This is a genomic window from Nocardioides korecus (assembly GCF_054778395.1).
In genome coordinates, this window is record NZ_BAAGZO010000005.1 from 112294 (window position 1) to 338910 (window position 226617).

The 226617-nt window shown below is 72.3% G+C and carries 215 protein-coding genes, 2 tRNA genes and 1 riboswitch (2 of these 218 cut by a window edge); of the genes, 135 read left to right on the forward strand and 82 right to left on the reverse strand.

The annotated features are described in order from the left end of the window. A protein-coding gene (locus tag ACYVDA_RS11275; RefSeq protein WP_460818453.1) for a sugar transferase crosses the window boundary here: on the reverse strand, nt 1–239 show its start. 1270 nt of this gene lie to the left of the window's left edge; only the first 239 of its 1509 coding nucleotides appear in the window; it begins with the start codon at nt 237–239; the stop codon falls past the left edge of the window. A 250-nt stretch (nt 240–489) separates the two neighbouring features. Then, entirely contained in the window at nt 490–1959 is a 1470-nt protein-coding gene (locus ACYVDA_RS11280) for a tyrosine-protein kinase domain-containing protein (protein WP_460818454.1), read from the reverse strand. 211 nt (nt 1960–2170) lie between these two features. On the opposite strand from ACYVDA_RS11280, the gene ACYVDA_RS11285 reads away from it, so the two are divergent. Together ACYVDA_RS11285 and ACYVDA_RS11290 are read left to right on the forward strand one after the other, a co-directional pair. After that, the gene (locus tag ACYVDA_RS11285; RefSeq protein WP_460818455.1) at nt 2171–3877 is read left to right on the forward strand and encodes a DUF4012 domain-containing protein; all 1707 of its coding nucleotides are present in this window, start codon (nt 2171–2173) and stop codon (nt 3875–3877) included. Nucleotides 3878–3911: 34 nt separating this feature from the next. Next, nucleotides 3912–4451, forward strand: coding sequence for an LPXTG cell wall anchor domain-containing protein (locus ACYVDA_RS11290; protein ID WP_460818456.1), 540 nt, complete (start codon nt 3912–3914; stop codon nt 4449–4451). A gap of 152 nt (nt 4452–4603) precedes the next feature. On the opposite strand, the gene ACYVDA_RS11295 is transcribed toward ACYVDA_RS11290, so the two are convergent. After that, on the reverse strand, nt 4604–5758 hold the full coding sequence (locus tag ACYVDA_RS11295; RefSeq protein ID WP_460818457.1) for a GNAT family N-acetyltransferase: 1155 nt from the start codon (nt 5756–5758) through the stop codon (nt 4604–4606). Nucleotides 5759–5796: 38 nt separating this feature from the next. Here ACYVDA_RS11295 and ACYVDA_RS11300 point away from each other — a divergent pair, with 38 nt between their 5' ends. Further along, complete coding sequence (locus tag ACYVDA_RS11300) at nt 5797–6522, forward strand: polysaccharide deacetylase family protein (RefSeq protein ID WP_460818458.1); 726 nt, start codon at nt 5797–5799, stop codon at nt 6520–6522. Between the two features lie 102 nt (nt 6523–6624). Then, nucleotides 6625–7812: a glycosyltransferase family 4 protein gene (locus ACYVDA_RS11305; RefSeq protein WP_460818459.1), complete on the forward strand. Its 1188-nt coding sequence runs from the start codon at nt 6625–6627 to the stop codon at nt 7810–7812. A gap of 6 nt (nt 7813–7818) precedes the next feature. Here ACYVDA_RS11305 and galE read toward each other — a convergent pair whose 3' ends face one another. Then, nucleotides 7819–8823, reverse strand: coding sequence for a UDP-glucose 4-epimerase GalE (galE, locus tag ACYVDA_RS11310; RefSeq protein WP_460818460.1), 1005 nt, complete (start codon nt 8821–8823; stop codon nt 7819–7821). A gap of 174 nt (nt 8824–8997) precedes the next feature. Between galE and ACYVDA_RS11315 the strand changes: the two genes are divergently transcribed. From ACYVDA_RS11315 to ACYVDA_RS11350, 8 genes are all read left to right on the forward strand, one after another. Next, nucleotides 8998–10701, forward strand: coding sequence for a hypothetical protein (locus tag ACYVDA_RS11315; RefSeq protein ID WP_460818461.1), 1704 nt, complete (start codon nt 8998–9000; stop codon nt 10699–10701). Between the two features lie 109 nt (nt 10702–10810). Beyond that, a complete protein-coding gene (locus ACYVDA_RS11320; protein WP_460818462.1) occupies nt 10811–12103 on the forward strand; it encodes a glycosyltransferase in 1293 nt (430 codons plus the stop codon). A 298-nt stretch (nt 12104–12401) separates the two neighbouring features. After that, nucleotides 12402–13253, forward strand: coding sequence for a hypothetical protein (locus ACYVDA_RS11325; RefSeq protein WP_460818463.1), 852 nt, complete (start codon nt 12402–12404; stop codon nt 13251–13253). Nucleotides 13254–13459: 206 nt separating this feature from the next. Continuing rightward, nucleotides 13460–14041, forward strand: coding sequence for a hypothetical protein (locus ACYVDA_RS11330; RefSeq protein ID WP_460818464.1), 582 nt, complete (start codon nt 13460–13462; stop codon nt 14039–14041). Next, on the forward strand, nt 14038–15834 hold the full coding sequence (locus tag ACYVDA_RS11335) for an O-antigen ligase family protein (protein WP_460818465.1): 1797 nt from the start codon (nt 14038–14040) through the stop codon (nt 15832–15834). The genes ACYVDA_RS11330 and ACYVDA_RS11335 overlap by 4 nt, the downstream gene beginning before the upstream one ends. Further along, nucleotides 15831–16982: a glycosyltransferase gene (locus ACYVDA_RS11340; protein ID WP_460818466.1), complete on the forward strand. Its 1152-nt coding sequence runs from the start codon at nt 15831–15833 to the stop codon at nt 16980–16982. Before ACYVDA_RS11335 ends, ACYVDA_RS11340 begins: the two co-directional genes overlap by 4 nt. Beyond that, complete coding sequence (locus tag ACYVDA_RS11345; RefSeq protein WP_460818467.1) at nt 16975–18447, forward strand: lipopolysaccharide biosynthesis protein; 1473 nt, start codon at nt 16975–16977, stop codon at nt 18445–18447. Before ACYVDA_RS11340 ends, ACYVDA_RS11345 begins: the two co-directional genes overlap by 8 nt. Before the next feature lie 116 nt (nt 18448–18563). Continuing rightward, a complete protein-coding gene (locus tag ACYVDA_RS11350; protein WP_460818468.1) occupies nt 18564–19688 on the forward strand; it encodes a glycosyltransferase in 1125 nt (374 codons plus the stop codon). Here ACYVDA_RS11350 and ACYVDA_RS11355 read toward each other — a convergent pair. The 6 genes from ACYVDA_RS11355 to cysC form a co-directional block, all read right to left on the reverse strand. Continuing rightward, nucleotides 19685–20563 (reverse strand): proline dehydrogenase family protein, encoded by an 879-nt coding sequence (locus ACYVDA_RS11355; RefSeq protein ID WP_460818469.1) that lies wholly within the window; start codon nt 20561–20563, stop codon nt 19685–19687. The genes ACYVDA_RS11350 and ACYVDA_RS11355 overlap by 4 nt on opposite strands. Further along, nucleotides 20560–21636, reverse strand: coding sequence for a GNAT family N-acetyltransferase (locus ACYVDA_RS11360; RefSeq protein ID WP_460818470.1), 1077 nt, complete (start codon nt 21634–21636; stop codon nt 20560–20562). Before ACYVDA_RS11360 ends, ACYVDA_RS11355 begins: the two co-directional genes overlap by 4 nt. A gap of 65 nt (nt 21637–21701) precedes the next feature. Further along, nucleotides 21702–23207, reverse strand: coding sequence for a sugar transferase (locus ACYVDA_RS11365; protein ID WP_460818471.1), 1506 nt, complete (start codon nt 23205–23207; stop codon nt 21702–21704). 46 nt (nt 23208–23253) lie between these two features. Next, nucleotides 23254–24684, reverse strand: a complete 1431-nt coding sequence (locus tag ACYVDA_RS11370) for an exopolysaccharide biosynthesis polyprenyl glycosylphosphotransferase (RefSeq protein WP_460818472.1) — start codon at nt 24682–24684, stop codon at nt 23254–23256. Nucleotides 24685–24796: 112 nt separating this feature from the next. Continuing rightward, the gene (locus ACYVDA_RS11375) at nt 24797–25723 is read right to left on the reverse strand and encodes a sulfite exporter TauE/SafE family protein (RefSeq protein ID WP_460818473.1); all 927 of its coding nucleotides are present in this window, start codon (nt 25721–25723) and stop codon (nt 24797–24799) included. Next, complete coding sequence (gene cysC / locus ACYVDA_RS11380) at nt 25720–26982, reverse strand: adenylyl-sulfate kinase (RefSeq protein ID WP_460818474.1); 1263 nt, start codon at nt 26980–26982, stop codon at nt 25720–25722. Before cysC ends, ACYVDA_RS11375 begins: the two co-directional genes overlap by 4 nt. A 43-nt stretch (nt 26983–27025) precedes the next feature. Here cysC and ACYVDA_RS11385 point away from each other — a divergent pair, with 43 nt between their 5' ends. From ACYVDA_RS11385 to ACYVDA_RS11420, 8 genes are all read left to right on the forward strand, one after another. Next, nucleotides 27026–27991 (forward strand): asparaginase, encoded by a 966-nt coding sequence (locus ACYVDA_RS11385; protein ID WP_460818475.1) that lies wholly within the window; start codon nt 27026–27028, stop codon nt 27989–27991. Between the two features lie 159 nt (nt 27992–28150). Beyond that, complete coding sequence (locus ACYVDA_RS11390; protein ID WP_460818476.1) at nt 28151–28606, forward strand: helix-turn-helix domain-containing protein; 456 nt, start codon at nt 28151–28153, stop codon at nt 28604–28606. After that, nucleotides 28599–29384, forward strand: a complete 786-nt coding sequence (locus ACYVDA_RS11395) for a hypothetical protein (protein WP_460818477.1) — start codon at nt 28599–28601, stop codon at nt 29382–29384. The genes ACYVDA_RS11390 and ACYVDA_RS11395 overlap by 8 nt, the downstream gene beginning before the upstream one ends. Nucleotides 29385–29533: 149 nt before the next feature. Continuing rightward, complete coding sequence (locus ACYVDA_RS11400; RefSeq protein WP_460818478.1) at nt 29534–29824, forward strand: DUF2516 family protein; 291 nt, start codon at nt 29534–29536, stop codon at nt 29822–29824. Between the two features lie 67 nt (nt 29825–29891). Beyond that, nucleotides 29892–30812, forward strand: coding sequence for an alpha/beta hydrolase (locus ACYVDA_RS11405; RefSeq protein ID WP_460818479.1), 921 nt, complete (start codon nt 29892–29894; stop codon nt 30810–30812). A gap of 45 nt (nt 30813–30857) precedes the next feature. Further along, complete coding sequence (locus ACYVDA_RS11410) at nt 30858–31997, forward strand: M4 family metallopeptidase (protein ID WP_460818480.1); 1140 nt, start codon at nt 30858–30860, stop codon at nt 31995–31997. Beyond that, the gene (locus ACYVDA_RS11415; RefSeq protein WP_460818481.1) at nt 31994–32257 is read left to right on the forward strand and encodes a protealysin inhibitor emfourin; all 264 of its coding nucleotides are present in this window, start codon (nt 31994–31996) and stop codon (nt 32255–32257) included. Before ACYVDA_RS11410 ends, ACYVDA_RS11415 begins: the two co-directional genes overlap by 4 nt. 242 nt (nt 32258–32499) lie before the next feature. Continuing rightward, the gene (locus ACYVDA_RS11420; protein ID WP_460818482.1) at nt 32500–33381 is read left to right on the forward strand and encodes a DUF559 domain-containing protein; all 882 of its coding nucleotides are present in this window, start codon (nt 32500–32502) and stop codon (nt 33379–33381) included. Between the two features lie 99 nt (nt 33382–33480). Here ACYVDA_RS11420 and typA read toward each other — a convergent pair whose 3' ends face one another. Then, nucleotides 33481–35394: a translational GTPase TypA gene (typA, locus tag ACYVDA_RS11425; RefSeq protein WP_460818483.1), complete on the reverse strand. Its 1914-nt coding sequence runs from the start codon at nt 35392–35394 to the stop codon at nt 33481–33483. 151 nt (nt 35395–35545) lie between these two features. Here typA and ACYVDA_RS11430 point away from each other — a divergent pair, with 151 nt between their 5' ends. After that, nucleotides 35546–36157, forward strand: coding sequence for an arsenate reductase/protein-tyrosine-phosphatase family protein (locus ACYVDA_RS11430; RefSeq protein ID WP_460818484.1), 612 nt, complete (start codon nt 35546–35548; stop codon nt 36155–36157). Between the two features lie 33 nt (nt 36158–36190). Here the strand turns inward: ACYVDA_RS11430 and ACYVDA_RS11435 are convergent, their stop codons facing one another. Beyond that, on the reverse strand, nt 36191–36940 hold the full coding sequence (locus ACYVDA_RS11435; protein ID WP_460818485.1) for an SDR family oxidoreductase: 750 nt from the start codon (nt 36938–36940) through the stop codon (nt 36191–36193). A 113-nt stretch (nt 36941–37053) separates the two neighbouring features. Between ACYVDA_RS11435 and mshA the strand changes: the two genes are divergently transcribed. Both mshA and ACYVDA_RS11445 read left to right on the forward strand, forming a co-directional pair. After that, on the forward strand, nt 37054–38361 hold the full coding sequence (gene mshA, locus ACYVDA_RS11440; protein ID WP_460818486.1) for a D-inositol-3-phosphate glycosyltransferase: 1308 nt from the start codon (nt 37054–37056) through the stop codon (nt 38359–38361). A gap of 36 nt (nt 38362–38397) precedes the next feature. Continuing rightward, entirely contained in the window at nt 38398–39000 is a 603-nt protein-coding gene (locus tag ACYVDA_RS11445; RefSeq protein ID WP_460818487.1) for a type III secretion system chaperone family protein, read from the forward strand. A gap of 23 nt (nt 39001–39023) precedes the next feature. Here ACYVDA_RS11445 and ACYVDA_RS11450 read toward each other — a convergent pair whose 3' ends face one another. The 3 genes from ACYVDA_RS11450 to ACYVDA_RS11460 are packed head-to-tail and all read right to left on the reverse strand — an operon-like array spanning nt 39024 to nt 41956. Then, the gene (locus ACYVDA_RS11450; RefSeq protein WP_460818488.1) at nt 39024–39956 is read right to left on the reverse strand and encodes a DMT family transporter; all 933 of its coding nucleotides are present in this window, start codon (nt 39954–39956) and stop codon (nt 39024–39026) included. Between the two features lie 34 nt (nt 39957–39990). Continuing rightward, on the reverse strand, nt 39991–40668 hold the full coding sequence (locus ACYVDA_RS11455) for a response regulator (protein ID WP_460818489.1): 678 nt from the start codon (nt 40666–40668) through the stop codon (nt 39991–39993). Between the two features lie 49 nt (nt 40669–40717). Beyond that, nucleotides 40718–41956: a sensor histidine kinase gene (locus tag ACYVDA_RS11460; RefSeq protein WP_460818490.1), complete on the reverse strand. Its 1239-nt coding sequence runs from the start codon at nt 41954–41956 to the stop codon at nt 40718–40720. 123 nt (nt 41957–42079) lie between these two features. Here ACYVDA_RS11460 and phoU point away from each other — a divergent pair, with 123 nt between their 5' ends. Both phoU and ACYVDA_RS11470 read left to right on the forward strand, forming a co-directional pair. Then, on the forward strand, nt 42080–42730 hold the full coding sequence (gene phoU / locus ACYVDA_RS11465) for a phosphate signaling complex protein PhoU (RefSeq protein WP_460818491.1): 651 nt from the start codon (nt 42080–42082) through the stop codon (nt 42728–42730). A gap of 248 nt (nt 42731–42978) precedes the next feature. After that, entirely contained in the window at nt 42979–43893 is a 915-nt protein-coding gene (locus ACYVDA_RS11470) for an endonuclease domain-containing protein (RefSeq protein WP_460818492.1), read from the forward strand. A gap of 154 nt (nt 43894–44047) precedes the next feature. Here ACYVDA_RS11470 and ACYVDA_RS11475 read toward each other — a convergent pair whose 3' ends face one another. The 4 genes from ACYVDA_RS11475 to ACYVDA_RS11490 all read right to left on the reverse strand — a co-directional run bounded on the left by ACYVDA_RS11475 (nt 44048) and on the right by ACYVDA_RS11490 (nt 47262). Further along, nucleotides 44048–44800 (reverse strand): phosphoglyceromutase, encoded by a 753-nt coding sequence (locus ACYVDA_RS11475; protein WP_460818493.1) that lies wholly within the window; start codon nt 44798–44800, stop codon nt 44048–44050. A gap of 98 nt (nt 44801–44898) precedes the next feature. Next, nucleotides 44899–45555: a hypothetical protein gene (locus ACYVDA_RS11480; protein WP_460818494.1), complete on the reverse strand. Its 657-nt coding sequence runs from the start codon at nt 45553–45555 to the stop codon at nt 44899–44901. Nucleotides 45556–45781: 226 nt separating this feature from the next. Continuing rightward, the gene (locus ACYVDA_RS11485; protein ID WP_460818495.1) at nt 45782–46369 is read right to left on the reverse strand and encodes a hypothetical protein; all 588 of its coding nucleotides are present in this window, start codon (nt 46367–46369) and stop codon (nt 45782–45784) included. Nucleotides 46370–46419: 50 nt separating this feature from the next. Next, nucleotides 46420–47262 carry a UbiA family prenyltransferase gene (locus ACYVDA_RS11490; protein ID WP_460818496.1) on the reverse strand — a complete coding sequence of 281 codons (843 nt, stop codon included), beginning with the start codon at nt 47260–47262 and terminating at the stop codon, nt 46420–46422. A 192-nt stretch (nt 47263–47454) separates the two neighbouring features. Here ACYVDA_RS11490 and ACYVDA_RS11495 point away from each other — a divergent pair, with 192 nt between their 5' ends. Both ACYVDA_RS11495 and ACYVDA_RS11500 read left to right on the forward strand, forming a co-directional pair. Continuing rightward, complete coding sequence (locus ACYVDA_RS11495; RefSeq protein WP_460818497.1) at nt 47455–47940, forward strand: CarD family transcriptional regulator; 486 nt, start codon at nt 47455–47457, stop codon at nt 47938–47940. A 244-nt stretch (nt 47941–48184) separates the two neighbouring features. After that, nucleotides 48185–48781: a 2-C-methyl-D-erythritol 4-phosphate cytidylyltransferase gene (locus ACYVDA_RS11500; RefSeq protein ID WP_460818498.1), complete on the forward strand. Its 597-nt coding sequence runs from the start codon at nt 48185–48187 to the stop codon at nt 48779–48781. Here ACYVDA_RS11500 and ACYVDA_RS11505 read toward each other — a convergent pair. Both ACYVDA_RS11505 and ACYVDA_RS11510 read right to left on the reverse strand, forming a co-directional pair. Further along, complete coding sequence (locus tag ACYVDA_RS11505) at nt 48738–49454, reverse strand: IspD/TarI family cytidylyltransferase (RefSeq protein ID WP_460818499.1); 717 nt, start codon at nt 49452–49454, stop codon at nt 48738–48740. The two genes, ACYVDA_RS11500 and ACYVDA_RS11505, sit on opposite strands and share 44 nt — an antisense overlap. Further along, nucleotides 49451–50320 (reverse strand): alpha/beta fold hydrolase, encoded by an 870-nt coding sequence (locus ACYVDA_RS11510; protein ID WP_460818500.1) that lies wholly within the window; start codon nt 50318–50320, stop codon nt 49451–49453. Before ACYVDA_RS11510 ends, ACYVDA_RS11505 begins: the two co-directional genes overlap by 4 nt. Before the next feature lie 148 nt (nt 50321–50468). Here ACYVDA_RS11510 and xylB point away from each other — a divergent pair, with 148 nt between their 5' ends. After that, on the forward strand, nt 50469–51869 hold the full coding sequence (gene xylB, locus ACYVDA_RS11515) for a xylulokinase (RefSeq protein WP_460818501.1): 1401 nt from the start codon (nt 50469–50471) through the stop codon (nt 51867–51869). 139 nt (nt 51870–52008) lie between these two features. Here the strand turns inward: xylB and ACYVDA_RS11520 are convergent, their stop codons facing one another. Then, on the reverse strand, nt 52009–52593 hold the full coding sequence (locus ACYVDA_RS11520; protein WP_460818502.1) for a YqgE/AlgH family protein: 585 nt from the start codon (nt 52591–52593) through the stop codon (nt 52009–52011). Nucleotides 52594–52874: 281 nt separating this feature from the next. Continuing rightward, a complete protein-coding gene (gene ispF / locus ACYVDA_RS11525) occupies nt 52875–53366 on the reverse strand; it encodes a 2-C-methyl-D-erythritol 2,4-cyclodiphosphate synthase (protein ID WP_460818503.1) in 492 nt (163 codons plus the stop codon). A 117-nt stretch (nt 53367–53483) separates the two neighbouring features. Here ispF and ACYVDA_RS11530 point away from each other — a divergent pair, with 117 nt between their 5' ends. Then, nucleotides 53484–55118 (forward strand): molybdopterin-dependent oxidoreductase, encoded by a 1635-nt coding sequence (locus tag ACYVDA_RS11530; RefSeq protein WP_460818504.1) that lies wholly within the window; start codon nt 53484–53486, stop codon nt 55116–55118. Nucleotides 55119–55264: 146 nt separating this feature from the next. Here the strand turns inward: ACYVDA_RS11530 and ACYVDA_RS11535 are convergent, their stop codons facing one another. Further along, entirely contained in the window at nt 55265–56590 is a 1326-nt protein-coding gene (locus ACYVDA_RS11535) for a C39 family peptidase (RefSeq protein WP_460818505.1), read from the reverse strand. 121 nt (nt 56591–56711) lie between these two features. Here ACYVDA_RS11535 and cysS point away from each other — a divergent pair, with 121 nt between their 5' ends. The 3 genes from cysS to ACYVDA_RS11550 all read left to right on the forward strand — a co-directional run bounded on the left by cysS (nt 56712) and on the right by ACYVDA_RS11550 (nt 59244). Then, the gene (cysS, locus tag ACYVDA_RS11540) at nt 56712–58127 is read left to right on the forward strand and encodes a cysteine--tRNA ligase (RefSeq protein ID WP_460818506.1); all 1416 of its coding nucleotides are present in this window, start codon (nt 56712–56714) and stop codon (nt 58125–58127) included. Beyond that, on the forward strand, nt 58117–59088 hold the full coding sequence (gene rlmB, locus ACYVDA_RS11545; protein WP_460818507.1) for a 23S rRNA (guanosine(2251)-2'-O)-methyltransferase RlmB: 972 nt from the start codon (nt 58117–58119) through the stop codon (nt 59086–59088). Before cysS ends, rlmB begins: the two co-directional genes overlap by 11 nt. 83 nt (nt 59089–59171) lie before the next feature. Next, nucleotides 59172–59244, forward strand: a tRNA-Thr gene (locus tag ACYVDA_RS11550). Between the two features lie 17 nt (nt 59245–59261). On the opposite strand, the gene pdxY is transcribed toward ACYVDA_RS11550, so the two are convergent. From pdxY to ACYVDA_RS11580, 6 genes are all read right to left on the reverse strand, one after another. After that, nucleotides 59262–60113 (reverse strand): pyridoxal kinase PdxY, encoded by an 852-nt coding sequence (gene pdxY / locus ACYVDA_RS11555; RefSeq protein ID WP_460818508.1) that lies wholly within the window; start codon nt 60111–60113, stop codon nt 59262–59264. Nucleotides 60114–60159: 46 nt separating this feature from the next. Further along, nucleotides 60160–60951 carry a dioxygenase family protein gene (locus tag ACYVDA_RS11560; RefSeq protein ID WP_460818509.1) on the reverse strand — a complete coding sequence of 264 codons (792 nt, stop codon included), beginning with the start codon at nt 60949–60951 and terminating at the stop codon, nt 60160–60162. 52 nt (nt 60952–61003) lie between these two features. Further along, a complete protein-coding gene (locus tag ACYVDA_RS11565) occupies nt 61004–61696 on the reverse strand; it encodes a uracil-DNA glycosylase (RefSeq protein WP_460818510.1) in 693 nt (230 codons plus the stop codon). Nucleotides 61697–61823: 127 nt separating this feature from the next. Continuing rightward, a complete protein-coding gene (locus ACYVDA_RS11570; protein WP_460818511.1) occupies nt 61824–62642 on the reverse strand; it encodes an alpha/beta fold hydrolase in 819 nt (272 codons plus the stop codon). A 58-nt stretch (nt 62643–62700) separates the two neighbouring features. Further along, the gene (locus tag ACYVDA_RS11575) at nt 62701–64164 is read right to left on the reverse strand and encodes a pyridoxal phosphate-dependent decarboxylase family protein (protein ID WP_460818512.1); all 1464 of its coding nucleotides are present in this window, start codon (nt 64162–64164) and stop codon (nt 62701–62703) included. After that, on the reverse strand, nt 64161–65522 hold the full coding sequence (locus ACYVDA_RS11580) for an MFS transporter (protein WP_460818513.1): 1362 nt from the start codon (nt 65520–65522) through the stop codon (nt 64161–64163). Before ACYVDA_RS11580 ends, ACYVDA_RS11575 begins: the two co-directional genes overlap by 4 nt. 28 nt (nt 65523–65550) lie before the next feature. Here ACYVDA_RS11580 and ACYVDA_RS11585 point away from each other — a divergent pair, with 28 nt between their 5' ends. Beyond that, a complete protein-coding gene (locus tag ACYVDA_RS11585) occupies nt 65551–66288 on the forward strand; it encodes a potassium channel family protein (RefSeq protein ID WP_460818514.1) in 738 nt (245 codons plus the stop codon). Nucleotide 66289: 1 nt separating this feature from the next. Here ACYVDA_RS11585 and ACYVDA_RS11590 read toward each other — a convergent pair whose 3' ends face one another. Next, nucleotides 66290–67144 (reverse strand): SGNH/GDSL hydrolase family protein, encoded by an 855-nt coding sequence (locus ACYVDA_RS11590; RefSeq protein WP_460818515.1) that lies wholly within the window; start codon nt 67142–67144, stop codon nt 66290–66292. 105 nt (nt 67145–67249) lie between these two features. Next, nucleotides 67250–68614, reverse strand: coding sequence for an alpha/beta fold hydrolase (locus ACYVDA_RS11595; protein ID WP_460818516.1), 1365 nt, complete (start codon nt 68612–68614; stop codon nt 67250–67252). 94 nt (nt 68615–68708) lie between these two features. Between ACYVDA_RS11595 and ACYVDA_RS11600 the strand changes: the two genes are divergently transcribed. Then, nucleotides 68709–70223 (forward strand): glutamate synthase-related protein, encoded by a 1515-nt coding sequence (locus tag ACYVDA_RS11600; RefSeq protein ID WP_460818517.1) that lies wholly within the window; start codon nt 68709–68711, stop codon nt 70221–70223. Between the two features lie 179 nt (nt 70224–70402). Here the strand turns inward: ACYVDA_RS11600 and ACYVDA_RS11605 are convergent, their stop codons facing one another. From ACYVDA_RS11605 to ACYVDA_RS11615, 3 genes are all read right to left on the reverse strand, one after another. Then, nucleotides 70403–71353, reverse strand: coding sequence for a type IV toxin-antitoxin system AbiEi family antitoxin domain-containing protein (locus ACYVDA_RS11605; RefSeq protein WP_460818518.1), 951 nt, complete (start codon nt 71351–71353; stop codon nt 70403–70405). A 256-nt stretch (nt 71354–71609) separates the two neighbouring features. After that, nucleotides 71610–73070 carry an alpha,alpha-trehalose-phosphate synthase (UDP-forming) gene (locus tag ACYVDA_RS11610; protein WP_460818519.1) on the reverse strand — a complete coding sequence of 487 codons (1461 nt, stop codon included), beginning with the start codon at nt 73068–73070 and terminating at the stop codon, nt 71610–71612. Nucleotides 73071–73080: 10 nt separating this feature from the next. After that, entirely contained in the window at nt 73081–74094 is a 1014-nt protein-coding gene (locus ACYVDA_RS11615) for a Gfo/Idh/MocA family protein (RefSeq protein WP_460818520.1), read from the reverse strand. Nucleotides 74095–74246: 152 nt separating this feature from the next. On the opposite strand from ACYVDA_RS11615, the gene ACYVDA_RS11620 reads away from it, so the two are divergent. The 6 genes from ACYVDA_RS11620 (at nt 74247) to ACYVDA_RS11645 (ending at nt 78429) form a co-directional block, all read left to right on the forward strand. Further along, nucleotides 74247–74558 carry a DUF3263 domain-containing protein gene (locus ACYVDA_RS11620; RefSeq protein ID WP_460818521.1) on the forward strand — a complete coding sequence of 104 codons (312 nt, stop codon included), beginning with the start codon at nt 74247–74249 and terminating at the stop codon, nt 74556–74558. 11 nt (nt 74559–74569) lie between these two features. Further along, nucleotides 74570–75103 carry a LytR C-terminal domain-containing protein gene (locus tag ACYVDA_RS11625; protein WP_460818522.1) on the forward strand — a complete coding sequence of 178 codons (534 nt, stop codon included), beginning with the start codon at nt 74570–74572 and terminating at the stop codon, nt 75101–75103. A gap of 65 nt (nt 75104–75168) precedes the next feature. Then, nucleotides 75169–76014: a trehalose-phosphatase gene (gene otsB / locus ACYVDA_RS11630; protein ID WP_460818523.1), complete on the forward strand. Its 846-nt coding sequence runs from the start codon at nt 75169–75171 to the stop codon at nt 76012–76014. Nucleotides 76015–76111: 97 nt separating this feature from the next. Then, nucleotides 76112–76255: riboswitch (SAM riboswitch) on the forward strand. Nucleotides 76256–76299: 44 nt separating this feature from the next. Further along, nucleotides 76300–77577, forward strand: a complete 1278-nt coding sequence (thrC, locus tag ACYVDA_RS11635) for a threonine synthase (RefSeq protein ID WP_460818722.1) — start codon at nt 76300–76302, stop codon at nt 77575–77577. Between the two features lie 45 nt (nt 77578–77622). After that, on the forward strand, nt 77623–77898 hold the full coding sequence (locus tag ACYVDA_RS11640; RefSeq protein WP_460818524.1) for a MoaD/ThiS family protein: 276 nt from the start codon (nt 77623–77625) through the stop codon (nt 77896–77898). Between the two features lie 63 nt (nt 77899–77961). Then, nucleotides 77962–78429 (forward strand): PPOX class F420-dependent oxidoreductase, encoded by a 468-nt coding sequence (locus ACYVDA_RS11645; RefSeq protein ID WP_460818525.1) that lies wholly within the window; start codon nt 77962–77964, stop codon nt 78427–78429. 15 nt (nt 78430–78444) lie between these two features. On the opposite strand, the gene ACYVDA_RS11650 is transcribed toward ACYVDA_RS11645, so the two are convergent. Then, complete coding sequence (locus tag ACYVDA_RS11650) at nt 78445–79884, reverse strand: tannase/feruloyl esterase family alpha/beta hydrolase (protein ID WP_460818526.1); 1440 nt, start codon at nt 79882–79884, stop codon at nt 78445–78447. Between the two features lie 124 nt (nt 79885–80008). Here ACYVDA_RS11650 and ACYVDA_RS11655 point away from each other — a divergent pair, with 124 nt between their 5' ends. The 6 genes from ACYVDA_RS11655 to ACYVDA_RS11680 all read left to right on the forward strand — a co-directional run bounded on the left by ACYVDA_RS11655 (nt 80009) and on the right by ACYVDA_RS11680 (nt 87954). Further along, on the forward strand, nt 80009–80878 hold the full coding sequence (locus tag ACYVDA_RS11655) for an ATP-grasp domain-containing protein (protein WP_460818527.1): 870 nt from the start codon (nt 80009–80011) through the stop codon (nt 80876–80878). A 109-nt stretch (nt 80879–80987) separates the two neighbouring features. Beyond that, nucleotides 80988–81827: an SGNH/GDSL hydrolase family protein gene (locus tag ACYVDA_RS11660; protein ID WP_460818528.1), complete on the forward strand. Its 840-nt coding sequence runs from the start codon at nt 80988–80990 to the stop codon at nt 81825–81827. Between the two features lie 15 nt (nt 81828–81842). Continuing rightward, nucleotides 81843–83369, forward strand: coding sequence for an APC family permease (locus tag ACYVDA_RS11665; protein ID WP_460818529.1), 1527 nt, complete (start codon nt 81843–81845; stop codon nt 83367–83369). 232 nt (nt 83370–83601) lie between these two features. Continuing rightward, nucleotides 83602–85233 carry a chaperonin GroEL gene (gene groL, locus ACYVDA_RS11670; protein WP_460818530.1) on the forward strand — a complete coding sequence of 544 codons (1632 nt, stop codon included), beginning with the start codon at nt 83602–83604 and terminating at the stop codon, nt 85231–85233. 232 nt (nt 85234–85465) lie between these two features. Then, nucleotides 85466–86290 carry an antibiotic biosynthesis monooxygenase family protein gene (locus ACYVDA_RS11675; protein WP_460818531.1) on the forward strand — a complete coding sequence of 275 codons (825 nt, stop codon included), beginning with the start codon at nt 85466–85468 and terminating at the stop codon, nt 86288–86290. Continuing rightward, nucleotides 86287–87954 (forward strand): sensor histidine kinase, encoded by a 1668-nt coding sequence (locus tag ACYVDA_RS11680; RefSeq protein ID WP_460818532.1) that lies wholly within the window; start codon nt 86287–86289, stop codon nt 87952–87954. The genes ACYVDA_RS11675 and ACYVDA_RS11680 overlap by 4 nt, the downstream gene beginning before the upstream one ends. Here the strand turns inward: ACYVDA_RS11680 and ACYVDA_RS11685 are convergent. The 8 genes from ACYVDA_RS11685 to ACYVDA_RS11720 all read right to left on the reverse strand — a co-directional run bounded on the left by ACYVDA_RS11685 (nt 87930) and on the right by ACYVDA_RS11720 (nt 98829). Beyond that, nucleotides 87930–88634 carry a sirohydrochlorin chelatase gene (locus ACYVDA_RS11685; protein ID WP_460818533.1) on the reverse strand — a complete coding sequence of 235 codons (705 nt, stop codon included), beginning with the start codon at nt 88632–88634 and terminating at the stop codon, nt 87930–87932. The two genes, ACYVDA_RS11680 and ACYVDA_RS11685, sit on opposite strands and share 25 nt — an antisense overlap. After that, nucleotides 88631–89824 carry a uroporphyrinogen-III synthase gene (locus ACYVDA_RS11690; RefSeq protein ID WP_460818534.1) on the reverse strand — a complete coding sequence of 398 codons (1194 nt, stop codon included), beginning with the start codon at nt 89822–89824 and terminating at the stop codon, nt 88631–88633. The genes ACYVDA_RS11685 and ACYVDA_RS11690 overlap by 4 nt, the downstream gene beginning before the upstream one ends. Then, entirely contained in the window at nt 89821–90192 is a 372-nt protein-coding gene (gene nirD / locus ACYVDA_RS11695) for a nitrite reductase small subunit NirD (RefSeq protein WP_460818535.1), read from the reverse strand. Before nirD ends, ACYVDA_RS11690 begins: the two co-directional genes overlap by 4 nt. Continuing rightward, entirely contained in the window at nt 90189–92765 is a 2577-nt protein-coding gene (gene nirB / locus ACYVDA_RS11700) for a nitrite reductase large subunit NirB (RefSeq protein ID WP_460818723.1), read from the reverse strand. Before nirB ends, nirD begins: the two co-directional genes overlap by 4 nt. Nucleotides 92766–92835: 70 nt before the next feature. Continuing rightward, nucleotides 92836–94245, reverse strand: a complete 1410-nt coding sequence (locus ACYVDA_RS11705) for an FAD-dependent oxidoreductase (protein WP_460818536.1) — start codon at nt 94243–94245, stop codon at nt 92836–92838. A 32-nt stretch (nt 94246–94277) separates the two neighbouring features. Beyond that, complete coding sequence (locus ACYVDA_RS11710; RefSeq protein WP_460818537.1) at nt 94278–96341, reverse strand: molybdopterin oxidoreductase family protein; 2064 nt, start codon at nt 96339–96341, stop codon at nt 94278–94280. A gap of 3 nt (nt 96342–96344) precedes the next feature. Next, nucleotides 96345–97877 (reverse strand): MFS transporter, encoded by a 1533-nt coding sequence (locus ACYVDA_RS11715; RefSeq protein WP_460818538.1) that lies wholly within the window; start codon nt 97875–97877, stop codon nt 96345–96347. A gap of 301 nt (nt 97878–98178) precedes the next feature. Further along, nucleotides 98179–98829, reverse strand: a complete 651-nt coding sequence (locus ACYVDA_RS11720; protein ID WP_460818539.1) for an FMN-dependent NADH-azoreductase — start codon at nt 98827–98829, stop codon at nt 98179–98181. Nucleotides 98830–98928: 99 nt separating this feature from the next. Between ACYVDA_RS11720 and ACYVDA_RS11725 the strand changes: the two genes are divergently transcribed. Further along, a complete protein-coding gene (locus ACYVDA_RS11725; protein WP_460818540.1) occupies nt 98929–99273 on the forward strand; it encodes a winged helix-turn-helix transcriptional regulator in 345 nt (114 codons plus the stop codon). Here ACYVDA_RS11725 and ACYVDA_RS11730 read toward each other — a convergent pair. Continuing rightward, nucleotides 99270–99896, reverse strand: a complete 627-nt coding sequence (locus ACYVDA_RS11730; protein ID WP_460818541.1) for an alpha-ketoglutarate-dependent dioxygenase AlkB — start codon at nt 99894–99896, stop codon at nt 99270–99272. The two genes, ACYVDA_RS11725 and ACYVDA_RS11730, sit on opposite strands and share 4 nt — an antisense overlap. A 103-nt stretch (nt 99897–99999) precedes the next feature. Here ACYVDA_RS11730 and ACYVDA_RS11735 point away from each other — a divergent pair, with 103 nt between their 5' ends. Further along, on the forward strand, nt 100000–100596 hold the full coding sequence (locus ACYVDA_RS11735) for a nucleotidyltransferase family protein (protein ID WP_460818542.1): 597 nt from the start codon (nt 100000–100002) through the stop codon (nt 100594–100596). Here ACYVDA_RS11735 and ACYVDA_RS11740 read toward each other — a convergent pair. Beyond that, a complete protein-coding gene (locus tag ACYVDA_RS11740) occupies nt 100574–100993 on the reverse strand; it encodes a DUF3253 domain-containing protein (RefSeq protein WP_460818543.1) in 420 nt (139 codons plus the stop codon). The genes ACYVDA_RS11735 and ACYVDA_RS11740 overlap by 23 nt on opposite strands. Nucleotides 100994–101224: 231 nt before the next feature. On the opposite strand from ACYVDA_RS11740, the gene ACYVDA_RS11745 reads away from it, so the two are divergent. The 5 genes from ACYVDA_RS11745 to ACYVDA_RS11765 all read left to right on the forward strand — a co-directional run bounded on the left by ACYVDA_RS11745 (nt 101225) and on the right by ACYVDA_RS11765 (nt 106962). Further along, nucleotides 101225–102163, forward strand: coding sequence for an aminoglycoside phosphotransferase family protein (locus ACYVDA_RS11745; RefSeq protein ID WP_460818544.1), 939 nt, complete (start codon nt 101225–101227; stop codon nt 102161–102163). Between the two features lie 204 nt (nt 102164–102367). Further along, nucleotides 102368–103246 (forward strand): AAA family ATPase, encoded by an 879-nt coding sequence (locus tag ACYVDA_RS11750; RefSeq protein WP_460818545.1) that lies wholly within the window; start codon nt 102368–102370, stop codon nt 103244–103246. A gap of 2 nt (nt 103247–103248) precedes the next feature. Further along, nucleotides 103249–104382 (forward strand): vWA domain-containing protein, encoded by a 1134-nt coding sequence (locus ACYVDA_RS11755; protein WP_460818546.1) that lies wholly within the window; start codon nt 103249–103251, stop codon nt 104380–104382. Further along, the gene (locus tag ACYVDA_RS11760) at nt 104375–105508 is read left to right on the forward strand and encodes an XdhC family protein (protein WP_460818547.1); all 1134 of its coding nucleotides are present in this window, start codon (nt 104375–104377) and stop codon (nt 105506–105508) included. Before ACYVDA_RS11755 ends, ACYVDA_RS11760 begins: the two co-directional genes overlap by 8 nt. Before the next feature lie 212 nt (nt 105509–105720). After that, nucleotides 105721–106962, forward strand: coding sequence for a sigma-54-dependent transcriptional regulator family protein (locus ACYVDA_RS11765; RefSeq protein WP_460818548.1), 1242 nt, complete (start codon nt 105721–105723; stop codon nt 106960–106962). Here ACYVDA_RS11765 and ACYVDA_RS11770 read toward each other — a convergent pair. Then, on the reverse strand, nt 106931–107872 hold the full coding sequence (locus ACYVDA_RS11770; RefSeq protein ID WP_460818549.1) for a LysR family transcriptional regulator: 942 nt from the start codon (nt 107870–107872) through the stop codon (nt 106931–106933). The genes ACYVDA_RS11765 and ACYVDA_RS11770 overlap by 32 nt on opposite strands. A 73-nt stretch (nt 107873–107945) precedes the next feature. Between ACYVDA_RS11770 and ACYVDA_RS11775 the strand changes: the two genes are divergently transcribed. The 5 genes from ACYVDA_RS11775 to ACYVDA_RS11795 are packed head-to-tail and all read left to right on the forward strand — an operon-like array spanning nt 107946 to nt 111702. Further along, the gene (locus tag ACYVDA_RS11775) at nt 107946–108878 is read left to right on the forward strand and encodes an EamA family transporter (protein ID WP_460818550.1); all 933 of its coding nucleotides are present in this window, start codon (nt 107946–107948) and stop codon (nt 108876–108878) included. 5 nt (nt 108879–108883) lie between these two features. After that, nucleotides 108884–109522, forward strand: a complete 639-nt coding sequence (locus ACYVDA_RS11780) for a LysE family translocator (RefSeq protein WP_460818551.1) — start codon at nt 108884–108886, stop codon at nt 109520–109522. A 37-nt stretch (nt 109523–109559) separates the two neighbouring features. Then, nucleotides 109560–110636, forward strand: coding sequence for a succinyl-diaminopimelate desuccinylase (gene dapE / locus ACYVDA_RS11785; protein WP_460818552.1), 1077 nt, complete (start codon nt 109560–109562; stop codon nt 110634–110636). Next, on the forward strand, nt 110633–111388 hold the full coding sequence (locus ACYVDA_RS11790) for an LOG family protein (protein ID WP_460818553.1): 756 nt from the start codon (nt 110633–110635) through the stop codon (nt 111386–111388). The genes dapE and ACYVDA_RS11790 overlap by 4 nt, the downstream gene beginning before the upstream one ends. Beyond that, nucleotides 111385–111702, forward strand: coding sequence for a DivIVA domain-containing protein (locus tag ACYVDA_RS11795; RefSeq protein WP_460818554.1), 318 nt, complete (start codon nt 111385–111387; stop codon nt 111700–111702). The genes ACYVDA_RS11790 and ACYVDA_RS11795 overlap by 4 nt, the downstream gene beginning before the upstream one ends. Here ACYVDA_RS11795 and ACYVDA_RS11800 read toward each other — a convergent pair. Next, entirely contained in the window at nt 111689–112504 is an 816-nt protein-coding gene (locus ACYVDA_RS11800) for an enoyl-CoA hydratase/isomerase family protein (RefSeq protein ID WP_460818555.1), read from the reverse strand. The two genes, ACYVDA_RS11795 and ACYVDA_RS11800, sit on opposite strands and share 14 nt — an antisense overlap. Nucleotides 112505–112679: 175 nt before the next feature. Here ACYVDA_RS11800 and ACYVDA_RS11805 point away from each other — a divergent pair, with 175 nt between their 5' ends. After that, nucleotides 112680–112847 (forward strand): DUF3117 domain-containing protein, encoded by a 168-nt coding sequence (locus ACYVDA_RS11805; RefSeq protein ID WP_460818556.1) that lies wholly within the window; start codon nt 112680–112682, stop codon nt 112845–112847. A 78-nt stretch (nt 112848–112925) separates the two neighbouring features. Beyond that, nucleotides 112926–114449 carry a leucyl aminopeptidase family protein gene (locus ACYVDA_RS11810; protein ID WP_460818557.1) on the forward strand — a complete coding sequence of 508 codons (1524 nt, stop codon included), beginning with the start codon at nt 112926–112928 and terminating at the stop codon, nt 114447–114449. Between the two features lie 42 nt (nt 114450–114491). Here the strand turns inward: ACYVDA_RS11810 and ACYVDA_RS11815 are convergent, their stop codons facing one another. Next, nucleotides 114492–115217, reverse strand: a complete 726-nt coding sequence (locus tag ACYVDA_RS11815) for an O-methyltransferase (RefSeq protein ID WP_460818724.1) — start codon at nt 115215–115217, stop codon at nt 114492–114494. Between the two features lie 126 nt (nt 115218–115343). Here ACYVDA_RS11815 and sigE point away from each other — a divergent pair, with 126 nt between their 5' ends. Genes sigE through ACYVDA_RS11835 form a run of 4 tightly spaced genes read left to right on the forward strand, consistent with a single transcriptional unit; the run spans nt 115344 to nt 118284 of the window. Beyond that, on the forward strand, nt 115344–115961 hold the full coding sequence (sigE, locus tag ACYVDA_RS11820) for an RNA polymerase sigma factor SigE (RefSeq protein WP_460818558.1): 618 nt from the start codon (nt 115344–115346) through the stop codon (nt 115959–115961). After that, the gene (locus ACYVDA_RS11825) at nt 115961–116491 is read left to right on the forward strand and encodes a hypothetical protein (protein WP_460818559.1); all 531 of its coding nucleotides are present in this window, start codon (nt 115961–115963) and stop codon (nt 116489–116491) included. The genes sigE and ACYVDA_RS11825 overlap by 1 nt, the downstream gene beginning before the upstream one ends. 5 nt (nt 116492–116496) lie before the next feature. Further along, nucleotides 116497–117843, forward strand: a complete 1347-nt coding sequence (locus tag ACYVDA_RS11830) for a S1C family serine protease (protein WP_460818560.1) — start codon at nt 116497–116499, stop codon at nt 117841–117843. 45 nt (nt 117844–117888) lie between these two features. Next, complete coding sequence (locus tag ACYVDA_RS11835; protein ID WP_460818561.1) at nt 117889–118284, forward strand: hypothetical protein; 396 nt, start codon at nt 117889–117891, stop codon at nt 118282–118284. 19 nt (nt 118285–118303) lie between these two features. Here the strand turns inward: ACYVDA_RS11835 and ACYVDA_RS11840 are convergent, their stop codons facing one another. The 4 genes from ACYVDA_RS11840 to ACYVDA_RS11855 are packed head-to-tail and all read right to left on the reverse strand — an operon-like array spanning nt 118304 to nt 121728. Next, the gene (locus ACYVDA_RS11840; RefSeq protein WP_460818562.1) at nt 118304–118642 is read right to left on the reverse strand and encodes a sec-independent translocase; all 339 of its coding nucleotides are present in this window, start codon (nt 118640–118642) and stop codon (nt 118304–118306) included. 7 nt (nt 118643–118649) lie between these two features. Further along, the gene (locus ACYVDA_RS11845) at nt 118650–119813 is read right to left on the reverse strand and encodes an Mrp/NBP35 family ATP-binding protein (RefSeq protein WP_460818563.1); all 1164 of its coding nucleotides are present in this window, start codon (nt 119811–119813) and stop codon (nt 118650–118652) included. Between the two features lie 20 nt (nt 119814–119833). Continuing rightward, nucleotides 119834–120469, reverse strand: coding sequence for a DUF1003 domain-containing protein (locus ACYVDA_RS11850; RefSeq protein ID WP_460818564.1), 636 nt, complete (start codon nt 120467–120469; stop codon nt 119834–119836). Then, complete coding sequence (locus ACYVDA_RS11855) at nt 120466–121728, reverse strand: magnesium transporter MgtE N-terminal domain-containing protein (RefSeq protein ID WP_460818565.1); 1263 nt, start codon at nt 121726–121728, stop codon at nt 120466–120468. The genes ACYVDA_RS11850 and ACYVDA_RS11855 overlap by 4 nt, the downstream gene beginning before the upstream one ends. A gap of 136 nt (nt 121729–121864) precedes the next feature. Between ACYVDA_RS11855 and ACYVDA_RS11860 the strand changes: the two genes are divergently transcribed. After that, a complete protein-coding gene (locus ACYVDA_RS11860) occupies nt 121865–122560 on the forward strand; it encodes a phosphocholine cytidylyltransferase family protein (protein ID WP_460818566.1) in 696 nt (231 codons plus the stop codon). A gap of 194 nt (nt 122561–122754) precedes the next feature. Here the strand turns inward: ACYVDA_RS11860 and ACYVDA_RS11865 are convergent, their stop codons facing one another. Together ACYVDA_RS11865 and ACYVDA_RS11870 are read right to left on the reverse strand one after the other, a co-directional pair. After that, the gene (locus tag ACYVDA_RS11865; protein WP_460818567.1) at nt 122755–124218 is read right to left on the reverse strand and encodes an HNH endonuclease signature motif containing protein; all 1464 of its coding nucleotides are present in this window, start codon (nt 124216–124218) and stop codon (nt 122755–122757) included. 197 nt (nt 124219–124415) lie between these two features. Further along, nucleotides 124416–126503, reverse strand: a complete 2088-nt coding sequence (locus ACYVDA_RS11870; protein ID WP_460818568.1) for a DUF6077 domain-containing protein — start codon at nt 126501–126503, stop codon at nt 124416–124418. Between the two features lie 271 nt (nt 126504–126774). On the opposite strand from ACYVDA_RS11870, the gene ACYVDA_RS11875 reads away from it, so the two are divergent. From ACYVDA_RS11875 to ACYVDA_RS11905, 7 genes are all read left to right on the forward strand, one after another. Beyond that, entirely contained in the window at nt 126775–128298 is a 1524-nt protein-coding gene (locus tag ACYVDA_RS11875; RefSeq protein ID WP_460818569.1) for a phospholipase D-like domain-containing protein, read from the forward strand. Nucleotides 128299–128446: 148 nt separating this feature from the next. Beyond that, nucleotides 128447–129214: a glycosyltransferase family 2 protein gene (locus ACYVDA_RS11880; RefSeq protein ID WP_460818570.1), complete on the forward strand. Its 768-nt coding sequence runs from the start codon at nt 128447–128449 to the stop codon at nt 129212–129214. Continuing rightward, nucleotides 129211–129594 (forward strand): DUF2304 domain-containing protein, encoded by a 384-nt coding sequence (locus ACYVDA_RS11885; RefSeq protein WP_460818571.1) that lies wholly within the window; start codon nt 129211–129213, stop codon nt 129592–129594. The genes ACYVDA_RS11880 and ACYVDA_RS11885 overlap by 4 nt, the downstream gene beginning before the upstream one ends. Nucleotides 129595–129713: 119 nt before the next feature. Continuing rightward, nucleotides 129714–131336, forward strand: coding sequence for an SAM-dependent methyltransferase (locus tag ACYVDA_RS11890; protein WP_460818572.1), 1623 nt, complete (start codon nt 129714–129716; stop codon nt 131334–131336). Next, nucleotides 131324–131563 carry a DUF6752 domain-containing protein gene (locus tag ACYVDA_RS11895; protein WP_460818573.1) on the forward strand — a complete coding sequence of 80 codons (240 nt, stop codon included), beginning with the start codon at nt 131324–131326 and terminating at the stop codon, nt 131561–131563. Before ACYVDA_RS11890 ends, ACYVDA_RS11895 begins: the two co-directional genes overlap by 13 nt. Nucleotides 131564–131572: 9 nt before the next feature. Continuing rightward, nucleotides 131573–132766, forward strand: coding sequence for a hypothetical protein (locus ACYVDA_RS11900; protein WP_460818574.1), 1194 nt, complete (start codon nt 131573–131575; stop codon nt 132764–132766). Between the two features lie 157 nt (nt 132767–132923). Beyond that, nucleotides 132924–134123 (forward strand): acyl-CoA dehydrogenase family protein, encoded by a 1200-nt coding sequence (locus ACYVDA_RS11905; RefSeq protein ID WP_460818575.1) that lies wholly within the window; start codon nt 132924–132926, stop codon nt 134121–134123. Nucleotides 134124–134153: 30 nt separating this feature from the next. On the opposite strand, the gene ACYVDA_RS11910 is transcribed toward ACYVDA_RS11905, so the two are convergent. Then, nucleotides 134154–135314 carry a S8 family serine peptidase gene (locus tag ACYVDA_RS11910; RefSeq protein ID WP_460818576.1) on the reverse strand — a complete coding sequence of 387 codons (1161 nt, stop codon included), beginning with the start codon at nt 135312–135314 and terminating at the stop codon, nt 134154–134156. Nucleotides 135315–135411: 97 nt separating this feature from the next. Here ACYVDA_RS11910 and ACYVDA_RS11915 point away from each other — a divergent pair, with 97 nt between their 5' ends. The 6 genes from ACYVDA_RS11915 (at nt 135412) to ACYVDA_RS11940 (ending at nt 139604) form a co-directional block, all read left to right on the forward strand. Next, nucleotides 135412–136485: a DUF2332 domain-containing protein gene (locus ACYVDA_RS11915; protein WP_460818577.1), complete on the forward strand. Its 1074-nt coding sequence runs from the start codon at nt 135412–135414 to the stop codon at nt 136483–136485. 129 nt (nt 136486–136614) lie between these two features. Beyond that, nucleotides 136615–136800, forward strand: a complete 186-nt coding sequence (locus ACYVDA_RS11920; RefSeq protein ID WP_460818578.1) for a DUF5302 domain-containing protein — start codon at nt 136615–136617, stop codon at nt 136798–136800. 104 nt (nt 136801–136904) lie between these two features. After that, nucleotides 136905–137483 (forward strand): MaoC family dehydratase, encoded by a 579-nt coding sequence (locus tag ACYVDA_RS11925; protein WP_460818579.1) that lies wholly within the window; start codon nt 136905–136907, stop codon nt 137481–137483. Between the two features lie 19 nt (nt 137484–137502). Next, entirely contained in the window at nt 137503–138072 is a 570-nt protein-coding gene (locus ACYVDA_RS11930) for a histidine phosphatase family protein (RefSeq protein ID WP_460818580.1), read from the forward strand. A 17-nt stretch (nt 138073–138089) separates the two neighbouring features. Then, nucleotides 138090–138755 (forward strand): DUF6758 family protein, encoded by a 666-nt coding sequence (locus ACYVDA_RS11935; protein WP_460818581.1) that lies wholly within the window; start codon nt 138090–138092, stop codon nt 138753–138755. A gap of 78 nt (nt 138756–138833) precedes the next feature. Continuing rightward, on the forward strand, nt 138834–139604 hold the full coding sequence (locus ACYVDA_RS11940; RefSeq protein WP_460818582.1) for a ParA family protein: 771 nt from the start codon (nt 138834–138836) through the stop codon (nt 139602–139604). A 448-nt stretch (nt 139605–140052) separates the two neighbouring features. On the opposite strand, the gene ACYVDA_RS11945 is transcribed toward ACYVDA_RS11940, so the two are convergent. Next, nucleotides 140053–141540, reverse strand: a complete 1488-nt coding sequence (locus ACYVDA_RS11945) for a DEAD/DEAH box helicase (protein ID WP_460818583.1) — start codon at nt 141538–141540, stop codon at nt 140053–140055. Between the two features lie 215 nt (nt 141541–141755). On the opposite strand from ACYVDA_RS11945, the gene ACYVDA_RS11950 reads away from it, so the two are divergent. The 3 genes from ACYVDA_RS11950 to ACYVDA_RS11960 all read left to right on the forward strand — a co-directional run bounded on the left by ACYVDA_RS11950 (nt 141756) and on the right by ACYVDA_RS11960 (nt 144847). After that, nucleotides 141756–142493: a ferritin-like fold-containing protein gene (locus tag ACYVDA_RS11950; RefSeq protein WP_460818584.1), complete on the forward strand. Its 738-nt coding sequence runs from the start codon at nt 141756–141758 to the stop codon at nt 142491–142493. An 82-nt stretch (nt 142494–142575) separates the two neighbouring features. Next, the gene (locus ACYVDA_RS11955) at nt 142576–143106 is read left to right on the forward strand and encodes a MarR family winged helix-turn-helix transcriptional regulator (RefSeq protein WP_460818585.1); all 531 of its coding nucleotides are present in this window, start codon (nt 142576–142578) and stop codon (nt 143104–143106) included. After that, complete coding sequence (locus ACYVDA_RS11960; RefSeq protein WP_460818586.1) at nt 143099–144847, forward strand: MDR family MFS transporter; 1749 nt, start codon at nt 143099–143101, stop codon at nt 144845–144847. Before ACYVDA_RS11955 ends, ACYVDA_RS11960 begins: the two co-directional genes overlap by 8 nt. Nucleotides 144848–144941: 94 nt before the next feature. On the opposite strand, the gene ACYVDA_RS11965 is transcribed toward ACYVDA_RS11960, so the two are convergent. Then, on the reverse strand, nt 144942–145163 hold the full coding sequence (locus ACYVDA_RS11965; RefSeq protein ID WP_460818587.1) for a DUF3107 domain-containing protein: 222 nt from the start codon (nt 145161–145163) through the stop codon (nt 144942–144944). Nucleotides 145164–145283: 120 nt separating this feature from the next. After that, nucleotides 145284–145937, reverse strand: coding sequence for a TetR/AcrR family transcriptional regulator (locus ACYVDA_RS11970; protein ID WP_460818588.1), 654 nt, complete (start codon nt 145935–145937; stop codon nt 145284–145286). Nucleotides 145938–146100: 163 nt separating this feature from the next. Here ACYVDA_RS11970 and moeZ point away from each other — a divergent pair, with 163 nt between their 5' ends. Continuing rightward, on the forward strand, nt 146101–147330 hold the full coding sequence (gene moeZ / locus ACYVDA_RS11975; protein ID WP_460818589.1) for an adenylyltransferase/sulfurtransferase MoeZ: 1230 nt from the start codon (nt 146101–146103) through the stop codon (nt 147328–147330). Between the two features lie 75 nt (nt 147331–147405). Here the strand turns inward: moeZ and ACYVDA_RS11980 are convergent, their stop codons facing one another. Continuing rightward, complete coding sequence (locus tag ACYVDA_RS11980) at nt 147406–148362, reverse strand: TauD/TfdA dioxygenase family protein (protein ID WP_460818590.1); 957 nt, start codon at nt 148360–148362, stop codon at nt 147406–147408. 101 nt (nt 148363–148463) lie between these two features. Here ACYVDA_RS11980 and ACYVDA_RS11985 point away from each other — a divergent pair, with 101 nt between their 5' ends. From ACYVDA_RS11985 to nudC, 6 genes are all read left to right on the forward strand, one after another. Next, the gene (locus tag ACYVDA_RS11985) at nt 148464–148760 is read left to right on the forward strand and encodes an MGMT family protein (RefSeq protein WP_460818591.1); all 297 of its coding nucleotides are present in this window, start codon (nt 148464–148466) and stop codon (nt 148758–148760) included. 34 nt (nt 148761–148794) lie between these two features. Continuing rightward, nucleotides 148795–152088 (forward strand): ATP-dependent helicase, encoded by a 3294-nt coding sequence (locus ACYVDA_RS11990; RefSeq protein WP_460818592.1) that lies wholly within the window; start codon nt 148795–148797, stop codon nt 152086–152088. Beyond that, nucleotides 152085–155438, forward strand: coding sequence for an ATP-dependent helicase (locus ACYVDA_RS11995; protein WP_460818593.1), 3354 nt, complete (start codon nt 152085–152087; stop codon nt 155436–155438). The genes ACYVDA_RS11990 and ACYVDA_RS11995 overlap by 4 nt, the downstream gene beginning before the upstream one ends. A gap of 105 nt (nt 155439–155543) precedes the next feature. Beyond that, on the forward strand, nt 155544–155822 hold the full coding sequence (locus ACYVDA_RS12000; protein WP_460818594.1) for a hypothetical protein: 279 nt from the start codon (nt 155544–155546) through the stop codon (nt 155820–155822). Nucleotides 155823–155845: 23 nt separating this feature from the next. Further along, entirely contained in the window at nt 155846–157795 is a 1950-nt protein-coding gene (locus tag ACYVDA_RS12005) for a M3 family metallopeptidase (RefSeq protein WP_460818595.1), read from the forward strand. Continuing rightward, complete coding sequence (gene nudC, locus ACYVDA_RS12010) at nt 157792–158718, forward strand: NAD(+) diphosphatase (RefSeq protein WP_460818596.1); 927 nt, start codon at nt 157792–157794, stop codon at nt 158716–158718. The genes ACYVDA_RS12005 and nudC overlap by 4 nt, the downstream gene beginning before the upstream one ends. 33 nt (nt 158719–158751) lie before the next feature. Here the strand turns inward: nudC and ACYVDA_RS12015 are convergent, their stop codons facing one another. Further along, on the reverse strand, nt 158752–158982 hold the full coding sequence (locus ACYVDA_RS12015; protein WP_460818725.1) for a mycoredoxin: 231 nt from the start codon (nt 158980–158982) through the stop codon (nt 158752–158754). A gap of 91 nt (nt 158983–159073) precedes the next feature. Between ACYVDA_RS12015 and ACYVDA_RS12020 the strand changes: the two genes are divergently transcribed. From ACYVDA_RS12020 to ACYVDA_RS12040, 5 genes are all read left to right on the forward strand, one after another. After that, nucleotides 159074–161158 carry an ATP-dependent DNA helicase UvrD2 gene (locus ACYVDA_RS12020; RefSeq protein ID WP_460818597.1) on the forward strand — a complete coding sequence of 695 codons (2085 nt, stop codon included), beginning with the start codon at nt 159074–159076 and terminating at the stop codon, nt 161156–161158. A gap of 146 nt (nt 161159–161304) precedes the next feature. Further along, a complete protein-coding gene (locus tag ACYVDA_RS12025; RefSeq protein ID WP_460818598.1) occupies nt 161305–161508 on the forward strand; it encodes a hypothetical protein in 204 nt (67 codons plus the stop codon). Between the two features lie 128 nt (nt 161509–161636). Continuing rightward, nucleotides 161637–161903 carry a WhiB family transcriptional regulator gene (locus ACYVDA_RS12030; protein ID WP_460818599.1) on the forward strand — a complete coding sequence of 89 codons (267 nt, stop codon included), beginning with the start codon at nt 161637–161639 and terminating at the stop codon, nt 161901–161903. 79 nt (nt 161904–161982) lie between these two features. Then, nucleotides 161983–162189: a hypothetical protein gene (locus ACYVDA_RS12035; RefSeq protein ID WP_460818600.1), complete on the forward strand. Its 207-nt coding sequence runs from the start codon at nt 161983–161985 to the stop codon at nt 162187–162189. A gap of 107 nt (nt 162190–162296) precedes the next feature. Then, nucleotides 162297–162461 (forward strand): hypothetical protein, encoded by a 165-nt coding sequence (locus tag ACYVDA_RS12040; protein ID WP_460818601.1) that lies wholly within the window; start codon nt 162297–162299, stop codon nt 162459–162461. 57 nt (nt 162462–162518) lie between these two features. Here the strand turns inward: ACYVDA_RS12040 and ACYVDA_RS12045 are convergent, their stop codons facing one another. From ACYVDA_RS12045 to ACYVDA_RS12055, 3 genes are all read right to left on the reverse strand, one after another. Continuing rightward, nucleotides 162519–163850, reverse strand: a complete 1332-nt coding sequence (locus ACYVDA_RS12045; RefSeq protein ID WP_460818602.1) for an ABC1 kinase family protein — start codon at nt 163848–163850, stop codon at nt 162519–162521. A 13-nt stretch (nt 163851–163863) separates the two neighbouring features. Next, the gene (locus ACYVDA_RS12050) at nt 163864–164703 is read right to left on the reverse strand and encodes a hypothetical protein (RefSeq protein ID WP_460818603.1); all 840 of its coding nucleotides are present in this window, start codon (nt 164701–164703) and stop codon (nt 163864–163866) included. Between the two features lie 155 nt (nt 164704–164858). Then, the gene (locus tag ACYVDA_RS12055) at nt 164859–165017 is read right to left on the reverse strand and encodes a DUF5679 domain-containing protein (RefSeq protein WP_297607690.1); all 159 of its coding nucleotides are present in this window, start codon (nt 165015–165017) and stop codon (nt 164859–164861) included. Between the two features lie 223 nt (nt 165018–165240). Between ACYVDA_RS12055 and ACYVDA_RS12060 the strand changes: the two genes are divergently transcribed. Next, a complete protein-coding gene (locus ACYVDA_RS12060) occupies nt 165241–166074 on the forward strand; it encodes an enoyl-CoA hydratase/isomerase family protein (protein ID WP_460818604.1) in 834 nt (277 codons plus the stop codon). Nucleotides 166075–166116: 42 nt separating this feature from the next. On the opposite strand, the gene ACYVDA_RS12065 is transcribed toward ACYVDA_RS12060, so the two are convergent. The 5 genes from ACYVDA_RS12065 to kaiC are packed head-to-tail and all read right to left on the reverse strand — an operon-like array spanning nt 166117 to nt 169754. Beyond that, entirely contained in the window at nt 166117–166518 is a 402-nt protein-coding gene (locus ACYVDA_RS12065; RefSeq protein WP_460818605.1) for a response regulator transcription factor, read from the reverse strand. Beyond that, a complete protein-coding gene (locus tag ACYVDA_RS12070; RefSeq protein WP_460818606.1) occupies nt 166515–167315 on the reverse strand; it encodes a PAS domain-containing protein in 801 nt (266 codons plus the stop codon). Before ACYVDA_RS12070 ends, ACYVDA_RS12065 begins: the two co-directional genes overlap by 4 nt. Then, on the reverse strand, nt 167312–167689 hold the full coding sequence (locus ACYVDA_RS12075; protein ID WP_460818607.1) for a circadian clock KaiB family protein: 378 nt from the start codon (nt 167687–167689) through the stop codon (nt 167312–167314). The genes ACYVDA_RS12070 and ACYVDA_RS12075 overlap by 4 nt, the downstream gene beginning before the upstream one ends. Next, the gene (locus tag ACYVDA_RS12080; RefSeq protein WP_460818608.1) at nt 167686–168027 is read right to left on the reverse strand and encodes a circadian clock KaiB family protein; all 342 of its coding nucleotides are present in this window, start codon (nt 168025–168027) and stop codon (nt 167686–167688) included. The genes ACYVDA_RS12075 and ACYVDA_RS12080 overlap by 4 nt, the downstream gene beginning before the upstream one ends. After that, nucleotides 168024–169754, reverse strand: a complete 1731-nt coding sequence (gene kaiC / locus ACYVDA_RS12085; RefSeq protein WP_460818609.1) for a circadian clock protein KaiC — start codon at nt 169752–169754, stop codon at nt 168024–168026. The genes ACYVDA_RS12080 and kaiC overlap by 4 nt, the downstream gene beginning before the upstream one ends. A 420-nt stretch (nt 169755–170174) precedes the next feature. Here kaiC and ACYVDA_RS12090 point away from each other — a divergent pair, with 420 nt between their 5' ends. Both ACYVDA_RS12090 and ACYVDA_RS12095 read left to right on the forward strand, forming a co-directional pair. Continuing rightward, a complete protein-coding gene (locus ACYVDA_RS12090; protein WP_460818610.1) occupies nt 170175–171254 on the forward strand; it encodes a PHP domain-containing protein in 1080 nt (359 codons plus the stop codon). Nucleotides 171255–171264: 10 nt separating this feature from the next. Then, nucleotides 171265–171825 (forward strand): M48 metallopeptidase family protein, encoded by a 561-nt coding sequence (locus tag ACYVDA_RS12095; protein ID WP_460818611.1) that lies wholly within the window; start codon nt 171265–171267, stop codon nt 171823–171825. On the opposite strand, the gene ACYVDA_RS12100 is transcribed toward ACYVDA_RS12095, so the two are convergent. Together ACYVDA_RS12100 and ACYVDA_RS12105 are read right to left on the reverse strand one after the other, a co-directional pair. After that, a complete protein-coding gene (locus ACYVDA_RS12100; protein ID WP_460818612.1) occupies nt 171822–172418 on the reverse strand; it encodes an NUDIX hydrolase in 597 nt (198 codons plus the stop codon). The two genes, ACYVDA_RS12095 and ACYVDA_RS12100, sit on opposite strands and share 4 nt — an antisense overlap. Further along, complete coding sequence (locus ACYVDA_RS12105) at nt 172415–173827, reverse strand: zinc-dependent metalloprotease (protein WP_460818613.1); 1413 nt, start codon at nt 173825–173827, stop codon at nt 172415–172417. The genes ACYVDA_RS12100 and ACYVDA_RS12105 overlap by 4 nt, the downstream gene beginning before the upstream one ends. Before the next feature lie 56 nt (nt 173828–173883). Here ACYVDA_RS12105 and ACYVDA_RS12110 point away from each other — a divergent pair, with 56 nt between their 5' ends. The 5 genes from ACYVDA_RS12110 to ACYVDA_RS12130 all read left to right on the forward strand — a co-directional run bounded on the left by ACYVDA_RS12110 (nt 173884) and on the right by ACYVDA_RS12130 (nt 179699). Continuing rightward, nucleotides 173884–174381 (forward strand): molybdenum cofactor biosynthesis protein MoaE, encoded by a 498-nt coding sequence (locus ACYVDA_RS12110; RefSeq protein ID WP_460818614.1) that lies wholly within the window; start codon nt 173884–173886, stop codon nt 174379–174381. A gap of 51 nt (nt 174382–174432) precedes the next feature. Beyond that, entirely contained in the window at nt 174433–174798 is a 366-nt protein-coding gene (locus ACYVDA_RS12115) for a hypothetical protein (RefSeq protein WP_460818615.1), read from the forward strand. A gap of 223 nt (nt 174799–175021) precedes the next feature. Continuing rightward, nucleotides 175022–176080: a YlbL family protein gene (locus tag ACYVDA_RS12120; protein WP_460818616.1), complete on the forward strand. Its 1059-nt coding sequence runs from the start codon at nt 175022–175024 to the stop codon at nt 176078–176080. After that, entirely contained in the window at nt 176077–176721 is a 645-nt protein-coding gene (locus tag ACYVDA_RS12125; RefSeq protein WP_460818617.1) for a PPA1309 family protein, read from the forward strand. Before ACYVDA_RS12120 ends, ACYVDA_RS12125 begins: the two co-directional genes overlap by 4 nt. Then, entirely contained in the window at nt 176718–179699 is a 2982-nt protein-coding gene (locus tag ACYVDA_RS12130; RefSeq protein WP_460818618.1) for a UPF0182 family membrane protein, read from the forward strand. Before ACYVDA_RS12125 ends, ACYVDA_RS12130 begins: the two co-directional genes overlap by 4 nt. An 84-nt stretch (nt 179700–179783) precedes the next feature. On the opposite strand, the gene ACYVDA_RS12135 is transcribed toward ACYVDA_RS12130, so the two are convergent. Both ACYVDA_RS12135 and ACYVDA_RS12140 read right to left on the reverse strand, forming a co-directional pair. Further along, entirely contained in the window at nt 179784–181346 is a 1563-nt protein-coding gene (locus tag ACYVDA_RS12135; RefSeq protein ID WP_460818619.1) for an adenylate/guanylate cyclase domain-containing protein, read from the reverse strand. Then, nucleotides 181343–181843, reverse strand: coding sequence for a thioesterase family protein (locus ACYVDA_RS12140; protein ID WP_460818620.1), 501 nt, complete (start codon nt 181841–181843; stop codon nt 181343–181345). Before ACYVDA_RS12140 ends, ACYVDA_RS12135 begins: the two co-directional genes overlap by 4 nt. A 90-nt stretch (nt 181844–181933) precedes the next feature. Between ACYVDA_RS12140 and ACYVDA_RS12145 the strand changes: the two genes are divergently transcribed. The 20 genes from ACYVDA_RS12145 to ACYVDA_RS12240 all read left to right on the forward strand — a co-directional run bounded on the left by ACYVDA_RS12145 (nt 181934) and on the right by ACYVDA_RS12240 (nt 200106). Further along, a tRNA-Met gene (locus ACYVDA_RS12145) sits at nt 181934–182007 on the forward strand. Between the two features lie 530 nt (nt 182008–182537). Next, nucleotides 182538–183218, forward strand: coding sequence for a sigma-70 family RNA polymerase sigma factor (locus tag ACYVDA_RS12150; RefSeq protein WP_460818621.1), 681 nt, complete (start codon nt 182538–182540; stop codon nt 183216–183218). Between the two features lie 55 nt (nt 183219–183273). Then, nucleotides 183274–184167: a zeta toxin family protein gene (locus ACYVDA_RS12155; protein ID WP_460818622.1), complete on the forward strand. Its 894-nt coding sequence runs from the start codon at nt 183274–183276 to the stop codon at nt 184165–184167. Between the two features lie 130 nt (nt 184168–184297). Then, entirely contained in the window at nt 184298–184747 is a 450-nt protein-coding gene (locus ACYVDA_RS12160; protein WP_460818623.1) for a hypothetical protein, read from the forward strand. A gap of 244 nt (nt 184748–184991) precedes the next feature. Continuing rightward, nucleotides 184992–185255: a DUF2604 domain-containing protein gene (locus ACYVDA_RS12165; protein WP_460818624.1), complete on the forward strand. Its 264-nt coding sequence runs from the start codon at nt 184992–184994 to the stop codon at nt 185253–185255. Continuing rightward, nucleotides 185248–186189, forward strand: a complete 942-nt coding sequence (locus ACYVDA_RS12170; RefSeq protein ID WP_460818625.1) for a putative metal-binding protein — start codon at nt 185248–185250, stop codon at nt 186187–186189. Before ACYVDA_RS12165 ends, ACYVDA_RS12170 begins: the two co-directional genes overlap by 8 nt. Continuing rightward, entirely contained in the window at nt 186189–186683 is a 495-nt protein-coding gene (locus tag ACYVDA_RS12175) for a hypothetical protein (RefSeq protein WP_460818626.1), read from the forward strand. Before ACYVDA_RS12170 ends, ACYVDA_RS12175 begins: the two co-directional genes overlap by 1 nt. 2 nt (nt 186684–186685) lie before the next feature. Next, nucleotides 186686–188458, forward strand: a complete 1773-nt coding sequence (locus ACYVDA_RS12180; protein ID WP_460818627.1) for a ThiF family adenylyltransferase — start codon at nt 186686–186688, stop codon at nt 188456–188458. Nucleotides 188459–188964: 506 nt separating this feature from the next. After that, nucleotides 188965–189189: a helix-turn-helix domain-containing protein gene (locus ACYVDA_RS12185; protein ID WP_460818628.1), complete on the forward strand. Its 225-nt coding sequence runs from the start codon at nt 188965–188967 to the stop codon at nt 189187–189189. 417 nt (nt 189190–189606) lie between these two features. Continuing rightward, nucleotides 189607–190002, forward strand: a complete 396-nt coding sequence (locus tag ACYVDA_RS12190) for a hypothetical protein (protein ID WP_460818629.1) — start codon at nt 189607–189609, stop codon at nt 190000–190002. 1060 nt (nt 190003–191062) lie between these two features. Next, a complete protein-coding gene (locus ACYVDA_RS12195) occupies nt 191063–191629 on the forward strand; it encodes an SAF domain-containing protein (RefSeq protein ID WP_460818630.1) in 567 nt (188 codons plus the stop codon). After that, entirely contained in the window at nt 191629–192435 is an 807-nt protein-coding gene (locus ACYVDA_RS12200) for a hypothetical protein (RefSeq protein WP_460818631.1), read from the forward strand. The genes ACYVDA_RS12195 and ACYVDA_RS12200 overlap by 1 nt, the downstream gene beginning before the upstream one ends. Then, nucleotides 192432–193745 (forward strand): CpaF family protein, encoded by a 1314-nt coding sequence (locus ACYVDA_RS12205; protein WP_460818632.1) that lies wholly within the window; start codon nt 192432–192434, stop codon nt 193743–193745. Before ACYVDA_RS12200 ends, ACYVDA_RS12205 begins: the two co-directional genes overlap by 4 nt. Further along, nucleotides 193742–194635, forward strand: coding sequence for a type II secretion system F family protein (locus tag ACYVDA_RS12210; RefSeq protein ID WP_460818633.1), 894 nt, complete (start codon nt 193742–193744; stop codon nt 194633–194635). Before ACYVDA_RS12205 ends, ACYVDA_RS12210 begins: the two co-directional genes overlap by 4 nt. Next, a complete protein-coding gene (locus ACYVDA_RS12215) occupies nt 194632–195534 on the forward strand; it encodes a type II secretion system F family protein (RefSeq protein WP_460818634.1) in 903 nt (300 codons plus the stop codon). Before ACYVDA_RS12210 ends, ACYVDA_RS12215 begins: the two co-directional genes overlap by 4 nt. Before the next feature lie 27 nt (nt 195535–195561). After that, a complete protein-coding gene (locus ACYVDA_RS12220; protein WP_460818635.1) occupies nt 195562–195750 on the forward strand; it encodes a hypothetical protein in 189 nt (62 codons plus the stop codon). 57 nt (nt 195751–195807) lie between these two features. Next, nucleotides 195808–196149 carry a hypothetical protein gene (locus ACYVDA_RS12225; protein ID WP_460818636.1) on the forward strand — a complete coding sequence of 114 codons (342 nt, stop codon included), beginning with the start codon at nt 195808–195810 and terminating at the stop codon, nt 196147–196149. Further along, entirely contained in the window at nt 196146–196556 is a 411-nt protein-coding gene (locus tag ACYVDA_RS12230) for a TadE/TadG family type IV pilus assembly protein (protein ID WP_460818637.1), read from the forward strand. The genes ACYVDA_RS12225 and ACYVDA_RS12230 overlap by 4 nt, the downstream gene beginning before the upstream one ends. Continuing rightward, nucleotides 196553–196963, forward strand: coding sequence for a pilus assembly protein TadG-related protein (locus tag ACYVDA_RS12235; protein ID WP_460818638.1), 411 nt, complete (start codon nt 196553–196555; stop codon nt 196961–196963). Before ACYVDA_RS12230 ends, ACYVDA_RS12235 begins: the two co-directional genes overlap by 4 nt. 203 nt (nt 196964–197166) lie before the next feature. Continuing rightward, nucleotides 197167–200106: a LysM peptidoglycan-binding domain-containing protein gene (locus ACYVDA_RS12240; protein WP_460818639.1), complete on the forward strand. Its 2940-nt coding sequence runs from the start codon at nt 197167–197169 to the stop codon at nt 200104–200106. Between the two features lie 32 nt (nt 200107–200138). Here the strand turns inward: ACYVDA_RS12240 and ACYVDA_RS12245 are convergent, their stop codons facing one another. Next, a complete protein-coding gene (locus ACYVDA_RS12245) occupies nt 200139–200978 on the reverse strand; it encodes a TetR/AcrR family transcriptional regulator (protein WP_460818640.1) in 840 nt (279 codons plus the stop codon). Nucleotides 200979–201065: 87 nt separating this feature from the next. Between ACYVDA_RS12245 and ACYVDA_RS12250 the strand changes: the two genes are divergently transcribed. The 9 genes from ACYVDA_RS12250 (at nt 201066) to ACYVDA_RS12290 (ending at nt 209099) form a co-directional block, all read left to right on the forward strand. Next, a complete protein-coding gene (locus tag ACYVDA_RS12250; protein WP_460818641.1) occupies nt 201066–201548 on the forward strand; it encodes a hypothetical protein in 483 nt (160 codons plus the stop codon). A 313-nt stretch (nt 201549–201861) separates the two neighbouring features. Next, nucleotides 201862–202665 carry a hypothetical protein gene (locus ACYVDA_RS12255; protein WP_460818642.1) on the forward strand — a complete coding sequence of 268 codons (804 nt, stop codon included), beginning with the start codon at nt 201862–201864 and terminating at the stop codon, nt 202663–202665. Then, nucleotides 202665–202943, forward strand: a complete 279-nt coding sequence (locus ACYVDA_RS12260; protein ID WP_460818643.1) for a hypothetical protein — start codon at nt 202665–202667, stop codon at nt 202941–202943. Before ACYVDA_RS12255 ends, ACYVDA_RS12260 begins: the two co-directional genes overlap by 1 nt. A gap of 308 nt (nt 202944–203251) precedes the next feature. Further along, nucleotides 203252–203659 (forward strand): hypothetical protein, encoded by a 408-nt coding sequence (locus ACYVDA_RS12265; RefSeq protein ID WP_460818644.1) that lies wholly within the window; start codon nt 203252–203254, stop codon nt 203657–203659. Beyond that, complete coding sequence (locus tag ACYVDA_RS12270) at nt 203656–203928, forward strand: hypothetical protein (protein WP_460818645.1); 273 nt, start codon at nt 203656–203658, stop codon at nt 203926–203928. The genes ACYVDA_RS12265 and ACYVDA_RS12270 overlap by 4 nt, the downstream gene beginning before the upstream one ends. Nucleotides 203929–203954: 26 nt before the next feature. Further along, nucleotides 203955–204725: a hypothetical protein gene (locus ACYVDA_RS12275; protein WP_460818646.1), complete on the forward strand. Its 771-nt coding sequence runs from the start codon at nt 203955–203957 to the stop codon at nt 204723–204725. Then, on the forward strand, nt 204722–206098 hold the full coding sequence (locus ACYVDA_RS12280; RefSeq protein WP_460818647.1) for a hypothetical protein: 1377 nt from the start codon (nt 204722–204724) through the stop codon (nt 206096–206098). The genes ACYVDA_RS12275 and ACYVDA_RS12280 overlap by 4 nt, the downstream gene beginning before the upstream one ends. Beyond that, on the forward strand, nt 206095–207603 hold the full coding sequence (locus tag ACYVDA_RS12285; protein ID WP_460818648.1) for an SCO6880 family protein: 1509 nt from the start codon (nt 206095–206097) through the stop codon (nt 207601–207603). Before ACYVDA_RS12280 ends, ACYVDA_RS12285 begins: the two co-directional genes overlap by 4 nt. 182 nt (nt 207604–207785) lie before the next feature. Continuing rightward, nucleotides 207786–209099: an ATP-binding protein gene (locus tag ACYVDA_RS12290; RefSeq protein ID WP_460818649.1), complete on the forward strand. Its 1314-nt coding sequence runs from the start codon at nt 207786–207788 to the stop codon at nt 209097–209099. Between the two features lie 98 nt (nt 209100–209197). Here the strand turns inward: ACYVDA_RS12290 and ACYVDA_RS12295 are convergent, their stop codons facing one another. From ACYVDA_RS12295 to ACYVDA_RS12310, 4 genes are read right to left on the reverse strand one after another with little or no spacing between them, the layout of a single operon-like run. Then, nucleotides 209198–210979 carry a hypothetical protein gene (locus ACYVDA_RS12295; protein ID WP_460818650.1) on the reverse strand — a complete coding sequence of 594 codons (1782 nt, stop codon included), beginning with the start codon at nt 210977–210979 and terminating at the stop codon, nt 209198–209200. A gap of 31 nt (nt 210980–211010) precedes the next feature. Further along, nucleotides 211011–211838: a sulfite exporter TauE/SafE family protein gene (locus tag ACYVDA_RS12300; protein WP_460818651.1), complete on the reverse strand. Its 828-nt coding sequence runs from the start codon at nt 211836–211838 to the stop codon at nt 211011–211013. A 51-nt stretch (nt 211839–211889) separates the two neighbouring features. After that, entirely contained in the window at nt 211890–212249 is a 360-nt protein-coding gene (locus ACYVDA_RS12305) for a helix-turn-helix domain-containing protein (protein WP_460818652.1), read from the reverse strand. Between the two features lie 34 nt (nt 212250–212283). Further along, complete coding sequence (locus ACYVDA_RS12310) at nt 212284–213384, reverse strand: tyrosine-type recombinase/integrase (protein ID WP_460818653.1); 1101 nt, start codon at nt 213382–213384, stop codon at nt 212284–212286. A 169-nt stretch (nt 213385–213553) separates the two neighbouring features. On the opposite strand from ACYVDA_RS12310, the gene ACYVDA_RS12315 reads away from it, so the two are divergent. The 4 genes from ACYVDA_RS12315 to ACYVDA_RS12330 all read left to right on the forward strand — a co-directional run bounded on the left by ACYVDA_RS12315 (nt 213554) and on the right by ACYVDA_RS12330 (nt 217223). Then, on the forward strand, nt 213554–214582 hold the full coding sequence (locus ACYVDA_RS12315) for a M23 family metallopeptidase (RefSeq protein ID WP_460818654.1): 1029 nt from the start codon (nt 213554–213556) through the stop codon (nt 214580–214582). Between the two features lie 315 nt (nt 214583–214897). Then, complete coding sequence (locus ACYVDA_RS12320; protein ID WP_460818655.1) at nt 214898–215299, forward strand: hypothetical protein; 402 nt, start codon at nt 214898–214900, stop codon at nt 215297–215299. Next, nucleotides 215296–216663, forward strand: coding sequence for a type IV secretory system conjugative DNA transfer family protein (locus tag ACYVDA_RS12325; RefSeq protein WP_460818656.1), 1368 nt, complete (start codon nt 215296–215298; stop codon nt 216661–216663). Before ACYVDA_RS12320 ends, ACYVDA_RS12325 begins: the two co-directional genes overlap by 4 nt. Nucleotides 216664–216677: 14 nt before the next feature. Beyond that, the gene (locus ACYVDA_RS12330; RefSeq protein ID WP_460818657.1) at nt 216678–217223 is read left to right on the forward strand and encodes a hypothetical protein; all 546 of its coding nucleotides are present in this window, start codon (nt 216678–216680) and stop codon (nt 217221–217223) included. Between the two features lie 38 nt (nt 217224–217261). On the opposite strand, the gene ACYVDA_RS12335 is transcribed toward ACYVDA_RS12330, so the two are convergent. The 4 genes from ACYVDA_RS12335 to ACYVDA_RS12350 all read right to left on the reverse strand — a co-directional run bounded on the left by ACYVDA_RS12335 (nt 217262) and on the right by ACYVDA_RS12350 (nt 226259). Continuing rightward, complete coding sequence (locus ACYVDA_RS12335) at nt 217262–218236, reverse strand: hypothetical protein (protein ID WP_460818658.1); 975 nt, start codon at nt 218234–218236, stop codon at nt 217262–217264. A gap of 15 nt (nt 218237–218251) precedes the next feature. Then, the gene (gene mobF, locus ACYVDA_RS12340; RefSeq protein ID WP_460818659.1) at nt 218252–223579 is read right to left on the reverse strand and encodes a MobF family relaxase; all 5328 of its coding nucleotides are present in this window, start codon (nt 223577–223579) and stop codon (nt 218252–218254) included. A 120-nt stretch (nt 223580–223699) separates the two neighbouring features. Next, complete coding sequence (locus ACYVDA_RS12345; RefSeq protein ID WP_460818660.1) at nt 223700–224704, reverse strand: DUF932 domain-containing protein; 1005 nt, start codon at nt 224702–224704, stop codon at nt 223700–223702. A 19-nt stretch (nt 224705–224723) separates the two neighbouring features. Beyond that, complete coding sequence (locus ACYVDA_RS12350) at nt 224724–226259, reverse strand: ParB/RepB/Spo0J family partition protein (protein WP_460818661.1); 1536 nt, start codon at nt 226257–226259, stop codon at nt 224724–224726. Between the two features lie 250 nt (nt 226260–226509). On the opposite strand from ACYVDA_RS12350, the gene ACYVDA_RS12355 reads away from it, so the two are divergent. Further along, nucleotides 226510–226617, forward strand: partial view of a hypothetical protein gene (locus tag ACYVDA_RS12355; protein ID WP_460818662.1) — the start only. 339 nt of this gene lie beyond the right edge of the window; 108 of the gene's 447 nt are visible here — the first part of the coding sequence; it begins with the start codon at nt 226510–226512; the stop codon falls past the right edge of the window.

Sequence of the window (226617 nt, forward strand, 5' to 3'; positions counted from 1 at the left end):
ACCAGGAAGGTGGGGTTGAACACCTGGTTGCTGTCCTGGAACACCCCCATGCCTCCGCGGCCGACGCGAGCCAGCACCACGGCGGCGATCAGGAGCACGGTGTCGACGAGAAGGGCGATCACCGGGACGAGTCGGAGACCGGTGCTAGCCCGGTCAAGCGCGTTGAGCCGCGTCTGAGCGCGGACGGCGCCGACGACCCGTCGACGTTCCTCCGACTGGTCGGGGATGAACGTGGTCATGCGGTAGGCCCCCAAGTGCTTTCCCGGTGTCGACGCACTGCCCACGCGCCGCAACGGGACCCTAGGTGGTCCGCATGTCCGTCACATCACGGAGCCGTGACTGGTTCCGGAGGGTGAACAGACGTACCACAAGTGGACTAGAGCGGTAGGTGGATCATCTACGTGTACGCCGCGAAGCGTACGCCCGGGTCGCCAAATTCATATACGTAACTGACGAGTTCCGATGAGGTCACGCCAGATCGGGGTCGAATTAGGCGTCGACCGAGTCGTGCGAGTCGCGGTCCTTGCGGGGAGAGCGCCTCTGCTCGCGCCTGCGGTCCCGGCGCTGCCGCCAGGTCAGGGTGCTCCGGGACGGGCTCGCGTCGTCAGTGGGGCCGTAGCCGTAGCCGTAGCCGTAGCCGTAGCCGCTCCCGCGCAGGGGGATCATGTTGAAGACGACACCGAGGAGGGGGGCGTCCACCGACTGGAGACGTTCGGCGGCGCCCCGTAGCTGGTCCCTCGTCGTGCGGCCGTGGCGCACGACCACCACGGCGCCGTCGGACTCCGAGGCGATCAGAGCCGCATCGGTCACCGGGAGCAGCGGTGGGGCGTCGATGATGACGACGTCGTAGCGCGACCGGAGCTCGTTGAGCAGCACCTGCATCGCTCGTGACTGCAGAAGCTCGGCGGGGTTGGGTGGGATGGCCCCGGCCGTGAGGACGGCCAGGCCCGTCTCGCTGTGGCGCTGCACCGCGTCGGCCAGGTCTGCCTGGCCGGTCAGCACGGTGGTGAGGCCCACGTCAGGGACGAGCCCGAGCAGGTGCGCGACCTGGGGGCGTCGCATGTCGCCGTCGACCAGCAGGACCTCCCGTCCGGCGGAGGCGAACGCGAGGGCGGCGTTGGTCGCGGTCGTCGACTTTCCCTCGCCAGGCACAGAGCTCGAGACCACGAAGACCTTGCTCGTGGAGTCGACATCGAGGAACTCCATGTTCGTGCGCAGCACGCGGAAGGCCTCCACGCGCGGGGAGTGCGAGGGCAGGTTGCTGATCAGCGGCTCACCGAACACCTGCGGGTCGTAGGAGAGGCCCGAGAGCACCGGGGTCTCGGCCAGCGCCGGAAGATCGTCCAGGTCCTTGACCGTCGCGTCGAACAGCTCCCGGGCCACGGCGAGCCCGAAACCCAGCAGCAGGCCCAGGACCAGGGCCAGGCCGAGGTTGCGCGCCGGCTGCGGAGAGACCGGGGAGGTCGGCAGCTGCGGGGCGTCGACAACGGTCGCCTTCAGAGTGGCGACCCGGCGGCCCGGGGGGGTCTCGAGGTCCGAGACCAGGCTGCGGATCTCCAACATCAGTGCGTTGTTGATGCGTTGGGCCTCGAAGCGATTGGGGTCTTGGACCGCCACCTCGAGCAGGACGGTGTTTGGCACGACAGTGGCGGTGATCCGCGAGGCCAGGGTCGAGGGACTCTCGCTCAGCTTCAGGTCCTGGACGACGCGACGGGCCACGTCCTCGCCGTTGATCACGTCGACGTACGACGCCACCCGCTGTTGGGAGAACAGTCCGCCCTGGTAAGCGTCCGAGCTCGACGACGAGCTACCCGTCGACACGAACACCCGCGCCGAGGACTGGTACATCGGGGTCGCTGCCGACGTCACCAGAGCTGCGACGCCGACCGCCGCGACGGTGGTGAGCAGGATGAGCAGCCAGCGGCGCCGGGCGATGCGGAGGTAGTCGCGCAGCTCCACGGAGGTCCCTTCGAGATGGTCCGAGCGGTGGCCCGGTCAGTGAGGCAGCGTCACCCTACGGCACCACCTGCACCACCAGCCCCGCGCCGTGCGTCGCGCGGATGTTCGTGGTTCCAGGCACGCCCCCCTCTACTCTGCCCTCATGGCTGACTCCCGACCCCGGTCCCGCCGCTCACACCGCGGGCGGTCGCGGACACGGGTGGTGCGGCGGGTGCTGATCGGTGTCCTCACTCTCGTGGTGCTCCTACTGGTCCTGGTGGCCTGGCAGGGGTGGTCCGCCTACCGCAGCGCTGAGGACGCGGACGTCGCGGTCCGAGAGTTTCGGACCAGGCTCCTGGATCGCGACGTCACCGGCGCTCGCGAATCGCTCGATCGCGCCCAGACAGCCACGCAGGACGCCCGGTCGTCGCTCTCGGGTCCACAGTGGACGCTGGTGGGTGCAGTGCCGGGGGTGGGGGACGATGTCAGCGCGGCGCAGAGTCTCGTGTCCACGGTGGACGACGTGACCCACGGGGCCATGCCGGCCGTGCTGACGGCACTGTCGGACGTCGACCCGCGCAAGGTGGGTCTGCGCGACGGTCGGGTGCAGCTCGCGCCGCTCCAGCGAGCGAGCGCGCAGCTGACTCGTGCCGCGAGCCTGCTCGGGGCCGCGGACAGACAGGCCGCCGCCATCACCACCAGGTCCCTCATCCCGAAGCTGGCAACCAAGGTCGAAGCGACCCAGAAGCTGCTCGACCAGACCTCCCGTCTGTCCCGCACGGCAGCCGTGGCCGGTCGACTCCTGCCCGGCATGCTGGGGCAGGGCGGACGGCGCGACTACCTCTTGCTCGCCCAGAACACGGCCGAGCAGAGGTCTCTGGGGGGCATTCCCGGAGCGATCGCCCTGATCCGGGCCGAGAACGGCCGGCTCACCCTGGTGAAGCAGGCGACAGCAACTGACATCGGCTCGTTCGACCGGCCCGTGCTCCCGCTCGCACCGGCAGAACAGGCGCTCTACGGCACGGTGTTGGCGACCTACCCCCAGAACGTCACGGACACCCCGGACTTCCCGAGGGCCGCACAGTTGATCACAGCCATGTGGCAGCGCCGCGAGGGTGGACGGGTCGACGGGGTCGCCGCCATCGACCCCTGGGCTCTCCAGTTGCTGCTCCGCGCCGTCGGCCCGGTCCCCACGTCGGCCGGGCGGCTCACGGGCAAGAACGCCACTCAGAAGCTCCTGGTCGACGTCTACCGGGACGTGCCCGATCCCCAGCAGCAGAACCAGGTCTTCGCCCAGGCCGCCAAGGCCGTGTTCGACCGGGTGCGCCAGTTCCGCGGTGACCCCCGTGCCCTGACGACGGCCCTGAGCGACGGAGTGGAGCAGGGCCGCGTCATGGTGTGGTCAGCGCGGGCGGACGAGGAGAGGATCTTGGCCACCACCGCGCTGGGTCGGTCGCTGCGTAGCCGGGCGGCGCAATCGGACGTCGGTGTCTACTTCCACGACCGCACCCAGTCCAAGATGAGTACCTACCAACGTGCTGCAATCACCAGTTCGCCCTCGCGGTGCACCACACCGACCAGCGCCACCGTCACGGTCAAGGTCCGCTCCGCGGCGCCGAAGGACCGCAATCTCCCCCCGTACGTCACGGGTGGTGGCGCCCGCGTGCGACCCGGCGACGTCCTCACCCAGGTGGTCGTCTACGCCCCGCGGGGGTGGACCATCCAGGGGGTCCGTGCCAGCGACGGAAGGCGTGACCTGACCACCTACCGGCACGACGGACTGTGGGCCGGAACGCGTGACTTCGAGCTCGCTCCTGGGGAGTCGAAGACCCTGACCGTGAGGATGGGTGGCGTGGCGCTGAGACAAATCCCCGATATCAGGTACACGCCCGGCACCAAGCCTGCTAACGTCCTCCTTGTTAGATCTGGCTGCTCCTAGGACTCATCTCGGGACGGTCGCCCCCCAGACATGAATGGAGACGACCGTGAAGGTCTTCCGCATCCTCGCCATCGTGGCGTTCGCGTTCTTCGCGTTCCTCGCCCCCACTGCAGCCCAGGCCGCTCCCTACGGTGGCCAGCCCGGCGGCGTCGTGGTGACGCCCCCCACCCAGTCCGGCAACTGCGTGGTCACCAAGATCAAGGTGACTGGTCCGGCGAACACCACGTTCACCCTGACCGTGCGCGACTCCTCCGGCAAGATCGTCTTCCAGAAGAGCAAGAGCTCCGGCTCCAAGGGCCAGGCCACCTTCACGGTTCGCGTCTGTGGCTCCGGCACCTTCACCGCTACCGGCACCGGTCCCGGCGGAGCGGTGCTCGGCACCAGCCAGTTCCAGGGTGTGAGCGGCAGCCAGGGCGGTGGCTCGAGTTCTGGCGGGACGTCGCCGTCCTCGAGCAACGCGGGCGGTCTTCCGTCCACCGGTGCACCCAACGACACCCTGCTGATCGGTGGCGCCGCGGCGCTCCTGCTGGTCGGCGGCATCACGGTCGCGGCGGCTCGACGCAAGTCGCTCTGACGCACTAGTTCGTCGCAAGACCCCCGTGGCCCTGGGCCACGGGGGGTCTTGTCGTGTCGTTGGGGGATGGACGACGGGCCTGGCGGCCTGCTCGACCACCGTGGCTCGACCCGCGTGGTGGCCCTGCCCGACCACGAGGAGGCGGGCAGGCGCTAGGTGGGGGTGCGGGTCTGGGCCGACCGCACGAGCGCGGCGGCCCGGGAGGCGACCGGGCCTGATGACGTCTCCAGCCGGCGCACCAGGTCGCGCGCAACCACCATCGCCCGGTCCAGCGCCCACAGGCCGCGGCCGGAGGCGGCGCGCAGGTCGACGGTGCGGGTCTCGCTGTCGGCGTAGCTGCGCTTGTAGCCCTCCTCGCCGCGCATGAAGTCGAACTCCTCGACTCTGTCGGCCAGCGCCACGGCCACGGCCGCGTCGATGGCGAGCCGGCCCGGGCTGTGTCGGGCGTGCGCCGGGTCGAACCGGCAGTTCCACATGCGTCGGGACGCGCCGTCGACGAAGCAGAGGGCGTACGCCGCCAACTCCCCGTCGAGCCGCAGGACGGTCAAGCACAACTCGTCCAGCTCGGCGTGCCGGAGCACCAGCTCGCGGAAGAAGGCGCGCTCGCGGGGGTCGTCCATCGGGGAGGACCTGCCCAGCTCGCGGTCGCGACGGCGGTGCACCTCCTCGACCTCGGGGAGGACTCGGCGGACGTGGTCGACTCGACGAAGGTGCTCGACGTCGACCACGACGCCCTCGCGGGCCAGGCGGTTGCGCAGCCACTTCGAACCCTTCCGGTGGCTCTTGGAGACGTGGGCCTCCAGGGTCGGCTGCGCCCCGGCGCGCATCACCGGGGAGACGTCCCCGGGCTCGGTCGTGGCATGACGCAGGCGCCGAGCGAGGCGGGGGACCACCTCGTCGGACGCGTCGTGGTGCCGCGCGGTCAGGCGCCAGGGGCGCCGGCGACCCAGGTCGTCGGCCAGCGCACTCGCCAAGCGCTGCGCGTCGGCGTGCGAGCGTGCCGGCATCACCACGACGTCGCTGGCTCCATCACCCAGGGGCACCACCTGGGTCACCCCCGCACGTCGCCGGGTAGCCAGCAGGGCAGCGGCGGCGAGCGACCCGTCCGGGCCAGGGACCGTCACGACCAGGGGCTCGTGGTCGGGGTGGTGCTCGAGCCAGACCTGCAGCCAGGGTCGCCGGGCCGTGACCGGTGCCGCACACGCCGTCATGAGGTCGTCGAGCTCGCTAGCGACGCCGTCGAGAGCCTGCGGACCGGTGCGCGTCCACGGGGTTGAGGCGCCCGAGTCGGGCGAGTCCGGGCGCACGACTTCGACGCTACCGGATCTCTGCCATGATCCGAGGCATGAGCGTCCTCTGTTACCACGCGCTCGACGCCGCGTGGGACTCGCCCCTGTCGGTGAGCCCGGAGGACTTCGACGACCAGTGCCAGGTGCTGGCCCGGAGCGGTCGCGTGGTCCGCACGGCGTCGGCCCCGGCGGCACGGGACCACGCGATCACCTTCGACGACGGGTTCGCGAGCGTCTTCGAGCACGGGCTGCCCGTGTTGAGGCGCCTTCAGCTCCCCGCCACCGTGTTCGTGGTCGCCGGGACGCTCGAACGGCCGGCCAGTCCCGTGGACTGGGTGTTCCCGCCGGTCGATCCTGCCCCTGGCGTGCTCACCGCCGACCAGGTGCTGGAGCTCGCGGAGTCCGGGGTGGAGATCGGCTCGCACACCTGGTCCCACCGGGACCTCCCAGACTTCTCCGAGGCCGAGTGCCTGGACGACCTCCGCAGCAGCCGGACCCTCCTGGAGGACCTGCTGGGACGCCGGGTCGCCCAGCTCGCCTACCCCTTCGGTCACCACGCCGCCCATGTGCGGCGCGCCGCGCAGCGGGCGGGCTACGACCTGGCCTACTCCCTGCCCGACCGTCGCGAGCCCGTCGGGCCCTATGCCGTCCCCCGGGTCGGGGTCTACCGCGGCAACGACCTGCGCACGTTCCGGCTCAAGCTCGCCCGCCCCTACCTGCGGTTGCGGATGAGCCGGGCCTACGCCCGGTGGTGGCCGGAGCCGCCCCCGGTCACCGAGTGAGTGACTGCACGTCCGGAACACACCCGATGCACCGAATCGTCACAGAACCGTCCAGTACTGTGCCCTCCGTACCGGACCCCGACGTTAGGCAGAACGAAGTCGATGGCCTCCTTCATGTTCGTCGAGCTGAGCCCGTCCGGGGGGCTCTTCCACTTCGGTTTCCAGCTGGGTTCGCACCTGGCCGGCCGGGGGCACGACGTCACCCTCGTCACGGGACCCGATCCCGAGCTCTCCTCCCAGGAGCCCCGCCTGCGGATCGCCTCCGTGCTCCCCACCTGGCACTCGGGTGACCAACGCGCGGTCCCGGGCTGGGTGCGTCGACTGCGACGGCCCTTCCGCGGGCTGCGGCACGTCCACGCACTGCTGATCGTCCTCGTGACCCTCTTCCGCACGCGACCGGACGCCGTGTTCTTCCAGCCGCTGCGCTTCCCCTTCGACGCCTGGCTCGTCCGCGCGTGCCGCGTCGTCAGCCCCTCCACGCGCCGCTGCATCGTGCTCCACGAGACCCGCCCGCTCAGCGAGCAGCGGCGCGAGGGCTCGCTCTACCGAGAGGAGCGGAGCCTTCCCGACCGGGTGCTGGCCTCGGCCATCCGTCAGGCCGTCCTGCACATGGACGCCATCTTCGTCCTCGGCGAAGGTGCGCGGGAGGACGTCCTGGCCCGGTGGCGTCCGTCGGTCCCCGTCACGGTCGTGCCCCACGGTGACGAGGACGTGTTCCTGGGGGAGGGGAAGATCCCCGTGGTGCGTTCCACCCTCCAGCAGGTGCTCTTCTTCGGGATCTGGACCCGTCACAAGGGCATCCCCTTGCTGATCGAGGCCTTCCGCCAGGTCGTGGACACGCGGCCCGAGGCCCGGCTGGTGATCGCGGGGGCGGTCCAGGCCGACGTCGACCTGGAGGAGGTGCGGTCTCTGGCCCGCACGGTCCCGGGCGTCGAGCTGCGTCCGGGGTACGTCGACATGGCCGACGTCCCGGGCCTGTTCGGCGAGGCGCGCGTGGTGGTGGCGCCGTACCTGCGGGCCAACCAGAGCGGGGTCGTCCACCTCGCCCAGAGCTTCGGGCGGCCGGTCGTGGCCTCGGCGGTCGGGGACATCCCAGCCGCGGTGCCCGACGGGGTGGCGGGCACCATCGTCCCGCCCGGCGACGTCGAGGCGCTGCGGGACGCCATCGCCGCGCTGCTGGACGACCCGGAGCTGGCCCAGCGCCTCGGCGACGGGGGGCGGGAGCGGCTCAGCTCGGTCGGGTCGTGGGACGCCATCGCTGACGACGTCGCGCGCGCCGCGCTGGGCTGACCGGTCTCAGGGGTAGCCGAGCACCTCGGGGCGCCGCCGGGCCCAGGCGAGGGCCGACCGCAGTGCGTCCTCGGTGGTCGACCGGGCCCGCCACCCGAGCAGCTCGGCGATGCGGTCGACGTTGGCGTAGGCCCCGATGGCGTCGCCGTCGCGAGCCGGTGCCTCGCGCACCGGGACCGTCGTCCCCGAGGCCGCCTCGAAGGCCTGGACGAGCTCGCGCACGGTCACGCCACGCCCGGTGCCGACGTTGAGCACCACGCTGCTCGACCCCACCCGCGTCAGCATCCGGTCGAACTGCTCGACGGCCGCGACGTGGGCGAGCGCCAGGTCCCAGACGTGGATGTAGTCGCGGAGACCGGTCCCGTCGCGGGTGGGGTGCTCGGTGCCGGTGATGAGGAACGCTTCCTGCTGCCCGGTCGCGGCCCTCACGAGCTGCCCGAGCACGTGGGAGGGCTCCCGGACGTGGATCCCGGTCGTCAGTTCGGGGTCGGACCCGATGGGGTTGAAGTAGCGCAGCATCACCGCGTCGATGGCCCCGGCGGCAGCCATGTCCTGCATGACCATCTCCATCATCAGCTTCGTCCGGGCGTACGGCGACTGCGGGTCGACCGCAGAGCGCTCGTCCACCTCGAAGGAGGGGGAGTAGGCGTAGACCGACGCCGACGACGACAGCAGCACCCTGCGCTTGCCCAGACCGGAGAGGCAGTCGAGGAGCTCGAGGGACTTGGCGACGTTCTCGCGGTAGTACAGGTGCGGGTCGGCCACCGACTCGGGCACCACGACCAGCGCCGCCATGTGGATGGTCGCCTCGATGTCGGGGTGCTCGTGCACGACCCGGGTGAGGAGGGCGCGGTCCGCCACGTCGCCCTCGTAGAAGATCCGGTCCCCCACGAACACGCGCGGGCCCGAGACGAGCGAGTCGAGCACGACCGGCGTGTGGCCGGCCTGTTCGAGAGCCCGACACGTGGTCGATCCGATGTAGCCCGCCCCGCCCGTCACCAGCACCTTCACGGGTGACGACGCTAGCACCGCGAGAACTTTTGATCCGAGGAGTCCGTCTTTACCTAAATGTCCGTTTTACTCCGTATAGTGGTGAACAGAAGGATCCCCCACTGTTCAGGAGCCCGGGACATGCGCTCACGACTTCAGGCAGCCTCGGTTGCCACGCTCATCTCGCTCGGAGGCTTGGCGCCCATCGCGGCGGACGCCACCACCAGCGCAACCTACGCCGCGACCGCCGTCGACTACGTGGGAGCCACCGCGGTCCACGGCTCAGGTTCACAGCTGACCGTGGGCGTTCCCCGCGCCAGTGCGAGCGGCGACCTCCAGATCGCCGTTGTCGGTCTGGTGGGCCGGTCCTCCCGTGTCGCAACCCCTGCGGGCTGGACCCGGGTCCTCGAGCGTCACGCCGGGCGCATGCGGGGCGTCATGTTCGTCTCGCACTCCGCCCGGCCCGCTGTGTTCCACAAGTCCGGACGGGCGACGTGGAACGTGTCGCGCGCGGCGTACAGCGGCGTGACGGACTTCAGCGGGGCCCGCGGCAGCGTGAGCCGCGCCCGTGTCCACGTGCTCCCCCTGGGCGGGACCGTCGGAGCCGACAGCCAGCAGGTGGGCGGGGTGCTCGGCGTCGGTCGCGACTGGGCCAGCACGCCCTCCGCGCCGGTGCAGAGCCTCGCGCGCACGGTGACGACCTCGCGGGTCACCCGGGCCTTCGGCTGGAGCCTGGTCCTGACCGGACGCAAGAAGACCAGCCCCGTGGTGACCCCGACGCACCCGACGCCGACGCCCACCCCGACGGAGGCACCTACGACGTCCACCTCCGCGCCGGCGCCCGTCGTCACCCCCACGCCGGTCGACTCCCCGACCCCCGTCGTGACGCCGACCCCGACCCCGACGCCCACCCCGACCCCCACCCCGACTGTGGACCCGACCCCGGCCACCCCGGTCCTGAACCTGCTGTCCACCATGAGCGAGCTGACCGGCACCCCGTGGCGCTCGGCGGACGCGCCGGACCCCGGCTACGCCAACGCCCCGATCCCCAGCGGGCCGGGCGTGGACCCCGCCTCGACCTCGACGCTGCGTGGCGTGGGCGGCCAGGTCACCCTCAACACCGTCGACTACACCGAGCCGATCTTCTACCGGTCCTCGGCCGTGGTGGCCAAGCGCACGGTGAACTGCACCGCCTGGGGCTGCATCGGCGGCACCAGCGCCCCGATCGTCGGCAACGAGGTCGTGGCGCCGGGCAGTGACGCCCAGCTCAACATCGTCGACCTGGCCGCACGGGTGTCCTACGAGTTCTGGGACGTGGCCTCGGACGCCGACGGCACGATCAAGATCAACGCCGACGGCTCCGTCTCGGCCGGCTCGATGAGCGTCGTGCCGCTGGACGGCCGGGGCAACAAGTCGGTCGACGGCAAGAACCTCAACATCACCGGGTCAGGCGTCTCTCGCCTCCTGGGCGTCATCCGGGCCAACGAGGTGCGGGCGGCGGCGATCGACCCGCGCACCGCCATCCCTCACGCCCTCTCGGTCTCGATCCCGCCGACGTCCAACTGCTCGGGCACCTTCCTGGAGCCCGCCACCAAGACCGACGGAAGGGCCACCTCGACGTCCTGCGTCAAGGAGGGCTCCCGGCTCCAGCTCGACCCGAGCTACTCCTGCGGATCCTTGAGCGGCAACATGGCCCAGGCGGTCTGCTACGCCTTCCAGAAGTACGGCGCCTACGACATGGACAACGGATGCAAGTCGATCTGCGTCTACTCCCAGCAGGTGAGCTCCTGGTCCACGGCGACCAAGGACTACCAGAACGTCGACGTCTGGGGTGACTACACCGGCCTGACGATCCCGCTGTCCCGGATGCAGGTGCTGCGCAGCTGGAACGGCAGCTAGTTTCGCGAGCCGGACCCGGGGGTGGAGGAGCACTGGTGCTCCTCCACCCCCGGGTCCGCTCTCGGGTGTGTGACCATGTCGACCCGCGATCCCCGACGTTAGGACCCTCGTGCCCGATCCCGCTGCTCCTCGGTCGGTGGTCCTGGTCTCGGGGGTCTTCCCGCACCCCCGCGACTCGGGCAAGAAGGTCATGGTCGCGGGGTTGCTCGACTACTGGCGGCGCCGGGTGGGCGCCGACCAGGTCCACCTCGTGCTCGTCGGCGGTGGGGAGGTCGATCTCGACCAGGTCGACGCGGTGGTGCACCGGGTCGACCGACCGGGTGCTCGGACCCAGCTGCGCAGCGTGCTCGTGCGCAGCGTGCTCACCCGGGGTCACACCCTGCAGGAGTCGGCGCTGTACTCCGCGTCGGTGCGGCGACGACTCGCCGACCTGCTGGGGGAGATCAGCGCGGACCTGGAGGTCTTCGACACCGTCCGGATGGGCCAGTACGCCGAGGAGATCCCCGTCCGGCCCGGCGCCAGGAGGGTGATCTTCCTCGACGACCTGTTCTCGGTCCGCTACGAGCGGATGCTGGCTCTGATGCGCGAGCACCCGGAGGTCGACTTCGACCCGCTCGGGGACTTCCGGGCCAACCTGCCGGCGGCGGTGGGGCCGGTCGCCGACCGTCGCGTCGTCCGGCGCGCCCTTCTCGCCTGGGAGCGTGCGGTGGTCGCGCGTCGGGAGCAGGCCATGGCGGAGCTCTTCGAGACGGTGATGCTCGTCAGTCCCGAGGAGACCCGGCGACTGGCCGGACGAGTGCCGTCGGCGCGGGTGCGTGAGCTGCGGCCGGTGCTCGACCTTGCAGCCCCCGAACGGCCACCGCTCTCGGGCCCTCCCGTCTTCGTGCTGCTGGGCCTCCTGACCCTGGCCCACAACGCCGACGGCGTCGAGTCCTTCCTCGAGCGCGGCATGTCCGGCCTGCTGACCGCTGTGCCGGACGCGATCGTGCACGTGGTGGGACGGGGGGCGACGCCCCGCATCGAGGCCGCGGCGGCGCCGTGGGGTGACGCGGTCCGCCTCGAGGGGTTCGTCGACGACCTGGACGGGCTGCTCAACCGCGCGACCGCGCTGCTGATGCCACTCCGCTTCGGCTCCGGCATCAAGATCAAGGTGATCGAGGCCCTGGCGCGCGGGCTGCCGGTCGTCAGCACCCCCATCGGGGCCGAGGGGGTGGAGACGGGGGCCGACCGCGGCATCCTGCTGGTCCCGGACGCCAGTGCCGTCGGAGAGGTCGTGCGCGATCTCCGCGACCCGGCCCGTCACCTCCAGCTGTCCGGGGCGGCGCGGCGCCACTACGAGGAGCGCTACAGCCTGCGCGCGGCCTTCGCCACCTACGACGAGGCCTTCGCCGCCCGGGCCTGACGCGGGCGTCGGGGTCCGGCGCAGCCGCCGGCACCCTGGTGCGACGCATACTGGGCCTCGAGGGGCGGCCGACCAGGTCTCCCACGTCGCTCCGGGACGGTGGCGGGAGATGGTCCGACGACGTGCCGCCGGCACCGGGCCCCAAAGGCCCCCGTGGCCCCGGTGGCGCCGCGGTCGCCGCGTGACCCGGTTCGGGGCGGTGGTCGCGGTGGTTCTCGCCTGCCTGGCGGTCGGAACTGTCTCGGTATGGTCGCGGCTCGGGAGCGACTCGGGTGGGGCCGACTACGTGGGGTCCCGGGTGTCTGCGGACGCCCGTGTCGACGAGGGCTCCACCGAGGTCGTGCACGACCTCGGTGGAGAGGTGGTGATGAACACGGTCGACTACACCGAGCCCATCTACTACCGGTCGTCCGCGCGGGTGCCGACGCGGCCGGTGAGGTGCACGACGTACGGCTGCGTCGGCGGTGAACGCGCTCCGCTCGTCGGGGACGAGCGGCCCGCACCCGGCACGGATGCCCAGCTGATCGTGGTCGACCCCGCGGCCCGGGTGTCCTACGAGTTCTGGCGCGTGGCGAAGGACGCCGACGGCACGGTGCGGCTGGGGCCGGGCGGCACGGTCTCCGCGGGCTCCATGAGCGTGGTGCCCCTGGGGGGCGTGAACAGGTCGGTGGACGGCAAGCGCCTGACCACGACCGGCGCCGGCGTCTCCCGGCTTCTGGGGGTGGTCCGGGCTCGCGAGGTGCGGGCGGCGCTGATCGACCCGCGCACGGCCATCCCGCACGCCCTCTCGGTGTCGATCCCCACGATGGCCAACTGCTCCGACAGCTTCGTGCCACCGGCCACCAAGACCGACGGCCGCGCCGCGGACGGGCGGTGCGTCAAGGAGGGCTCGCGACTGGTGGTGGACCAGGACTTCGCCTGCGGCTCCCTCGTGGGGCCGTTGGCCCAGGCGGTCTGCTTCGCGATGCAGCGCCACGGCGCCTACGACATGGACAACGGGTGCAGCACGGTGTGCGTCTACGCCCAGCAGGTGGCCTCGTGGTCCTCGGGCCGCGCCGACTACGCGGCCGCCGGGGTGTACAGCGACTACGCGGGCACCGGGATCCCGCTCGACCGCATCCGGGTGCTGCGTTCCTGGGACGGCACCTGACCCGATCCGTGGGCGGCGCCGCGCACCCCGGCGTCGTACGACTTCGAGGACGCTGCCACCCCCCCTGGGGCATACTGGGCCGGGCGGCTCACGCTCCTGGATCGACATCGACGGCGACACGAAGAGGCGGACTCGTTCCCATGCAGAGACCTTCCCCCGCCGCCAGACCGGCGCGCGTCCGACGGCGTGCAGGGGGTGTGGCGAGCGTGCTGCTCGGACTGGTGGCGGCGGCCTCGGTCCTGGGTGGCGGCTACGTCTACGAGTCCGGCCAGCCGGTCCAGTACTCCGCCAGCAACCAGCTGCTGATCGCGCCGGGGACGACCCTGGACTCCGCGGCGACGTCGTCCTACTGGGAGACGCTCTCGAACGGCCAGATCCCCGCCACCGCGGCGGCAATCGTGTCCGACAAGCGGTTGGAGCGCCAGGCGGTGGACCGGCTGCCGACCGCGGTCCAGCGGCAGGTCGCGGCCACCGTGAGCGTGGTGCCCTCGACGGCCGTGGTCAACGTGCAGGTCGTCGCGCCCAGCTCCCAGATCGCGGAGCAGGTGGCCAACCAGATCGCCACACTCAGCGTCTCGGAGGTCTCGCGGGCCCTGTCCCCCTACGAGCTGCGGGTGATCAGCGACGCCAGCGGGACGGCTACCTTGAGCAGTCTCAGCTCCTCCCAGTGGTTGACCATGATCGTCCTGGCCGCCCTCTTCGTCGGCATCGTCGTGCAGCAGCTCGCGTCGTGGGCGGGGCGCGCCACCCGACGCCGACGGGGCGCGGAGCGTCCGACGGTTCGATGACGCGTCCGCTGCCGCGGCTCGCGCTGGTCGTCATCGTCGGAGCAGCCTGCCTCAACCTGCCGGCGTTGTCGCCGTTCGCGTCGCTGCCGGTCAACACCGCGCTCCTGGTCCTCGGTCTGGGCGTCGTGGTGTGGGAGCTGCTCCACGGCCGGCTGGACCTGTCGCTGCCCCTGGTCGTGCTCCTCGCGGCCGCAGCGGTCTTCCTGATGCTTCCCGGGACCCTGGGGGGCCTGGACCCGCTGAACTCGTGGTTGGTGCTGGAGGTCTACCTCAAGGACGTCCTCTTCCTGGTCACGGTGGTCCTGCTCGCGAGCGCCGTGGGCGACTCCGCGGTCCGGGTCGTCGCGATGGTGGTCACGCTGTGCCTCGCGCTCCTGGGTGGCCTCGCGGTCCTGGACCAGCTGGTCTTCGGCAACTCGCTGGACCTGGGGGGCCTCGTGTCCATCAGCACGTCCGGTGGCGTCGGTGTCGACGCCCTGCGGCAACAGGGCCCGTTCAGCGACCCCAACTTCTTCGGGCGTCTCGTGGTGCTCGCCCTTCCGCTGGACGCGGCCCTCCTGTCGCGGGCCTGGTCGAGGGGAGCCAAGGCCGAGGTCGTCGTGTGGGCGGGCGCTGGCGTGGGGGTCCTCGGTGGGGTCTACCTCTCGGGCAGCCGGGGCGCCATGCTGGCCTCCCTGGTCGCCGTGGTGGTGTGGATGTGGTGGGCGGGGCCGACCTTCCGCCGCAGGCTCGTCGTGATCCCTTTCCTGGTGCTGCCGCTCCTGGCCGTCCCTGGGGTGGGGTCTCGATTGCTGACACTGGACAACATCACGTCCTCCTCGTCGTCCTTCGCCGAGGAGGACGGATCGGTGCTCGAACGCGCCGCCGCGGCCCGGGTCACGACCAAGATCTTCGAGGCGCACCCCGTCGTGGGAGTGGGTCCGGGCAACCTGGACACCACCGCTGAGCCCTACGCCGCTGCGGGCCGCGGCGTGATCTACCGCAACGTCGCCGCGCACAACACCTACCTCCAGCTGGCGGCCGAGGACGGCGTGATCGGGCTCCTGGGGTGGCTGGTGTTCCTGGGCGGGCTCGTCGTCGTCGCCGGTCGCACGGCGCGGGCCTACGCCGCGGCCCCCGAACCGCCCCCCGGCGACGCCGGCTCGCTCGCGGCGGCGGCCGCGGGGGCAGCGGCCGCCTGGGCGGTGGCCAGCATCTTCCTCCACCTGGCCTACCTGCGTCCGTTCTACGCGGTCGTCGCACTCGTGGCCGTCCTCGCGCGGTCGGCACCTGCCCTGGTCCGCGCCGAACCAGCGCTGCGGGGGCCGCTGGTGGCGCGGCGGAGTCGGCTGGTGCTGGCGGCCGTGGTGCTGGTCGTGGTCGTGGGCGGGGGAGTCTGGGGCTACCCCCACCTGCGGGCGGAGCGGTGGCGGGCCGACGTCGAGGTCGCCCTGGAGCCAGCGGGCGGCAGCACCGACGCCTACCGGCTCTCCCTGATCAGCCGGCGCCGGGTCGTCGCGACCTACGCCACGGTGGTGCTCCGGCAGGGCCAGGCCTTCGTCGGGGACCGTGGAGTGGTCACCGTCGCCTCGACCGGTCAGTCCACGGGCACGTCGCTGCAGCCCACCATCCGGGTCCAGGTCCTGGCGCGCACGCGGTCCGAGGCGACCCGGCTCGCCCTGGGGGCGGCCGAGGCCAGTCGCGACCTGGTGGCGCGCACCACCCTGCTCAACCGGTTCGCGGTGGCCACCGTGGGGAGCGTCGTGACGACCCCGACGCAGGTGTGGTCGCTCACGAAGGGAGCTGCGGGGTGAAGGTCCTGGTCGTCATCGACTCGATGAGCTTCGGAGGGGCTGAGCACCTCCTGGCCGGCCTCGCCGAGGGACGGCGCGAGGGTCTGGACATGTCCGTGCTGGCCCTGCCGGACCGGAGCGACCCGCGCACCCAGATGCTGCCGGTCCTCGAGGCCGCTGGACTCACGGTGGAGTTCGCGGGCGTCTCGCGGCTGCTCCAACCCTCGGCCCTGGCACGACTGGTGCGGGCCATCCGTCGTTCCGGCTGTGACGTCGTGCACGCGCACCTCGGCTACTCCAGCATCCTGGCTCCCGTGGCCGCGCGCCTGGCCGGCGTCCCGTGCGTCGCCACCCTGCACCACGTGCCGGGGAGGACCGCCCGGGGCGAGGCGGTCAAGGAGCGGCTGATGGTGGCCGTTCCCTCCCGGCTCGGCCGACTGGTGTTCGTCTCGGCGGCGTCGCGGGACGCGTTCGCCACCCGCTACCGCCCGCGGCCCACGTGGCGCGTGGTCCACAACGGCATCGACGTGGAACGCTTCGGCGGCGAGGTCGCTCCTGCCGACCTCGGGGTCCCCGCTGGTGCGCCCGTGGTGTCGATCGTCGCCGCCGTGCGCGAGCCCAAGGGTCACGAGGTCGCGATCCGGTCCTGGCCACGCGTCCGGGCCTCGGTCCCCGACGCGCGGCTGGTGGTCGTCGGGGACGGACCCCACCGCGGCGCCCTCCAGGAGCTGACTCGTGAGCTGGGTCAGGACGACCGGGTCGTGTTCGTCGGCTCGAGGTCCGACGTGCCGGAGGTGTGGTCCGCCTCAACGCTGGCCGCCCTGCCGTCGTACACCGAGGCCCTGCCCACCGCGCTGATCGAGGCGGGCGCCGCCGGCCTGGCCTGCGTGGCCACCCGGGTCGGAGGCGTGCCCGAGGTGGTCGAGGACGGTGTCACCGGGGTGCTGGTGCCGCCCCACGACGTCGACGCGTTCGCCGACGCGGTCGTCGCCCTGCTGCTGGACCACCCCCGTCGAGCGGCGTACGGACGGGCGGCGCGTGAGCTGACGCGGTCCCGCTTCGACCGTGAGGTGTGGACCGACCGCCTGCTGGACCTCTACGCCGACGCGCTGGGCCGTGCCTCGGGCACCTCCCGGCCGGCGCTGCGAGGAGGTGGGACGGGTGACTGACACCGTTGTCGACGGCCGATCTCCGGGAGCCGCCCGCGCCATGGCGTGGGCCGGTGCCACGATGGCGGGCAGCCGCGTCATCACCCTCGTGGCCACCCTCGTCCTCGCGCGCCTGCTGGTCCCTGCCGACTTCGGGGTCTTCGCCGTCGGGCTCCTGGTCATCAACTACCTGGACCGGGTGAAGGACATGGGCGTCGGGGCCGGCCTGATCTACCGACAGGAACCATGGGACCTCGTGGCCCACACCGGGCTGCCCCTGGTGATGGCCTCCAGCGGGGTGCTCTCGCTGGCGGCGTTCCTCTTCGCTCCCGTGGCGGCCACCTTCTTCGAGGATCCCCGGGCGGTCGACGTCCTGCGGGGGCTGGCGCTCGTCCTGTTCATCGGCGGGATCGCCATCGTTCCCGATGCCAAGCTCCGGCGCGGCATGGACTTCCGTCGTCGCCTGGTCCCCGAGGTCCTCGCCGCGGTGGTGAAGAACGGCCTCGCGGTGGGCCTCGCGGCCGGTGGAGTCGGCGTGCTCTCCCTGGTCTGGGGCCAGCTGGCCGGGAGCGTCGTGCAAGCGGCCCTGTACTGGGCGCTGTGCGGCTGGGCGCCGCGCCTGGGCTGGGACGCCGACATGGCGCGCAAGCTCCTGCGCTACGGCCTGCCTGCCTCGCTGGTGGCCGTCTTCGCGGTCTTCCTGGAGAACATCGACTACCTGGTCGTGGGCCACCGGCTGGGGCTCGAGCAGCTGGGCTACTACACGATGGCCTACCGGTTGCCCGAGGTCAGCATCCTCGCGCTCTGCATCGTGGCCAGCCAGGTGCTGTTCCCGGCCTTCTCGCGGGAGCAGCACGACCTGCCCCAGCTGCGTGTCCTCTACCTGAGGGCCGCCCGCAGCGTGGCCTTGCTGACCCTGCCGCTCGGCGCCTCCATGGCGGTGCTGGCGCCGGAGATCGTGGAGGCCCTCTACTCGTCCCGGTGGGAGCCGTCCATCCCGGCGCTGCGGCTCATCGCAGTCTTCGCCGCCGTCACGTCGATGAGCTTCCACGCGGGTGAGCTGTACAAGGCGACAGGTCGTCCGGGCATCCTGAACACGCTCGCCGTCGGTGAGGTGATCATCCTCTTCCCTGTCCTCTGGCTCGCCGCCGCCCACAGCATCACCGCGGTCGCTGCGACGATGTGCGCGGGGGCCATGGGCCTGTCCCTCGCCCGCCTCGCGATCGCCGCCCGGTTGATCGGACTGCCCCGGAGGCGGCTCGTGGCCTCCTTCGGGCCGGGTGTGCTGGTCGCCGTCGGTGTGGCGGTGGTCGACTGGCTGGCTCAGCAGGGCCTGCGGATCGTCGTCCCGGACGCGCCGGCTCTGCTCGTGCTGGCCCTGGTCGGCGCTCTCACGGTCGCGGCGTACGCCCTCCTGGTGCGGTGGTGCGCCCCGGACGCGATGTCGGCGGCCCGCCGTGCGGTCGCCGACGTGACCGGTCGCTGAGGCGTCGACGTGCTGGAGCACCAGCGACGCCGCGCACGGGCCCCTAGACTCGCCCGGATGAGCTCGCCGCAGCCGTCCGAGACGACCCCGGACCTTCCGTGTTGAGGGTCTGCCACGTGATCCACAGCCTGGGTCCGGGTGGCGCGGAGTCCATGCTGCTGGAGCTGGCCCGTCATCGGGAGGCCGGACCGCTGGAGGTCGTCGTGGTCCACCTGGTGGGCTCGAGCGACACCCCGATCGCCCGCGCGATCAGGGCGACCGGTGTGCCGGTGCTGGGGCTGGGCCTGGACTCGCGGTGGGACCCGCGTGCCTTTGCCCGCGCGCGGGGGGCGATCGGGACGCAGCGTCCGGTCGTCGTGCACACCCACCTCAAGCACGCCGACATCGTGGGGGGTGCCGTCGCGCGCCGGCTGGGGCTGCCCCACGTCTCGACCCTGCACCTGATCGAGGACGACGTCACGGGGATCAGCCGCGGGAAGAGGTGGCTGGCCGGCCGCACGCGACGCTCGGCCGACCGGGTCGTGGCCGTCAGCGACGCGCAGCGCGCGTGGTACGTCCAGGCCTTCGGCGCGGACCCTGCTCAGGTGGTGACCGTGCACAACGGGGTCAGCGACCTGGTCGAGGTCGGCGATGCCGCTGTCGCGGCGACTAGGTCCCAGCTCGGAGCGCGGGACGTGCGTCCCGTGCTGGCGGTCAACGTGGCCGTCATGCGCCCGGGCAAGGGACACCAGGACCTGCTGGAGGCGGTGCGCCTGCTCCCGGACGACTCGCCGCTCACGGTCTGCCTGGTGGGGGACGGTGAGCTGCGGCCAGGGCTGGAGGCGGAGGTCGCGGCTGACCCTCGGCTGCTCGACCGGGTGTCGTTCGCCGGCTTCCGCGACGACGTGCCGGCCGTGCTGCAGGCTGCCGACCTGATCGTGCACCCGACGTACGCCGACGCACTCCCCACGTCGCTGATCGAGGCCCTGGCGGCCGGGCTGCCCGTGGTGGCGACCCGGGTCGGCGGGGTGCCCGAGGTGGTGGGCGACAGCGGTGACCTCGTCGAGGTGGGCGACGTGGCGGCGCTGAGCCAGGCGCTCGACGCGATGTCACGGGACGCGGGACGGCGGTCCGACCTGTCTCGGCGGGCGCGCGCCCGGTTCGAGTCGGAGTACGCCGTCGAGCTGTGGGTGCAGCGCCTCGCAGGGCTGTACGGCGACCTGGTCGACGCTCGTCCCGACCCGTACCGGATCTCCCGTTAGGGCAGCAGCTCGCGCTCGCGGACACCGCGGTTCGACCGCCCACGCACGATCGACCGGGCGAGGACCGTGCCGAGGCGGGGGCGCCGCGCCAGCTCGTGGAGGTCGAACCCGATGCTGGGGTGGCCGTAAGGGATGTAGCAGCGCAGGGGTGCACCCGTCGCGCGGGCGGTCCTGAGCACGCCGGCCGCGGGGAGGCCCACGAGGAGCTCGAGAGGGATCGGGCCCTGCCTGGGTGAGAGCACCTGTGCCAGCCGGCGGACGAGAGCGGCGTCGTGGGTGGCCACGCTGACGCGGTCGTCCGTGGGCTCCAGGCTGCGGACGAGCTCGACGAAGTCCGAGCGCAGCCGACCCTCGGTGACCGGGCGGGTGTCCTCGGTGTCACGCCACTGCCCCTTGACCACCCGGACCCGAAGACCGTCGTCCAGGGCGGCACGGGCGTCACCGTGGCTGCGGGCCCATCGTGCCGGCACCGCGACCCCGGTGTCGGCTCCCTCGGCCAGGGCTTCGCGAGCCAGCCGGAGGGTCGCCTCCGCCTGGTCCGGGGCGTGGGCGTCGAGGGTCATGCCGACCCCTGTCGCCTGCGCGGTCCGGGCCAGCCGGCGCAGGGTCCCGGGGTCGAAGCGCAGCGGCGGCACCTTGACGGACAGCCGAGCCCCTGACGACACCGCGCCCAGCTGCTCCAGGCAGGTGTGGAGCTCGCGCTCGATGCTGCCGGGGGTGTCCTCGACGCCGTCCCAGTAGGCGATCGTCACCGCCGTCCCTTGGCCCTGCAGTCGTTGCGCCAGGCGGAGGGCCTCGGTGCGGTCGTGGCCGAAGAGGAACGCATCGCCAGCGCGTCGTACCAGTGGCCGCAGCAGCTCCTTGGGGGCGATCACGTCGAGCCTTCCCGGCGACGTGCCGCCGCGCGTTGCAGCGCAGTCCGGGCCCGACGGGTGAGCAGCTGCCACGCCACAGCTCCGGCGGCGACGGGGGTCCAGGGGCTCAGGAGGGGATAGACCTGGACCTCGAGGCAGCGGCGCACCTCGTCGGTCCACACGGCGGTCCACGGTTCCTCCGAGCCCAGGAAGTCGAACGTCGTCAATCCACGGTCGAGCGCCGAACGGAGCGAGAACTCCATCAGCAGGTTGCCCGGTGAGGACCGAGCGTAGGCCTCGTCGAATCCGATCTTGAACAGGCTGAAGCGTCCCTGCACCTCCGTCGCCAGCTGCGCGGCGACTGCCGTGCCGTCCACGCGGAGCATCGCGAAGCGCAGGATGCCGGTCGCCGCCGAGGCCCGGCAGAAGGCGCGGAAGAAGTCACGCATGGGGTCGTCCACGGCCAGTGCCGTGCCGGCCCCCCGCTTCCAGCTCCGTGCCTCGACCGTGACGAACTCCGCCAGGAGAAGGTCGACCTGGGCGGGGTCCCGCGGGCTCTCCATGGAGAAGGTGACGGTCCCCGCGCGGTCCAGGCGTCGTCGCGCGGTGCGGAGGTCCCGGCGGCGCCGGTTGCTGAGCCGGTCGAAGGGGTCCCCGTCCCCCAGGCCGATGGTGGGAACACCCGACACGACGCGCGACAGCACGACACCTCGGTGACCCACCTGCGTCCGCAAGTGCGGGAGCAGCGGCGAGTCGGCCGGGATGCGGCGAAGCCGCAGGGGGTGGCGCAGACGGGTCATCGTGGTGGCCACGGCCTGCACCGCCGCCGAGTCCTGCCCGAGGACGTCGGTCGCCTCGAAGAGCTCGCCGACCCCGAGGCTCTCGGTGAACCACGGTCGACCGCGGTGCCGGGCCAACGGGAAGAGCGCGTCAGGAGCCGCGCGGTCACCCGCGACCACCACCCGGGGTCGGTAACCCCGCCCCAGGTGGGTCATCCACGACGCGACCCAGGAGCCGGCGCCCACGGGGTTGGTGAGGCCGACGAGGTGGTTCCACGACGACGAGGCGGCCCGGATCGCGTCGGCGTCGAGCACCGAGGTCCTGCGGGTACGGGTGTCGTGCTCGCCGTGCGGAGCCCGGTCGGTCGAGGTCTGCGTGCTCAGTAGGCACCGCTCGAGCCGAAGACCGCCTGGAAGGTGCGGGCCAGGATGGAGAGGTCCTGCAGCATGGACCAGTTGTCCACGTAGTACAGGTCCAGCCGGATGGCCTCCTCGACCGACAGGTCGGACCGACCGGAGACCTGCCACAGACCGGTCATGCCGGGACGCACGCGGAGGCGTCGCGCCATCGCATCGTCGTACAGAGCGACCTCGTGCGCCACCTGCGGGCGGGGGCCGATGAGGCTCATGTCGCCCTTGAGCACGTTGAACAGCTGGGGCAGCTCGTCGACGGAGTAGCGACGCATCCACCGGCCGGGCCGGGTGATGCGCGGGTCCTCCTTCAGCTTGGCGAAGAGGCCGTGGTCGGTTCCGTTCTCGGCCAGGACCTCTTGGAGGCGTGCCTCGGCGTCGACCACCATGGTGCGGAACTTGTAGCAGCCGAACGGCTGGCCGCCCACCCCGATGCGTTCCTGCCGGAACAGCACCGGACCTCGGTCGAAGCGCCAGACCCGGAACGCCGCGAGCAGCAGGATCGGGCTGAAGGCCAGGATCAGCGCACTCGAGGCGACGATGTCGGAGGTGCGCTTCATCCGAGCCAGCGCCGCCATCGAGCGCGGCTTGCCGACGTGGATCAGCGGGAGCCCGCCGACCGGTCGCATCCGGATGCGCTCCGAGGAGACGTCGGTGATGCTGGGGGCCAGGACCACGTGGAGACCCCGCGCCTCGAGCTTCGCTGCCGTGCGGCGCAGCTCCTCGGCCGAGCTGATCGCGCCACCGGCGAAGAAGACCACGTCGGCGCGTGAGCGGAGGGCGACCTGGACCACGTCCTGGGGACCTCCCAGGACAGGGAGTCCACCGGGGGTGCTGGTGCGGCCCCCGGCGTCGGGGACGGCGGCGCCGACGAAGCGGTAACCGAGGCACTTCTGCCGGCTGATGACGACGTCGACCTCGTCGACGTGGGCGGCGGTCCCGACGATGACCACCCGCTGCTGCAGCCGCCCCCGAGCCCGAGCGCGGCCGATGAGCACGCGCAGGCTGACCCGACCCAGGAGCAGCGCGGCCAGACCCACCAGCACGGTGAGCTGGAAGAAGCCGCGCGACAGCGGGAAGCGCAGCATGTAGCAGCCCACCCCGACCAGTGCCGCGGTGACGACGGACGCGTTCGTGAGGCGCTTGAACTCCTCCAGGCCGGCTCCGAACAGGCTGCGGCGGTAGCCGCCCGACATCGCGATGACGACGATCCACACCAGCGCGAAGACCGGGGCGGCGGCCAGGATGCGAGGGGTGTAGTCGGCGGTGCTCGGATCGATGTTGGGGATCTGGCCCCGGGCGAGGGCCGCGACCACCTCGGCCCCGACCACTGCGACGAGGTCGACCAGGAGCGCCAGCGCGGGGATGAGACGGAGGCTCCGCGACGAGCGGGCGGCCGCCGAGGTGTGCGGGTCGAAGAGGGTGCGGCTCTGCGAAGGCAGCCGGAAGTCGTGGGACGACGACGAGCGGTTCATTGCGGTGTCCTCGGGTGAGGGAAGGATTGGTGGGAGGGGTCGTCGGTCATTTCGACGACACTTGAGCACCCGAGAGGACGGCGCCGACGGTGCGGGCCAGGATGGTGAGGTCCTGCAGGACTGACCAGTGGTCGGCGTAGTGGACGTCGAGGAGGACGGCCTCGGACCAGGACAGGTCGGAGCGTCGGAAGTCGCGCCACACGCCTGTGAGTCCGGGGCGGACGCGCAGGCGTGAGGCCTCGTCGAGGCCCGGCACCTCATGGGCGAGCGGTGCGCGCGGGCCCACCAGGCTCATGTCCCCTCGCACCACGTTGAGCAGCAACGGCAGCTCGTCGACGGAGAAGCGGCGCATCCACCGCGCGGACCTGGTGGCGCGGGGGTCCGACGCCGGGTCGAAGAACAGACCGTCCAACCGCTCGAGGTCACCGTCCTTGCGCTCGGTTCGCAGCGTCCAGGCCCAGTAGAGCCTCCCGCCACGCCCCAACCGGGACTCGCGGACGAGCACGGGCACGCCGTCCTCGCGGAGCACCCGTACCGCCGCCACCACCACCAGGGGGAGGGTCAGGAGGAGCAGGAGGCTCCCGACGACGATGTCGAACGTGCGCTTGGCCAACCGCGTGGCGGCGAGGGACCGAGGCTGCTCGAGGTGGATCAGCGGGAGGCCCCCAACGGGACGCACCGACACCCGGTCGCCGACGACGTCGGTGACCGAGGGGGCGATGACCACCTGGACCGGCTCGTGCTCGAGGTCCCAGGCGAGCTGACGCATCTGCTCGGCCGTGTCGAAGGCGCCGCCGGCGAGGAACACCACGTCGGCCCGCACATCGAGCGCCACCGCGCCGACGGAACGCGCGGCACCCAGGATGGGGATCCCGGAGTGGGTGGTGGCGCGACCGTCTGGCTCGGGGACGAGCGCCCCGACCACCTGGTAGCCCAGCCAGGTCTCGCGCCGTAGCACTCCGGCGATCTCGTCCACGTGCCCCTCGGAGCCCGCGACGACGACCCGGTGCTGGAGCACGCCCCGCCTGCGCGCCTGCTGCACGGCGCGCCGCAGAAGAAGGCGGCCGGCGAGGAGCATCGGGATGCCGGTCGCGAACGCGATGACGAAGAAACCGCGGGGGAGGTCGACGTGGGTGGCGTAGCAGGAGATTCCGACGACGGCAGCGGTGGTGAGCGAGGCGTTGAGCACCCGCTTGAACTCGTCGACCCCCGCGCCGAAGACCTCACCGCGATGGGCGCCGAAGAGGAGCAGCAGGGCCACCCATCCCAGGATGATCACGGGGCCGGCGGTGCTGAGGCGGTCGCGCAGCACGTCGTCGGCGAGCCCGAACGGGAAGTGCCGCTGCCCGAGGATCGCGAGGAACACGGCGAAGGTGACGAGCACGATGTCGGTGCCCACCGCGACGGTCGGCAGGTAGCGCAGCCCCCCCGCACGTCTGGACTCCAATTGCGTGGCGGCGGCCACTTGGATGGTCATGGCAAAAATCCCCCGATTTCTGGATGCCCCGAGAGCTGGAACATTCGGTCCACATCTTAAGAACGAAGAGGCCGAACGGGGGTTACGCAGCCGTTTGCCAGGGGTGGGTGGGCTAGTCCGGTAGGCGCCAGGCGGCGGCGTTGTCGTCGAAGGGACGAAGGCCCCTGGTCTGACGGACGAACCCCCACGCCAGCGGGCCGAGCAGGAGCGCGGCGGCGCCGATGATGCCGACCCAGACGGGCGGCACGCCCAGCATCTTCAGGCCGGTGAGGGTGAGGACGATGACGATGCCGCGTCGGATCACCGACTGCGCCACCCAGGCGGCCATCCGGGCGCCGAGGAAGGTGCCGGGGGTGCCGCCGATGATCAGGGGGATCAGCACCGCCCAGTCGACGCCCGAGGTCAGCACGTGGCCGACGGCCGCGGAGAGGACGAGCGGGACGGCCTGGACGAGGTCGGTGCCCACGAGGCGTACGGCGGACAGGGTCGGGTAGATCAGCAGCAGCGCCACCATGATCAGCGACCCGGAGCCCACCGAGGTGATCCCCACGAGGAGCCCGCCGACCGCCCCGACCAGGATCGTGGGGACGACCCGGATCGTCGGGGCGTCCTCGCTGAGCACGTTGCCGCCGGTGACGTGGCGCAGCTGGAGGTACATCCGCAGCGTGTAGGTCGCGGCGGTGAACAGCAGGGCGCAGCCGATCGCCTTGAGCAGGAACGCCTGCTGCGCCTCACCCGCGCCGACCGACTGGACCAGGAACCCGCCGGCGAAGGCGAACGGGACCGACCCGGCGATCAGCAGGCCGGCGAGCTTGAGGTTGGGGGCGCCGTGCCGCCAGTGCACCCCGGCGCCGACCGACTTGTTGATGCTGGCGGCGACCAGGTCGTTGGCGACGGCCGCCGTGGGGTTGACGCCCAGGAAGATCAGCGCGGGCGTCATCAGGGCGCCGCCGCCCATGCCGGTCAGGCCCACCACGATGCCGACGCCGAAGCTGACGACCAGGACGGAGAGGGCCGAGAGGGTGAGGATGTCGTTCATGCGGGGGCTCCCGGGGTGGGGGTCTCGACGACGGACGCGGGCGCGCCCTGCTCGACCGGCGGGGGCCGGTCGCCGGCCACGAGGGCGGCGAGGGTCGGGGGGAGGGCGGGGGCGAGGTCGGCGAGGCAGTCCTCGACGCTGCGTCCGGTGGTGTCGATGCGCACGGCGGCGTCGGTCGGCTCGTCGTACGGCGAGGAGATGCCGGTGAACTCGGGGATCTCCCCGCGTCGCGCCTTGGCGTAGAGACCCTTGCGGTCGCGGCGCTCGCACTCCTCCAGCGGCGTGGCCACGTGGACCAGCACGAACGCGCCGCCCGCGTCCTCGACCATCGCCCGCACCTGCCGGCGGGTGCCGTCGAAGGGGGCGATCGGCGAGCAGATCGCCAGGCCGCGGTGACGGCCGATCTCGGCGGCGACCCAGCCGATCCGGGCGATGTTGGTCTCGCGGTCCTCCCGCGAGAAGGTCAGCCCGGCGCTGAGGTGGCGGCGTACGACGTCCCCGTCGAGGCTGGTGACCGTGCGCCGCCCGTCCTCGAGCACCAGGTCGTGCAGCGCCCGGGCCAGGGTCGACTTGCCGCTGCCCGAGAGCCCGGTGAAGAAGACCACCAGGCCGCGCTCGCCCTCGTCGGGCTGGTCCTCCTCGACCACCGCGGCGATCTCCTCGGGCACCTCGCCGCCGCCGAGCAGCGCGAGGACCTCGCCCGTCGCGTAGGCGTCGGCCACCTGCTCGCCCAGCGCGTGGTCCAGGTCGGCGTCGCCGTGGGCGGCCAGCGGGACCACCACGACGTGGGCGGCGACGCCGCGGGCCTCCAGCAGTCGCGCCGCGGCGAGGGTGGCGCGGACCAGCCCCACGGGCGTGACGCCCTGCGGCGTCCCGGTGCCGGCCAGGGCCAGCAGGACCACCCCGGCGGTGCCGGACGCGGTCGAGACCCGCTCCAGGTCGTCGTCGGTCAGGGGGGCGGCGACGGGCACCACGACGGCCCCGGCGTGCTCCTCGCGGACCTGGGCGGGGGAGCGGTGCAGCCGCCGGAAGGGTCCGTACGCCGGGGCGCGCAGCGCCACGAGCGAGGTCGGGGTCCACCGCGCCAGCGGCAGGCCCTCGGGGTCGACCAGCTCGACCTCGGCGGCGTCGGCCAGCTCGGGCGGCAGGTCGAGCCGGAGCTCGTCGTCGAACGTGGTGCGCGGGGCCAGGGCGCCCGAGAGCAGCACCTCGAGGTCGTCCAGCGCGCGGGGGCTCGGGCAGAACTGCGGGGCGGGCACCGGTGGATCCTCTCAGACCGGGTCCTCCAGTAGGTTCACGTCCATGCCTGCTCCCGTCGTCGTCGCCGAGATCGTCCGCTCCGGGTTCGTCGAGGGCCACCACTACGGCTCGTGGGTCGTCCTGGCCGCCGACGGGTCGGTGCTGGCCGCCGCCGGCGAGGTCGAGGCGCCGATCCTGCCGCGCTCGAGCAACAAGCCGGTCCAGGCGCTCGGGATGCTCGAGGCCGGTCTCGACCTCGAGGGCGAGCTGCTGGCCCTGGCCTGCGCGTCGCACTCCGGCGAGCCCTTCCACGTCGAGGGGGTGCGACGGATCCTGGCCGGCGCCGGGCTGGACGAGGGCGCGCTCAGGACGCCGCGGGACTACCCGCTCGACGACCAGGCCCGCGAGGACGTGATCCGCGCCGGCGGGAACCGCGAGCGGATCCTGATGAACTGCTCGGGCAAGCACGCCGCGATGCTGGCCACCTGCGTGACCAACGGCTGGTCGACCGAGGACTACCTGGCCGTTGACCACCCGCTCCAGCAGCAGATCGCCCGCACCTTCGCCGCGACCACCGGCGAGGAGGTCGCCCACACCGCGATCGACGGGTGCGGGGCACCGCTGCTGTCGGTCTCGCTGACCGGCCTCGCGCGCGCCTTCGCCCGCTTGGCCCGGGCCACCTCGGGCCCCGCGGCTCGGATCGCGACCGCGGTGCGCGAGCACCCGGCGTACGTCTCGGGGACGCACCGCGACGAGCTCGCCCTTCTCACCGCCGTCCCCGGCGCGATCGGCAAGGCCGGCGCCGAGTCGGTGTACGTCGTGGCCCTGCCCGACGGCCGCGCGATCGCCACCAAGACCGACGACGGCGCCCCGCGGGCGCGGCCGGTGCTGATGGCCGCCCTGCTGGAGGGCATCGGTGTCACCGAGGAGCCCGGCGTCGACGGGGACGCCGTACGCCGGACGGGCGAGGCGGTGCTGCTCGGTGGCGGGAAGCCCGTGGGCCGGATCCAGGCCGTCGCGCCGTTCTGAGGCATCGATCGGCGTTCGACGATCCTGCGGTCGGGCGTGTCGCTAGCCGCCTGCTAGCGGGCTGAACCTGAGAGGAACCTCGTGCCAGCAGGCACGATGTGACGGCGTTCACCCCGTCCTGACTTGAATGTGCTTGCAAGAGTTAGCACTATGGGGGACATGGCCAAGATCAGGGTCGGCAAGACCGTCGAGTCGCTCGGGGAGTACCTCCGCGAGCAGCGCGACGCTGCCGGGCTCTCGCTCCGCCAGCTGGCGGAGCAGACCGGGGTGTCCAACCCCTACCTGAGCCAGATCGAACGTGGTCTGCGCCGGCCGTCTGCCGAAGTGCTGCAGCAGCTCGCGAAGGCACTCCGCATCTCCGCCGAACAGCTCTACGTCCAGGCGGGGATCCTCAGTCCGGACAACGGGGAGGTGCGCTCCGTGGAGCTCGCCATCCTCGCCGAGCCGGTGCTGAGCGAGCGGCAGAAGCAGTCCCTGCTGGACGTCTACCAGTCCTTCAGGGCGGTCGCCGAGGCAGCGGCCGTGAAGCACGACAAGACAGAGGCACTGCTCGAGTCGCTCCCCGCCCAGGGGTCGGCGCTCGACACACCCATCGAAGGAGACACACATGGCTAAGAACAAGACCAAGAAGAAGAACGCCGCTCTCAACCCGCTGTTCGCCGCCGCCGGCGCCACCGAGGTCGCCTACGAGCTGGCCCGCGGCTACGTCGAGAACGCCCAGCGCTCCGCCGTCGAGTCCGTCGGCAAGGTCCAGGACCGCGTCAGCAAGGTCGAGAAGGACCCCAAGGCCCTGCAGAACCAGGCCCTCGGCGCCCTCGGCTCGCGCGTCGAGGAGCTCCAGAAGGACGCCAAGGACGCGCAGTCGCGCTTCGAGGCCCGCGTCGCGGAGATCCAGAAGGAGGCCCGCGCCTTCCCCAAGAAGGTCCAGACCGAGATCGACGACGCCGTCACCGAGCTCGCCCGCACCTACGCCGACCTCGTCGACCGCGGTGAGAAGCTGCTCGCCGCCGTGCGCAAGGACGGCGTGAAGGCCGTCTCCACCGTGCGCAAGGCCCCCAACAAGTCGAGCGTCGTGCGTCGTGAGCGCGCCAAGGTCGCCGCGGACAAGCCGGCCAACAGCAGCAAGCCGGTCAAGAAGTCGGCCACCAAGAAGCCGGTCGCCAAGAAGACCCCGGCCAAGACCGCCGCGAACAAGACGGCTGCCGCCAAGACCACCGCCGCCAACAAGACCGCGGCAGCGCGCAAGACCACGGCCAACAAGGCCACGGCCGCCAAGAAGACGACCGCCTCCAAGGCGACCGCCGCCAAGAAGACCGCCTCGAACGCTGCGTCCGACGCCGCCTCGACCGCGTCGAACGCCTCGACGAGCAGCACCTCGCAGGCCTCGTCCTGAAGTGAGCCCTCCCCGCCGACGGGCGGGGAGCAGCTCGCCCTCTGGTGACCCTCCCTTCACCAGGCGCGAGCCGGTGGACCCCCGGACCTCGTCCGGGGGTCCACTGCCGTCCCCGGCCGGCGTGCCCCCTCACCCTCTACGCTGAGGACGTGCACGTCTTCGCCTTCGAGTCGCTGACCACGCTGATCGCCTTCTACGCCCTGCTGGCCGTGAAGGTGTTCGCGTTCGTCGACGCCGCCTCGCGCCGCAAGGACGCGTTCGTCGCGGCCGACAAGATGACCAAGCCGGCGTGGCTGCTGATCCTCGGCCTGACCGTGGTGGTCGCGCTGGTGCTCGACCAGCGCCCGCTGGGGATCCTCTCGATCATCGGCACCGTCGCGGCGTTCGTCTACGTCCTCGACGCCCGGCCCGCGCTCGTCTCGGTCACGCGGCGCCGCTGAGTCGGCGTACGGCGTCGGGGCTGGCCCTCGTGCCCGCCGTCACACCCGCCCAGGCAGACTGAGCCGCATGCCTCTCGACCCGCAGCTCGCCGGCCTGCTCCAGCTCACCGCGGCCGGTGTGCCCACCCACCAGCAGACGCCCCAGGACGCCCGCGCGGCCTTCACCATGCTCACCGTGGGCTTCCGCAAGCCCGAGGACGTCGTCCCGGTCGCCTCCACCGAGGACCGCCGCGTGCCGGGCGCCGAGGGCGAGCTCGACGCACGCGTCTACCGCCCCGAGGGCGACGGGCCGTTCCCGGTCGTGGCGCTGTTCCACGGCGGCGGGTTCGTGATCGGCGACCTCGAGACCCACGACAACATGGCGCGCGCGATCTGCCGCGGGGCCGAGGCGGTCGTGGTCTCCGTCGACTACCGGCTCGCCCCCGAGCACCCGTTCCCGGCCGGCGTCGAGGATGCGCTCGCCGCGACCCGCTGGATCCAGGGCCACCTCGAGGAGCTCGGCGGCGACGGGCGGCTGGCCGTGGCCGGCGACTCCGCCGGCGGCAACTTCTCCGCCGTGGTCGCCCAGCAGCTGCCCGGCATCTCCGCGCAGTTCCTGATCTACCCCGCCGTCGCGGCCGAGGGCGAGTTCGAGTCCCGCGAGAGCAACGGCGAGGGCTACTTCCTGGACCTGGCCACGATGGGCTGGTTCATGGAGCACTACGCCCCCGACGGCTCCGACCTGCGGTTCTCCCCGCTCGACGCCGACTCCCTCGAGGGCCAGCCCCCGGCGGTCGTCGTGACCGCGGAGTTCGACCCGCTCCGCGACGAGGGTGAGGCGTACGCCGCCGCGCTGGAGGAGGCCGGCGTGCGCGTGGTCTCGCGGCGCTACGACGGGATGATCCACGGGTTCTTCGACATGGGCGGCTTCTCCACGGGCGCGGCCGCCGCGGTCGCCGACGCGATCGGGCTGTTCCGCGACCTGCTGCGGGAGACCGCCGACCGCTGAGCCCGGCCCTTGCCTGTGTCGGTGGTCGGGTGTTCATTGGTGGGCATGAGGTGCCAATTCATCCCGCCCTTCGTCCTGGACCGGCTCGCGACGGTCGACGACGACTCCCTGGCCGAGCACGGCCGGCGCACCAGCGCCATCGACGAGGACCTGCGCACCCAGCGCACGGCCGTGGCCGCCCGCCATCCCGCCGCGAAGCCGGCCTCCGGCACCGGTCCCGACTGGACCGTGCACGACGCCCACCACACCACCACGCTGCCGGGCACGCTGGTCCGCACGGCCGGTGAGCCCGAGGTCGCCGACGTCGCCGTCAACGAGACGGCGACCGGCGTGACCGAGACGCTGGCGCTGTTCGCGGACCTGGGCCGCGACTCCTACGACGGCCACGGCGCGACCGTGGTCTCGACGGTCCACTACGAGCGCAACTACGACAACGCGTTCTGGGACGGCACCCAGCTGGTCTTCGGCGACGGCGACGGCACGGCCTTCGGCAGCTTCACCAAGCCGATCGACGTGCTGGGCCACGAGCTGTCGCACGCCGTCACGCAGTACACCGCCAACCTCACCTACCAGGGCCAGTCCGGCGCGCTCAACGAGTCGATGTCCGACGCGTTCGGGGCGTGCGTCAAGCAGCGGCACCTGAAGCAGAGCGCGGCCGACGCCGACTGGCTGGTGGGCGAGGGGATCTTCCTGCCCGGCATCAAGGGCACCGCGCTGCGGTCGATGAAGGCCCCCGGGACGGCGTACGACGACCCGACGATCGGCAAGGACCCCCAGGTCGGCACCATGGCCGACTACGTCGACACCACCGACGACAACGGCGGGGTGCACACCAACTCCGGCATCCCCAACAAGGCGTTCTACCTCGCCGCCACCGCCATCGGCGGCGAGACCTGGAGCGGCGCCGGCAAGGTCTGGTACGCCGCCCTCACCTCCGGGATCCCCGCCTCCTGCGACTTCGCCACCTTCGCCCAGGCCACGGTCACCGCCGCCGGCGAGCACGCCAGCGCCGTCACCGACGCCTGGACCCAGGTCGGGGTCACCCCGGGCGCCCAGGCCCCGGCCGGTTCTGCACCGACGACGGGCGGGACCGCCGGGTCCGGCGGGTCCGGGCAGCCGGGCGGAGCGGCCGGCTCGGCCCGCGCGGGCTCCGACGCCGAGGGCGACACGGGCGACGACCGGTGACCTCGGTCGAGGTGCGCCGCACGGGCGGCTTCGCCGGGATGACCAAGCAGGGCGCCGTCGACCTGGAGTCCGACGACCCGCGGGTGCCCGAGGTGCGCTCCCTGGTCGACCGGATCGACTTCGGGTCCGTGCCGGGCGGCGGCCCCGCCCCGGACCGCTTCGTCTACCACTTCGAGTGCGGCCCCGACCGCTGCGAGGTCCACGAGACCCACCTGACCGCCGAGCTGCGCCAGCTGGCCGACCTGGTCCTGGGGCAGTAGGCGGCCGGGCCACCATCTCGACCTGCAGCTCGCTGCGCGCGACCGCTCACCAGGCGTGGGCACCAGCCGCTCAACGACGAACTGCAGGTCGAGATGGTGGCCCGCACCTCGAGGGCGCGGCTGTATGGGACCGGCCTAGGTGGGCTGGGTGCTCGTGACCAGGCGTGACGAGGCGGGCGACGGCCGGCACTCCTGTGGACGACGGTTTGCCGGACCGACGTCGGTCGGCTGGGGTGTGCCGCATGGACGTGGCGCAGGTGGTGCGCGAGCTGGGCGGGGTCGCGCGCTCAGGTGCGCTGGGACCTGCCGTGCCGCGACCGGACCTGCGTCGCGCTCTCGACGCGGGATCGGTGGTGCGGCTGGCCCACGGGCTCTACGGTCTGCCGGAGACGACGTCGCACCGGGCCGATGCGCTCAGTCTGGACGCGGCGCTCGCGTTGGAGTCGGCCGCGCTCGCTCACGGGTGGGGCGTCAAGATCCCGCCGAAGCGTGCCCAGGTCGTGGTGGGGCGCGCGAGGAAGGTGACCGCCCAGCGCAGGCAGGGCGTCGACCTGCGGTGGGGTGAGGTGTCCCGTGCGGAGCTGGACGCGGGCGTCACCACCAAGGTGCGCACGGCGGTCGACTGCGCCCGGTTGCTGCCATTCGACGCGGCCCTGGCCGTCGTGGACTCCGCGCTCCGTGACGGAGTTCCACGCACGGACCTTCTCCTCGCCTGTGAGAGGGCACCCCGGACCGGTCGGTCCCGTGCGTTCGGGGTGATCGAGCTTGGCACGAGTCTGGCCGCCAACCCCTTCGAGTCGGTCCTGCGGGCCGTGGTCCACGCTATGCCCGGCGCCGACTTCGAGCCCCAGGTGTGGATCGGGTCGATCGGACGCACCGACCTGGCTGACCGGAGAAACCGGGTGGTCCTGGAGGCCGACTCCTTCGAGTTCCACTCTCAGCCAGGCCCGTTCGCCGACGACATGGTGCGCTACAACGCCTTCGTGGCCGAGGGCTGGCGGGTGCTGCGCTTCGCCTGGAAGCACGTCATGTTCGAGCAGGACGCGGTCCGAGCGACGGTGGCGGCGGTCCTGCGACCATCTCGACCGGCAGTTCGGTCCTGTCCCAGCTGCGTCCCCGCCTGACGACGCGCTCGTGCGAATGAACTGCAGGTCGAGATGGCGGGAACGCCGCACGCCCGCCGGACCGGGGTCCGACGGGCGTGGGTGGTGGAGCGGGGTGGGTCAGCCCTTGCGCGCGCGGGCGGCGGTGCGGCCGCGCTCGCCGGCATCCAGGTGCACCTTGCGGATCCGGACGGCGTCCGGGGTGACCTCGACGCACTCGTCCTCGCGGCAGAACTCCAGCGACTGCTCGAGGGAGAGCTTCTTGGCCGGGACCAGCTTCTCGAAGTTGTCCGAGGAGGAGGCGCGGACGTTGGTCTGCTTCTTCTCCTTGGTGATGTTCACGTCCATGTCGTCGGCGCGCGAGTTCTCGCCGACGATCATGCCCTCGTAGACCTCCACGGCCGGCTCGAGGAACATCACGCCGCGCTCCTGCAGGTTGGTCATGGCGTACGCCGTGGACGCACCCGCGCGGTCGGCGACCAGCGAGCCGTTGGACCGCGAGCGGATGTCGCCGGCCCAGGGCTCGTAGCCCTCGAAGACCTGGTGGGCGATGCCGGTGCCGCGGGTCTCGGTGAGGAACTCGGTGCGGAAGCCGATCAGGCCACGCGCTGGGACCAGGAACTCCATGCGCACCCAGCCGGTGCCGTGGTTGGTCATCTGCTCCATGCGGCCCTTGCGGACGGCGAGCAGCTGGGTGATCGCGCCGAGGTACTCCTCGGGGGCGTCGATGGTCAGGCGCTCCATCGGCTCGTGGGTCTTGCCGTTGACCTGGCGGGTGACCACCTGCGGCTTGCCGACGGTCAGCTCGAAGCCCTCGCGACGCATCTGCTCGACCAGGATGGCCAGCGCCAGCTCGCCTCGGCCCTGCACCTCCCAGGCGTCGGGACGCTCGGTGGGCAGCACGCGGAGCGAGACGTTGCCGACCAGCTCGGCGTCGAGCCGGTCCTTGACCAGGCGGGCGGTGACCTTGGTGTTCTTGGTCGGGCCGCGGCCGGCCAGCGGGGAGGTGTTGGTGCCGATGGTCATCGAGATCGCGGGCTCGTCGACCTTGATCAGCGGCAGCGCGACGGGGTTCTCGGCGTCGGCCAGGGTCTCGCCGATCATGATGTCGGGGATGCCGGCGATGGCGACGATGTCACCGGGGCCGGCGGACTCGCCGGGCTTGCGCTCGAGGGCCTCGGTGACCAGCAGCTCGGTGATCTTGACGTTCTTCACCGACCCGTCGGTGCGCATCCAGGCCACCGTCTGGTTCTTCTTCAGCGTGCCCTCGTGGACCCGCACCAGCGCGAGCCGGCCCAGGAAGGGGCTGGCGTCGAGGTTGGTGACGTGGGCCTGCAGGGGCGCGTCGGGGGTGAACCGCGGCGCCGGGATGGTCTCCAGGATGGTCTTGAACAGCGGCTCGAGGTCGGGGGAGTCGGGCACCTCGCCGTTGGGCGGGGCCTCGAGCGAGGCCTTGCCGGCGCGGGCGCTGGCGTAGACGACGGGGAAGTCCAGGGCGTCCTGGCTGTGGGAGTCGTCGAGCAGGTCCATGAAGAGCTCGTAGGTCTCGTCGACGACCTCGGCGATGCGGGCGTCGCCACGGTCGGTCTTGTTGACCACGAGCACGACCGGCATGTCGGCGTTGAGCGCCTTGCGCAGCACGAAGCGGGTCTGGGGCAGCGGGCCCTCGGAGGCGTCGACCAGCAGCACGATGCCGTCGACCATCGACAGGCCGCGCTCGACCTCGCCACCGAAGTCGGCGTGGCCGGGGGTGTCGATGATGTTGATCGTCATCGGGTTGCCGCCGGCGGACGGGCCGGCGTAGTGGATCGCAGTGTTCTTCGCGAGGATCGTGATGCCCTTCTCGCGCTCCAGGTCACCGGAGTCCATCGCACGCTCGTCGACGTGCTGGTGCTCGCCGAACGCACCGCCCTGCCAGAGCATCTTGTCGACCAGCGTGGTCTTGCCGTGGTCGACGTGCGCGACGATCGCGACGTTGCGGAGGTCGGTGCGGGACTGCTTCGGGGCGGTCTCAGGGGCCTGGGGCGTGGACATGCGAACCGTTTCGTAGACGAAGGGGGAGGCCGCGGAGCATGCTCACGCGACATCACAGTCTATCGCCCGCGCGGACCCGACCCGACCAGGGCGATCTCGACCTCGTCACAGCCGCTGCTCGGGGCACCCCCGTCTCACTACGATGCGCTGCGTGAACCGCTTCCGCGTCCTGGTCGTGTGCGTCGGCAACGTGTGCCGCTCCCCGCTCGGCGAGCGGCTGCTGGCCGCCCGGCTCGACCCCGAGCGCTTCGAGGTGACCAGCGCCGGGGTGAACGCCCTGGTGGGGTCCCCGATGGTGCCCGAGGCGGCGGCGCGGCTGTCGGCGTACGGCGGGAGCGCGGAGGGGTTCCTCGCCAGCCAGCTCACCGGGCGCACGGTCAAGGAGGCCGACCTGGTCCTCACCGCGACCGCCGAGGTGCGCTCGCGGGTGCTCTCGGAGGCGCCGGGCGCGATGCGGCGCACGTTCACCGTCCGCGAGCTGGCGGCGCTGGTCGAGGTGCTGGGCCAGGAGCCCGACGACTCCACGGGCGACGCCGCCCCCGACCCGGTCGAGCTGGTCGCCCGGGCGGCGCGGGACCGGTCGCGGGCCCGGGTGGCCGACCCGGACGTGCCGGACCCCTACCGCCGCGGCGACGAGGCCCACGACCTCGCGGCGCGGCTGATAGCCGAGGCGCTGGAGCCGGTCGCGCAGTGGCTCTCGGGGGAGCCGGTGACGCGGCCGGCAGCCGCTGAGCCCGACGCGGAGGGTGCTGCGGACGCCTGACAGGCGGTCGGCGCCAGCGGTCGAGTCGGGGGCTCAGCCCTCCCGGTGGACCTTGTGCTGGTCGGCCTGGGCGCGGGGGCGCAGGACCAGCTCGTCGATGTCGACGTGGGCGGGCAGGGAGGCGACCCAGCGGACCGCCTCGGCGACGTCCTCGGCGACCAGCGGCTCGGCCACCCCGGCGTACGTCGCGTCGCGCTTGGCCTCGTCGCCGTCGAAGCGGCGCAGGCCGAACTCCTCGGTGCGGACCATGCCGGGCGCGATCTCGGTGAAGCGCAGCGGCTCGGCGACGTGCTCCAGGCGCAGGGTGCGGGTCAGGACGCGCACGCCGTGCTTGGCCGCGACGTACCCCGCCCCGCCCTCGTAGGCGACCCGGCCGGCCGTGGAGCCCATGTTGACCACGAGGCCACCGCCGCCGGCGCGCAGGGCGGGCAGCAGGGCCTGGGTGACGCGCAGGAGGCCGAGCACGTTCACGTCGTACATCCGTGCCCAGGTCTCGGGGTCGGCGTCGGCGACCGGGGAGGCGTCGAAGGCGCCGCCGGCGTTGTTGACCAGCACCTCGACGTCGCCGCCGAGCTCCTCGACCGCGGCGGCGAGGGCCGCGACGGAGCCCGCGTCGGTGATGTCGCAGGTCACGGCCACGCCGTCGATCTCGCGGGCGAGGGCCTCGAGCCGGTCGCCGCGGCGGGCCACGACCACGACCCGGAAGCCGTCCCCGGCCAGGGCACGGGCGGTGGCGGCGCCGATGCCGCTGCTGGCTCCGGTGACGACGGCGGTGCGGGACATGCGGCCTCCAGGGAAGGGGTGGGGACGGGCGGTGCGAGGTGGCGCAGCGTCCCTTGGATGATAGGGGCGGAATGCGGGGCCGCCGACGGGGGTTGGCTCCCTGGAGGTGCCTCATGACGCTCGCCACGCCGTACGCCGGTGCGCCGGTAGACCCCGCCATCCGCCGGGTCGCCATGGTCAGCCTGCACACCTCCCCGCTCGACCAGCCGGGCACGGGTGACGCGGGCGGGATGAACGTCTACGTGCTGGAGCTGGCCCGGCGCCTGGCCGCCCGCGGGGTCGAGATCGACGTGTTCACCCGCGCGACGGGCGGGGCGCTCGACCCGGTCGTGGACGTCTCCGACGGCATCCGCGTCCACCACGTCTCCGCCGGTCCCTACGAGGGCCTGACCAAGCACGAGTTGCCCGCCCAGCTGTGCGTCTTCGCCCGCGAGGTCCTGCGCGCCGAGGCCTACCACCCGCCCGGCTACTACGACGTCGTGCACAGCCACTACTGGCTCAGCGGCCAGGTCGGGGCGCTCGCCCGCGACCGGTGGGGCGTGCCGCTGGTGCACACGATGCACACGATGGCCAAGGTGAAGAACGCCGCGCTCGCCGCCGGGGACACCCCCGAGCCGCTGGCCCGCCTGATCGGCGAGGAGCAGGTGGTGGCCTCGGCCGACATGCTCGTGGCCAACACCGACGAGGAGGCGCGCGAGCTGCTCGACCTCTACGCCGCCGACCCCGGCCGGGTCGAGGTCGTGCACCCCGGCGTCGACCTCGCGCGCTTCCGCGCCACCGACCAGGCCGGCGCCCGCGAGCGCCTGGGGCTGCCCGCGACCGGGCCGCTGATCACCTTCGTCGGCCGGATCCAGCCGCTCAAGGCGCCCGACGTGATGCTGCGCGCGGTCGCGGTGCTGCTCGAGCGGCGCCCCGAGCTGCGCTCCTCGCTCACCGTGGCGGTCGTCGGCGGCCCGTCCGGGTCCGGGCTGGAGCACCCCGACGCGCTCGCCCGGCTGACCGACGAGCTCGACCTGGGCGGGGTGGTGCGGTTCGTGCCGCCGGTGGCCCAGGACCGCCTCGTCGACTGGTACGCCGCCTCCACGCTGGTCTGCGTCCCGTCGTACAACGAGAGCTTCGGGCTGGTCGCCGTCGAGGCCCAGGCCACCGGCACCCCCGTCGTCGCCGCCGGCGTCGGCGGGCTGCGCACGGCCGTGGCCGACGGGGTCTCCGGGATCCTGGTCGACGGTCACGAGCCTGCGTCGTACGCCGCCGCCTTCGAGCGCGTGCTCCTCGAGCCGGGGCTGCGCGACCGCCTGGCGGCCGGCGCCGCGGCCCACGCGGGACAGTTCGGCTGGGACCGGACCGCCGAGGTGATGCTCGGCGTCTACGCCCGGGCGAGCGAGAAGATGCGCGCCGACGTCACGGGCGCCGTGCTCTGAGGCCTGCGGCCCAGGCGTGCCTGTCATGATCGGGGCGTGACCGAGCCCGCCTCCCCCGCCCAGCCGACGACCCAGGCGACGGCCCAGCCGGCCACGCAGCCGACGGAGCCCACCGCCGAGCTCGACCCGGCCCGCCGCCGCACGCTGGACGCGCTCGTGCAGGTCTTCGACGAGGCCGGCCTGACCTGGAGCCACGTCACGCCCACCTCGCTGAGCGTCGACCTGCCCGGGGAGAAGAAGCTCCAGACCCCGTGCCGCTTCGACGTCGCCACCCACGCGCTGGGCGTGCACGCGTTCGTGTGCCGGCGCCCCGACGAGAACTTCGAGGGCGTCTACCGCTGGATGCTCGAGCGCAACATGAAGATGTACGCCTTCGCGTTCGCCCTCGACGGCGTCGGCGACATCTACCTCGACGCCAAGCTGCCGCTCGAGGCCGCGACTCCCGAGGAGATCGACCGGCTGCTCGGCGCCGCGCTGGAGTACGCCGACGGCTCGTTCAACACCCTGCTCGAGCTGGGGTTCGCCTCCTCGATCCGCAAGGAGTGGGAGTGGCGGGTCTCCCGCGGCGAGCCGACCCGCAACCTCGAGGCCTTCCGGGGCCCGCTGCGCCTCGACGACCTGGGGTCGCCGCCGGAGTAGGTGGCTGTCCCGGACGGCCGCGGTCAGGTCCGGGTGCGCGCGCTGCGCGGTCGGCGGCGGGAGAGGCTGACGCCGAGCAGGGCGAGCACGCCGCCGGCGTACGCCATCGCGGGCGGGGCCTCGCCCAGGAACACCAGCCCGAGCACGACCGTGATCACCGGCACCAGGTAGGTGGTCACGCCCAGGCGGCTGGCGCTGGTGTGCCGCAGCGCGAAGGCGTACGTCGTGAAGGCGATCGCCGTGGGGAAGACGCCGAGGTAGACCAGCCACCACGACGAGGACGCCGGGGCGGCGCGCACCTGGGAGACCAGGTCGCCGGCGAAGGGCAGGCAGCTGACCGCCCCGATGGTGCAGGCCAGCCAGGTCACGTGGACCGCGGCGAGCCGCCCGACCAGGGGCTTCTGCAGGATCAGGCTCACGGCGTACGCCGCTGCGCTGACCAGGCAGAGCAGCACCCCGGTCACGTCGTTGTCGGCGCCCGAGCCGCCGTGGGACAGCGCGATCAGGGCGACCCCGCCGAAGGCCAGCGCCAGGCCGAGCACGAGCGGTGCGGTGAACCGCTCGCCCAGGAAGACCGCGGCCAGCACCGCGATCAGCACGGGCGAGACCTGGATCAGCATCGCGGCCGTGCCGGCGTCGACCTGCCGCTCGCCGGCGTTGAGGGCGACGTTGTAGACGCCGAACCACAGCACCCCGATCACCACGATGGAGACCCACTCGCGCCCCGTGGGACGCGGGAGGCCGCGGGCGACGGCCACCACGCCGAGCACCACGGCACCGACCAGCAGCCGGCCCAGCGAGAGCGCGCCGGGAGTGAAGTCGGCGGCCAGGTGGCGGATCGCGACGAACGCGGAGGCCCAGAACAGCAGCGTGCACGCGACGGCGGCGACGGGCAGCCAGGTGGGCGTCTGCGGCGTCGTCGTCGCTCCGGCGTCCGTGGGGGTCGAGGTGGTCACGCCCTCAGGGTAGGGACGACCGCCGACACCGCTCTCAGAGGTCGAGCTTGTAGCCCAGTCCGCGCACGGTGGTCAGCAGCTTGGGCTCGGCGGGGTTGCTCTCGAGCTTGGCCCGCAGGCGCTTGACGTGGACGTCGAGGGTCTTGGTGTCGCCGACGTAGTCCGAGCCCCAGACCCGGTCGATCAGCTGGCCGCGGGTCAGCACCCGGCCGGGGTTGCGCAGGAACATCTCCAGGAGCTCGAACTCCTTCAGCGGTAGCCGCACCTCGGCGCCGCCGAGGGTGACGATGTGGCGCTCGACGTCCATCCGCACCGACCCCACCTCGAGGGTGGCCGGCGCCAGGTCGGGCTCGACGCCGCGGCGCAGGACCGCGCGGATGCGCGCGACCAGCTCGCGGGGGGAGTAGGGCTTGGTGACGTAGTCGTCGGCGCCGAGCTCGAGCCCGACCACCTTGTCGACCTCGTCGTCCTTGGCGCTGACCATGATCACCGGCACGTTGGAGGTCTGCCGGATCTGGCGACACACCTCGGTGCCGGGGATGCCGGGCAGCATCAGGTCGAGCAGCACGATGTCGGCGCCCGCGCGGTCGAACTCGACCAGGGCCTCGTCGCCGGTGGCCGCGATGGCCACCTCGAAGCCCTCCTTGCGCAGCATGTAGGCCAGGGCGTCGCTGTAGCTCTCCTCGTCCTCGACGACCAGGACCCGCGTCATGCGCTCGCCCCGGGCAGGGAGGCGACCGTCAGGTGGGGCAGGGGGAGGTTCACGCGATCTCCTTCGTGGGCGCGCCTGCGCGCCGGGTGGTCAGGTCGGGGGCGGGTCTGTCGCCGGTCCGGGTCGGGGTGGCGGCGGTGTCCGCGAGGTCGGTGCGCCCGTCGAGGTCGGCCGGTCCGGGCTTGCGCGGCAGGGTCAGGGTGAACGTCGACCCCTGGCCCTCGACCGACCACACCCGCACCTCGCCGCCGTGGGAGGCCGCGACGTGCTTGACGATCGACAGGCCCAGGCCGGTGCCGCCGGTGGAGCGGTGGCGGGCGGGGTCGACGCGGTAGAAGCGCTCGAAGATCCGGTCGATCTCCCGCGCCGGGATGCCGATGCCGCGGTCGGTGACGGTGATGTCGAGGGTGGTGTCGTGGGGCGTGGCGGCGACCACGACCGAGGAGCCCTCGGGGGAGTACGACACCGCGTTGGCGACCAGGTTGCTGACCGCGACGGCGACCTGCTCGCGGTTGCCCAGCAGCACCAGGCCGGGGGCGCCGTCGTGGACCAGCTCGATGTGGCGCGACTGGGCGTCGGTCGCGCTCTCGTCGATGGCCCGCTCGATGATCCGGTCGACCTCGACCGCCACGGGCTCGTCCAGCGGGTCGTCGCCCTGGAGGCGGGACAGCTCGATGATCTGCTGCACGAGACGGGCCAGCCGCTCGCTCTCCTTGTGCATCCGCCCGGCGAAGCGCTGGACGGCCTCGGGGTCGTCGGCGGCCTCGATGACGGCGTCGGAGAGCAGCTTGATCGCACCCACCGGGGTCTTCAGCTCGTGGCTGACGTTGGCCACGAAGTCGCGGCGGATGGACTCGACGCGCCGCTCGCGGGTGCGGTCCTCGACCAGGGCCAGCACCAGCTGGGAGGACAGCGGCGCCACCCGGGCGGTGACGTGCCGGGGCGGCAGGCCCTCGCGCTGCATGAGCAGCTCGGTCTCGCGGATCTGTCCGTCGCGGCGTACCTGCTGGACCAGCTCGGCGAGCTCGCGCTCGGTGATGGCCGACCCGCGCACGATCCCCATCGCGATGGCGGGCGCGGAGGCCTTGAGGACCTGGTCGCTGCCGTCGACGACGAGCGCGCTGCTGCGCAGGACCGAGAGCACCGCCGCGACCCCCGGCGGCAGGGGCGGCTCCGGGATCTCGACGGTGCGCAGCTGGCGCTCGGAGACCCGGAAGGCCAGCACCGCACCGCCGCCGAGCACGGCGCCCAGCAGCGCGAAGAGGAGGGCCTGGAGGGTCGGGCTCACAGGTGCGATCGTACGCAGGGATTCACCCCACGTTCGGCCACGCGAGGCGGCCTTCGGGGGCTGTTCACCGCCAGTTCACGAAAGAAATCCAAGGCTTCACCCGACCGACGTACCGTGCACCTCATGCGCGACGCCTTCTCCGACCAGCTCGACTCCATCCGCGACGACCTCGTGGCCATGGCCCGCCTCGTGCGCGAGGCGCTCACCGAGGGCACCACCGCCCTGCTCGAGGGGGACGGCCAGCGCGCCGAGCAAGTGATCTCCAACGACGCCGCCATCGACGCCCTCCGCGAGAAGCTCGAGGAGCGCTCCTTCGAGCTGCTCTCCCTGCAGAACCCCGTCGCGGGCGACCTGCGGATGCTCGTCGCGTCGCTGCGGATGGTCTCGGAGTTCGAGCGGATGGGTGACCTCGCCGTCCACGTCGCCAAGATCGCCCGCCTGCGCGTCCCCGAGATCGCCGTGCCCGAGTCGGTCGTCCCGATGATCGAGCGGATGGCCACGGTCGCCGAGGTGATGATCGCCAAGGTCGAGCACATCATCGCCGAGTCCGACGTCGCCGCGGCCGAGGAGCTCGAGCAGGTCGACCAGGAGATGGACAAGCTGCGCCGCAACTCCTTCCGCGACCTGCTCGGCTCCGAGTGGACCTACGGCGTCGAGCCGGCCGTCGACATCGCCCTCCTGGGCCGGTACTACGAGCGCATCGCCGACCACGCCGTGTCGATCGCCCGCCGGGTGGTCTTCCTGGTCACCGGCGAGCACCCGCAGTACGCCTGACGGGCTGGTCCGCCGCGCGCCGGGTTCTGGCCCCGGTGCGGTCGCTGCGGTCGCCACACATTTGTGTAGCGGATGCAGCGTGATCGGCTCTTCCTGACGCATCCGCTACACAAATGTGTGGGGTCGGGCGCGCTGTACGCCTCGGCTCACCGCGGCCGGGGCGTCCACAACCCCGTCGGCGTGGCGCTCCGTCCACAGGCCGATCGAGGCCGGTGTGCTCCGGGTCGCGCGTTCCCGAGGCTGGGGTCGTGCGCCACTCGGATCTCGACACCACCAGGCCCTTCACCCGCGACCTCGCCCTCAGGCACGGGCTGGACCCGACCGGTCGGGGGAACCGGTTCCAGCGGTTGTTCCACGACGTGTACGTCGACCGCTCCGTCGAGCTGACCCCGATGGTCCGCGCACGGGCGGCGCTCGCGTTGCACCTGCCCACCGCCCACCTCAGCCACACCACGGCCGCGGAGGTCATGGGCCTGCCGGTCCCGGCGACGGACCGGGTGCACGTCACCGCGGCGCAGCAGGACGAGCGGCGGCAGCGCCCGGGCATCGCGTGCCACGTGCAGTGTCGTGAGATCACCACCGTCCAGCACAGCAGCGGGTTGACCCTCCCGTCACCGCTCGACCTCTTCATCGAGCTCGCCGGCGTGCTCAGCCTGGTCGACCTCGTGGTCGTGGGGGACGCGATGGCTCGGCGGGGACTGTTCACGGCGTACGAGCTCCGGACGTTCTGCGCGGGGACGCAGCGGTGGCACTCCCGTCGGGCCCGTCGGGGAGCGGCTCACGTCCGTGACCGTGTCGACTCCCCCATGGAGAGTCGCCTCCGCCTGCTCCTGTCACTGGCCGGGTTGCCGGAGCCCGTGGTCAACCACCTCGTGCGCACCGCGGACGGTGAGCGGTTCCTGGACCTGGCGTACGCCGAGTCGATGGTCGCGATCGAGTACGACGGTCGGCACCACGCAGAGCGCGAGGCGCAGTGGGAGAGCGACCTGGTCCGCCGCGAGAAGCTCGAGGCCCTGGGCTGGCGCTTCGTCGTCGTGACGGCTGACGGGATCTTCAAGGAGCCCGACGTCACCCTGCGGCGGGTCGTCTCGGCGCTCGCCGGCCGGGGACGGCGTACGCCCCCGCTCCGGGACGCCTGGCGGGTCCACTTCCCCACACGCTGAGGGCGGTGGTCGGCGGGGGCTCGGCTGCAACGGCTACACATTTGTGTAGCAGTTGCAGCGTCGGGACCCTCGATCTGCTGCATCCGCTACACAAATGTGTGGCGGCTGCTGCGCCGTGGGTGGTGCTCCCAGGGCGCCGGGCGGGCGCTCCGGGTCAGCGACCCTGGTTGGCGACGGCGTCGGCGGCGGCGCGGGCGGCCTCGGGGTCGAGGTATCGGCCGCCCTTCTCCACCGGTGAGCCGGACGCGTCGAGCTGGTAGACGAGCGGCTGGCCGGTGGGGATGTTCAGGCCGGCGATGTCCTCGTCGCTGATGCCGTCGAGGTGCTTGACGATCGCGCGCAGGCTGTTGCCGTGGGCGGCCACGAGCACGGTGCGGCCGGCGTCGAGGTCGGGTACGATCGCCGACTCCCAGTAGGGCAGCATCCGCTCGATCACGTCGGCGAGGCACTCGGTCGCGGGCAGGTCGTCGCCGAGGTCGGCGTACCGCGGGTCACCGGTCTGGGCCCACCGGTCGTCGGGCTCGATGGGCGGCGGCGGGGTGTCGAAGGAGCGGCGCCAGGTCATGAACTGCTCCTCGCCGTACTCCGCCAGCGTCTGCTTCTTGTCCTTGCCCTGGAGGGCGCCGTAGTGGCGCTCGTTGAGGCGCCAGGAGCGGCGCACGGGGATCCAGTGGCGGTCCGCCGCGTCCAGCGCGAGGTGGGCGGTGGTGATCGCGCGCCGCAGCAGCGAGGTGTGCACGACGTCGGGGAGCAGGCCCGCCTCGAGGAGCTGCTCGCCGCCGGCGACGGCCTCGCCGCGCCCCTTCTCGGTCAGGGCCACGTCGACCCACCCCGTGAAGAGGTTCTTGGCGTTCCAGTCGCTCTCGCCGTGGCGCAGCAGGATCAGGGTCCGGGTGGGCTCGCTCATGACCGCGATCCTAGACAAGACCGGGGGCGGCGGACCCTCCCGTCCGCCGCCCCCGGCCCCTCGTGCCGTACGCCGACCCGGGGATCGGCGCGCTCGACTCAGACCGTCAGACGCCCCAGGGCACCGATGATCTGGTTGAGCAGGCCCGTCAGCTGGGTCAGCAGGTTCGACAGCGGGCTGCCCGCGTCGAGCAGCCCGGCCACGAAGCACAGCAGGTTGCCGAGCAGCTGCCCGGCGCCCGACTGGGCCACGACGTTGAGCACGACCTGGTCGAGGTGCACCTGGAGACCGAGGACGTTGAGGTCCAGGGGCGCCAGCACCAGGTTGAGCACGTTGCACGCACCGGCCGCCGGAGCGGGCGGGAACGCGGCCGCAGCGGCGCGCGCCGAGGGCGTGGTGGCCGGGACGGCGCGGCCGTCGACGGCGCTCACCGGCATGGTGGCGGCCTGGCGGAAGCGTGCGTCCTTGCCGGGCTTGACGATGCGGCCCCGCAGGATGCCCTGGGCGACCATGCCGTCGCCGGAGGCGACGACGCGCTTGGGGATGAACACCGCGCGCACCTGCTGGCCGGCCGCGGTGACCCCGGTGACGGGTGCGGTGACCTTGACGTGCTTGGCGGTGGCGTGCAGGCGACCCGGGGCGGTGGCGGCGCCGGCGGAGCCGACCCCGATCCCGACCAGGCTCATGGAGATCGTCAGCACGACGGCGATCAACCCCGCGGGGCTGAGCCGTCTGATGGCTCCGAGATGTGACATGTGGTTCTCCTCCCATGCCCACGGGAGATCCGTGGACAAAAGAGGCGTACCCCGCAGAACGAGCGTCCACCCATCGAGACTGTCCGGATGATGGACCGTAAGTCTCGCCTACTGGACGGTAATCGTCTCGCCAGGCGGGAACCGGGCCGTTCGGGGGGGTCGAGATCCTGAGAAAAACTCAGGATCGCGGCCCGTGCGGCCCCGTCGGGCCGGCGTCAGGACCGCGCTAGGGGGTCGAGGTCGACGAGGGGCTCGCCGACTCCGAGGGGCTGGCGGAGCCGGACGGGCTGGCCGATCCCGAGGGGCTCGCGGAGCCCGAGGGGGACGGCGAGGACGACTCGGTCGGGGAGGCGCCGACAGTGGCGTACTCCCCGGTCTGGTCGACCACGGGCACGTTGATCTTGGTGGTGACGCCGTCGTCGAAGGTGAACGTGAGCCGGAGGTTGGCGCCGGACTCCACCTTCGAGCCGGTGACGCTGATCGCGGGCTCGTTGGCCAGGTTGACCAGGCCGCCGGCCGGGACCTTGACGGGGCCGGCGAGCTTCACCTCGGCCCCCGACGGGCCCGTGATGCCCGTGAGGGTGATGGTCTTGGTCTGGCTCTTGTTGACCAGCGACGAGATGTAGGTGCCCGAGCCCTTGCTTCCGCTGACGATGACCGAGGCCAGCACGTCGACGGTCGTGGAGCGGTCGTCGGTGCCGACGCCGGGCTGGTAGACCTTGTCGGTCTGGTAGCCGAAACCGCAGGACGCGGTGAGCGGGGCGAGCAGCACGAGGGACGCGGCTGCGAGGCGACGACGGGTTGACGTCAACATGGCGGAGCGGTTCCTCTCGACGGTTCTGCGGGCGTGGCGAATCGTATCGCTCAGCGTGCGATGCCCACCGCGAGGGCCGTCCACACGAGCGCGGCCACCGTGGCGACCGTCAGCACGCCGGTGACGACCAACAGGCGAGGTGCGCCCGTGCGCAGCGCGACGCGCAACGGGAGGCTGCGTACGCCGGCCTCGTTGTCCTCGACCAGGTCGGGCAGTGTGGTCAGGAAGTGCACCAGGACGCCGAGCACCGCGGCCAGCACCAGGAAGGTCGTCACGGGGGCGGTCCCCACGGACTCCTTGGCCCAGCCGCCGTAGGCCAGGAAGCAGACCAGCAGGGCGAACGTCGCGGCCCACCCGAGCGGGGACGCCGGGGTGCCCTGGAGGTAGCGGTCCTGCACGAAGCCCACCACCAGGGTGCCGAGCAGGAACAGCCCGGCCGCCGTCCCGAGCTGGAGCGAGAGCGGGACCAGGACGATCACGATCGCGGCCACCAGGAAGGTGGCGTTGCCGCGCGCGGCCCGGTCCTCGGCCAGCGGCTTGCCACTGGCCCCGGAGCGACGGTCCACGTCGATGTCGACGACGTCGTCGATCAGGCCCAGGGCCAGCTGGGACAGCAGCACCACCAGCGCGCTCAGCGCGACCTCGCGCACGGGCCGACCCATCAGGGCGCACAGGGCGCCGACGACCACCGCGAAGGCCAGCGCCTGGCGCGGGTGGGTGGCTCGCAGCAGGGCGCCGACCTGAGCCCGTGCGCCGCCCGCGCCGGCGTCGTCGGCCCGTCCGCTCGTGCCGTCGCGACCGGCCTCGTCCGAGGTGCCGCGGGTGCCTCTGCGGCCCTTCTTCGGGGGTGGGACCGGGGTCGGACTGGCCTCGGTGCCGGGGGAGCTGCTCATGGGTCGCAGTATCGAGCATCGGTGCTGGTCGTGGGCAGGTTCCGGCAAGCCCGACCGTGTCCCCGGGCCCTCGCGCTGCACACGAAATAGCGCCCTGTCAAGCCCCGTTTAGCGCGCTGACCTGCGCAAACGGTCGAAAGGTGCGGTCCACAACCGTGTTAGACTGGTCACCTCGAAAGGGGTTCACTACATATGACATTCACCGTCGGCGAAACGGTCGTCTATCCGAATCACGGGGCCGCAGTCATCGAAGACATCGAGATGCGCTCCATCAAGGGTGAGGAGAAGCAGTACCTCGTTCTCCGCATCGTGGCCCAACAGGACCTGGTCGTCCGGGTGCCCTCGTGCAACCTCGACCTGGTCGGCGTCCGTGACGTCGTCGACAAGGCCGGTCTCGACCGCGTCTTCGAGGTCCTGCGTGCCGTGGTGCCGGACGAGCCGACCAACTGGTCGCGTCGTTACAAGGCCAACCTGGAGAAGTTGCACTCGGGCGACGTCATGAAGGTGGCCGAGGTCGTCCGCGACCTGTGGCGCCGTGAGCGCGACCGCGGGCTGTCGGCCGGCGAGAAGCGGATGCTGGCCAAGGCGCGCCAGATCCTCGTCTCCGAGCTGGCCCTGGCCGAGCACACCAACGAGGACAAGGCCGAGACCATCCTCGACGAGGTCCTGGCCTCCTGATCCACCCGACGGAGGCGTTCCCGCCGCCGTCGCCCACGAGCCCCCCGGTCATCACGACCGGGGGGCTCGTGGCGTGTCTGGGGGTCGGCGGGTGGGTGCGTCGGCCACACATTTGTGTAGCAACTGCACCACTTCGAGCCCGATCCGCTGCATCCGCTACACAAATGTGTGGCCACGACGCCCGCCGAGGCCCTCGCCCTGCCGGGAGGACTGATCACCCGGGGCCGGCCCTAGGGTGGGTCGCATGTACGACGAGGAGCCGGGCGCCCTGGGGTTCGTGCCGGTCGAGGGGCGCGGGTCGCTGCCCTACGCGCTGGTGCACGGCGAGTCGCTGGTCGCCGCCGCGTCGTGGGCGCTGACCACGGCCGGGGTCGAGCTGCTCGACTGGGGCGTGGGGCTCGGGGCCGTCCGGGAGAGCGGTCGGGTGCTCGTCGTGCACGACCCGCTGTGCCCGCTGACGCCGGTGGAGTTCCTGGAGTCGGCGATCGCCGAGTGCGAGCGGACCGGGGCCGTCGTGGTCGGCGTACGCCCGGTGACCGACACGGTCAAGGAGCACGGGTCGGCGCCCGGGGGGCCCGACGTGCTCGGCGCGACCGTGGACCGCGACACCCTGATGTGCGTGGTGTCCCCGCTGGTGCTGCCGTCGTCGGTGGTGGCCTCGCTGGAGGAGCTCGGGGTCGAGGACCTGGCGCGGACCGTGGCGCAGCTCGTACGCCGTGTCCCCGTCCGCTACCTGCCGGCTCCCGCCCTGGCCCGCCGGGTGACCGGGCCCGACGACCTCGAGGTGCTCGAGGCCCTCAGCTCGGCCCTGCGGGGGGATCCGCGGGGGCCCGGCGACTGAGCAGCTCCCGGGCCAGCGCGAGGTCCTCGGGGAAGGTCACCTTGAGGTTGCGCGCGGACCCGGGGACGGCCACCACCGGCAGGTCGGTGTAGCGCGCGAGCACGGCGGCGGTGTCGGTGCCGCGGAACCCCTCGGCGTGGGCCCGGGTGTGCGCCTGGAGCAGCGGGGCGGCCCGGAACGCCTGCGGCGTCTGCACGGCGACCAGACCGGCCACCGTGGTGCTGCCGTCGCGGGCCGAGAGCCGGGGGCAGTCCACGACCGGGATCGCCGCCCCGTGCCGGGACGCCTCGTCGATCGTGCGTCGCCACAGGCCCACGTCGGCGAGCGGTCGGGCGGCGTCGTGCACGGCGACCACGTCGATCTCGCCCCGCTGGACGTCGGGGGTCAGGACGCGCAGCGCCTGCCACTCGGAGTCGTGGCGCTCGGCCCCGCCCTCGACGACCCACAGGTCGTGGGTGCCCAGGTGCGGCGCGACGGCCTCGCGCACCGCGTCGCTCTCCCCGGCGCGGCAGACCAGGACGACCCGGTGGACCCCGGCGACGTCGAGCACGGTGCGCACCGACCGGGCCAGGACGGGGACGCCGTCCAGGTCCAGGAGCACCTTGTTGACGCCGGCGCCGACCCGGCTGCCCGAGCCCGCGGCCAGCAGCACGGCGGCGGTCCGGACGCTCACAGGTGGGGCTCGATCAGGCGGATCAGCGTGCCCGAGACCAGCGCGTCGCGCTCCAGCGGCAGCATGTGGCCCGCGTCGGGGGCCACGGTGAGCACGGCGCCGGGGGCGTGCGCCACGATCCGCCGCGCGTGCGACGGCGGCGTCAGGACGTCGCGGGTGCCGACCAGGACGTGGGTGGGGATCCCGGCGAGCACCGCGAGGGCGGGCGCCCGGTCGTGCCGCAGGCAGTCCTCGTAGTAGCCGACCACCGTGTCGCCCGGGCAGCTGATCAGCCCCTCGACGGCCAGCGCCGCGTCGGCCAGCCGCAGCGGACGACCGAAGACGAAGCGGCGCATCACCATCCGCTCCACGATCGGCGCGCGCCGGCGGGCCCGGCGCGACAGCGTCCGGGACCGGAGCGCGAGCATCCGCGGGATCTGCGCGCGCACCAGCGGACCCGCCTCGGGGAGCCCGAGCGTCACGGTGTCCATCTGGCCCGAGGAGGTGCTCACCAGCGCGACGCCGACCACCCGCTGGAAGATCATCGGACGTCGCTCGGCCAGGGCCATCAGGGTCATCCCGCCGATGGAGTGCCCCGCCAGGACCAGCGGGCCGGTCGGGGCCAGCTCGTCGATCAGCTGGGCCCAGTCGCGCGCCAGGACGGCGATGCGGGCGCGCTTGCGGGGGACCGGGTCGGAGTGGCCGTGGCCGCGGTGGTCCCAGGTGACGATGCGGATCCCGTGGCCGAACTCCTGCTGGAGGTCGCGCACCTGGTAGTGCCAGTCCTGCTGGTTCAGCGTCCAGCAGTGCGCCAGGAAGACCGTCAGCGGCGCGTCCGCGGGGCCGTACGTCGTCACGCTGAGGTGGTGACCGTCGTGGGTGCGCATCGACGTTCGGGGATCCTTCCGGCTCGTCACGGGTCTGGCTCCGGCCCGCGGGGGGAGTCTGCCCGATCCGCGCCGTCCGCGTCCGGCGTACGCCGCTGGGTGGGCCGCTCGCGTGCCGGGAGGGGCGGGACCGGCTAGCGTCGCGGGCATGACCCTGGTCGCCGGTGTGGACTGCTCGACCCAGGCCACCAAGGTGGTCGTCGTGGACGCCGCGGACGGGCGCGTGGTCCGCGAGGGACGGGCCGCGCACCCCGACGCCACCGAGCTGGACCCGCGGGTCTGGTGGACCGCCTGGCAGGAGGCCTCGGCCGACCTGCTCGACGGCGTCGAGGCGCTCGCGGTCGGTGGTCAGCAGCACGGGATGGTGCTGCTCGACGAGACCGGCGAGCCGGTCCGCGACGCGCTGCTGTGGAACGACAACCGGTCGGCGCCCGACGCCGAGGCGCTCGTGCAGGAGCTCGGCGGCCCGCAGGCGTGGGCCGAGGCGACCGGGTCCGTGCCGGTCGCGAGCTTCACCGTCACCAAGCTGCGGTGGGTCGCGCGCCACGAGCCGGAGGTGGCCGCGCGGGCGGCGGCGGTGCTGCTGCCCCACGACTACCTGACCCACCGGCTTCGGGGGTCCGCCCCGCTCGAGCAGGCCACGACCGACCGGGGCGACGCGTCGGGCACGGGGTACTGGTCGGACGCCGACGGCTACCGCCAGGACCTGCTCGAGCTGGCCCTCGGTCGGGTGCCGGTCACGCCGCGGGTCGCCGGGCCGGCCGAGGTCGTCGGCCGCACCCCCGACGGCGTCCTGCTTGGCGCCGGCACCGGCGACAACATGGCGACCGCGCTCGGACTGGGGTTGCGCCCGGGCGACGTGGTGGTCTCGCTGGGCACCAGCGGCACCGTCTTCGCACCCGCGACGTCGCGGACCGCGGACCCCACCGGCATCGTGGCCGGCTTCGCCGACGCGACCGGCGGCTTCCTGTACCTGGTCTGCACGCTCAACGCCGCCCGCGTCCTCGAGGCCGCGGTGTCCCTGGCCGGGACCGACCTGACCCGTCTGGACGAGCTGGCCCTGTCGGTGCCCGACGCCGGCGGCCTGGTGCTGCTGCCCTTCCTGGACGGTGAGCGCACGCCGCCGCTGCCCGACGCGACCGGCCTGCTGCACGGCCTGACCCGCCGCAACGCCACCCCGGCCCACCTCGTGCGCGCGGCCGTCGACGGACTGCTGTGCGGCCTGGCCGACGCGGTCGAGGCGGTCCGGGACACCGGTGTGGTGCTCGAGCGGATCGTGCTGGTCGGCGGGGCCGCGCGGTCGCACGCCGTACGCACCCTGGCCGCGGCGATGTTCGGGGTGCCGGTGCTCGCCCCGACCCCGGCGGAGTACGTCGCCCTGGGCGCCGCCCGCCAGGCCGCCTGGGCGCTGTCGGGCGCCGACGCGCCCCCGACCTGGGAGGTCGAGGGCGAGACCTTCGAGCCCGACCAGGACCTCGCTGCCGCGAGCGCGGCCGCGAGGTCGGCGTACCGCGAGGTCCTGCGAGCCGCCCGGCCGCTGCTCGGGTAGGCGGGAGCTGGGCGTCGCGCTGGGCCAGGTGGCGCATGTACATCGGGGTTGGAGACGCTCCACTCGGCCTGTGCCAGGCCTGGGGCGTCCACAGCCCCGCGCCAGAGCGCGACGGTCTGCGTCGCGGGCGGTACGCCGCTCAGTTGAGGGCGGGGTCCTCGGGCAGGGTCGTCAGGAGCGAGACCGGGCCGACCTGGCGCCGGAGCACGTCGTGCCACAGGCGGTCGGGCCGAGCCGTGAAGAGGTCGGCCGGGCGGGCCGGGGAGAGGTGCCAGCCGCCGTCGGCGATCTCGTCGTCGAGCTGGCCGGGTCCCCACCCGGCGTACCCGGCGTAGACCCGGAGGGCCGCGAGCCGCCCCACCCAGTCGTCGGGGTCGGTGTCGAGGTCGAGGACGCCGAGCAGGGGCCCCTCGACGTCGTCGAGGCCGCGCCACCCCTCCGGCGGAGCGGGTGGGCCGGTGGAGCCCGTGGGGGTCGCGAGGACGGCCAGGGCGAGGGCGGAGTCGGTGTCGACCGGTCCGCCCTGGAACAGCACGCCCGGCGGCGAGAGCAGCGGCCCCCAGCCGGGCAGGACGTCGACCACCGGCGAGGTGCTCGGCCGGTCGAGGACGACGCCCAGGGCGCCCTCGGGGCCGGCCTCGCACACCAGCACCAGGCTGCGCGCGAAGCTGGGGTCGGTCAGGCTCGCCGAGGCGATCAGCAGCGATCCCGGTCGAGGCGTCATGCCGCATCCTCGCAGGAGTCCGGAGCGTGGTGGGGCCGTGGCGGGGCCGTCGGGGCCGTCGGGGGCGGTTCGAGGCTGGCCGGGGGACCGGCTGTGGACGAGACCGGAGGTGCTGGGGCCCGGGTGTGCCCGGCCTCGGGCGGCGGGAGCTGCGAGGGTGGGCCGGGTCGGCGTACGTCCGTGGGGTGGGAGGTTGTCGGCCGAAAGGTGACCTTGTCGGGTGAACGTTCGGCCGACAAGCCGACTGTTCCCCGGCTAGCCGGGGAACAGTCGGTCCCCGCTCAGCCCTCCAGCAGGACGGTCGCGATGGCGGCGAGGCCCTCGCCGCGGCCGGTGAGGCCGAGGCCGTCGGTGGTGGTGGCCGAGAGGGAGACGGTGATGCCGTGCCGGTCGGCGATGCCCTGCTCGGCCTCGGCGCGGCGGGGGGCGAACCTGGGGCGGTTGCCGATCAGCTGGCAGGCGACGTGGGTGACCTCGAAGCCGGCGGCGCGCACCCGACGCAGGGTCTCGGCCAGGAGGTCGTGGCCCGCGGCACCGGCCCACTGCGGCTCCGAGGTGCCGAAGTTGCTGCCCAGGTCGCCCTGGCCCGCGGCGGAGAGCAGCGCGTCGCACACGGCGTGCAGGACGACGTCGGCGTCGGAGTGGCCCTCCAGGCCCAGCCCCTCGTCGGGCCAATCCAGTCCGGCCACCCGCAACGGACGACCAGGGACGAGCCGGTGGACGTCGGTGCCGATGCCGGTGCGCAGGCGAGCGGGACGAGGGGTGCTGGTCACGGCCCCGATCATGCCGGACTCAGCCGAGGCCGGTCTTGGCCGGCGAGCGACGATGGCCGGTGACCGGCCACAGGCCGGTCGTGAGCGGGCCCCCCGGCCCCAGGAGGTGGAGTGAGCATGAGCGGCACCGACCAGGCGACGCCGTACGCCGGCCAGCCGGCCGACCCGGGCCTCCCCCCGGCCCCGGCCACGCCTCCGGGCACCTCGAGGCGTCGCGCCCGGGAGCCCGAGCGCGGCCGTCTGGCCCTCGCCGGCGCCGTCGCGGCCGCCTCGGGCCTGGTCGTCAGCGAGACCGTCGCGCAGGTGCTCGGCTCCTCGGCCGGGCCGGTCCAGGCCGTCGCCGCGGTCGTGCGCGACCTGACCCCGGGCCCGGTCGCGCTGTTCCTGATCCACGCCGTGGGCCACGCCGACAAGCCGCTCCTGGTGGGGGGTACGGCGCTCGTCGTCCTCGCCGTCGCCGCCTGGGCCGGCACCTGGGTGCGCCGGCGTCCGGTGGTGCCCGAGGTGGTCTTCGTGGTCCTCGCCGCGATCGGCCTGCTGGCCACGCTGGGGCAGCCGAACCCGGGTCTGGGGTCGGCCGCCGGCCTGGTGGTGGGTCTGGTCACGATGATCGCGGTGCTCCGCCTGCTGAGCCGGCCCCTGCTGGAGGGCGTCCGGCGCACCGGTCCGTCCGCGGCAGCCGGGGCGGGTGACCTGGCCCGGCGGGCGTTCCTGGTGCGCGCGGTCGCCACGGGCGCCGTCGTCGCCGCGGTCGCCGTGGCCGGCCGTGTGGTGACCAGCGGCAAGCGCAGCGTCGAGCAGGCGAGGTCGGCGCTCAAGCTGCCGGCGAGCCGTGGCGTCGTACCGGCCGGGGCGACGCTGGGGGTCGCGGGCATCGCGCCGTGGCGCAGCTCCAACCAGGACTTCTACCTCATCCACACCGCGCTGACCCCGCCGACGATCGCGCCGGCCGACTGGAAGCTGCGCATCCACGGGATGGTCGACCGCGAGATCACGCTGACCTACCAGGACCTGGTCGACCGGAAGATGACCGAGGCCTGGGTGACGCTGTGCTGCGTCTCCAACGAGGTCGGCGGCGACCTGATCGGCAACGCCTGGTGGTCCGGGGTGCTGGTGCGCGACCTGCTGCGCGAGGCCGGCGTGAAGCCGGGCGCCGACGCGGTGCTGCAGACCTCGCAGGACGGCTGGACCTGCGGTACGCCGCTGGCCGCCCTGACCGACGACCGCGACGCGATGCTGGCCGTGGCGATGAACGGCCAGCCGCTGCCCGTCGAGCACGGCTTCCCGGTGCGGGTGGTCGTGCCGGGGCTCTACGGCTACGTCTCGGCGACGAAGTGGGTGGTGGACCTCGAGGTGACCCGCTTCGCCGACTTCTCCGCCTTCTGGACCCAGCGCGGCTGGTCGGAGAAGGGGCCGGTCAAGACCCAGGCCCGCATCGACGTGCCCCGCGACGGGGCCTCGGTCACGGCCGGCACGGTGCGCTTCGGCGGCAGCGCCTGGGCCCAGCACACCGGCATCGAGAAGGTCGAGTGGCAGCTCGACGGCGGCGCCTGGCAGGCCGCCACGCTGGGCGGCGTGCCGAGCGTCGACACCTGGGTGCAGTGGTCGGGCACCGCCCGGGTCGACGCGGGACGGCACACGCTCGTGGTCCGGGCGACCGACAAGAGCGGGCGCACCCAGACCTCCGTGCGGACCGACGTGGTGCCCAACGGCGCCTCGGGCTGGCCGACGCGGGAGTTCAGCGCGACCTGAGGCCGGCGGCGTACGGCAGGGGGTGCGGCGGGCTCGGCGGCGTACGGCGGGCCGGAGGTTGTCGGGCGAAAAGTGACCTTGTCGGGTGAACGTTCGGCCGACAAGCCGACTGTTCCCCGGCTAGCCGGGGAACAGTCGCCGCCCTCTCACCACGCCCGGCTGGACCCCCGCAGCGGGAGCGGGTGGGCGGGGTCGCGGACGACGTAGACGGTGCCGTGGGAGCGGCCCCAGGCGCGCTCGAACTGGGCGCGGTCGTAGACCCGGCGCACGGTGGCGTCCGATGCGGCGGCGGGGTCGTTGACCACGACGTTGCCGGCGGCGGTGAAGCCGGTGACCACGACGAGGTGGCCGGCGGTGGCGCCGATCGGGGCGCCGGCGAGCTGCCCGCGGGAGAAGGAGATCGAGGCGGCCAGCGGGATGCCGGAGGCGATGAACCGCTCGGCCTCGCGCAGGTCGGAGAGTCGGGTGACGAACGCGTCGCCGACCTGGCTCGCGGCGTACGCCGTGTTGAAGGCCCAGTTGCCGGCGCCGCGGTAGCGGTGGTCGTAGACCGTCCGGGCGACGTGGTCGACCCACCGGTCGGAGTCGCGCGGGTCGACCCAGGCGTAGCTCGCCGGGCTCGGCAGCCGGCCGTAGTAGCCCAGGATCATCGACAGCGAGGTCGGTGAGCACCACGCCTGGCCCCCGCCGCCGTACTGCGGGTACTCCCCGCGGTGGGTCATCTGGGAGTAGCGCGGCACCGTGAGCTCGCGGGCCGGCAGCGCGCGGGTGGTGGGCGTGACGGTGCCGGTGGTGCCGCTGGCCCCGGTGGTGCGGGTCGCGATCGCGCGCACGGCGTCGACCCGCGGCGTGGCAGTGGTGCCCGGGGCGCGCAGCAGCAGCACCCGCAGCTGGTAGGAGGCCAGCGAGCCCGAGGTGGCGGTGAGGGTGTCGGTGGCCAGACCGGCGACCGCGTCGCGCTGCGCGGCCCCCGACGTGCGCCGGAACCCGCCGGCGTCGTCGGTGGACCAGTCGGCGACCTGCTTCCAGCCGCTGGTCGCGCCCGAGGAGGAGCGGAGCCGGGCCACGACCCGCACCGACGTGCCGGCCGGGGTCACCGCGTCCCACGACGGGACCAGCTCGGTGAACGCGTTGCCGGGGGTGGTCCAGGGGGAGGTCCAGCGGGTCCAGGCCCAGGTGCCACCGGCCTCGGGCGTGGTGCCGGCGGCCTGGCCGAAGGTGATCGACCCGGCGGCGACCCGGACGCCCTCGGCCTTGCCGGCGCCGAAGGCCGCGGTCGAGCTCGTGGAGGACAGCACGTTCCGGGGGGCCACCCCGGTGGTGGTCGTGGGGGTGGTCGCGGCGGCCAGGCGGGCGCGGTGGGGCAGGACGGGCCCGGACAGCACGCCGCCGGCGACCGCGATCACCAGCAGGCCGGCCGGGACCGCCTTGACGCGCAGGGGCAGGCGGGCGAGCAGGGAGGAGGTCGTCACGGGTCCACGGTAAATTCCCATGCGTCCCTTTGGTGCATTTTGGTCACACTCCTGCGACCTGCGCCACCTGCTCCGGTGCACGGTGGCGGGGCCCGGGCGCCCGCGCCCGTACGATCCTCGGGTGACACCTGCGTCCTCCCTGCGTCTCCACGACACCGCGACCCGGTCCGTGCGCCCCTTCGTGCCCCGCGTCGAGGGTCGCGTCGGGGTCTACGTCTGCGGGCTCACGGTGCAGTCCGAGCCGCACGTCGGGCACGTGCGCTCGGCGGTCAACTTCGACGTGCTGCGGCGCTGGCTGACCGCGAGCGGCTACCGGGTCGACTTCATCCGCAACGTCACCGACATCGACGACAAGATCCTCGCCAAGGCCGCCGAGCAGGACCGGCCCTGGTACAACCTCGCCTTCGACATGCTGCGCGAGCTCGGGCGGGCGTACGACGCCCTCGGCGTGCTGCCCCCGACCTACGAGCCCGCCGCGACCGGCCACGTGCCCGAGATGGTCGAGCTGATCGAGCTGCTGATCGAGCGCGGGCACGCCTACGCGGCCGAGGACGGCTCGGGCGACGTCTACTTCGACGTCCGCTCCTGGTCGGCGTACGGCGAGCTCACCCGGCAGGGCATCGACGACATGGAGGCCGCCGCCGACGCGGACCCCCGCGGCAAGCGCGACCCCCGCGACTTCGCCCTGTGGAAGGGCCGCAAGGACTCCGAGCCGACCACCGCGAGCTGGCCCAGCCCGTGGGGCCGCGGCCGTCCGGGCTGGCACATCGAGTGCTCGGCGATGGCCGGGAAGTACCTCGGCGACGCGTTCGACATCCACGGCGGCGGCGTCGACCTGCGCTTCCCCCACCACGAGAACGAGCAGGCCCAATCGCGCGCGGCGGGGCACGCGTTCGCGGCGTACTGGATGCACAACGCCTGGATCACCACCAGCGGCGAGAAGATGAGCAAGTCGCTGGGCAACTCGCTGCTGGTGCCGGCGGTGCTGGAGCGGGTGCGCGGGATCGAGCTGCGCTACTACATGGTCGCCGCGCACTACCGCTCCACCGTGGAGTTCTCCTTCGAGGCGCTGGAGGAGTCGGCCTCGGCGTTCCGTCGCATCGAGGGCTTCCTGGACCGGGTGCCCGAGGCCGACCTCGGCGCCGAGCTGCCCGCCGCGTTCGTGGCGGCGATGGACGACGACCTCGGCACCCCGGCCGCCACGGCGGTGGTCCACGAGGCGGTGCGCGACGGCAACCGGCTGCTGGCCGCCGGCGACGCCGCGGGCGCCCTGGAGCGGGCCCGCGAGGTGCGGGCGATGCTCGACGTGCTCGGCCTGGACCCCCGGGGCGAGCAGTGGGCGGCCGACACCGGGCAGTCCGACCTGAGCGGCGTCGTCGACGCCCTCGTGCAGGGACTGCTGGAGCAGCGCGCGGAGGCCCGCGCGAGCAAGGACTTCGCCACCGCCGACGCGATCCGCGACCGGATCAAGGCGGCTGGCATCGAGATCGAGGACACCCCTGACGGGGCGAGATGGAGCGTTGAGCATGCCCGGTAACTCCAAGCGCAAGGGCGCGATCAAGAAGACCGGGAAGGGCAACCCGACCGCGGGCTCCGGCGGCCGCGTCCGGCGCGGCCTGGAGGGCAAGGGCCCCACCCCCAAGGCCACCGACCGGCCCTACCACCAGGCGCACAAGGCCGCGAAGCGCGCGGAGAAGGCCACCGCCTCCAAGCCCCGTCGTGGTGGCCCGGCCAAGGGCGGCGACAACGAGTGGATCGCCGGGCGCAACTCGGTGCTGGAGTCGCTGCGTGCCGAGCTCCCGATCACCGCGGTGTACGTCGCCGAGGGGGCCGAGCGCGACGGTCGTCTGCGCGAGGTCTTCGCGATCGCCGCCGACAAGGGCGTCTCGCTGCTCGAGGTACCCCGTGTCGAGCTCGACCGGCTGACCTCGGGTGCGGTGCACCAGGGCCTGGCGGCGCGGGTGCCGGCGTACGAGTACGCCCACCCCGACGACCTCCTCGACGCGGCCGCGGCCAACGGCGAGAAGCCGCTGATCGTCGCGCTGGACTCGGTCACCGACCCGCGCAACCTCGGCGCGGTCGTCCGCTCGGCCGCGGGCTTCGGCGCCCACGGCGTGATCATCCCCGAGCGCCGGGCCGCGGGCATGACCGCGAGTGCCTGGAAGACCTCGGCCGGGGCGGCGGCGCGCGTGCCGGTCGCGCAGGTGGTCAACCTGACCCGTCAGCTCAAGGCCTACCAGGACGCCGGCTGCATGGTGATCGGCCTGGCCGCTGACGGCGACGTCTCGCTGCCCGACCTCGACCTGGTGCACGGCCCGCTCGTGGTCGTGGTCGGCTCCGAGGGCAAGGGCCTCTCGCGCCTGGTGGCCGAGACCTGCGACCAGCTGGTCTCGATCCCGATGTCGAGCTCGCTGGAGTCCCTCAACGCCGGCGTGGCCGCCAGCGTCACCCTCTTCGCGATCTCCCAGGCGCGCGAGCAGGCCCGCACTCGGGCCTGAGGGTCGCGGCGCGGCGTGCGTCGCGCCCTCACCTAGGATGACGCCCGGGTCGGGCCCCGCCGTCGGCGTGCTCCGGCCCGTGCGCCGGTGTAGCTCAGTAGGTAGAGCGCCTCACTTGTAATGAGGATGTCGCGGGTTCGACTCCTGTCACCGGCTCCGCGCGACGTGCCGGCTCAGCGCAGCCGGACCGTCGCGAAGCGCTCGGGCGGGTCGGCGATCACGTCCTGCGCGGCCACCAGCGCGATCTCGCGGGTGCCCGCCTCCAGGGTGCGCTCGAGGATGCCGAACACGGTCGCGGTGACGCGCGCCAGGGCGGTCTCGGCCGAGCCGGTGCGCAGCAGGTGGGCCAGGAAGACCGCGGCGGTCACGTCGCCGCAGCCGTTCGGGCTCAGCGGCAGCAGGGGCGTGCGCACGGCCCAGGCGCCCTCGTCCGAGACCGCGACCACCTCGACGGTGTCGGCCGGGGTGTCGTCGGTCAGCACGCTGGTGACCAGCACCGTGCCCGGGCCCGCGGCCCGCACGGCGTCGACCGCGTCGAGGACCTCGGCGGTCGTGCGGGTGGTGCGCCCGCTGAGGAAGTCGAGCTCGAAGTGGTTGGGGGTGATCACGTCGGCGGCCGGCACGACCCGGTCGCGCATCAGCTCGGGGATGCCCGGGCGCACGAACATCCCGCGCCCCACGTCGCCCAGCACCGGGTCGCAGCAGTAGATCGCGGCGGGGTTGAGCGCCTTGGTGCGGGCGACCGTGTCCAGGACCAGGTCGCCGACCTCCGCGGCCCCCTGGTAGCCGCTCAGGACGGCCGCGACCCGCGCGAGCACGCCCCGCTCCTCGACGCCGCGGACGACCTCGCGCAGGTCCTCGACGGCGAGCAGCGGCCCGCGCCACTCGCCGTACCCGGTGTGGTTGGAGAAGTGCACCGTGTTGACCGCCCACGCCTCGATGCCCAGGCGCTGCAGCGGGAAGACCGCCGCGCTGTTGCCGACGTGCCCGTAGGCCACCGAGGACTGGATCGTGAGCAGCTCCATGGGCGACATCCTCGCCGATCCGGGGAGTCGGCGGACGCGCCCCGGGTCAGGCGACGAGCAGCGAGCGCTTCGAGAGCCCCATCCAGTAGCCGTCGATGACCTGCTCGCCGGGGGTGCCGGCGTCGGTCGCCGCGCCCAGGGTGACGAACAGCGGCGTGTAGTGCTCCACCGTGGGGTGGGCGTAGGGCATGCCCGGCGCCTTCGAGCGGTACGCCGACAGCTCGGCCACGTCGCCACGGGCCAGCGCGTCGGCCGCCCAGAGGTCGAAGTCGACCGACCAGCCCGGCGCGGCGGCCTCGATCCGGAACTCCTTGAGGAACGGCAGCCCGTGGGTCAGGAAGCCCGAGCCGATCACCAGGACGCCCTCGTCGCGCAGCTCGCGCAGCCGGGCGCCGATGGCCATCAGGCGGTCGGGGTCGGCGGTGGGCAGCGACATCTGGAGCACGGGGATGTCGGCGTCGGGGTACATGATCCTCAGCGGCACCCAGGCGCCGTGGTCGAGCCCGCGCGAGGGGTGCTGGTGGACCGGCTCGGTGTCGGGCATCATCGCCGCGACCCGAGCGGCGAGCGCCGAGGCGTCGGGGGTGCGGTAGGTCATCCGGTAGTAGCGCTCGGCGAAGCCGCCGAAGTCGTAGACCAGGTCGGTGCCCGGGCCCGAGGCGCTCAGCATCATCGGCGCCGACTCCCAGTGGGCGCTCACGATCAGGATCGCGGTGGGGCGGGGCAGCCCGGCCGCGAGGTCGCGCAGCTGGCCCGACCACAGCGGGTCGTCGAGCAGCGGCGGGGCGCCGTGGCCGATGTAGAGGGCGGGCATCCGGGTGGCGGTCTCAGGGCTCATGGTCTCTCCAACAAGTTGTTGTGACAACCTTATTCCGCCTCAGGCCCCGTGTCTACGGCAGCGCCCAGTCCACGGGCTCCCCACCCTGGTCGCGCAGCAGCTGGTCCACCCGGCTGAAGGGGCGGGACCCGAAGAAGCCACGGCTGGCGGAGAGCGGGCTGGGGTGCGCGGAGGCCACCCAGGGGATCGGCGCGAGCTCGGGCTGGAGCGACTGGGCGTCGCGGCCCCACAGGATCGCGGCGAGCGGGGCCCCGGCGCGTGCCCGCTCGGCCAGGACCTGGATGGCGCGGTCGGTGACGGCCTCCCAGCCCCGGCCGCGGTGCGAGGCCGCCTGGCCGGGCGTCACGGTCAGGCAGCGGTTGAGCAGCATCACGCCGGCGTCGGCCCACGGGGTGAGGTCGCCGGTGGTGGGCGCCGGGACGCCGAGGTCGTCGACCAGCTCGCGGTAGATGTTGACCAGGCTCCGCGGGGGCGCCACCCCCGGTGCGACCGAGAAGCTCAGACCCACGGCGTGGCCCGGGGTGGGGTAGGGGTCCTGGCCCACGACCAGCACCTTGACCTGCGACAACGGTCGGGAGAAGGCGCGGAGGACGTGGTCGCCGGCGGGCAGGTAGTCGCGGCCGGCGGCGATCTCCTCGCGCAGGAAGGTGCCCATCCGTGCGATCTGCGCGTCGACCGGCGCCAGCGCCTCGGCCCAGTCGGGGGCCACGAGTCCCTTGTCCACGAGTCCGGCGAGTGCGCTCATGGCGCCAACCCTAGGGAGCGGGCGGGCGGGGTCGCGGGTCGCCGTACGTGGCGGGTCCCGGGGTGAGAGGTGCACGCCGACGCCCCCGCCCGGACGGAGCCGGACGGGGGCGCACAGGGGAGCGGGCTCAGCCCAGGAAGGCGAGCAGCGCCCGGTTGAACTCCTCGGCGTGGCTGACGTTGAGGCCGTGCGGGCCGCCCTGCACCACGACCAGGTCGGCGCCGTCGACCGCCTCGGCCGTGCGCTTGCCGGAGACCTCGAAGGGGACGGTGCCGTCGCCGTCGCCGTGGATCACCAGGGTGGGGACGGTGACCTTCTCGAGGTCGGCGCGGAAGTCGGTCGTGCCGAAGGCCTCGATGCAGTCGACCAGGGCCTTGTCCTCGGCCTTCGCGGCCAGGGTGAGGGCCTCCTGGCGCTGCTCCTCGGTGACCTTGAGGTCGCCGCCGGCGGAGAAGAAGTCGGTGGTGAACCCGTCGAGGAAGCCCTCGCGGTCGTCGGCCGCACCCTGCTTCATGCCGTCGACGTCCTCGCGGGCCAGGCCGCCGTCGGGGTTGTCGTCGGTCTTGAGCAGGTACGGCGGCACGGCGGCCGCGAAGACGACCGAGGAGAGTCGGTCCTGCCCGTGGGTGCCGATGTACCGGGCGATCTCACCGCCGCCCATCGAGAAGCCGACCAGTGAGACCTCGCGCAGGTCGAGCCCGTCGAGGAAGCCGGCGAGGTCCGCGGCGAAGGTGTCGTAGTCGTAGCCGCTGCCGGGCTTGTCGGAGTCGCCGAACCCGCGCCGGTCATAGGCCAGCACGCGGTGACCGGCCTCGGTGAGCGCCGGGACCTGCTCGGACCAGGAGGCGCCGCTGAGCGGCCAGCCGTGGATCAGGACGACGGGGCGGCCCTCGCCGCCGGAGTCGGTGTAGTTCAAGGAGATGCCGTTGGCGTCGATCGAAGGCACGGGCGAGACCTCTCGTCAGATGAGTAGTTCACTACTCATCTACCCACGTCAGCGTGAGTCATGCCCCCGCAGCCGCGCGGACCGGCCGCTGGAGGCGGTCCAGGAAGGCGACCAGGAGGGCCTCGCGCAGGGCGGGGGAGGCGAGGTCGAGCAGGGCGTTGACGTCGGCCATCGACTCCGACATCGAGGGGGGCAGGCCCTCGCCCGCGTCGCCCGCCATCCCGGCGGCGGCCAGCAGTCCGTCGAAGTCCTCGTCGGACAGGTCGGCGGGGTCCAGGGCCGCCACGAAGGCCGCGACCTCGGGGTCGACGACGACCGGACCCGAGGCCCGGGCCCCGGCGGTCGCCGCGGCCAGCGCCTCGAGCAGCTCCTCGACGTGGGCCGCGGTCGCGGCGCTGAGCGAGAGGTGCAGCGTGGGTGGCGAGCCGTCCGAGGACAGCTGCGGCTGCACCCACCAGCCCGCCCGGGTCATCGCGTCGGTGATCGTGAAGACGTCGCAGGAGTCGTCCGTGGCCAGGGCCACCAGGGTGGAGTCCGGCCGCACGACCACCCGCAGCCCCTCGATCGCGCCCACGCCCTCGACGAGCCGGTCGACGCCGTCGAGCACCCGGCGGGTCAGCTCGAGGTAGCCCGCGTCGCCGATCGTGCGCACCACCGCCCACGCCCCGGCCAGCGGTCCGCCGGACTTGGTGGACTGCATCGTGGAGTTGAGCATCGTGTAGCCGGGCCAGCGGGCCGAGGCGAAGTACTGCGCGCGTCGCAGGGCCGGGGTGCGGTGCAGGAGGACCGAGGTGCCCTTGGGGGCGTAGGCGTACTTGTGCAGGTCGACCGAGATGCTGGTGACGCCCTCGACCGCGAAGGTCCAGGGGGTGACGGGGCGGCCCAGCCGGGCGGCGTACGGCAGCACCCAGCCGCCGATGCAGGCGTCGACGTGGCAGCGCACCCCGCGGCTCGCGGCCGCTGCGGCGATCGCGGGGACGGGGTCCACCACGCCGTGGGCGTACGACGGGGCGCTGGCCACCACGAGCACGGTGGCGTCGTCGATCGCGGCCTCGACGGCCGCGGGGTCCGCGCGGAAGTCGTCGTCCGCCCCCACCACGACCGCCTCGACGCCGAAGTAGTGGGCCGCCTTGTGGAAGGCGGCGTGGGCCGTCACGGGGATCACCATCCGCGGGTGCGCGACGTCGGGGCGGGCGTCGCGGGCGGCCTGGACGGCGAGCAGGACCGACTCGGTGCCGCCGGAGGTGATCGTGCCGACGGCCGTGCCGGGCGCGTCGAGCAGGTCGGCGGCCACGCCCACCAGCTCGTTCTCCATCGCGAGCAGCGAGGGGAAGGCGGTCGGGTCGAGCCCGTTGGAGCCGGCGTACGCCGCGACGGCCTCGCGCCCCACCCGGTCGGCCTCGGGCAGCCCGGAGTCGTAGACGTAGGCCAGGGTCCGGCCGCCGGTCACCGGCACGTCGTCGGCCTGGAGCTCGCGCAGGCGCTGGAGCACGTCGTCGCGGCCGGGGGTGCTGGGGCTCATCGGGGGTCCTTCTCGAGGTCGTGGGACACGGCGTCCGCGTCCAGGGAGTAGCGCAGCAGCGGGAGCAGGCTGAGCAGCACGAGCGCCGCGGGCAGGGCGGAGAACCCGAGCACGATCGCGGTCAGCGCGCCGTCGGGCTGGAGCTGGTTGAGGAAGTCCGCGGGCGCGTCGGTGGAGACGTAGCCGCCCACCGCCAGCACCCCGGCGTACGCCGCTGGGCCGACCGCGAGGCCGAGGGTCTCGGCCGCCGTCCAGACCCCGGTGTAGACGCCCGCGCGCTGGGTGCCGTCACGCCGGGAGCCCACGGCGGCGGCGTCGGGGAGCATCGCGAGCGGGAAGACCTGCACGCCCGCGTAGCCGGCCCCGACCAGGGCGGTCGCGGCGTACACCCACCACGACGGGGCGGACCGGGCGACCACCAGGAGCAGGGCCGCGACGGCGAGGACGAGCGAGGAGAGCAGGTAGCCCTGCTTCTTGCCCAGGCGCCGGCCCACCACGCTCCACACCGGCGTGAGCACCAGCGCGGGGCCCACGAAGCAGACGAACAGCAGCGAGGCGGCCGCCTGCTGGCCGAGCACCCAGCGGGCGACGTACGACACCCCGGCGAGCATCGCGCCGACCGCGACGGCCTGGACCACGAAGGTGGTCAGCAGCAGCCGGAAGTCGCGGTCGCGGCCCACCACGCGCAGCTGCTCGCGCAGGCCACCGGAGTCCTCGGCGCGCGACCGACCCGTGGGGGCGCCCCGCGTGCCGAGGTAGGCCCCGAGCGTCCCGAGCACCAGCAGCAGCGCCACGACCACGCCCATCACCCGGTAGCCGTCGCGTCCGCCCACGGCGTCGCGCACCGCCGGCGCCGCGGCCCCGCTGACCATGATCGCCAGGGCCAGGACGGCCACCCGCCAGGTCATCAGCCGGGTGCGCTCGTCGTAGTCGTCGGTGAGCTCGGCCGGCATCGCGACGTACGGCACCTGGAAGAAGGCGTACGCCGACGCGCAGGCCACGAAGACCACCAGCACCCAGAGCGTCTCGGCCGTGCGCGAGCCCAGCCCCGGCGAGGCGAACAGCAGCGCGAAGCCGAGCGCGAGCAGCAGCCCCGCGCGCAGCAGGAACGGCCGGCGCGGCCCGCGCGGGTCCTCCGACCGGTCGCTGATCCGCCCGGCCACCGGGTTCAGCACGACGTCCCACGCCTTGGGGGCGAAGACCACCAGCCCGGCCACGCCGGCGGCGACGCCGAGGGTGTCGGTCAGGTAGGGCAGCAGCATCAGCCCCGGGACCGTCCCGAACGTGCCGGTCGCGACCGAGCCGAGCCCGTACCCCACCCGGGTCCGGCGGGTCAGGGGCTGGCGGGCGTCGGGCACGGGTCGAACCTAGTGGGAGCATGCGCCTGTGCTGACCCCCGAGTCGACCCGTTCCGAGCGCTGGGACCACGCGGTCCAGCTGCCCCTGACGCTGGCCTCGATCGCCTTCGTGGCGGCGTACGCCTGGCCGATCGTCGACCCCGGCCTCGGGCGCGGCTGGTCCGCCCTGTGCGCGGTGGTCGTGTGGGGCACCTGGGGGCTGCTCGTCGTCGACCTCGTGGTGCGGCTCGTCCTGGCGCCGGACCGGTGGCTGTTCCTGCGCAAGCACCCGGTCGACGTCGCGATGGTGGTGCTGCCGATCCTGCGCCCGCTCCAGCTGCTGCGCCTGTTCACGCTGCTGAAGTCGCTGAACCGGCTGGCGGGGAGCTCGCTGCGCGGGCGCGTCGGGATCTACGTCGCCGGCTCGATGAGCCTGATCGTCTTCATCGCCTCCCTGGCCGTCCTGGACGCCGAGCGGGGTGGGCGCGGGCCGATCCAGACCTACGGCGACGCGCTGTGGTGGGCGCTGGTGACGGTGGCGACCGTCGGGTACGGCGACTACTACCCCGTCACGCTCGAGGGCCGGGCCGTCGCGGTGGGGCTGATGCTCTTCGGCATCGGGGTGCTGGGCGTGGTCACCGCCGGCTTCGCCTCCTGGCTGGTCGAGCGCGTGGACGACCTGGACGAGATGGAGAACGGCGTCGCCGCGACCTCGGCCGACGTCGAGGCCCTCCGCGCCGAGATCGCCGCCCTCCGCGCGGACCTCGCCGCCCGCGACCGGCCCTAGGTCACCCGACGGGCGCCCGGCGGGGCGGGGGCCGCAGCAGCAGGTCCTCGAGCATCCGGGCGACGGCGAGCTGCTCCACGGGCAGCGGGTGCATCGCGGCGGCCCGGCGGGCGTTCCCGACCCGGCCCTGGATCCACGGGTCGGAGGAGCAGATGTCGTGGCCGCGCGAGGCGGTCTCCACGTCGACGTACTCCACCCCGGTGTCGCGCGCGGCGGCCCGCAGGCCCGCGGACAGCCCGTGGTTGGCCGCACGGAAGGTCGCCCGGTCCTCCGGCCGCATCCGCGGCAGCAGCCGGCAGTCGCCGCGGGCGGGGAGGAGCGCGGGGTAGCCGACCAGCACCACGCGGGCCCGCGGCGCGAGCCGCTGCACCAGCCGGACCGTGTCGACCAGGGCGGGTGGGAGGCGGCTGAGGGTGCCGGCGATGGCGGCGCGCTCGTCGGCCAGCCGGCAGGTCCCGACGGTGCGGCGGCACCGCGTCGCGATCCGGCCGTAGAGGCGCTCGTCGTTGGCGCCGATCCCGATCGTGACCAGGTCCGTGCGCCGGTCCAGCGCGCTCAGCTGCGGCGGCACCGGCCGTCCCGCGTGGGTCAGCTGCCGTCCGGGCAGGTCCTGGGTGCGTGCGCCGCTGCAGGACCGGTCGCGCAGGTCCGGGATCCGCAGGGCACCCGCGACCAGCTGCGGGTAGTTGTTGGTCGAGCGCAGGCACCCCCGCGCGAGCACGCTCAGGGGGACGTACGGCGCAGCGGTGAAGGAGTCGCCCAGCGCGACGTACTGCCGGTACGCCGGGCGCTCCGGCCCGCGGTCCACCCACGCGCCCACGCCGACCAGCAGGCCGACGACGATCGAGCCGACCACTGTCGCGAGCGCCAGCCGGGGGACCGGTGAGCCCCAGCGCTCCGCCCGCCCCGGGCGACCTGGTGCCGCGTCGTCCGGCCCCACCCCGCGGTCGCTGCCGATCGCCTAGGTCCCGCGGGTCAGGTTGCGCGAGGACGCCGAGGCGAAGCGTCGCTCCGGGTTGGCCCCGATGGCGCCGCGGTCCGGGGTGGTCGTGGCCCGCTTCGCCCGAGTCGTGGCCGCGCCCGTGGTCGCTGCGGTCTTCGTGGCGGCCTTCTTGGCGGGGGTCTTCCCCGCCGCTGCCGTCTTCGCGGGGGTCTTCCTCGCCGCTGACTTCCCGGCGGGCTTCCCGGCCGCCTTCTTGGCCGGCTTCTTCGCCGTCTTCTTCGCGGGGCCGCGGGGCGCCCGGGGACGGTCGCGCTCGTCGGGGGTGGAGTACTGCTCGATCCACTCGTCCATCGTCACCCAGGTGGTGGTGCGGGCGGCGCGCCCGGTGAGCATGCCGAGGTGACCGCCGGGGACGATCTCGAAGCGCACCTCGTGGGCGCTGGTCAGCAGGTCGACCCACGGTCGCACCGACGCGATCGGGGCGATGCCGTCGGTGTTGCCGCCGAAGATCAGCACGGGGGCCTTGATCCCGGCGACGTCGATCTCGCGGCCCGCGAGGGTGACCTTGCCGGTGAGCAGCTGGTTGGCCTTGAGCATTCGGTGGTAGAGCTGCCCGAAGGTCCGGCCCGGGTAGGCGATCATGTTGTCGGTGAAGCGGGTGACGGCCTCGATCTGGGCCAGCCACTCGGTGTCGTCGAGGTGCTGGATCGTGGCCAGCGGCTTGGTGACCAGCTTGGTGCCGGAGCTCAGCTTGAACGCCTGGCGCACCAGCGGCTTGGGGGCGCCACCGAGCACGCGGTAGAGCCGCGTCACGAGCCCGCCGTCGGTGAGATTGAGGATCGGTCGCAGCGGCGCCACCATCGGCACCTTGCTGACGTCGACGGGGGAGCCCACGACGGTCAGCGAGGCGATCGGCAGGTCGGGGCTGTCGGCCGCGGTCAGCGCGGCGAAGATGCCGCCGAGGCTCCACCCGATCACGTGGACCGGTCGGCCGCCGGCGTTCTCGCTGACGGTCTTGATCGCCTCGGGGATGACCTCCTCGACCCAGTGCTCGAGCCCGAGGCGGCGGTTCTTGAACGAGATCTCGCCGTACTCCACCAGGTAGGTGGGGCGCCCGCCCTGCACGAAGTGCTCCACCAGGGAGCAGCCGCGGCGCAGGTCGAAGCAGATCGCCGGTGCCGCGAGCGGGGTGACCAGCAGGACCGGGTCGCCGGTCTCGCGGGTCTTCTTCTGCGGGCGGTAGTGGTACACCTCGCGCAACGGGCCGTCGTCGATCAGCGTCCGCGGCATCGGGCGGAGGTCGGCGAGGCCGCCGTAGAAGAGCTTGTGCGCGACGTTGCCGGCCGCGGAGGCGACCTGGTCCGGCTTGGGGATCAGATCCATGGGCTGAGGTTACTCACTGGTTCCTCCGCGTCGAGGTGGTCTGCCCGGAGTCCGGGGCGTGGACATCGTCGGTGGGGACCGGTAGGCAGTCCCCATGAAGACGGCACGGGTCCTCGGCGGTGTCGGTGCGGCCCTGGCGGCCGTGGCGGTGCGCGACCTGACCCAGAAGCGGCACGCCCTGATGCGCAACTTCCCGGTGGTCGCCCACGCGCGCTACCTGCTGGAGACGATCGGGCCCGAGCTGCGGCAGTACATCGTGACCAGCAACGACGAGGAGCGCCCGTTCAGCCGCGACCAGCGGTCCTGGATCTACGCCTCGTCGAAGCAGGAGAACAACTACTCCGGGTTCGGCACCGACAACGACGTCGAGCACACGCCCGGCTACGCCATCGTCAAGCACCGCACCTTCCCCGCCTCGCTGCCGCACGACCACGCCGCGGGCGGGCTGCCGGGGGCCAAGGTGCTCGGCGGTCCGCGGGGCCGCGCGCGGGCGTTCCGGCCGGCGTCGGTCGTGAACATCTCGGGGATGAGCTACGGCGCGCTCTCGGGGTCGGCGGTCACGGCCCTGAACCTCGGGGCCCGCGAGGCCGGGTGCCTGCACAACACCGGCGAGGGCGGGCTGTCGGCGTACCACCAGCAGGGCGGGGACCTCGTGCTGCAGGTCGGCACGGCGTACTTCGGCTGCCGCACGGCCGAGGGGCGGTTCGACCTGGCCAGGCTCGTGGACACCGTGGCCGCCAACCCCGTGCGGGCGGTCGAGATCAAGCTGTCCCAGGGCGCCAAGCCGGGGCTGGGTGGGCTGCTGCCGGCCGACAAGGTGACGCGGGAGATCTCCGAGATCCGCGGCATCCCGATGGGTCAGGACTGCGTGAGCCCGGCGCGGCACACGGCGTTCGGCGACGAGGACGAGCTGCTCGACCTCGTGGAGACGATCGCGGACGCGACCGGGCTGCCGGTCGGGGTGAAGTCGGCGGTGGGGGAGCTGGGGTTCTGGCGCGAGCTGGCCCGGCTGATGGAGCGCGGCGACCGCGGCGTGGACTTCGTGACCGTCGACGGTGGCGAGGGCGGCACGGGTGCGTCGCCCCGGGTCTTCGCCGACTCGATCGCGCTGCCGTTCCGGCTCGGCTTCGCCCGGGCGTACGCCGCCTTCGCCGAGCTCGACCTGACCGACGACCTCACCTTCATCGGCAGCGCCAAGCTCGGCCTGCCGGAGAACGCCGCCGTCGCGTTCGCGCTCGGCGCCGACCTCCTCAACGTGGGGCGCGAGGCGATGCTGGCGATCGGGTGCATCCAGTCGCAGAAGTGCCACACCGACCGTTGCCCCACCGGCGTGGCCACCCAGAACGCCTGGCTGGCCCGCGGTCTGGAGCCGGTCAGCAAGGGCGAGCGCTGCGCGCAGTACCTCCGCACGTTCCGCGCCGAGATGGTCAAGGTCAGCGAGTCCGTCGGCGTCGCCCACCCCGGCCTGATCACCGTCGACGACGTCGACATCCTCGAGGGCGACTTCAACGCGCGCTCCCTGTGCGAGGTCTACGCGTACGCCGACGGCTGGGGCCGCCTCGGCCCCGCCCTCACCCGTGAGATCACCACCCTCATGACCACCCCCTGACCCGCCCGAGGGGTCCCATCTGGTGGCCGAGGAGGCCCATCTGGCGCGCGAGGGGGCTCGTCTGGCGGCCGAGGGGGCTCGTCTGGCGGCCGAGGGGGCTCATCTGGTGGCCGAGGGGGCCCATCTGGTGCGCGAGGGGGCCCGTCTGGTTGCCCAGGAGGCTGGTCGGACCGTCGGTGTCAGCCGAGGTCCGGCCGAGCTCCTCTGCTCCGCGCCTCGTGGACGCCGCGCCACAGCATCTCGATGACGTCCTGGTGCTGGCCGTAGAGGTTGTCCTTGCGCACGACGCAGACCGTCCAGCCGGCGGCCCGCATGGCGTCTCGGCGGACCTGGTCGTGGTGCGCCTGCCTGGGGCCGTGCACCCCCTCGCCGTCGTACTCCGCGACGAACCCCAGCTCCGGGACGGCCAGGTCCGCGCGCCCCAGGAACCGACCGTGCTCGTCGAGGACGTCGTGCTGCGGCACCGGTGTCGGAAGGCCTCCGTCGTGGAAGCGCAGGCGCAGGGCCGACTCGGGCGGGGACTCGGCGCGTGCGTCCGCCAGCGGGGTGAGCGCACGCAGCTGGACGACCCCGCGACGGCCCCTGAAGCGCGGGAGCTCGGCGAAGACCTCCTCGAGCTCGAACCTGCCCAGCGCGAGGAGCTGGTCCATCGCCGCGATGGCCCGGTCCCGGTGCCGCAGCCGGCCCAGGTCGAGGAACGTGCGCAGCGGCGTGGTGACGCGTACGCCGTGCAGCTCCGTGAGGTCGGTCGCGCTGAAACCACGACGACCGCTGTCGACCAGCGCGTTGCGCAACCGGTGGTGCCCGTCCGTGGCGAAGACCGTCAGCGGCGGCGTCTCCAGGTGCGACCCGGGGCGCAGGATCATCGGCGCGCCGGCGAGCCACCCGGCGCTCTCGTCGGTGACGACGACCCCGGCGGGTACGACGAGCCGGATCGCCTGGGCGCGGAGGAGCTGGGTGTCGGGCAGGGCGGCCACGGCGTACACCCCCTTGAGGAGGCGCCGGACGACCCCCGCGTCCACGAGGTCGCGGAACGCCGATCGGGTCATCCCGGTCGCGACCACGGTGGCGTAGGTGAACGGTCCGTCGGTGGGGAGGTCGGTGCTCGCGCCCAGGTGCGTCAGGGTCATCGGCCAGAGGATGGTCGACATCGCTCGGAGGTGCGTCGGGTTGTCCACCGGCCTGCGGCCACCACCGGCCAAACGAGACCCCTCGGCCGCCAGATGAGCCCCCTCGCGCGCCAGATGGGCCCCCTCGGCCGCCAGATGAGCCTCCTCGGCCGCCAGGTGGGCCCCCTCGCGCGCCAGATGGGCCCCCTCGGCCGCCAGATGGGCCCCCTCGGCCGCCAGGTGGGCCCCCTCGGCCGCCAGGTGGGCCCCTCGGCGGCTAGGGGGCGGGGGTGGGGCGGGTGGAGCGGGTGTGGGTGTGGTCGGTGCCGGAGAGCTCGTCGAGGAAGCTCGTGGCCCAGCGGGCGACGTCGTGCTCCTTGACCGTCTTGCGCATCGCCTTCATCCGGCGGGTGAGCTCCTTGGGCTCGGCGGCGTGGGCCTGGAGCATCTGGGCCTTCATGCCGTTGATGTCGTAGGGGTTGACCTGGAAGGCCTGGCGCAGCTCGGCGGCGGCGCCGGCGAACTCCGAGAGCACCAGCGCGCCGTCGTCGTCCAGCCGGCAGGCGACGTACTCCTTGGCCACCAGGTTCATGCCGTCGCGGAACGGCGTGACGACCATGACGTCGGCGGCCCGGTAGAGCGCGGCCATCTCCTCGCGCGGGAACGAGGAGTGCAGGTAGGAGATCGCGGGGCGGCCGATCCGGCCGAGGTCGCCGTTGATGCGCCCGACCAGCCGGTCGATGTCGTCGCGCAGGGTGCGGTACTGGTCGACCCGCTCGCGTGACGGCGTCGCGACCTGCACGAAGACCGCGTCCTCGACGTCGAGGTGCCCGTCGGCGATCAGCTCGCTGAAGGCGCGCAGCCGGGCGTAGATGCCCTTGGTGTAGTCGAGCCGGTCGATCCCGAGGAACACCTTCCTCGGCGAGCCCAGGTCGCGGCGGATCTCGTCGGCGCGGGCCGCCACCTCGTCGGACCCGGCGAGCTCGACGAAGCCGTCGAAGTCGATCGAGATCGGGAAGGCCTTGGCCTGCACGACCCGACCGTCGGGCAGGTAGACCGAGTCGCGGTGGGTCTTGTGCCCGACCCGCTGGCGCACCAGGCGCACGAAGTTCTGCGCCGCACCCGGGAGTTGGAAGCCGACCAGGTCGGCGCCCAGCAGGCCCTCGAGGATCTGGCGGCGCCAGGGCAGCTGGGAGAACAGCTCGGCCGGGGGGAAGGGGATGTGGAGGTAGAAGCCGATGCGCAGGTCGGGCCGCAGCTCGCGCAGCATCTGGGGCACCAGCTGGAGCTGGTAGTCCTGCACCCACACCACGGCGCCCTCGGCGGCGAACCTCGCGGCCATGTCGGCGAAGCGCTGGTTGACCCGCACGTAGGCGTCCCACCACTCCCGGTGGAAGGACGGCTTGGCCACGAGGTCGTGGTAGAGCGGCCAGAGGGTGTCGTTGGAGAAGCCCTCGTAGAACTCCTCGTACTCCGCGTCGGTGATCGCCACCGGCACCAGCGTCAGGCCCTCGTCCTCGAAGGCCTCGGCCTCGTCGCCGGGCTCGCCGGTGTCGCCGGGCCAGCCGATCCAGGCGCCGTCGTTGGCGCGCATCACCGGCTCCAGCGCCGAGACCAGGCCGCCCGGCGAGCGCCGCCAGGAGACCTCGCCGTCCTCGCCGACGACCCGGTCGACGGGCAGCCGGTTGGCGACGACGACGAGGTCGGCCGCGGACTTCTTGCTGGTGGGGGCGCTCACCTCCGGGACCCTACCCGCGGTAGGAGACACCCACCTGCGAGCGGATGTCGTCCATCTGCCGCATCAGCGAGATGGTCTGCGCCGGCGGGACGAGGTCGCTGGTCAGCCGGCTCTCGCGCAGGCAGCGGTGCACCTCGAGGATCTCGTTGCCGTAGCCGCGGCCGACCAGCGGCTCGTCAGCCTCGATGCGGCGGCTCGTGGTCTCGCCGTCGACGGTGGCGGTCCAGGTGACGTGGTCGGGGTGGTGGAAGCCGTAGGGCAGCTCGAAGCGGCCGGTGCTGGTGGCGATCGAGGCGGTGCGGGGTGCGTCGCCGGTCATGGTGGCGCTGAGCGCGGCGACCGCGCCGCCGGCGTACAGACCGGCGATCGCGAGGTCGAGGTCGTAGCCCTGCTCCGAGAGCGAGGCGACCGCCGCCAGGCGCTCGGGCTCGCCGAGCACGAGGTGGGCGAAGGTGAGCGGGTAGATCCCCATGTCCAGCAGTGCGCCCGCGCCCAGCGCCGGGTCGACCAGCCGGTCGCCCTCCTCCGCGCGGACGACGAAGCCGAGGTCGGCGTGGACCTGGCGGGCGACACCGTGGTCTCCCGAGTCCAGCAGCCGCAGCAGCGTGCGGATCATCGGGTGGGTGGCGGTCCACATCGCCTCCATCAGGAACAGCCCCCGCTCGCGGGCGAGGTCGAACAGCTGCTCGGTGGTGTCGCCGTCGAGGGTCATCGGCTTCTCGCACAGCACCGGCTTGCCCGCCTCGAGCGCCGCCGTGACGTGCTCGTGGTGCAGGGAGTGCGGGGAGGCGACGTAGACGACGTCGACGTCGGGGTCGGCCAGCACCCCCGCGTAGGAGTCGTACGCCGCTCCGCCGAACTCGTCGGCGAAGGTCTGCGACCGCTCCAGCGACCGCGACCCGGTCGCCACCAGCCGGCCGTCCGGCACCAGTGCCAGGTCGCGGGCGAACTGCCGGGCGATCCGCCCCGGGGCGAGGACGCCCCACCGGATCGGTTCGGTCACGGGTCCGGTGTCGTCGCTCATGACGGCACCGTACCCACGCGGTCGGACGCCACGCCGCCGAGCGAATGACACCGGTGTGGTTCCTCGCCTATGCTCACCCCGGGACCCCTGTGCACCCCTGCACACCCCCCACCCACTGCCCACCCACTGCGGAGCTCCCAGGAGGCGCTGACATGGCCGGCAGCCACGCGCTCGACCAGACCGGGCCCGAGGGCGCCTCCGACGCCCCGGCGCTCTCCCAGCGCGACGCGGACGTGCTCGACTTCGAGCGCCAGTGGTGGAAGTTCGCCGGCGCCAAGGAGCAGGCGGTGCGGGAGAAGTTCGACATGTCCTCCACGCGCTACTACCAGGTCCTCAACGCCCTCATCGACCGTCCCGAGGCCCTCGAGCACGACCCGCTCCTGGTCCGGCGACTGCGCCGTCTGCGCGCCTCGCGCCAGCGTCAGCGCTCGGCCCGTCGCCTCGGCTTCGACCTATCCGAGTGAACGGAACGCCCGTGAACCCCGTGCCCCCCGTCTCCAGGGTCCTGCGCCTCCCCGCCCGCGACGAGTCCGGCATGGTCCTGCCCACCCGCCTGCTGGTGCTCTGCATCTCCGCGGTCGCGGTGGCCGGTCTGGTCTTCGTCTCCAACGACCCCGACAAGGCGGCCGTCGACCAGGCCGTGCCGGTGGCCCAGCCCAGCGCGTCCTCGGCCCCGACGGCGACGGCCTCCTCGAGCGCCGGCCCCACGCTGAAGGCCAAGCCGAAGCCCAAGCCGGTCTCGCGGGCCGACACCTACGTCGTGGTCTTCAACAACACCCGCACCCGCGGCCTGGCCGGCAGCGTCGCCGGCAAGGCCAAGGCCGCCGGGTGGAACGTCGTCGGCAGCGACAACTGGTACGGCACCGTCGAGTCCACGGCCGTCTACTACCCCCCGCGCCTGAAGCGGGCGGCCCAGGAGCTGGCCTACGACCTCGGCATCCAGCGGCTCCGTCCGGCGCAGGACCCGATGCAGATGGACCGCCTCACCGTCATCCTCACCGGCAGCTGACCCGGGCCCGGTCCGGTCCGCGGGCCGCCTGCGAGCCGCCCGGTCCCGCCTGGGACGATGGCGCCATGGAGTTCGCCTCGTCCCGTGGTGAGCAGGAGTACGCCGCGGTCGTGCGCGCCGCCGACGACCTCGTCGTGGGCCTGGACTTCGACGGCACCCTGGCCCCGATCGTCGACGACCCCGAGAAGGCGGTCATCCACCCCGACGCCCCCGAGGTCCTGGTCGAGCTGGCCTCCTGCGTGCGTGCGGTCGCCGTCGTCACCGGCCGCCCGGCCCGCCAGGTCCTGGACCTCGGCGGGCTCGAGGACGTGGGTCGCGCGATCGGTGAGAGCGGCCGGGAGCTGTTCGTGCTCGGGCAGTACGGCAACGAGCGCTGGACCTCCACCGACCGACGCGTGATCTCCCCGAAGCCGCCCCGCGGCCTGGCCACCTTCACCAGCCGGCTCCCCCGGCTGCTGCGCCGGGCCGACGCGGGGGAGGCCTGGATCGAGGAGAAGGGGTTGGCGGTCGCCGTCCACACCCGACGGCTCGACGACGGCCAGGCGGCGTACGACCGGTTGCTGCCGCTGCTCACCGACGCCGCGGCCGAGCACGACCTCGACGTGGAGCCCGGTCGCTCGGTGATCGAGGTGCGCGCCCACGGCATGCACAAGGGCGCCGCCGTACGCCGGCTGGTCGACGAGGTCGGCGCCCGCGCCACCGTCTTCGGCGGCGACGACCTCGGCGACGTGGAGGCCTTCCGGGCCGTGGAGGACCTGCGCCGCCACGGCACGCCGGGACTGCTGGTCTGCTCGGCCTCGGAGGAGGAGAACGCCCTCGCCGAGTCCGCCGACGTCGTCGTGCGCGGCCCCGCGGGCGTCCTGGACCTGCTGCGGCAGCTCACCGCCGACATCCGCTCCGCACGCGCCTGAGCTCCTGACCTGCGGCTCTTCCGCACGCCGAGACGCGTCGTCTCGGATGTCGGGACCGGTGTGCACATCGTGAGACGCCTACCTACGCTGGTGGGACAGCTCATCGAGAGGGACTGAGGGATACGGCCCGTCGACGTCCCGGCAACCGCCGCGCACCTCCTGTCGAGTCCTCGACCTGTCGTGCCCGGTGCGGTGCCACATCCGTCCCGGACCGAGATACGGCCTCCGGGGAAGATGAGGAGGAGGATTCTCTTGAGCATCGCCACCACCGGCACCGCGACCGACATCACCACGGACGCCAGCCCGGAGCCCGCCGCCGAGACCGGCATCCGCGAGGGCGCGTTCGGCAACGCGACCGCCCTGTCGTGCCGCGAGTGCGGACACCAGGTCGAGCTCGGCCCCCACTACGCGTGTCCGGAGTGCTTCGGACCCCTGGAGATCGCCTACGACTTCCCGGCCGTGACGCGCGAGCAGATCGAGGCCGGCCCCCGCAACATCTGGCGCTACAAGGCGCTGCTGCCGGTGCCCGACGACATCGAGCAGAGCCCCAACATGGAGCCCGGCTTCACCCGGCTGCTCAAGGCCCACAACCTCGGCCGCGAGCTCGGCATCGACAACCTGTGGGTCAAGGACGACTCGACCAACCCGACGAACTCCTTCAAGGACCGCGTCGTGGCCTGCGCGCTGAGCGCCGCCACCGAGTTCCACTCCAAGGTCTTCGCCTGCCCGTCGACCGGCAACCTGGCCAACGCCGTCGCCGCCGCCGGTGCCCGCGCCGGCATCCGCACCGTGGTCTTCATCCCCAGCAACCTGGAGAAGCCCAAGCAGGTCAACTCGGCCGTCTACACCGACTCGCTGGTCGCCGTGAACGGCAACTACGACGACGTCAACCGGCTCGCCTCGGAGATCGCCGGCGAGGAGGACGGGTGGGCGTTCGTCAACGTCAACGTCCGGCCGTACTACGCCGAGGGCTCCAAGACCCTGGGCTACGAGATCGCCGAGCAGCTCGGCTGGCGCCTGCCCGACCAGATCGTCATCCCGGTCGCGTCCGGCTCGCAGCTGACCAAGGTGCACAAGGCCTTCCAGGAGCTGATCACCCTCGGCCTGGTCGAGGACAAGCCCTACAAGGTGTACGGCGCCCAGGCCACCGGCTGCTCGCCCGTCTCGGTGGCCTACAAGGCCGGCGTCGACGCGATCCGCCCGGTCAAGCCCGACACCATCGCCAAGTCCCTGGCCATCGGCAATCCGGCCGACGGCATCTACGTGCTCGACGTCTGCCGCTCGACCGGCGGCGCGGTCGAGGACGTCACCGACGACGAGGTCCGCGAGGGCATCCTGCTGCTGGCCCGCAACGAGGGCATCTTCACCGAGACCGCCGGCGGCACCACGGTCGGCGTGCTGAAGAAGCTCGTCGAGACCGGTCAGCTCGACACCTCGCTGGAGACGGTCATCATCAACACCGGCATGGGCCTGAAGACCCTCGACGCCGTCGCCGACCACGTGGGCCCGGCCGCCACGATCGAGCCGTCGTACGCCGCCTTCGCCGGCAGCGGCGTCGTCTGACAGCCGGCCGAGCCCGACCGCCGCCCGCACCCAGGAGGAGATCCCGTGAGCGTCAACGTCCGCATCCCCACCATCCTGCGCACCTACACCGGCGGTGCCTCCGAGGTCGAGGCCTCGGGGGCCACCCTGGGCGAGGTGCTCGACGACCTCGAGGCCAGCCACAGCGGCATCCGGGCCCGGGTGCTCGACGACAACGGCCAGCTGCGTCGCTTCGTCAACGTCTACGTCGGCAACGACGACGTCCGGTTCCTCGACGGGCTGGCCAGCGCCACCCCGGACGGCACCAAGATCTCGATCATCCCGGCGGTCGCGGGGGGCTGACCCGCCCCTCGTCCCCCCGGCGGTCCGGCCCCTGCTCGGGCGGCGGTCGGGCACACTGGCCGCATGCCACGCAACCTCGCCACCAACGACCGCGTCGAGCGCCCCGAGCTGCTCGACTTCGTCCGTCCCCGTCACCGCGCCGTCCTGGTGACCACCCGCAGGGACGGCCGCCCGCAGCTCTCGCCCGTCACGTGCGGGGTCGACGAGGAGGGGCGCGTGGTGATCTCGACGTACCCCACCCGCGCGAAGGTCAAGAACCTGCGTCGCGACGCCGTGGTCTCCCTGATGATCCAGAGCGACGACTGGGACGGGCCGTGGGTGCAGCTCGACGGCACCGCCGAGGTGATCGACATGCCCGAGGCCAAGGAGCCCCTGGTCGACTACTTCCGCAGCATCTCCGGCGAGCACCCCGACTGGGACGAGTACCGCGACGCCATGGAGAAGCAGGGCAAGTCCCTGATTCGCGTGACCGTCGAGCGCTGGGGCCCGATCGCCACCGGGGGCTTCCCGCCCGAGCTCGCCGACGACTAGACCGACGACCGCGGGTCAGCGGCTCCGCACGTCGCAGGTGTTGACCACGTCGCCGCTGGTGGGACGCGGGACGACACCGGAGCGGGCGGGGCGCCGGCCGTGCTCGACCCAGGCGGTGAGCTCGCGGAACGCGGAGCGGGCACACGGCAGGATCGGGCGCAGCCGGGTCGGGAAGGTGTCGTAGAGGCCGTCGACGTGGTTGCCGCCGGTGATCTCGTAGGTGCGGTGCAGCCGGCCGCTGCCGGCCCGCTTCACGAGCCGGTCGTAGACCCGGGCGTCGGTGCTCGCCGGCAGCAGCGTGTCGAGGTTGCCGTGGACGGTCAGCATCGGCCGCCGGATGCGTCCGGTGAGCTGCACCGAGGCGACCGCCCGCTTCACCGCCGCGGGCCGGGAGGCGTAGTCGTAGTCGGTGTCGCACGCAGGCGTGCCCGAGGGGCAGAACGGCACGCCGGCCTTCAGCGCCCCGTCGTACGTCGGGTCGAACTCCTCGCGGTAGACCCGCTGGGTGAGGTCCCAGTAGTAGGCGTAGTGGTAGTCCCAGAGGAACTGCGACCCGTCCTCGAAGCCCGCGGCGACCATCCGCTGCCCGGCCGCGGCGTCCCCGCCGCGCCAGGCGCGGTAGTTCTGGAGCGCGGTCGGCAGGTAGGTGAACAGGTTGGGGCCGCTGGCGCGGAACAGCGTGCCCTCCCAGTCCAGGCCGCCGTCGTAGAGCCACGGCCGGTTCTCCAGCTGCCACCGCACGAGGTAGCCGCCGTTGGACAGACCCGCCATGTAGGTGCGGCGCGGGCCGTGGCCGTAGCGCTGGGCCACGGCGCGCTTGGCGGCCTTGGTGAGCTGGGTGACGCGGCTGTTCCACTCGCGCACCGAGCCGCCCGGGGTGGAGCCGTCGTCGTAGAACGCGGCGCCGTCGTTGCCCTTGTCGGTCGCGGCGAAGGCGTAGCCGTGGGCGAGGACGTCGTCGGAGATCAGGAAGTCGTTGGCGTACTGCCGGCGGGTGCCGGGCGCCCCGCTCACGACCAGGCGACCGTTCCAGTGGTCGGGGAAGCGGATCACGAACTGCGCGTCGTGGTTCCAGCCGTTGTTGGTGTTGGTCGTGGAGGTGTCGGGGAAGTAGCCGTCGACCTGGGTGCCGGGCACGCCGGTGGGGTTGCGGGTGCCGCTGGCGTTCAGCCCGGCCCAGTCCTCGACGTTGGTGTGGCCGCTGGCCACCGTGCCGGCGGTGGTGAGGTCGGACAGGCACGCCGTCTTCTGCACCTGCGCCCCGGGCACGTGGATGCGCGACTGGCGGGCGCAGTGCGCGGTGCGGGTGGCGGCGACCGAGGGGGACGTCGCGGGAGCGGCGCCCGCCTCGCGCGGGGCGGCGTACGCCGGTGCGGCCACCAGGCCGAGGCCGGCGACCAGCACGGCGAGGGGGGCGGTGAGCGAGGTGCGGCGGCGTGGCCCGAGAGGTCTCATGCAGCCCCATCCTGTGACCGGCGTCTCACCTCGGCAAGGTGGTCGGCCACACACCGGACGTGCCGGGGTGGGGCGGGGCCACGGGTCGGACGCGCGCCGAGCCGCTGCCGCTAGCGTGCGTGCGGTGACCGACTCCTCCGCCCCGGCCCGCCGCGACCTCGTCCTGCTCGCCACCTGCACCGCCCTGCCCCACGGGGAGGACGAGCGCGCGGACGGGCCGCTCGTGCGGGCCCTGGCCGAGCGCGGGATCGAGGGCCGCTGGGTGGCCTGGGACGACGCGGAGGTCGACTGGGCCGAGGGCCTCGTCGCCGTGCGCTCCACGTGGGACTACGAGACCCGGCTGCCCGAGTTCCTGGCCTGGGCGCGGTCGGTGCCGACGATGCTCAACTCCGCCGAGGTGTTCGCCTGGAACACCGACAAGCACTACCTGGTCGAGCTGGCCGCGGCCGACGTGCCGGTGGTGCCGACCGTGGTGGTCGAGGTCGACGAGGACCTGGCGGCGGCCGTCGCGGACCACCTGCCCGCGGTGGTCAAGCCGACGGTCTCGGCCGGCGGCCGGGGTGTCGTCGTCGTGACGGGTCCCGGGCCGGTCGACGGTGCGACCGCGGGGCCCTGGGTGGTGCAGCCGCTGGTCGACTCGGTGCGGACCGAGGGGGAGACCTCGGTGTTCGTGCTCGGCGGCGAGCCGGTCTCCCAGGCGCGCAAGGTCCCGGCCGCGGGCGGGGAGATCCGCGTCCACGAGCAGTACGGCGGGTCCACGGTCGGCGTACCCCTCACGTCGGAGGCGTCCGACCTGGCCCGCACGGCCGTCGCCGCGGCGGAGGCCCGGCTCGGCCGGAGCCTCGACTACGCCCGCGTGGACCAGATGCGCCTGCCCGACGGCACCCTGGCGCTCAGCGAGCTGGAGGCGACCGAGCCGGGCCTCTACCTCGAGCTGCTGCCCGGCAACGCCGCCGCCTTCGCCGACCTGGTCGTCTCCCGCCTGCGCGGCTGACCCGCCGGGTGCCGACCCGTGCCCCGGTGCACGAGGGTTCTCCCGGCCGCCGCCCCGCGTGCACCCGGGGCACGGGTCGGGTTCACCCGGGGCCGGTGGACTGCGCGGGATGTCCGAGCGCTCCCGAGTCCCCGCACGGCCCACGGCCCTGGCGCTGGTCGGGCTCGGGGTGGTCGGGCTGCTCGGCGGTGCGGCCGCGGGCGGGCACGGCCTGCTGCGTCGCCAGGCGGCCGGCGCCCGGGCGCTGATCGGCAAGCCGCTGGGCGAGGAGGCGCTGGTCGCCGACCGCACCTGGAAGAAGAAGTACGGCGACCGGGTGGACCTGCTCGTCCTCGGCGACTCGATCGCCGCCGGCCTGGGCGCCGAGACCGCCCGTCGCACCCTAGGCGCCCGGCTGGCCCGCGCGCTGGCCCGGAGCACCCACCGCGCCGTCCGGCTGCGCACCGCCGCCGTCGTGGGCTCGGAGACCAGCGACCTGGCCGAGCAGCTCGACCGGCTGCCCCCGGCGTACCGGCCCCACGTCGCGGTCGTCGTGGTCGGCGGCAACGACGTGACCCACCGGGTGCCCACGGCGGTCTCGGTGCAGCACCTGGTCGACGCGGTCACGGCGCTGCAGGAGCGGGGCGCCGAGGTCGTCGTCGGCACCTGCCCGGACCTGAACGCGCTGACGGCCCTGCCCCAGCCGCTGCGGGCGCTGGCCTCGCGGGCCTCGCGCCAGCTCGCCGCGGCGCAGGCCCGCGCGGTGGCCCCGCTGGGCGGTCATGTGGTGTCGCTGGCGGAGGTGGTGGGGCCGCACTTCCTGGCCGACCCCGACCAGATGTTCAGCCTCGACCGGTTCCACCCCTCGTCCCTGGGTTACGAACGCACGGCGCAGGCGTTGCTTCCTCGTGTCGTCGCGGCCCTGGAGGCCCAGAACGCCGCGCCACGCTGGACAGGTGGCCCTTCCTGACGGGAGGGTGAACAGGTGTCAGACACTCGGAGCTCGACCGGCGCGAAGCGCGGCATCCTCAGGACCAAGGACGTCAACACCGTCATCCACCAGAACGACGAGGGTGGCGGGGAAGGGGGACTGGCCAAGCGCCTGAAGGCGCGCGACCTGATGGGCTTCGGCATCGGGATCGTGATCGGCACCGGCATCTTCGTGCTGACCGGCCTCGAGGCCAAGGCCCACGCCGGCCCCGGCATCACGATCTCCTTCGTGATCGCGGGCATCGTGGCGATGCTCGCGGCGCTCTGCTACGCCGAGCTGGCCGCCGCCGTCCCGACCGCCGGCAGCTCCTACACCTACGCCTACACCACGATCGGGGAGTTCTTCGCCTGGATCATCGGCTGGGACCTGATCCTGGAGTTCGCCCTCGGGTCGGCCACGGTCGCCCGGGGCTGGTCGGGCTACCTCCAGAGCGCGCTCGACCTGCCCACCTCGCTGTTCGGCGAGAAGGCGCCGTTCAACCTCGGCGCCGTGCTGATCGTGGTCGTGCTCGGCACGATCGCGGCGGTCGGCATCCGCGAGGCCAAGTGGGTCACCAACGCGCTCGTGCTGGTCAAGGTCAGCATCGTGGTCTTCGTGATCGTGGCCGGCGTCTTCTTCCTCAAGGCCAGCAACCTGGTGCCCTTCATCCCGGCCAGTCGTCCCGACACCAGCGCCAAGGGCGGGCTCGCGCAGCCGCTGTGGCAGTTCGCCACCGGCGCCGACCCCACGGCGTACGGCGTGGTGGGGATCCTGACCGCCGCGGCCGTCGTGTTCTTCGCCTACTCCGGCTTCGAGGCGGTGGCCAACCTGGGGGAGGAGACCGAGAACCCCGGTCGCGACATGCCGCGCGGGCTGATCGGCACCCTGGCCATCTGCACCGTGCTCTACATCCTGGTCTGCCTCGTCCTGACCGGCATGGTCGACTACCGCACGATCAGCGAGAGCGCCCCGATCTCCGACGCCTTCGACCAGGTCGGCTTGGGCTGGGCCAGCATCCTGGTCTCGGTCGCGGCCGTGGCCGGTCTGACCTCGGTCATCCTGGTGGACATCGTCGCGATGGGCCGGATCGGCTTCGCGCTGTGCCGCGACGGGCTGCTGCCCGCGAGCATCGGCAAGGTGCACCCGAAGTACAACACCCCGTTCCGCCTGACCATCGGCACCACGATCGTGGTCGCCGTGATCGCGGCCTTCGTCCCGATCGACGCCCTGGCCGAGATGGTCAGCATCGGCACGCTGTTCGCCTTCGTCGTCGTGGCCATCGCGGTCGCGGTGCTGCGGCGCACGGCCCCCCGGATGGAGCGGCCGTTCAAGATGCCGCAGGTCCCGCTGCTGCCGATCATCTCCGCGGTCGCCTGCGTGGCCCTGATGGCGAACCTGGCCGTCGAGACGTGGCTGCGGTTCCTGGTCTGGCTGATCGTCGGCCTGATCATCTACTTCGCCTACGGGCGCTCGCACTCGCGCCTGGCGCCCGGTCGCGAGCGCGAGGTCGCGGCCGCGCTCGGGGCCGACGAGGTCCGCTGACGCACCCCGAGTCGTTTGCACTCGCCAAGGGCGAGTGCTAAAAATGGCGTTGGCACTCGAGTCACGAGAGTGACAGCTCCACGACTGTGCCGCACCTGAACAGCACCACTTTCTTGGCCGTCTGGGTCGAGGTCCGAGGAGCGCCGCGGGAAGGGTCCGCAGGTGGCGCGGACCGTCCGTCGCGGGCGATGCAGCGGCCACCCGCACTTGAGCGTGAGGAATCACCACACCCATGGCAAAGCTGATTGCTTTCAACGAGGAGGCCCGCCGCGGGCTGGAGCGGGGCATGAACACCCTCGCCGACGCGGTCAAGGTCACGCTCGGCCCCAAGGGCCGCAACGTGGTCCTGGAGAAGAAGTGGGGCGCCCCCACGATCACCAACGACGGCGTGTCCATCGCCAAGGAGATCGAGCTGGAGGACCCCTACGAGAAGATCGGCGCCGAGCTGGTCAAGGAGGTCGCCAAGAAGACCGACGACGTCGCCGGCGACGGCACGACCACCGCCACCGTCCTGGCCCAGGCCATGGTCCGCGAGGGTCTGCGCAACGTCGCGGCCGGCGCCAACCCGATGTCGCTCAAGCGCGGCATCGAGCAGGCCGTCGCCTCGATCTCCGAGCAGCTGCTCTCGATGGCCAAGGACATCGAGACCAAGGAGCAGATCGCGGCCACGGCCTCGATCTCCGCTGCTGACGCCACCGTCGGCGAGGCCATCGCCGAGGCGATGGACAAGGTCGGCAAGGAAGGCGTCATCACCGTCGAGGAGTCCAACACCTTCGGGCTGGACCTCGAGCTCACCGAGGGCATGCGCTTCGACAAGGGCTACATCTCGCAGTACTTCATGACCGACCCGGAGCGCATGGAGGCCGTCCTGGACGACCCCTACATCCTGATCGCGAACTCGAAGATCTCCACGGTCAAGGACCTGCTGCCGCTGCTCGAGAAGGTCATGCAGTCCGGCAAGCCCCTGCTGATCATCGCCGAGGACGTCGACGGCGAGGCCCTCTCGACCCTGGTCGTGAACAAGATCCGGGGCACCTTCAAGTCGGTCGCCGTCAAGGCTCCCGGTTTCGGTGACCGCCGCAAGGCGATGATGCAGGACATCGCGATCCTGACCGGCGCCCAGGTCATCTCCGAGGACGTCGGCCTCAAGCTGGAGTCGACCGGCATCGAGCTGCTCGGCCAGGCCCGCAAGGTCGTCATCACCAAGGACGAGACCACGGTCGTCGAGGGCTCCGGCGACGCTGACCAGATCGCCGGTCGCGTCAACCAGATCCGCAACGAGATCGAGAAGTCGGACTCCGACTACGACCGCGAGAAGCTGCAGGAGCGCCTGGCCAAGCTGGCCGGCGGTGTCGCGGTGATCAAGGTCGGCGCGGCCACCGAGGTCGAGCTCAAGGAGCGCAAGCACCGCATCGAGGACGCCGTGCGCAACGCCAAGGCGGCCGTCGAGGAGGGCATCGTCGCCGGCGGCGGCGTCGCCCTGGTGCAGGCCTCCGCCGTGGCCTTCGAGAAGCTGGACCTGGAGGGTGACGAGGCGACCGGTGCCAACATCGTGCGCATCGCCTCCGAGGCCCCGCTCAAGCAGATCGCGATCAACGCCGGCCTCGAGGGCGGCGTCGTGGCGGAGAAGGTGCGCAACCTGACCCCCGGTCACGGTCTGAACGCGGCCACCGGCGAGTACGTCGACATGATCGCCGAGGGCATCATCGACCCGGCCAAGGTGACGCGCTCCGCGCTGCAGAACGCCGCGTCGATCGCCGCGCTGTTCCTCACCACCGAGGCCGTCGTGGCCGACAAGCCCGAGAAGGCGCCCGCCATGCCCGGCGGCGGCGACATGGGCGGCATGGGCGGCATGGACTTCTGACCCCTCGCGGGCAGGAGCCGGTCGTCCGGCACCACAGCAGCACCCCGTCCGCCGCTCGCACCTGAGCGGCACCGGCCACGCAGGACCCCGGAACCCCACGGTTCCGGGGTCCTGTGCGTTCCCCGACGCCTGGCACGGGTGGCGCGCTCCCACCGCGCGGCGGGAGCGTGTCGTACGGTGAGCCGTCGTCGGGGCGAGCCGGTCCCGGCCCGTCCCGCCGCCGGAGGTGCCCGTGGTCGCCCTGCCCCCGGGCACGTCCTGGAGCCCCGACGTGGGCGGTGGCCCGCTGTGGGCCCGCACCTGGCAGGTGTCGTCGCCGGGCTACCCCGGGCAGGACGTGCTGGACCTGATGCTCGAGGAGGTCGGCCCGCAGGTCGCGCGCCAGCCGGGCTTCCAGGGTGCGAGCGTCCTGGTCGACCGGACCTCTGGTGACCTGCTGACCGCCACCTTCTGGGAGTCCCCGGCCGCGCTCGGGGCCAGCTCGCGGGCCTCGGCCCACGCCTCGGCCGCCTGGCAGGCCCTGGGGGACGGCGCCGGGCCCCGCCAGCAGCGCACCTGCGACGTGCTGGCGGCCCTGCCGTTCCCCACCGTCGCCGACCGAGGACTGCGCCCGCCGTCGGGGGAGGAGCGGGTCCCGCGCGACGCGCCCCCGGGGTCGGGCACGTCGGGTGCGGCGGGCTGGTCATCCGACGTCGGGGGCGGGCCGCTGTGGGCCCGGTGCTGGACCCTCGAGGTCCCGGGGTACCCCGCCCTGGACTCCCAGGAGCTCGTCGTCGAGGTCGTCCTGCCCCGGATGGCGTCCCAGCCCGGCTTCGCCGGGGGGCACATCCTCGTCGACCAGGCCACCGGGGACGTCCTGACCACGACCTTCTGGCGCTCCCTGGGCGAGCTGGAGGCCAGCGCGCGGGCGGCGGCGCACGCCTCGTCGGCGGCCGAGGTGCTCTCCGAGGGGGGCCGGACCCGCGACCTGCGCACCTGCGACGTCCTCGCCCTCCTGCCGACCCCCGCGGTCGCGAACCCGCACCTGCTGCCCCCCGGGCCCGGAGCGGCATCGTGACCGCCGCTGGCGAGGGGCTGTTCGGCGGTCAGGGCGAGCTCCTGCTCCGGGTCGTCGACGCCACCCCGTCCCCGATGCTGGTCTTCCTCGACGGCGAGGGCATCAAGCACGTCAACCGCCGCTTCGAGGAGGTCTTCGGGTGGTCGCGGGAGGACATGCTGGTGCACTCCTACGAGGTGTTGGCCCCCGAGCGCTTCCGGCCCGTGCTGCGCCAGGCGGTCCAGGCGTTCGTCGGTCAGGACCCGCCGCGAGCGGTCGCCTGGCGCCCCGACTTCCTGGTGCGGCGCAAGGACGGCAGCGAGTTCCCGATCCAGTACTCCGCCGTGCCCGTCCCCGGCCCCGAGGGGCTGTGGGTGGTGGTCACCCTCCACGACGTCACGCCGCTGCGCGACTCCGAGGAGGCGGCCCTGGCCGAGACGCGCCGCTACCTCACCCTGGCCCGGCTCAACGAGGCGGTCGCCCGGGCCCAGGACGCGGCGACCCTGTTCGACGAGGCCTGCCGGATCGCCGTCGAGGTCGGGGGCTTCGCCTGCTCCTGGGTCGCCGAGGGCTCGGCCGGGCGACCGCTGCGCCGGGTCGCCTCGTGCGGGGTCGGCGACGAGATCGCGGCGCAGGTCGACGAGGCCCTGGCCTGGGGGGACGACCACCCGCCCTCGCCCACCCGCCAGGCCGTGCAGAGCGAGCAGCCCGTCTACGTCAACGGCATCACCTCCGACGCCGACGACGGGTGGCAGGCCAGTGCCGGCGACGCGGGCCACGGCTCGGTCGCCTCGCTCCCGCTGCTCCGCGGCGGTCGCGCGGTCGCGGCGCTGACCCTGGTGGCGGAGAACCCCGCCGACTTCGACGCCGAGACCCGCGAGCTGCTCGAGGGCCTGGCCCGCAGCGTCTCGATCGCGCTGGACGCCTTCGAGGCCCAGGCCCGCACCGAGCGCCTGGCGGTGCACCGACGCAACCTGCTGCGCCGCCTGATGGACGTCCAGGAGAGCGACCGGGACCGGATCGCCGCCGACATCCACGACGACTCCGTCCAGGCCCTGGCGGCGATCGACCTGCGCCTGGGCATGGTCCGTCGGCGTGCCCGCGAGGTGGCTCCCGAGCTGGGCCCCGCCCTGGAGCAGATCTGGGACGTCCTCGGCAGCGCCACCGCCTCCCTGCGCCACCTGCTCTTCAGCCTCGAGGCCCCCGACGTCGACGCCGGTCTGCGCGCGAGTCTCGTCGAGGCCGCCGAGCACGTCTTCCTGGAGAGCCCGGTGCGGGTGGAGGTGCACAGCGACGACTCCGAGCTGCCCGACCTGCTGCTCGGCCAGGCGCTGCGCATCGTCAAGGAGGCGCTGACCAACGTGCAGCGCCACTCCGGTGCCGCGACCGTGTGGATCGACGTCAACCGGTCCGGGCACGGGGTCGAGATCCGCGTCCGCGACGACGGCGGCGGCCCCGGCCCGATCGGCCAGGGGGGTCGCGCCACCGCCGGGTCCGCCGGGGGCCCCGGACGGGTGCGGGGGCTCGTGGCCATGCGCGAGCGGGCCGAGCTGTCGGGCGGCAGCTGCGTGGTGGCGCCCGGCCCCGAGGGGCGCGGCACCGAGGTCCTGCTGTGGCTGCCCGACCAGCTCGACGAGGGCGTCCCTCTCGAGCCGGTCGATCAGGTCCCGGAGAGCCGGGGCTGAGCGGGCTCCAGGAGCGCGAGCAGCGTCCGGGCCCGGCGTACGACGAGGTCGACCACCAGCGGGTGGGGTCCCAGGACCGGGGTGACGACCTCGGCCCCGGCGGCGCGCGAGCGCTCCTCGCCGCGGCGGGCGAAGTAGCCGCCGGCGAGCAGGTAGGTGCTGACCGCGTCCCCGGGGCGCACGACGTCCTCGGGTCGCTCGCCGCGACCGGTCAGGGTCGCCAGCCGTACGCCGATGCCCCGGGCGCGGCCGAGCAGCTCGGCCGCACGCTCGAGGTCGCGGGTGGCCAGCGGGTCGCTCGACCCCGCGGCGACCAGCACGACCGGCTGGTCCGGCCGGGCGCCGGCCTCGTCGAGCAGCCGGGACTGCGCCTGCGCGAGCAGCGCGTGCGGACCCAGGGGGCGGCCGAGCACGGCCGGGCCGCCCGCGCCGGCGACCGCCTCGGGCAGGTCCTGGCGCACGTGGAAGCCGGTGGAGAGCAGCATCGGCAGCACGGCGGTGGGGGTGCTCGAGCCGGCCAGGACGTCGGTGAGCAGCGGCGCGCAGAGCTCGACGTACGAGGTCACGGCCGGGACCCCGAGGCGCTCGGCGGCCGCCCGGGTGATCTCGGCGGCGACGCCGTTGGCGGCGGTCGTCCGGGTGCCGTGGGCGACGGTGACCAGGCGGGCGGGGCCGGTCACGGGGCCTCGCGTGGCGGCACCGCGAGGCGGTAGCCGCGCTTGACCACGGTCTGGACCGAGCGGGTCCCTAGCGCAGCCCGGAGCCGGGCCACGGCCATCTCGACCGCGTGCTCGGAGCCGGCGGTGCCGCTGGGCAGCATGGCCAGCAGGGCCCTGCGCGAGACGACGTTGCCCGGGTTGGCCACCAGGGCGGCGAGCACCGCGGCCGGTGCCGGGGACAGCCGCACCTCGACGCCGTCGAGGAGCACGTCGTCGCCGTGGAGCAGCAGCTGGCGACCGCCCAGCAGCTCGACGGAGAGCCCCTCGCGCCGGGAGGGCAGCTCGGTCTCCAGCTGCTTGACCATCGCCGCCAGGCGGGAGCGCTCGGGGAAGATCGTGGGCACGCCCCACATCTCGAAGGCCGCCGAGGTGACCGGGCCGACGCAGGCGGCGACGACATCGGCCTGGAAGGCCGAGACGACCTCGTCGCGACGGCCCGTCGAGCCGGCGGCGTCCATCAGCGCGGCGACCGCCGGGGCGGAGGTGAAGGTGACGGCGTCCAGCTCGCGGTCGGCGATCAGGTCGATCATCGCGAACATCGGCTCGGGGTCCTCCGCGGCGACGACGCGGTAGACGCTGACGGTGGTCACGTCGGCACCCCGGCGCCGCAGCGCGTGGCCCACCATCGAGAGCGACTGGCCGTGCTCCTGCACCACGATCCGCTTGCCCTGGAGGTCGCGGCCGCGCAGGTGGTCGAGCACGTCGCCGAACTCCTCGGACTCCGGGGACCACAGCTCGCGCAGGCCGTAGCGGCGCAGCGCGCCGACGCTCTTGGGACCGCGGGCCAGGATCTCGGCCTGGCCGATCGTCTCGAGCAGGTCCTCGAGCAGCCCCCAGCCCCGCGCCGCCTCGCACCAGGCCTTCATGCCGATGCCGGTCGTGGCCAGGAACAGGTCGACCGGTCGCGAGAGCACGTCCTCGGTCGCCGCGCGCAGCTCGGCGTCGTCGACGTGGTGCGGGTCCAGGGAGAGGGCGGGCGCGGACTCCACCCGGGCGCCGCGGCGCTCGAGCAGGGCCACCTGCTCCTCGACCTTGCGCGCCGCGGTCACCCCGATGCGGTAGCCGGTCAGCGGACCCGGAACGGCGGCGGGGACGACGTCCTCACCCGGGCCGGGGGCCGCGGCCGGTGCGGTGTCGCGGGAGTGGCTCACGTGTGCTCCCTGAGCTCCTGGGGGACCGTTCGGGCGGTGCCGACGAGGACGGTGCCGGCCTCGAGGCGTACGTCGTAGGAGGGGATCCGGACCGCCTCGTCGTCGAGGCACTGACCGGAGCGCAGGTCGAAGGCCTGCTTGTGCATCGGCGAGGCCACGAACGGGACCTGCTCGGCCCCGGACCCGCGGGTCCCCACGATGCCGCGCGCCAGCACCGACGCGCGTGAGAAGGGATCGTAGTTGGACAGGGCGAACACCTCGTCCTCGAAGGTCCGGAAGACCGCGACCGCGCGTCCGTCCACGAGCGCCGCGACCCCGCCCTCGACGTCGATCTCGGCCAGCCGGCACACCGGCGTCCAGACGTTCACCGGGGCAGCCCGACCGGGATGCTGCTGCCCAGCGAGACCGGGCCCGCGACCTCGGCCGGCTCGACCTGGTCGCGGTTGCTGGTGAAGCGCACGTGCGGGTCGGGCACGTCGGGGGCGTTGACGAAGGACACGAACCGGCGGAGCTTCTCGGGGTCCTCCAGGGTGGCCTTCCACTCGTCGAAGTAGGTGTCGACGTGGCGCGCCATGGCCGCCTCCAGCTCGCTGCCCAGGCCCAGGGCGTCGTCCACCACGATCTCGCGGACCCGCTCCAGCCCGCCGTCCAGGCCGTCGACCCAGGGGGCCGTGCGCTGGAGCCGGTCGGCGGTGCGGACGTAGTACATGAGGAAGCGGTCGAGGTAGCGGACCAGCGTCTCGGTGTCGAGGTCGCCGGCCAGGAGCCGGGCGTGGACCGGGGTGGCGCCGCCGTTGCCGGCGACGTACAGGTTCCAGCCCTTCTCGGTGGCGATCACGCCGAAGTCCTTGGACCGGGCCTCGGCGCACTCGCGCGCGCAGCCGCTGACGCCGCCCTTGAGCTTGTGCGGGGAGCGCAGGCCGCGGTAGCGCTCCTCGAGCATGATCGCCAGGCTGGTGGAGTCCTGCACGCCGAAGCGGCACCAGGTCGAGCCCACGCACGACTTCACCGTGCGCAGTGACTTGCCGTAGGCGTGGCCGGACTCGAACCCGGCGTCGACCAGCCGCCGCCAGATCGCGGGCAGCTGCTCGAGACGGGCGCCGAACAGGTCGATCCGCTGCCCGCCGGTGATCTTGGTGTAGAGGTCGAAGTCGCGGGCCACCTCGCCGATCACGATCAGCTTCTCGGGCGTGATCTCGCCGCCGGCGATGCGCGGCACCACCGAGTAGGTGCCGTTGCGCTGGATGTTGGCGAGGTACTTGTCGTTGGTGTCCTGCAGCACCCGGGTGCCCTCGTCCAGGACGTGCCCGTTCAGCTGGCTGGCCAGGATCGAGGCGACCACCGGCTTGCAGACGTCGCAGCCGCGGCCGCTGCCGTGCCCCGCGACGATGTCGTCGAAGCGGCGGTAGCCGTGGACGGCCACCACGTCGAAGAGCTCCTGACGGCTCAGCGCGAAGTGCTCGCACAGGCTGGTGTCGACCTCACGACCCTGCCCGGCGTACCAGTCCTCCACGACCTTCTTCACCAGCGGCTTGCACGAGCCGCAGGTGCTCCCGGCCCCGGTGCAGGCCGTCACGCAGGACGGGCCGTCGCAGGGGGCCTCGTCGCGGGCGACGTGGTCGAGGATCGTGGCCTTGGTGACGTTGTTGCACGAGCAGACGACGGCCTCGTCGGGAAGGCCGATCTCGGTGCCGCCACGGCCCGCGGGGAGGATCAGCTCCTCGGGGTTGTCGGGCAGTGCGATGCCCGAGGCCACCATCGGCCGCAGCACGCCGTACGCCGTGGCGTCGCCGACGAGGACTCCGCCGAGCAGGACGAAGGAGCCGTCCGCGCGCTCGCTCTCCGCGATCACCAGCTTCTTGTAGATCCCGGCGACGGCGTCGGAGAAGACCAGCTCCAGCGCTCCTGGCGTGGTGGCGAACGCGTCCCCGAACGACGCGACGTCGACGCCCATCAGCTTCAGCTTGGTGGACAGGTCGGCGCCGGTGAACGCGCCCGTCCCGCCCACGAGCGCGTCGGCGACGACCTCGGCCATGGCGTAGCCCGGGGCGACCAGGCCGTACATCCGGCCCGCGGGGGCGGCGCACTCACCGATCGCCCAGACGTGGGGGTCCGAGCTGCGGCACTGCTCGTCGACCAGCACGCCGCCGCGCTCGGCGACCTCGAGGCCGGCCGCGCGCGCCAGGGCGTCGCGGGGGCGGATGCCGGCGGAGAACACGACGACGTCGGCGGGCACGGGCTCGGCGTCCCTCAACCCGAGGCCCGTGACGCGGCCGTCGCTGCCCAGCACCTCGCTGGTCGTCGCGCCGGTGTGGACGTGCAGGCCGAGCGCCTCGACGTGCCGGGTCAGGGTCGCGCCGCCGGCGTCGTCGACCTGCACCGCCATCAGCCGCGGCGCCATCTCGACCACGTGGGTCTCCAGGCCCAGGTCGCTGAGCGCCTTGGCGGCCTCGAGGCCCAGCAGGCCGCCGCCGACGACCGCCCCGACGCGGGCGCCGGACGCGGCCTCGCGGATCGCCTCGAGGTCCTCGATGGTGCGGTAGACGAAGCAGCCGTCGAGGTCGCGCCCGGGGATCGGCGGCACGAACGGTGCGGCGCCGGTGGCCAGGACGAGCTCGTCGTAGGCCAGCTCGCCCTCTGCCGGACCTCCCTCAGCCAGGGTGATCGTGCGGCCGGCGGGGTCGATCGCGGTCACCTCGGTGCCGAGCAGCAGCCGGACGCGGGGGTCGTCGTACGCCCCGGACGGGAGCAGGGACAGGGCGTCGGCGCCGACCTCGAAGAACGAGGTGAGCCCGACCCGGTCGTACGCCGGGCGGCTCTCCTCGCCGACCACGACGACGTCGTAGGTCTCGGTGAGACCGCGCTCGACGGCGGCCTGCACGAACCGGTGGCCGACCATGCCGTGGCCGACGACCACGAGGGTCTTGCGGAGGTGTGCCATCACGGGAGGGACCTTTCGACGGTGCTGCACGGGCGGGGAGGGGAGTGGGGCGAGCTCGGGGACGGGGCGGTCACGGGACCGGGAGGGCGGTGCGGGTGGCGAGGAGCTGGCGGACGGCCGGGGCGCAGCCGCCGCAGCCGGTCGTGGCACGGGTGGTGTCGCGGACCTGGTCCAGCGAGGTGCAGGCGCGCACGGCCCCGACGGTGACGCCGGCGCAGGTGCACACCTCGGCGTCGTCGGGCAGCGAGGTCGGCCGCACGGGCCGGTCGGCCATCAGCAGGTCGCCCGGCTCCTCGGGGCCCAGCACGGTGCCGCGGTCGTAGTGCTGGGTGATCAGGCCGATCCGGGAGAGGTCGCCGACCAGGGTGGCGGCGACGATCACGCCGTCGCGCACCACGAGCCGGCGGTGCGAGCCGACGACCGGGTTGGTGACCTCGACGACCTGGCCCTGGGCGGTCCCGGGGTCGCCGAGCACCGCGACCTCGAGGTCGGTGGCGCGCAGCCGGGCGACCGTGCGGGCGCCGGGGTAGGCCACGTCGTGACCGGCGAGGTGGTCGGCCAGGGCCGTGGCCTGCTCCCAGGCCGGCGGGACGAAGCCGGTGACCTGGCCGGCGTGCTCGGCGCAGTCGCCGATGGCGTGGACGGCCGGGTCGTCGGTGCGCAGCTGGTCGTCGACCAGCACCCCGCGGCGTACGCCGAGGCCGGCCCGCTTGGCTAGCGCCGTCGCCGGCCGCCCGCCCGCGGTGAGCACGACGAGGTCGGTCTCCAGGGTGTAGCCGTTGTCGAGCCGCAGTCCGGGGCGGTCACCCTCGGGCGTCAGCCGCACGGCGCGGGCGCCGGTGTAGACGCTCGTGCCGAGCCGCCGCAGGTCGCGCTCGATGATCCGCCCGGCCTGAGGTCCGACCTGGCTGCGCAGCAGGTGCTCCCCGCCCTCGACCACCTCGACGTCCAGCCCGCGCACGCTCAGCGCCCGGGCGACCTGGAGGCCCAGCAGGCCGCCGCCCACGACGACCGCCGAGGCCCGGTCGACGCCGCCCCGGGTCGACGCCGGCCCCGTCACCAGCCCGGTCACCGCCGCGTGCAGCCGCAGGCAGTCCTCCAGGCTGCGGAAGGCGTGCACGGCGGGGTGCAAGGTGCCGTCCATCCGCACCAGCCCACGGATCGGCGGCAGCGTCGGGATCGACCCGGTCGCCAGCACCAGCACGTCGTAGGCGAACCGCTGCCCGTCGACCAGCACCACCTCGCGCTGCTCGCGGTCGAGGTCGAGGACGCGCGCGCCGAGGCGGAGGTCGACGCCGTGGTCGGCGTACCACTGGGGCGGGCGCAGGGTCAGCGACTCGGCCCGGTGGGTGCCCTCGAGGACGGCCGAGAGCAGGATCCGGTTGTACGGCGCGTGCGGCTCGTCGCCGAGCACCGTCACGGTGTCGGTGCGCGCGACGCCGCGGGCGACCATCCCCTCGACCAGCCGTGTCGTCGCCATTCCGGAGCCGACGACGACGATCCGGCGCCCGGTCACGCCCGCACCGCCGCGGCGCAGACCTTGAACTCCGGCATCCCGCTGGAGGGGTCGAGCGCGTCGTTGGTGAGCCGGTTGGCGCCGACCCAGTGGAACGGGACGAACAGCGTGTCGGGGCGGATCGTGGTGACCACCCGGGCGGGTGCCTTCAGCTCGCCGCGTCGCGTCGTGACCACGACCTGGGCGCCGTCGACGGCACCGATGCGCCGGGCCAGCATCGGGTGCAGCTCGACGAAGGGGCCGGTGTCGGGCAGGTCGGCGATGCGGCGGGTCTGGGCGCCGGACTGGTACTGCGCCAGCACGCGGCCGGTCGTCAGGTGCAGGGGGTACGCCGCGTCGGTGGGCTCGGCCGTGCCGACGTGGTCGACCGCGACGAAGCGGGCCCGGCCGTCGGGGTGGGCGAAGGACTCGGTGAACATCCGCGGGGTGCCGGTCGAGCCCGTGGGGCAGGGCCAGAACACGCCGTGCTCCGCGCGGATGCGGTCGTAGGTGATGCCGCTGTAGTCGGCGCGACCACCTGCCGAGGCCCGCCCCAGCTCGGCGAAGACCTCCTCGGGGTCGCTGCTGAACGGCACGGGGGAGCCCAGCCGCTCGGCCAGGCCGGCGAGCACCTCCAGGTCGGAGCGCACCCCGGCGGGCGGGGCGACGGCCTGCTGCCGCAGCACCACCCGGCCCTCGAGGTTGGTCGTCGTGCCGGTCTCCTCGGCCCACTGGGTGACCGGCAGGACGACGTCGGCCAGCGCCGCGGTCTCCGACATCACCAGGTCGCAGACGACGAGCAGGTCCAGCGCCTCCAGCCGCTCGGTCACGTGGGAGGCGCGCGGCGCGGAGACCACGATGTTGGAGCCCAGGACGAGCAGCGCCCGGGGTCCGGCGGGCTGGCCCAGCGCGTCCAGCAGCTCGTACGCCGAGCGCCCGCGGCCCGGCAGCGACGCGGCGGGCACGCCCCACACGCCGGCGACGTGCTCGCGGGCCGCCGGGTCGTCGATCATCCGGTAGCCGGGGAGCTGGTCGGCCTTCTGCCCGTGCTCGCGACCGCCCTGGCCGTTGCCCTGGCCGGTCAGGCAGCCGTAGCCGGCGTACGGCCGTCCGGGCAGGCCCAGCGCCAGCGCCACGTCGATCCAGCCCAGCACGGTCGCGGTGCCCTGGCTGTGCTGCTCGGCGCCGCGGGCGGTCAGCACGGTCACCCGCGGCGACCCGGCCACCAGGTCAGCCAGGGCGCGCAGCTCGGTGGCCGGCACCCCGGTCACCCGCTCGACGCGCTCGGGCCACCAGCCGGCCGCGACCTGGCGGACGTCGTCCCAGCCGCTGGTGCGCTCCTCGACGTACGCCGTGTCGACCGCGCCGCGCGCGTCGAGCAGGTGCAGGACCCCCAGGGCCAGGGCCAGGTCGGTGCCCGGCACGGGCTGGAGCAGCACGTCGGCGCGGTCGGCGGTCGGTGTGCGACGCGGGTCGACCACCACGACGGTGCCGCCCCGCTCGCGCAGCCGGTCGAGGTGCCGCGCGGCCGGGGGCATGGTCTCGACCAGGTTGGAGCCGACCAGCACGAGCACGTCGGTGTGCTCGAGGTCGGCGATCGGGAAGGGCAGCCCGCGGTCGATCCCGAAGGCCTGGTTGCCGGCCGACGCGGCCGAGCTCATGCACCAGCGGCCGTTGTAGTCGACCTGGCTGGTGCCCAGCGCCACCCGTGCGAACTTGCCGAGCGAGTAGGCCTTCTCGTTGGTCAGCCCGCCCCCGCCGAACACGCCGACGGTGTCGGGCCCGGACTCCGCCTGCAGCGCCCGCAGGCGCGCGGCGACCAGGTCGAGCGCCTCGTCCCACCCGGCCGCCCGGAGCTCGCCGGTCGCCCGGTCGCGCACCAGCGGCGTCGTCAGCCGCTCGCGGCTGCCGCGCAGGCCCGTGGCGGTCCAGCCCTTGCGGCACAGGCCGCCCTCGTTCACGGGGAACTCGGGCCAGGCCCGCACCTCCAGGGCGCGACCGACGGGCGCCAGCGTCATGCCGCACTGCAGGGAGCAGTAGGGGCAGTGCGTCCGGGTGGGCGTCCGGGTGGGGGTGGGCACGTCTCAGACCTCGACGCGGCCGAGGGTCGAGCGGCCGCGACGCAGGTAGACCGCCCAGACGACCAGGGCGCAGACGACGTAGTAGGCCGTGAAGAGCACGAACGCGCCCTTGGTGGCGGTGAGCGGGCTGTCCACCCACGGGGAGCTGAAGGCGATCGGGATCAGGAAGCCGCCCAGGGCGCCCACGGCCCCGATCACGCCCAGGGCCGCGGAGGCCTGCCGGGTCGAGGTCAGGAGCGCGTGGCTGCGCTCGGGGGTGCCGGCCTCGGTGGTGGTCTCGACCCGGGCCCGCCAGATCGCCGGGATCATCTTGTAGGCCGAGCCGTTGCCGATGCCCGTGGCGGCGAAGACCAGCAGGAAGAACCCGAGGAACACCGGGAACAGGTGCTGGTTGGCCGAGGCGATCGCGGGGTCGGCGGTCGGGTTGGGCCTCAGCTGCACCAGCGTGGCCAGCACGCCGAGGGTGAACACGATCATCCCGGTGAAGGCGGCCAGGGTGACCTTGGCGCCGCCGAACCGGTCGGCCAGCCAGCCGCCCAGCGGTCGCGTGGCCGACCCGACCCCGGCGCCGAGGAAGGCGTAGTAGGCGAAGTAGATGCCGGTGCCGAGCGGTGCGGGCTCGGGCACCCAGAAGTTCAGCTTGATCAGCAGCGGCATGGCGGCGGAGTAGCCGATGAAGGACCCGAACGTGCCGATGTAGAGGAAGGCCATCACCCAGGTGTGCTTCTCGCGCACGACCCGCAGCTGCTCGCGGGGCCTGGACCGTGCGGTGCCCAGGTTGTCCATGAAGAAGTACGCCGCGGCGGTCGCGGCGATGGCCAGGCCGGCGTACAGCCACCCGGCGCGCTCGAGGTGGAGGCCGCCGCTGCTGGCCCGGACCAGCCCGAAGATCCCGGCGCCGCCGACCACGACCGGCAGGAACAGCTGGATCAGCGAGACGCCCAGGTTGCCGCCGGCGGCGTTGAGGCCCAGCGCGGCCCCCTTCTTGGCGGCCGGGTAGAAGAAGTTGATGTTGGCCATCGAGCTGGCGAAGTTGCCGCCGCCGAAGCCGGCGGTGGCCGCGATCAGCCAGAACGCCCAGTACGGCGTCGCGGGGTTGCTCACCGCGACGGCGAAGCCGACGGTCGGGACCAGGAGCAGGCCCGCGCTGACCATCGTCCAGTTGCGGCCGCCGAACACCGGCACGGCGAACGTGTAGGGCAGGCGCAGGAGCGAGCCGACCAGGTTCGGCAGCGCGATCAGGAAGAACAGCTGCTGGGGGGTGAAGGCGAAGCCCTGGGCGACCAGGAACGCCGAGCTCACGCTCCAGATCAGCCAGACCGAGAAGCCGAGGTGCTCGGCGAAGATCGACCAGAGCAGGTTGCGACGGGCGACCTGCCGGCCCCCGCCCTCCCAGAAGTCGGGGTCCTCGGGGCGCCAGTCGTCGATCCAGCGCCCGGTGCGGCGCTCGTGCGGGGGGACCGGTGGGGCATGGGAGGTGGCGGTGGTGGGCTGCGGCGCCGCGGTGAGGTCGGGCTGCGTGTGCGTCGTGGCCATGGAGGAGCTCCTCGGAGGGGGTCGGGTGCCCTGACCCTCCGGTGCCTAGGTTTCGCGGTGGTCACTCCCAGCGCGACCGCCACGTCAACTTGTCCTCACGACCTCACGCCCCTCACGACCTCACGCGCGCCGACTGGGGCATCCGCACACGCCCTCGCTCGCCGACAGGGGCATCCGCGCACGCCCAGGAACGCCGACCGGGGCATCCGTACACGCCCAGGAACGCCGACCGGGGGATCCGGGGACCACGGATCCCCCGGTGAGCGGCGTACGCCGTGCCCGGATCCCCCGGTCGACGGGGTCAGGCGACCTTGCGCGCCGTGCCCGCTCCGAGGGCGTCGCCGGCCTCGCGGGCCGCCGAGAGCGACTTCTCGTGGATCTCCCGCGCGAGGTCGGTGAACTCGTCGAGCGCCGGGTTGACCCCGACCAGGGTGAACTCGCGCTCGACCACGGTCAGGTCGGCGCCCCACACGTCGGCCAGGATGCGGCGCAGGTAGTCGGTGGAGTGGTCCCAGCCCTCGCGCGGCGTGCCGGCGGCGTACGAGCCCCCGCGGACGGTGGCCAGCACGACGGGCTTGCCCGCGAGCAGGGCCGCGCCCGGGCCGGAGCCGGCGATGACCAGGTCGATCCAGGCCTTGACGTGCTGGGAGACCCCGAAGTTGTAGAGCGGGACGGCGAGCAGGACGGCGTCGGCCGACGCGAGCTCCTCGACGAGCTCGGCCGCGAGGGCGAGGGCGCGCTGCTGGTCCTCCGTGCGCTGGTCCTCGGGGGTGAAGCCGCCGGAGACCGCGTCGGCCCACGCCTGCGCGGGCAGCGGCTGGGAGCCGACGTGACGACGGATGACCTCGTCGTCGGGGTGCGCGGCGGACCACTGCTGCTCGACGATGTCGGCGATCTCGCGGCTGGACGACGTGGCGGGCATGATGCTCGCGTCGAGGCGGAAGAGGGTCATGGGGGCTGCTCCTTCGAAGGACGATGTGGCTTTCAAAACAGAAGCAACTACCGTCCTCGCGGATCTGTTCCCGACCCGGTGGTCCTCTAGGCTGCCTGCGTGACGGAGGACGCGGTCGAGCAGCACGTCGCGCCGCAGTGCGACGCCGCGCTCACCCACGCCTTCGCCCTGCTGGGCAAGCGCTGGAACGGCGTGCTCCTGGGCGCGCTGATGGACGGCGCCGCCGGCTTCGTGGAGGTACGCCGTGCGACCGGGATCAGCGACTCGGTGCTGGCCGACCGCCTCGCCGAGCTGACCGCCGCCGGCCTGGTCGTCCGCGAGGTCGACGAGGGCCCGCCCGTGGCCGTGCGCTACCGATTGGCCCCGGCCGGCGAGGCGCTGGTGCCGGTGCTGCACGACCTGACCAGCTGGGCGCGGGAGAACCTCGACGGCCGCTCGGGCTAGAACACGTGGCGCGGTCGGAACTGCACGCTGATGCGGGGGCCGACCGGGCGCGAGGTCTTGGGCACGGCGTGCTCCCAGGTGCGCTGGCACGAGCCGCCCATCACGATCAGGTCGCCGTGGCCGAGCGCGTGGGTCAGCGCGAGCTGCCCGCCGACCGGGCGCAGCTGGAGCTTGCGCGGCGAGCCGAACGACACGATCGCGACCATCGTGTCGCTCGTGCGGCCCCGACCGATGGTGTCGCCGTGCCAGGCCACCGAGTCGCGGCCGTCGCGGTAGTAGCAGCACCCCGCGGTCACGAAGGGCTCCCCGAGCTCGGGGGCGTAGTGCGCGCTCAGGGCCTCGCGGGCCTCGAGCAGCACGGGGTGGGGGAGCGGCTCGCCGATGCCGTAGGTGTGCAGGAGTCGCGGCACGTCGACCACGCCGTCGTACATCGTCCGTCGCTCGGCCCGCCACGGCACCTGCTCGACGAGGTCGGCGAAGACCTGGTCGGCACCCTCGAGCCAGCCCGGCAGCACGTCGACCCAGGCGCCCCGGTCGAGCTGGGTGCGGCGCACGCGCCCGGCCAGCGGTCCGACGCCGGTCGTCGGTCCGTCGAGCAGGGAGGCCTGGAAGTCCAGGGACATGCGACCCAGGGTAGCAGCCGTTCGAACACCTGTGCGAGAGGAACGTGGTCCGAGTGCGTCGCGTGTCGCCGCGGTTCCGGGGCCGCACTGGCAGGATCACCGCGTGGCGACGACAGAGCAGGGCGACGGTCGCGGGGACGTCCGCGGCGTGGTGCTGGCGGCCGGGGCCGGGCGGCGGATGGGGCGCCCCAAGATCCTGGTCGAGGACTGGTTGGAGCGGGCCGTGCGCGCCCTCGCCGCCAACGGCCTGCCGGTCACGGTGGTGATCGGGGCGGGGCCCGAGCAGGCGCAGGAGCGGGTGCAGGCGGTGGTCGGCGTGCTCGGGGTGCCGCTGGAGACGGTCGAGGCCGACGACTGGGACGAGGGCATGGGTGCCTCGCTGCGGGCGGCGCTCGCCACCACCGCGGAGGTCGCGGCCCTGGTCACCCTGGTCGACCTGCCCGACGTCGACGAGGCGGTCGTGGCGCGGCTGCTGGAGCGACCGGTCGACGCGGGCACGCTGCGCCGGGCGGCGTACGCCGGGAAGCCGGGGCACCCGGTCCTCCTCGGGCGCGACCACCACGCCGGCGTGGCCGCCTCGGCGCGGGGCGACCAGGGGGCACGGGCCTACCTGCAGGAGCACGCGGTCGAGCTGGTGGAGTGCGGGGACCTCGCGACCGGCGAGGACGTCGACTCGCTCAGCGAGCCCGCCGGATCCTGATCGCGCCCTTGGCGGTCGAGGGGTCCACGACCTGGCCCTTCTGGGTGATCTCGACCTCGCCGGCGGCGACCAGCCGGCGGGCGGCCCGCCTGGCCGGCTCCATCAGGTCGCGCCAGGAGTCCTCGGTGCCCACCGCGCGGGCCGCGTCGGACGGGCAGATCGTGGCGCTGGCGGCCCGCGTCGTGAGCAGCTCCAGGATGGTGCTCTCGAGCCGCTCGTCCTCGGCGGTCACGCCGTGGCGCCGGCAGGCCGTCGAGCAGTAGCGCACCTGGTCCCAGTCGCGCTCCCACTTCTTGCGCCACTCGATCCGGCGACCGCACGACGCGCAGGTCTTGTCCTCGTGGTCGCCCGCCGCGCCGCTGCCGTCGTCGTCCCGGGTGCGCGATCGGTGGGCCACGCGCCCCAGTCTGCCCACCCCCTGGTCGCCGAGGGGGCTCATCTGGCGCCCGAGGGGGCTCGTGTGGCGCCCGAGGGGGCTCGTCCGGCGCCCGAGGGGGCTGGTGTGGCGCCCGAGGGGGCTGGTGTGGCGCCCGAGGGGGCTGGTGTGGCGCCCGAGGGGGCTCGTGCGGCGCCCGAGGGGGCTGGTGTGGTGCCCGAGGGGGCTGGTGTGGTGCAGCAGACTGCGGTGGTGGGCGAGCAGCGACAGGTCGGCGTACGGCTGCAGCCGCTGGCCCGGGCCAAGGCCGCCTCGCTCGGGGAGGTCGGCGCCGCGTGGGTCGACGGGCTCCCCGCGGTGATGGACGAGCTGGCCGAGCGGTGGTCCCTGACGTGGGGGTCCGCGCTGCCCGGCGGGAGCGCGTCGTACGTCGTGGCCGCGACCACCGCCGAGGGCGAGCAGCGGGTGGTCAAGCTGGTGATGCCGGGGCCCGAGCGTGCGGACGAGGCGAGGGTGCTGCGGGCTGCCGGGGGGCGCGGCTACGTGCTGGTGCACGACGACGCCCCCGAGCACGCCGCCCTCCTGCTGGAGCGCCTCGGACCGTCCCTCGACCGCCACCCGCCCACCCCCGAGCGCACGCTGGACCTGCTGGTCGACACCCTCGCCGAGGCCTGGACCCTGCCGCTCGCGACCCTCGGCCCGGACGCACCACCGGACAAGGCGACCTCGCTGCACGCGATGGTGCGCGAGCTCGACGACCGGCTGGGCGCCTGCGACCCGCGGGTCCGCCGCCAGGCCCTGGCGTACGCCGAGCGCCGCGCCGCCGCGGGCGACCCCGACGCCGTCGTGGTCCACGGCGACGCCCACGCCTCCAACGGCCTGCGCGTGCTGGCGCCGCGACCGGGGGCGGCCTCGGGCCTGGTGCTCGTCGACCCGGACGGGTTCCGCTGCGACCCGGCGTACGACCTCGGGGTGGTGCTGCGCGACTGGACCGGCCGCCTGGCCGACGGGGGCCGCCGCGTCCTGGAGGAGTACGCCGACCGAGTGGCCGAGCGCTCGGGCGTCGACCGCCAGCGGATCTGGGAGTGGGCGTTCCTGGAGCGGGTCTCGACCGGCCTCTACGTCAGCGGCTTCGGCGGCCACGCGATCGGCGCCCGCTTCCTGGCCAGCGCCGAGCTCCTCCTGGACTGAGGCCGACAGACCAGCCCCCTCGGCGACCACACGAGCCTCCTCGGCAACCAGACGAGCCTCCTCGCCGACCACACGAGCCTCCTCGGCGACCAGACGAGCCTCCTCGGTGACCACACGAGCCCCCTCGGCGGGTTGTGGCCCCTCCCGGCCCCTCTCGGCCCCTGCCAACCGCGCGCCAACCCGACCCTGCGTAACGTCCGTCACATGGAGCTCACCTCACCCCGGGCGGTCGTGGACGCGCTGGGGAGCACCGGCTACCTGGCCGACGACGACCTGGCCACGGTCGTCTTCCTCGCCGACGCGATGCAGCGCCCGCTGCTGCTCGAGGGGGAGCCCGGGACCGGCAAGACCGCCCTGGCCGAGGCGCTCGCCGAGCTGCAGGGCGTGCCGCTGATCCGGCTGCAGTGCTACGAGGGGATCGACGCGACCCAGGCGCTCTACGACTGGGACTTCCCGCGCCAGATCCTGCACCTGCGCACCCTCGAGGCCGCGACCAAGGCCGGCGACCTCGACCCGGCCGAGGCCGAGAAGTCGCTGTTCGACGAGCGCTTCCTGCTCGCCCGGCCCGTCCTGCAGGCGCTGCGCGAGTCGCCGGCGGTCCTCCTGATCGACGAGGTCGACCGGGCCGACGACGAGTTCGAGGCGTTCCTGCTCGAGGTGCTGTCCAGCTGGACGGTGAGCATCCCCGAGCTCGGCACCGTCACCGCGGCCGTGCCGCCCACCGTCGTGCTGACCTCCAACCGCACCCGCGAGCTGCACGACGCCCTGAAGCGGCGCTGCCTCTACCACTGGATCGACCACCCCGGCCTGCAGCGCGAGGTCGAGATCGTGCGCGGCCGCCTCCCCGAGGTGACCCAGCGGCTGGCCGAGCAGGTCGTCTCGGCCGTCCAGCGCCTGCGGCAGGAGCAGCTGCTCAAGCCCCCGGGCGTCGCGGAGACCCTCGACTGGACCCGCGCCCTGCAGCGCCTGGGCGCCGAGGAGCTCGACCTGGAGACGGCGGCCCGCACGCTGGGCACGGTCGTGAAGTACCGCGAGGACACCGACCGCGTGAAGCAGGCTCTCGACCGGATGCTGGCCGGCTGACGATGAGCGCGCCCACGCTCGAGCAGCCCCTCCACGAGGTCGACGAGGTCCTCCTCGGCTTCACCCGCGCCCTGCGCGCGGCCGGGGTCGGGGTCACCGTCGACCGGGCCCACGCGTTCCTGCAGGCCACCGCCCTCGTCGGCGCCGGCGACGCGGCGGCGACGTTCCGGGCGGGCCGGGCCACGCTGTGCTCGGGACCCGAGGACCTCGAGCGCTACTCCCAGGTCTTCGACGCGTGGTTCGGCGCCCGCGAGCGGCTGCCCCGCTCGATGCCCTCGGAGAAGCCGCGCCAGCTGCGCTCGCCGCTGCCCTCGGAGGAGGGCGGGGAGTCCGGCGGGGAGGACACCCCGGAGGTGCTCCAGGCCTCCGCCACCGAGGCCGAGCTGCTGCGCCACCGCGACGTGGCCTCGCTGGCCCCGGCCGAGAAGGCCCTGCTCGACGCGATGATGCGCGCGCTCACCCCTCGGCTGCCCCGCCGCCGCGCCACCCGTCGTACGCCGTGGCGCCGGGGTGACGTCGACGTCCACCGCACCCTGCGCACCACCCTGCGGCAGATGGGCGAGCCCGGCCGGGTCGAGCACCGCCGCCGCGGCACGACCACGCGCCGGGTCGTCGTGCTGGTCGACGTCTCGGCCTCCATGAGGCCGTACGCCGACGCGATCCTGCGCCTGGCCCACCTCCTGGTCCACGCCCCCGCGGCCCGCGGCCGGGTCGAGGTCTTCACCCTCGGCACCCGCCTGACCCGGGTCACGCTGCCGCTGCGCACGACCGACCCGGACCAGGCCCTCGTGCGGGCCGGCGAGCAGGTGCCCGACTGGTCCGGCGGCACCCGCCTGGGCGAGACCCTCAAGGCGTTCCTCGACCGCTGGGGCGCGCGCGGCATGGCCCGCGGGTCGGTCGTGGTCGTGCTCAGCGACGGCTGGGAGCGCGGCGACGCCGTGGAGCTGGGCGAGCAGGCGGCCCGGCTGGCGCGGCTCGCGCACCGCGTGGTGTGGGTCAACCCGCACCGCGGCAAGACCGGCTACGAGCCCGTGCAGACCGGCATCCGTGCCGTGCTGCCGCACTGCGACGACTTCGTCGCGGGCCACTCGCTGCAGGCGTTCGACGAGGTGCTGGAGGTGGTCGCCCGTGCGTGAGGTCCTGTCCGAGCTGATGACCTGGTGGGAGGCCGGCGAGACCGTCGGCGTCGGCACCGTGGTCGCGACCTTCCAGTCCGCGCCGCGACCGGCGGGCGCCTCGATGCTCGTGGGTCCCGGCGGCGAGGCGGTCGGGTCGGTGTCCGGCGGCTGCGTCGAGGGCGCCGTCTACGAGCTGGCCCAGCAGGTGGTCGCCGACGGCACCCCCGTGCTCCAGCGCTACGGCGTCTCCGACGACGACGCCTTCGCGGTCGGACTGACCTGCGGCGGCATCCTGGACGTGTACGTCGAGGAGGTCAGCCGCTCGACCTTCCCCGAGCTGGCCGACATCGCCGCCGACGTCGAGGCCGGTCGCCCCGTCGCCCTGGCCACGGTGGTCGAGCACCCCGACCCGGCGTGGCTCGGCCGGCGCCTCGTCGTACGGCCCGAGGAGGTGGGGGGCGAGCTCGGCAGCGACCGCGCCACCGACGCGGTCGTCGACGACGCCCGCGGGCTGCTGGCCAGCGGGCACAGCGCGACGCTCACCTACGGCCCCGACGGCGAGCGCCGCGGGGAGGGGATGAAGGTGTTCGTGTGGGCCTTCGCGCCCGCGCCGCGGATGCTCGTCTTCGGCGCCATCGACTTCGCGGCCGCGGTCGCGAGCGTGGGCCACTTCCTGGGCTACCACGTCACCGTGTGCGACGCCCGGCCCGTCTTCGCCACCCGCACGCGCTTCCCCGAGGCCGACGAGGTCGTCGTCACCTGGCCGCACAAGTACCTCGCCGCCGAGCTCGAGGCCGGCCGCATCGACCGCCGCACGGTCATCTGCGTGCTCACCCACGACCCCAAGTTCGACGTGCCCGTCCTCGAGCGCGCGCTGCGCCTGCCCGAGGTGGCGTACGTCGGCGCGATGGGCTCGCGGCGCACCCACGAGGACCGGCTGGCGCGGCTGCGCGAGGCCGGCCTGACCGAGGAGGAGCTCGGCCGGCTCTCCAGCCCGATCGGCCTCGACCTCGGCGCGCGCACCCCGGAGGAGACGGCCGTCAGCATCGCCGCGGAGATCATCGCCGGGCGCTGGGGCGGCACGGGCGACCGGCTCTCGGGCACCGACGGCCGCATCCACGCCCACGCCGCGGTCGACCGTTGAGCGACCGGACGAGCCCCCTCGGCCGCCAGACGAGCCCCCTCGGCCGCCGGACGAGCCCCCTCGGCGACCAGATGAGCCTCCTCGGCCGCCGGACGGGCCCCCTCGGCGGGGTGGTGAGACGCCGTGGGGCCGGGCCCCTGTCGGGCTCAGGTCGAGCGGGCTACGGTGTGGCCCAGATCACCCTGGAGCGTTGCGACTGTGAGCTGGTGCCGATGACGACCGTGAACGACGAGCTGCACACACGGCGGGTGACGGCGGTGCGCGCCTGGACCAACTTCGTGCAGCACGGGGACGGGGCCACCGGCCTGGTCCGGCCCGAGATCCTCCGCTCCTGGGAGCGCTCGGCGCCCATCGTGGACCACGACGTCACCGAGGCCCCGCTCGACGACGAGGGCGACACCGCCACCTTCTGGAAGGGCTCGCCGCTCCAGGTCGCGGTCGAGCGGGTCGAGTCCGAGCTGCGGCGCACGGCCGAGGACGGCGACCTGGTCGTGGCCGTGACCGACCCGGAGACCCGGATCCTGTGGACCTACGGCGGCCGGGTGATGCGTCGCAAGGCCGAGTCGGTCAACTTCGTGGCCGGCGGCCGCTGGGACGACACCAGCGTCGGCACCAACGCCCTGGACCTGGCCACCCGGCACGACACCCCGGCGATGGTGTTCAGCGCCGAGCACTACGCCCAGGTCGTGCACAACTGGGTGTGCTGGGCGGCGCCGGTGCACGACCCGGTCAGCGGCGCCCAGCTGGGCGTGATCGACCTGTCGACCACGTGGGACCGCACCCACCCCATCGGCCTGGCGACCGCCCGCGTGCTGGCCCGCCTGATCGAGACCGCGATGCCCGCCACCAGCCGGTCGGGATCCGGTGACGGGGCCGACGCGGTGCCCGTGCCCGGCCTCGACCTCTCCCTGCTCGGGACCGCGGAGGCCCGGCTCGACGGCCGGCGGCTGCTGCTCAACCGGCGCCAGACCGAGATCCTGGCCCTGCTCGCGCTGAACCCGGCCGGGCTGTCGCTCGAGCAGCTGCACGCCCTGCTCTACGGCGACCAGAACGTCACCTTCTCGACCCTCAAGGCCGAGGTCTCCCACCTGCGCAGCGCGCTGGAGGGTCAGCTGGCCTCGCGGCCCTACCGGCTGATGATGCCGGTGCAGGTCGACGTGCACGAGGTGCTGCGGCTGCTGCGGCGCGGCCAGGTCGGCGCGGCCGTGTCGGCGTACGGCGGCGACCTGATGCCCGGGACCGAGTCGCCGGCGCTGACCGAGCTGGCCGACTACGTCGCGGTCGCCGTCCGCGAGGCCCTGCTGGCCGACCCGCAGCCCCAGGCTGTCGCGCGCTACACCGAGCTGGCGCCGTACGACACCGAGGTCGTCGAGGTGTGCCTGGCGGTGATGGGGGAGTCGCCCCACCCGACCAAGCCCCTGCTCAAGGGGCGGCTGGCCGCAGCCCGTCGCTGAGCCCGACACTGGGCCCGGCGCCGCGGCCGGCGAGCGCCTCGACGAGGACCCGGACCGCCGGCGAGGCGGCCATCGAGCGGCGGTGCAGCACGCTCACCGTGCGCTCGGGCACCGGGTCCAGCGCCCGCAGGGCGACCACGTCGGCCGGCAGGTCGGCCCGGCCCAGGCGCGGCACCAGCGCGACCCCGAGGCCGGCCCGCACCAGCGCGACGTGGCTGGCGAACTCGCCCGACACGTGGGCGATCCGCGGCGAGGCGCCGGTGCCGACGTACATCCGCGAGAGCCACTGGCGGCAGATCGTCCCCTCCGCGGTGGCGACCCAGTCGACGTCGAGCAGGTCGCGGGGCGTGACGTGGTCCCGGCCGGCCAGCGGGTGGTCGGCCGGCACCAGCACGTCGGCGACGTCGTGGGCGATCGTGGTCGCGACGACGTGGTCGGGCACGGTGAGCGGCAGGTCGCCCCACCCGTGCACGATGCCGAGGTCGAAGCGGCCGGTCGCGACCAGGTCGACCGCCTCCCACGGCTCGTGCTCGTGCAGCGTCAGCGAGAGCCCGGGGTGGTCGGTGAGCACCTGACGGACCGCGGGGGCGACCAGGCCGCGCACGGCGGTGGAGAAGGCGGTCATCCGCACCCGCCCGGCCACCTGGTCGGCGGCGCGGTGCAGGTCGGCGGTGATCTGCTCGAGCCGGCCGCGCACGCCGCGGGCGTCCTCGACCAGCTGGCGACCCGTCCCGGTGAGGATGACGCCGCGGCCGACCCGCTCCAGCAGGGGCAGGCCCACCTGCCGCTCGAGCCGCTTGACCTGCTGGGAGATCGCGCTGGGGGTGAACCCGAGGGCCAAGGCGGCCGCGTGCACGGAGCCCTGCTCGTCCACCGCCGCCAGCGCGTCGAGCGCGTCCAGGTCGATCATGCAGCAACGCTACCGGGTGAGCCGCAGATCTACTTGCTGGTGCTTCACGGTCCGAGGTCCCAGGCTGGACCCCGTGACCCGCCGTGACTGCTCCCTCGCCGCCCTCGTGGCCCTCCTGTGGGGGCTCAACTTCGTGGTCATCGACGTCGGGATGGTCGGCGTGCCCCCGCTGCTCTTCCTGGCCCTGCGGTTCGTGCTGGTCGTGGTGCCCGCCGTCCTGGTCGTGCCGCGGCCGGCGGCGCCGTGGCGCACGGTCGCCCTGGTGGGGCTGTTCATGTCGCTGGGCCAGTTCGGGCTGCTCTACGCCTCCATCGACGCGGGCATGCCACCCGGCCTGGCCGCCCTGGTGCTCCAGGCCCAGGTGATCTTCACCGTGGTCCTCGCCGCCGGGGTGCTGCGCGAGCGCCCCACCGCCGCGCAGGCGCTCGGCATCGCGGTCGGCGTGGTCGGGCTCGTGGTGGTCGGCCTGGGGCGCGGCGGCCACGTCCCGGGGGCCGCGCTGCTGCTGTGCCTGGGGGCGGCGCTGAGCTGGGGGATCGGCAACGTGCTCGCGCGGGCCTCCGGCGTGCCCGGGGGCCTGTCGCTGACGGTGTGGTCGGCGCTGGTCGTCCCGGTGCCCGCCCTCGGGCTGTCCCTGCTGCTCGACGGGCCGACCGCGGTCGCCGACGGGCTCGCGGCGCTGGGCTGGCAGGCGGGCCTGTCGACGCTGTACACCGCCGGGCTGGCCTCGCTGGTGGGCTACGGCATCTTCAACACGCTGCTGGGTCGCAACCCGGCCGCCGCGGTCGTCCCCTGGATCCTGCTGGTGCCGCCGGTGGCGATGGCCGCGGCCTGGCTGCTGCTCGGCGAGGTGCCCGGACGGGCGGAGGTGGCCGGCGGGGCGGTGATGCTGCTCGGCGTCCTCGTGGCCCTGCGACCGGCCCGGCCCTCCTCCTCCGCGGCTCCCGAGGACCTCGAGGACCCCGGGAACGCGGTGGACCCGACCCCGGCCGCGGCCGCACACTGATCCCCGTGCCCTCCTCCAGCCAGTGGATCGCCTTCCTGGTCGCCTCGTTCCTCTTCATCCAGGTCCCCGGCCCCAGCCTGCTGTTCACCATCGGTCGCGCGCTGACGGTGGGTCGTCGCGACGCCCTGCTCTCGGTGATGGGCAACGCGCTGGGGCTCGTCGTGCAGGTCCTCCTCGTGGCCCTGGGCCTCGGCGCCCTGGTGGCCGCGAGCGCCGGCGTCTACACGACCGTCAAGCTCCTCGGGGCGGCGTACGTCGTGTGGCTGGGCGTGCAGGCGATCCGTCACCGCGGCGACGCCCGCCGGCTGCTGGAGCACGGCCCCGCCGACGCCGCGCCGGGCTCGCGTCGCCGGGCCGTCGCGACCGGGCTCCTGGTGGGGCTGACCAACCCCAAGACGGTGATCTTCTTCGTGGCCTTCCTGCCGCAGTTCGTCGACGCGGGCGCGGGCCGCACGGGGCTCCAGCTGGCCGTCCTGGGCCTGGTCTTCGGCGTCCTCGCCGCGTGCTCGGACAGCGTGTGGGCCCTGGCCGCCGCCCGCGCCCGGGCGTGGTTCGCCCGCACTCCCTCGCGCCTCGACGCCCTCGGCGCGACCGGCGGCGTGATGATGCTCGGTCTCGGCGCGTTCCTGCTCGCCTCGGAGTGACGCCGGCCGCCGCGGGCGGGATGACAGGATGACCGCCATGTCCCTGGATCTCAGCCGCGACGTCGTGACCCTCACCGAGGCCCTGGTCGACGTGCCCTCGGAGAGCCGCGACGAGCAGGCCCTGGCCGACCTGGTGGAGGAGGCGCTGCGGGCGCTGCCCCACCTCGAGGTCACCCGCATCGGCCACTCGATCGTCGCGCGCACCGACCTGGGCCGGACCGAGCGCGTCGTGGTCGCGGGCCACATCGACACGGTGCCGGCCAACGACAACCTCCCGGTGCGCAACGACGGCACCCTCCTGCACGGCCTGGGCACCTGCGACATGAAGGGCGGGGTGGCGGTCGCGCTCCGGCTGGCGCACGACCTGGTCGAGCCGGTCCGCGACGTGACCTACGTCTTCTACGAGGCCGAGGAGATCGACGACGTCTTCAACGGCCTGGGGATCGTGGCCCGCGAGCGCCCCGACCTCGTGCGCGGCGACTTCGCGATCCTGATGGAGCCCAGCGACGCGGTCGTCGAGGCGGGCTGCCAGGGCACCCTGCGCGTCGAGGTCCGCACCACCGGCGAGCGGGCCCACTCGGCGCGCTCCTGGCGCGGCTCCAACGCGATCCACGCCGCCGGCGAGGTGCTGCGGCGCCTGGAGGCCTACGAGGCCCGCCGGCCGGTGATCGACGGGCTGGAGTACCACGAGGGCCTCAACGCCGTCGGCATCAGCGGCGGCGTCGCCACCAACGTGCTGCCCGACGAGTGCGTGGTGACCGTGAACTTCCGCTTCGCCCCCGACCGCTCCGAGGAGCAGGCGCTGGCGTTCGTGCGCGAGGTCTTCGACGGCTACGAGCTCCGGGTCACCGACTCCGCCCCGGGCGCCCTGCCGGGTCTAGGCGTGCCGGCGGCCAACGCGTTCGTCGAGGCCGTCGGGGGGGAGGTGAACCCGAAGTTCGGCTGGACCGACGTCGCCCGGTTCACCGGCCTGGGCGTCCCGGCCGTCAACTACGGCCCCGGCGACCCGATGCTGGCCCACAAGCAGGAGGAGCACGTGCCGATCGCGCAGCTGCACTCCTGCGAGGAGACCCTGCGCACCTGGCTGACCACCCCGACCGGGCCCGTGGCGTGAGCGCCGCCGACGAGCGGCCCCTGGACCGTCGCGAGCAGCGGCGCGGCCCCACCTTCCTGCGGGGCGCCCAGGTGCCGAGCTCCACGACCGACCAGCGCCTGCTGGACTCCCACGGCCCCGGCGACTGGGTGCACACCGACCCGTGGCGGGTGCTGCGGATCCAGTCGGAGTTCGTCGAGGGCTTCGGTGCCCTGGCCGAGCTCGGACCGGCGATCGGCGTCTTCGGCTCCGCGCGCACCACGGCCGACGACCCGGCGTACGCCCAGGGCGTCGAGCTGGGCCGCCGCCTGGCCGAGGCCGGGCTGGCCGTGATCACCGGCGGCGGACCGGGCGCGATGGAGGCCGCCAACCGCGGCTGCTGCGAGGCCGGCGGCACCAGCGTCGGCCTGGGCATCGAGCTGCCCTTCGAGGCCGGGCTCAACCAGTGGGTCGACGTCGGGGTCAACTTCCGCTACTTCTTCGCCCGCAAGACGATGTTCGTGAAGTACTCCAGCGGCTTCGTGGTCCTGCCCGGCGGCCTGGGCACCTTCGACGAGCTGTTCGAGGCGCTCACGCTGGTCCAGACCCAGAAGGTCACGTCGTTCCCGGTGGTGCTGCTCGGGGTCGACTACTGGTCGGGGCTGCTGGACTGGCTGCGCTCGACGGTGCTGGCCTCGGGCAAGATCTCGGCCTCCGACCTGGACCTGATGCAGGTGACCGACGACGTCGAGGAGGCTGTGTCGATGGTCCTGGCGGGGGTGGCGGAGAAGTGACCTGGTTCTTCGCGGTCCTGATCGTGCTGGCGATGGGCGCGGTGGCGGTGGTCGCCGCCGGGCACGGCGCTCCGCTCGGCCCGGCGTACGGCGACCGGCCCGACGTCGACCTGCCCGCCGAGGGACCCGTCACGGCGGAGGACCTGCGCGGGCTGCGCCTGACCACGGCCGTGCGCGGCTACCGCGTCGACGAGGTCGACGCCCTGATCGACCGGCTGGCCGCCCAGCTCGAGGAGACCCGGCCAGAGCCCCGCCCGGCCGAGCAGCGCGCCGAGGAGCCGGCCGCGACCGACGGGGACGTCACCGACCGTTGAAGGTCGGCTTCTGCTTGGCCACGAACGCGTCGACGGCGCGGTGGTGGTCCTCGGTGGCGCCGGTGAGGGTCATCATCGAGGACTCGAAGTCCAGGGACTCGGCGAAGGAGTGCCCGGCGGAGTGAGCGAGCGAGCGCCGGATCGCGCCCAGGGCCACCGTCGGGCCCGCGGCCAGCCGGCCGGCCAGCGCGGCGACCGCGCCGTCGAACTCCTCGGCCGGGGCCACCGTGGTGGCCAGGCCGAGCTCGAGGCACTCCTGGGCGGGCACCGTGCGGGGGAAGAACAGCAGCTCGGTGGCGCGGGCGTGGCCCACGAGCCGGGGCAGCGTCCACGACGACCCGGTGTCGCAGGACAGTGCGATGCCGGCGAAGGCGAAGTTGAACCCGGCGGAGTCCTTCAGGACGCGGAAGTCGCAGGCCAGGGCCAGGCTGACGCCGGCGCCGGCCGCCACGCCGTTGACCGCCGCGACGACCGGCTTGGCCATCGTGGCCAGCGCGGTGACGATCGGGTTGTAGTGCTCCTCGACGGTGTTGAAGAGCCGCTCGGAGCTGGTGTCGGCCAGGATCTGCACGTGCTCCTTCAGGTCCTGCCCGACGCAGAAGGCGCGCCCGCTCCCGGTGAGGACGACGCACCGTGCGGTCTCGTCCTCGGCGGCCCGCCGCACCGCCTCCAGGAGGGCCTCCTTGGTGGCGATGTCGAGGCCGTTCATCGACTCGGGACGGGCCAGGGTGATGGTCGCGACGCCGTCGGACACGGCGTACTGGACGGTGGCGGGTCGGGGCTCTTCGACGGGCTCGGTCATGGGTCCTCCTCGGTGGTGACGCCGGGCGGCCGCGTGGGCCTCCGGGGTTCTCGTCAGGGAGTCTGCCGCACCACGGACCGAGCCGCTGGTCGTGGCCGGAGCGGTGATGGGGAATAATGGCGGGTGAACTCGGGCGCCGGACGCCCGCGAACGACATTGGGAAGAGGGTGTGCAGATGGCGGCCATGAAGCCGCGGACGGGCGACGGCCCGCTGGAGGTCACCAAGGAGGGTCGGGGCATCGTCATGCGGGTCCCCCTCGAGGGTGGTGGCCGACTGGTGGTCGAGCTCAAGCCGGACGAGGCGACCGCTCTGGGCGACGCCCTCAAGGACGTGGTCGGCTGAGGCCGACCCTCTTCACTCGCGACGACCCCCGCCCTCCGGCACAGGAGGGCGGGGGTCGTCGGTTATAGGGTCGTCCGCGTGTCCCTCCCACCTCAGGCCTCCCCGCCCGCCTTCGTCCTGAGCGACCTGGCGCCGTCGCGGGCGGGCGCTCCCGTGGTGGCCCTGCCCGTCCTGCTGGGCGACGACGGCCCCGAGCTCGGTCCGGGGGCCGCCGAGGCGGCCGAGGACCTCGGGATCGACCTGCTCGAGGCCGCGGCGCGCCTGGGCGTGACCGGGGCCGTCGGCGACCTGGGCGACCTGCCCGTGCTCGTCCCCGCCTCGTCGCTGACCCGCGTGCTGCTGGTCGGCGTCGGAGCGACCACCGCCACCGACCTGCGCCGGGCGGGAGCCACCCTGGCGCGCGCCACCCGCGACGTCGAGGCGCTCGCCTCCTCGGTCGCCGCCGTCGGTGACGGCGAGGCCCTGGGGGCCTTCGTCGAGGGCGCCACCCTGGGCTCCTTCGCGTTCTCGATGCACCGCGACGGCCCCGTCGACCGCCCCGTGGGCCGGGTCGTGCTGGCCCTGACCGCCGACGCGGAGGCCCCGCGGCTCGCGCGCGCCGTCGCCGCGGCCGGGGCGTCGTGGACCGCCCGGCTGCTGGCCACCGTCCCGGCCAACGTCAAGACCCCGGCCTGGTTGGCCGCGCAGGCCGTCGAGGCCGCCGAGGCCGCCGGGCTGACGACGTCGGTGATGGAGGAGGACGAGCTCGCCGAGCGCGGCTTCGGCGGTGTCGTCGGCGTCGGGCAGGCGGCCGCCGCTCCGCCCCGCTTCGTGCGCCTGGACTACAAGCCCCGCACGGGAGCCCGCAAGGCCCCCCACGTCGTGCTGGTCGGCAAGGGCATCACCTTCGACAGCGGCGGCCTCTCGATCAAGCCCGGCGCCTCGATGGTGACCATGAAGCGCGACATGACCGGTGCCGCCGTCGTGGCTGCCGTGCTCGCGGCCCTGCCGGCGATGGACTGCCCCGTGCGCGTGACGGGGCTGCTGCCGATGGCCGAGAACGCCGTCGGCGGCGCCGCGATGCGTCCCGGTGACGTCGTCACCCACGTGGGCGGACGCACCACCGAGGTCACCAACACCGACGCCGAGGGACGCCTGGTCCTCGCCGACGGTCTGGCGTACGCCGTGGCCGAGCTGTCCCCGGACGCCCTGGTCGACGTGGCCACCCTGACCGGCGGCGTCAAGGTCGCCCTGGGCCAGCACCTGGCCGGCCTGTTCGCCAACGACGACGCCCTGGCCGGACGGCTCGACGCCGCCGGTGCCGCGTCGGGCGAGCCGGTCTGGCGGATGCCGCTCAGCTCGGAGTACGAGTCGAAGCTGGCCTCCAAGATCGCCGACGCCGACAACGCCCCGGGTGGACCGCCCGCGGTCACCGCGGCGCTGTTCCTCCAGCACTTCGTGGGCGGCCTGCCCTGGGCCCACCTCGACATCGCCTCGGTGGGCGACGCCCCCAAGGACAGCTTCGAGTGGACCGAGGGGCCGACCGGCTTCGGGGCGCGCCTGCTCCTGGCCTGGCTGTGCGGCGAGGAGCCGCTGGCCGGCGTACGACCGGCCAAGGGCTAGCCGGGGGCCTGCCCGAGGGTCGGGCGACCGGGCTGGCCAGGGCTAGGCGCTCCAGACCTTCTTGGCCACCAGCAGCCCGTCTCCGACGGGCAGCAGCGCCGGGACCAGGTCCTCGTGCTCGGCCACGGTGCGGACCAGCTCGCGCACGGCCGTGGTCGTGGCGTCGCGCTGGGCCGGGTCGGCCACCTTGTCGTGGCCCAGGGCGTGGTGGAAGGCCACGACGCCACCGGGACGCAGCAGCCGCAGCGCCTCGGTGAGGTAGTCGGAGTACTCCTGCTCGTCGCCGTCGCAGAACACCAGGTCGTAGTGGCCGTCGGTGAGCCGGGGGAGGACCTCGAGCGCGGACCCGGGGATCAGCCGCGCCCGCTGGGAGGCGATCCCGGCCTCGACGAAGCCCTGGCGGGCCAGGCGCTGGTGCTCGGCCTCGGTGTCGACGCTGGTCAGGACGCCGTCCGAGCGCATGCCGCGCAGCAGCCACAGGCCCGAGACCCCGGTGCCGGTGCCGATCTCGACCACGGCGCGGGCGTCCAGGACGGCGGCGACGAAGCGCAGGGCGGCGCCGGCGCCGGCGCCGACGGGGGTCAGGCCGACCTCCTCGGAGCGGGCGCGCGCTCCGGCCAGGACGGTGTCCTCGGCGACGTACTCCTCGGCGTAGGTCCAGCTCGCGGGCTTCAGCGGGGTGGTGATGGCGGTGCTCCTGACGTGCGGGGTGGGGCCGGGAGACCGGAGCCGTACGACGGGTGGGCCGGCCGCCCTGGTCGGGACCAGACCCTACCGCTCCGCCGCGGGGAACCGGGCTCCGGAGCCGTTCGTTCAACCCTCGTGCGCATGTTCTCCTCCGCCGCAAGGCAATCCCTCAGCGGTGTCTCAGGGAACCTCCCTAGCGTGAGGTCCATGTCCGAGCCGCTCCCCGACCACGTCGCCGTCGACCCCGCCCCGCAGGGTGGCGACGCGCTCAGCTGGGAGCAGATCGTCACCGACCACTCGGCCCGCGTCTACCGCCTCGCCTACCGGCTGACCGGCAACGGGCACGACGCCGAGGACCTCACCCAGGAGGTCTTCGTCCGCGTCTTCCGGTCGCTGCACACCTACCGTCCCGGCACGATGGAGGGCTGGCTGCACCGGATCACGACCAACCTGTTCCTCGACCAGGCCCGTCGCAAGCAGCGGATCCGCTTCGACGCGCTCAGCGACGAGGCCGCCGGCCGTCTGCCCAGCGCGCTGCCGACCCCCGACGTCGCCCAGATGGACCGGCTCTTCGACGCCGACGTGGAGGCCGCCCTGGCCTCGCTGGCCCCGGACTTCCGCGCCGCCGTCGTGCTCTGCGACGTCGAGGGCCTCACCTACGAGGAGATCGCGGACGTGCTGGACCTCAAGCTCGGCACCGTCCGCTCGCGCATCCACCGCGGTCGCGCGCAGCTGCGCGCCGCCCTGGCCCACCGCGCCCCGCGCCCGGGCCGCACCCGCTTCGCCGGCCCGCGGGTCGGTGGCCTGGCGGGGCAGCTGAGGTGATGTTCACGCTGAACGGCCACATCGGTGCCCGGGCAGCGGCGCTGGTCGACGGTCAGCTCTCCCGCACCGAGGAGGAGCGGGCCTGGTCCCACGTGCTGTCCTGCCCCGGCTGCCGGCGCCTGGTCGAGCACGAGGGCTGGACCAAGCGGCGGCTGGGCTCGCTCGCCGGGCTCCCGGCGGCCGGGGTCGACCCGTCGCCGCGGCTGCTCGGGTCGCTCCTGGCGGTGGACGCCTCGGAGGCGCGCTACGCCCAGGACACCCGGGACGCCTGGGACGCGGTGGAGGCCATCGAGGAGCGCAGCCGTCGTCGCCGCACGGCCGCGGTCGTGGGGGGCGGAGCCGTCGCCGCCTCGGTGCTCGGACTGATCGCCCTGACCGGTTCCCCGGCGGGCGAGGGCGAGCTGCCGGCCCGACCGTCGCCGGCCACCATCCGCGGCGAGGTCGTCGGCACGGTGACCGGGTCCTTGTCGGGGTCGGTGACGGGTCAGGAGACGAACGCCTCCGACACGTGGAGGCACAGGGCAAGATAGGTCGGGTGAGCCACCCCGACGCCGACGAGCCCGACCAGGCGAACCCCGCGACGGGGCAGCAGCCCGGTCCGGCGTCGCACCCCGGCCCGCGCTACCAGCAGCCCTACCCGGCCCAGCCGTACCCGACGCAGGGCTACCCGTCCCAGCCGGCCCAGCAGTATCCGACGCAGCCCTTCCCGCCCCAGCCGTACGCCGGCCAGCCGTTCCCGCCGTCCGCGGGCGCCCCCCGTCCGCTGCCCGCCGCCCCGGTGACGCCGCGCCCGCGCCCCGAGCGCAGCCGGGTGCCGGGCTGGCTCTGGCCGGCCGTGGCCGTGCTCGCGCTGCTCGTCGGCGCGGCGGGTGGCGCCGTCGCGGGCTCGTCGGTCGCCGGCGGCGACCGGACCGTGATCAGCGTGCAGCGACGCACCGCCCAGCCCCTGCCGGACGACAACACCAGCGTGGCGTCGGTGGCGAGCAAGGTGCTGCCCGGCACCGTCCAGATCGTCGCGGAGTACGACGGCAAGGACAACGGGGCCACCGGCTCCGGCTTCGTGTACGACGGGGCGGGCCACGTCATCACCAACAACCACGTGGTCGCCCAGGCCGACAAGGACAAGGGGCCGATCCAGGTCATCGACCAGGCCGGTCGCCACCTGTCCGCCACCGTGGTCGGCCGCAGCACCGTCTACGACATCGCCGTCCTGGAGGTGCCGAAGGCCCGGACCATCCCGCACCTCGCGCTGGGCTCCGCCACGCAGATGCGGGTGGGGGAGACCGTGGTGGCGATCGGCTCGCCGCTGGGGCTGTCCGCCACCGTGACCTCGGGCATCGTCAGCGCCGTCAACCGGCCGGTCACGACCGGTGAGGGTGCCAACGAGAACTCCTACATCAACGCGGTCCAGACCGACGCGGCGATCAACCCGGGCAACTCCGGTGGCCCGCTGGTGAACCTCCAGGGGCAGGTCGTCGGCGTCAACTCCGCGATCGCCTCCCTGGGGTCCTCGCTGACCTCCCAGCAGGGTGGCAACATCGGCGTCGGCTTCGCCATCCCGGTCGAGCAGGTGCAGGTCACCGCGACGCAGATCATCAAGACCGGGTCGGCGCAGTACCCCGTGATCGGGGCCAACGTCAGCCCGCTCTCCTCCCTGGACGGCGCGCGGGTCGACACGGTCGTGGCAGGCACGCCGGCGGCGCGCTCGGACCTCAAGCAGGGCGACATCATCCGCAAGATCGACGGCAAGCCCGTCACCAGCTCGATCGACCTCGTCGTGGCCATCCGCTCCCACGTGCCCGGGGAGAAGGTGCGCCTGCTCGTGCAGCGCGGCGGCAGGACGGAGACGATCGAGGTCGGGCTGGCGGCCAAGACCGGCTGACCCGTTCCACCCGCCCGGAGGGAAGAAAACGGGCATACTTCTCTCATGGGACATCACGAAGGGCACGCTGTGGCGGAGCGCTACGGTCTGGCCCGCGGCAACCGCGAGCGCCGCTGGACCGTCATCGTGGACGTGACGCTGGTGGCGGCCGCCGTCGCCTGGGTGGTGGTGCTGCGATCCGGCAGCGCCGCCCCGGGTCTGCGGTGGGCGGTCTCCCTGGTGCTGGTGGCGATGGTCGCCCACCGGGTGCTGCTGGTCTCGGACCGGCGCCGCCGTCGTCGCCGCGGTGCCCCCGCGCCCGCCCTCGGGGCGAGCCTGGGCGCCGCCCTCGAGACCGCGCTGGAGACGGCCCGCGAGAGCGTCGTCGAGCCGGTCCTGGACGCGGCGATGGAGCCGGCCGTCGCCGAGTCGGCCGGCCCGGCCGGTCCGCACGCCGCCTGAGGCGGACGCGCAGCTGCGGCTAGGTCGCCTCGTCGTCGTACGGCGGCCGCTCGCCGATCGCCAGCTCGACGCTCCTGGCGGGCTCCGTCGCGGAGGGCCGCTCGTCGTCGTCGTCCTCCATCGCCTCGAGGATGTGGCGGCGGATGGCCTGGCGCGGGTCGAGGTCGGTGAGCTTGAGGTCGGCGTACTCCGGCCCGAGCTCCTCGCGCAGCTGGTTCTGGGCGGAGTCGGCGAGGGTGCGCAGCTGGCGCACCATCCGACCGGCCTGACGAGCGAGGTCGGGGAGCTTGTCGGGGCCGAAGACGATCACGGCCACGACCATGATCACCGCCAGCTCCGGCAGGCCGATCCCGAACATCGCGTGGTCAGCCCTTCGCGGTGGGGCTCAGGCCCAGCTGCATGCCGGCCAGTCCCCGGCCACGTCCGGACAGGTGGCGGGCGATGCTGCTCAGGACGAGCGCACCCGGCGCCGTCGGGTCGGACTCGACGATCGGCTTGCCGACGTCACCGCCCTCGCGGAGGCTGACGTCGATGGGGATCTCGCCCAGGACTGGCACGTCGTAGCCGAACCGGCCGCCCAGCGTGGTGGCCACGCGGGCACCACCGCCGTGGCCGAAGATCTCCAGGCGGTGCTCCTCGCCCTTCTCGGCGCAGTGGGGGCAGGGCAGGAAGGACATGTTCTCCACGACGCCGATGACGCGCTGGTGCATCATCGAGGCCATCGTGCCGGCCCGCTCGGCCACCTCGGCGGCGGCCTCCTGCGGGGTCGTGACGACCAGGACCTCGGCGCTGGGCAGGTGCTGGCCCAGGGAGATCGCGACGTCGCCGGTGCCCGGCGGCAGGTCGAGCAGGAGCACGTCGAGGTCGCCCCAGTAGACGTCGGCGAGCATCTGCACGAGCGCCCGGTCGAGCATCGGGCCGCGCCAGGCGACCACCTGGTCGCGGCGCGGCTTGAGCATCCCGATGCTGATCACCGAGACGCCGCTGGGGGTCGGGACCGGCATGATCAGGTCGTCGACCTGGGTGGGGCGGGTGTCGGCCACGCCCAGCATCGCGGGCACCGAGTGGCCGTAGATGTCGGCGTCGACGATGCCGACCTTGAGGCCCTGGTGGGCCATCGCGACCGCCAGGTTGACCGTGACCGAGGACTTGCCGACGCCGCCCTTGCCGGAGGCGATCGCGAAGACCTTGGTGAGGTTGTCGGGCTTGCCGAACGGGATCTCGCGCTGGGCCTGGCCGCCCTGGAGGGTCTCGCGCAGGGTGGTGCGCTGCTCGGGGCTCATCACGCCGAGCTCCACCTCGACGCCGGTCACACCGCGCACGGCGGAGACCTCGCGGGTGGTGTCGTTGGTGATGGTGTCCTTGAGCGGGCAGCCGGAGACGGTCAGGAGCACCCGGACGGTCACCTTGCCGGTGTCGTCGACCGCGATGTCGTCGACCATGCCCAGCTCGGTGATCGGGCGCTTGATCTCGGGGTCCTGGACGCGGCCCAGGGCAGCCTGGATCTCCTCGAGCACGGGGGAAGTCATGTGCGACAGCCTACGTCGCGTCAGATCGCCTCGTCCGGGGCGTCCTCGGGACGATCGGTCAGCTCCTCGAGCAGGTTGCGCAGCTCCGAGCGCAGGAAGTCGCGCGTGGCGACCTCGCCGACCGACATCCGCAGCGAGGCGACCTCGCGGGCCAGGAACTCCATGTCGGCGTGCGAGGCGGCCGCGGCGCGACGGTCCTCCTCGTTGACGATCCGGTCGCGCACCTCCTGGCGGTTCTGGGCGAGCAGGATCAGCGGGGCGGCGTACGACGCCTGGAGGCTGAGCATCAGGGTCAGGAAGATGAAGGGGTAGTTGTCGAACCGCATCGACGAGGGCGCCAGCAGGTTCCAGCCGACCCACACGATCACGAACAGGCTCATGTAGATCAGGAAGCGCGCGGTGCCCATGAAGCGGGCGAACTGCTCGGCGAAGATGCCGAAGGCGTCCTGCTTCACCGACGGGCGGCGCACCAGCTGGCGCCGGACCTCGCGGGGCGTGTCGAGCCGGGCCGTGCGCTGCACCTCGGTGCGCTTCTCCGGCTTGCGCTCGACCTTCACGCCCTGCCGCTTGTCGGTCTTCTTGTCGGGCTTCTTCTCCGGGCGCCGGTCGGTGCGCTTCTCCGGCCGTCGGTCGCGGCGGTCCTGGGCGCCCGTCATCGCCGCCGGCCCACCTTGCGGTCGCGCCACCCCTCGGGCAGCAGGTGGTCCAGGAGGTCGTCGACGGTGACGGTGCCGAGCAGGCGGCCGTCCTCGTCGACCACCGGCGCGGCGACGAGGTTGTACGTCGCCAGGAACATCGCGACGTCCTCGAGGGTGGCCTCGGGCCGCAGGAAGTCGATGCCGGTGTCCAGCGCGCCCGCGACCAGGCTGGAGGGGGGCTCGCGCAGCAGCCGCTGGATGTGCGCGACGCCGAGGAGCTTGCCGGTGGGGGTCTCCATGGGCGGGCGGCACACGTGCACCAGGGCGGCCAGCGACGGGGTCAGGTCCTCGTTGCGGACGTGGGCGAGCGCCTCGGCGACGGTGGCGTCGGGCGGCAGGATGATCGGCTCCGGGGTCATCATGCCGCCGGCGGTCTCCTCGCCGTACGTCATCAGGCGCCGGACCTCGGCGGCGTCCTCGGTCTCCATCAGCTCCAGGAGCTGGGCGGCGGTCTCGGGCGGCAGGTCGGCGATCAGGTCGGCCGCGTCGTCGGCCGACATCTCCTCGAGCACGTCGGCCGCGCGCTCGTTGTCGAGGTGCTCCAGGATCTCGACCTGGTCCTCCTCGGGGAGCTCCTCCAGGACGTGGGCGAGCCGCTCGTCGTCCAGCGCGTCGACGACCTCGCCGCGTCGCTGGGCGGTGAGCTCGTGGATGACGTCGGCGGCGTCGGCCGGCCGCAGGTCGGCCAGGGTCGCGATCAGGTGGTCGGCGCCCTGGGCGCCGGTGCTCTGCTCGTGCAGGCCCTCGACGTCGTCCCACTCCACGACGTGGGTCTGAGGACGGCGCCGGAACCCCTTGGCGCCCTTGGTGCCCTCGGTCAGCGCCACCCTCGACAGCACCCAGTCGCGGGTGCGCGCCTGCTCCATCGCGACGTCGTACACGACGCCCTCGACGCCGGTGCTGACGACGCGCACCGGACGGTCGAGCATCTGGCCGATCACCAGCGTCTCGGTGGACCGCTTCTCGAAGCGGCGCATGTTGAGCAGGCCGGTGATGATGACCTGCCCGGCGTCGATGTTCGTCACGCGCGTCATCGGCGCGAAGATGTGGCGGCGTCCGAAGACCTCGACCACCATGCCCACCACGCGTGGTTGGCGGATCCCGGCCCGCAGCACCACCACGACGTCGCGCACCTTGCCCACCGGGTCGCCCGCAGGGTCGAAGACCGGCAGGCCGGCCAGCCGAGCGGCGAAGACGCGAGGAGGGGTGGTGCTCACGCCGGACCACCCGGAGGGGTGGTCCCGCGCCACGGCGAGGGGGGAGTGGTGCTCACAGGTCGCGAGCCTATCCGTAGGTATGCTCGCCGCGTCCGCGCCGCCGGTGCGCACCGTCGTTGCGATGAGGAGTCCGTCCATGACCAAGCAGGTCGTCATCCTGGCCGCAGGTCTCGGCACCCGGTTGGGAAAGCCGCACCCCAAGCCCCTGACGCCGCTGCGTTCGGGCGAGAGCATCATGCGCCGGGCCGTCAACGCCCTGCGTGCGACGTTCCCCGACGTCCACGTCACCGCCGTGGTCGGCTTCAAGCTGGACCTGGTGATCGAGGCCATGCCCGACATCTCGTTCGTCTACAACGAGGTCTACGACTCCACCAACACCTCCAAGAGCCTGCTCAAGGCGCTGCGCCTGTCCCAGGAGGGCGGGGTGCTGTGGCTCAACGGCGACGTCGTCTTCGACCCGCGCGTGCTGCCGATCCTGCGCGACCACATGGAGTCGGGCCGCAGCTTCGTGTGCGTCAACACCGACTCCGTGGCCGAGGAGGAGGTGAAGTACACCCTCGACGACGCCGGCTTCATCAAGGAGCTCTCCAAGCAGGTCGTGGGTGGTCTCGGCGAGGCCGTGGGCATCAACTTCATCTCCCCGGCCGACAAGGAGACCCTGATCAAGCGTCTCGACGAGGCCGGCGACCAGGACTACTTCGAGCGGGGCCTGGAGATGGCCATCGAGCAGGACGGCCTGAAGATCGAGGCCCTGGACATCTCCCAGTTCCACATCGTCGAGGTCGACTTCGACGAGGACCTCACCCGCGCCAACGCCTTCGTCGGCGACTGACGCCACGCCGCGGCCCGGCGGGGCACGGTCAACCGGCCGGGAGCAGGCTCACGACCCGCCTGCAGTGCTGAGGCCCGGTGCTGGGTCCGCTGGTCGAGCAGGGCGCTCTGCGCGCGTCGTCGAGGGATGGTGACCCGGGAACGCCGGTGGCCTGTCCAGGTGGTGCCGTCTGGACAGGTCGCGGGGCGGTGGGACTAAGAGGGTGCAGGTCGCTGGCGTGGCAGGTGGATCGGCCCGGGTGGGACCCGTGGTCGGTCGGTGGTGACGTCTCTGGTTCCGCCGGGGTCGCGCAGGAACTGGTAGCCGTGGGGACTGGACCACAGGTACGTCCCGGGACTGACCGTCGTGTAGGTCCACAGTGCGTGGGTCTTGAGCCGGTGGTGTCGCCGGCACAGGGGCGCGAGGTTGCAGGAGCACGTGGGTCCGCCGTCGGCGTGGGCGATGACGTGGTCGCAGTCGGCCTTCCTCGCTGGGGCGCTGCACCAGGGGAAGACGCAGGTGTGGTCGCGGAGCTGGGCCTGGTGCTGCAACCGGTCGGGGACCTCGTAGGCCTCGACGTGGATCAGGTCCTCGGTGTCGACGACGGGTCGGACCGTCACGTGGGTGTCGGGGTTGGCGCACCAGCCGCGGACCTGGTCGGCGGTCACGATCCGCCGGCCCTCCTCGACCCGAGCCAGGTGGAGACAACCGGCGTCGGTGCCGCTGCGGGTGAGGGCGGCGCGGGACAGGTGCACGTGCAGGACCACCTGCCGTGCCTTGGGCCGGCTTTCGATGGTCGGGGTGACAACCGGGTCGCACACGCCGTCGTCGGCGGCTTCTCCTAGGAGGTCGAGGGTGAGCTGGTCGCGGGTGTGCTGCCGACCGAGCTCGCCGGCGGCCATGGCACGGCGGACGTCGAGGGACTTGTCGCAGCCGGCGGCCTTCAGCACCGCGGCTTCGTGGGCCAGGGCGTGGTCGAGGTCGCGGGCGTCGGCGGTGTCGAGCTGGGCGTGCAGGTAGGTCATCCCGCCGATCGCGGAGTCCGGGGTGGGCCGGTCGTGGCGGAAGGTGACGTGACGGCCGTCGGCGGCCTTCTCCGCGTCCTCCCGGGCCCGGTCGGGCATGAACCTTGCGATCACCTCGGTGACCAGCCGTTCGACGGCGGCGTAGCCGACCTTGTGGGCGTACGCCGCGACCTGGGCATCTACGTGGGCGGCTGCTTCGGGGGTGAGGGTGATGGTCTGGTCGGCGATGTTCTTGGCCCGCCACACCGGCACCTCGCCAGCGACCACGCGTGCCCACAGGCGGGGGAGGCGGTGCTTGACCTCGAGGGCCCTGCCGATGAGGTTGCGGCCGGAGTCGGTGGAGAGTCCAAGAGCGGCGGCGAGCTCGGGGATCGCGAACTCCGCGACCAGGGGTGCCCCGTCGCCGGCGATCGCCAGGGGGCGCTCCAGGTAGGTGGGGGTCATCCAGGCGGCGTCGTGGATGGACTCGGCCGGGTGCTGCTCGCCCCAGATGGCGGCCGCCATGAAGAGTTGGGCGTCGGCGTGGTCGCGGGCGTCGCGGCGGTCGCGTGCGTAGGCGAGGACGTCGGTCGGCTCGTCGAGGTCGGGCACCTCGACCCGCACCGGCACGGCCGCGGGGCGACGCGGGTGCCGGGTGCGGGAGGAGGTGGCCATGACCAAACTCAACCAGCGACCACCGACAAGACGCTGTCGGGAAGCGGGGTGAAACGGACACGGGGAAAACTTCTTGAAGAAGTTTCTGCGACGCGGCCCGGCGGGGGCTGGCGAGTGGTTCCGGTGGGCGTGCGGCTTTGGTTTCGACGACCGGCCTGGCGGGGCCTGGCGGCCCTGCTCGACCAACGGCTCCTCCGCTAGCTCCCTGTGCGGACGCAGGTCATGTCGACGAGGTGGGTGCGGTCGGTGAAGCCGGCGGCGGCGAGGGCCGCGGGGACCCGGCCCGCCTTGGAGTCACGGACGCAGACCAGGGTGACGTCGAGGGTGCGCAGGGCGCGGCGCAGCGTCGGGCCCTGGAGCCGGGTGGGCTCGTTGCGCACGAAGCGGGCGAGGGCGCGGCGGTCGCGGTGCTGCTGGGCGGGCTCGCGCAGGATGCGGGTGTACCAGCCGCGGGGGTCCAGCGCGTAGGCGCGCGTCGTGACCATCGGCATCACCTCCATCGCCTTCGGAGGCAGCAGGAGCACCCCGTGCGGGTCGGAGGCCATCACCGCGGCCACCTCCCGCTGGGCCAGCGGGTCGACCTTCCAGGTGGGCCGCGACGTCAGGGTCACCGGCCCGTTGTGGTCGACGGTGGTCCACAGCGGGGCGCCGAACCAGACGAAGGAGGCGATCAGGAGCACGGGCAGGACGAGGGCGGTCCCGACGCGCACGCGGGCGGAGGAGGGTTCGTCCGCCGCCACGGCGGCGGGGAACGGCCACGACGGGCGGGCCACCGCGAGCAGGCCGACGAGCACCGCGATCGGGACGCAGTAGAGGACCCGCCACAGGATCGGCCCCGCGCCGGTGAGGTCGGCGGCCAGGCGCAGCAGCGGACCGTAGAGGACCACGAGGGTGGCCAGCACGGTCGAGCTCACCATCAGGGCGACGTGGCGACCGCGCACCAGCAGCGGGGCCAGCGCCAGGGCGACCAGCGCCACGGCCACCATCCAGTGGCCGGGCCCCAGCACCCGGCGGAAGGTGCCGGCGCCCGTCTGCAGCGCGCCGTTCGCGCCGACATCGGTGGAGAGCAGCAGCACCACCACGCCGCTGACCAGGGGGCCGGCGATCAGCAGCACCCCGCCCACCAGGAGGCGACGGTGGCGCAGGGCGAGGCCGGCCACCAGGATGCCGCCGGTGACGAAGGGCACCAGGATCACCGCGGTCGAGGTCAGCCCGACGAAGGCGACACCGGCCACGGCCAGCGTGACCAGCCGGCGGCGGTCGTCGCGCCGGACGAGGTCGTCGGCCCACACCCAGATCATGGGCAGCAGGACGACCAGCGCCAGCACCTTGCCCTGCCACATCCGGGCGATCCAGAAGTTGCCCAGCCGGGACTCCCCGCTGAGCAGCATGAACGACACCGCGACGACGACCACCACCAGCGGCAGGCGCGGCGCCCAGCGGCGGGACAGGGCCCAGAAGGCCCAGACCGTGCCGACGGCCCCGACGAAGGTGCTCACCAGCCAGGTGAGCGTGCCGACGCTGACGCCGGACATGTGGCTCAGCACCCCGACCAGGGCCTCGATCGAGGCCACCGGGATGCCGCCGTTGTACGGCGTGACGTAGGTGCCCGGCCCGAAGATGGTGTCGCGCACCAGCGCGGTGCCGTGCTCGGCGATCCACACCGACCGGTTCACGTAGTAGGGGTCGTCGTGGTCCGGCAGGTGGATGAACAGGCTCAGCACGCCGACCGCCACGGCCAGGCCGGCCGCCGCCAGGTGCTCCCGACGCCGTACGCCGACGGGCTGGTCGGGCGCGACCGGCCCCCGGAACAGCGCCGCCAGCCCCACGGCGAGGGCCACCACCGGCAGCAGCCAGAGGGGGGCGAAGCCCGACCGGGGCCACGGGTGCACCGCCGCGAGGACCAGCGCGGCGCACACGAGTCCGGCCGCGCCGGGCGCCACCGCCAGCCAGTGCGGCCGCTCCGCGAGCCACGCGTCGGTCCCATCGGGCTCCGCAGGACCCCCCGTCACCCCGGCGACCCCGGTCCCACCGGTCACGCGGGGCTCGACCGCCCGAGCCCCGTCCTGGGCGCCCCGCAGCTCCGAGGACCGCATTCCGCGGACCAGGACCAGGAGCGCGCCGGCGAGCGAGGTCGCGGCCCAGACCCAGCCGAGCGGCCACAGGGAGAGCCCGAGGGACCAGCCGGCCCAGTAGAGGACCGACCACCAGGCGATCGACCAGGTGGCGACCTCGATCAGGTGGTCGCCCCAGACGGGGCGCTCGGGACGTGGCTGCAGGGTCACCGGCGCATTCTCACCCACGGTCCTGACACGAGCCGGACGGGACATGCCGCGGGGCCCGGAGCCCGAGGGGTGGACGGTCGGCGTCTCACGGACGGTGGCGGGATGCCGCCTGGGCTAGTCCCATCTGTCTCACGCGCACCTCGAGTGGGTCCCGTTCGGTTACGCTCGCCCAGTTCATCGGGGGACGAGTCCACGGACCTTCCACTACACCGCAGCACGCACAGCCGCACTCCGGTCCGCGGGCTCCATCACCACTCGAAAGGCGGGGCCCGTGAAGAAGCCTCTGCGTTCCACGGCCGGCCTCCTCGCCGCCGTCATGGTCTCCGGACTGGTGGCCACCCAGGCGATCACCTCCGCGGGCGCGGCACCGGTCCGTCCGGCCGCCGCCACGGTCGCCGACTGCCGGCCGATCACGACGCCGACCCCGACGCCGACCCCCACCCCCACGCCGACGCCGACGTCCACCGCGACGCCGACGCCGTCGGACCCGACGAGTCCCTCGACCCCGGTGCCCACGACGACGCCGCCGGTGCCGACCCCGACCGACCCCGGGCCCCCCACCACGCCGGACAACTACACGCCGGTCGACGGCAACGTGTCGATCAACGACCCGCTCAAGATCGTCAAGGGCACCCAGGACAAGTACCGCTTGGCCAACTACAACATCCTCAAGCGGTCGGTCCGCAGCACCCCGACCTGCGGGTCGATCAAGCTCTACTCCTGGAACATGCGCAGCACCGACATGGTCAACGAGCTCAAGGCCGCCATGGACCGCGGGGTCCAGGTGCAGCTGATCATGGCCGCGAGCAACAACGGCGCCAAGGGCACCTCGAAGTACAACCCCGACTTCGTGAACCTGAAGGCGGCCATGGCCGCGGCCAACAAGAAGCTCAACCCGATCCTGGTGGCCCAGAAGCGCTACAACGAGGCCCGCACGTGCGGCCACTCGTGCCGCTACTTCTCCGGGGCCGCGCACTACAAGCTCTACGTGTTCTCCCAGGTGGGTGACACCAAGGGCGTCGTCTACTACGGGTCGCACAACCTCACCGACGCGGCCGTCTACTACCAGTGGAACGACCTCTACACGGTGGTCCAGCCGAGCTACTACACGTTCATGAACGGCATCTACGACCAGGCCTGGAACCAGCAGCGCTCGTCCAACCCCTACCGCCGGGGCTCGTTCTCGGGGATGAACATGGACATCTACGCCTACCGCGGCGCGGGCCGCACCAGCGGCGCGGACCCGGTGCTGACCACGCTGAACAAGGTGCGCTGCACCAACGCCGGCAGCGCCGGCATCGGTGGTCGCACGGCGATCCGGATCGCGGTGGCGGCGCTGTTCGACCAGCGGGCGCAGAACCTCACCACGAAGCTGATCCAGCTCAAGCGGTCCGGCTGCAACCTGCGGGTCCTGCTGACGGCCGTGAACGGTCGCACCATCAAGCGGCTGCGGGCCGCCGGGGTGCCGACCCGCCAGCTGGGCCGGCTCCAGCGCCGCACGACCGTCTTCGAGTACTACACCCACACCAAGGTGATGGCGATCAGTGGCAACTACGCGGGCAAGCCCAACACCAAGGTCGCCTTCAACGGCACCGCCAACTGGACGGCCTCGACCCTGGGCAGCGACGAGCTCGTCGGGACCATCTACCGGGCCGGCGTCGTGAACTACTACAACAACTTCGTCAACTACTGGTACGCCCACACCCCCATGGGCAGCCGGATGGTGGCGGCACCGCCGCAGAACGCCGCCAACCGCGTCAGCTCCCCCTGGAGCAAGATGGAGCAGGACTACTGATCCCGCCCCACCTCTGACGGACCACGACCTCGGCCCCCTCGCTCCGGCGAGGGGGCCGTCGTCGTACCAAGGCGTCCGCGCGGTACGACGCGCCTGCGGGTGGCGGCGCGGCCCGGACCCGAGCAGGACGTCTCCTAGGATGACGCCCATGCCACGCGACCCCCACCCGCCCCGTCGCGTGCTCGTGATCATCCCGGCCTGGAACGAGGAGGGCTCGGTCGCCGAGACCGTCGCCGAGGTCCGGGCCACCAACCCCGAGGTCGACGTGGTGGTCGTGGACGACGGGTCCACCGACCGCACCGCGGCCCGCGCCCGGGAGGCGGGTGCCTCGGTCTGCTCGCTGCCCTTCAACCTGGGGGTCGGCGGGGCGATGCGGGCGGGCTACCGGTACGCCGCGCGCCACGACTACGACGTGGCCGTCCAGATCGACGCCGACGGCCAGCACGACTCGCGCTATCTGCCCGCGCTGCTCGAGCGGCTGGAGGGCGGGCCCGACGGCTCCGACCCCGCCGACGTGGTGATCGGGGCGCGCTTCGCCACCGCCGAGGACACCTACCAGGCCGGTGGGCTGCGCCGGATGGCGATGCGGCTGCTGGCCTGGGTGCTGTCCCGGCTGGCGCACACCCACCTGACCGACGTCACCAGCGGCTTCCGGTTGGCCAACCGGCGCGCGCTGGTGCTCTTCGCCCAGCACTACCCGGCCGAGTACCTCGGCGACACCGTGGAGTCCCTGGTCATCGCCGTGCGGGGCGGACTGGTGGTGCGCCAGGAGCCGGTCCAGATGCGCGAGCGGCAGGCGGGCGTCGCCAGCCAGTCGCCGGTGAAGGCCGCGATCTACCTGGCCCGGGCGTGCGTGGCCCTCGTCCTGGCGCTCGTGCGCCGCTGGCCCGACCCGACCCCGGAGGCCCACCGATGAGCTCCACCGTCCTGCTCGGCCTGATCGGCAGCGCGGTCATCATCGTCGTGCTGTTCGAGATGCTGCGCCGCCAGACCCTCCGCGAGAAGTACGCCGTCCTGTGGTTCCTGATCGCCGTCGTCTGCCTGGCCATCGCGATCGTCCCGCGGATCCTGTTCGGGGCCGCGAACCTGCTCGGGGTGCAGGTGCCGGCCAACCTGCTCTTCTTCGGCGCGAGCATGGTGCTGATGATGCTGACCCTCCAGCACAGCTACGAGCTGGGCCGCCTGGAGGAGAAGACCCGCACCCTGGCCGAGGACCTGGCCATCCTGCGGATGGAGCTCGACGAGGTCCGGGACCACCAGGACCGGAGCGACGACGGGACCGGGTCGCTCGGCTGAGGCTCGTGCGGCAACGCGCCAGCGGCCCCGTGATCGTTGCTGCTGCCGCGTGCCTGAACTAGCCTGAGCGACCGCGGTCGAGGGTCCGCGACGACGAGGAGACGAAGGCGGTCGGGGCATTGGGGCAGGTCCGCCTGGCACGGATCGACCACGAGGGTCTCGCGCTGACGCACGACGCCGGTGAGGCCGACCTCGCCCTGGACGTGCTGCTCGACGGTCGCCGGGTGTGGTCCTTCTGGGTGCTCCGCGACACCCGCACCGAGGCGGGTGAGCTGGTCGTCGAGTGGCCCCGTGCCCTGCGGCGGTTCCTCCACGGCACCACCGACGTGACCGTGCTCGAGCACGTCAGCACCCGCGTGCTGCACGAGGGCGAGCTGCGCTTCGGCGACTCCGACGAGCGGATCGCCGTCGTCGACGGGGCCGGGCGCCCGCTGGCGATGGACAAGTCCGGCCGGATGGCCCAGACCTTCGACACCCGCAGCGCCGCCCACGTCGGGCCGCTGCTGGACGCCGTCGAGCAGGTCCTCGCCGCCCTGGACGAGGCCGGGATCGACGCGTTCCTCGCCTACGGATCGCTGCTCGGCGCGGTCCGGGAGGGGCGCCTGATCGGGCACGACAGCGACGCCGACCTGGGCTACGTCAGCCGGCACCGGCACCCGGTCGACGTCGCCCGGGAGTCCTTCGAGCTCCAGCGACGCCTGACCGCCATGGGCTACCCCATCCACCGCTACAGCGGCGCCGCCTTCCGCATCGACGTCCGCGAGGGCGACGGGTCGGTCCGCGGGCTCGACCTCTTCGGCGGCTTCCTCGACGAGGGCACGCTCTTCTTGATGGGGGAGGTGGGCCACCCGTTCCGCGAGGAGTGGGTCCGGCCGCTGGGTCGCGCGACGCTGGAGGGTCGGTCCTTCCCCGTGCCGGCCGAGCCCGAGCGCCTCCTCGAGGCGATGTACGGCCCCGCGTGGCGCGTCCCCGACCCGGCGTACGTCTTCACCACGCCGGTCGAGGTGCAGCGTGCCCTCAACGGCTGGTTCCGCGGCGTACGGGTCCACCGGCAGGAGTACGGCGCCTGGTACGCCGCGCACCGCCACGACCCCGTCGACGTCGGACCCTCCGCCCTGGCGGCCCACCTGCTGGAGCAGGAGACCCGGGACGAGGGAGTGCCGCCCCGCGTGCTCGACCTGGGCGCTGGGCGCGCCACCGACAGCCTGTGGCTGGCCCGCCAGGGGCTCTCGGTCACGGCCTACGACTACCTCCCCTCGGCGGCCGAGCCGGCGCAGGAGAGGGCCGCCGCGGAGGGTCTCGACCTCGAGGTCGAGACGGTCAACCTCCTGGACCTGCGCTCGACGCTGTCGGCCGGCGCCCGCGAGGCCCGCCGGACCGGGCCCACCGCGGTGCTCGCCCGCCACGTCGCCGACTGCACGACCGTCTTCGGCCGGGAGTCGCTGTGGCGCCTGGCCCGGATGGCGCTGCGCGCCCGTGGCCACGACGGCGGCAGCGGCGGTCGGCTCTACGTGGAGCACTGGGTCGACGGTGGCGAGCCGGAGTTCATCGGTCAACGGCGGGTGCCGACCGAGCGCCTGGTGGCCGAGCTCGAGGCCCGCGGGGCCCGGGTCGTGCACGTGGAGGAGCGCACCGAGGTCGGCGCCGGGGACGGCAGCAGCGACCAGAGCAGGGACAGTGCAGGCGCGACCGGTCACCCCGGTCGCACGATCGGACGGTTGGTGGCCCAGTGGCAGGACTGAAGGAGCGCGTGGCCCGTCGGGTGCGCGCCGGCGGTGAGCGCGACGCCGCGCTGCGTGGACTGACCGAGCGGGTGGAGCGGTTGGAGGCCGAGAACATCGAGCTGCGCCGCCACGGCATGCGCCTGGCCGAGGTCATCGACCTCGTGCAGGAGCTGCTCGTGCCGGTCGCCGCGCGCGACGAGGCCGGGATCGAGGAGGCCGTCGCGGCCTTCCGTCGCAGCCTGTGAGGCGGCGTCGTGGCTGAGGAGGTCTTCGTCCACATCGGTCTGCCCAAGACCGCGACGACCTACCTGCAGACCATCGTGTGGAGCGCGCGCGACCAGCTCCGGGCCGAGGGGCTGCTGCTCCCGGGCGCGGACCGCCGGGACCACCTGTGGGCCACCCGGGTGGTGCGCGAGGAGCCGATCGCGGAGGGGTTCTTCCACGAGCGCACGACCACCTCGTGGGACCGGCTGCGCGCCGAGATCGAGGCCTGGCCCGGGCGGGCGCTGGTCTCGCACGAGTTCTTCGCCGCGGCCACGGCCGAGCAGGCGGCGCGGATGGTGGAGCAGCTGGCGCCGGCGCGGGTGCACGTCGTCGTGACGGCGCGCGAGCCGCTCGGGCTGTTCGCGGCGGGCTGGCAGGAGAGCCTGAAGAACCGGGAGACCTGGCCGATGTCGGAGTTCTCCCCCGAGGAGGCCGGCGGGCCCTCGGTGGTGTGGAACTGGCGCACGCTGGACCTGCGCGCGGTGCTGGAGCGGTGGGGCCCGACCGTGCCCGCCGACCGGGTGCACGTGCTGCCCCTGGACCCCGGGGCCGCCCGCGAGGCGATCTGGCACCGGTTCGCGGACCTGCTGGGGCTGGACGGGGGTGCCTACGACCTCGGCACCAGCTTCCCCAACGCGTCCATGGGGGTCGTCGAGGCCGAGACCCTGCGCCGGGTCAACGAGCACCTCGTGGAGCGCGAGGACTTCACCACCTCCTTCGACCGGGGCGTCTTCATCCGCACCTTCCTCGCCGACGAGCGCCTGGTGCCGCGCGGCGGCGAGCGGTTCGCCCCCTCGCCCGCGCAGGTCGAGGAGTGCCGACGTCGCGGGCGGGCCGCGCGCGACCTGGTGGTGGCCCGGGGGTACGACGTGCGCGGCGACGCCGACCACCTGCTCGTGCCCGAGGAGCTGCCCGAGCGCCGCTGGGCGGGCTCGGTGACCGACGCCGAGGTCGCCGCCACCGCGACCGAGCTGGTGGCGGTGGTGCTGGCCGACGTCCGGGACCAGCGCGTCGAGCTGCGCCAGGCCCGCCGCGAGATCGCGAGCGCCCGGGAGCGGGCCGAGCTCGCCGAGGCCGACGCGGCGCAGGCGCACGCCCGGGTCGACGACCTCTACGCCCGTCGGCCCCTGTGGCGCCGTGCCGCGCGACGCGTCCGGGACGGTCTGCGACCGGGGCGGTCGTGACCCGGGACTGACCCGAGTGACCCCGGAGTGACCCCGAAGTGACCTCGGAGTGATCTGGGTCATGCCCCGACCCCTCGTCGTGGGGGCTACTGGTGGGTAGATTCAGGTGACTCGTCGCGACCCACCGGTCGTGGCCCCTCGCCGGAAGGAACGCTCCATGGCTCGCCTGTGCCTGACCGAAGGTCTGACCGACATCCAGGAGGAGATCCTCAAGGCCGTCCGCCAGTTCGTCGAGGCCAAGATCATCCCGGTCGCCACCGAGCTCGAGCACAAGGACGAGTACCCCACCGAGATCGTCGAGGGCCTCAAGGAGCTCGGCATCTTCGGCCTGATGATCCCCGAGGAGTACGGCGGCCTCGGCGAGTCGCTGCTGACCTACGCCCTGGTCGTGGAGGAGATCGCCCGCGGCTGGATGAGCGTCTCCGGCGTCATCAACACCCACTTCATCGTGGCCTACATGCTGATGCACCACGGGACCGACGAGCAGAAGCAGAAGTACCTCCCGCGGATGGCCACCGGCGAGGTCCGCGGCTCGTTCTCGATGTCCGAGCCCGGCCTGGGCTCCGACGTCTCGGCGATCAAGACCAAGGCCGTCAAGGGCGCCGACGGCGACTACACCATCGACGGCCAGAAGATGTGGCTGACCAACGGTGGCTCCTCCACGCTGATCGCCGTCCTGGTCAAGACCGACGAGGGCGCCGACAGCGTCTACAAGAACATGTCGACCTTCCTGGTGGAGAAGGAGGCGGGCTTCGGCGAGACCGCCCCCGGCCTGACCATCCCCGGGAAGATCGACAAGATGGGCTACAAGGGCGTCGACACCACCGAGGCGATCTTCGAGGGCCACCAGATCTCGGCCGACCAGATCCTGGGCGGCGAGGCCGGGAAGGGCTTCTACCAGATGATGGACGGCGTCGAGGTGGGCCGCGTCAACGTCGCGGCGCGCGCCTGCGGCATCGCCAACCGGGCCTTCGAGCTGGGCATCTCCTACTCCCAGCAGCGCGAGACCTTCGGCAAGCCGATCTCCCAGCACCAGGCGATCCTGTTCCGCCTGGCCGAGATGGCCACCAAGGTCGAGGCCGCCCACGCGATGATGGTCAGGGCCGCGCGCCTGAAGGACAAGGGCGAGCGCAACGACGTCGAGGCGGGCATGGCCAAGTTCCTCGCGGCGGAGTACTGCAACGAGGTCGTCGAGGCCTCCTTCCGCATCCACGGCGGCTACGGCTACTCCAAGGAGTACGAGATCGAGCGCCTCTACCGTGAGGCGGCATTCATGCTGATCGGCGAGGGCACCGCCGACATCCAGAAGATGATCATCGGCCGCAGCCTGCTCAAGGACTACAAGCTCAAGAGCTGACCCCAGCTGTCGTGGCCTCCCGCCCCGGGGTCACAGGCCGCCGGTGAACAGCAGCCGGTCCGGTGACCCGTGCCGGTCGCCGCGCAGGGCCCCGGTGGTGGCGTGCGCGAGCAGCCAGCGGCGCACCCGGGCCGGGGCCGCGTGCGGGTGGGTTGAGAGGAACAGCGCGGCCACCCCACTGGCGTACGGCGCGGCCCACGACGTGGCCGTCTCGTCCGCGGTGACCACCCCGCCCGGGACCAGCGCCGGGCTGATCACCGAGCGCACCTGCTCGGCCGGGGCGTAGAGGTCGACGCAGCGGCCGTGGTTCAGCCCCGCGTCGCGGTCGGTGCGGGTCGAGCCGCCGACCGTGACCACCGAGGGCAGGCCGGCCGGGGGGAACCGGCACGCGTCCTCGCCGGCGTTGCCCGCCGCCGCGACGACGGTGACGCCGGCGCGGACGACCCGGGCGACCGCGGCCCGCACCGTCGGGGCCGGCGCCGGCACGTTGAGCGACAGGTTGGCCACCGCGGGGCGCCGCGCGTGGGTCGCCACCCAGTCCAGGGCCCGCACGATCCGGGCGACCCGCTGGGCCTCGGAGCTGTCGACCGACCCGCCTTCGCAGCCGGCGAGGGCCCCGACCGAGACCAGCCGGGCCTGGGGCGCCACGCCGGTGCGCCGGCCGCCCACGATGCCGGCCACGAACAGGCCGTGGTCGATGCCCGACTCGAGCACGCAGTGGCGGCCGCTGCGCAGGCCGACCGAGGCCCGGCCCCCGAGCTCGGCGTGGGTGGGGTCGAAGAGGCCGTCGACGACGTAGACCGTCACCCCGCGCCCCTGGCTGCGGGTGGTGAAGGCGCCGTCGAGGGGCCGTCGACGCTGGTCGATCCGGTCCAACGCCCAGCCGGGGTGCGTCCGGGTCACCCGGGCCGCGGGTGCGGGCGTGGTGGCCAGGGTCCGGGCGCCCGGGTCGCCCGGGTCGGTCGAGGAGGGGGCCGCGGAGGCGGCGAGCGTGGGGCTGGCGGAGGCCGTGGCGCTGGGAGGAGTGCTCGGGCTCGGGGTCGCGCTCGGGGTCGGGGCGCTGCTCGGGGTGCCGGCCGCGTCCGGCGTCGAGGCACCGCAGGCGGTCAGCGCCAGCAGCGCGGCGGCGCAGGCGCCCGTCCGCGCCGACGGGGAGGGCCGGTGGTGCAAGCGGTGCGAGCGGTGCGCCATCGGCCGAGCCTAGGACTCCTCGGGCCGTTCGGGCAGTCCTCACCGGTCCCGGTCCGCGGGGCCTGGCACGTCGGGCGGCGGGTGCGAGACTCACGAGGTGGACGTGGCACGGGCCGTGGAGGCGCTGCGGGAGCAGGGACGGGCCTGCGCGGCCCTCGGCTCCCCGATGTACGCCGGCCTGCTGGACCTCCTCGCCGACGACTGCGCCGCGGGCGGGCCGACGGCCGACGTGCTCACCGGCCCCGGGGAGACCGGCGGCCCCGGCGGCCCCGGTGGTCCCGTCCGGTCGGCGCTGGCGCTGCGCCTGCTGGGTGGCGTGCACGCCCTGGTGCTGGAGCGGCGGGCCGGGGCCCTCGCGCTGAGCTGGCCGACCGTCGGCGGCACCTGGGAGCCGGTCGCCGGGAGCGAGGCGGTGCTGCGGCTGCTGGCCGAGCGGCCCGAGGAGGTGCGGGCCTGGCTCGACCGCCCGCCCCAGACCAACGAGGTCGGGCGGGCCGCCGCGCTGCTCGGGGGGCTGCTGCACCTCGAGGACGACCTGCGCCTGCCGGTGCGGCTGGTCGAGCTCGGCGCCTCGGCGGGCCTGAACCTGCTCGCCGACCGGTTCGCGCTGCTCGACGACGCCGGGCGGGTGCTCCAGGGCGACCCGGCCTCCGGCGTACGGCTGGAGGGGGCGTGGGCCGGACGTCCTCTGCGTCCCTGGCCGGGGCTGCGGTTCGTCGACCCGATCGGGTGCGACCTCCACCCGGTCGACGCGACCACGGCGCAGGGGCGGTTGGCGCTCTCGGCGTACGTCTGGCCCGACCAGCCCGCCCGCTGGGAGCGGCTCCGCGCGGCCCTGGCGCTCGCGGCCGAGCACCGGCCCGACGTGCGGGCGGTGCCCGCATCGACCCTGCTGGAGGCACTCGAGCTGCGCGAGGGCTGCGTGAGCGTGGTCTGGCACAGCGTCGTCGACCAGTACCTCGATCCCGAGGAGCGCGCCCGCGTCCGGTCGCGGCTCGAGGAGCTCAGCGCCTCCGCCTCCGCCACCGCCCCGCTGGCCCACCTCGCCCTGGAGCCGGACGCCTCCGGCTCCCCGGCGCTGGCCGTCACCCTGCGGACCTGGCCGGGTCCCGCGCGCGTACGCCGGCTCGGTCGCGCGCCGGCGCACGGCCTGCCGACCACCTGGACCTGACCGGCCGGGCGGGCAAACCCCTGGCCGGGCGGCCTCCTCAGGTGCGACGGTGGACCCTGGACCCGGCGGCACCCGCAACGGAGGCCACCGTGTCCCCGTCCACGCCACCCACGAGCAGCAGGAGCACCCATGGCCGAGCAGCACGCCAACGACGACATCAAGGCGAAGATGCGGGAGGCCCTGGAGCGCAAGCAGGCCAACGACCGCGGCGTCCCGCGCGACCGCCCCGCCAAGCAGAAGGTCAGCGGACCCGAGGTCGAGGGGGCCGGCGCCCCGGCGATGCACCGCCGCAAGGCCGGCGGCGGCGGGAGCTGAGGGCGGGGGGTCTCGACGGGCTCGACCGGCGGGACCCGCTCGTCCGACGGGCGGGCCGTGAGGAATCCCACGGACCCTCCCGGGACCGGGCCGTCTCCGACAGGATGGCCCGGTCGTCACCCGCCGTGAAGAGGAGATCCCGCATGCAGTTCGGTCGCAGCTACGAGGAGTTCGAGGTCGGGGCGACGTACAAGCACTGGCCCGGCAAGACGGTCACCGAGTTCGACGACCACATGTTCTGCCTGCTGACGATGAACCACCACCCGCTGCACCTCGACAGCAACTACGCCGAGGAGACCACGCAGTTCGGCAAGAACGTCGTGGTGGGCAACTACGTCTACTCGATCCTGCTCGGCATGAGCGTCCCCGACATCTCCGGCAAGGCGATCGCCAACCTGGAGATCGAGTCGCTGCGCCACGTCGCTCCGACTTTCCACGGCGACACCCTGTACGGCGAGACCACCGTGCTCGACAAGTGGGAGAGCAAGAGCAAGGACGACCGGGGCGTCGTCCACGTCGAGACGGTCGGCTACAACCAGGACGGCAAGGTCGTGTGCCTGTTCCGCCGCAAGGTGATGGTCCCCAAGGACTCCTACCTCGAGGCGCGGGGCGGCGAGCAGCCCGGGCGCCCGGTGCCGCAGCCGGACAAGAACTGGCCCGGCCCCGCCGCGGCCCAGGGCTGAGGGCCGGGGGCTGAGGGGGATGGGCGCACAGGACTCCGAGCTCTGGGTGGTCCGTCACGGCGAGACCGAGTGGAGCCGCGACGGCAGGCACACCTCGGTCACCGACCTGGACCTCACCCCCGAGGGCGCCGACGTCGCCCGCGGCCTGGCCGAGCGGTTGGCCGGTGAGCACTTCGACCTGGTGCTGAGCAGCCCGCGGCTGCGCGCGGTGCGCACCGCCGAGCTCGCCGGCTTCTCCGAGGTGGAGACCACCGAGGACCTCGCCGAGTGGGACTACGGCGACTACGAGGGCCTCACCACGCCCGAGATCCGCGAGTCGGTGCCGGACTGGACCGTCTGGTCCCGCCCCTGCCCCGGCGGCGAGACCGCCGACGCCGTGGCGCAGCGGCTGGACCGGGTCGTGGGGCGGGTGCGCTCGGCCGGCGGACGGGCGATCGTGTTCAGCCACGGCCACGCCTCCCGGGTGCTCGCGGCGCGCTGGCTGGGGCTCGAGCCGCAGGACGGCCGGCACTTCGTGCTGGGCACCGCGACGCTCTCCACGCTGGGCTGGGAGCGCGAGTCGCCGGCCGTGGCGCGCTGGAACGCCTGAGCACTACGCTCACCCCCGTGCCGCTCGCAGCGTCCTGCCCCCGCTGCACCGCCCCCGTGCAGGGGGAGGGTGCCGACTTCGCGTGCACGGTCCACGGACCCACCCCGCCGCTGTGGCGGCCCGACGTCGCGGACTACGAGGCGTTCGCCGAGATGGTCTCGCGCAGCGGGGACCTGCCCACCTACCTGCCCTGGCCGATGAGCCCGGGGTGGACGATCGCGGACTTCGGGTCGGTGGGGGACGCGGGTCGGGTCCGCGCGACGGTCACCACCGTGGTCGGGACCAGCGACCTCGACGGCGAGGTCGAGGTCACCGTCGTCTCCGAGGACCCCGGCACCGGCCTGGGGGCGCGCTGCGCGCGGTCGGCGTACGACGACCCGGGGCCGGAGGTCAGCGCCGGACCTCCCTCGGTGCACGTGCGCGCCGGTGGCCACTCCGTGCCGCTGTGGCTGGTCACCGAGAGCCTGCTCGAGCAGCCGCTGACCGGCATGGGCCACGCGGACGACGAGGTGCTGGCCCGCGCCGTCTTCGTCGGCGAGGCCGAGGGGCGCTGGCTCTGGCTGGTGGTGCGCCCGGGCTCGGCGGCCCTGCTGCTGCACGACGAGTGGCTGCTCGCCGACGTCACCGGCTTCGGCCCCGAGGCCCTGGAGATGCCGTTCGGGGGACCGCGGCCCGGCTGGTGAGGCCCGATCCGCGAGACGTCGGCGTGTGCCGGTGAACGCGGGCTGACCTGCGCCGACACCTGGGGCACAATGGCAGCGATGTCCACGACACACGTCCTCGCCGTCGCCAACCAGAAGGGCGGCGTCGCCAAGACCACGACCGTCGCCTCGCTGGGGTCCGCCCTCGCCGAGCTCGGCCACAAGGTCCTGCTGGTCGACCTCGACCCCCAGGCCTGCCTGACCTTCAGCCTGGGCATCGACCCCGAGGACGTGGAGATCTCGGTCCACCACGTGCTGACCAAGGGGATCGACCCGGCCGAGGTGATCGTCACGACCGACGACGGCGTCGACCTCCTGCCGGCCACCATCGAGCTCGCGCGCGCCGAGGCCGACCTGCTGACCCGCACGGGCCGGGAGTACGTCATCCGCAGCGCCATCGAGGACACCGAGGGCTACGACTGGGTCCTCCTGGACTGCCCGCCGTCCCTCGGCGTCCTCACCGTCGCCGCGCTCACCGCCGCCACCGGCGTGCTGGTCCCGCTGCAGTGCGAGACCCTGTCCCACCGCGGCGTCGGCCAGCTGCTCGACACCGTGCACGACGTCAAGCGGTTCACCAACCGCGACCTCGAGGTGTGGGGCGTGCTCCCGACGCTGTACGACGGTCGGACCAACCACGCGCGCACGGTCCTGGAGACGATCTCGGACACCTACGACCTCGAGGTCTTCGAGCCGCCGATCCCCAAGTCGATCCGCTTCGCCGAGGCCCCCGCCGCCGGCCGCTCCATCCTGGCCACGTCGCGCACCGGCAAGGGCGCGCAGGCCTACCGCGAGGTCGCCAAGAACCTGGTGACCCGGGCCGCCCGGGCCTGACCCGGACGAGCTGCGGCGTACGCCGTCGGGCCCGGTCCGCGGTCCACGAGCGCGCTGCTCGTGTGCCGGGCCACGCGGGGCCGCTGCGAATGTGGCTCGTGGGACTCAGGAGCCTGATCGGTGTTGCCTAGCGCCACATCGGCACGGGACCACGCTGCGAATGTGGCTCCTGGGGTCGGGCGCGTGCGGCCCAGGCCCCGAGCCGACCACATTGGCATCCTCTCCCCGTGCCGATGTGGCTCGGGTGCCGTCGGGTGCGCCCCGTCCGTCCCTCGCGCGACATTTGCAGGGCACCCCCGGCCCCCGGCCCCTGCCGCCCGCCGGCCCCCGCAGCCCGCCGGCCCGCGGCTCCGGTCCCGAGCGACACGCGGTGCCTCACCCGCTCCACCCCGTACGCCGAAGGGCCCGGACGTCGTCGACGTCCGGGCCCTCCTCGGTGCTGGGGTGCTCAGCCCTCCGTGGGGGCCGTGCTGCCGCCGCGGGTGCGGCGACGGTTGCGGTTCCGGCTGCGCGCGGGGCGGTCGCCGCCCTCGGAGGAGCCGGACGCTGCGGGGGCCGAGGTGGCCTCGGCGTCGCCGGCCGGCTTGTCGGAGGACCGGCCGCTGCGGTTGCGCTCGCGCGAGCCGCCGCCCTCGCGTCCACCGTCACGCCCGCCGGAGCGGGACCCGCCGTCGCGACCGCCCGAGCGGGAGCCGGACCCGCCGCGGCCGTCGGTGCGGGGCTTGCGCTCGATGACGACCTGGCCCTCGGGGATGACGCGCCCCTTGATGCCCTGGGGGATCCCCTGGTCGTGCAGGAAGTGCTCGGAGGAGGAGTAGGTCTCCAGCGGCTCGTCGAAGGGCAGGTCGAGCGCCTTGTTGATCATCTTCCAGCGGTGCTGGTCGGCCCAGTCCACGAAGGTGATCGCGATGCCGGTGGCACCCGCGCGGCCGGTGCGGCCGATCCGGTGGACGTAGGTCTTCTCGTCCTCGGGGCAGGTGTAGTTCACGACGTGGGTCACGCCGGTCACGTCGATGCCGCGGGCGGCGACGTCGGTGGCGACGAGCACCTGGAGCTTGCCCTCGCGGAACTTGGTCATCGCCTTCTCGCGGGCGACCTGCGCCATGTCGCCGTGGAGCGGCGCGGAGACGAAGCCGCGCTCGGTGAGGTCGTCGGAGACCCGCTGGGCCTGACGCTTGGTGCGGGTGAAGACGATCATCAGGTCGGCGCCCTCGGCCTGGAGCAGGCGACCGAGCATCTCGGGCTTGTCGAGGTCGTGGGCCTGGTAGATGAACTGCGCCGTGGCCGGCACCATCTGGTTGTCCTCGCCGGACTCGGCGCGGATGTTCATCGGGTGGCGCATGTGGGTGCGCGCCAGCGCCACGATCGCGGCCGGCATGGTCGCGGAGAACAGCATCGTCTGCCGGGTCTCGGGGGTCTGCTTGAGCAGGCGCTCGACGTCGGGCAGGAACCCGAGGTCCAGCATCTCGTCGGCCTCGTCGAGGACCAGCGACTTCACGTGGGAGATGTCGAGGGCACGGCGGTTCATCAGGTCGATCAGGCGCCCGGGGGTGCCCACCACGACCTCGACGCCGTCGGCGAGCGCGTCGAGCTGACCCTCGTAGGGCACGCCGCCGTACACGGTCAGGACGCGCAGGCCGCGGTCCTTGCCGGCCATGGCGAGGTCCTTGCTGACCTGGAGGGCCAGCTCGCGGGTCGGGGCCACGATCAGCGACTGCGGCTTGCCGGGGGCGGCGAGGTCGTCGAAGTCGGGGTCGTGCGGAGCGACGGCCCGCTGCAGCACCGGGATGCCGAACGCGAGGGTCTTGCCCGTGCCCGTGCGGGCCTGGCCGATCAGGTCGGTGCCCATCAGGGCGACCGAGAGGGTCATCTCCTGGATCGGGAAGGGGGACGTGATGCCGGCGCGCTCGAGGGCGTCGCAAATCTCGGGAAGCACCCCGAGCTCTCGGAAGGTGGTCAGGTTCTCGCCTGTTCTGTGTGGACGCAGCCGGAGCGTGTCCCTGCGTCTTCATGTGTCGGATCGAGTGATCGCGTCTGTCGTCGTACGCCGCCGGCGAGCCGCCCGTGGTGGGACTCCGGGCCCTCCGCAGTGGGGACCCAGGGGAGCATCAAGCCCGCGGTACCACATCACTGTATCGGTAGGCTGCCCGCATGACCGAACCCTCGCCCGTGGCCCCCTCCCCGATCGAGGCGCCGCAGGGCCCGGACGCGGACTCGGTCGCCTTCGAGGACCCGGCCTACCGCGCCGCCGTCGTCGACCTGCTCGGCGTGATCACCTACGGCGAGATCAGCGCCTTCGAGCGGCTCGCCGAGGACGCCAAGCTGGCCGTCGAGCTGCCCGACAAGCTGGCGCTGGGCCGGATGGCGACGGTGCAGTTCGGCCACATCGAGCCCCTCACCGCGCGGATCTCCTCCCTGGGCGCCGACCCGGTGGAGGCGATGGCGCCGTTCCGGACGGCCTTCGACGTCTTCCACGCCAGCACCACCCCCAGCGACTGGCTCGAGGGCCTGGTCAAGGCGTACGTCGGCGACGGGCTCTCGGCCGACTTCTACGTCGAGATCGCGCAGTTCCTCGACGCCGGCACCCGCCACCTGGTCGTCGACTCCCTCGCCGACATGGGGCAGGCCGACTTCGTGGTGGGCCGGATCCGCCGCGCCATCGAGGAGGACCACCGGGTCGGGGGCCGCCTGGCGCTGTGGGGCCGCCGGATTATGGGGGAGGCCCTCTCACAGGCCCAGCGGGTGGCCGCCGAGCGCGACTCCCTGGCCGCGCTGCTCGCCGGGGGCGTGGACCGTCCCGGGATGGACCTGGCCGCGCTGACCCGGATGTTCAGCCGGCTGACCGAGAACCACGCCCGTCGCATGGCCGAGCTGGGGCTCGCCTCCTAGGTGACCCCGCCCGGTCCACCGGGTGAGGGCGCTCACACCCAATAAGGTTGCTTGCGACAACCAACGGACGTATGGTTGACCTATGTCAACCACTTCCCGTGCCGCAGCGGAGGCCGGGTCCGGACGCACGGACCGGGCCGAGGCCGTCTCGCGGTTGTTCGACGCCCTGATCGGCTTCAGCCGCTCGCTCAAGGCGCGCGGTGGCGACTGGGCCACCCTGGACCCCGAGCTGTCACGCGGGGACGTCGTCCTCCTGGGCGTCGTGGCGGCCCACGGCCCCCTGCGGCCCGGCCACATCGCCACCAAGCTCTCCGTCGACGCCTCGGTCGTGAGCCGCCAGCTCGCCGGCCTGCACCGCAACGGCCTGGTCGACCGCGGCCCCGACCCCGCCGACCGCAGGGCCGAGCTGATCAGCCTGAGCCCGGCCGGCCACGAGCGCCTGGCCCACGCCCGCGAGGTGATGTGCGGCGCCCTCGCCGAACGCCTCGACCACTGGGACGTCGCCGCCGTCCTCGACGCCGCCGCGATGGTCGACGACCTCGGCCACCGGCTCCACCAACCGCTCCTGAACCCCGCTCCGTCCCACCCGTCCTCCGAGGAGACCCATGTCTGACACCGCGACCCGCCCGTCGGTCGCCCCCACGACCCCGCCCAGCCCGACGACCAGCCCGACGTCCAGCACCACCGGGTCGGCCCCGCACGAGCCGACCCACAAGGAGATCGTCGAGGTCCTGATCGGGCTGCTCTCGGCCCTGTTCGTGGCCATCGTGAGCACGACGATCGTCTCGACCGCCCTGCCGACGATCATCGCCGACCTCAAGGGCACCCAGACGCAGTACACCTGGGTCGTCACCGCCTCGCTGCTCGCGATGACCGTGACCAGCCCGATCTGGGCCAAGCTCTCCGACCTGTTCAACAAGAAGCTGCTCGTGCAGGTCGCCATCGGCGTCTTCGTGCTCGGCTCCCTCGCGGCCGGCACGGTGCAGAACGTGCCCGAGCTCCTGGCCGCGCGTGCGGTGCAGGGCCTCGGCATGGGCGGCCTGATCGCCCTGACCCAGTCGATCATCGCGGCGCTGATCCCGCCGCGTCAGCGGGGTCGCTACAGCGGCTACATGGCCGGCGTGATGGCGGTCGCCACCGTCTCGGGCCCCCTGCTCGGCGGCCTGATCGTGGACAGCCTCGGCTGGCGCTGGTGCTTCTGGGTGGCCGTGCCGTTCGCGGTGCTCGGCCTGGGGATGCTGCAGAAGTTCCTGCACGTCGAGACCGTCCGTCGTGAGGTGCGCATCGACGTCCTCGGCGCCATCTCGATCGCGACCGCGGCCGCGCTGCCCCTGGTGTGGGTCTCCTTCGCCGGCACCAGCTTCGCCTGGTGGTCGGCCCCCACGGCGTACTTCTGGGTGGGCACGCTCCTGGCCCTCGCCGTGGTCGTCGTGGTCGAGCGCCGTCACTCCGACCCGCTCGTGCCGCCGCGCATCATCGCCGACAAGATGACGATGCTGGCAATCCTGGGCAGCCTCGCGGTGGGCGTGGCGCAGTTCGGCGCCTCGGTCTTCCTCAGCCAGTACTTCCAGGTCGCCCGGGGGCACACCCCGACCGAGGCCGGCCTGCTGATGCTGCCGCTGATCGTGGGCAACCTGTTCGGCGCCACCGGGGCGGGGCAGTACATCACCCGCACCGGTCGCTGGAAGGGCGTCATGCTCCTCGGTGGCGTGCTGCTCCCGGCCGGTCTGATGCTGATGGGCACCGTCAACCACACCAGCCCCCTGTGGCACCTCTCGGCCTTCATGGTCGTGATGGGCCTGGGCACCGGCGCCCTGATGCAGAACCTCGTCCTGGTCGTGCAGAACACCGTCGACGTCACCGACGTCGGCGCGGCCTCCGGCGTGGTGACCTTCTTCCGCTCGCTCGGCGGCACGATCGGCGTCGCGGCGCTCGGTGCCGTGCTGGCCGGCGGGGTCCGCGACAAGCTGGCCTCCGCGCTCGGCTCGTCCGCCCAGGCCTCCGGCTCCGGCGGGACCATGGACCTCTCGGGGTTGCCCGCCTCGGTGGTCACCACGATCCGGGCGGCGTACGCCGACGCGACCGCGCACGTCTTCCTGATCGCCGGGATCGTCGCGCTGCTCACCCTGGTCGCCGTCGCCCTGATGCCGGTCACCGAGCTGCGCACCACGGTCCGCAAGGTCGAGGAGCCGCAGGAGGACGGGGCGACCGGGGAGGCCGGTCAGGCGGACCGGGCCCGGACCGCCGAGCCGGCCGCGACCGTGGCTGCCTCGCCGTCCTACGTCCCGCGGCACCGCGGTGAGCCGGACGCCGAGGACGTGGAAGAGGACCTGCGCGAGGACGTGCTGGTCTGACCCGTCCCGCTCGAGCCCCCTCCTCGGGCCCCGGACGCAGCGAGGCCCCCGCCGGACGGCGGGGGCCTCGCTGCTGCTCGTGGTGCGGGTGCGGCTAGGAGCGGAAGCCGACGGTGCCGGTCGTGCTGGTCGTGATCTCGATGTAGGCCAGCTTCTCGCCGGGGACGACCAGGCGGCGGCCCTTGCTGTCGACCAGGGAGAGGACCCCGCCCTCCTCGAGCGCGGCGGAGACGGCCTTCTCGACGCCGTCGGCGTCCAGGGTGGTGTCGATGGTGAGCTCGCGCGAGGCGTGCTGCACGCCGATCTTGACCTCCATGGGAGGGCCTCCTTGTGAGGTGGGGGTGGTGTGGTGGTGTCGGGGGTGCCGGGCCGGGTGAGGGCCCTGCGTCAACTGTGTCAGACCCGGGGTGAGGCGCGACCCGGGGCCGTGCGGGAGCTAGCGCTCGTCGTGGCGCGGGTAGCCGCGGATGCCGCGCCAGGCGAGGCCCGAGACCAGCGTCGCGGCCGCGCTCTGGTCCACGGTGCCGCTCTCGTGCAGCCAGTAGCGGGCGCTCACCTGGCCCATGCCGACCAGGGCGACGGCGACCAGCTGCGACTGCTCCGCGGGCAGCCCGGTGTCGTCGGAGATCACGTGGGCGATCAGCTTGGCGCACTCCATGGTGACGCGGTCGACCCGCAGGCGCACCGCGGGCTCGTTGGTCAGGTCGGACTCGAAGACCAGCCGGAAGGCGCCCTCGGCGTCGGCGACGTAGGCGTAGAAGGCCTGCATCGTGGCCGTGACGCGCTGCTTGTTGTCCTCGGTGCTGTCCAGCGCGGCGGCGACCGAGCTGATCATCGCGTCGCAGGACTCGTCCAGCAACGCGAGGTAGAGCTCCATCTTGCCGGGGAAGTGCTGGTAGAGCACCGGCTTGGAGACGCCCGCGCGCTCGGCGATGTCGTCCATCGCGGCCGCGTGGTAGCCCTGGGCCACGAAGACCTCGCGCGCGGCCGAGAGCAGCTGGGCGCGTCGCGCGCGTCGGGGGAGACGGACGCCCCGGGCGGGCACCGGCTCCGAGGTGGGCGTGCTTCGCCGAGGGTCCGAGGTGCTCACCGGCGCAGCCTACAAGCAGCGGGGCCCGGGGCCGGGGCGCGCTCGCGGCGCGCGCGTGCACGGCTGCGGACGGGCGGGGCGCGGTGTCCGGATCACGGTCGCGGCGGGTCGGCCCACCGCGGCCGGGGAACATGGGGAGACGCGCCGGTGTTGCCACCGGCACATGCCCGCCACCCGAGGAGAAGCAGTCGTGTCCCTTCCTGCACTGGTCGAGCCAGCAGCCGAGCTGACCGTCGACGAGGTACGCCGCTACAGCCGCCACCTGATCATCCCCGACGTGGGCATGACCGGGCAGAAGCGGCTCAAGAACGCCAAGGTGCTGGTCATCGGCGCCGGCGGCCTGGGCAGCCCCGCGCTGCTCTACCTGGCCGCGGCGGGCGTCGGCACGCTCGGCATCGCCGAGTTCGACGAGGTCGACGAGTCCAACCTGCAGCGCCAGATCATCCACGGGCAGTCCGACATCGGGAAGTCCAAGGCCGTCTCGGCCATGGAGTCGATCGCCGAGGCCAACCCGCTGGTCAAGGTCGTGCTGCACGAGGAGCGTCTCGACAACGACAACGTCCTGGACGTCTTCGCCGACTACGACCTGATCGTCGACGGCACCGACAACTTCGCGACCCGCTACATGGTCAACGACGCGGCGTACTTCTTGAACAAGCCGTACGTCTGGGGCTCGATCTACCGCTTCGACGGCCAGGCCAGCGTCTTCTGGCCCACGCTCGAGGGCGCCGAGGCCCCCTGCTACCGCTGCCTCTACCCCGAGCCCCCGCCGCCCGGCATGGTCCCCAGCTGCGCCGAGGGCGGCGTGCTGGGCGTCCTGTGCGCGAGCATCGGCTCGATCCAGGTCAACGAGGCGATCAAGCTGCTCACCGGCATCGGTGACGCTGCCGTCGGCAAGCTGGTCATCTACGACGCCCTCGAGCTGGAGTGGCGCACGCTGAAGGTCCGCAAGGACCCCAACTGCCGGCTGTGCGGCCCGAACGCCGACGTCACCGAGCTGATCGACTACGAGACCTTCTGCGGCGCCGTCTCCGAGGAGGCCTCCGAGGCCGCCGCCGGGTCGACCATCTCGGTCACCCAGCTCGAGCACATGCTCAAGGAGCGCGAGGAGGGCACCCGCGACTTCACCCTGGTCGACGTGCGCGAGCCCAACGAGTACGAGATCAACAAGATCCCCGGCTCGATCCTGATCCCCAAGGGCGAGTTCCTCAACGGCAACGTCTTCGACCAGCTCGGTCAGGACAAGCCGGTCGTCCTGCACTGCAAGTCGGGCGTCCGCTCGGCCGAGGCGCTGGCCGTGCTCAAGGGCGCGGGCTACGCCGACGCGGTCCACGTCGGCGGCGGCGTCGTCGCGTGGGTCAACCAGATCGACCCCTCGCAGCCGTCCTACTGACGACCTGACGACGCCGACGGGCGGTGCCGCTGGAGCTCCAGCGGCACCGCCCGTCGGCTTATGTCGGGAAACGTGCTAGCTGATCAGGTGGTCGATCGAGCTGAAGTGGTCGGCGTTGCCCGACCGGACCACGCTGGGGCGTCCGTCGATCGAGACCGGCACGTCCCCGGCGACCGTGATGCGGCGCATCTCGCGGGGCTGGGTGTCGAAGTCGGCCACGGCGTAGTGCTGGGTGGCGCGGTTGTCCCACATCGCGACGTCGCCGTGCTCCCAGGTCCACCGCACGGTGTTCTCCAGCTTGGTGACGCGGTCCTGGAGCACCTTGAACAGGGCGGCCGACTCCGAGGTGTTGAGGCCGACGAACTTCTTCACGAAGTGGCCCAGCACCAGCGAGCGCTCGCCGGTCTCGGGGTGCACGCGCACGACCGGGTGCTCGGTCTCGTAGTGGATCGACTCGAACTCCGAGCGCTTGAAGTTGGAGTCGTCGTCGTCCTCGCCGGACTCGGTGTCGCGGGCGTAGTCGTAGGCGTTGGTGTGCACGGCCCACAGCTCCTCGACCAGCGCCTGGAGCGGCCGCGGGAGGGCGTCGTACGCCGTGACGGTGTTGGCCCAGCAGGTGTTCCCGCCGTACGCCGGCAGGGTGACGCCGCGCAGCACCGAGATGGCCGGCACCCGGTCGACGAAGGTCACGTCGGTGTGCCAGGAGTTGGCGGCCATGCCCCGGTCGGCCTTGACGCTGAGCACGCGGGCCGACCCGGTGTTGACCGTCGGGTGGGCCGTGGTCAGGGGGCCGAGCAGCTCGGCGAAGGCGATCTGGTGGTCGTCGTCGAGGTGGTGCTGGCCGCGGAAGAAGAGCACCTTGTGCTCGAGCAGGGCCGCGCGCACCTGGGCGACGGTCCCGGGGGAGAGGTCCCCGCCGAGGCGGACGCCCTCGACGACGGCGCCGATGCGCCCGCCGACCTTGCGCACCCGGACGGGGGCGGCGGAGGGAGGGGAGACGTGCTCGGTGTGGGCCTCGAACTGGATCGTCATGCTCGTCCCTTCCTGTGCGGCGTACCTGGTCGACTAACTGTAGCAAACTTATCTACTTAGCGAGGTTAGGCCGCGACAAGACCGCTTGAGAGGATCGGGCGGTGGACGCCGAGGAGCACGTCGAGCGGGTGCTGGCCCTGGTGGAGCAGGTGCCCCCGGGGCGGGTCACGACGTACGGCGCCCTCGCCGACGCGATCGGCGCCCGCGGTCCGCGTGCCGTGGGGCGGGTGATGTCGCTGCACGGGGGGCCGGTGCCGTGGTGGCGCGTGGTGCGCTCCGACGGGTCGTTGCCGCCCAGCCACGACGAGGAGGCGCGCGCCCACTACCTCGCCGAGGGGACGCCGTTGCGGTCCACCGGACGGATCGACATGCCGCGGGCGTTCTGGGCGCCGGCGTGACGGTCCTGTCGGTGGCGGGTGCGAGGCTGCGCCCGTGACCGCAGCGACCCCCCCGGCACCCCCCGGGACCGCCTACCGCCTGGTGCGCCCCACCGGCGGGCGCGCGGGCGCGCCGGTGCTCGACGCGTTCCAGCGCGCGGTGGTCGCCCACACCGGCGGCCCCCAGCTGGTCCTCGCGGGCCCGGGGACCGGCAAGACCACCACCATGGTCGAGGCGATCGCGGACCGGGTGGAGGTCCGCGGGGTCGACCCGGCCTCGATCCTGGCCCTGACCTTCAGCCGCAAGGCGGCCGAGCAGCTGCGCGACCGGGTCACGGCGCGGCTGGGTCGCACCACGTCGGCGGCGATGTGCTCGACCTTCCACTCCTTCGCCTACGGGCTCGTCCGGCGCTACTCGCCTGCCGAGCTCTACTCCACGCCGCTGCGGCTGCTGAGCGCGCCCGAGCAGGACGTGGTGCTGCGCGAGCTCCTCGCCGACTCGCCCGAGTCGGTGGGCTGGCCGGACTCGCTGGCGAGGGCCGCGGGCACCCGGGGCTTCGCCCACGAGGTGGCCTCCGTGCTGGGGCGGGCCCGGGAGAAGGGCCTCGACGGTCCGGCCCTCGCCGCGCTGGGCCGCGAGCACGGGCTGCCGGAGTTCGTCGCGGCGGGCTACTTCCTGGAGCAGTACCTCTCCAACCTGGACTTCCAGGGCGCCACCGACTACCCCGACCTGCTGCGCCGGGCGGTGATCGAGGCCGAGGACCACCGCGAGGAGCTCCGCGCCGAGTTCACCCACGTCTTCGTCGACGAGTACCAGGACACCGACCCCGGCCAGGTGCGCCTGCTCCAGGCGCTCGCGGGCGACGGGGGCCACCTCACGGTGGTCGGTGACCCGCACCAGTCCATCTACGCCTTCCGGGGGGCCGAGGTGCGCGGCATCCTCGACTTCCCCGACCAGTTCCGCCACCGCGACGGACGCCCGGCCGACGTGCGGGCCCTGGGCAACGTGCGGCGCTTCGGCCCGCGGGTCCTCACGGCCAGCCGCCGGATCGCCTCGCGGCTCCCGCTGACCGGCAGCATCGACGCCGAGGCCCGGGCCGCCTTCACGGCCCCCACCTCGGTGCGCGACGAGCCCGGCACCCGCCGGACCGACCGCGTCGAGGTGCTGACCGTCGACACCGAGCGGGCCGAGGTCGAGCGCCTCGCCGACCTGCTCCGGCGGGCCCACCTCGAGGACGGGGTGCCCTGGTCGGAGATGGCGGTGCTGGTGCGGTCGGGGCGCACCTCGATCCCGGTGCTGCGTCGCGGGCTGGCCGGCGCCGGGGTCCCGGTCGAGGTCGCCGGCGACGAGACCCCGCTCGCCCGCGAGCCCGCGGTCAGCACGCTGGTCTCCGCGCTGCGCACCGTGGTGGTGCTGGACCCGACGGCACCGGACCCGGCCGCGCTGCTGGACCCCGTCACGGTGGAGGGCCTCCTGCTGTCCCCGATGGTCGGCCTGGACGCCACCGACGTCCGGGCGCTCTCGCGGCGGCTGCGCGAGGAGGACAAGCGCCGGGCCCCGACCGAGGAGCGGTCGCCGCGGGGGTCGGCCGACCTGCTGCGCGCCGCCCTGGCCGAGCCGGAGCTGCTCGGCGCGCCGGGCCGGACCGCGGCCGACGCGGTGCCCCGCAAGGTGGCCGCCCTCGCGACCCTGCTGCGGCGGGCCCGGGCGAGCCTCGACGACGGCGACACGGTCGAGGAGGTCCTGTGGCAGCTGTGGTCGGGCACGTCCTGGCCCGAGCTGCTGCGCCAGCGCACGCTGCGCGGGGGCGCCGGGGCCCGGCTGGCCCACCGCGACCTCGACGCCGTCGTCGCCCTGTTCGAGGCGGCCGCCCGGGCCGAGGAGCAGGCCGGCCACAAGGGGGTGGGGGAGTTCCTGGCCACCATCGAGGCCCAGGAGATCCCCGGTGACTCCCTGGCCGACCGTGGCGTCCGCGGGGACGCCGTACGCCTGCTGACGGCGCACCGCTCCAAGGGGCTCGAGTGGCGCCTGGTCGTCGTCGCCCACGTGCAGGAGGGCGCGTGGCCCGACCTGCGTCGCCGCTCCTCGCTCCTGCACGCCGACCGCATCGGCGCGGCCCAGTGGTCGCTGCCCGTGCTCCAGCCCGAGACCAGCACCCGCGAGCTGCTCGCGGAGGAGCGTCGCCTGTTCTACGTGGCGTGCACCCGCGCCAAGGAGCGCCTGGTCGTCTCCGCCGTCGCCTCGCCCGACGACGAGGGCGAGCAGCCGTCCCGGTTCCTGGGCGAGCTCGGCGTCGAGGTGGTGCACCGGGCCGGTCGCCCGGCCCGCCCGCTGTCGCTGCCCGGCCTGGTGGCCGAGCTGCGCCGGACCGCGGCCGACCCCGCGTCACCGCCCGACCTGCGCCGGGCCGCCGTGCGCCGGCTGGCCGCGCTGTCGCTGCAGACCCGTCCCGACGGGCGGCCGCTCGTGCCCGGGGCCGACCCGGCCACGTGGTGGGGGACCCGTGGACCCAGCCGGGCCGACGCGCCGCTGCGGCCGCCGGACCGCCCCGTCGAGCTCTCCGCCAGCGCGCTCGCCGGGCTGCTGGACTGCCCCGCCCAGTGGTTCCTGGAGCGCGAGGCCGGCGGGTCGCAGACCTCCAGCCAGGCGCAGGGGTTCGGCAACCTGGTGCACGCGATCGCCGACCGCGTCGCCAAGGACGAGCTCGGCCCGGGCCCCGTGGCGGTGGAGCAGCTGATGACCCTGGTCGACGAGGTCTGGGACCAGCTCACCTTCCGCACGCCCTGGTCGCGGGGCCGCGAGCGCGAGGAGGTCCGCAAGGCGCTGACCCGCTTCGTCGACCACCACCAGCGCCCCGGCGCCCGCCAGGTGCTGGCCACCGAGCAGGAGATCCGCGCCGAGGTGGTGCTGCCCGACGGCGAGGCCGTGGTCCTGCGGGGGTACGCCGACCGGCTCGAGCTCGACGAGGACGGCCGGGTCGTCGTGGTCGACCTCAAGACCGGCAAGTACGCCCCCACCGACGCCTCGCTGACCGAGAACCCCCAGCTCGGCCTCTACCAGCACGCGGTCGACCACGGTGCGCTCGACGAGGTCGCCGGCGCCCCGGTGACATCGGGGGGTGCCGAGCTGTGGCAGCTGCGCAAGGACGTCCGGGGTCGGCTCAAGGTGCAGGCCCAGCCGCCCCAGCAGCCCGACGAGACCGGGGTGCTGCCGGTCCAGCTGCAGCTCACCACGGCGGCCGCGGCGCTGCGCCAGGAGTCGTTCCCCGCGCAGCCCTCGTCGCGCTGCGACCGCTGCCAGTTCGTCCCGCTGTGCCCGGCCCACGTCTCCGGGTCGGTGCTCTCGTGACCGCGACCGGCGACGTGGACCTGCCCGCGCGACCCGGCGTACGCCTGGACGGCCCCGCCGACCTCCAGCGGCTGATGCGGGCGCCGTTCGCCTTCAGCGAGCCGCAGTGGCGCGTCGTCAGTGCGCCGCTGGAGCCGGCCGTGGTCATCGCCGGGGCGGGGTCGGGCAAGACCTCCGTGATGGCCGCCCGGGTGGTCTACCTCGTCGCCACCGGCCAGGTGGCCCCCGACGAGGTGCTCGGCCTGACCTTCACCACCAAGGCCACCGCCGAGCTCGCCTCCCGGGTGCGCTCGGCCCTCGACGACGCCGGCCTCGCCGCGCCCCGACCCGGTCGAGGTGTCGCGCCGGGCGAGCAGCCGGACGAGCAGCCCGAGCGGGTCGAGCCGCTGGTCTCGACGTACAACGCCTACGCCGCCTCGCTGCTCACCGAGCACGGCCTGCGGATCGGGCACGAGCCCGACACCCGGGTGATGGCCGACGCCTCCCGCTACCAGGTCGCCGCCCGCGCGATCGAGCGTCACACCGGTGCCGTCGACCTGCTCAGCGAGCACCCGAAGTTCGCCATCGACTACCTGCTGGCCCTCGACGCCGAGCTCGACGAGCACCTGGTGACGCCGGCCCAGGTGCGGGCCTGGCACGCCCAGCAGCGGCCGCTGTTCGAGCAGGCGCTGGCCACCTCCCGGGCCCGCAGCGAGATCACCAAGGCGCTGGACAAGATGGTCGAGCGCGAGGAGATCCTCGACCTGGTCGAGGGCTACCGTCGCCTCAAGGCGCAGTTCGGCGTCATGGACTTCTCCGACCAGGTCGCGCTGGCCGCCGAGCTGGCCCGCACCCAGCCCGAGGTGGGGGCCCTGGAGCGGGCCAAGTTCAAGGTCGTCCTGCTCGACGAGTACCAGGACACCTCGGTGGCCCAGGCCCAGCTGCTCAGCGGGCTCTTCTCCGGGCCGGGCGTGGGCGAGGGCGCCGGGGGTGGGCGCGGGCACGCCGTCACCGCGGTCGGCGACCCCAACCAGGCGATCTACGGCTGGCGGGGCGCCTCGGTCTCCAACATCCTCAACTTCGGCCGGTTCTTCCCCTCGGCCGACGGCGCCGAGGTGCCGTCGTACTCCCTCACGGTCAACCGGCGCTCGGACCGGCGGGTCGTCGACGTGGCCAACGCCCTGGCCGCCCCGCTGTACGCCGCCTTCGACCAGGTCGAGCCGCTGGAGGCCAAGCCGGACGCCGCGGACGGCGAGGTCCACGCCGTGCGCCACGCCACCTACGCGGCCGAGCTGGCCTGGCTCTCCCAGCAGGTGCTCGACGAGCACGCCACCGGGTCCGGCCCGTGGAGCGAGATCGGGGTGCTGGTCCGCGACAACAAGCACGCCGCCGACGTCTTCGACGCGCTCACCGCCCGCGAGGTCCCGGTCGAGATCGTGGGCCTCAAGGGCCTGATGCGGCTCCCCGAGGTCTCCGAGGTCATCTCCACGCTGTCGCTGCTGCAGGACCTCACCGCGAACGCCGACGTGCTCAACCTGCTCACCGGGCCGCGGTGGGCGATCGGGCCGCGCGACCTGGCCCTGCTGGGCAAGCGGGCCCGGGCCCTGGCCGGCACGGTCCTGCGCCCCGACGGGGTCACGGTCGCCGAGGAGCTGCAGCGCGCGGTCGAGGGGGCCGACCCCACGGAGGTGGTGTCCCTGTGCGACGCCCTGGCCGACCCGGGTGACCTGCCCTACTCGCCCGAGGCGCTGGAGCGGTTCGCGCTGCTCGACGGCGAGCTGCGCTCGCTGCGCCACCACGTGGGCGAGCCGCTGCTCGACCTCGTGCGACGCATCGTCGACGTCACCGGCATCGACGTCGAGCTGGCGGCCTCGGTCTCGCCGGCGGCGGGCGCGCGTCGTGACAACCTCGACCTCTTCGTCAAGGCCGTGGCCGACTTCCAGGCCATCGACGGCCAGGTGACCCTCCCGTCGCTGCTGGCGTGGCTCCAGGCCGAGGACGAGATGGGCAGCGGGCTCGACCAGGCCACGCCGTCGGAGGCGGACTCGGTCAAGCTGCTCACGGTCCACCGGGCCAAGGGCCTGGAGTGGGACGCGGTCTTCCTGGTGGGGGTCTGCGCCGAGAAGTTCCCGGTCGCCAAGGCGCGGTCCCAGTGGACCACGGTCGGGCGCGTCCTGCCCGCCCCGCTGCGCGGGGACGCCGCCGACGTGCCGCAGCTGCGCGGCCACGACAAGCCGGCGCTCGCGGCCTTGACCGAGGAGGCGCGCGAGCACCAGGCGGTCGAGGAGCTGCGGCTGGGCTACGTCGCCCTCACCCGCGCGCGGCACCGGCTCTGGGTCTCCTCCTACCAGTGGAGCCCGACGAGGCAGAAGCCGCTCGCGCCCTCCGACTACCAGCTCACGGTGCGCCGGGTGCTGGAGGAGGAGGGGCTGCCCCTCGAGGCCTGGCCCGACCCGCCGACCGACGGCGAGACCAACCCGCTGATGGGAGCGGTGACGTCGGTGCCCTGGCCGGTGACGGTGCGGACGGCCGAGCACGAGCGCCGGCTGGTGGCTGCCGACCTGGTCCGCGAGGCCGTGCACGAGCTGCTCGAGGGGCCCGTGCCCGGCCAGGGGGCCGACGCGGACGAGGGCCTGGACCTCGTGGCCGCTGCCACGGTTGCGGAGTGGGACGCCGAGACCGAGCGGTTGCTCGCCGAGGCCCGGGCCGACCGGTCCCCGGTCCGCGAGGTCGCGCTCCCCGCCAGTCTCTCGGCCACCTCGGTCGCCCGGCTGCGCGACGACCCCGACGCCTTCGCCCGCGACCTGGCCCGGCCGATGCCGCGGCCGCCGTCGCCGGAGGCACGGTTCGGGACCCGCTTCCACGCCTGGGTCGAGGCCCGGGTGGGTCAGCAGTCCCTGCTGGACCCCGACGAGCTGCCGGGACGCGGCGACCTCGGGATCGAGGACGAGGCCGACCTGCAGGTGCTGGTGGACGCCTTCGAGGCGGGCCCCTTCGCCGAACGGGTGCCCGTGGCCACCGAGGCGCCGTTCTCCCTGGTCCTGGCCGGCCAGGTCGTGCGCGGCCGGATCGACGCGGTGTACGCCCAGGGCGACGGCTTCCTGGTCGTGGACTGGAAGACCAGCCGGCGCGAGTCGGCCGACCCGCTCCAGCTCGCGCTCTACCGGCTGGCGTGGGCCGAGCTCACAGGTGTGCCCCTGGACCGGGTCGGTGCCGCCTTCCACTACGTCCGCAGCGGCCGCACCGTGGAGCCGGCCGGCCTGCTGGACCGGGCCGGGCTCGAGGCGCTGATGGGCCCCGACGGCCCCGACGGCCCCGACGGCCCCGACGCTCCAGGCAGCCCGGGCGGTCCCGGTCAAGGGTCCGTCTGAGTCCGAAAAGGCCGGTGCAGACCAGTGCGCCCAACTTGTCGGCGATGAGTGCCTCGTCTGGCCCGGGTGAGGAGACTCTGGCGCGGGGGAACGACAGGGGGAGCGATGTTCGGTTCGACGATGGTGCTCAGCGTGGGTCAGGCCCTTGATCGGGCGCGCGAGGACGACCTGGTCGTGCGGGTCAACGTGGGCGGGGAGTGGATCACCGGTCGGGTGGTCGCGTGCGACGGTCACGGCGTGGCCGTCGAGGAGACCGGCGGGGACCTGTGCGTCGTGCGCACCGAGGTCGTGCTCGGCGTACGCCTGCCGGCGTCGCGACCCGCCCGGCACGTGCACTCCGAGCGCGTCGACCCGGCTCCCCGCGGCCCCTCGCCCTTCTCCTGACGCGCCCCGCTAATCTCGCGAGCATGGCCTCCTCGCACCTGACCCCCCTGGCCCTGCCCGACCGTCCCGACGCCTGGGAGGCGTGGTTCGCCGACAGCACCGAGACCTCCCTGGCCGCCTTCCGCGACGCCGTCGCGGCCCTGAAGCAGGCCGCCGCCGGCGACCCGTCCGCCCTGCGGCGCTGGAACGACGCCCAGGTCGCGCTGGCCGACGTCGGCGCCCGCAGCTCCCTGATGAGCTCGGTGCACCCCGACCCCGCGGTCGTCCGCGCGGCCGAGGAGGTCGACCTCCAGGTGCAGCAGCTCGACACCGACCTGCACCTCGACGCCGAGGTGCACCAGCGTCTGTCCGAGCTCGACCCCGAGGCGCTCGACCCGGCCGCTCGACGCGTGCTCGACAAGGCGCTGCTGTCCTTCCGGCGTGCCGGGGTGGACCGCGACGAGGAGACCCGCGACCGCGTCCGGGAGCTCGACCGCCGCGCCGGCGCCCTCGGGCAGACCTTCTCCCGCGGCATCCGCGAGGGGCGGCGCACCACCCTCGTTCCGGGCGCGTCCCTCGCCGGGCTGCCCGAGGACTACCGCGAGGACCACCCCGTCCGCGAGGACGGGCAGGTCGAGGTCAACACCGACTACCCCGACACCTACCCGTTCCTGACCTACTCCCAGGACCCCGATGCCCGTCGCGCGGTCGCCCACGCGTTCCTCAACCTCGGCTGGCCCGACAACGAGCCGGTCCTGGCCGAGCTGCTCGCGGTGCGCGAGGAGCGCGCCCACCTGCTGGGGTACGCCGACTGGCCGACGTACGACGCCGAGCTGAAGATGATCGGCAAGGGCAGCCGGATCCCCGAGTTCATCGACCGGATCTCGCAGGCCGCCGACGAGACCGGCCGCGCCGAGATGGCCGAGCTGCTCGCCCACGCCGCGCAGGAGGGCGAGGACGTCGTCGACTTCTCCAGCTGGCGCCACCACGTCGAGACCCTCAAGCGCGAGCGGTTCGGCCTCGACGCCCAGGAGGTGCGCCGCTACTTCGACTTCGCCCGCGTGCGCGCGGGGCTGCTCGACGTGACGGGCCGGCTGTTCGGCCTGGAGTACACCTCCGTCGACGTGCCCGCCTGGCACGACGACGTCACGGCGTACGACGTCCGGCTGGCCGGCGAGACCGAGCTGCTGGGGCGGATCTACCTCGACCTGCACCCCCGGACGGCGAAGTACAACCACGCCGCCCAGTTCACGCTCGTCCAGGGCGTGCGCGACCGCCAGCTGCCCGAGGGGGTCCTGGTCTGCAACTTCCCGCGCGGGCTGATGGCCCACGACGACGTGGTCACGCTGTTCCACGAGTTCGGCCACCTGATGCACCACGTCCTGGCCGGGCGCCACGAGTGGGTGGCGTTCTCCGGGGTCTCCACCGAGTGGGACTTCGTGGAGGCGCCGTCGCAGATGCTCGAGGAGTGGGCCTGGGACCCGACCGTCTTGCGCACCTTCGCCCTCGACGCCGAGGGGACGCCGGTGCCCGAGGACCTCGTGGCGCGGATGCGCGCCGCCGACGAGTTCGGCAAGGGCTTCCTGGCCCGCACCCAGATGGCCTACGCCGCGCTGTCCTACTGGTTCCACGCCGAGCGCCCGGACGACCTCACCGCGCGGATGCGGGAGCTGATGGAGCGCTACTCGCTGATCGCGCTCGTGCCGGACACGCACTTCCACACCGGCTTCGGCCACCTGGAGGGCTACACCTCGGCCTACTACACCTACATGTGGAGCCTGGTGATCGCCAAGGACCTGTTCTCGGCCTTCGACGCGGGCGACCTGTTCGCCCCCGAGGTGGCCACCCGCTACCGCGACCTCGTCCTGGCCGCCGGCGGCTCGCGCGACGCCGCCGACCTGGTCGAGGACTTCCTGGGCCGGCCGTACGACGACCGGGCGTTCGCCGCCTGGCTCGCGGCCGGACCCGGCGAGCGGGCGGAGGGCGACCGATGAGCGGGGCGCCGGAGCGGGACCTCCCGCACGTCGCGCTGAGCCGCCACGCCCACGACCGGCACGGCCTGCTGCGCACCGACGAGTCCTACGTCGAGGAGCTGTGGCGGCGTCCCGGCACCCGGGTGCTGGTGGTCAGCGGCACCCGCGTGCAGCCGGTCGACGGCGGCCTGCGCTGGGTCGGGGCCGACGAGGCCCCCGAGGGACGACGGATCCTGCTCGGGGACCGCGACGGCGTGGAGCACTTCGCCGTCGTCGTCGACCCCCGGCTGGTCGAGGACCGGCACGGCTGGGTGCCCCTGCGCTCGGTGATGATGGGGCTGGTCGACGACACCATCGAGGACGGGCCGCTGGTGCTGCACGCCATCGGGATGGCCGAGTGGCACGCGTCCACGACGTACTGCCCCCGCTGCGGCGACCGGCTGGAGCCCCGCCAGGCCGGCCACGTGCTGCACAGTCCCGGCTGCAGGCGCGACCAGTTCCCGCGGTCGGACCCGGCCGTGATCATGCTGGTCACCGACGGCGAGCCGGGCACCCCCGAGGAGCGCGCCCTGCTGGGCCGCAGCCCGGCGTGGCCCGAGGGTCGCTACTCCACGCTCGCGGGGTTCGTCGAGCCCGGCGAGACCATGGAGGACGCGGTGCGCCGCGAGGTGCTCGAGGAGACCGGCGTCGTCGTGGGCGACGCGGCGTACTTCGGGAGCCAGCCGTGGCCGATGCCGGCGAGCCTGATGATCGGCTTCACCGCCCGCGCCACCGGCACCGAGATCGACGTCGACGGCTCGGAGATCGAGCACGCGCAGTGGCTCACCCGGGCGGAGATGCGCGCCGGCGCGGAGGCGGGCACGCTCGTGCTGCCCAGCGGCGTCTCGATCTCGCGGTCGCTGATCGAGAGCTGGTACGGCGGGACCCTGCCGGGCCAGTGGTGAGCCCGGCCGGGTCAGGGTCCGTGCGGTGGCCGCTCAGGCCAGCGCGGCCAGCTTCTGCTTGACCTGCGCCACCGAGGGGTTGGTCTGCGCGCTGCCGTCGGCGTAGACCAGCGTCGGGACCGTCTGGTTGCCGTTGTTGACCTTCATCACCAGGTCGGCCGCGGACGGGTCCTGCTCGATGTCGACCACGTCGTAGGCGATCCCCTCGCGGTCCAGCTGGCTGCGCAGCCGGTGGCAGTAGCCGCACCAGGGGGTGCTGTACATCGTGAAGGTGCCGGACTCCTGCGTCACGTCGTGTCCTCTCTCGCGTCTACGCTCGTCCCCTGCCCAACACACCCGGGACGGAGAACATTTCATGGTGCTGGCCGACGAGCTGCTCGCCGCCCTGGACCCCGAGCAGCGCGAGGTCGCGCTCGCCCTGAGGGGCCCGGTCCGCGTGCTTGCCGGCGCCGGCACCGGCAAGACCCGGGCGATCACCCACCGGATCGCCTACGGGGTCGCCTCGGGGGTCTACAACCCCTCCGAGGTCCTGGCCGTCACCTTCACCACCCGCGCGGCCGGTGAGATGCGCGGGCGGCTGCGGGCGATGGGGGCGGGCGCCGTGCAGGCCCGCACCTTCCACTCCGCCGCGCTGCGCCAGGTGCGCTACTTCTGGCCCAAGGTCTACGGCGGCGCCCCGCCCGAGCTCACCGCCTCCAAGATCCCGCTGGTGGCCGGCGCCGCGCGGAGCAACCGGGTCGAGGCGTCCCAGGCGGTGCTGCGCGACCTCGCCAGCGAGATCGAGTGGTGCAAGGTCACCAACGTGCGTCCCGACGACTACGTGCGCCTGGCCACCGCCCGGGGCCGCGAGGTCGGCGGGGTGGACGCGGCCACGGTCGCGCGGGTCTTCGAGAGCTACGAGGAGATCAAGCGCGAGCAGGGTCGGATGGACATGGAGGACGTGCTGCTCATCGACGCGGCCCTGCTCAGCGAGGACGACCGCGTCGCGGCCGAGGTGCGCCGGCAGTACAAGTGGTTCACGGTCGACGAGTTCCAGGACGTCAGCCCGATCCAGTCGGCGCTGCTCGACCTGTGGCTGGGCGGGCGCGAGGAGATCTGCGTGGTCGGCGACCCGGCGCAGACGATCTACTCCTTCGCCGGCGCCCAGGCCTCGCACCTCACCGACTTCACCCGCACCCACCCCGGGGCCACCTCGGTGGAGCTGGTGCGCAACTACCGGTCCTCGCCCCAGGTCATCGCCGCGGCCAACGCCCTGCTGCACGGGTCCACCACCGGCGCGGTGCGGCTGCAGGCGCAGCGCGCGGCCGGGCCCGAGCTGCGCTGGCTCGAGGCCGCCGACGAGGTGGCCGAGGCCGACGCCGTGGCCCGGCGCGCCCACGAGCTGCGCGAGCAGGGGGTGCCGCTGAGCGAGATGGCGGTGCTGTTCCGGATCAACGCCCAGTCCGAGGCCTTCGAGGAGGCCCTGACGGCCCGCGGGGTGCCCTACGTCGTGCGGGGCGCGGCGCGGTTCTTCGAGCGCCAGGAGGTGCGGCAGGCGCTGGCCCTGCTGCGCGGCGACGTCCGCTCCGGCGAGGCCGACGGCATCGAGCTGGTCGGGTCGGTCACGGCCGTGCTCTCGGGGATGGGCTGGTCGGCCCAGGCGCCCACCACCCGGGGCCAGGCCCGCGACCGCTGGGAGTCGCTCCAGGCGCTCGTCTCGCAGGCCGGCGCGTTCGCGGAGGCGGCCCCCGCGGAGGAGCCCGCGACCCTGGCCGGGTTCGTGGCCGAGCTGGACCGGCGGGCCCACGAGCAGCACGCCCCGGTCGCCGAGGGCGTCACCCTGGCCACCCTGCACGCGGCCAAGGGCCTGGAGTGGGACGCGGTGTTCCTCGCCGGCGTGCAGGAGGGCTCGATGCCGATCACGTACGCCGACACCCCGGCCGCGGTCGAGGAGGAGCGCCGGCTGCTCTACGTCGGCATCACCCGGGCGCGCCAGCACCTGATGGTGTCGTGGGCGCTGGCCCGCAACCCCGGTGGTCAGGCGCGCCGGCGCCCCAGCCGGTTCCTCGAGACGCTGCGGCCCTCCTCGGCGACCGACCGGGCCGCGGGGTCGGGCCAGCTCGGTGGGGCGGGCGCGCGCGGTGCTCGGCGCACGGGCAAGAGGGCGGCGGTGTGCCAGCAGTGCCAGACGCCGCTGGCCAGCTCCAAGGAGCGCAACCGCGGCTACTGCTCGAGCTGCCCGGTGCCCTACGACGAGGAGCTGTTCGAGTCGCTGCGCGCCTGGCGCAAGGAGCAGGCCGACGCCCAGAGCGTGCCCACGTTCGTGGTCTTCTCCGACGCGACGCTGGAGGCGCTCGCCGAGGTCAAGCCGACCAGCCGGGCCGGGCTGCAGTCGATCAACGGGATCGGCAAGACCAAGCTCGACCGCTACGCCGACGAGCTGCTGGCCCTGCTCACCTGAAGCACCTGCGGCCCACCGGCCTCGCCGAACCTGGTGGAGACCCGCCGTTTAATTCGATTGCGCCCCCGTTCGCGACGGGCGTAGCGTGCGACTCGACGAACATCCCGCGGCCCAGGGCCGCCCACGACGAACCGAGGAGGTGCGACATGTCGACCATGAATCTTTCCAGCGGGACCCCGATGTGGTCCGGCCTGCTCGCGCCCGTCGCTGCCCACGTCGTGGGTGACGTGTGCCTGAAGCAGGCCCGCGTCCGTGTCGAGGGCATCGGCACGTCCGCCCGCTTCGACATCGTCCCGACCGGCGCCTTCGGCGCGGTCACGGTTCCCCGCCCTGGCGGTCCACCGGTCTGAGGTCCTCACCTCGCACCGGCTGACCACAGGCCGCGGAACCCGACCCCGGGATCCGCGGCCTCTTTCGTTTCTCCGGCCCCGGCTTCCTCCTCCAGAACCACCAGACGTCACGAGGAGGTGACTGACTGATGACCACGACCGTTCTCGACCGCGCCGTCGAGCTCGAGGCCCTGCCCTGCCGGGTCAACGACCCCGAGCTCTACTTCGCGGAGTCGCCGGCCGACGTCGAGGAGGCCAAGGCGCTCTGCACGGCCTGCCCGCTGCGGGTCGAGTGCCTCGCCGGGGCCCTCGAGCGGCGCGAGCCCTGGGGCGTGTGGGGCGGGGAGCTCTTCGCCTCCGGCGTCGTGATCCCGCGCAAGCGCCCCCGTGGCCGCCCGCGCAAGGACGCGGCCTGAGCACGACCCGCGCGACGGAGGCACCCCCGGCCGCGCGGCCCCGGACGACCACACCGACACCTCGGAAGGAGGAGACACCATGAGCATCAACGATCCCTACCTGGCGCGCGAGCAGTTCCGCGCCCGTCAGGCCGAGCTCGAGGCGAGCCGCCTGGCCCGGCGTACCGCGGTCGCGCACCGGTTGCAGCGCCGGGCCGACCGCCTGGCCCGGCGCGCCGAGCGCGCGTCGCAGCAGGCCGACCGCGCTGTCTCGCAAGCCCGCCTGGCCGTCGCCCGCGCCCTCTGACCGGGGCGCGGGCGGTGGCCCCGCGAGGGGACGCGCGTGCCCGCCGAGGGGACGCACGCGCGCGGCGAGGGGGCGCGCGTGCGCCCGTGGTGGCCTACGGTCGGGTCGTGGAGACGACCTGCAGCTGGTGCGGAGACGTGGCCGAGGGTGACGTACCGCCGCTGACGTGGACCTCGGCCGTGGAGCGCGGGGAACGGCAGTGGTACTGCGGCCGGTGCTCGCGGGAGCACCTCCGCTCGATCGAGGGCAAGCTCAACTCCACCTGGTGGTGAGGCACCGGACCCGGAACGTGCACGCGCGTCCCTCGGCGGGGGTGGTGGGGCCCCGGGTCAGGCCTCGGGGTCGGCGAAGCCGGGGAGCGAGTCGATCAGGACCTGGCGGAACGGCACGGTGGCGCCGATCTGGGACAGGACGCCGACGGCGCCGGAGAAGGTCCGGTGGATCAGCATGTACGCCGGGGGCAGGTTCAGCCGGAGCATGGTCGCGTAGGCGTCGCCACGTGGGTCGTTGACCCGCTTGAACTGCTCCTGCATCCACGCCCGGGAGAACGTGAACTCCTCGACCGAGGCCGGCTCCATGAACGGGCCGAGGTAGCCGCGCAGCGCCTCGGCGTCGATCTTGATCTTGTCGCGGATGAAGCCCTCGTCGCGCAGCGCGACCTCGAGGGCGTCGTAGTCCTCGAGCATCGCGATCCGGATCAGCGCACCCATCGACCGGGGCAGGCCTCCCTCGGGCAGCCGCGCGACGGCGCCGAAGTCGAGCACACCGAGCCGACGGTCGCCCTCGGGCAGCAGCCGGAAGTTGCCGGGGTGGGGGTCGGCGTGGAGCATCCCGGTGCGTTGCGGCGCCTCGAAGATGAACCGCAGGAAGTGGTGGCCGTAGTGGTCCCGCTCCTCCTGGCTGCCCTCGCGGATGACGCGGGCCAGCGAGGCTTCGCTGTCCATCCACTCCGTCACCAGGACGGTCCCGGCCGCGTCCACGGTGTCGGGGATCAGGATGTCGGGGTCGCCGGCGAACTCGGTGGCGAAGGAGTGCTGCGCCTCGGCCTCCAGGGAGTAGTCGAGCTCCTCCACGGCCCGCGCCTGCACCTCCGCGATCAGCGCCTTGACGTCGAGGCCGGGCACCAGCGGACCGAGTCCGCGCGCGACCCGGGAGAGCTGGCGCAGGTCGGAGGTGAGGGCCTCGGCGGAGCCGGGGTACTGCACCTTGACCGCGACCTCGCGACCGTCGTGCCAGGTGCCGCGGTGCACCTGCCCGATGGACGCCGCGGCGGCGGGCACCGGGTCGAGCCGGACCAGCCGGTCCTTCCAGTCGGCCCCGAGCTCGCGCGACAGGATCTCGCGCACGGTCATGGTCGGCATCGGCGGCGCGGAGTCCTGGAGCCGGGTCAGCTGGTCGCGGTAGGGGGCGGCCAGCTCCTCGGGCAGCGCCGCCTCGAAGATCGACATCGCCTGGCCGAACTTCATCGCCCCGCCCTTGAGCTCGCCCAGGGTGCGGAACAGCTGCTCGGCGGTGCGCTGCTGGACCTCGGTCAGCACCGACTCGGCGGACGCCCCGCCCATCCGCTTGCCGAAGCCCCAGGCGGTGCGGCCGGCGTACCCCAGCGGCAGGGCGGCGAGTCGTGCCGTACGGCGTACGGCCTTGCGCGGGAGCTCGGTCACGGGAACACCACGGTCATGGCCCCATCGTGCCCGACGGGCGGGCATCCGCGGCCCAGCAACATCCGCACCCGGGGTGCCGGGACCACTCCTGTACCGCGGGCGCGCTGCCGTCGGGCGGCAGGTGCCAGGTGGCGGACCAGGTCGCGGGACGCGTGCCGGCCAGGTGGGCCAGCACGTCGCGCACGGCCCAGGCGACGGCGAGGGCGCCCAGGTGGTCGGCCACGTCGGGCCCGTCCACCCCGTCGGGAACGCCCACCGCCCGGACGTAGCGCGCGGTCACGGCCACGTGGTCGGGGTCCTCCAGCGTGCGGTGGGCGTCGGTGCAGCGCAGGCAGGCCGTCCGTCCGGGGACGACGAAGGGCCCGAGCACCGCACCCCCGTCCACCAGCCGTACGACGAGGTGCGGGGTGCCCGAGCGCAGCAGGGGATCGAGCACGTCGCGGTCGAGCTCGGTCCACGACACGACCAGGGCCACGTCGCAGGTCGAGAGCCAGGGCGTCAGCCGCAGCCCGGCCGCCTCGAGGAGCTCACCGGCGGCACCCGACCCCGCCGGGACCGCCGGGCGCCCGTGCTCGACGACGGCCACCCGCGGCGGGGGAGCGGTCGGGTCCGGTCGGAGGCACCCGTGGGCGCGCAGCGTCTCGAGCACCTCCGCGGTCCCGGGGTCGGTGCCGGTCGCGTCGCCGCCGAGCAGGTCGAGGAGGGTCTGCTCGACGACGGGGGTGCGGGGAAGCACGGCGCGCCGGTCGGCGTGCAGCCCGACCTGGAGGCGGTCGCGCCCCCGCCGGACCACGCGGAGCCCGCGGGCGAGGCGGGGTGGCCTCGACGGTGCGACGTCCTCGGGCTCGGCCATGGCGGGAGGCTAGGTCGGTCCGGCTCCCGGGGCCAGCGGTCCTCCACAGCCCCGACGCACGACGACGGCGGGACCCCTCGGTGTCGAGGGATCCCGCCGTCGGTGCCGCCACGGGTGGTGCGTGTGGCGGGCGTTGCTGCTGGGCCTGTCTGTGCTCAGGCCTTGCCGAGGATGCGGTTCAGGTTCGTGCCGCAGACGGGGCAGACGGCCTTGGCCATCCGGGTGCCCTTGTCGTTGACCTTGACCTCGCCGCTGGCCTCGCGCTTCTCCTTGCACTTCACGCAGTAGAACTCGCCGCTCCAGGTCTCCGCCATGAGGGCCTCCTTCGAATCGTCTCGGGTGTCACACGGCGGGGGCGTTGCGAGGAAGCCCGCCGGGGTCCCGCTCCGTGGGACCCCGCTCGACCCTAGACCACGCTCAGGCGGGAACCCCGCAGGGGAGTCGCCGCGCCAGGCGTGTTCTGGCGCGGTCCGGTCGCGGACCGGGCTCGTGCCGGGACCGGACCGGCCGCCGTCGGTGACGGGTAGCGTGCCCGCCATGTCTCCCGAGCCGGCCCCAGCAGCGAACCCGTCCCGCCCCACCGAGCGCTTCGAGCACCTGCGGCTGGAGTGGCCCGCCCCGGGCGTGGCCCGGCTGGTCCTGGACAACCCCGACCAGCGCAACGCGATGTCGGAGCCGATGACCGCCTCGTGGGTCGCGGCGACCGAGCGCCTCGCGGGCGACCCGGACGTCCGGGCCGTGGTGGTCACCGGGGAGGGTACAGCGTTCTGCTCCGGCGGTGACACGGCCTGGATCGCCAGCGAGCCCGAGGCCGGCGTGGACCGACTGCGCACGCGGATGCTGGCCTTCTACCGGGCGTGGCTCTCGATCCGCTCGCTGGAGGTCCCCACGATCGCGGCTGTCAACGGTCCGGCCATCGGCGCCGGGCTGTGCGTGGCCCTGGCCTGCGACCTGCGCTACGCCGGCGCCGGTGCCCGCATGGGCGCGCCGTTCGTGAAGCTGGGGATGAACCCGGGGATGGCCTCGACCTACCTGCTGCCCGACGTGGTCGGCGAGGCGGTCGCGCGCGAGCTGCTGCTGACCGGACGCCTGGTGGGCGCCGAGGAGGCCCGTGAGATCGGTCTGGTGACCCGCGTGCACCCCGACGCGGAGCTGGCCGCGGAGGTGCTGGCCGTCGCCGAGGGCATCGCCGCGACCGCCCCCGTGGCCAGCCGCTACACCACGCTGGGTCTGCGGCAGCGCCACCGCGACCTCGAGTCCTGCCTGCAGTGGGAGGCGTTCGCCCAGCCCGTCACCCTCGCCACCGACGACCTCCAGGAGGGCATCGCGGCAGCGCGCGAGCGCCGCCCGGCGAGGTTCACCGGTCGGTGAGACCGGCCGGGCGACGGCGGTGGTGGGGCTCAGGTGGGGGGCTCAGCCCTCGCCGGTGGGGTCCCCGCCGAGGATGCGCTCCAGGCGCGGGATCAGGCCGCGCACCAGGTTGGACTTCTCCAGGTAGCCGTGGGCCCCGGCCTCGATCGCGCCCGCACCCGCGGTGGCGAAGGGGTAGCCGGACAGCATCACGACGACCGCCGACGGTGCCGCCTGGCGGATCAGCGGCAGTGCCTCCATCCCGTCCATGACCGGCATCGCGATGTCGAGCAGCACCAGGTCCGGCTGGTAGGAGCGGGCCTCGTCGACCGCCTCCCGTCCCTGCTCGGCGGTGGCCACGACGCGCCACTTGTCGGGGTGGCGCTGGATCACCATCGTGATCAGCTCGCGCAGGTCGGGGGAGTCGTCGACGACCATGACGCTGAGGGCGGCGGCGGCGCTCACGGCGTCACCGCGTCCGCGCGGGCCGGCCCGCTCCGGCGTGCCACGCCGGGGTCGAGCTGGTCGCCTCCGGCCAGCTCCCCGATCCAGTGGCGGGCGTGGTTCGACGTGCGCGCGACCAGGCTCCGGGCGAGGTCGACCTGGCCGAGGTCGAGGGCCATCTCGGCGGCGACGAGTCCCTGCACGATGGTGTCGTTGACCTCACGGGCCACCTCCTGGCGCTGCCCCATCGCCGCGTCGCTGGCGATCCTGCGCTCCACCAGCTTCTGCATGCTCAGGTCGGTCATCACCAGGCAGCGCACCACGGTGCCCTCCAGGTCGAGGTCGGTGGCGGCCACCAGGAACGGTACGTCCGTGCCGTCGGCGCGGTGCAGCCGCAGCTCGGCGCGACGGGTGCCCTGCGCGCTGCCGTCGAGCAGGGAGACCAGCGCGGGTTGCTGGTCGAGCGCGACGAACGCGGTGATGTCCTGCCCGACCAGGTCGCTGCGGTCGATGCCGAGGAACTCGGCGAGCTGCGGGTTGCAGTAGAGCACCACGCCGTTCTCGGAGACCGTCAGCGCGCCCTCGCCCATGTTCTCCACGATCACGCGGTAGGGCCGGTCGGCGCTGGTCAGGGTGTAGATCTGCTCCTCGTCGGGCCCGCCGATGACCACGGCGTCCACGCCGCTGCCGCCCACGGCCTCCAGGGCCTGCTGGAGGTAGGACACCCGCTCGCGCAGCTCCTCGAGCAGCCCGGCCTCCCGGGCGTCGTGCTCGTCGTGGTCGAGCACCCGGTGGCGGTCCGAGGGCTGGGCGCTCACGGCGCCACCTCCTCGGGTGCAGCTCCTGACCAGGACCGCAGCAGGTCGCCGACCCACGCCCGCACCTGCGCGGCGTCGTCGGGGTCGACCACCAGGTGCCGACGCGGGCCCGGGGCGGTCGCGACCAGCGTGGGCAGCACCACGACGTCGTGGGCGCGCGCGGCCGTCGGGTCCGTGGCGGCGTCCTGCACGGTCAGGTGCACGTCGAGCTCGAGGTCGCCGTCGCACACCGAGCGCACGACCGCCACGGCGGCGGTCGAGCGCGGGGACGCCCCGGACACGAACAGCGTCAGGTCGACCCGCACCGGCGAGGCCGCCAGGTCGACGTCCTCGGTCGGCGCGGGGACGGTCGACTCCTCGCTCCGCGGCGTCACGTCCCGACCTCGGGGGAGCGCAGCTGGAGCCCGACCAGGACCCGGTCGGTGTCGGACAGGTCGCCGATGATCTTGCGGATGGGCTCGGGCAGCGTGCGCACCAGGGTGGGCACCGCCACGATCTCGTCGCCGCGGGCCAGGCTGGGGTTCTCCAGCAGGTCGATCACCTCGACACGGTAGCGCCCGGCGAGGTGCTCCTGGCAGACCCGGCGCAGGTTCTCCATCGCTCGGACCGAGCGCGGGGACTGCCCGGCGATGTAGAGGCGCAGCAGCACCTTGTCGACGTCGGCCAGGCCCTCGTCCAGGTCGGCGTAGCGGTCGTGCGTCGTGTCGTTCACCGGTGTGCTCCACTCTGCCGCAGCTGCGCCTGCTCGGCGCGCCCCTCGGCCTCGTCTCCTCGGGCGTGCTCGTCCTCGAGCAGCCGTTCCAGCTCGGCGCGCTCGATCTCGAGGACCTGGCGCATGGACTCGATCTCGTTCTCGGTGTGGCGCGCGCGCTGCTCCAGCTCGCGGCGACGCCGTTCGGCGTCCTGGAGCCGACGGTCGCGGTCGCGGTCCTCCTGGGCCAGCTGGGCGGCCCGTGAGGAGCCGGTCAGGACCCCGTGGGGACCCACGAAGACCGGCACCAGCTCGGGCCCGGAGGCGCTCAGGACGAACTCGCGGACCTGGTTGGAGTGGGCGGTGCCGCGACTCTTGATCACGAACAGCAGGCGGTTGCGCTCGCCGTTGCTCTCGTGGTTGCGCAGCAGCAGCCAGGTGTCGACCAGCGAGGAGACGTTCACCTGGCTGACCTCCTCGGTCTGGTTGTGCATCAAGGTGGTCATCACCGCGGTGATGCCCCGGCCCTTGAGCAGGTCCAGGTCGCGGGAGATCACCGAGGAGGTGTCGTCGCGGCTACCGACGTGACCCAGGCTGGCCATTGCGTCCAGGACGACCAGCGCCGGCTCGTGCTGGTCGACGAGCTGGTGCAGCTCGGCGAGGTGCTCCTCCAGGCCGAAGGCGGTGGGGCGCACCGAGTGCAGCACCATCAGCCCCTCCTCGACCCAGTGGCGCAGGTCCAGGCCGATGGAGGCCATGTTGCGCGTGAGCTGGCTGGGCGACTCCTCGAAGGACAGGAACACCACCCGCTCGCCGCGCTCGCAGGCCGCGTGGGCCATCTGCGCGGCGATGCTGGTCTTGCCCGTGCCGGCGCTGCCGCTGACCATCACCGAGGAGCCGCGGAAGACGCCGCCCCCGAGCATCTCGTCGAGGTCGGCCACGCCGGTCGTGACGCGCTCGTCGGAGGCCTCGTGGGTCAGCCCCAGGGAGGTGATCGGCACGACGGCCAGGCCGTCGGCGGTGATCAGGAAGGGGTACTCGTTGGTGCCGTGCACGGTGCCGCGGTACTTCACCACGCGGAGCCGCCGGGTGGAGATCCCGTCGAGGACGCGGTGGTCCAGGACGACCACGCAGTCCGAGACGTACTCCTCGATGCCGAACTTGGTCAGCTGCTCCCCGCCGCCGCGCTCGCCGGTGATCACGACGGTCAGGCCGCGGTCCTTGAGCCAGCGGAAGAGCCGTCCGAGCTCGCTGCGGATGACCGCGGCGTTGGGCAGGGCGCTGAACAGGATCTCGATGGTGTCGAGCACGACGCGCTTGGCGCCCACCGACTCGACCGCCATGGCCAGGCGGATGAAGAGGCCGTCGAGGTCGAAGGACCCGGTCTCGACGAACTCCGCGGGGTCGAGGCGGAAGCAGTCGATGGCCAGCTTGCCCTGGGCCACGAGGTGGGGGAGGTCGAAGCCGAGGGAGGCGACGTTGGTGGCCAGGTCGGTCTCGGTCTCCTCGAAGGCGAGCAGGACGCCCGGCTCGTCGTGGTCGACGATCCCGCGCACGAGGAACTCCAGGCCGAACAGGGTCTTGCCTGATCCCGCCGCTCCCGCGATGAGGGTGGGTCGACCTCGCGGGACACCGCCCCCGGTGACCAGGTCGAAACCGGCGATGCCGGTGGGTGCCTTCAGGGGGCCGGTGACCCCGCTGGGGTTGCGGGGCGCCAGCCCGGGATCTGCGCCGTGGTCCACGTTCACCGCTGCAGTCTCTCCTGGGAGGTGGGTTTTCGTCGCGGGATGGACAAGATGCCCCGTCCGGGCCTGGTGGGACGGGTGGGGCGAGTGGGCCGCACGGGGTCGCCGTACGCCGACCTGCCCGGCCACGAGGAGCGGTCGACGCCGGCCGAGCCGGGGGTCGGGCGCCGGGACGTGGACGAGGGGCCCCCGACGAGTTCTCGTGCGTTTGCCTTCCCCTTGCGAACGCACCAGCGGCTCGTCGAAGGCCCCTGCTGGGCGACCACGGTAGTGAGCCCCGGCACATCGGTCAATCCTCCCGGCAGGGCCGCCACCCAGGACTTACCCACCGCCTGTGGAAAACCCTGTGGAACACGCGGACGTGGTTGTGGAGCGGTGCGCGGCGGCTGTGGATCCGGGGTCGCGATCCGGCAAGATCGGGGGGTGGACGACCCGACCCCCGACCCCACGGCGTACGCCGACGGACCGGTCGCCGCCCTGCGCCGGATCGCGTTCCTCCTCGAGCGCAGTCGCGCCGAGACCTACAAGGTCAAGGCGTTCCGCGCGGCGGCGCAGACCCTCCTCCCGCTCGGCGACGAGGTCGCGGACCGGGTCGAGGACGGCACCCTGACCGACCTGCCCGGCATCGGCCCCTCGACCGCCAAGGTCGTGGTGGCCGCGGTCCAGGGCCGGGTCCCCGACCGGCTGGCCACCCTCGAGCGCGAGGTGGGCGGGCCGCTCGTGGAGGGCGGCGAGCAGGTCCGGGCCGCTCTCCGTGGCGACCTGCACTCCCACTCCGACTGGTCCGACGGCGGCTCGCCCATCGAGGAGATGGCCTTCACCGCGATGGAGCTGGGCCACGACTACCTCGTGCTCACCGACCACTCGCCGCGCCTGACCGTGGCCCACGGGCTGTCGGCCGGGCGGCTCGCGCGCCAGCTCGAGGTGGTGGCCGCCGTCGACGAGCACCTGGGCGGCGACGGCTTCCGCCTGCTGAGCGGCATCGAGGTCGACATCCTCGACGACGGATCGCTGGACCAGACCGAGGAGATGCTGCGCCGCCTGGACGTGCGGGTGGCCTCGGTCCACTCCAAGCTCGCGATGGACCCCGCGCCGATGACGCGCCGGATGGTCGCCGCGGTGCGCAACCCGCTCACCAACGTGCTCGGTCACTGCACCGGCCGGCTGGTGACCGGGGGCCGCGGCACCCGGGCCCCGTCGCGGTTCGACGCCCGGGCGGTCTTCGAGGCCTGCGCCGAGACCGGGACCGCGGTGGAGATCAACGCCCGCCCCGAGCGCCGCGACCCCCCGACCGAGCTGCTGCGCCTGGCCATCGACACCGGCTGCCTGTTCTCCATCGACAGCGACGCCCACGCCCCGGGCCAGCTGGACTTCCAGGTCTACGGCTGCGCCCGCGCCGAGGAGCTGGGGCTGGACCCGGACCGCATCGTCAACACCTGGCCCCTGGACCGGCTGCTGGCCTGGGCCGGTGGGGGTGCGCGGGATGTCGGCGCTCGCGGCTAGCGTCGCGCCCATGACGTCCCCGGGTCCCACCTCGCCGCCGGTGGAGGTACGCCGCTCGCGCCGCCGCACCCGCACCGTCTCGGCCTACCGGCGCGACGGCACCGTGGTCGTGCTGATCCCGGACCGGTTCTCCCGCGCCGAGGAGGAGGAGTGGGTGGCCACGATGCTCGAGCGGCTGGAGCGCTCGGCCCGTCGCGGGGCCCGCACCGACGACGAGCTGGCCCGACGCTGCCGGCGGCTGGTCGCCGAGCACCTCGAGGGCCGCGTGGAGGCGACCTCGGTGCGCTGGGTCGACACCATGACCACCCGGTGGGCCTCCTGCACGACGACCACGGGGGCGATCCGGGTCTCCGAACGGGTCCGGTCGATGCCGCCGTGGGTGCTGGACTACGTCCTGCTGCACGAGCTGGCCCACCTGATCGAGCCCAACCACGGGCCGCGCTTCTGGCGCTGGGTCGACCGCTACGACCGGGCCGAGCGGGCCAAGGGCTACCTCGAGGGCGCGGCCCACGCGGCCCGCTGGGACCTCGACCCCGAGGCCGACCTCGTGGAGCCCGAGGCCGAGTCCTAGACGGCCGGCTCCCCGGAGCCGGCACGGGCCACCGCGGCGGCCACCATCTCGACCATGTCGGCCTCCTGCGTCGGCAGCGCGTCGACCGGCCACCACCGCACGTCGAGCGACTCCTCGCTGACCTGGGGTGCTCGCGATCGCGCTGCCCGGGCGAGGAACCGGACGTCGAGGTGGGTCACCCGGTCGTGCCCGCCGCAGAAGTCGACGACGTGCGAGGACAGGTGCAGCGGCTCGGGGTCCAGGTCGAGGTCGGCCAGCCCGGACTCCTCGACCGCCTCCCGCCGCGCGGCGTCACGCACGGAGCCGTCGGTGGTCTCCAGGTGTCCCCCGAAGTGGAACCACCGGCCCGCCTTGCGGTGCAGGTTCAGCAGCACGTGGCCGCCGTCGTCGCTGAGCACCAGCGCGCCGGTGGTCAGGTGGGCCGGCAGGCAGGAGCGCAGCACCCCGTCGGGCCGCGAGGCGAGGTGGTCGACGTACGCCGTCCTGAGCTGCTCCTGCGTCTCGTCGGGGGCCGACCACGCGGACAGCAGCCCGACGGCGTCGTCGCGCAGCGACACGGCCGGGGCCGCGACCCCGGTGGCGTCGGTGCTCACGCCGGGGTGTCGGGTCCGCGTCGCCCGGGACCGTCGGTCCCGTCGGTGTCGTCGGGACCCGGGGTCGCGTCGCCGGCCTCGTCGAGGAGCTCGCCGAGCGCCTTGTCGAAGTCCTCGTCGCTGAGGTCCTCGACGTCGGGCATGCCCTCGCGGAAGCCCAGCGGGTCGTCGAGGTCGGCGGCGTCGGGCAGCAGGTCGGGGTGGGCCCAGACGGCGTCGCGGGCCTCCAGACCCTGCCGCGAGCGCAGCGAGCCCCACAGGGTGGAGGCGTCGCGCAGCCGGCGGGGGCGCAGCTCCAGGCCGACCAGCGCGGCGAAGGTCTCCTCCGCGGGACCGCCCGCGGCCCGGCGGCGACGGATCGCCTCCTGCATCTTCGCGGCGGCGGGCATCCGCGTCGCGGTGGCCTGGCCGACGACCTCGTCGACCCAGCCCTCGACCAGGGCCAGGGTCGTCTCGAGCCGCTGGAGGGCGGCCTTCTGCTCGGGGGTCTGGCGGGGCTCGAACAGGCCGCCCTGGAGGGCCTCCTGCATGGCCTCCATGTTGGTGGGGTCGAGCTGGCCCAGGGCCTGCTCGATGCCCGAGACGTCGATGGTGACGCCGCGGCCGAAGTCCTCGACCGAGGAGATCAGGTGGGCGCGCAGCCACGGCACGTGGGCGAAGAGGCGCTGGTGGGCCGCCTCGCGCAGGGCAAGGTAGAGCACGACGTCGTCCTGCGTGACGTCGAGGCCCTCGGCGAACGCGGTGATGTTGTGCGGCAGCAGTGCGGCCTTGCCGACCGGCCCGAGGGGCAGGCCGATGTCGCTGGCGCTGAGCACCTCGCCGGCCAGGCCGCCGAGCGCGGACCCGACCTGCTGGCCGAACATCGCCCCGCCGGCCTTGCCGAGCATCCCGATCAACGGGCCCGCCATCGTGCGGGCCTCCTCGGGCATCGCCTTGCCCATCGCCCCGACGACGTGCTCGGCGACCGGCTCGACCAGCACGCGCCAGACCTCGGTGGTCTGCTCGATCCACTCCGCGCGGCTCCAGGCGGCGGTGGTGGAGACGCCCGAGGGCAGCACGGTCGCGGAGTCGAGCCAGTGGTCGGCCAGCCGGATCGCGTCGGCGACCTGGGACTGCGCGGCCTGGCCGGGGGAGGGGTCGGGCTCCTGGGCGGAGGTGCGGCGGGCCACGTCGGTGGCGAGGGTCCAGTTCACCGGACCGTCGAAGGGGGCCATCATCGCCTGCATCTGGCCCATCAGGCCCGAGAGCGCCGACAGGTCGGGCATGCCGCCCGCGCCCGGCTGACCGCTGCCGCTCGCCCCGGGGACGCCGCCGAACAGGCCGCCCCCGCCGCCGAGGGCGTTGAAGATCTGCTCGAAGGGCGTGCCCTTGAACGGGTTGTCGTCGGAACCGCCGGGATTGCTGCTCATGGGTCCAAATTACCGCCCGCGGCCCAACCGGTCGCGCGGGTCGTAGGCTCCCCCGGGTGAGCACCGACCCCGCAGCGCACCAGCCCCGATCCGACATCGGCGGGCCCGTCGGTGCCGTCGGTCCCTCGGGCCGCCCGGTCGTGCGCCTGCTCGACCTGCGGGAGCAGGCCCTGGACGCGGCCGAGGTCCTCGCCGCCGTCGACGACCCGACAGCCGGTGGCGTCAACCTGTTCGTCGGCGTCGTGCGCGACCACGACGGAGGCGACTCCGTGGGCCACCTGGACTACAGCGCCCACCCCAGCGCCCTGGACCGCCTGCGCGAGGTGGCCGAGGGCGTCGCCGCCGAGTTCGAGGTGGTGGCCCTCGCGGCCGTCCACCGCACGGGCCACCTCGCGGTCGGCGACACCGCCGTGCTGGTCGCGGCGTCCGCGGCGCACCGGGGACAGGCGTACGACGCCTCCCGCGCCCTCATCGACCGGCTCAAGGCGACCGTGCCGGTCTGGAAGCACCAGGTCTTCACCGACGGTCGCGAGGAGTGGGTCAACTCGCCCTGACCTGGCGTGTTGCAGCCGTCCTGAGGCCGGCCCCTCACCCATCATGGGCGGGTGGAGATCCTGCTGTGGTGGCTGCCGCCCGTCGCCGTGACCGCGGTCGCGATGGCGTGGGTGGGCTGGCTCGGACGTGCCCGCCCGGCCGGCCCCGACCGCTCGGAGGCGGCCCAGGAGCGCTTCGCCCGGGCGATCCTGCGCGACCTGCCCGACGAGGTGACCCGACGTGCGGACGCCCCGCGCCGGGCACGCGACCGCAGCACCGGCATCGCCGTACGCCCCTCCCAGCAGCTGCGGCCGACCGCCCGGCCCGAGGCGCGACCCGGTCAGCACCCCGACCAGCTGCCGAGCCAGCGGCAGGCCCCGGCCGGGCTCGAGACCGGGCAGCGCGCGGACGACGACCGCGACCGCCGCTCCGCCTGAGCGACCGGCGCCTCCGGCCCCCGATCCTGAGGATCGGACCGTTCTCCTCAGGTGCTCCTCAGGCTCGAGCCGCCGTGCCGCGGTTCGTGACGAGGTCGTGACCCGCCGGAGCCCGATCCGCCTGGCTCCGGTTGCCGCCGGGTGAGAGGGTTTCGCTCATGACCACCCCCGTCACGCGATCCGGACACCGCCCAGCGGGCCGGTCGTGCGGCGTCCGTCTCGGATGAGACGCCACTCCTGGGCCGCCCTGCTCGCGGCCGCGCTCCTCGTCGTCCTGGCCGTCGTCGCGGCCGCCCTCCCGGTGCCGTTCGTGACCTTCTCGCCCGGTCCGACGGTCAACGTCCTGGGCAAGTACGACGGCAAGCCGATCATCTCGGTCCAGGGCCGTCGCACCTACACCGACGGCGGCGCCCTGCGGCTGGTCACGATCATCCCGAGCGGCCCCAGCGACAAGGTCAGCCTGCCGGAGATGGTGGCCGCCTGGCTCGACCCGGACCGCTCGGTCTACCCCTACGACGCGATCTACGCCAAGCAGGACACCCGCGCCAGCGTCAAGGAGCAGTCGGGCCAGCAGATGGTCTCCAGCCAGGACAACGCCGTGGCCGCCGCGCTCGGGGTGCTCAAGATCCCCTTCAGCAGCGTCACCAAGATCGCGGCCGTCACCACGGGCGGTCCCGCCGACGGCCACCTCCGCGTCGGTGACGTGGTGGTCTCGGCCAACGGGCGCCCGGTCTCCTCCCTCGAGAGCCTGACCAAGGTCGTGCGGCCCCTGGCCGTGGGCAGCCCCGTCACCATGGTCGTGCGCCGCGACGGCCGCCGGGTCACCGAGCGGATGCGCACCACCTCGGCCCCCGACGACGCCAAGGCCAGCGCCCTGCGCGTCGCGATCGGCGCGGGCTACGAGTTCCCCTTCCGGGTCAAGATCGGCCTGGACCAGAACATCGGCGGACCCTCGGGCGGCCTGATGTTCGCGATGTCGATCTACGACGTCCTGACCCCCGGCTCGCTCACCGACGGCAAGTCGGTCGCCGGCACCGGCGAGATCGACGCCCAGGGCAAGGTCGGCGTGATCGGCGGCATCCAGCAGAAGCTGGTGGGCGCTCAGGACGACGGCGCCCGGCTGTTCCTGGTGCCGGCCGGCAACTGCGCCGAGGCCCTGGACGGTCACTACGACCCCGACAAGCTCCGCCTGGTGAAGGTCAACACCCTCGCCGAGGCGATCAAGGACGTGAAGGCATGGACGGCCAACCCCGACGCGAAGCTGACGAGGTGCACGAAGTGACCACACCCGACCAGACCCCTGAGGGGCCGGGCACCCTCGCCGCTGTCGTGCGCGAGATCGAGCAGCACGCGTCGTACGCCGGGTGGGAGCAGCCCGCGCTGCTCTTCGCCCTGGTCGACACCGCCGAGCTGCTCGAGCGTGAGCCGCAGCTGGCCGCGGTGCTCGGGCTCGACGAGGGCCCCGCCCCGGTCCCCGGCAGCCTGACCCCGGTCGAGCAGGAGACCGTCTCCGACAGCCTCGAGGACCTGCTGCCGACCATCCTGTGGCCCGCGGAGGTCGCGGGCTGCGCGGTCGTCGTCGAGGCCACCACCGTCCCGCCGGGCGCCGCGGGCGCGAGCGAGGCGCCGCTGGACCCCGAGCAGGCGGCGGCGTACGCCGCGGAGCACCCCGACCGCGAGGAGGCCCGGATCGTCGCGGCCGCCCTGCGCACCGGCGAGAGCTTCTGCGCGATCCGGCAGCGCTCCCACGACGAGGACGACCTGGTGCTGACCGGGCCCGACCTCGTGCCGGGCCTGGTGGAGCTGCTGCTGGCCACGCTGCGTCCCGAGGACGACGCCGTGGTCCTGGGCGAGGAACCCGACGAGCTCGACGACTCCGGACCCCACGCCGGACCCCACGCCGGACCAGGGAGCGACCGATGAGTGACTACTTCGCCGAGCAGGGTGGTGGGTCCGGTGGACCCGGCGGATCGGGCGGCCCGGGTGGACCCGCGGCACGTCACGCCGGCGTCCCGACGGGCCCGCGCCGCCCCCGGCCGCTGCTGCTGACCGCGCTGGTGGTCGGCGTCGTGGTGGTGGGCTTCTCGCTGTTCTCGGGGATCTGGACCGACAAGCTGTGGTTCTCCAGCCTCGGCTACTCCAAGGTCTTCACGACGCTGCTGTGGACCCGCATCGGGCTGTTCCTCTTCTTCGGGCTGCTGATGGGCCTGGTCGTCGGGGTCAACCTCTGGCTGGCCTTCCGGCTGCGCCCGGTGTTCCGGCCGCACTCGCCCGAGCAGGCCAACCTGGAGCGCTACCGCGAGCTGGTGACCCCGATGCGGCGCGTGCTGCTGATCGCGGTCTCGGTCGTGTTCGCGATCTTCGCCGGGGTCTCGGCCACCGGCCGCTGGCGCTCGTTCCTGCTGTGGAGCAACAGCCGCGACTTCGGCACCGCCGACCCCTACTTCCACCAGGACATCGGCTTCTACGTCTTCCGCCTGCCCTGGTGGCACTTCGTCGTCGACTTCGCCATGACCGCCGTGGTGCTCGGCCTGCTGCTGGCGGCGCTCGTGCACTACCTCTACGGCGGCATCCGCCTGCAGTCGGCCGGCGACAAGGTCTCCGGCGCCGCGCAGGCCCAGCTCTCCGCCCTGTTCGGCCTGTTCTTGGTCCTCAAGGGCGTCGACTACTGGCTGGACCGGTTCGACCTGACCTCCCAGACCGGCGGTCTGGTCACCGGCATGACCTACACCCGCGACCACGCGGTGCTGCCCTCGAAGAACATCTTGATGTTCATCGCGGTGATCTGCGCGCTGCTGTTCTTCGCCAACATCGTGCGGCGCACCTGGCTGCTCCCCGGCGTGGGCCTGGCCCTGTTCGCGATCTCGGCGGTGCTGCTCGGCGGGGTCTGGCCCGGCCTGATGCAGCGGTTCCAGGTCAAGCCCGACGAGCCGGACAAGGAGTCGGCGTACATCGGCAAGAACATCCAGGCGACCCGCACGGCGTACGGCCTGGACGACACCTCGGTCAGCGAGTACAACGCCCAGACCAAGCTGTCCCCGACCCAGCTCAACGCCGACGCGGCCTCCCTGCCCGGGATCCGGCTGGTCGACCCGCAGCTGGTCTCCGACACCTTCGAGCAGCTCCAGCAGGTGCGCGGCTACTACCGCGTGCCGGGCGTGCTCGACGTGGACCGCTACAAGATCGACGGCCGCGAGCGCGACATGGTGGTGGCCGCGCGGGAGATGAACATCGACGGCCTCCCCGACGCCCAGAAGAAGTGGGCCAACGAGAAGACCGTCTACACCCACGGCTACGGCCTGATCGCGGCCTACGGCAACCAGCGCGACGCCTCCGACAACGCCGTCGCGAACAACGACGGCGCCCCGGTGTTCGCCGAGGAGCAGCTGCCGCCCAAGGGCCAGATCAGCGAGAGCCAGCCCAAGGGCACCTACCGCGGCCAGATCTACTTCGGCGAGCACAGCCCGCTCTACTCGATCGTCGGCAAGGCGCCCAAGGGCAAGGACGTCGAGCTCGACATCCCGCAGGGCCAGGACCCCGGCCAGTCCACGACCACGACCTACACCGGCAAGGACGGCGTCAAGGTCGGCGACGTCTTCCACAAGCTGCTGTACGCCGTGAAGTTCGGCGACGCCAACATCGTGCTGTCCTCGCGGGTCAACGAGAACTCCAAGATCCTCTACGACCGCTCGCCCCGCGAGCGCGTGCAGAAGGTCGCCCCCTGGCTGACCGTCGACTCCGACGCGCTGCCCACCGTGGTCGACGGCAAGATGGTCTGGCTGCTCGACGGCTACACCACCAGCGACGCCTACCCGCTGTCGGAGAAGCGCTCGCTGCAGGACATGACCTCCGACGCGATCAACCCCCGCTCGGCGTACGCCACCTTGCCGACGGACCAGATCAACTACATGCGCAACGCGGTCAAGGCCACGGTCGACGCCTACGACGGCACGGTCACGCTCTACGAGTGGGACACCAAGGACCCGATCCTGAAGACCTGGGAGAAGGCGTTCCCGGGCATCGTGAAGCCCAAGTCGGACATCCCCGCCGACATCCTGGCCCACATGCGCTACCCCGAGGACCTCTACAAGGTGCAGCGCGACCTGCTCGCGAGCTACCACGTGCTGGACCCCAAGACCTTCTACGAGGGCAACGACAAGTGGGACGTCCCGCAGGACACCTCGGCCTCGACGCGCAAGCAGCCGCCGTACCGCCTCTCGGTGGCCACCAAGAGCGGTGAGAACCCGGTGTTCTCCCTGACCAGCGTCTACGTGCCGCAGAAGAAGTCGAACCTGGCGGCCTTCATGTCCGTCGGCGCCGACGCGGCCGACCCGAAGACCTACGGCAAGTTCCAGATCCTGCGGCTGCCCGACAACACCCAGGTGCCCGGTCCGGGTCAGATCGCCAACCAGTTCCAGCGCGACGACAAGGTCGCCTCGCAGCTGCTGGCCTTCAAGCGGCAGGACGTCAGCGCGCAGTACGGCAACCTGCTGACCCTGCCCGTCGGTGGCGGCCTGCTCTACGTGCAGCCGCTCTACACCGTGCGTCAGGGCGGGTCGGGCAACTACCCCGGCCTGACCTTCGTGCTGGTCTCCTTCGGCAACGAGGTGGGCATCGGCCCGACGCTGTCCTCGGCGCTCCAGGACGTCCTGACCCGCTCGGGCCAGGACACCACGGGCACCACGGGCGGCACGACCGGTGGCTCCACGGGCGGCTCGACGGGCGGCTCCACGGGGTCCGGCACGGCCCTGCCGGTCCAGGCCCTCAAGGCCCTCCAGCAGGCCGACCAGAAGTTCGCCCAGGCCGACAAGGCGCTCAAGGCCGGCGACCTCGCGGCGTACGCCAAGGCCGTCGACGAGGCCAAAGCCCTGGTCCAGCAGGCGCTCAAGGCCGAGAAGTAGCCCGCCCCCGTCCCGGCCCGGGTGGGCCGGGCGGGGTCGGGGGCTCCTGGCGGAGGCTTCCGGGCGGGCGCCCGCGCTGCCAGCTCACTCGCGGGGTACGCCGATCCGGGTCTCGTCCTTGCGGCCGCGCAGGACGACGGTGTCGTGGTGGACCCAGAGGTCCGCCTCCTCGGAGCCGGCGGCGTCGATCGCCTCGCCGGAGGCGACCAGGCGGCCGTCGACGTCCTTGGCCAGCTCGGTCAGGCGGGCGGCGGCGTTCACGGCGTCGCCGATGACGGTGTACTCGAACCGCGACTCGCCGCCCACGTTGCCGGCCACGGCCTCGCCGGTGGAGATGCCGATGCCGGCCTGGATCTCGGGGACCTCGTCGGCCAACCGGTGCGCGATCGCCCGGCCGGCGGCCAGGGCCCGCGCGGCGTGGTCCTCGAGGTCGACGGGTGCACCGAAGACGGCCAGGGCGGCGTCGCCGATGAACTTGTTGACCAGGCCCCGGCGCTTGTCGACCTCGTCGACGACGACGCCGAAGAAGCGGTTGAGCAGCGCGACGACCTCGGTCGGGTCCTTCTCGGTGGCCAGGGTGGTGGAGCCGACCAGGTCGACGAACAGCACCGAGACCACCCGGGTCTCCCCGCCCAGCTCGACGTCGGTCTCGGTGGCCGCCTCGGCGACCTCCTTGCCGACGTGGCGCCCGAAGACGTCGCGCAGGTGCTCGCGCTCGCGCAGGCCGCCGACCATCTGGTTGAAGCCGGCCTGGAGCTGGCCGAGCTCGGTGCCGTCGTACACCTGCAGCTCGCCGTCGAGGTCTCCGTCCTTGACCTCCTGCATGGCGTCGCGGACCGCGATGATGGGGGAGACCACGGCGCGGGCGTTGAGCCAGGTGACCAGCAGGCCGAAGACCAGGATCACGCCGCCCAGGGCCAGGATGACGACCGAGAGCCGGGTCGGGCTGACCTCGCCGCGGCTCAGCGTCAGGGTGAAGACGGCGACCGCGATCAGGCCGACCAGGGGGGCGCCGGTGCCCAGGCCCCAGAACAGCAGCATCCGACGGCGTACGCCGAGGCGCTGCACCTCGATCGTCGTTCCCGACAGCGCCCGGGCCGCGACGGGACGCAGGGCGAACTCGCAGAACAGGTAGGCGATCGCGGTCACCACCAGCGACGCGATGCCGACCGTGAAGGCCGAGGCAAGAGCCCGATCGGGCTGGAGGTTGATCTCGAACGCGGTGAACAGGACGGTCGCGGCGACCCACAGGGTCCCCTGCACCTTGGTGAGGAACCACGGCACCGCCAGTGCCTCGACCCGCTGCTCCTCGGTGGGCTCCACGTCCTCACGCGTGGCCCAGCGCAGCGAGCGCAGCGCGCCGGCCGTGCCCCAGACGGTGCCGACCAGCAGCGCGAGCGCGACGTAGACCGGCACCCCGATCGCCAGCAGCAGGAACGTGGCGTGGTTGACCGGCGGGCTGGGGATCACCAGCGCGGAGAGCACCAGCACGATGCCGGCGCCGATCGCGTTGGTGCCCAGCAGCAGCACGGTCAGCAGCACCTGCACGCGCACCCGGAGGCGCCGCGGCTGCTGCTCGGCGGGGCCGAGCAGGATCGAGCCGTACTCCGCCTCCTCCTCGAGGCGGCGCAGCGTCCGCAGCGTCACCGCGGGACCTGCATCGCCCCGGACAGGACGGGCGTCCACGGGAGCGCGGCGTTGCGCGCGACGAGCTCGGTCAGGCGGGTGCCCGCGGGCTCGGGGAACGGCGCGAGGCGGCGGGTGCGGTAGTCGACGTACCCCTCCAGGGCCTCGAGGCTGGCCGAGACCTCCTCGCGGGTGTGGTTGACCAGGTAGCTGACCAGGTGCAGGAGCTTCTCGCTGCGCTCGTGCAGGCGTAGGTGCACCGCCACCTCGTCGCCGACCACGACCTCGCGGCGGTAGGTGAGGTGCTGCTCGAGCGCGAACATGCCGCCCACGCCGGCCTGCGACGCGGCGGTCCCGGCGTCGAACTCGTCGAAGAGCACCCACTCCGCGTCGTCGAAGGCGCCCAGGTAGTGACGCACGTTCATGTGGCCGTTGCCGTCCCCGTGGGCCTCGGGCACGGGCTGGCGCGGGGTGCTCGGGAGGGCCAGCACGTCGGCGTACGACGGGAGGGGACGCATGCACGCATGATGACGGACGCCCATGTGACGCGGGGCTCGTCCCCCCGATTTGGAGCGCACCGGGAGGGCGGGTAATGTTCTGTTCACCGACGCGGGGTGGAGCAGCTCGGTAGCTCGCTGGGCTCATAACCCAGAGGTCGCAGGTTCAAATCCTGCCCCCGCTACAAAGGTAAAACCGCAGGTCAGAGGCCGTTTCCGGAGTCATCCGGAGGCGGCCTTTGGCGTTGCTCCAGCCGCAATGTCCGCAGGGTGTCCGCAGACGCTGCCGCGAAGTTGCGCGTCTAGACGTGCGCGTCAGCGGTGGTGAGCGGCGCAGTGAGGTACCTGTGAGCCGCTTGGTGAGGCACTTGGTGAGCGTGATGTGAGCCTGACGAAGGGGTGGCGACGGCAAGGCATCGTATGCGGCTAGGTCGGGAGCGCCGAGAAGGCGCTGCACACCCAGAATGATGCGGGCCGCGAGCCCTGAGCCACTTCAGACCCACGCGTGGGTACGTCTCGCGAGACGGGACGAGCACATGGAAAATCAAGTCGCACTCGGACGTACCGTCCAGCCGCGAGGATCGTGGAGTTGAGAGCAGGCCCGCCGTTGTCGGTCTTGTTGGCTAGGGTTTGAGGCCCAAGGTGCACCGGCCGATCCGTCGGACGATGCGGTTTCCCCGGTGCCGCTACCGGTGTTGCCAGGTAGACACGAAGGATGGCGATGGTCGACACCTCCGCGCTGGAGCCATTCGCGGAGCGTGCCACCGAGCTGCTCGTTCGCATCGCCAACGAAGACGATCCAGGACTGGCCCGGGCCTATGACGAACTGTTGTTCACCGAGCTGTACAACGTCGTACGCCGACGCGGAGTGACCCTGGCAATGCGAGCCGACGAGACCGCCATCAAGGGCGTGTGGCTCCCCCGAATCCAGCCCGGAGATCTCGACGCCATCGGGATGGACGCCACCGTCGGGGCGCTGCAGCGAGCGCGACGAAGCGCAGCCCGATTCGATCCAGAGCGCGGCGACGGCGCCAGCTGGGCGTTGGGTGCCGCCGGCTTCGCCTACATCGACGCCGTTCGCGACTTCTACCTGGTGCGGCGCCAAGGAGAAGAGGTCCAACTCGACCCCACCGAGCTCGGTGAGCTCGGCCAGCAGTCAGGCCCCGACCCCGGGCAGGTCGTCGAGACCCGCGCTGCGCTCCTGCACGCGCTGGAGCGGCTCAGCGAGGACGAGCGCTTCGTCATCCTCGCCCAGGCGCAGTACGGCATGTCGTACGCCGAGATCGCGCAGTACCGCTTCGGCAGCCCGCTGGAGACCAAGAAGGTCGACCGGCTGCTGCAGTCTGCGCGACGGAAGCTCGCGGAGGCCGAGCGAGCCTGGAACGAGGACGCGTGAGGTCCCACGACGAAATTTGGGTCCCGCGGCCAGTGCTGCGCGGGGGCGTGCCGGCGTGACGTGGTCGAGCCTCGAGGAGCTCGAGGCGGCAACGGCCGACTACCAGGCGAACTGGTGGCGGAGCAACGAGGACGCGCTGAAGATAATCGAAGAGCGCACCACGCACCCGGGACTCCACGCCGAGGTCAGAGTCATCTCAGACCGTGGTGAGCTCGTCTCGACCGCCCGCATCTACCGACCCGGGGCAGCGGACGACCGCCCTTACGTGTCTGAGCGCCTTGCGGTGCACGCGCGTATCGTCGCCGACTGCGTTGCACCGGGCGCAGCAGGCGTGACTCCTGCCACGCCTGCGCACGCCGACAGGCCGACGGTCTTCTTCACCATCGGGTGCCCAGGTGCGGGGAAGACTTCGGTGCTGCGCAGCATCGTCGACCGGCACCGGACACGTCTTGCCGACGCGGCTGGTGCCGGCGTCCCGACGCCGTACTCGGTCATCGACGCCGACCGCGTGCGACAGCTCCTTCCGGAATACGCCGAGGGCCTCGGCTCCCTCGTGGTCGCCACCGAGTGTTTCGACCTGACCTACGGCGACGTGTTCGACCGTGCGCTGGACCGTCGAGCCGACATCGTCTACGACACGATCGGCCGGCTGGGCTCAATGCGTGACTACGTGGAGCGGCTCCGCTCCGCCGACTACGACATCCACCTGCTGCACGCGAGCGCTCCGCTGGACCGCTGCCAGGAGCGCACCGAGCACCGTGCCCTCGAAGTCGACGGCCGACTGGTACCTGCTGGGATGCTCGAACGGTGGGCCAACGACGCCGACGAGACGCTCGCGGCCCTGCTCAGCGAGGACTTCCCGCTCGCCGGATGGGCCAAGGTCGACACCACCGACATCGCGGTTCCGACCCTGATCGAAGGGACGACACCGTGGTCGGAACTGTGGTGAACACTCCGATCAGCTGCCGTTCCATCCCGGCTCATTTCGGTCACCGGGGCCAGAAAACATGTAAAGATGCGAGTTCACTCACCTGGTGAGACGCCGGTGCTTGACGCATACTCGACGTATAGGGGACCCCGTGGAGACGAACTCATCGCCCTTCGCTGGCGGCACGACCGACGCGCAGCCGGCGTTACGTGACGCTGTCGCGAACGCCTCCTACTACTACGACGAGGCGCTGATGGCGTACGAGGATGCGCTCTCCACTCGTGACGCCAGCAAGCGTGGTGCCGCCGAGGCCCACCTTAACGAGGCCGCCCGCCGGCTATCGGCTGCACAGAGCGCCCTAGTCGCTGCCCGCGCAGCTGCACCGGCGCGTCCGACCTTCGCCGACCTGCTCGCCGACCCCGGCCAACAGCTCGATCCCGCCGGCGAGGTGATGCGCAGCGTGCTCGCCTACCGCGCAGCTGCGCCTGCGGCCGCCTCGGCCAGCCCAACGTGGATGGACTACGCGCCTGCGGAGGTTCGGGCTGCGGTATACGTGCACGACCGCATCGTCGCGTCCACTATCGTCGCCACGGCCTCCTGACCCCACCAGGCGGTGCCCGGGGCCGGACCTGGAGCGACGCCCAAGCGACCCGTCCTCCGATGCTCGGGTTCACAGCGCCGACGAAGACGCGCAGCCACCCGCTCTGAGCGGAGGCCGGTCACCAGACGGCGGCTGGAGCAGAGACGGTGAACGGATCCGAAAAGAAGTTCGTCGCCAAGCCGGGAACAACGCCTCCTCGGTGCCTATGTAGTAGTGAAGGCACAGAACTCGAAGGAGAAGCGTCATGGCGAAGGGCGACAACCACCTGAACTTGATCATCGTTGTCTCGGGCGCGCCCGAGCCAGTGCGGCTGAACCAGAACCAGCACCTCGAGCACGCCGTGCGCGAGGCACTGCGAGAATCCGGGAACCACGGACAGCGGCCCGAGGAATGGGAGCTGCGCAACGAGAACGGACAGCTGCTGGCGCTGTCCCTTCAGGCGGACGAGGCCGGCCTGGTCGACGGACAGACCCTCTTCTTGAGCCCGAAGGCGGGTGCGGGTGGATAACACGGCGCAGGCAGACCCGGACAACAACGCACGCCAGGCGCGAGGACCGCGACTGGTGCCAGCGTGCGTCACACAAGCCAAGTTCAACGAGCAGCTCGACCGGTGGCACGACAACGAGGAGACGTTCGCGCGTCGTGGCTGGCTCCTGCTGTCAGCCGGGGACCTTACCGTCGAGGTCGGCTTCCTGCAGAAGGTGGCCATGGGCGCTGGCACCATCCCGGTGATGACCGCCTGTGTGCGACTCGACTACTGGAACTTCGACCTGTGGCCACCGTCCCTGACGTTCCTGGACCCGCTGACCCGGCAGCCGGGACCGCCGCCGGTCCGTGCACCTGACCGGGTCAGCCCGACCGAGGTCCGCGATGCCCTCATCGACCAGCACCCTGCGACACTGCAGCCCTTCTTGTGTCTGCCCGGGATCCGCGAGTACCACACCCACCCCCAGCACTCCGGGGACGACTGGCTCCTGCATCGCCACATGCGCGAAGGCGACCTCGCCGTCGTGTGCGACCGGATCTGGCGGCGCATGGCTCGCAACGTCCTCGGCATGTCGATCGCCGTGCAGTCGTTGGCACCGGCCGGCTCCCAGATCCCTACCCAGCTCGAGGTCGCTCTCCTGCAGGGTGACGCGGACCTGATGCAGCGCCAGATCGCCGAACAGCAGGCCGCCGCGCAGGCAGCGCAGGCCGCACAGGACGCCGCCCAGCTGGCCGCCGCTGCCCAGGCAGGTCAGGCCGCCCAGTCTGTACCCCCGCAGCCCGTGCCGCCGCGACCTTCCGCAGCCGCCGCCCCCGTCGCACCTCCTCCTCCTGACGGACTTGAGGGGCACCGCCCGCAGGAGGAGTTGGCGGTCCAGGACGGTGAGGGCGCGCACGCGAGCGGAGTATCCGAGGCATGCATTCCAGCAAGGCAGCCGGGAAGCGAGTCCCAGTAGTGGACCTGACCCCGGTACATGAACTCCAGATCCCCGGCCACGTCCTGACACCCACACTGGAGTTCCTCGCCGAGACAGGACAACAGGGCCACGAAGGATTCGTGGTCTGGGGTGGCCGCCACATCGACGAGCACACCCTGCAGTTCACCAGCTGCTACGTGCCGGCCCAGACTGCGCATCACACCGCCGACGGGCTCCTCGTCGTCGTCGACGGCGAAGCGCTGTTCCGGATGAACCGAGCCTTCTACGAACGCGGCGAGATCGCCGCCGGGCAGGTCCACACCCACCCCACCGACGCCTACCACTCCAGCACCGACGACCACTATCCCCTGGTCACGCTGTGCGGCGCCCTGAGCCTGGTCATCCCCGACTTCGCCAAGGACGGCCGAGAGGGGATGGACCGGTGGGCGTGGTACCGACTGCGCGAACAAGGACAGTGGGACCCTGCCGCAGACAGCGGCACGAGCATCGTCGTCGAGACCGAAGGAGACTGAGCGTGGCCCTACCCGAGTTCTTCGCCCGCGTCGCAGACTCCCTGCGCCCCGTGGCCGACGTCGACCCCGACGCACTCGCATCCAAACTGGACGGCGTCCGAGTCCGCATCGAGCTGGTCTCCCCCGAGGCGGGCGCGCGCAGCGCGTTCATGCTCGCCTGCAACCTGGCCGCCAGGCTCTACCCGCGCATCATCACCACGTCCACCTTGGCCCCACCGCAGGCACCCCTCGACGGCGCCGATGCAGGCACGGACTCGGACGAAGACGTGGCCGACGTTGCCAGGCAGCTCATCCTCAAGATCAACCCACACGCTCAAGCCGACACTGACAGCTTCGCCATCGACGAAGCTTCAGCGACGAGGGCCACGCACCCGGACGACGAGGAAGCGGCGGAAGGGCCGCCGAGCGCCGCAGCAACCAGCATCCGCGACGTGTTCGTGCGCATCGGTGTACCCCAACCCAGCTCCGGGCGAGCAGACCCTTCGAGTGCCGAGACCGAGGCAGGCGTCGTCGTGGACGCGTCGGGCTGGAACGTCATCGTTGACCCGACGGAGCCCGGCACCGACGCCGAAGCTGGCGACCAGCAGCCGGGGCATCCGCTGGCCTGGCTCGCGGCAGCCGCCATCGGCATGGCCGAGGTGTTCCGCACGGTGTTCGCCGAAGAACTCGGCCCCAAGGGCAGAACCTGCCCACAACCCGGAGGCCTCAACCTGCTTACGACGGCACCCGTCGATCCCGGCTCCGTGCCAGCCGAGGCAGAGACGGATCTCGACGTCAGCGCCACCATCGACCTTGGCGAGGTTCACCTCGTCGGCGCCGGCGCCATCGGCCAAGCAGCGGCGTACGCCATCAGTCACCTCAACGCGACCGGCATCCTGCACGTCATCGATCCCGAGACCATCACGCTGTCCAACCTGCAGCGCTACCTGCTCACGGACGCGAGCTCCGTCAGTGCCGTCAAGGCCGACCTCGTGCGCGACGCCCTCACCACCCCGGCAACAGCGACACCCGGCGTAAACGCGACGTTAGAGGTGCGGCCGCTCAAGGGAAGGTGGGGAGATGCCCAGGGACATCTGCAGGCCGAACAAGTCCTCGTCGCCCTCGACAGCGCCGGCGACCGGATCACCGTGGCAGCAACAGAACCCCAGCATGCCTACAACGCATGGACCCAGGTCGCCGACCTCGGCTGGTCACGTCACGAGGACTTCGGCACCCAACCATGCCTTGCCTGCCTGTACTACCCAGACCAGGCGCGCCCCAGCGAACACGAGCTCATCGGCGAAGCGCTGCACCAGCCCCCGCTACGCGTCCTGGCCTACCTGACCTACAACCTGCCCATCGGGTTCCCGCTGCCTGGCATACCCGCCATCGTCGAACTCCCCCCACCACCAGGCTCCGATCAGTGGACCCAGGTTGGGCTCATCGAAGATCTCATCGCATCCGGGGTTGTCGACCCGGACGCCCGCAACACCTGGAGCAACACCACCATCGGCGCCCTGTACCGCGACGGCATCTGCGCCGGCGGACTCCTGCCCGTCGGAGACCTGCCCGGGGACGTCCTGGTCCCCCTCGCCCATCAGTCAGCGCTCGCCGGGATCATGGTCGTGGCAGAGCTCGTGTGGTCGCGTACCCCAGAACTCGCCTCGCAGCGAGACGCACTCATCGAACATCGGTACGACGTGCTGCGCGGCTTTCCCCAAGTCGTCGCCCGACCCCGGGAACGGACGCTGCACTGCCTGTGCAGCGACCCGGTCTTCGTCGCAGCAGCTCTCTAGGCAGGCTCGTCCAACAGGGTCGCGAAGGCATGAAAATCAACGCAATAGGCGTGCTGCCTTGCACGAAAGAACCGGGTTTGGCGCATCCGTGGCCGCCGCGACCAGGACGGGACCTTGCAACACCTCACGCGGAGCAAGCCCCAGCTCGATAGTTGTTTGGAGCCGCCCGATGTACTGGCTGGCCGCCACCTCGAATCCACCCATCAGTGCCCGTGTTGGGTTTGGCGCCACGGTGCAGCGACGCACCGCCAATGCCCGTCAACCAACCACTGGCTGATCTCGAGAGTCCCGTTTGGGGCCCCACCCTCGACTCCGATGAGCCCGTTTGGGCGACCCGAATACGGAGCCCCGCTTTGAGTGGCGAACGCTTGGACCGGGATGAGGCAAGCCTCGCGAGTCAGCGATTTTGAACTTCCCTGCATCTCGGGCGCTTGGTCACTCGTCGGCTCTGTCTACTCGGTCGGTCCGCTGCGCTTGAAGTGGGTCCCGAATCCCGAGGAGTGGAGATGGAGACCGTTCTGCTGAAGATCCCGGAGGTCATGGAACGTCTGGCCGTCGGCCAGACCAAGATCTACGAGCTGATGACCAGCGGTGAGCTGAGGTCGGTGAAGGTCGGACGCGCGCGGCGGGTGCCGAGCGACGACCTTGAGCGCTTCATGGCCGAGCTCGACGACAGCCGCCCGAATCTGCGGGTCCCCGCACCGAGGGGGTCCACGGCCCGCACTTCGTAGCACCTTGTCCACAGGCAACCGGCCGCCTCTGCCGATGGCCGTCCCCAGGGGTGACGCTGGCTTTCGTGTCCATTCGCTAGCGCTCGTGCGCTTGAAGAAGCGGAACCCTGCGAGGAGGCAGACGTGGCGTGTCATGAGAGGCCCACGATTCAGGCGAGCCAAATTGGCCGATCTGGGCGTAGCGTGGCTGCTTCAACATCACGGCGCGCCAACTCGGAGGCTGGAGTGTTGCGATCTCGGCTTGTGCTCGCGACCTTCCTGTTGGTGGCGTGCGCTGCTTGCAGTCACAATGAGGCCTCACCAGCCCGGTCTCCCAGCCCAGATCCGACCACGTCGGCGCCTTCGGCGCCGACGTCTTCCATTCCACCTGAGCTCGCGGGCTATAGCGAGAAGCAGCGGGCCGCCTACGAGACGGCGGTGAGCGAGTACGACGCGTTCACCAAGCGCAACGACAAGTTCTACGCAGCTGGTCAGACGACTGGCGCCGCGAGGAAGTTCTACCAACGCTACGCCGTCGACTGGTCGACTGCATGGGGCAACCTCGCCCAGGTCGCCAACAACAAGGTCAGGGTCACCGGGACCACGACGACAGTCTGGACCAAGCCGCGGTCCATCAAGGTTGATGGGTCCAGAGCCGACGTCATCATGCTTCGCCGATGCCTTGACGAGTCGGGCCGCGTCGTCACTCAGAAGGGAAAGAAGCTGGATCAGCCCCAGTTCAAGAAGCCACACATCTATACCGTCCGGCTGGAGAAGCACCCCCGTGAGGACTGGTGGCGCTCGGGAATCGCCGAACAGGGCCAGACATGCTGAGCCGGGCTTTCGGGACCGTGATGGTGGCACTGTTGCTACCACTCCTCGTCATGGTGCCGAGGGCCGCCGCCGTGGGCGATTCGTGCCCAGCGGGAACGAATCCCGTCAGCGTGGGGTCCGGGGTGGTATGCGTCGTTGTCACCGATCCCGGTGAACCCGCCAGCGCCGGCAATCCCGGCAACTCCGGAGATCCGGCGAACGCTGGTCACGCGCCAGTCGGCTGCCACAAGTCCGACGGCACGAAGGTTCCCTGCCAGACACATGACGGCACCTGGTGGTCGGGAAACCAGTGCTACGCCGCTCCCTTCAGCGCGCCGGCCGGGACCCCGGCATGGCAGGGGCATAGCGATGGCTCGCTGTGGCAGTGCACGAGTTGTACGTCGGCAGTCAACGCAACCACCTGCAACGTCCAGATCATGTGGACGGCGCCTGGTCAGGAGCCGGGACCGCCAACGCCCGAGGAACTCGCGGCCACTGCGCTCGGACTGATGCCTCTCGCGCGGGCCGATATCCGCACCGCTCCCGAGCCGCCCTCAGCGACGTACATCGGAGTTGAGAACTGGCTCTGGATACCGGATGGCCAATGGGCCACGTTGCACAAGTCCGTCAGCGCAGGTGCGACGACCGTGACTGTCAGGGCTGCCCCGTCGCAAGTCGTCTGGACCCTTGGGCCGACCACCATCACGTGTTACGGGCCGGGGAGGCCGTGGGTCCACGGCATGACGGAAGCTGCCAGCACCGCCTGCGGCTACACCTACAAGGTGACCTCGGACAGCGAGCCGCAGGGCCGCTTCCAGATCACGGCGACCATTCGCTACAAGGTCACATGGAGCTGCTCTGGAACGTGTCCAACCAGGGGCGGTGACCTAGGGCTCGTGGATGCGCCAGCAAGCGCCAGCACCATGCGTGTCCTCCAGCGTCAGACAGTGGTGGTCAGGTGAGCACCGAAACCAATCCTCGTGCCACCACGGACCAGCGCCCTCGGGCTGCGACGCGGCCGATGTCTCTCGGCCACGATCTTCCCCGAGTGCCTCGGCGCTATGGCCAATGGGCCGGTGCGGTGCTCTTCGTGGTCATGGCGGTGCTGCTCGCCGGGTGGTTCTGGCAGCAGAAGAGCGACCAACGGGCGGTGCTCGTGGTCGCCGAGCCAGTCCCGGCCGGCTCTGTGATCACTGCGAAGGACCTGGGGGTGCTCGAGGTCTCGGGCGTCAATGGCGCCATTCCGTCGGACGACAGCAGCACCATCATTGGCAGCACCGCCGCAGTCGGCCTGGTCGACGGCCAGATCCTCACTCGCCACATGGTCACCTCCGATCCGCTCCCAGGTCCTGGCGAGCGGGTCGTCGGCCTCCAACTGGATGCCACCCGCGCACCGGCCGGGCTCGCGCCGGGCGACGTCGTCGCGGTGATCGCAGTGCCACCGGATGGTGACCCGAGCACGCCGGGCAACCTCGACGACCCGACGGTCTTGGCGCCCAGCGCAACGGTTGCCTCGGCGGCGGCAATCCAAGGTGCGGGGATTCGACTGACCCTCGTCGTGCCCGATTCGGTCGCCGAGCGCGTCACCGCGTACATGGCGGCCGGCCGAGTGGCGCTGGTCCAGGCACCCGTAGGGGGTGACGAGTGATGTTCATCGCGCTGTGTGGGGACAAAGGCTCGCCGGGAGTGACCACGACCGCTTTGGTGCTCGCCTCGGCGTGGGCCGGACAAGCGATTGCCGTCGAGGCCAACCCGGCCGGCGGTGATCTGGCGATCCGGCTCCACCCGGGAGGTTCGACCCTTCCCGAGACTCCAACGGTGCTCTCGGTCGCAACCGCCGCACGCGCCGACCGGGAGCACGATCCCGTCGCAACACACGCCCATGCCTTGAATTCCACGACCGGAGTCGTGCCCGGCGCGGTGCTGGCGGAGCAGATGGCGAACATCGGCGACTGGTCCCCGCTCACCGACGCACTGGCCCGGTGCGCCTGCCAGGTCTTCGTCGATCTCGGCCACCTGCACTCCGCCTCACCGATGCTTGGTCTCGCCGCGAGCGCTGACCTGGTCATCGCGGTCGGGCGCCCCGACATGGCGTCCGTCATCCGGCTGCGCGAGCGCCTGGTCCGCTTGGCGCCCGACCTGGCCCACCTGAGGGGTGCTGCTCCACGGCTTCTTCCGCTCCTGGTGACTACCAGCCGTCACGGCGCTGCCGACGTGGCGGACCTGCGCGGGATCCTCGCGGAGACCCCGGTCAAGCCGTTCGTTGTGGACTGCGGGTTCCTGGCACACGACCCGTCCGGAGTGCTGCGGTTGCAGGCGGGCGACGAGCCGGGCGGCCGCCTCTCACGCACTGACCTTCTCCGGACCGCCCGGGCGGTGACAGGCCGCCTCGAGTTCCTGGCCGGATCGCCAGCAGCGGCGTCGAAGCCGTCCGTGGTGGGAGGACGCCAATGACCGATCTCGACTACACGCTGATCAAGCGTCTCCAAGCGGAACTGGGGCGGCTTCGGCAGGAGGACATCTCTCGCCGTCGATCGGCGAACCTGCCTTCGCTCGTCGGCCCGGATGCCGTTCAGCACGGAAAGGCACTCGTCCAGAGAGTCGTCGGTGACTACGAGGCCGGTCTCGCTGAGACGGGGCGTGACACGCTCGCGTGGGAGGCGCGGCAGGATCTCGTGGAAGCGTTGGAGGCACGGCTGTTCGGCGCAGGCAGCCTGCAGGCGCTCCTGGACGACGAGAGCGTCGAGAACATCGACATCAACGGCTTCCAGCACGTTTACGTCGAGTACGCAGACGGCACGACCGCCAAGGTACGGCCGATCGCTGGGTCCGACGAAGAGTTGGTCGAGACCATCCAGACTCTCGCCGCTCACGAAGGTCTGTCGGCCCGAGCGTTCGACGTCGCTAACGTGCGCGTCAACCTTCGCCTGCCGGACGGATCGCGCCTCTACGCGGTCCAGTCGGTCACGAAGCAGCCGGTCGTCTCGATCCGGCGTCACCGCCACACCCGAGTGACGCTCAAGGACCTTGTTGGGCTGGAGACCGTCGACCAGGAGATGGCCGAGTTCCTCTCTGCGCTCGTCCACGCACGCAAGAACGTGATGGTCGCGGGCGCCACGAGTGCAGGGAAGACGACTCTGCTCCGGGCACTGGCATCGGAGATCGGCCCGGAGGAACGGATCCTGACCGTCGAGCGGTCGCTGGAGCTGGGGCTCGACGGCGACATTGACCACCACCCGAACGCCATCGCATTCGAAGAGCGGCTGCCCAACACCGAGGGTGCCGGCGCCGTCACGATGGCAGAGCTTGTCCGTGACACGCTGCGCATGAACCCGTCCCGAGTCATCGTCGGAGAAGTCCTGGGGGACGAGGTCGTCACCATGCTCAACGCGATGACCCAGGGAAACGACGGATCGCTGTCGACCATCCATGCCAACTCTTCCTCCGACGTCGTCCACAAGATCGCCACCTATGCCATCCAGGCACCGGAGCGGCTCCCATGGGAGGCGACCGTCCGCCTGGTCGCCACCGCTCTGGACTTCATCGTCTTCATTCGTCGTGTCCGTAGCGAGGAAGGTCAACGGCGTGTGCTGGAGTCCATCCGCGAGATCGCCGGGATCAGCGATGACGGACAACTCCAGACCAACGAGCTGTGGGGCCTCGATCCGATCGGAAACGTCGTACGCCGACACGGAGTCCAGGTCCGCGCGCAGGACGACCTGATGGCGGTCGGTTGGCGTCCCAATGCGGGCGGGTGGTCATGATGGCCCTGCTCGGGTTTCTCGCTGCCACGGCCGTGGCGGCTCTCGGCCTCGTGGCGATGATCCGCCTCGCTCGAGGGCACAGCGCCGTACCGAAGTTGACTCTCGGTGGCAGGTTCAGCCGAGCCACGACCCGCCAGGTCGGCGCTGCCGCAGGTGTCGGGTCAGCCGCGCTCGTTCTCACCCGTTGGCCTTTGGCCGGGCTCGCATCGGGCGTGATCGTGTTTCTCTGGCCTCGACTGTTCGGCGGTGGTGCTGCCGGCCGCCGTCAGCTGGAGAAGATCGAGGCACTTGCCTCGTGGACCGAGTCGCTCCGGGACACCGCGACTGCGGCTGCCGGCTTGGAACAGGCCATTCCCGCAACAGTGCCTGCCGCCCACGCACTGCTTCGCGGACCGGTGCGCGAGCTGGCCGCGAGGCTCGACGGACGGGTTCCGCTGCCCGAGGCGTTGGCACGCTTCGCTGACGACGTCGACGATCCCGCTGCCGACATGGTCGTCGCAGCGCTGTCGCTCAACGCACGGCAGCGTGCGGGTGGGCTGGAGCGGATCCTCAGCTCGCTTGCCGCATCGTCCCGGACAGAGCTTGAGATGCGGCGCAAGGTGGAGCTCGAACGACGTGCCCTTCGTCGACAGGCCCAGCGGATCGCGTTCGCTGTCGTCGGCTTCGTCGCCCTCCAGGCGGTATTCGCCCGAGATTGGGTTGAGCCCTACTCAACGACGCTCGGTCAGTTGGTGCTGGCCATCCTGACGGGCGTCTTCCTCGGCGCCTTCATCCGCATGCGCTCGCTGTCCAATAGCGTGCCCGAGTCCAGATTCCTGACCTCCCCGGACGACGTCACTGAGATCGCCTCATACAAACCGCATCTCGGCCGAATCGGGGCACGGCCGTGATCGCCTTCATGCTCGCGGCTGGCATTGCTGCCGTCGCCGTACTCCACGCCTACCGCCTGGCGGTGCCTCCACGCGTCGACCTGGCGAGTGCGGTCCGGCGCTGGGACGCGTCTCGAGCGCGCGCCACCCGCATTCAGCGGATCGGCGCGCCAAAGGCGACGACTGTCGGCGGAAAGGCCCGGGGCTGGGTGGTCGACCAGGTGCTCCGACGGGCACGTGACGTTAAGCACCTCACCCAGGATCTCGCGGTCACGGGTGCCACGATCGAGCAGCACGTCGGCAAGTCAATCTTGTTGGCCGTCGTCGGCTTCGTCGGTCCGCTGGTCATCCTCGGCTTCTTCAGCACGATCGGAGTCGGGCTGCCGCTCGTGTTCGGCCCGGCCGCCGGTGTAGTTCTCGCGGCAGCGATGCTGTTGGTCACCCGCCAGGAACTGACTGACACGGCCAAGAAGAAGCGCGCCGAGTTCAGGCGCACGCTGTCGGTCTATCTCGACCTCGTTGCCATGTCGATGCAGGCGGGTCGGGGCCATGCGGAAGCGTTGCCTGCGTCGGCGGCCATCGGCACGGGTTGGGCCTTCACCCAGCTCCAGGACGCTATCGAAGGAGCCCGGTTCTCCGGGACCACGCCCTGGCACGCGCTGGGTCAACTTGGTGACCGATTCGGCATCCGCGAGCTCACCGATCTCGACGCGGCACTGACGCTGGCCAATGATGACGGCGCGAAGGTACGCACCACCCTCGTCGCCCGCGCCGAGACACTTCGATCGGAACGGATCGCAGACGCAGAGGCGGCTGCTGCTCAGGCCACAGAGTCGATGCGATTCGCCCTCATCGTCATGGTCTTCGCCTTCCTAGCTTACGAGCTCTACCCCTCGGTCGCCCGGCTCTTCGCCGGCTGACCTCGCTACCACCCGCAGGAGAACAACATGGAGGAAATCAGGATCCTGGTGATCTGGTTGCAGGTCCGTCTGTCCGAGCGCGAGCGAGACGAGCGTGGGTTCACGGCAGTCGAATGGCTGCTCATCGCCCTGGGGGTCATCGTCATCGCAGGCATCGCCGTCGCTGCGATCAAGGCGTACGTCGTGGGCCAGACCAACAAACTCGGGCAGCCCTGAGCCAGGGCTGTGATGTGCAGAGCACGCCGGACCCGGGACGAGCGAGGAGCGGTCGCCATGGAGTTCCTCCTCGTCATCAGCGCGCTTATGCTCGTGTTCCTGCTGATGCTTCAGTACGCAGTGAAGGCGCACGCCCACCGAGTGGCCGAAGCCGCCGCTGAGGAGGCACTGTCGGCCGCATCGGCGTACGACGGCACAGCCGCCTCCGGCAAGCAGGCTGGCAATCACATGCTGAGTGACCTCGGCAGCCTGTCGAACACGACCGTTGTGGTGACCCGCACTGGTACCACGGCCTCGGCTAAAGTGACCGGCGATGTCGAACAGCTGGTCCCGTTCCTGCCCGTGCGCGTGACCGTCAACGTTGAGGGCCCGGTGGAGCAGTTCGTGGAGTCGCCATGAGGCGCGACGAGCGCGGAGCGATGGCCATCGAGGCATTGCTCCTGACCCCGGCACTGGTAGCAGGGATCATCTTGATCGCGGGCGGCTCTCGGTACGTCGAAGCGAGGGGTCAGACGAACCACGCGGCGTACGCCGCAGCGCGCGCAGCATCACTGACAACCAACCAAGAGGCGGCTGTCATGGCGGGAAAGAGGGCCGCTGAAGACTCGATGACCGAACGGGGCCACGCGTGCGCCGACCTCAAGGTCGAGGTCAATGCCGGCGACTTCAACCCTGGTGGGAACGTGCGGGCGACCGTCACCTGCACTGCTGACTTGTCGGACCTCGTCGGGGTCGGGCTGCCAGGGGCAAAGACGTTCGTGTTCACCGCGGTCGTGCCCCTGGAGAAGCATCGGGAGTTCCCATGAACACTCGAGACCAACGCGGCAGTGCCTCGATCTGGGCAATCATCGTCATCGCAGGCGCCTTCACGGTCCTCCTCGGGCTGGTCGTTGACGGCGGCCGAGTCATCGACGCCCGTGTGGCTGCTTCGCGAGCCGCGGCACAGGCTGCTCGTGTCGGTGCCGACGCGCTGTCCTCATCCAGCGTCCGTAGCGGCCACGACGCGATCGACGTCGTGGCCGCCAAGGTCCAGGCGCAGAACTATCTCCACGACGCTGGAATGACCGGAACTGTCAAGACCGCGGGCCAAACCGTGACCGTGACCGTCTCGGGCAAGTCCTCAACCCAGATCCTCGGTGTCATCGGCATCGCGGCCTTCCCCATCGAGGAAACTGCATCCGCTCAAGCCGTCACCGAGGCGGGCCGTCCATGACATCGATTCGACGGGCAGGGATCCTGCTTCGAGGACTGAGTGCCGTAGTCGTACTCGTCGCAATGGTTGCGGGTGTGCCCGTCCTCCTCCTTGGCACGGTGGGCAGTCCGGTCCCTCCTGGGTGGGCGTGGACCTCACCGCTCACGACCAACGCCCTCCTCGGACTGCTCGCGTGTGTTGCGTGGGTCTTCTGGGCGCAGCTGGTGGTCTGCGTCGTCGTAGAACTGATCGCGGAGATCCGGCTCGCGACCGGGCGTTCCGCGGACTGGCTCGCTCGTGTTCCCGGCACGTTCGGCGGGCAGCAGGCCTTTGCCCGAACGCTCGTCCAAGCAGTCGTCGCGGTCGGGTTCACTACAGCGGCCACGGCCGCAGCCCCGGCTCCCTGGATCGGGCATGCCGAGGCCGCTCCTACGGCCTCAAACACCGCGCCGTCAGCTGCGCCGGCAGCGGCCGTAGCGAACGTCGCGCCAGAACCGCACCAGGCGCCGACGATCAAGGTCAACGTCGAGCGCGGCGACACCCTGTGGTCGATCGCCGAGCAGCACCTCGCGGCCGGCGAACGATGGCGAGAGGTCGCCGAACTCAACCGAGGTCGCGAGATGAGCGACGGGTCGACCTTTGACGACGCCCGGACCATCCTGCCCGGGTGGACGCTGCTCTTACCTTCCTCGGCGCCACGTCCCGTTGCCGAAGAGGTGGTCACCGTCCAACGCGGCGACACGCTCTGGGAACTCGCCGACGACGCCTATGGCGACGGCTCCAAGTGGCCCCGGGTGTACGAGGCCAACGACGAGCGCATCGAGGACCCGCACTGGATTCATCCGGGACAGCAGCTCGTCGTCCCAGGTCAGGGGCGTGGTCGCCCGCGGAGGGACGAGGACGGCCACCAGACAGCGCATCCACCGGTCACCCCGGTCACGCCGCCTGTGGAATCTCACCCACCCACGGAAGTACCGACCCAGCCTGAGCCGACCCCGGAAGTCGTGACGCCTCCCAACCCCTCGGGGACGGACGGGCAGAGGGACAGCGCGGATCCGACCGCCGCCAAGGACCCCGGCATCCACATCGACGGAGCAACGATCACCCGGGCACTGCTCGGCGGCGGCGGGTTTCTTGCGGCCGGGATGCTTTGGGTCTACGCCGGACGACGGCGTACGCAGACACGAAACAGGCGGTCGGGCCGTGCGGCGCCGAACGTGGCACCGCGATTGAGGCCCGACGACAAGGCATTGAAAACCATCGGTGGCGACGCAGGACCACGGATGGCCTTCGTCGACTCGGCCTTGCGGGAGCTCGCGCAACTGGTCGAGGAATCGGGACTCCGCCTCCCAGATGCTGCCGCCGCTCGCATTGATCAGGAGTTCCTGGAACTTCACCTCGCGCACCCGGAACCCGCGGCTCCTAACCCGTGGATCGCGTCACCCGACGGGGCGGTGTGGAGCGTGTCGGTGACGCATGTGCCTCGGTCGTCGGGTCGGATCTCGCCCTACCCGGCGATGGTGACTCTCGGTATGGACCCTGAGGGAGGAACGTGGCTCCTGGACCTGGAATCCGCGGGCGTCATCCAGATCGTGGGCGATCGCCCCGCCGGTACCGACCTTGCCAGGTTCATCGCGGCAGAGTTGGCCCTGAACCCGTGGTCGGACGCTGAGGTCGTGAGCGTGGTCGGCGTTGGCGAGGAGATCGTGCGGCTGAACTATGGGCGCCTGTTCGCGGATCCAAGACTGGACATCGATCGACTCACCAAACTCACCCGCCAGATGGCCGACGCGTTGGAGTCGTCCGGCCGGGACGTGCTTGCGTGTCGCGCCCTTGAGGGGGAGGACGCGTCGGTGCCCAGTGTTGCTATCGGCATCGTCGGAGATCAAGACCTCGACGCCTCGAGACCCGCGATCGCGGACCTGATCAACGAGATGGAACGCACCCCGGGTCGAACGTCGGTGGTCCTGTTAGTGGTCGCCTCCGAGCCGGTCGAGTCCCGGCCGCTGACGCTCCGCGTCCTCGGGGAGGAGAGCCTCGAGACCCCTTGGGGGACCGTGCGCCCGAACCGACTGACCACGGCAGAGGCCACGGCCCTCGGTGAACTGTTCGACGACGCTGAAACGGAGGGCGACGAGCCGGTCCCCGTGGCGCCCGGGCCTGACGGCGAGCCGAGCAACGTGGACGAGGCCGGAGCGCTCGTCGACGAACTGACCAACTCACGCTGCGGCGCTGGCGACCCGCATTCCGTGCTGCCTCGTCCTGATCGCGCCTACATCGATGCGGCGGCGACCACCGCCGATGACCTCGCCGCGTTGGCCCCGGAGGTGCCGCCGAGCGAGGTGACAAGCGACCTGGCGGCGGACCCGACGCTTGAGGCTGATCTGGCCGACTGGCTCGACCCGGCGATCAGCCGACCCAAGCTCCGAGTCTTGGGGCCGGTCGAGCTCCTCGCTGGCGGGCAACAGACCAAGGAGGTCGAGTCGAGGCCGGCGTACTTCGCTGAACTCGCTTCCTACCTTGCCGCCCATCCAGCCGGACGGACACCGAACGAGGTCGCGGCCGATTTCGGGATCCAAAACAACACCCTGCATACACGTCTGGGTCAGCTGCGGAAGTGGCTCGGCAAGCAGCCCGACTCCGACGAGTGGTACCTGCCCAACGCCCTCTGGATCCGTGGCCAGCAGGTCTACCGGATCGAGGGCATCATCGTCGACGCCGATCTCTTCCGGCGGCTTCGGGCACGCGGTGAGGCACGTGGCCCGGAAGGGATCGAGGATCTGCGCCGGGCGCTTGAGCTGGTGACGGGCAGGCCCTATGACCAGCCTCGGAACAGGGGGTACGGCTGGCTCGTCGACACGCCATTTGACCACTACCTGACAGCGGCAATCGTCGACGTCGCCCACATCGTCGCCACGTACGGGCTGACCGAAGGTCAGCCCAAGCTCGCGTTGTGGGCAGCCGAGAAGGCGATCGCGGCCGCGCCGGCCGAAGACAAGCCTCGGCTCGACCTGGCCCGCGCCATGAAGGCAATAGGCCAAGACGCAGAAGCCGAGAACTACCTGAGGCGCGAGGTCTTCAACCGTTCCGACGACGACCGGGCACCCCTGGATCCGTCCAATCGGACGAAGGAGATTGCGCACCGATTGATCCAGGACGGTTGATCGCCTCGATTGGTTGTGGAAGGCCCCCAACCTCAGTCAAGCCGGAGTCTCGCCCTGAGTTGGCGGATCAACACCAGTTGGTGCTCAATCGTTTCCATGGCGTCGCGCAGCTCAGTGTCGTACTGCTGAATGAGGGCGGCCCTTTCACGGCCCTTGTCGTCGGGAGTCACCTCTGAGAGGAGGTCGTCGGCGACCTGCAAGGCCGTTCTTGTGTCCGGCGAACTAGTCGGCTTGAGCAGCACGCCTAAGAGGCAGTAAGCCAGAGCTCCGAAGGCTTCCCACCCCTCGTCGACTAGGGACTCGGGGAGCTCCAGCGCTTCGGCATCGACGGCCCTACGGAGGGTCAGCCCCTCGGTGAGGGCTGTCAGCATGACCGCCACCGTGCTGACCGTGAAGGGGGGTCTGACCGTCAATCCGTATCCCTGCAGCACGTCGGTATACATCGGGGTGTACAACTCCCGCGTGTATTTCTGATACTGCCTACGGAGTTCGGCCCGCACATCCGCATCGCGGTATGCCCTCGGCCACAGACCAACCTGAGCGCGGAACGACGGATCTCCATCCAAACCCTCAGTGTCTGCCTTGGACTGAAGGCGTACCACCTCACGGAAGTTGAGGTCTTCGGGATCGGCTTCGCCGAGAGCCGACATGATCGACTTTAGGTAGTCCTGATGTGCCCAGTCCAGGGCGTAGGCAGCGAGATCTCGCACGTAGGCTTCTAGGCCGTCCGGCCAAGCGTGGTAAAACGCCCCGTTTGAGACTCCGGCCGTGCGCGTGAGCTCGAGCAGCCGGATCGAGTCGATCGACATCCCGCTGCCGAGCATTTTGAACCCCGCCTTTAGGAGCCGGGCGCGCGCCGATTCTGTGTTCATCTCACACAGCCTACGCCCTGGAGAAGAACTTCTCCGTAATGCCTTGACACACGCCATGTCCGGGATGGACTCTAGTGGAGAGTCATTATGGAGACTCACTTCTCCCGAGGAGGAATCATGAGGGTGCGGAACAAGATCGCAGGGCTGGCAGCCACAGTGGCGTTGACGGTCGCCGGCACAGTGGCCACGACCACTGCTCCCGCGGACGCCAGCTCCTATGGGTGTACGGGGTACGGCACAGGGGTTACCTGGCAGGGTATGTACGTCAGAAACGGCACGTTCTGCAGCTACGTCAGCGGGTCAAGCACCTATGTCAACTACGTGACGGGGAACTTCTTCGTTCACATCCCCGGGCCGGACCAGCTCTGCAACTACTCGATCAAGGCCGACTTCTACGACGCCTACGGGAACTGGTACACGTGGAAGCCGGGCTCGATCCACTGGGGCTGCTCGTGGAACGCCGACACCTACAGCGTCCCCATCTACTCGTGGATGCGTCGGGGATCGGTGAGGGTCACCCTGCTTTCGAACGGGTATCCCGTCGCTGCGATCCGCGAGAGCATCTACTGAAGTCGTTGACAACCACGCGAAGGGGCCCCTCGGGGCCCCTTCGTTCGTTGATGCTGCGGCTGGTTGCGCTGCCACCGGCCGGGTGGTGGGAACCCGGAGGCGTGGGGCAGTCCTAGCCATCGTCCGGCAGCCCGAGCCATTGCTGATTTCGCAGGCAATACACCCCCACCACCGTCTCAGTCAGGTGGCGAGCACCCGAACAGTCAGAAGAAGTCTGAGACTTCTCGCGAGGTGTGAGGCGCTTGGTGAGCGTGTCGGTGAGGCATGCGTTCTTCCGTGGAGTTCCGCCTGGATTCACGGAAGGACCCAACCCATGCCTCTGATCAGACAAGTAGGGATCACGCCCCAGGAGCTCGACGAGCTCGTCGACGAGGAACGCTGGCGCCAGTGGTGCCTCGCCGAGCCGGATCTCTCTGAGCTTGGCTCAATCCAGGCCCTGCGGGAGCTGCGCGGCGAAGCCGAAGACCAGGTCCTCGGGGCGCTGCTGCGCCTCGCGGCTACGGACGGACATGACGACCAACTGGCGGCAATCGCCGTCCTGCATCAACTCGGCGGCTCGGTGCGCACCATCGCCCGTCACTTCTGGCACCTCGCCGGCGGCGACGTTGAGGGCATCGTTGTGGGCGCGATCTGGGAGCAGATTCGTTCGTACGACTGGCGGAGTCGCCCGCGTCATCACGCCTCGGCAATCCACCACGGCACCAGGAAGACCGTCCGCGCAACGCTGATGCCGGACACCTCAAGGACCTTGGGACAGAGGGTCGTCCTCCTGAATCCACAGTCCTGGGTGTTCGAGGCACTCGTCGAGCACGATGAAAGCGACTCCACGAGCCTGGACGCCTTCGACTCCCGCGACCAACTGGCCATCTTCCTCAACTGGGCCACCGGCCATGGCTTGGTCGACGACGATGAGATCCGGCTGCTGGACGCCCTGATGGACCTTGATCGACACAACGCTCAGATCCCGAAATGGCTCCGCGGCGCCTGCTCGATGGCAGCAGTCGAGCGCATGGCCTCAGAGCGCGGGATCTGCACCAAGTCGGTGACCCGCGCCAGGGACAAGGTGCTCGCCAAGCTCCGCGACGCTGCGCCGCGATTCATGGAAGAGGTCGCCTGATGGGTGTCCACTCGCCCCACGTCGATGCGCTTGAAGGGGGCATGCAGCCATGCCCTTCGCCCGCCACGCTCCCGTTCGCGCCGGGCGACCCCGAGTGGGTCGCGAACCTCCTCGACACCCAGCGGACCGGTGAGCTTGACGCAATCGTCGACCAGCTCGAAGAACTCATCGGCCTGATACGGAGGGCCGCGAAAGCACGCACGATGCTCGCGACCGTCGATCCGCAGTTGGTTCGAGCAGGACATCAGGTGCGAGCAGCACGCGGAGGCGGGTTGTGAGTACGACGGTCACGGAGGCAGTCTCTGTCTCCGATCTCGTGGCAGCCGTCCGGCGGCAACAGGCACCCCGCCTCACGCCTCCTGTCCCGGTAAGGGCTCCACAATGTCGTGGCGCGTGCGTCCTCGGCGCTCACCCCGGCGCCGGAGCCACCACGGTCGCGGTTGCTCTCGTTGACGCCCTGGACGCGATCGGCCACCCCGGAACGCTCCTGGATCTGGCTCCCTCGCCGGACGCCTTCGCCGCTGCGGAGTGCGAGGTGGACTCGCGTATGCCTGGTTGGCGTGCGGGGCGCCGAGGGGAGACCCAGGTGCTGCGCCGGCGTATGCACGAGGCCGAGGCTCCGGAGTTCTCGACCGACCTTGTCGTCGACGGTCAGCTGGAGTCGCTCAAGAGCCTGATCCTGGTCTGTCGGGCCACGCTCCCAAGCGTCCGCCGGGCCGACGCTGCCCTGGCCGACGGCGCGGTGCTTGCGGTGGTTGGCTCCAGCCGCTGGCCCAAGGTCGTAGCCGCATCGCTCGGCCCCAGTCTTCAGCGGGCCGCGGACGACGGCCGCGTGGTCTTTGTCCCCCATGACCGAGACCTCGAGCTGTACGGCGTCGACGTAGAGCCATTGCCGGCGAGTGCGCACGCCGCGGGGCGACGGATCATCGAACTCCTCTGGCCTGACCTTGCGAACTCGTCTTCACCGCGTCGATGGAAAGGACATCGGCGATGATTGTTGAGGCGATGAACAACGTCTGCGCGAAGGCGCCGACTGGAATCGACAAGTACGCTGACCTGTTGCTCAGCTGGGTGAAGTACGGCGTGGCGGCCGTGATCATCGCCGCTGGCTTCATCTCCGTCGGCGCTCTGGTCGTCGGCAAGCTCGGCAGCATGTCCCGCGCCGCCCAGATGGGCGCATCTGGGCTCATCTACGCGGTGCTGGCCGCGGTCGGTTACGTCACCATCTACGGCATCCTCGATGCGATCGTGGGGAACTGCTGATGTCGGCGCGGACATCGTTGGCGCGGATGCTGGCCGGCCCCGAGGAGTGGAACCGTCGCCGGCTTCAGGTCCTATTGTGCGTCGTCGTGATCGTGCTCGTGGCCGTCGTGGTCGGGATCGTCTGGTCGGGCATCGAGCTCATCGGTGCCGGAGGGACGACCCACTCTTCGAGCGCCGAATCCGGCACAGCGGAGAGTGACTCCGGAGCCGGCCCCACCCTGATCGACGAAGCACATCCCGGTCCGCTGTCGACCGGGCACACCGGCACGATCAGGATTCCGCAGCCATCGAAGCTGGGCGAGGCACAGGTCGGTACCGGCTTCGCGCAGTCAGCGGCTGGGGCGCTGGCACAACTGATCGCGATCGACAGGCGAGCGATCGAGTCGGCGTCGGCGGTCACCGCGCAGGACGTCATCGCCGCGTGGGCGGCGCCCGGCGGGCCGTCACCGGAGAGCTGGTCCGTTGTCGCCGCCGTCCAGACGCTGCTGGAATCGGCCGGGCTTCCCGCGAACGGGTCCAGCGATCTGGAGATTCAACTCGAACCTGCGATGGGCCTGATCCAAGGAGCGGAAGCGGGGGCTGGGACGGCGACCGTTTGTGCCGACTTCATCCTCACGGCGAGAGTCGCGGGCAAGCAGCCCGATCGCGTTGCCGTGGCCGACTGCCAGCACATGATCTGGCGCGGCGATCACTGGAAGATCGCTCCAGGTGAGGAGGCCGAACCGACCCCCTCGCTGTGGCCGGGCACGCAGCCGTCGTACGGCGCCGGTTACCAGTGGCTGGAGTTCCTGCCATGACCGCCGAGCTCGTGCCAATGATCGATCTGAACCCGTTTCACTGGCTTGGAGACCAGGTGAAGGAAGGTCTCGCCGACGTCTTCACGGCGATGATGATGTCTCTGTGGTCGGCGGCACTGTGGCTGATGGACCTTGTGTTCGGAGTCATCGATCGCTTCCTCACCCCCGACGTGACCGACCCCGGACTCAACCACCTCTACAGCTTCACCCTGTGGCTTTCGCTGCTCGTCGCCCTTCTGATCGGCTTCGGGCAGGTGGGTGTCGCCGCTGTCCGCCGGGACGGACGGTCGCTCGGCAGTCTCGCGACGGGGATCGCACAGTACGGCGCCGTCGTTGCCGGCTGGATCGTTGTCTGTGGGGGGCTGGTCGTCGGCTGTGCCGGACTCACGCACGGGCTCCTCAGCGAGATGTTGAACGTTCCCGGATTTGCCGGCTACTCGGCATCCGCCGGAATGCCGAACCAAGTCGCTGGCACGGTCCAAGCGGCGGTCCTCGGTGTCTGTGCGCTCTTCATGGTGATCCCGGCGGCGTTCGCCTATCTGCTCATCATGCTGGTGCGAGAGGCGGCCTTGCTGATCTTGACCGCAACCATGCCGATCGCGGCCGCGGGAGCACTCGGCGACGGCACCAAGGCGTGGATGTGGAAGTCGATCCGCTGGTTCGTCGCCGCATGCCTGACGTCGCCGCTGCTGGCGCTGGTCGTAGGTATCGGCGTACAGATCTCACGAGCAGCCTTTCCTGAGGCGGGTCAGGCCCAGCGCAACGACCACCTGATGTCTGACGTCGTTAGCGCCAACGAGGCCAACGTCGGTATGGCCGTCGTCGGCTGCGTGGTCTTCGCGATCGCCTGCTTCTGCCCGATGGTGCTGTTCCGGCTTCTCGCCTTCGTCGATCCTGGCACCGCTTCCGGTGCCTCCTTCCGCTCCACCCTCGCGGCCAACGGGGGAGCGTCCGGGCTGCTCTCAGGGCGCCACACTCAAGACCAAGGATCCGGCGCTGCCACCCAGACGTCGGCTGACGGCCGGACAGCCAGCGAGAGCGGTGCCGACGCCGACACAGCCAACAGGTTCCAGTCCCGCGCTGCGAAGGCCTTCGGTGGTGTCGGCAAGGCGGCCGGAAAGACGATGGACGTCGCCGGCGGAGTCGCCGCCACCGGTGCGTCGATGGCGATCGACGTCATGGGTCAGGCAGGCGTCGGCCACCAGGGCTACTACGACACCACCCCGCCACGTCGGGCCGGCAAGCCGTACCCACAACGCACCCGGATCGGCCACGGGTACGACCAAAGCAGCGGTGTCGCCAACGACCCAGCCCACGTCGCCAACGCGGACGAAGCGGCCTCTGTCGCGGAGGACGGAGCCTTCCTCGCATGACCGTCTACGGAGGCTCAGCCACCCGAGACCGGCAAGGCTGGTTCTTCGGGCTCACCGGACCACAGGTGTTCCTCGCGCTTGCCGCCGCGTTTCCGTGCTGGCTGGCCATGTCGGTCGGCGAGTGGGCTGCGCTACTCGCCCTGGTGCCACTGTGGCTCGTCGCCGTCGCCCTGATCTGCATTCCCGTGCGAGGTTGGTCTGCTGCTCAGTGGATCGGTGTCCTTGCACGGCACGTCATGGGTCACGCGACCGGCTGGACCCGATGGCAGTCGAGAGGTGCCGCCGGTGACATCGAGGACCCCGCCGAGGCCGACCTCCCGGGCGTCCTGACCGGAATTCAGATCCACGACGGACCGACGATGGCGGGACGAGGCGTTCGGCCCGCCATCATCCAGAACCACGCCACCCGCACCTGGGCCGCAACGGCTCGCATCCTCCACCCCGGAATCGGCATGGCCGACGATGCCGACCGCGACCGGATGGGTGCGGGTCTCTCGGAACTCCTCGAGGCCGCCTCGGCCAGCAGCCAGATCGACGTGCTCGCCATCTGTCTCCGCACCGTTCCCGACGATGGCACCGAGCGAGCCGAATGGGTGCGCCAGCACGCCCGCCAGACCGAGCCCGAGCTCTCGGCCCACATCCATGCACAACTCGATGCCTCGATCAGCGGCGCGGCGATTCGCACGGAAGCATTCGTGACGGTTGTTGTGCGCGAGGACGCCATCTCGAAAGACGCCCGAAGGGCGGGTCGTGGTCTCAGCGGTCGAGCCCGCATCCTGTACGGCGTCCTGGGCGAGGCCGAATCGCGTCTCCTCGGCGCTATCGGATGCACGCAGGTCAGCTGGCTCGACAGTGCCGAGCTCGCCATCGCGATCCGCACTGGTTTCGAACCCGGGGATGCCGCTGCACTGGCCGACTCGGTCATCCACCACGGGCACGACGACACGATCGGGGCAGGCGTTCCAGTCGCTGCCGCGGGTCCGACCAATGCGGCGACCGCTATGCGGTCCTACCGACACGGCGAGTGGGAGTCGATTGCTGCCACGATCCTGCTGCCACGCAAGGGCGCCGTGATGGGCGCGCTTGCCCGAGCCCTCGTTCCGTCCCAGGTCGGCGAACGCCGCGCCCTCACTGTGTTCTTCCGACCCGTCAGCCAGGGCAACGCCGAGCGCAGCACCGGACGCGCTGAGATGTCGGCTGCCATGGCCACTGAGGTACGCCGCAAGGTGGGCCGCGTCGAACGAGCACGTGATCGCCGTGCCGTAGAGCAGGTGCACGAGACAGACGACAAGCTCGAGCGGGGTCGCTCCCTGGTCCGACTCTCGTCGGCTTTGGCCATCACAGTCCCGGCCGCGTGGAACGCCCAGGACTACGGCCGGCGCTTGGACGCCTCGGTGCGCCTGTGCGGCTTCACGCCGCTGCCGCTCGACGGTGCCCATGACGCCGCGTTCGCGGCTGCGGTCATCCCACTCGGGACGGGGCTGCCCAAGAAGCGCCGGAGCTAGCGATGGCACGACGACGTACGATCTCGCGGTCCGTGGACCACCTACTCACGGACTTCGGCTCGCGTCTGCCGCGCAAAGACGCAGAGCCACCGGAGCCCCCAGCCGACAAGCCGTTTCCGCGGGTCGTCCGACATCGCGGCGTACGCAAGACCGGGCATGGCTGGGCGCCGACCCTCCCGCCCTTGGCGGCCTATCAGATGACCTCGGAACAGACCCCCGTCATGTGGCCACTCATCGCCGGCGACGGATTACCGCCGACCGGAGCGCCGATGGGGTTCAACGTCCTATCTGGCGGCTCGTTCTACTGCGACCCAATGGGATGGATCAACGACGACACCATCCCGGTGACCAACCCCAACGTCTTCATCTTCGGCAAACCAGGTCGTGGCAAATCCGCACTCGTGAAGGCGTTCATGCTCCGCATGATCCGTTTCGGATACAGATCGCTCGTCCTCGGGGACGTCAAGGACGAGTACGAAGACATCTCTCGCGCCCTGGGCGTCGAGCCGTTCCGCATCGGCCCCGGCATGCCGGGTCGGATCAACCCACTGGATCTCGGGCCGCTCGCTCTGGACTGGGAACGGCAGGACCGCGCCGAGACCGCGCGCCGAGCCGCCGTCATCTTCAACCGCTGGCTCGCGCTCATCCGCGGGCTTGTCGGCTCCCAGCAGGTCCCCTTCACTCCGACCGAGGCACGGGTGATCAACCACGTTCTGCGTGACTTGATCGGCTGGACGAACGGGCAGACGAAGCTGACGCCGGTCACGATCCCGATGGTCTGGAAGGCCCTCGACAGTCCGAGCGAGGACCTGGTCGCTGCGTGTCGGTACGAGTCACAGCAGGACTTCTTCGACAGCACCCGACCCCTTCGCGACGCCCTCGGCTCGCTGTGCGAAGGCGAACTCGAGGGACTCTTCGACGCCCCCTCGACTTTTGAGCCGAACTGGCGTGCGCCGATCCAGACGCTCTCCCTCAACGCCCTTCACTCGGCCGGAAACGAGGCTGCGGTCGGCATAGCCCTGATGTGTCTCAACTCGTGGGGCCAAGGAATTCGGGAGATGGCCGAGGCCGGCGACCGGCGCATCGTGCTCCGCGACGAAGCCTGGATGCAGACACGGCTGGGAGTCGACGCCGTGAAGACTCTCGACTCCAACCTCCGACTCTCGCGCAACGACGGCGACATCCAGCTCGTGACCTACCACAAGCCGTCCGACCCGCTCTCGGCCGGTGATCAGGGAAGCCAAGCGGCGCAGATCGCCAAGGACTTACTCCACCTCGCCGACGTACGCATCCTCATGGGCCAGGACGAAGAGGTCGGCACGGAGCTCGGTCATCTGCTGGGACTGACCCGGATGCAGCAGGAACTGGTCACCGGCTGGGCGATGCAGGACAAGGGGCGCGCGCTGTGGATGGTCGGCGACCAGCGATTCAAGGTTCAGACCGTCCTGACGCCCGTCGAGCGTCGGCTCACGTACACGAACGATGCGGTCGCCTAAGCCCTGTGACTGTTCGCGAGATTTCTGACGGTTTCTGGCCGAACTTGCACATGCTCGGCCAGGAGGTGGGAGCTGCTCGTGCATGTTCGCCGAAGTGCCTACTGCTTGTCACGCAGGGCGGCGTGCTCGGCGGTCTTGAGGTAGCGGGTGGCGCCTTCGACGCTCATGCCGAACAGGTCGCAGATGCGTCGTACGTCGCCGCCGGTGGCGTGGATCTCGTGAAGGATGCGGTCCTCGCGCAGCGCGCGCGGGCGGAGCGCGCTGTCCCGCCAGGGGAATGCATGGCCGCCGGGCACGAGCCGCGGTGCGGTGCGCCGGTTGATGAGCAGGTGCGGGTTGGCGCTGGCGGGCCAGGTCTGGTTGCGATAGTCGAGCCAGGCGGCCAGCCGTGTCCTGACCGGTGCGGCGAGTGGAATGTCGCGGCCGTCGACCTGGAGCCGCCCGTCGACGATGTCGATCAGTTGCAGTTCGCGGACCTGCTTGCCGGTCAGGGCATGGAATGCCACCAGAGCCACCGCGAGCGCGACGGCGGGGTTCGGCGAGTCCAGTTCGGCACGGATCAGAGCGGTGTCCAGCGGCATCGGAATGTCGGTGGCCACCGGGGTGAGGTCGATGCCGCGCATCGGGTTGGCGAAGATCAACCGGCGGCCCTTGAGGATCTTGAACAGCGACTTCAGGCCGTTCTCGGCGAAGTGCCTGTGGCTGGTGCCTGCGGGCAGTCCCGCCAGGGCGGTGAGGATGTCGTCCTTGCTGATCTCGGCGAACGACTGGCGCCCTGCTTCGACCCAGGCCTGCACGACGGGGGCGAGTCCTCGGATGTGGAGCTCGACGGTCGCGGGCTCGCGGGGGAACTGGCGTGGGGAGCTCCGGGAGCCGCCGAGCATGATCTGCAGCCAGAGCTCGAGGTGCTTGCGCATGGCGTCCGGGAGGGCGCCGGCGCCGATAAACTTGGCGTCGAAGTACTGCTCGACGTGGGTGGGGACGTCATCGATGAGCAGGCCTGCCTCGGCCAGGACGTCGACGGTGGACACGATCGTGCCGTCGTAGCGGCGCAGCGCCACGACCTCGCTCGAGCGGATCTTCGCGGTCGGGGTGGGCCGGACGGTTTGCAGCATCCGCAGGGTCTGCATCACGGCGTTACGCTGCCGCACGCTCCAGCCGTAGCGGCGCGCGTGGTCGGCCACGATGGCAGCGCAGTAGCGGGTGAGGTCGCTGTCCTCGACCAGGATCCTCTGACGCAGCACGTCGGGGTCGGGGGCCATGTCGAACAGCACGAGCTGTTCGGCGGCTGCCTCGTCGAAGCAGGTGCCGGGCCGGTAGGGCAGCTGGTTCTTGTTCTTCTTCGACCAGCGACCATCCCAGCTGATGTAGTCGGGCAGCGGAGTCTTGCGCCGCCTGTCAACCATGTTGGCGAAGAAGAGCTGCTGGCTGTGCTGGTTCGCGGCGACGACATCAGGTGCGCGACCTGGCTCTTGCTCGAGGCGAGCATTCTCCAGACACAGCCGACAGGTTCGGGTGTCGCTCACATGCGCATCTCGGCCGCAGAAGGCACAGGTCCCCTTGGGGTAGTGGGATTCCCACCACTTGCAAGACCAGCAGGTCCAGTTGTAGCGGGGATAGACGCCCCAGGCCAGGCAGTGCTTGCAGGAGTCGATGTGCTCGGGGCTGCGAGGGTGGCAGCGGCTGCACAGGCCCTGGCTGAAGTACTCACCCTGGCTGCCGCACTGCCGGCAGGACGGCGTTGGGAAGGGCCCACCGGGCAGGCAGTCGTAGCAGAAGTCGACCCGGGGTCTGGTCCAGGCGACGCGGTTGACTTGGCAGCGGTTGCACTTGGGTGGCAGCCGCAGCGGTGCGTTCGTTCCCGGTGCGGGCGGACTCATCGGGTCCCGCCCTGGTCGGTGCAGCGATCGGTTAGGAGTGCCGCCAGACCTTCACCGCTGAGAGCAGTAGGAGCACGGCGAGCAGGGGCACCAGGACTGCCTCTGCGACGACGCCGAGGAGCAGGCCTCCGGCGATCGATCCGGTCACGGAACCTGCGCCCATGGCGAGGACGAACTGCTTGGTGGTGGTCAGGACCGCGAACGCCTGGTCGCGGGAGTAGCGGAAGAACGCCACGAGCATCGTGGGCAGCGACACCAGCAGTGACAGGGATCCGGCGAGCTTGGTGTCCACGGCGTAGAGCAGCACGAGGGTCGGGATGAGCAGCTCGCCACCGGCCACGCCCATGAGTGCGGCCACCACGCCAATCCCGAAGCCGGCCACCACGCCGGCGACCAGCTGCGCGCCCGCGGGCAGGTCCGCGCTGTGCAGGGTGCCGATGCGTTCTGCGGTGAAGACGGCTGCGATGAAGACCAGCAGCACCGCCAGGATCCGGTACAGCGTCGTCGACTTCATTCGGGTGGCCCACGAGGCGCCGAGCCAGGCGCCGAGCAGGCTGCCGGCAAGCAGGTTGAGCACCGCGGTCCACTCGTGGGCGACCTCGGAGATCGGGACCGCGCTCAAGCGTGCCGGGATGCTGGCCAGGACTACCACGAGGCTCATCGCCTTGTTCACGATCACCGCCGCGAGGGCAGCGAAGCCAAACACTGCCAGCAGCAACGGTAGCCGGAACTCCGCACCACCCAGGCCCACCAGTCCGCCCAGCACGCCGACGGCCGCCCCCGCGAGGAAGCCCGCGGCCGGTGAGCGCGTCACCGGGCCGGCACCAGGGAGCGCCTCGGTGGAGTCGTTGCTGGTCACCGCCCAGACGGTAGCGGCCCGAGACCCGCGACATCCTCTGGCCTTCACCGTCTACAGAGGTGGGGTCGAGCGTGCCTTGCTGGGCCGGGGCGTCACCCTTGGGGACCGGGTGCCGGAACCGTCGCCGTCGCCGGGTGAGCCGTTGTCGTCGCCGTTGGCGGCGTCCGTGGTCCGTGGACGTCGGGCGGCGACCTTGTCCGGCTCACGGCTCATCAAGTCGTCTGTCGTGCACCCAAGCACCGCGCACAGCACGTCGAGATCCTCTAGGCGCATGGTGATCGGGGTGCCGGCCCACCACGACGACATCTTCCCCGTCGAGATCTCCAGGCCGGCCTCAGCGAGCATCCGCCGCAGCTCGGCCGACTTCCAGATCCCTCGCTCGGCGGCACGCAGCCGCAGGTTCCACTGCATCTGCTTCCTCTCTTCCCTGGAGTCCTCGGTGGAGTCAGTTCGTTGTCGTGGCGGTCAGGCGTGGCTGGCCGAAGCGGTCTTCGAGACGTTCGTTGGCCTGGTCCCACGCCCGTTCGATGTGGTCGCTGCGGACGTGGATGTAACCCGAGGTGGTGGCCAGCCACTGGTGGCCGAGCAGCTCCTGGAGCGCCTTGAGATCCACCCCGGCGGCATAGAGCGAGGACGCGCAGTAGTGCCGCAGCACGTGCGGTGTCATCCGACCCGACCATGCCGGGAGCCACTGGTCGACCTGACTGGTCAGCGTCCGGCGCAACACGTCGGCCCGTGCCCGGCCACAGCGACCGAGGTCATGGTCGAGTCGTTCGGAGGGCAGCAGCGGGGCATCCGGATCGGCCCAGTCGGCCCCGTACTGCGGCCGGACCTCGGCCAGCCACCAGTCGATCAGCTGGTCGGCGCCGTTGATCGCCGGGATCAGCCGGGGCTTGGGCCCACGTCCGCGGCTGCCCTTGCCAAAGCGGACGTGAAGCTTGCCGAACCCGCCGAGGTCCGGGCGCCAGTCGCGGATGTCAAGCATGACGGTCTCGTTGATCCGCAGTCCGAGCCGACGCCACAGCGAAGCCGCGAAGTAGTCCCGCGCCGCGGGCAGGTACTTGCGGGCGTCGGGGACCGACTCGCGCCATCCGGCAAACAGGACCTCGACCTCCTCATCCGACGGCGGCACCCGGACCTTCCCAAGCGAGGCGCCGGACTGGCGGTTGTACTCATCGATCGGCTGCTCAACCTGAACCCCGGTCGCACGCCTGATGGCGCCCTCGTAGCGGTCGACGACGAAGTCGTAGAACACCGCCAAGGTCCCAGCCTTGCCAGCGCGCGTGGACACGCTTCGGCCGAGCCGTCGTTGCTCAGCCAGATACCGGTCAGCATCCTTGCAGGTCGCTTCCCACAGCGGGCAGGTCAACAACCGGGCGAACTCGATGACCGCTGCCCGGCTGTTACGGATGTGCCCGTCACTCAGACCCGCGGCCACCATCGCCAGCGCGTACTGGTCGACCAGCTCCTGCTCGAAGTCCTCGACATCCTGCGCCGTCGCGAGACCCGGATCAGCAGCGCCGCCGGGCACCGCGAGCAGCCTCACGCTCACGACTGTTCACCGATGCCGACCACACGTCGACGATACGCCCAAACCTTCAGGAAAGGCGACTGATGATCAATGAATCTCTCACAGTCAGGGAACTCGCTTCACCTGCACGGACGTGGATCGGGCCCGCGAATCAGCAAATCGAACCGTCGCGCATAGAGGCAGCATGACAGGCAAGGCGACGTACGGCGTCGGACTGCTCGCACTTCCGATCGCGTTCCCGATCCTGTTCATCGTCATGATCGGCGGCCAGGCGTTGTCGTCACCGGCGGCGGCCTGCGGCGGGACAGGTGTGTCCACCGGTCCGAGCAGTGATTCGGATCTGGACACCGAGCAAATGGCGGTCGCGCAGCAGATCGTCGCCGCTGTCCGGGCCTTCCCAGCCACCGCGGACAAGCCGCACGCTGCGGTCATCGCGCTCGCGACAGCCCGCCAGGAGTCCGGGATCCGCAACCTCGACTACGGAGATCGTGACTCCCTTGGTGCTTTCCAGCAGCGTCCGTCGCAGGGCTGGGGGAGTCCGGAGCAGGTCAGGAACGTCCCGCACGCCACCACAACCTTCCTGCAACACGTCGTCCTGGTTCCCGAGTGGGACACCCGCCGGGTCACCGACGTCGCTGCCGACGTCCAACGGCCCGCCGAGGAGTACCGCGGCCTCTACGAACAGTGGGTGCCGCTCGCGACCCGACTCACCGACCAGCTCTGGCCGGGCGCAACGGCCACACTGACGACGGCGCCTGCGGCCTGCGGGTCATCGCCGTCCGTAGGCCCGGGCGGTGCTGTTTACCCCGTCCGGCCGGCGTTCATCGGAACCGACAGCCACAACTGGGGCGGCACCGGAAGCCACTGGAGCAGCTGGCATACCGGCACCGACTTCTCCGTGCCGTGTGGCACGCCGGTCCTCGCCGCGACGAGCGGGACAGTCCAGATCGATACGAGTCAGGCTTGGGCAGGCACGTGGCTGGTCAAGGTCGTCACCGGACCGGACTCGGTCGCCACTTGGTACGCCCACATGCAGAAACTCGACGTCCACGAGGGCCAGGCAGTCGGAGCCGGCCAAAATCTCGGCGAGGCGGGAGCCCGGGGGAACGCCACGGGCTGTCACCTCCACTTCGAGGTGCATCTCCGCAACGGCAGCATCTACGGACCCGACAACGTGGACCCGAGTCGGTGGCTCGCGGCGAAGGCTGGGTAAAGGGCCTAGAAGACGGCGATCCGTCGGCCTGCAATTCGCGCCGACCTTCTCCGCGGCTGTCCGAGCCTTCTGCTGAGGTCAGCCAGTCTGGTGCCGGTGTGGCGGATCGCCATGAGGTGGACCGAGCCCCATACCCGGAGGTGGGGGCCTCCGTCAGCCATCTGGATGACGCCGCTGTCGCGTCGGCTCTGAGGTCTGGACGAGAAGGACGTGGGTCGGAATTCGCTGTCCATTCGCTGGCTCGTGTGTGCTTGAAGGGGCGTGAGGGTTCAAAGCCGACGCACTGACGTCTTCCCGACGACCTGGGAGATCCCCGTGGGGATCGGGCTGATCTGGCTGCTCGGGTCATTCCTCGCGCTGCCCGCGGGTCAGGGGCTTGCGTTCGCGCTCTGCGGGGATGGGTTCGTCTGGCCCGGGTCCGAACTTGGTCGGAGCATTCTTGGCCTGCTGACAGGAGACGCTGGCCGCGGGCTGTCGCCGGGACTCCAGGCTGCGGTGCCTGCGACAGTTCTCGTCTACGCGGCCGCGGTCGCCATCGAACTCGCCCTGGCGAGCGCCGCGGTCATCAGTCTGTCCTGGTGGTGGCGCACGGTCGGGCCGCTGGCTCAGTTCGGTATGGCGGCGAGGCAGGAGGTTGCCGCCGTACTCGGGCGCCGGCAGCTGATGCGGAGGCGGAAGACGATTCGGCCCGATCTCCTCGACGGCGGGCGGTCATGAGTCCTGTCGAAGCGACCGACCTCGGGTGGCGTCTTGGCCGGTCCACTGTCCCGCGCGGGGTCGAGGCATGGGTGCCGTTCGACCGCACCACGGGTGTCTACGGCCCGCAGGGATCGGGCAAGACACTGGATCTGCTCACGCCAGCGCTGCTCACCGCTCCAGGCGCAGCACTTGTGACGCTCACCAAGCCCGAGGACCTCTACCTGACTCTAGGAGCGCGGGCGGAAGGGGAGCGGCCCGTCCACGTGCTCGACCCGTTCGACTTGGCGCCCGGCGTGCCGGCCCTGGTCTGGGATCCCGTCGACGGTTGCGCCGACTCGATGACAGCTGAGCGCCGCGCCAAGGCATTTACGGCGGGAACCGTTGGCGGTGCGGTCAGCCGCGGCACCGGCGACGAGGCGGCTCGCTTCTACGCGGCCGAGGCGGCCAAGGTCCTTCAGGCGTACTTCCATGCGGCGGCTCTCGACGGCGCATCGCTGGACGACGTACTCATGTGGATCGCTGACCCGCACAACGCCTCGCAGCCGGAGGAGATCCTGCGGACCCACCCTGCGGCGGCACCGTTCTGGGACGGACTCCTGCGCGGCGCGCTACACGGCGATCACCGGACGGCCGGCAACACGATAACGACGGTCCAGCAAGCGGTGGCGTTGTTCTTTCAAGAGACGATCCGGCGCCGATGTGTTCCCGGAACCGGTCGGCCCGCGACCGATCTGAAGCAGGTGATCGCTGAACGCGGAACCGTCTATTTGCTTGGCCGCGAGGACCCCTATGCCTCCGCTTCGCCGTTGATGACCGCGATCGCTGAGCACGTTCTCGACACTGCACTCGGCATGGCGACAGCGTCGCCGTACGGTCGGCTCTGCCCGTCGTTCCTTGCCTGCCTCGACGAGCTGCCGTCTACGACGCCGCTGCCCACCTTGCGCACCCGCATGGCCAACGAACGGGCGCTCGGCCTGTCCTTCATCTACGCAGCACAGACCTGGCGCCAGCTCGTGATCTGCTACGGCGAGGACGAAGCACGGGCGATGTTCGGCCTTACCAACAACATCGTGATCTTCGGCGGCGGGAAGGACGGCGAGTTCTACAAGGAGGTCTCGGACCTGCTTGGCACCACCCGCGTCTCCCGTAGAAGCTACAACCTCCACCGAGGCGGTTGGGGCAGCAGCTTCTACGGCGACGACGTACCCGTCCTTCGACCTGAGGAGATCAGGCAACTTCCGGAGCGTCACGCCCTGGTCGTCGCCGAGAACGCCCGTCCGTTCGTCGCGAAGCTGTCCCGCTGCATCGACGGTCGCCGCGGGAAGGTGCTGCTCCAAGCGCAGGCCGAAGCGCGAGCGAAGGCAGCAGAGGTACGTCAGTGACCGTGACGGGTCTAATGGCAGCACCGTTTCCGGAGCCCCCCGGCGTCATTTCGAGCCGGCTCGACGAGCTGCGTCTTGCTGCCGCCGCGACGAATGAGGACGAGCACGAGAGCCGTCGGGTCGCGATGCTGTCACGGCCGTGGGACCCACCGAGCTGCCCTCCCGAGATCCGCCGGAACGTCTACCAGTGGCTCGACGACGTCGTCGCGTGGATCAACGAGGACCACACTTGGCGCACCGATCGCGTGGTTCCGATCTGCTGGGACCTCCACCCGCACATCGTCCACGAGCTCGCGACCGTGACCTGCCTGCGCTGGGAGGCGGCCTTCGCCCGCACGCCAGCCGCTCTGGAGGAGTGGCACCGATTCACCCTGCCGGCCTTCCTCCAGCGCGTCGTCGACCGCATCGGCGAGACCGGGTGTCCACCGGGGCGGCATCAACCGAACCCCGGCGGCGGTAGGAACGCGATCTACCGAGACGGCGACGAGCCAACTCGTCGACGGAGCCGACGGTGGCAGGACGAGGAGTCGAATTCACGATTCGCCGGAAGAACAACGTGATGGAGCTCGAGAACCGGGTCCCGAAACAAGCGCCGAGGCTACCGAAGTCCGGGAAGCAGCCCGGTTAGATCGATGACCTCGATATTGGCCAAGTCGGTGAACTCGGCGACCGTCATCATTGGCGTGAGTCCGGGTGCGTCACGGACGCGTAGCGCTCCCTTCGACAAGGTCTTCACGGCGTTTCGGTTGCTGGTCTTGAGGAAGGCGACAGGAAGCGGGCCAACCACGTAAACCTGGCGCCGCCTGCCGGTGTCGTCCATGGAGAGACCGACCACGTCGGCGAACAGGCCGCGTTGACGACCACCGTCGTGGCCCTTCCAGGACGAGAGCTTGAACTCGGCGACTCTATGCGTTGTCTCCAGGTCGAAGACGCGGTCGGGATCGTTGCCAGCGCCCAGTGACGGGCGCTTGGTCACCAACTCACCCTCTTCGAGGATCATCGGAACTACCTGAGTGATGACGGCAGCGTGCATGAGGGTGTCGAGCATCCCGACACGCTCACGGACAACGAGAGCGCAATCGACCAGATCCTCGTCGAAGCCGGATGACGCCACAATCTCTTCAACGTCGGCTCGACTGACGCCCTGCAGCTTCGCTTCGAGAGCCGCGAGGGTGGAGGTCAAGGCGTTGGATGCCATAAAGGAATCCAGGCGCCGGAACGCCTCCAGCGCATCGGTATCCGTGTGGGGAGACGGTGAGGGGGCTGCAACTGCTTCCCGCGGTCCCGAAGAGCGAGGCGACTCACCGGGGATGGGACTAGTTTGGAATCCCAGTCGCTGGAAGACGCGCAGCGCAAAGTGGCTAATGAACGACTCGTCATGGAGTCCAGTCGCGACTCGGAAAGCCTGCTTCGGAGGCCAACGGCGACCCTCGATCTCTACCCAGTGCGTACGGATCGGGTCGGGCGGGGCTGCTGTCACACGGGCACGGACGGTTGCCGGGTCCAGCGCGATGGTGCGCCCGTTGAGCACAAAGTCCATGGCGCCGAGCGTATTGGCGACGTCCGACGCCATGAAAGGCGATAGTGACTACATGCTGACGTGCAAGCTGGTCGATGGGGCGACGGACGGCGAGTCGAGTTCGTGGATTGCGCCGCTTCCGCGAATGCCTTCCACTGCGCGAGCCCGGGTAGTCGCAGGCGCAGACGGCCGTACCATCGCGAGTTCGCGCGCGACACAGGCTTGAGGGTCGTCGGTCCACTTCGTGCCTGCCTCGACGACTTCCTCATACATGGTCGCCGGCGACAGGTCGAGAAGTTCTGCCACGTGCTGGCCGTTCTCCATCCACTCTTCGGGGGGAAGCGCACCGATGATCCTCGCGAGCTGTCGGCCGAGATCGACTCGTGAGAAAGCGTCAGAGTGGGCTGGAAGTCGCTCTTCAACAAGGCACTCGATGAGCAGTTGGGCGTGCCCGGTTGAGGTGGCGAGGCGCTTGGCGAGTGCCGCCGGGCCTTCCGTGCGCAGGATGTCCGCTGGGTCGATGCCGTTGGGGAGCGTGAGGTGCTGCGGGTTGGCTCGCAGTGCGGCGAGCCGCCAGAACGCGCGTTGGGCCGACTCCCAGCCGGCTGAATCCGGGTCCGTGGCGATCACGATCCGCTTGGGATCTTCGCGTACGTATGGCTTCAGCTTCGCTGCCTGCGACTCGGTGAAGGCTGTACCGAGGGGTGCGATGCCGACGTAGTCACCCCTCGAGGCCAGCGTGACGGCGATGGCGTCCATCGGACCCTCGACGATGACCGGCGTCGCACCCGCAGCGAGGTCTGAGTTCCCCTCGGTGAGGCCATACAGCTGCTCGCCTTTGGTGAACGCGGCGGTGCCGCGCGTGTTGAGGTACTTCGGGCCGGCGAACTCGTGGTCGTCCTTTGTCGGGTTGCGTCGGCCGATGAACCCGACCAGGTCGCTGCCGGAGTAGATCGGAAACACGAGGCGGTCCCGGAACGAGTCGACCAAGCGGCTGCGTTCGGTCTCGCGGGCGAGGCCGGCGTCGAGCAGTTCCTCGATCGACGCCCCATGGGCCGTCAGGTGCTGGATCAGGCTCGTCGGTCCGGGGGGTGCGTAGCCGACCTGGAACCGTTCGTCCTCGGCGAGGTCGGTTCCCAGCCGCTCGCGGAGGTAGTCCGGCGCCCACGACCTGCCGAACATCGAAGAGTAGTGGTCGAGCGCCCACTCGTTGAGCTCGACGATCCGGGCGGCGGGCGTGCCCTGACTCACGAGCCCCTGGACCGGATCGGACGCCGTTGGCTCGACGGGAGCGAAGTCCGGTTCGAAGGGCTCCGGCTCGTCGAAGGGCGTGTCCGTCATCGTCGCGATGCGCCACACCAGGGCCGAGCACAGGTCTTCAGGACGTACGTCGGGTCCGCGGCCCGACGTTGCAGCTTCGAGCAGCTGCTCGGGTGTCCATTCAGCGGGGCGAGCATGCACCGCGGCGACGAGCGCCGGCCACATCGCATCGGCCATCATCCGCTCGCCGACAGCTTCACCAAGTCGCTCACGCAGGTACGTCGACCAGGCCGGGCGGAGCGTGTGGGACTGGCTTGCCGACGCACGCAGGGCGGCGGGACCGAGGTGCCGGACGATCCGCCACCAGAGCGCGTCCGCGGCGCGTTCGTCGGGGAGCGGGTGGTCGACGTTCACAGATCTGCCGACCAGCGAGCCGACGTCGATCCCGGCTGCTTGGAGGGCGCCGAGGCGCTCGGACAGACGGGTGAACTCACCGTCGGACCGGACCTCGTCGGGCAGGAGGTCGGTCAGGTTCTCACCGGCGCGATGAACACCGAGCACCGCCTTTGCCCGGCGGTCCAGGTCCCGCTGGTACGGAGTCGTCGACGATCCTGACTGCACTGGGCCGGTCGGACGACCGTCGTCCTCGAGCACGGCGAAGGCGGCTCGCCAGATCGAGAGGTCTCCGCGAAGCACGGCGTCCTCGCCCGCGGTGAGCCCTGACGCCCACGCCGGAGCGTCGGCCGACGCCCAGCCTTCGGCTTCCTCTCGCACCGACGCAGCGAGGCCTGCAATCCGGTCGGCGCGGTCGTGAAGGTACGGCCCCCAGGTCGGGTGCCCTACCAACCGGGTAGGGACGGGGTCGAGCCAGGGGAGAGGTCCCTCGGTCGCGGACCCTCCGAGACGCCAGTCGAGCACGGCGGCTCGGTCGTTGGATGTGCCCAGCTCGCGGGGGCCGGCGGCGTCGAGTAGCGCGGCGACGGGATCCTCACCTTCCACAGCGCGGAGCGCCAGGTGTGCGCGCAGAGTGGGGTACGCCGGTTCGGCGGTGAGTCCCGGCCAGATCGCTTCGGCGTCCCGGTCGACGCTTGCGAGGGCGTCGGCGCCAAGTTCCTCCTCGGCCGCGAACCCCAGTGCATCGTGGTAGCGCAGGACCGCGTCGTGCAACTGAGTCGCGCAGGACGCTGCCTCCCGCTGCGTGGTCGTGGCGGAGCGGTCCGATCCGTCGCGCTCGAGGATCTCGGCCAGGACGTCGATCGCGGTCGGCGGGCGGAGCGCCTTCGGATCGATGAGGCTGTGCGGGTCACCGTCGAAGCCGGTAGCGAGATAGATGTGGTTCGACTGACGGCCGCGCGAGATGCCGACGTACAGCGTCTGGCGCGTCTCCTCGCCGGTCGCGACGAGGTGGGCCGTGTCGGCGGTCATGCCTTGGGCCCCGTGGACGGTGGTGGCGTATCCGAGCTGGACGTGCTCGGCGACGTAGTCGGCGGGCAGTTCGACGGAGCGTCCGAGTTCCATGTGCCGCGCGACAAGGGAGCCGCCTGCGAGAACTTGCTCGACCCGCCAGCGGTCGCCGTTCTTGACCCAGTTGCTGCGCGAGATCACGAGTCGGCGGCTGTTGCGGCGAGTGACGATGACATCCCCGGCCGACGCGCGATTGCCATCGGCGAGATCGACTTCCAGACCGTCCTCTATCGGTGTCGTCGTGAGCCGGTCCGCCCGTGCCCGTGCGTTTAGCTGGCTGACGACGTCGCGGGTCGGTGCGAGGAGTACGGCGTCAAGCCCTGCCGCGCGATCGTCCGCCCACGCTTCGTACGCCTGGTCAGCGACGGAGCCCAGATCGCCGACGTGGACGCGTGCGCTGTCGGCGTAGAACCCCAGCGCACCCACGTCGCCCTCGCGCATTGCGAGGGTGGCCGCTGCTTCGGCCGGGTCGTCGAAGCGGCGTACCTCCGACAGAGTGGACGCGCCGAACTCCTGCTGGATGTCGCGCAGGATCCCGCCCGCGCCGACGGCGGCGAGCTGCTGGTCGTCACCGATCAGGCGTACGACGCCGCCTCGCTCGGCGACGTAGCGGACCGCGGCCGTCAGCTCGGTGGTGGCTGCCTGGCCGGCCTCGTCGATGATGACCATCGAGCTCGGGCCGATCTCGCGGATCCAGCGCGGCCACTCTGCTGCCGATCCGTTGGCGAGGGTCCAGGTCAGCTTGGCCAGGGTGTCGGTGTGGCCGGTGATGGCCTGGCCGAGTTCGTGTGCAGCCTGGGCTGAGGGCGCGAGGCCGATCACTTGACCGCCGCCCTCGGTCCAGGCGTCCGCGAGCACGCTCATCGTTGTGGTCTTGCCAGTCCCGGCAGGAGCGAGGGCGAGTTGGACGAGAGCTCCTGACGTCGCGAGGTCCCGGACCATCGCGACCTGGGCGTCGTTGAGCTCGAAGCCACTGGCTGCGGAGGCGGTGACGGCTACCTCGACCCGTACATCGGCCAGCGCGTGGCCGCCGGATCGTGTGGCGAGCGCGAGGAGTTCGTTCTCGGCGCTGAGGACCTTCGCCGACGTGTAGAGCGTGGCGCCGTGGACGTCGTAGACGCTTGCGCCGTCGGGGCGACGGAGCTGGGCAGGTTCGGCGACCGGGTCGTCGACGCCGAGCCGGACGGAGCGGGAGATCGCGGCCTCGACGACCTCGGAGACGGCCTGATCCACGTCCTCACGAGCGATCCCGGAACGGCGTGCCTGACGCTGGGCCTCGGCAAGGAGGTGCCAGACGTTCCAGGTCGCTCGGGATTCCTCGACGGCCACGATGGTCGAGGCGGCGGTGTCCTCGACCCACTCACGCGTCAGCGCCCTGCCGGCCTTTCCTCGGTTGATCGCATGGGCGTACATCTCGTCGACCTCGGCGGGGTCGCCCATGACGTCGTCGGCCTCTGCACGCCAGGTCGCCCGCTGGTCGCGCTCGCTGCGGTGGCCGTGTTTGGCGTCGCGGGTCTCGAGCGTTGCCTGGTCGGCGAGTGACTTGGCCTCGATGGCGGTGGGAGGGCGGCCGAAGCGTTGCTGGAACTCGGCGGCGATCTCTGCCTGACGAGCCTCGATGGCGACGCGGCGACGGGACCACCAACGGGTGAGTGTGGTGCTGACTCCGCGGATCTCGCGGACCGGCAGTCTGCCGGTGGTGGACCCAGCCCGTTCGACGAATTCGACGCCGAGCCGGCCGACGAGCTCGGCCTCGATCCGGGTGTTGTAGTGCTCCGACGCGGCGACCTTGGCGGCGAATAGGAGCCTGCCGTCGAGTGCGAGCCAGCGACCGTCCTCGGCCTGGACCTTGTTGCTCACGGCGACATGAGTGTGCAGATCCGGGTCTCCGGCGCGGCTATCGCGGTGTGTGAAGGCAGCCGTAACCAGTCCGCGCACCTTCACCTGCCGGGCGCCGCCTCGGCCGACCCGCGTGTGGGCCACCTCGCGCTCCAGCCAGGAGAGGGTGTCGGCGACTGCTGCGTCGTGGGCCGCTCGGATGTCGCCGGCGACGTCGCGGGGCGCCAACGCCCAGAGCGCGGAGACCGACTTCACCGGCGAGAACGTCAGGTCGAATCCGGCGACAGCGCTGGTCGCCTGGCGTGAGGCCTTGGCGATGAATCCGGAGAGTTCGCGGGCGTCCTGCGGCGCTCGGTCGTGCTCCTCGCCGAACATCCGAGTGCCGATGTCGGTCCGGATCCGCGCGCGCTCCTCAGGCCGGATGGGGGCGTTCCACTTCTGTCGGTGCTCACGGTTGTATGTCGTGAAGGCCTCGGCGACGCGGACGTTGAAGAGGGACGAAGTGTTGTGGACCAGGAACTTCTTGCCGAGCGCTATCGCCGACTCGACCTCGGTGCGGGTCCCACCACGCTCGGCGATATGCTCCTCGATGGCGCCCGCGTTGGGGTGCATGCCGAGGCCGAACAGGGACTTCATCTGCGCGGCCGTCACTGCATCGCCCGGCGTCATCGACAGGCCGGCCAGACCTGAGCCCATCCATCGGCCCGGTGATTCGCCCTTCTCGTCGTAGTAGTCGGCGAGGCTGGTGTGGCCCTTCTCGGTGCTGTCGTGGGCAGCCACCTGTCGGGTGAGGTAGCAGTACCCGTCACCCGCAGTCAGCTTCCGCAGACTCATCACGCCCCTTCAAGCGCGCCGGCGCGGGCGAGTGGACACCCGCCGATCAGCTCGGTGCAAAGGGTGTGTGGCTGTGCTGTTCCGTCGGAAGGTGAGGCGAGGAGGTCGAGCGGGAGGCGGTCAGGCGGCGGTGAGGGTCGACCAGGCGCGGTGCTTGGTCTTCGTGGGGGCGTCGGAGATCAGGAGACGGCCGGCGCGAGCCGTCGGGGCGTCCTGCTTGGCGCGCACGGGGGCGTAGTGGTCGACGTACTCGGCCACCGCCTGGTAGCCGGCCCACGCCGTTCCCCGGATGCCGGCCTGGGTCTCGGCGTCGTGGAAGAGGAACGACAGAACTTCCTGCCGGTCGGCGTCGGCCTGCTTGGTGCGCTCGCTCGCGTCTGGGTCGAGTGGTCCGAACGTCGCCTCGATGAGGGCGTCGAACTCTCCGTCGGTGAGCGTCGTCTGGATCAGCCACTCGGCCTCAGCCTCGAACGCCTCGACGTAAGAGAACGTCAGCCCCAGCGCATCTCGTGCCGCAGCGACGGCCGCCTTGGCGTTGCGGGTGTGCCGAATGGAGAAGCTCGACGCGTGGGCGGCGAGCGCGGCGGCCTGGGTGTTGGCGCAGACCACACGAACCGGCGTCACGAGGATGCGGAAGGCCCCTGACCCGTCGTGGCTGTTGAGCGCGGCGATGTTGAGATCGACGGCGTCGGTCCCGCCGATACTCAGCGACTCCGGCAACTGCATCGTGATGAACACCTGCCGCCCGCCTCGGAGCGATCCGGCGGTGTCAAAGACCGCGCCGGACTGGTCGGCCAGGTTGTTGAGGAACTCGGCGTGGTCCTCGTTCTGCAGCGGCTCGTAGCCCGCTCCGACGACGCCGAGCGCCTCGGCGCGGCCGGTGAACGGGTTGTCGCGCACAGTGGCATAGCCGGGTGCGTCGATGGTGGTCACGCCGTCGCCGGTGACCTCGTGGGCGATCAGGGGCGCCTTGCGGACTCGCCAGCCGCCCAAGTGCCCGAGTGTCATCGCTTCCTCGGCGGTGAACGCCCGGTTTCGGACCGTCGTCCCGAGCCGGTGCCACGGGTCAGTACGGGCGAAGATGGCGGCGGCCTGGCTGCCGTTGGTCTCGATCTGGTGTGCCATGGTCGTGGCTCCTTCCGGGTCAGACGGCGACCGACTGATCGTCGGTCGGCTGGTAGTCGGTGGTTGGGGCGCTGAGAAGGAGGCTCTCGACCTCGCTGGGCTGGTAGCCCCACTTCGCCAGTGCGCCCAGGACGCGGGCATCCCAGGAGTTCGGGTTGCGCCACGTGTGCTTGCCGGTGCTGGCCTCCCATGCGGTGACGACGGCCGCGAGGGTGGTCACGGTCGCGGCCTTCGGTGTGGCCTGCTGGTCGGCGAGCCGCTCGGCTGCCTGACGGCCGCCGCCGTACACCGACGCGGTGTCGAGTCCGAGAAGTTCGCGCAACGTCGGGTGGGCGGCGTCCATCGCCTTGGTGAGCGTGAACTGGCCTCCGACGACGGCTTCACAGATCAGCGCTTCGGCGCCCGGCGGCGGAGTCTTGCGGGTGAGGAACTGGCGCAGCCAGTCGCGGCGGACGACTTCCGCGCTGGACCACGCCTTGTTGTTGGCGATGACGAGTCGGCGCTCCTCGCGCGCTGCCTCGGCCGCAGCCTCCTGGTTCTCCTCGCTGGCCTCGGTTGTGTGCGTGCCGGTGAGGTAGGTCCAGCGCTGGACGAGTCCGGCGGCCTCGGGCTCACGGCAGATCCACACGGGAGTAAGCATGTGCACCGGCTCCGCGTCGGTGGCGTTCTCCTCGTCGCTGTCGTCACCGGTCTCGGGGTACTCCCACTCGCTGACCACCACAACGGCAGCGCCGGGCAGGTTGGGCCACTCGTCCTCGGGGACCGGCTCTCCATCCGCGGCGCGGACGTGGTCCGACAGTCGGAATCGGTGGACGTCGCGCACCTCTTCGGGGTCGAGCGCGGGTAGCCCGTCGGCGCGGAGGCGATCGACCTCTGTGAGGAGTACGGCGCGCTCCCGGGCCTCGTCGCGCATGCGCTGGGCGGTGTGGGAGAGCGGTCGGCCGAACTGCTTGGCGCGCTCGAGTTGCTCGACGGCCTGGGCGTCGTGCTCGAACTCCGCGAAAATCGCCGCCTCGTCGAGCGTCAGGTCACCAGCGACGACCCGGGCGCGGGTCTGCTCCTTGTCGGCAACAGTCAGGGCCGCGTTGACCCGCTCGCGAGGGAGTGCGGCCCGCTTGGCGATCTGCGCAGCACTGATGCCGACGAGCGCGAGCTGCTCGACGCCGTTAACGATCTCGCCGTCACGCATCGCCGCGCGGTGGAGGTTCTCCACCATCTGGTCGGTGATCCGGTCGGCCTCATCGGGCTGGGCGACGACCTGGGCCGGGATGTCGGGAAGCCCGACCTCCGCAGCGACGACCGTGCGCCGCTGACCACGGATGACGACATAGGCGCCGTCCGCGTCGGCGTACACGGTCACCGGCTCCAGCACGCCGCGCTCCTTGATCGAGCGGGCGAACTCCCGGGCATCGGAGTGTAGGTCGGTGCGGACGTTCGCGCCGATCTTGATCGTGCTGGGGTCCAGGCGGACGAACTGCGTGTCGTTCATCGTGTCTCCTTCGGTTGGTTGAACGTCGATGGGCAGCGTGTGGGCCTCGCGGGTCCGCGCGCTCAACGCGACTCCGAGACTGTGGAAAGCGGTCCCGGAAGTGCCTCCTGTGCTCGACCCCCTCGCTGCCTTCCTCGGTGAACCGGCCTCACTGCGTGCATGGGGTGTGGCACCCAAGCGCGGCCGTGAGGTAACCGGTGAGCGTTTCGGTGAGCGCCCCTTCCAGGTCGCCGGCTCCCGGGCGGCGTCCCTGTCCATTCGCCCGGAGTCGTGCGCTTGCAGTTCGTAGCCCGACAACTACGGAGGCGAGGCGCGCATGGGAATCGAGACAACCAAGGCGCTGCAGGCGCGACGACGTGAATCCGCCGCGCAGATCGAACGGCTGATCGCCCGGGCGGACCAACGCAACCCGATCGGTTCAGCG

What these genes read in the sequence shown, in the direction of transcription:
- ACYVDA_RS11435 (WP_460818485.1), bottom strand. Translation starts at nt 36,940, where the DNA reads ATGTCCCGCACCGCCGTCGTCACCGGAGCCAGCAGCGGCATCGGCGCC.
- ACYVDA_RS11880 (WP_460818570.1), top strand. Translation starts at nt 128,447, where the DNA reads ATGCCACGCGACCCCCACCCGCCCCGTCGCGTGCTCGTGATCATCCCG.
- ACYVDA_RS11905 (WP_460818575.1), top strand. Translation starts at nt 132,924, where the DNA reads ATGGCTCGCCTGTGCCTGACCGAAGGTCTGACCGACATCCAGGAGGAG.
- ACYVDA_RS12270 (WP_460818645.1), top strand. Translation starts at nt 203,656, where the DNA reads ATGATTGTTGAGGCGATGAACAACGTCTGCGCGAAGGCGCCGACTGGA.
- moeZ (WP_460818589.1), top strand. Translation starts at nt 146,101, where the DNA reads ATGCCCGCCACCCGAGGAGAAGCAGTCGTGTCCCTTCCTGCACTGGTC.
- ACYVDA_RS12235 (WP_460818638.1), top strand. Translation starts at nt 196,553, where the DNA reads ATGAACACTCGAGACCAACGCGGCAGTGCCTCGATCTGGGCAATCATC.
- ACYVDA_RS11660 (WP_460818528.1), top strand. Translation starts at nt 80,988, where the DNA reads ATGTCCGAGCGCTCCCGAGTCCCCGCACGGCCCACGGCCCTGGCGCTG.
- ACYVDA_RS11850 (WP_460818564.1), bottom strand. Translation starts at nt 120,469, where the DNA reads ATGACGGGCGCCCAGGACCGCCGCGACCGACGGCCGGAGAAGCGCACC.
- ACYVDA_RS11920 (WP_460818578.1), top strand. Translation starts at nt 136,615, where the DNA reads ATGGCCGAGCAGCACGCCAACGACGACATCAAGGCGAAGATGCGGGAG.
- ACYVDA_RS11770 (WP_460818549.1), bottom strand. Translation starts at nt 107,872, where the DNA reads ATGATCGACCTGGACGCGCTCGACGCGCTGGCGGCGGTGGACGAGCAG.
- ACYVDA_RS12055 (WP_297607690.1), bottom strand. Translation starts at nt 165,017, where the DNA reads ATGGCGGAGACCTGGAGCGGCGAGTTCTACTGCGTGAAGTGCAAGGAG.
- ACYVDA_RS11455 (WP_460818489.1), bottom strand. Translation starts at nt 40,668, where the DNA reads ATGACGCGGGTCCTGGTCGTCGAGGACGAGGAGAGCTACAGCGACGCC.
- ACYVDA_RS11475 (WP_460818493.1), bottom strand. Translation starts at nt 44,800, where the DNA reads ATGAGCGAGCCCACCCGGACCCTGATCCTGCTGCGCCACGGCGAGAGC.
- ACYVDA_RS11835 (WP_460818561.1), top strand. Translation starts at nt 117,889, where the DNA reads ATGGGACATCACGAAGGGCACGCTGTGGCGGAGCGCTACGGTCTGGCC.
- ACYVDA_RS11600 (WP_460818517.1), top strand. Translation starts at nt 68,709, where the DNA reads ATGAAGACGGCACGGGTCCTCGGCGGTGTCGGTGCGGCCCTGGCGGCC.
- ACYVDA_RS11490 (WP_460818496.1), bottom strand. Translation starts at nt 47,262, where the DNA reads ATGAGCAGCTCCCCCGGCACCGAGGCCAGTCCGACCCCGGTCCCACCC.
- ACYVDA_RS12060 (WP_460818604.1), top strand. Translation starts at nt 165,241, where the DNA reads ATGTCTCCCGAGCCGGCCCCAGCAGCGAACCCGTCCCGCCCCACCGAG.
- sigE (WP_460818558.1), top strand. Translation starts at nt 115,344, where the DNA reads ATGTCCGAGCCGCTCCCCGACCACGTCGCCGTCGACCCCGCCCCGCAG.
- ACYVDA_RS11395 (WP_460818477.1), top strand. Translation starts at nt 28,599, where the DNA reads ATGGCTAAGAACAAGACCAAGAAGAAGAACGCCGCTCTCAACCCGCTG.
- ACYVDA_RS11560 (WP_460818509.1), bottom strand. Translation starts at nt 60,951, where the DNA reads ATGAGCCCTGAGACCGCCACCCGGATGCCCGCCCTCTACATCGGCCAC.
- ACYVDA_RS11750 (WP_460818545.1), top strand. Translation starts at nt 102,368, where the DNA reads ATGGAGCTCACCTCACCCCGGGCGGTCGTGGACGCGCTGGGGAGCACC.
- ACYVDA_RS12230 (WP_460818637.1), top strand. Translation starts at nt 196,146, where the DNA reads ATGAGGCGCGACGAGCGCGGAGCGATGGCCATCGAGGCATTGCTCCTG.
- ACYVDA_RS12105 (WP_460818613.1), bottom strand. Translation starts at nt 173,827, where the DNA reads ATGAGCAGCAATCCCGGCGGTTCCGACGACAACCCGTTCAAGGGCACG.
- ACYVDA_RS11845 (WP_460818563.1), bottom strand. Translation starts at nt 119,813, where the DNA reads ATGACTTCCCCCGTGCTCGAGGAGATCCAGGCTGCCCTGGGCCGCGTC.
- ACYVDA_RS12005 (WP_460818595.1), top strand. Translation starts at nt 155,846, where the DNA reads ATGGCCTCCTCGCACCTGACCCCCCTGGCCCTGCCCGACCGTCCCGAC.
- ACYVDA_RS11520 (WP_460818502.1), bottom strand. Translation starts at nt 52,593, where the DNA reads ATGACGCCTCGACCGGGATCGCTGCTGATCGCCTCGGCGAGCCTGACC.
- ACYVDA_RS12050 (WP_460818603.1), bottom strand. Translation starts at nt 164,703, where the DNA reads ATGGCCGAGCCCGAGGACGTCGCACCGTCGAGGCCACCCCGCCTCGCC.
- ACYVDA_RS12015 (WP_460818725.1), bottom strand. Translation starts at nt 158,982, where the DNA reads ATGTACAGCACCCCCTGGTGCGGCTACTGCCACCGGCTGCGCAGCCAG.
- ACYVDA_RS12345 (WP_460818660.1), bottom strand. Translation starts at nt 224,704, where the DNA reads ATGGCACACCAGATCGAGACCAACGGCAGCCAGGCCGCCGCCATCTTC.
- ACYVDA_RS12120 (WP_460818616.1), top strand. Translation starts at nt 175,022, where the DNA reads ATGAGACGCCACTCCTGGGCCGCCCTGCTCGCGGCCGCGCTCCTCGTC.
- ACYVDA_RS11335 (WP_460818465.1), top strand. Translation starts at nt 14,038, where the DNA reads ATGACGCGTCCGCTGCCGCGGCTCGCGCTGGTCGTCATCGTCGGAGCA.
- ACYVDA_RS12315 (WP_460818654.1), top strand. Translation starts at nt 213,554, where the DNA reads ATGACAGGCAAGGCGACGTACGGCGTCGGACTGCTCGCACTTCCGATC.
- ACYVDA_RS11485 (WP_460818495.1), bottom strand. Translation starts at nt 46,369, where the DNA reads ATGTTGACGTCAACCCGTCGTCGCCTCGCAGCCGCGTCCCTCGTGCTG.
- ACYVDA_RS12255 (WP_460818642.1), top strand. Translation starts at nt 201,862, where the DNA reads ATGCCTCTGATCAGACAAGTAGGGATCACGCCCCAGGAGCTCGACGAG.
- ACYVDA_RS11715 (WP_460818538.1), bottom strand. Translation starts at nt 97,877, where the DNA reads ATGGCCACGACGCACACGCAGCCCGACCTCACCGCGGCGCCGCAGCCC.
- ACYVDA_RS12220 (WP_460818635.1), top strand. Translation starts at nt 195,562, where the DNA reads ATGGAGGAAATCAGGATCCTGGTGATCTGGTTGCAGGTCCGTCTGTCC.
- ACYVDA_RS12200 (WP_460818631.1), top strand. Translation starts at nt 191,629, where the DNA reads ATGTTCATCGCGCTGTGTGGGGACAAAGGCTCGCCGGGAGTGACCACG.
- typA (WP_460818483.1), bottom strand. Translation starts at nt 35,394, where the DNA reads ATGTCCACGCCCCAGGCCCCTGAGACCGCCCCGAAGCAGTCCCGCACC.
- ACYVDA_RS11410 (WP_460818480.1), top strand. Translation starts at nt 30,858, where the DNA reads ATGAGGTGCCAATTCATCCCGCCCTTCGTCCTGGACCGGCTCGCGACG.
- ACYVDA_RS11765 (WP_460818548.1), top strand. Translation starts at nt 105,721, where the DNA reads ATGACGACCGTGAACGACGAGCTGCACACACGGCGGGTGACGGCGGTG.
- ACYVDA_RS11910 (WP_460818576.1), bottom strand. Translation starts at nt 135,314, where the DNA reads ATGGCGCACCGCTCGCACCGCTTGCACCACCGGCCCTCCCCGTCGGCG.
- ACYVDA_RS11645 (WP_460818525.1), top strand. Translation starts at nt 77,962, where the DNA reads ATGCCACGCAACCTCGCCACCAACGACCGCGTCGAGCGCCCCGAGCTG.
- ACYVDA_RS11805 (WP_460818556.1), top strand. Translation starts at nt 112,680, where the DNA reads ATGGCGGCCATGAAGCCGCGGACGGGCGACGGCCCGCTGGAGGTCACC.
- ACYVDA_RS12095 (WP_460818611.1), top strand. Translation starts at nt 171,265, where the DNA reads ATGACGTCCCCGGGTCCCACCTCGCCGCCGGTGGAGGTACGCCGCTCG.
- ACYVDA_RS11800 (WP_460818555.1), bottom strand. Translation starts at nt 112,504, where the DNA reads ATGACCGAGCCCGTCGAAGAGCCCCGACCCGCCACCGTCCAGTACGCC.
- ACYVDA_RS11370 (WP_460818472.1), bottom strand. Translation starts at nt 24,684, where the DNA reads ATGACCATCCAAGTGGCCGCCGCCACGCAATTGGAGTCCAGACGTGCG.
- ACYVDA_RS12245 (WP_460818640.1), bottom strand. Translation starts at nt 200,978, where the DNA reads ATGAACACAGAATCGGCGCGCGCCCGGCTCCTAAAGGCGGGGTTCAAA.
- ACYVDA_RS12280 (WP_460818647.1), top strand. Translation starts at nt 204,722, where the DNA reads ATGACCGCCGAGCTCGTGCCAATGATCGATCTGAACCCGTTTCACTGG.
- ACYVDA_RS11615 (WP_460818520.1), bottom strand. Translation starts at nt 74,094, where the DNA reads ATGAGCGACGACACCGGACCCGTGACCGAACCGATCCGGTGGGGCGTC.
- ACYVDA_RS11940 (WP_460818582.1), top strand. Translation starts at nt 138,834, where the DNA reads ATGTCCACGACACACGTCCTCGCCGTCGCCAACCAGAAGGGCGGCGTC.
- ACYVDA_RS12020 (WP_460818597.1), top strand. Translation starts at nt 159,074, where the DNA reads ATGGTGCTGGCCGACGAGCTGCTCGCCGCCCTGGACCCCGAGCAGCGC.
- ACYVDA_RS12030 (WP_460818599.1), top strand. Translation starts at nt 161,637, where the DNA reads ATGACCACGACCGTTCTCGACCGCGCCGTCGAGCTCGAGGCCCTGCCC.
- ACYVDA_RS12335 (WP_460818658.1), bottom strand. Translation starts at nt 218,236, where the DNA reads ATGGCGTCGGACGTCGCCAATACGCTCGGCGCCATGGACTTTGTGCTC.
- dapE (WP_460818552.1), top strand. Translation starts at nt 109,560, where the DNA reads ATGTCCCTGGATCTCAGCCGCGACGTCGTGACCCTCACCGAGGCCCTG.
- ACYVDA_RS11530 (WP_460818504.1), top strand. Translation starts at nt 53,484, where the DNA reads ATGAGCGGCACCGACCAGGCGACGCCGTACGCCGGCCAGCCGGCCGAC.
- mobF (WP_460818659.1), bottom strand. Translation starts at nt 223,579, where the DNA reads ATGAGTCTGCGGAAGCTGACTGCGGGTGACGGGTACTGCTACCTCACC.
- xylB (WP_460818501.1), top strand. Translation starts at nt 50,469, where the DNA reads ATGACCCTGGTCGCCGGTGTGGACTGCTCGACCCAGGCCACCAAGGTG.
- ACYVDA_RS11965 (WP_460818587.1), bottom strand. Translation starts at nt 145,163, where the DNA reads ATGGAGGTCAAGATCGGCGTGCAGCACGCCTCGCGCGAGCTCACCATC.
- ACYVDA_RS11860 (WP_460818566.1), top strand. Translation starts at nt 121,865, where the DNA reads ATGACCAAGCAGGTCGTCATCCTGGCCGCAGGTCTCGGCACCCGGTTG.
- ACYVDA_RS11365 (WP_460818471.1), bottom strand. Translation starts at nt 23,207, where the DNA reads ATGAACCGCTCGTCGTCGTCCCACGACTTCCGGCTGCCTTCGCAGAGC.
- ACYVDA_RS11575 (WP_460818512.1), bottom strand. Translation starts at nt 64,164, where the DNA reads ATGAGCCCCAGCACCCCCGGCCGCGACGACGTGCTCCAGCGCCTGCGC.
- ACYVDA_RS11620 (WP_460818521.1), top strand. Translation starts at nt 74,247, where the DNA reads ATGGCCGGCAGCCACGCGCTCGACCAGACCGGGCCCGAGGGCGCCTCC.
- ACYVDA_RS11595 (WP_460818516.1), bottom strand. Translation starts at nt 68,614, where the DNA reads ATGGATCTGATCCCCAAGCCGGACCAGGTCGCCTCCGCGGCCGGCAAC.
- ACYVDA_RS12185 (WP_460818628.1), top strand. Translation starts at nt 188,965, where the DNA reads ATGGAGACCGTTCTGCTGAAGATCCCGGAGGTCATGGAACGTCTGGCC.
- otsB (WP_460818523.1), top strand. Translation starts at nt 75,169, where the DNA reads ATGGAGTTCGCCTCGTCCCGTGGTGAGCAGGAGTACGCCGCGGTCGTG.
- ACYVDA_RS11385 (WP_460818475.1), top strand. Translation starts at nt 27,026, where the DNA reads ATGCCTGCTCCCGTCGTCGTCGCCGAGATCGTCCGCTCCGGGTTCGTC.
- ACYVDA_RS12305 (WP_460818652.1), bottom strand. Translation starts at nt 212,249, where the DNA reads ATGCAGTGGAACCTGCGGCTGCGTGCCGCCGAGCGAGGGATCTGGAAG.
- ACYVDA_RS12295 (WP_460818650.1), bottom strand. Translation starts at nt 210,979, where the DNA reads ATGAGTCCGCCCGCACCGGGAACGAACGCACCGCTGCGGCTGCCACCC.
- ACYVDA_RS11705 (WP_460818536.1), bottom strand. Translation starts at nt 94,245, where the DNA reads ATGGCGACGACACGGCTGGTCGAGGGGATGGTCGCCCGCGGCGTCGCG.
- ACYVDA_RS12150 (WP_460818621.1), top strand. Translation starts at nt 182,538, where the DNA reads ATGGCGATGGTCGACACCTCCGCGCTGGAGCCATTCGCGGAGCGTGCC.
- ACYVDA_RS11300 (WP_460818458.1), top strand. Translation starts at nt 5,797, where the DNA reads ATGAGCGTCCTCTGTTACCACGCGCTCGACGCCGCGTGGGACTCGCCC.
- ACYVDA_RS11840 (WP_460818562.1), bottom strand. Translation starts at nt 118,642, where the DNA reads ATGTTCGGGATCGGCCTGCCGGAGCTGGCGGTGATCATGGTCGTGGCC.
- ACYVDA_RS12025 (WP_460818598.1), top strand. Translation starts at nt 161,305, where the DNA reads ATGTCGACCATGAATCTTTCCAGCGGGACCCCGATGTGGTCCGGCCTG.
- ACYVDA_RS12275 (WP_460818646.1), top strand. Translation starts at nt 203,955, where the DNA reads ATGCTGGCCGGCCCCGAGGAGTGGAACCGTCGCCGGCTTCAGGTCCTA.
- ACYVDA_RS11650 (WP_460818526.1), bottom strand. Translation starts at nt 79,884, where the DNA reads ATGAGACCTCTCGGGCCACGCCGCCGCACCTCGCTCACCGCCCCCCTC.
- rlmB (WP_460818507.1), top strand. Translation starts at nt 58,117, where the DNA reads ATGCCCGGTAACTCCAAGCGCAAGGGCGCGATCAAGAAGACCGGGAAG.
- ACYVDA_RS11405 (WP_460818479.1), top strand. Translation starts at nt 29,892, where the DNA reads ATGCCTCTCGACCCGCAGCTCGCCGGCCTGCTCCAGCTCACCGCGGCC.
- ACYVDA_RS11755 (WP_460818546.1), top strand. Translation starts at nt 103,249, where the DNA reads ATGAGCGCGCCCACGCTCGAGCAGCCCCTCCACGAGGTCGACGAGGTC.
- ACYVDA_RS11565 (WP_460818510.1), bottom strand. Translation starts at nt 61,696, where the DNA reads ATGAGCGCACTCGCCGGACTCGTGGACAAGGGACTCGTGGCCCCCGAC.
- ACYVDA_RS11720 (WP_460818539.1), bottom strand. Translation starts at nt 98,829, where the DNA reads ATGACCCTCTTCCGCCTCGACGCGAGCATCATGCCCGCCACGTCGTCC.
- ACYVDA_RS12165 (WP_460818624.1), top strand. Translation starts at nt 184,992, where the DNA reads ATGGCGAAGGGCGACAACCACCTGAACTTGATCATCGTTGTCTCGGGC.
- ACYVDA_RS11375 (WP_460818473.1), bottom strand. Translation starts at nt 25,723, where the DNA reads ATGAACGACATCCTCACCCTCTCGGCCCTCTCCGTCCTGGTCGTCAGC.
- ACYVDA_RS11885 (WP_460818571.1), top strand. Translation starts at nt 129,211, where the DNA reads ATGAGCTCCACCGTCCTGCTCGGCCTGATCGGCAGCGCGGTCATCATC.
- ACYVDA_RS11925 (WP_460818579.1), top strand. Translation starts at nt 136,905, where the DNA reads ATGGCCCGGTCGTCACCCGCCGTGAAGAGGAGATCCCGCATGCAGTTC.
- groL (WP_460818530.1), top strand. Translation starts at nt 83,602, where the DNA reads ATGGCAAAGCTGATTGCTTTCAACGAGGAGGCCCGCCGCGGGCTGGAG.
- ACYVDA_RS11480 (WP_460818494.1), bottom strand. Translation starts at nt 45,555, where the DNA reads ATGTCACATCTCGGAGCCATCAGACGGCTCAGCCCCGCGGGGTTGATC.
- ACYVDA_RS11420 (WP_460818482.1), top strand. Translation starts at nt 32,500, where the DNA reads ATGGACGTGGCGCAGGTGGTGCGCGAGCTGGGCGGGGTCGCGCGCTCA.
- ACYVDA_RS11500 (WP_460818498.1), top strand. Translation starts at nt 48,185, where the DNA reads ATGTACGACGAGGAGCCGGGCGCCCTGGGGTTCGTGCCGGTCGAGGGG.
- ACYVDA_RS12330 (WP_460818657.1), top strand. Translation starts at nt 216,678, where the DNA reads ATGGCAGCACCGTTTCCGGAGCCCCCCGGCGTCATTTCGAGCCGGCTC.
- ACYVDA_RS12140 (WP_460818620.1), bottom strand. Translation starts at nt 181,843, where the DNA reads ATGCGTCCCCTCCCGTCGTACGCCGACGTGCTGGCCCTCCCGAGCACC.
- ACYVDA_RS11305 (WP_460818459.1), top strand. Translation starts at nt 6,625, where the DNA reads ATGGCCTCCTTCATGTTCGTCGAGCTGAGCCCGTCCGGGGGGCTCTTC.
- pdxY (WP_460818508.1), bottom strand. Translation starts at nt 60,113, where the DNA reads ATGGAGCTGCTCACGATCCAGTCCTCGGTGGCCTACGGGCACGTCGGC.
- ACYVDA_RS11980 (WP_460818590.1), bottom strand. Translation starts at nt 148,362, where the DNA reads ATGACGATCCAGTTCGAGGCCCACACCGAGCACGTCTCCCCTCCCTCC.
- ACYVDA_RS11865 (WP_460818567.1), bottom strand. Translation starts at nt 124,218, where the DNA reads ATGGCCACCTCCTCCCGCACCCGGCACCCGCGTCGCCCCGCGGCCGTG.
- ACYVDA_RS12000 (WP_460818594.1), top strand. Translation starts at nt 155,544, where the DNA reads ATGTTCGGTTCGACGATGGTGCTCAGCGTGGGTCAGGCCCTTGATCGG.
- ACYVDA_RS11825 (WP_460818559.1), top strand. Translation starts at nt 115,961, where the DNA reads ATGTTCACGCTGAACGGCCACATCGGTGCCCGGGCAGCGGCGCTGGTC.
- ACYVDA_RS11955 (WP_460818585.1), top strand. Translation starts at nt 142,576, where the DNA reads ATGTCAACCACTTCCCGTGCCGCAGCGGAGGCCGGGTCCGGACGCACG.
- ACYVDA_RS11930 (WP_460818580.1), top strand. Translation starts at nt 137,503, where the DNA reads ATGGGCGCACAGGACTCCGAGCTCTGGGTGGTCCGTCACGGCGAGACC.
- ACYVDA_RS12250 (WP_460818641.1), top strand. Translation starts at nt 201,066, where the DNA reads ATGGAGACTCACTTCTCCCGAGGAGGAATCATGAGGGTGCGGAACAAG.
- ACYVDA_RS11510 (WP_460818500.1), bottom strand. Translation starts at nt 50,320, where the DNA reads ATGCGCACCCACGACGGTCACCACCTCAGCGTGACGACGTACGGCCCC.
- phoU (WP_460818491.1), top strand. Translation starts at nt 42,080, where the DNA reads ATGCGCGACGCCTTCTCCGACCAGCTCGACTCCATCCGCGACGACCTC.
- ACYVDA_RS12225 (WP_460818636.1), top strand. Translation starts at nt 195,808, where the DNA reads ATGGAGTTCCTCCTCGTCATCAGCGCGCTTATGCTCGTGTTCCTGCTG.
- ACYVDA_RS12285 (WP_460818648.1), top strand. Translation starts at nt 206,095, where the DNA reads ATGACCGTCTACGGAGGCTCAGCCACCCGAGACCGGCAAGGCTGGTTC.
- mshA (WP_460818486.1), top strand. Translation starts at nt 37,054, where the DNA reads ATGACGCTCGCCACGCCGTACGCCGGTGCGCCGGTAGACCCCGCCATC.
- ACYVDA_RS12205 (WP_460818632.1), top strand. Translation starts at nt 192,432, where the DNA reads ATGACCGATCTCGACTACACGCTGATCAAGCGTCTCCAAGCGGAACTG.
- nirB (WP_460818723.1), bottom strand. Translation starts at nt 92,765, where the DNA reads ATGGCACACCTCCGCAAGACCCTCGTGGTCGTCGGCCACGGCATGGTC.
- ACYVDA_RS11605 (WP_460818518.1), bottom strand. Translation starts at nt 71,353, where the DNA reads ATGACCCTGACGCACCTGGGCGCGAGCACCGACCTCCCCACCGACGGA.
- ACYVDA_RS12130 (WP_460818618.1), top strand. Translation starts at nt 176,718, where the DNA reads ATGAGTGACTACTTCGCCGAGCAGGGTGGTGGGTCCGGTGGACCCGGC.
- ACYVDA_RS12210 (WP_460818633.1), top strand. Translation starts at nt 193,742, where the DNA reads ATGATGGCCCTGCTCGGGTTTCTCGCTGCCACGGCCGTGGCGGCTCTC.
- ACYVDA_RS11390 (WP_460818476.1), top strand. Translation starts at nt 28,151, where the DNA reads ATGGCCAAGATCAGGGTCGGCAAGACCGTCGAGTCGCTCGGGGAGTAC.
- ACYVDA_RS12260 (WP_460818643.1), top strand. Translation starts at nt 202,665, where the DNA reads ATGGGTGTCCACTCGCCCCACGTCGATGCGCTTGAAGGGGGCATGCAG.
- ACYVDA_RS11290 (WP_460818456.1), top strand. Translation starts at nt 3,912, where the DNA reads ATGGAGACGACCGTGAAGGTCTTCCGCATCCTCGCCATCGTGGCGTTC.
- ACYVDA_RS11960 (WP_460818586.1), top strand. Translation starts at nt 143,099, where the DNA reads ATGTCTGACACCGCGACCCGCCCGTCGGTCGCCCCCACGACCCCGCCC.
- ACYVDA_RS11730 (WP_460818541.1), bottom strand. Translation starts at nt 99,896, where the DNA reads ATGTCCCTGGACTTCCAGGCCTCCCTGCTCGACGGACCGACGACCGGC.
- ACYVDA_RS12035 (WP_460818600.1), top strand. Translation starts at nt 161,983, where the DNA reads ATGAGCATCAACGATCCCTACCTGGCGCGCGAGCAGTTCCGCGCCCGT.
- ACYVDA_RS11495 (WP_460818497.1), top strand. Translation starts at nt 47,455, where the DNA reads ATGACATTCACCGTCGGCGAAACGGTCGTCTATCCGAATCACGGGGCC.
- ACYVDA_RS11950 (WP_460818584.1), top strand. Translation starts at nt 141,756, where the DNA reads ATGACCGAACCCTCGCCCGTGGCCCCCTCCCCGATCGAGGCGCCGCAG.
- ACYVDA_RS12325 (WP_460818656.1), top strand. Translation starts at nt 215,296, where the DNA reads ATGAGTCCTGTCGAAGCGACCGACCTCGGGTGGCGTCTTGGCCGGTCC.
- nudC (WP_460818596.1), top strand. Translation starts at nt 157,792, where the DNA reads ATGAGCGGGGCGCCGGAGCGGGACCTCCCGCACGTCGCGCTGAGCCGC.